At 71.9% G+C, this 196,636-nt stretch carries 155 protein-coding genes, 5 tRNA genes and 7 pseudogenes; 53 read left to right on the forward strand and 114 right to left on the reverse strand.

Annotation, left to right across the window (positions count from 1 at the left end; genetic code table 11):
* Nucleotides 1-208: 208 nt before the first annotated feature.
* The 5 genes from era to AB0I73_RS00645 form a co-directional block, all read right to left on the reverse strand.
* On the reverse strand, nucleotides 209-1,162 hold the full coding sequence (gene era, locus AB0I73_RS00625; RefSeq protein WP_181383374.1) for a GTPase Era: 954 nt from the start codon (nucleotides 1,160-1,162) through the stop codon (nucleotides 209-211).
* Nucleotides 1,163-1,301: 139 nt separating this feature from the next.
* A complete protein-coding gene (locus tag AB0I73_RS00630; protein ID WP_363032301.1) occupies nucleotides 1,302-1,778 on the reverse strand; it encodes a hypothetical protein in 477 nt (158 codons plus the stop codon).
* Between the two features lie 191 nt (nucleotides 1,779-1,969).
* Nucleotides 1,970-2,323, reverse strand: coding sequence for a cytidine deaminase (locus tag AB0I73_RS00635; protein WP_363032303.1), 354 nt, complete (start codon nucleotides 2,321-2,323; stop codon nucleotides 1,970-1,972).
* 104 nt (nucleotides 2,324-2,427) lie between these two features.
* Nucleotides 2,428-2,868, reverse strand: coding sequence for a DUF397 domain-containing protein (locus AB0I73_RS00640; protein ID WP_363032305.1), 441 nt, complete (start codon nucleotides 2,866-2,868; stop codon nucleotides 2,428-2,430).
* The gene (locus tag AB0I73_RS00645; protein WP_363032307.1) at nucleotides 2,840-3,748 is read right to left on the reverse strand and encodes a helix-turn-helix transcriptional regulator; all 909 of its coding nucleotides are present in this window, start codon (nucleotides 3,746-3,748) and stop codon (nucleotides 2,840-2,842) included. The genes AB0I73_RS00640 and AB0I73_RS00645 overlap by 29 nt, the downstream gene beginning before the upstream one ends.
* A 437-nt stretch (nucleotides 3,749-4,185) precedes the next feature.
* Between AB0I73_RS00645 and AB0I73_RS00650 the strand changes: the two genes are divergently transcribed.
* The gene (locus tag AB0I73_RS00650; protein WP_363032309.1) at nucleotides 4,186-4,320 is read left to right on the forward strand and encodes a hypothetical protein; all 135 of its coding nucleotides are present in this window, start codon (nucleotides 4,186-4,188) and stop codon (nucleotides 4,318-4,320) included.
* A gap of 203 nt (nucleotides 4,321-4,523) precedes the next feature.
* Here the strand turns inward: AB0I73_RS00650 and AB0I73_RS00655 are convergent.
* The 15 genes and pseudogenes from AB0I73_RS00655 to hrcA form a co-directional block, all read right to left on the reverse strand.
* Nucleotides 4,524-4,913, reverse strand: a pseudogene (locus tag AB0I73_RS00655) (MmcQ/YjbR family DNA-binding protein).
* Complete coding sequence (locus tag AB0I73_RS00660; protein WP_363032311.1) at nucleotides 4,910-6,238, reverse strand: hemolysin family protein; 1,329 nt, start codon at nucleotides 6,236-6,238, stop codon at nucleotides 4,910-4,912. Before AB0I73_RS00660 ends, AB0I73_RS00655 begins: the two are co-directional and overlap by 4 nt.
* Complete coding sequence (gene ybeY / locus AB0I73_RS00665; protein WP_363032313.1) at nucleotides 6,235-6,732, reverse strand: rRNA maturation RNase YbeY; 498 nt, start codon at nucleotides 6,730-6,732, stop codon at nucleotides 6,235-6,237. The genes AB0I73_RS00660 and ybeY overlap by 4 nt, the downstream gene beginning before the upstream one ends.
* A gap of 12 nt (nucleotides 6,733-6,744) precedes the next feature.
* The gene (locus AB0I73_RS00670) at nucleotides 6,745-7,818 is read right to left on the reverse strand and encodes a PhoH family protein (RefSeq protein ID WP_363032315.1); all 1,074 of its coding nucleotides are present in this window, start codon (nucleotides 7,816-7,818) and stop codon (nucleotides 6,745-6,747) included.
* Between the two features lie 162 nt (nucleotides 7,819-7,980).
* Nucleotides 7,981-9,147, reverse strand: coding sequence for a PfkB family carbohydrate kinase (locus AB0I73_RS00675; RefSeq protein ID WP_363032591.1), 1,167 nt, complete (start codon nucleotides 9,145-9,147; stop codon nucleotides 7,981-7,983).
* A 161-nt stretch (nucleotides 9,148-9,308) separates the two neighbouring features.
* Nucleotides 9,309-10,616, reverse strand: coding sequence for a glucarate dehydratase family protein (locus AB0I73_RS00680; protein WP_363032317.1), 1,308 nt, complete (start codon nucleotides 10,614-10,616; stop codon nucleotides 9,309-9,311).
* 225 nt (nucleotides 10,617-10,841) lie between these two features.
* The gene (locus AB0I73_RS00685) at nucleotides 10,842-11,834 is read right to left on the reverse strand and encodes an adenosine deaminase (protein ID WP_363032319.1); all 993 of its coding nucleotides are present in this window, start codon (nucleotides 11,832-11,834) and stop codon (nucleotides 10,842-10,844) included.
* 20 nt (nucleotides 11,835-11,854) lie between these two features.
* On the reverse strand, nucleotides 11,855-12,760 hold the full coding sequence (locus AB0I73_RS00690) for a ribonuclease Z (protein ID WP_363032321.1): 906 nt from the start codon (nucleotides 12,758-12,760) through the stop codon (nucleotides 11,855-11,857).
* Nucleotides 12,761-12,768: 8 nt separating this feature from the next.
* The gene (locus tag AB0I73_RS00695; protein WP_363032323.1) at nucleotides 12,769-13,122 is read right to left on the reverse strand and encodes an HIT domain-containing protein; all 354 of its coding nucleotides are present in this window, start codon (nucleotides 13,120-13,122) and stop codon (nucleotides 12,769-12,771) included.
* A 57-nt stretch (nucleotides 13,123-13,179) separates the two neighbouring features.
* Entirely contained in the window at nucleotides 13,180-16,494 is a 3,315-nt protein-coding gene (locus AB0I73_RS00700) for a S41 family peptidase (RefSeq protein WP_363032325.1), read from the reverse strand.
* A gap of 45 nt (nucleotides 16,495-16,539) precedes the next feature.
* The gene (locus AB0I73_RS00705; RefSeq protein WP_363032327.1) at nucleotides 16,540-17,085 is read right to left on the reverse strand and encodes a hypothetical protein; all 546 of its coding nucleotides are present in this window, start codon (nucleotides 17,083-17,085) and stop codon (nucleotides 16,540-16,542) included.
* A gap of 103 nt (nucleotides 17,086-17,188) precedes the next feature.
* Nucleotides 17,189-17,929, reverse strand: coding sequence for a 16S rRNA (uracil(1498)-N(3))-methyltransferase (locus AB0I73_RS00710; protein ID WP_363032329.1), 741 nt, complete (start codon nucleotides 17,927-17,929; stop codon nucleotides 17,189-17,191).
* Nucleotides 17,926-18,999, reverse strand: a complete 1,074-nt coding sequence (locus AB0I73_RS00715) for a nitronate monooxygenase (RefSeq protein WP_363032330.1) — start codon at nucleotides 18,997-18,999, stop codon at nucleotides 17,926-17,928. Before AB0I73_RS00715 ends, AB0I73_RS00710 begins: the two co-directional genes overlap by 4 nt.
* Before the next feature lie 159 nt (nucleotides 19,000-19,158).
* Nucleotides 19,159-20,298 carry a molecular chaperone DnaJ gene (gene dnaJ / locus AB0I73_RS00720; RefSeq protein WP_363032332.1) on the reverse strand — a complete coding sequence of 380 codons (1,140 nt, stop codon included), beginning with the start codon at nucleotides 20,296-20,298 and terminating at the stop codon, nucleotides 19,159-19,161.
* On the reverse strand, nucleotides 20,298-21,314 hold the full coding sequence (gene hrcA, locus AB0I73_RS00725; protein ID WP_109376964.1) for a heat-inducible transcriptional repressor HrcA: 1,017 nt from the start codon (nucleotides 21,312-21,314) through the stop codon (nucleotides 20,298-20,300). Before hrcA ends, dnaJ begins: the two co-directional genes overlap by 1 nt.
* 169 nt (nucleotides 21,315-21,483) lie before the next feature.
* Between hrcA and AB0I73_RS00730 the strand changes: the two genes are divergently transcribed.
* Nucleotides 21,484-22,215: an MBL fold metallo-hydrolase gene (locus AB0I73_RS00730; protein ID WP_363032334.1), complete on the forward strand. Its 732-nt coding sequence runs from the start codon at nucleotides 21,484-21,486 to the stop codon at nucleotides 22,213-22,215.
* 43 nt (nucleotides 22,216-22,258) lie between these two features.
* Complete coding sequence (locus AB0I73_RS00735; RefSeq protein ID WP_363032336.1) at nucleotides 22,259-23,065, forward strand: DUF3097 domain-containing protein; 807 nt, start codon at nucleotides 22,259-22,261, stop codon at nucleotides 23,063-23,065.
* A gap of 139 nt (nucleotides 23,066-23,204) precedes the next feature.
* On the opposite strand, the gene hemW is transcribed toward AB0I73_RS00735, so the two are convergent.
* Together hemW and AB0I73_RS00745 are read right to left on the reverse strand one after the other, a co-directional pair.
* Nucleotides 23,205-24,437, reverse strand: a complete 1,233-nt coding sequence (gene hemW, locus AB0I73_RS00740) for a radical SAM family heme chaperone HemW (protein WP_363032338.1) — start codon at nucleotides 24,435-24,437, stop codon at nucleotides 23,205-23,207.
* A 58-nt stretch (nucleotides 24,438-24,495) separates the two neighbouring features.
* Nucleotides 24,496-26,478, reverse strand: a complete 1,983-nt coding sequence (locus AB0I73_RS00745) for a SpoIIE family protein phosphatase (protein ID WP_363032593.1) — start codon at nucleotides 26,476-26,478, stop codon at nucleotides 24,496-24,498.
* 299 nt (nucleotides 26,479-26,777) lie between these two features.
* Between AB0I73_RS00745 and AB0I73_RS00750 the strand changes: the two genes are divergently transcribed.
* Entirely contained in the window at nucleotides 26,778-27,371 is a 594-nt protein-coding gene (locus AB0I73_RS00750; protein WP_363032340.1) for a helix-turn-helix domain-containing protein, read from the forward strand.
* A gap of 30 nt (nucleotides 27,372-27,401) precedes the next feature.
* Complete coding sequence (locus AB0I73_RS00755) at nucleotides 27,402-28,664, forward strand: MFS transporter (RefSeq protein ID WP_363032342.1); 1,263 nt, start codon at nucleotides 27,402-27,404, stop codon at nucleotides 28,662-28,664.
* 77 nt (nucleotides 28,665-28,741) lie between these two features.
* Here AB0I73_RS00755 and AB0I73_RS00760 read toward each other — a convergent pair whose 3' ends face one another.
* Nucleotides 28,742-30,616, reverse strand: a complete 1,875-nt coding sequence (locus AB0I73_RS00760) for an AMP-dependent synthetase/ligase (protein WP_363032344.1) — start codon at nucleotides 30,614-30,616, stop codon at nucleotides 28,742-28,744.
* A 326-nt stretch (nucleotides 30,617-30,942) separates the two neighbouring features.
* Complete coding sequence (gene lepA, locus AB0I73_RS00765; protein WP_363032346.1) at nucleotides 30,943-32,811, reverse strand: translation elongation factor 4; 1,869 nt, start codon at nucleotides 32,809-32,811, stop codon at nucleotides 30,943-30,945.
* A 264-nt stretch (nucleotides 32,812-33,075) separates the two neighbouring features.
* Between lepA and rpsT the strand changes: the two genes are divergently transcribed.
* On the forward strand, nucleotides 33,076-33,342 hold the full coding sequence (gene rpsT / locus AB0I73_RS00770) for a 30S ribosomal protein S20 (protein ID WP_363032348.1): 267 nt from the start codon (nucleotides 33,076-33,078) through the stop codon (nucleotides 33,340-33,342).
* A 220-nt stretch (nucleotides 33,343-33,562) separates the two neighbouring features.
* Here rpsT and holA read toward each other — a convergent pair whose 3' ends face one another.
* Entirely contained in the window at nucleotides 33,563-34,552 is a 990-nt protein-coding gene (gene holA, locus AB0I73_RS00775) for a DNA polymerase III subunit delta (protein ID WP_363032350.1), read from the reverse strand.
* A 61-nt stretch (nucleotides 34,553-34,613) separates the two neighbouring features.
* Nucleotides 34,614-34,859, reverse strand: a complete 246-nt coding sequence (locus AB0I73_RS00780; RefSeq protein ID WP_363032352.1) for a hypothetical protein — start codon at nucleotides 34,857-34,859, stop codon at nucleotides 34,614-34,616.
* Between the two features lie 98 nt (nucleotides 34,860-34,957).
* Here AB0I73_RS00780 and AB0I73_RS00785 point away from each other — a divergent pair.
* Nucleotides 34,958-35,092 (forward strand): annotated as a pseudogene (locus AB0I73_RS00785) (IS5/IS1182 family transposase); the annotation flags it as partial.
* Between the two features lie 39 nt (nucleotides 35,093-35,131).
* Here the strand turns inward: AB0I73_RS00785 and AB0I73_RS00790 are convergent.
* The 6 genes from AB0I73_RS00790 to leuS form a co-directional block, all read right to left on the reverse strand.
* Nucleotides 35,132-35,647 (reverse strand): DinB family protein, encoded by a 516-nt coding sequence (locus AB0I73_RS00790; RefSeq protein ID WP_363032354.1) that lies wholly within the window; start codon nucleotides 35,645-35,647, stop codon nucleotides 35,132-35,134.
* A gap of 299 nt (nucleotides 35,648-35,946) precedes the next feature.
* Nucleotides 35,947-38,565 carry a ComEC/Rec2 family competence protein gene (locus tag AB0I73_RS00795; protein ID WP_363032356.1) on the reverse strand — a complete coding sequence of 873 codons (2,619 nt, stop codon included), beginning with the start codon at nucleotides 38,563-38,565 and terminating at the stop codon, nucleotides 35,947-35,949.
* Nucleotides 38,562-39,665, reverse strand: coding sequence for a ComEA family DNA-binding protein (locus AB0I73_RS00800; protein ID WP_363032358.1), 1,104 nt, complete (start codon nucleotides 39,663-39,665; stop codon nucleotides 38,562-38,564). The genes AB0I73_RS00795 and AB0I73_RS00800 overlap by 4 nt, the downstream gene beginning before the upstream one ends.
* Before the next feature lie 115 nt (nucleotides 39,666-39,780).
* Nucleotides 39,781-40,626 (reverse strand): DegV family protein, encoded by an 846-nt coding sequence (locus tag AB0I73_RS00805; protein ID WP_363032360.1) that lies wholly within the window; start codon nucleotides 40,624-40,626, stop codon nucleotides 39,781-39,783.
* 95 nt (nucleotides 40,627-40,721) lie between these two features.
* Nucleotides 40,722-41,414, reverse strand: a complete 693-nt coding sequence (locus AB0I73_RS00810) for a hypothetical protein (RefSeq protein ID WP_363032362.1) — start codon at nucleotides 41,412-41,414, stop codon at nucleotides 40,722-40,724.
* Nucleotides 41,415-41,643: 229 nt separating this feature from the next.
* The gene (gene leuS / locus AB0I73_RS00815; RefSeq protein ID WP_363032364.1) at nucleotides 41,644-44,541 is read right to left on the reverse strand and encodes a leucine--tRNA ligase; all 2,898 of its coding nucleotides are present in this window, start codon (nucleotides 44,539-44,541) and stop codon (nucleotides 41,644-41,646) included.
* A 577-nt stretch (nucleotides 44,542-45,118) separates the two neighbouring features.
* Here leuS and AB0I73_RS00820 point away from each other — a divergent pair.
* Together AB0I73_RS00820 and AB0I73_RS00825 are read left to right on the forward strand one after the other, a co-directional pair.
* Nucleotides 45,119-46,414 (forward strand): cytochrome b/b6 domain-containing protein, encoded by a 1,296-nt coding sequence (locus AB0I73_RS00820; RefSeq protein WP_363032366.1) that lies wholly within the window; start codon nucleotides 45,119-45,121, stop codon nucleotides 46,412-46,414.
* Between the two features lie 334 nt (nucleotides 46,415-46,748).
* Complete coding sequence (locus AB0I73_RS00825; protein ID WP_363032368.1) at nucleotides 46,749-48,356, forward strand: NADH-ubiquinone oxidoreductase-F iron-sulfur binding region domain-containing protein; 1,608 nt, start codon at nucleotides 46,749-46,751, stop codon at nucleotides 48,354-48,356.
* A gap of 140 nt (nucleotides 48,357-48,496) precedes the next feature.
* Here the strand turns inward: AB0I73_RS00825 and AB0I73_RS00830 are convergent.
* From AB0I73_RS00830 to AB0I73_RS00870, 9 genes are all read right to left on the reverse strand, one after another.
* A tRNA-Ala gene (locus AB0I73_RS00830) sits at nucleotides 48,497-48,569 on the reverse strand.
* Between the two features lie 104 nt (nucleotides 48,570-48,673).
* Nucleotides 48,674-48,907, reverse strand: a complete 234-nt coding sequence (locus tag AB0I73_RS00835) for a hypothetical protein (RefSeq protein WP_363032370.1) — start codon at nucleotides 48,905-48,907, stop codon at nucleotides 48,674-48,676.
* A 3-nt stretch (nucleotides 48,908-48,910) separates the two neighbouring features.
* On the reverse strand, nucleotides 48,911-49,102 hold the full coding sequence (locus tag AB0I73_RS00840) for a hypothetical protein (RefSeq protein ID WP_363032372.1): 192 nt from the start codon (nucleotides 49,100-49,102) through the stop codon (nucleotides 48,911-48,913).
* Between the two features lie 237 nt (nucleotides 49,103-49,339).
* A tRNA-Ala gene (locus AB0I73_RS00845) sits at nucleotides 49,340-49,412 on the reverse strand.
* Between the two features lie 108 nt (nucleotides 49,413-49,520).
* Nucleotides 49,521-50,195: a histidine phosphatase family protein gene (locus AB0I73_RS00850; RefSeq protein ID WP_363032374.1), complete on the reverse strand. Its 675-nt coding sequence runs from the start codon at nucleotides 50,193-50,195 to the stop codon at nucleotides 49,521-49,523.
* A complete protein-coding gene (rsfS, locus tag AB0I73_RS00855) occupies nucleotides 50,186-50,644 on the reverse strand; it encodes a ribosome silencing factor (RefSeq protein ID WP_363032376.1) in 459 nt (152 codons plus the stop codon). The genes AB0I73_RS00850 and rsfS overlap by 10 nt, the downstream gene beginning before the upstream one ends.
* Nucleotides 50,645-50,759: 115 nt before the next feature.
* Nucleotides 50,760-52,574 carry an LCP family protein gene (locus tag AB0I73_RS00860; protein ID WP_363032378.1) on the reverse strand — a complete coding sequence of 605 codons (1,815 nt, stop codon included), beginning with the start codon at nucleotides 52,572-52,574 and terminating at the stop codon, nucleotides 50,760-50,762.
* Between the two features lie 16 nt (nucleotides 52,575-52,590).
* Nucleotides 52,591-53,349 (reverse strand): nicotinate-nucleotide adenylyltransferase, encoded by a 759-nt coding sequence (nadD, locus tag AB0I73_RS00865; protein WP_363032380.1) that lies wholly within the window; start codon nucleotides 53,347-53,349, stop codon nucleotides 52,591-52,593.
* 106 nt (nucleotides 53,350-53,455) lie between these two features.
* Entirely contained in the window at nucleotides 53,456-53,620 is a 165-nt protein-coding gene (locus tag AB0I73_RS00870) for a hypothetical protein (protein WP_363032382.1), read from the reverse strand.
* A 356-nt stretch (nucleotides 53,621-53,976) separates the two neighbouring features.
* Between AB0I73_RS00870 and AB0I73_RS00875 the strand changes: the two genes are divergently transcribed.
* Complete coding sequence (locus AB0I73_RS00875) at nucleotides 53,977-55,128, forward strand: M48 family metallopeptidase (RefSeq protein WP_363032384.1); 1,152 nt, start codon at nucleotides 53,977-53,979, stop codon at nucleotides 55,126-55,128.
* Nucleotides 55,129-55,192: 64 nt separating this feature from the next.
* Here AB0I73_RS00875 and AB0I73_RS00880 read toward each other — a convergent pair whose 3' ends face one another.
* From AB0I73_RS00880 to proB, 5 genes are all read right to left on the reverse strand, one after another.
* The gene (locus tag AB0I73_RS00880; RefSeq protein ID WP_363032386.1) at nucleotides 55,193-56,263 is read right to left on the reverse strand and encodes a hypothetical protein; all 1,071 of its coding nucleotides are present in this window, start codon (nucleotides 56,261-56,263) and stop codon (nucleotides 55,193-55,195) included.
* Nucleotides 56,264-56,351: 88 nt separating this feature from the next.
* Nucleotides 56,352-56,972: a hypothetical protein gene (locus AB0I73_RS00885; RefSeq protein ID WP_363032388.1), complete on the reverse strand. Its 621-nt coding sequence runs from the start codon at nucleotides 56,970-56,972 to the stop codon at nucleotides 56,352-56,354.
* Nucleotides 56,973-57,021: 49 nt separating this feature from the next.
* Complete coding sequence (locus tag AB0I73_RS00890; RefSeq protein ID WP_363032390.1) at nucleotides 57,022-58,308, reverse strand: glutamate-5-semialdehyde dehydrogenase; 1,287 nt, start codon at nucleotides 58,306-58,308, stop codon at nucleotides 57,022-57,024.
* A 162-nt stretch (nucleotides 58,309-58,470) separates the two neighbouring features.
* Entirely contained in the window at nucleotides 58,471-58,938 is a 468-nt protein-coding gene (locus AB0I73_RS00895; RefSeq protein ID WP_363032392.1) for a hypothetical protein, read from the reverse strand.
* A 133-nt stretch (nucleotides 58,939-59,071) separates the two neighbouring features.
* On the reverse strand, nucleotides 59,072-60,178 hold the full coding sequence (gene proB, locus AB0I73_RS00900) for a glutamate 5-kinase (RefSeq protein ID WP_363032595.1): 1,107 nt from the start codon (nucleotides 60,176-60,178) through the stop codon (nucleotides 59,072-59,074).
* A 234-nt stretch (nucleotides 60,179-60,412) separates the two neighbouring features.
* Between proB and AB0I73_RS00905 the strand changes: the two genes are divergently transcribed.
* Together AB0I73_RS00905 and AB0I73_RS00910 are read left to right on the forward strand one after the other, a co-directional pair.
* Nucleotides 60,413-61,861 carry a polysaccharide pyruvyl transferase family protein gene (locus AB0I73_RS00905; RefSeq protein WP_363032394.1) on the forward strand — a complete coding sequence of 483 codons (1,449 nt, stop codon included), beginning with the start codon at nucleotides 60,413-60,415 and terminating at the stop codon, nucleotides 61,859-61,861.
* A 294-nt stretch (nucleotides 61,862-62,155) separates the two neighbouring features.
* Complete coding sequence (locus AB0I73_RS00910) at nucleotides 62,156-64,207, forward strand: hypothetical protein (protein WP_363032597.1); 2,052 nt, start codon at nucleotides 62,156-62,158, stop codon at nucleotides 64,205-64,207.
* Between the two features lie 172 nt (nucleotides 64,208-64,379).
* On the opposite strand, the gene AB0I73_RS00915 is transcribed toward AB0I73_RS00910, so the two are convergent.
* From AB0I73_RS00915 to AB0I73_RS00955, 9 genes and pseudogenes are all read right to left on the reverse strand, one after another.
* Nucleotides 64,380-65,609 (reverse strand): glycosyltransferase family 2 protein, encoded by a 1,230-nt coding sequence (locus AB0I73_RS00915; RefSeq protein WP_363032396.1) that lies wholly within the window; start codon nucleotides 65,607-65,609, stop codon nucleotides 64,380-64,382.
* A gap of 228 nt (nucleotides 65,610-65,837) precedes the next feature.
* Nucleotides 65,838-67,916 carry a hypothetical protein gene (locus AB0I73_RS00920; protein ID WP_363032599.1) on the reverse strand — a complete coding sequence of 693 codons (2,079 nt, stop codon included), beginning with the start codon at nucleotides 67,914-67,916 and terminating at the stop codon, nucleotides 65,838-65,840.
* Nucleotides 67,917-68,098: 182 nt separating this feature from the next.
* A complete protein-coding gene (locus tag AB0I73_RS00925; RefSeq protein ID WP_363032398.1) occupies nucleotides 68,099-69,595 on the reverse strand; it encodes a bifunctional cytidylyltransferase/SDR family oxidoreductase in 1,497 nt (498 codons plus the stop codon).
* A 441-nt stretch (nucleotides 69,596-70,036) separates the two neighbouring features.
* Nucleotides 70,037-71,622 (reverse strand): annotated as a pseudogene (locus AB0I73_RS00930) (alkaline phosphatase D family protein).
* Between the two features lie 278 nt (nucleotides 71,623-71,900).
* Nucleotides 71,901-73,337 (reverse strand): GTPase ObgE, encoded by a 1,437-nt coding sequence (obgE, locus tag AB0I73_RS00935; protein ID WP_363032400.1) that lies wholly within the window; start codon nucleotides 73,335-73,337, stop codon nucleotides 71,901-71,903.
* 117 nt (nucleotides 73,338-73,454) lie between these two features.
* Nucleotides 73,455-73,709 carry a 50S ribosomal protein L27 gene (gene rpmA, locus AB0I73_RS00940; protein WP_057615924.1) on the reverse strand — a complete coding sequence of 85 codons (255 nt, stop codon included), beginning with the start codon at nucleotides 73,707-73,709 and terminating at the stop codon, nucleotides 73,455-73,457.
* A 14-nt stretch (nucleotides 73,710-73,723) separates the two neighbouring features.
* On the reverse strand, nucleotides 73,724-74,044 hold the full coding sequence (gene rplU, locus AB0I73_RS00945) for a 50S ribosomal protein L21 (protein ID WP_109379079.1): 321 nt from the start codon (nucleotides 74,042-74,044) through the stop codon (nucleotides 73,724-73,726).
* A gap of 230 nt (nucleotides 74,045-74,274) precedes the next feature.
* A complete protein-coding gene (locus tag AB0I73_RS00950) occupies nucleotides 74,275-74,661 on the reverse strand; it encodes an ankyrin repeat domain-containing protein (RefSeq protein WP_363032403.1) in 387 nt (128 codons plus the stop codon).
* Between the two features lie 145 nt (nucleotides 74,662-74,806).
* Nucleotides 74,807-76,270, reverse strand: a complete 1,464-nt coding sequence (locus tag AB0I73_RS00955; protein ID WP_109379081.1) for a catalase — start codon at nucleotides 76,268-76,270, stop codon at nucleotides 74,807-74,809.
* Nucleotides 76,271-76,461: 191 nt separating this feature from the next.
* Here AB0I73_RS00955 and AB0I73_RS00960 point away from each other — a divergent pair, with 191 nt between their 5' ends.
* Nucleotides 76,462-76,875: a Fur family transcriptional regulator gene (locus AB0I73_RS00960; protein ID WP_363032405.1), complete on the forward strand. Its 414-nt coding sequence runs from the start codon at nucleotides 76,462-76,464 to the stop codon at nucleotides 76,873-76,875.
* Between the two features lie 122 nt (nucleotides 76,876-76,997).
* Here the strand turns inward: AB0I73_RS00960 and AB0I73_RS00965 are convergent, their stop codons facing one another.
* From AB0I73_RS00965 to AB0I73_RS00975, 3 genes are all read right to left on the reverse strand, one after another.
* Nucleotides 76,998-81,209, reverse strand: coding sequence for an Rne/Rng family ribonuclease (locus AB0I73_RS00965; protein WP_363032407.1), 4,212 nt, complete (start codon nucleotides 81,207-81,209; stop codon nucleotides 76,998-77,000).
* Nucleotides 81,210-81,470: 261 nt separating this feature from the next.
* A complete protein-coding gene (locus AB0I73_RS00970; RefSeq protein ID WP_363032601.1) occupies nucleotides 81,471-82,289 on the reverse strand; it encodes a TIGR03936 family radical SAM-associated protein in 819 nt (272 codons plus the stop codon).
* Between the two features lie 6 nt (nucleotides 82,290-82,295).
* On the reverse strand, nucleotides 82,296-83,384 hold the full coding sequence (locus AB0I73_RS00975) for a hypothetical protein (RefSeq protein WP_363032409.1): 1,089 nt from the start codon (nucleotides 83,382-83,384) through the stop codon (nucleotides 82,296-82,298).
* 171 nt (nucleotides 83,385-83,555) lie between these two features.
* Between AB0I73_RS00975 and AB0I73_RS00980 the strand changes: the two genes are divergently transcribed.
* Entirely contained in the window at nucleotides 83,556-84,485 is a 930-nt protein-coding gene (locus tag AB0I73_RS00980; RefSeq protein ID WP_363032411.1) for an ion transporter, read from the forward strand.
* 128 nt (nucleotides 84,486-84,613) lie between these two features.
* Here AB0I73_RS00980 and AB0I73_RS00985 read toward each other — a convergent pair whose 3' ends face one another.
* From AB0I73_RS00985 to AB0I73_RS01035, 11 genes and pseudogenes are all read right to left on the reverse strand, one after another.
* A complete protein-coding gene (locus tag AB0I73_RS00985) occupies nucleotides 84,614-86,563 on the reverse strand; it encodes a TIGR03960 family B12-binding radical SAM protein (protein WP_363032413.1) in 1,950 nt (649 codons plus the stop codon).
* A gap of 75 nt (nucleotides 86,564-86,638) precedes the next feature.
* On the reverse strand, nucleotides 86,639-88,195 hold the full coding sequence (locus AB0I73_RS00990) for a CYTH and CHAD domain-containing protein (protein ID WP_363032415.1): 1,557 nt from the start codon (nucleotides 88,193-88,195) through the stop codon (nucleotides 86,639-86,641).
* A gap of 90 nt (nucleotides 88,196-88,285) precedes the next feature.
* Nucleotides 88,286-89,485: pseudogene (rodA, locus tag AB0I73_RS00995) on the reverse strand (rod shape-determining protein RodA); the annotation flags it as partial.
* Nucleotides 89,482-91,767 carry a penicillin-binding protein 2 gene (gene mrdA / locus AB0I73_RS01000; protein WP_363032417.1) on the reverse strand — a complete coding sequence of 762 codons (2,286 nt, stop codon included), beginning with the start codon at nucleotides 91,765-91,767 and terminating at the stop codon, nucleotides 89,482-89,484. The pseudogene rodA and the gene mrdA, both read right to left, overlap by 4 nt.
* Before the next feature lie 86 nt (nucleotides 91,768-91,853).
* Nucleotides 91,854-92,519 carry a rod shape-determining protein MreD gene (gene mreD, locus AB0I73_RS01005; protein WP_363032419.1) on the reverse strand — a complete coding sequence of 222 codons (666 nt, stop codon included), beginning with the start codon at nucleotides 92,517-92,519 and terminating at the stop codon, nucleotides 91,854-91,856.
* Between the two features lie 13 nt (nucleotides 92,520-92,532).
* Nucleotides 92,533-93,474, reverse strand: coding sequence for a rod shape-determining protein MreC (mreC, locus tag AB0I73_RS01010; RefSeq protein ID WP_363032421.1), 942 nt, complete (start codon nucleotides 93,472-93,474; stop codon nucleotides 92,533-92,535).
* A gap of 230 nt (nucleotides 93,475-93,704) precedes the next feature.
* A complete protein-coding gene (locus tag AB0I73_RS01015; protein WP_109379091.1) occupies nucleotides 93,705-94,724 on the reverse strand; it encodes a rod shape-determining protein in 1,020 nt (339 codons plus the stop codon).
* Nucleotides 94,725-95,042: 318 nt separating this feature from the next.
* A complete protein-coding gene (gene ndk, locus AB0I73_RS01020; RefSeq protein ID WP_363032423.1) occupies nucleotides 95,043-95,456 on the reverse strand; it encodes a nucleoside-diphosphate kinase in 414 nt (137 codons plus the stop codon).
* Nucleotides 95,457-95,672: 216 nt separating this feature from the next.
* Nucleotides 95,673-96,011 (reverse strand): DUF4233 domain-containing protein, encoded by a 339-nt coding sequence (locus AB0I73_RS01025; RefSeq protein WP_363032425.1) that lies wholly within the window; start codon nucleotides 96,009-96,011, stop codon nucleotides 95,673-95,675.
* Nucleotides 96,012-96,017: 6 nt separating this feature from the next.
* A complete protein-coding gene (locus tag AB0I73_RS01030) occupies nucleotides 96,018-97,544 on the reverse strand; it encodes a folylpolyglutamate synthase/dihydrofolate synthase family protein (RefSeq protein ID WP_363032427.1) in 1,527 nt (508 codons plus the stop codon).
* Nucleotides 97,545-97,658: 114 nt separating this feature from the next.
* Nucleotides 97,659-100,283 carry a valine--tRNA ligase gene (locus AB0I73_RS01035; RefSeq protein WP_363032429.1) on the reverse strand — a complete coding sequence of 875 codons (2,625 nt, stop codon included), beginning with the start codon at nucleotides 100,281-100,283 and terminating at the stop codon, nucleotides 97,659-97,661.
* Nucleotides 100,284-100,421: 138 nt separating this feature from the next.
* Here AB0I73_RS01035 and AB0I73_RS01040 point away from each other — a divergent pair, with 138 nt between their 5' ends.
* Nucleotides 100,422-101,360: a hypothetical protein gene (locus tag AB0I73_RS01040; protein ID WP_363032431.1), complete on the forward strand. Its 939-nt coding sequence runs from the start codon at nucleotides 100,422-100,424 to the stop codon at nucleotides 101,358-101,360.
* A gap of 73 nt (nucleotides 101,361-101,433) precedes the next feature.
* On the opposite strand, the gene clpX is transcribed toward AB0I73_RS01040, so the two are convergent.
* From clpX to AB0I73_RS01065, 5 genes are all read right to left on the reverse strand, one after another.
* On the reverse strand, nucleotides 101,434-102,720 hold the full coding sequence (gene clpX / locus AB0I73_RS01045) for an ATP-dependent Clp protease ATP-binding subunit ClpX (protein ID WP_363032433.1): 1,287 nt from the start codon (nucleotides 102,718-102,720) through the stop codon (nucleotides 101,434-101,436).
* A 189-nt stretch (nucleotides 102,721-102,909) separates the two neighbouring features.
* The gene (locus AB0I73_RS01050) at nucleotides 102,910-103,590 is read right to left on the reverse strand and encodes an ATP-dependent Clp protease proteolytic subunit (RefSeq protein WP_109379097.1); all 681 of its coding nucleotides are present in this window, start codon (nucleotides 103,588-103,590) and stop codon (nucleotides 102,910-102,912) included.
* A 114-nt stretch (nucleotides 103,591-103,704) separates the two neighbouring features.
* Nucleotides 103,705-104,313, reverse strand: a complete 609-nt coding sequence (locus AB0I73_RS01055; RefSeq protein WP_363032603.1) for an ATP-dependent Clp protease proteolytic subunit — start codon at nucleotides 104,311-104,313, stop codon at nucleotides 103,705-103,707.
* Between the two features lie 317 nt (nucleotides 104,314-104,630).
* A complete protein-coding gene (gene tig / locus AB0I73_RS01060) occupies nucleotides 104,631-106,085 on the reverse strand; it encodes a trigger factor (RefSeq protein WP_363032435.1) in 1,455 nt (484 codons plus the stop codon).
* A 167-nt stretch (nucleotides 106,086-106,252) separates the two neighbouring features.
* Nucleotides 106,253-106,329 (reverse strand) — tRNA-Pro (locus AB0I73_RS01065).
* A 166-nt stretch (nucleotides 106,330-106,495) separates the two neighbouring features.
* Here AB0I73_RS01065 and AB0I73_RS01070 point away from each other — a divergent pair.
* Nucleotides 106,496-106,569 (forward strand) — tRNA-Gly (locus AB0I73_RS01070).
* Between the two features lie 66 nt (nucleotides 106,570-106,635).
* Here AB0I73_RS01070 and AB0I73_RS01075 read toward each other — a convergent pair.
* The 12 genes from AB0I73_RS01075 to AB0I73_RS01130 all read right to left on the reverse strand — a co-directional run bounded on the left by AB0I73_RS01075 (nucleotide 106,636) and on the right by AB0I73_RS01130 (nucleotide 114,006).
* Entirely contained in the window at nucleotides 106,636-107,793 is a 1,158-nt protein-coding gene (locus tag AB0I73_RS01075; protein ID WP_363032437.1) for a tyrosine-type recombinase/integrase, read from the reverse strand.
* Nucleotides 107,793-108,005: an excisionase family DNA-binding protein gene (locus AB0I73_RS01080; protein WP_363032439.1), complete on the reverse strand. Its 213-nt coding sequence runs from the start codon at nucleotides 108,003-108,005 to the stop codon at nucleotides 107,793-107,795. The genes AB0I73_RS01075 and AB0I73_RS01080 overlap by 1 nt, the downstream gene beginning before the upstream one ends.
* A complete protein-coding gene (gene repSA, locus AB0I73_RS01085) occupies nucleotides 107,998-109,392 on the reverse strand; it encodes a replication initiator protein RepSA (protein ID WP_363032441.1) in 1,395 nt (464 codons plus the stop codon). Before repSA ends, AB0I73_RS01080 begins: the two co-directional genes overlap by 8 nt.
* Nucleotides 109,389-109,631 (reverse strand): hypothetical protein, encoded by a 243-nt coding sequence (locus AB0I73_RS01090; protein ID WP_363032443.1) that lies wholly within the window; start codon nucleotides 109,629-109,631, stop codon nucleotides 109,389-109,391. The genes repSA and AB0I73_RS01090 overlap by 4 nt, the downstream gene beginning before the upstream one ends.
* A gap of 5 nt (nucleotides 109,632-109,636) precedes the next feature.
* The gene (locus AB0I73_RS01095) at nucleotides 109,637-109,819 is read right to left on the reverse strand and encodes a hypothetical protein (protein WP_363032445.1); all 183 of its coding nucleotides are present in this window, start codon (nucleotides 109,817-109,819) and stop codon (nucleotides 109,637-109,639) included.
* 92 nt (nucleotides 109,820-109,911) lie between these two features.
* Entirely contained in the window at nucleotides 109,912-110,241 is a 330-nt protein-coding gene (locus AB0I73_RS01100; RefSeq protein ID WP_363032447.1) for a SpdD-like protein, read from the reverse strand.
* Between the two features lie 22 nt (nucleotides 110,242-110,263).
* Entirely contained in the window at nucleotides 110,264-110,419 is a 156-nt protein-coding gene (locus AB0I73_RS01105) for a hypothetical protein (protein WP_107080639.1), read from the reverse strand.
* A gap of 12 nt (nucleotides 110,420-110,431) precedes the next feature.
* A complete protein-coding gene (locus AB0I73_RS01110; protein WP_363032449.1) occupies nucleotides 110,432-110,623 on the reverse strand; it encodes a mobile element transfer protein in 192 nt (63 codons plus the stop codon).
* A 19-nt stretch (nucleotides 110,624-110,642) separates the two neighbouring features.
* On the reverse strand, nucleotides 110,643-111,350 hold the full coding sequence (locus AB0I73_RS01115; protein WP_363032451.1) for a DUF2637 domain-containing protein: 708 nt from the start codon (nucleotides 111,348-111,350) through the stop codon (nucleotides 110,643-110,645).
* A gap of 19 nt (nucleotides 111,351-111,369) precedes the next feature.
* A complete protein-coding gene (locus AB0I73_RS01120) occupies nucleotides 111,370-112,728 on the reverse strand; it encodes an FtsK/SpoIIIE domain-containing protein (protein WP_363032453.1) in 1,359 nt (452 codons plus the stop codon).
* Nucleotides 112,729-112,731: 3 nt separating this feature from the next.
* The gene (locus AB0I73_RS01125; RefSeq protein WP_363032455.1) at nucleotides 112,732-113,088 is read right to left on the reverse strand and encodes a hypothetical protein; all 357 of its coding nucleotides are present in this window, start codon (nucleotides 113,086-113,088) and stop codon (nucleotides 112,732-112,734) included.
* Between the two features lie 138 nt (nucleotides 113,089-113,226).
* On the reverse strand, nucleotides 113,227-114,006 hold the full coding sequence (locus AB0I73_RS01130; RefSeq protein ID WP_363032457.1) for a GntR family transcriptional regulator: 780 nt from the start codon (nucleotides 114,004-114,006) through the stop codon (nucleotides 113,227-113,229).
* Nucleotides 114,007-114,024: 18 nt separating this feature from the next.
* On the opposite strand from AB0I73_RS01130, the gene AB0I73_RS01135 reads away from it, so the two are divergent.
* A complete protein-coding gene (locus AB0I73_RS01135) occupies nucleotides 114,025-114,492 on the forward strand; it encodes an NUDIX domain-containing protein (RefSeq protein WP_363032459.1) in 468 nt (155 codons plus the stop codon).
* Between the two features lie 419 nt (nucleotides 114,493-114,911).
* Here AB0I73_RS01135 and AB0I73_RS01140 read toward each other — a convergent pair whose 3' ends face one another.
* Nucleotides 114,912-115,472, reverse strand: a complete 561-nt coding sequence (locus tag AB0I73_RS01140; RefSeq protein WP_363032461.1) for a hypothetical protein — start codon at nucleotides 115,470-115,472, stop codon at nucleotides 114,912-114,914.
* Between the two features lie 332 nt (nucleotides 115,473-115,804).
* On the opposite strand from AB0I73_RS01140, the gene AB0I73_RS01145 reads away from it, so the two are divergent.
* Complete coding sequence (locus AB0I73_RS01145) at nucleotides 115,805-116,881, forward strand: IS110 family transposase (RefSeq protein ID WP_363032605.1); 1,077 nt, start codon at nucleotides 115,805-115,807, stop codon at nucleotides 116,879-116,881.
* 650 nt (nucleotides 116,882-117,531) lie between these two features.
* On the opposite strand, the gene AB0I73_RS01150 is transcribed toward AB0I73_RS01145, so the two are convergent.
* A complete protein-coding gene (locus AB0I73_RS01150; protein WP_363032463.1) occupies nucleotides 117,532-117,756 on the reverse strand; it encodes a hypothetical protein in 225 nt (74 codons plus the stop codon).
* A gap of 20 nt (nucleotides 117,757-117,776) precedes the next feature.
* A complete protein-coding gene (locus AB0I73_RS01155; RefSeq protein WP_109379105.1) occupies nucleotides 117,777-117,971 on the reverse strand; it encodes a hypothetical protein in 195 nt (64 codons plus the stop codon).
* Nucleotides 117,972-118,626: 655 nt separating this feature from the next.
* Between AB0I73_RS01155 and AB0I73_RS01160 the strand changes: the two genes are divergently transcribed.
* Entirely contained in the window at nucleotides 118,627-119,862 is a 1,236-nt protein-coding gene (locus tag AB0I73_RS01160; RefSeq protein WP_363032465.1) for an acyltransferase family protein, read from the forward strand.
* On the opposite strand, the gene AB0I73_RS01165 is transcribed toward AB0I73_RS01160, so the two are convergent.
* From AB0I73_RS01165 to AB0I73_RS01185, 5 genes are all read right to left on the reverse strand, one after another.
* Nucleotides 119,859-120,353, reverse strand: coding sequence for an HD domain-containing protein (locus tag AB0I73_RS01165; protein WP_363032467.1), 495 nt, complete (start codon nucleotides 120,351-120,353; stop codon nucleotides 119,859-119,861). The two genes, AB0I73_RS01160 and AB0I73_RS01165, sit on opposite strands and share 4 nt — an antisense overlap.
* 91 nt (nucleotides 120,354-120,444) lie before the next feature.
* Nucleotides 120,445-121,623, reverse strand: a complete 1,179-nt coding sequence (locus tag AB0I73_RS01170) for a PP2C family protein-serine/threonine phosphatase (protein ID WP_363032469.1) — start codon at nucleotides 121,621-121,623, stop codon at nucleotides 120,445-120,447.
* 184 nt (nucleotides 121,624-121,807) lie between these two features.
* Nucleotides 121,808-122,653: a DNA-formamidopyrimidine glycosylase family protein gene (locus AB0I73_RS01175; RefSeq protein WP_363032471.1), complete on the reverse strand. Its 846-nt coding sequence runs from the start codon at nucleotides 122,651-122,653 to the stop codon at nucleotides 121,808-121,810.
* A gap of 104 nt (nucleotides 122,654-122,757) precedes the next feature.
* On the reverse strand, nucleotides 122,758-123,243 hold the full coding sequence (locus AB0I73_RS01180) for a ribose-5-phosphate isomerase (protein ID WP_363032473.1): 486 nt from the start codon (nucleotides 123,241-123,243) through the stop codon (nucleotides 122,758-122,760).
* A gap of 167 nt (nucleotides 123,244-123,410) precedes the next feature.
* A complete protein-coding gene (locus tag AB0I73_RS01185) occupies nucleotides 123,411-124,016 on the reverse strand; it encodes a biotin transporter BioY (protein WP_363032475.1) in 606 nt (201 codons plus the stop codon).
* Between the two features lie 394 nt (nucleotides 124,017-124,410).
* Here AB0I73_RS01185 and AB0I73_RS01190 point away from each other — a divergent pair, with 394 nt between their 5' ends.
* Both AB0I73_RS01190 and AB0I73_RS01195 read left to right on the forward strand, forming a co-directional pair.
* Nucleotides 124,411-125,808, forward strand: a complete 1,398-nt coding sequence (locus tag AB0I73_RS01190) for an amino acid permease (RefSeq protein WP_363032477.1) — start codon at nucleotides 124,411-124,413, stop codon at nucleotides 125,806-125,808.
* A 315-nt stretch (nucleotides 125,809-126,123) separates the two neighbouring features.
* Nucleotides 126,124-126,366, forward strand: a complete 243-nt coding sequence (locus AB0I73_RS01195) for a hypothetical protein (RefSeq protein WP_363032479.1) — start codon at nucleotides 126,124-126,126, stop codon at nucleotides 126,364-126,366.
* 25 nt (nucleotides 126,367-126,391) lie between these two features.
* Here the strand turns inward: AB0I73_RS01195 and AB0I73_RS01200 are convergent, their stop codons facing one another.
* The gene (locus AB0I73_RS01200; protein WP_363032481.1) at nucleotides 126,392-127,051 is read right to left on the reverse strand and encodes a DsbA family protein; all 660 of its coding nucleotides are present in this window, start codon (nucleotides 127,049-127,051) and stop codon (nucleotides 126,392-126,394) included.
* A gap of 151 nt (nucleotides 127,052-127,202) precedes the next feature.
* Here AB0I73_RS01200 and pepN (AB0I73_RS01205) point away from each other — a divergent pair, with 151 nt between their 5' ends.
* Both pepN (AB0I73_RS01205) and AB0I73_RS01210 read left to right on the forward strand, forming a co-directional pair.
* Entirely contained in the window at nucleotides 127,203-129,818 is a 2,616-nt protein-coding gene (pepN, locus tag AB0I73_RS01205) for an aminopeptidase N (protein WP_363032483.1), read from the forward strand.
* A 240-nt stretch (nucleotides 129,819-130,058) separates the two neighbouring features.
* Entirely contained in the window at nucleotides 130,059-131,102 is a 1,044-nt protein-coding gene (locus tag AB0I73_RS01210) for a hypothetical protein (protein WP_363032485.1), read from the forward strand.
* Nucleotides 131,103-131,116: 14 nt separating this feature from the next.
* On the opposite strand, the gene AB0I73_RS01215 is transcribed toward AB0I73_RS01210, so the two are convergent.
* Together AB0I73_RS01215 and AB0I73_RS01220 are read right to left on the reverse strand one after the other, a co-directional pair.
* Nucleotides 131,117-132,865, reverse strand: coding sequence for a TIGR03767 family metallophosphoesterase (locus tag AB0I73_RS01215; RefSeq protein WP_363032487.1), 1,749 nt, complete (start codon nucleotides 132,863-132,865; stop codon nucleotides 131,117-131,119).
* Nucleotides 132,866-133,179: 314 nt separating this feature from the next.
* Entirely contained in the window at nucleotides 133,180-133,644 is a 465-nt protein-coding gene (locus AB0I73_RS01220; RefSeq protein ID WP_363032489.1) for an NUDIX hydrolase, read from the reverse strand.
* Nucleotides 133,645-133,933: 289 nt separating this feature from the next.
* Here AB0I73_RS01220 and AB0I73_RS01225 point away from each other — a divergent pair, with 289 nt between their 5' ends.
* Nucleotides 133,934-137,233, forward strand: coding sequence for a S8 family serine peptidase (locus AB0I73_RS01225; RefSeq protein WP_363032491.1), 3,300 nt, complete (start codon nucleotides 133,934-133,936; stop codon nucleotides 137,231-137,233).
* A 71-nt stretch (nucleotides 137,234-137,304) separates the two neighbouring features.
* Here AB0I73_RS01225 and AB0I73_RS01230 read toward each other — a convergent pair whose 3' ends face one another.
* A complete protein-coding gene (locus AB0I73_RS01230; protein ID WP_363032493.1) occupies nucleotides 137,305-138,126 on the reverse strand; it encodes a hypothetical protein in 822 nt (273 codons plus the stop codon).
* Nucleotide 138,127: 1 nt separating this feature from the next.
* Nucleotides 138,128-138,667, reverse strand: coding sequence for a sigma-70 family RNA polymerase sigma factor (locus AB0I73_RS01235; protein ID WP_363032495.1), 540 nt, complete (start codon nucleotides 138,665-138,667; stop codon nucleotides 138,128-138,130).
* Between the two features lie 332 nt (nucleotides 138,668-138,999).
* Between AB0I73_RS01235 and AB0I73_RS01240 the strand changes: the two genes are divergently transcribed.
* Nucleotides 139,000-140,016, forward strand: a complete 1,017-nt coding sequence (locus tag AB0I73_RS01240; protein WP_363032497.1) for an aspartate-semialdehyde dehydrogenase — start codon at nucleotides 139,000-139,002, stop codon at nucleotides 140,014-140,016.
* Nucleotides 140,017-140,466: 450 nt separating this feature from the next.
* Here AB0I73_RS01240 and AB0I73_RS01245 read toward each other — a convergent pair whose 3' ends face one another.
* A complete protein-coding gene (locus AB0I73_RS01245; protein WP_109379122.1) occupies nucleotides 140,467-141,126 on the reverse strand; it encodes an MSMEG_1061 family FMN-dependent PPOX-type flavoprotein in 660 nt (219 codons plus the stop codon).
* A gap of 418 nt (nucleotides 141,127-141,544) precedes the next feature.
* Nucleotides 141,545-142,057 (reverse strand): DUF1203 domain-containing protein, encoded by a 513-nt coding sequence (locus tag AB0I73_RS01250; RefSeq protein WP_363032499.1) that lies wholly within the window; start codon nucleotides 142,055-142,057, stop codon nucleotides 141,545-141,547.
* A gap of 112 nt (nucleotides 142,058-142,169) precedes the next feature.
* Between AB0I73_RS01250 and pepN (AB0I73_RS01255) the strand changes: the two genes are divergently transcribed.
* The 5 genes and pseudogenes from pepN (AB0I73_RS01255) to AB0I73_RS01275 form a co-directional block, all read left to right on the forward strand.
* Complete coding sequence (gene pepN / locus AB0I73_RS01255; protein WP_363032501.1) at nucleotides 142,170-144,761, forward strand: aminopeptidase N; 2,592 nt, start codon at nucleotides 142,170-142,172, stop codon at nucleotides 144,759-144,761.
* A 236-nt stretch (nucleotides 144,762-144,997) separates the two neighbouring features.
* On the forward strand, nucleotides 144,998-146,899 hold the full coding sequence (gene htpG, locus AB0I73_RS01260; protein ID WP_363032503.1) for a molecular chaperone HtpG: 1,902 nt from the start codon (nucleotides 144,998-145,000) through the stop codon (nucleotides 146,897-146,899).
* Nucleotides 146,900-147,083: 184 nt separating this feature from the next.
* Nucleotides 147,084-147,326, forward strand: a complete 243-nt coding sequence (locus AB0I73_RS01265) for a hypothetical protein (RefSeq protein WP_363032505.1) — start codon at nucleotides 147,084-147,086, stop codon at nucleotides 147,324-147,326.
* A 385-nt stretch (nucleotides 147,327-147,711) separates the two neighbouring features.
* Nucleotides 147,712-148,044 (forward strand): annotated as a pseudogene (locus tag AB0I73_RS01270) (recombinase family protein); the annotation flags it as partial.
* 61 nt (nucleotides 148,045-148,105) lie between these two features.
* A pseudogene (locus AB0I73_RS01275) lies at nucleotides 148,106-148,201 on the forward strand (ATP-binding protein); the annotation flags it as partial.
* 245 nt (nucleotides 148,202-148,446) lie between these two features.
* On the opposite strand, the gene AB0I73_RS01280 reads toward AB0I73_RS01275, so the two are convergent.
* The 3 genes from AB0I73_RS01280 to AB0I73_RS01290 all read right to left on the reverse strand — a co-directional run bounded on the left by AB0I73_RS01280 (nucleotide 148,447) and on the right by AB0I73_RS01290 (nucleotide 151,318).
* A complete protein-coding gene (locus tag AB0I73_RS01280) occupies nucleotides 148,447-148,722 on the reverse strand; it encodes a hypothetical protein (RefSeq protein WP_109379177.1) in 276 nt (91 codons plus the stop codon).
* Nucleotides 148,723-148,819: 97 nt separating this feature from the next.
* A complete protein-coding gene (malQ, locus tag AB0I73_RS01285; protein WP_363032507.1) occupies nucleotides 148,820-151,042 on the reverse strand; it encodes a 4-alpha-glucanotransferase in 2,223 nt (740 codons plus the stop codon).
* Entirely contained in the window at nucleotides 151,043-151,318 is a 276-nt protein-coding gene (locus tag AB0I73_RS01290; RefSeq protein ID WP_363032509.1) for a hypothetical protein, read from the reverse strand.
* Between the two features lie 303 nt (nucleotides 151,319-151,621).
* On the opposite strand from AB0I73_RS01290, the gene AB0I73_RS01295 reads away from it, so the two are divergent.
* From AB0I73_RS01295 to AB0I73_RS01310, 4 genes are all read left to right on the forward strand, one after another.
* The gene (locus tag AB0I73_RS01295) at nucleotides 151,622-154,504 is read left to right on the forward strand and encodes a beta-N-acetylglucosaminidase domain-containing protein (protein WP_363032511.1); all 2,883 of its coding nucleotides are present in this window, start codon (nucleotides 151,622-151,624) and stop codon (nucleotides 154,502-154,504) included.
* A 101-nt stretch (nucleotides 154,505-154,605) separates the two neighbouring features.
* A complete protein-coding gene (locus tag AB0I73_RS01300; RefSeq protein ID WP_109379178.1) occupies nucleotides 154,606-155,139 on the forward strand; it encodes a PadR family transcriptional regulator in 534 nt (177 codons plus the stop codon).
* Nucleotides 155,136-155,849 carry an ABC transporter ATP-binding protein gene (locus AB0I73_RS01305; RefSeq protein ID WP_363032513.1) on the forward strand — a complete coding sequence of 238 codons (714 nt, stop codon included), beginning with the start codon at nucleotides 155,136-155,138 and terminating at the stop codon, nucleotides 155,847-155,849. The genes AB0I73_RS01300 and AB0I73_RS01305 overlap by 4 nt, the downstream gene beginning before the upstream one ends.
* On the forward strand, nucleotides 155,846-157,234 hold the full coding sequence (locus tag AB0I73_RS01310; RefSeq protein WP_363032515.1) for an FtsX-like permease family protein: 1,389 nt from the start codon (nucleotides 155,846-155,848) through the stop codon (nucleotides 157,232-157,234). The genes AB0I73_RS01305 and AB0I73_RS01310 overlap by 4 nt, the downstream gene beginning before the upstream one ends.
* Before the next feature lie 258 nt (nucleotides 157,235-157,492).
* Here the strand turns inward: AB0I73_RS01310 and AB0I73_RS01315 are convergent, their stop codons facing one another.
* Together AB0I73_RS01315 and AB0I73_RS01320 are read right to left on the reverse strand one after the other, a co-directional pair.
* Complete coding sequence (locus AB0I73_RS01315; RefSeq protein WP_363032517.1) at nucleotides 157,493-157,951, reverse strand: hypothetical protein; 459 nt, start codon at nucleotides 157,949-157,951, stop codon at nucleotides 157,493-157,495.
* 549 nt (nucleotides 157,952-158,500) lie between these two features.
* Nucleotides 158,501-159,055: an HNH endonuclease gene (locus tag AB0I73_RS01320; RefSeq protein ID WP_109379131.1), complete on the reverse strand. Its 555-nt coding sequence runs from the start codon at nucleotides 159,053-159,055 to the stop codon at nucleotides 158,501-158,503.
* A gap of 324 nt (nucleotides 159,056-159,379) precedes the next feature.
* Between AB0I73_RS01320 and AB0I73_RS01325 the strand changes: the two genes are divergently transcribed.
* The 14 genes from AB0I73_RS01325 to AB0I73_RS01390 all read left to right on the forward strand — a co-directional run bounded on the left by AB0I73_RS01325 (nucleotide 159,380) and on the right by AB0I73_RS01390 (nucleotide 182,646).
* Nucleotides 159,380-160,465 (forward strand): mechanosensitive ion channel family protein, encoded by a 1,086-nt coding sequence (locus AB0I73_RS01325; protein WP_363032519.1) that lies wholly within the window; start codon nucleotides 159,380-159,382, stop codon nucleotides 160,463-160,465.
* 174 nt (nucleotides 160,466-160,639) lie between these two features.
* A complete protein-coding gene (locus AB0I73_RS01330) occupies nucleotides 160,640-161,905 on the forward strand; it encodes a 6-phospho-beta-glucosidase (RefSeq protein ID WP_363032521.1) in 1,266 nt (421 codons plus the stop codon).
* Nucleotides 161,896-162,870: a BadF/BadG/BcrA/BcrD ATPase family protein gene (locus AB0I73_RS01335; RefSeq protein ID WP_363032523.1), complete on the forward strand. Its 975-nt coding sequence runs from the start codon at nucleotides 161,896-161,898 to the stop codon at nucleotides 162,868-162,870. The genes AB0I73_RS01330 and AB0I73_RS01335 overlap by 10 nt, the downstream gene beginning before the upstream one ends.
* A gap of 563 nt (nucleotides 162,871-163,433) precedes the next feature.
* Nucleotides 163,434-164,906: a hypothetical protein gene (locus AB0I73_RS01340; protein ID WP_363032525.1), complete on the forward strand. Its 1,473-nt coding sequence runs from the start codon at nucleotides 163,434-163,436 to the stop codon at nucleotides 164,904-164,906.
* 11 nt (nucleotides 164,907-164,917) lie between these two features.
* Nucleotides 164,918-165,958, forward strand: a complete 1,041-nt coding sequence (locus tag AB0I73_RS01345) for a glutamate ABC transporter substrate-binding protein (protein ID WP_363032527.1) — start codon at nucleotides 164,918-164,920, stop codon at nucleotides 165,956-165,958.
* 90 nt (nucleotides 165,959-166,048) lie between these two features.
* A complete protein-coding gene (locus tag AB0I73_RS01350) occupies nucleotides 166,049-167,386 on the forward strand; it encodes a hypothetical protein (protein ID WP_363032529.1) in 1,338 nt (445 codons plus the stop codon).
* Nucleotides 167,387-167,408: 22 nt separating this feature from the next.
* Nucleotides 167,409-170,171, forward strand: coding sequence for a tetratricopeptide repeat protein (locus tag AB0I73_RS01355; protein ID WP_363032531.1), 2,763 nt, complete (start codon nucleotides 167,409-167,411; stop codon nucleotides 170,169-170,171).
* 3 nt (nucleotides 170,172-170,174) lie between these two features.
* Nucleotides 170,175-171,698: a protein phosphatase 2C domain-containing protein gene (locus AB0I73_RS01360; protein ID WP_363032533.1), complete on the forward strand. Its 1,524-nt coding sequence runs from the start codon at nucleotides 170,175-170,177 to the stop codon at nucleotides 171,696-171,698.
* Nucleotides 171,699-171,843: 145 nt separating this feature from the next.
* A complete protein-coding gene (locus AB0I73_RS01365) occupies nucleotides 171,844-173,190 on the forward strand; it encodes a VWA domain-containing protein (RefSeq protein ID WP_363032535.1) in 1,347 nt (448 codons plus the stop codon).
* A gap of 81 nt (nucleotides 173,191-173,271) precedes the next feature.
* Nucleotides 173,272-174,549 (forward strand): FHA domain-containing protein, encoded by a 1,278-nt coding sequence (locus tag AB0I73_RS01370; protein WP_363032537.1) that lies wholly within the window; start codon nucleotides 173,272-173,274, stop codon nucleotides 174,547-174,549.
* A gap of 123 nt (nucleotides 174,550-174,672) precedes the next feature.
* Nucleotides 174,673-175,086, forward strand: coding sequence for a globin (locus AB0I73_RS01375; protein WP_109379140.1), 414 nt, complete (start codon nucleotides 174,673-174,675; stop codon nucleotides 175,084-175,086).
* Between the two features lie 155 nt (nucleotides 175,087-175,241).
* Nucleotides 175,242-178,565 carry an FtsX-like permease family protein gene (locus AB0I73_RS01380; RefSeq protein WP_363032539.1) on the forward strand — a complete coding sequence of 1,108 codons (3,324 nt, stop codon included), beginning with the start codon at nucleotides 175,242-175,244 and terminating at the stop codon, nucleotides 178,563-178,565.
* Between the two features lie 252 nt (nucleotides 178,566-178,817).
* The gene (locus tag AB0I73_RS01385) at nucleotides 178,818-181,586 is read left to right on the forward strand and encodes an ABC transporter permease (protein WP_363032541.1); all 2,769 of its coding nucleotides are present in this window, start codon (nucleotides 178,818-178,820) and stop codon (nucleotides 181,584-181,586) included.
* Nucleotides 181,587-181,674: 88 nt separating this feature from the next.
* Nucleotides 181,675-182,646 carry an ABC transporter ATP-binding protein gene (locus tag AB0I73_RS01390; RefSeq protein WP_363032607.1) on the forward strand — a complete coding sequence of 324 codons (972 nt, stop codon included), beginning with the start codon at nucleotides 181,675-181,677 and terminating at the stop codon, nucleotides 182,644-182,646.
* Nucleotides 182,647-182,670: 24 nt separating this feature from the next.
* Here the strand turns inward: AB0I73_RS01390 and AB0I73_RS01395 are convergent, their stop codons facing one another.
* Genes AB0I73_RS01395 through ettA form a run of 3 tightly spaced genes read right to left on the reverse strand, consistent with a single transcriptional unit; the run spans nucleotide 182,671 to nucleotide 185,469 of the window.
* Nucleotides 182,671-183,357, reverse strand: a complete 687-nt coding sequence (locus AB0I73_RS01395) for a hypothetical protein (protein ID WP_363032543.1) — start codon at nucleotides 183,355-183,357, stop codon at nucleotides 182,671-182,673.
* Complete coding sequence (locus AB0I73_RS01400; RefSeq protein ID WP_363032545.1) at nucleotides 183,354-183,800, reverse strand: thioesterase family protein; 447 nt, start codon at nucleotides 183,798-183,800, stop codon at nucleotides 183,354-183,356. Before AB0I73_RS01400 ends, AB0I73_RS01395 begins: the two co-directional genes overlap by 4 nt.
* A gap of 4 nt (nucleotides 183,801-183,804) precedes the next feature.
* Nucleotides 183,805-185,469 (reverse strand): energy-dependent translational throttle protein EttA, encoded by a 1,665-nt coding sequence (gene ettA, locus AB0I73_RS01405; protein ID WP_363032547.1) that lies wholly within the window; start codon nucleotides 185,467-185,469, stop codon nucleotides 183,805-183,807.
* 331 nt (nucleotides 185,470-185,800) lie between these two features.
* On the opposite strand from ettA, the gene AB0I73_RS01410 reads away from it, so the two are divergent.
* Both AB0I73_RS01410 and AB0I73_RS01415 read left to right on the forward strand, forming a co-directional pair.
* Nucleotides 185,801-186,001 (forward strand): hypothetical protein, encoded by a 201-nt coding sequence (locus AB0I73_RS01410; protein WP_363032549.1) that lies wholly within the window; start codon nucleotides 185,801-185,803, stop codon nucleotides 185,999-186,001.
* Nucleotides 186,002-186,196: 195 nt separating this feature from the next.
* Nucleotides 186,197-186,653: pseudogene (locus AB0I73_RS01415) on the forward strand (GNAT family protein).
* 223 nt (nucleotides 186,654-186,876) lie between these two features.
* On the opposite strand, the gene AB0I73_RS01420 reads toward AB0I73_RS01415, so the two are convergent.
* From AB0I73_RS01420 to AB0I73_RS01435, 4 genes are all read right to left on the reverse strand, one after another.
* Complete coding sequence (locus AB0I73_RS01420) at nucleotides 186,877-188,256, reverse strand: Cys-Gln thioester bond-forming surface protein (RefSeq protein ID WP_363032551.1); 1,380 nt, start codon at nucleotides 188,254-188,256, stop codon at nucleotides 186,877-186,879.
* Between the two features lie 343 nt (nucleotides 188,257-188,599).
* Nucleotides 188,600-189,127 (reverse strand): single-stranded DNA-binding protein, encoded by a 528-nt coding sequence (locus AB0I73_RS01425; protein ID WP_363032553.1) that lies wholly within the window; start codon nucleotides 189,125-189,127, stop codon nucleotides 188,600-188,602.
* Nucleotides 189,128-189,304: 177 nt separating this feature from the next.
* Nucleotides 189,305-191,236 carry a YfjP family GTPase gene (locus tag AB0I73_RS01430; RefSeq protein WP_363032555.1) on the reverse strand — a complete coding sequence of 644 codons (1,932 nt, stop codon included), beginning with the start codon at nucleotides 191,234-191,236 and terminating at the stop codon, nucleotides 189,305-189,307.
* A gap of 3 nt (nucleotides 191,237-191,239) precedes the next feature.
* Nucleotides 191,240-192,844, reverse strand: coding sequence for a dynamin family protein (locus AB0I73_RS01435; protein WP_363032557.1), 1,605 nt, complete (start codon nucleotides 192,842-192,844; stop codon nucleotides 191,240-191,242).
* A 321-nt stretch (nucleotides 192,845-193,165) separates the two neighbouring features.
* On the opposite strand from AB0I73_RS01435, the gene AB0I73_RS01440 reads away from it, so the two are divergent.
* A tRNA-Arg gene (locus AB0I73_RS01440) sits at nucleotides 193,166-193,238 on the forward strand.
* A gap of 459 nt (nucleotides 193,239-193,697) precedes the next feature.
* Nucleotides 193,698-194,522 (forward strand): hypothetical protein, encoded by an 825-nt coding sequence (locus AB0I73_RS01445; protein ID WP_363032559.1) that lies wholly within the window; start codon nucleotides 193,698-193,700, stop codon nucleotides 194,520-194,522.
* Between the two features lie 532 nt (nucleotides 194,523-195,054).
* Here AB0I73_RS01445 and AB0I73_RS01450 read toward each other — a convergent pair.
* The gene (locus AB0I73_RS01450) at nucleotides 195,055-195,276 is read right to left on the reverse strand and encodes a hypothetical protein (protein ID WP_363032561.1); all 222 of its coding nucleotides are present in this window, start codon (nucleotides 195,274-195,276) and stop codon (nucleotides 195,055-195,057) included.
* A 241-nt stretch (nucleotides 195,277-195,517) separates the two neighbouring features.
* Between AB0I73_RS01450 and AB0I73_RS01455 the strand changes: the two genes are divergently transcribed.
* The gene (locus tag AB0I73_RS01455) at nucleotides 195,518-196,510 is read left to right on the forward strand and encodes an alpha/beta hydrolase (protein ID WP_363032563.1); all 993 of its coding nucleotides are present in this window, start codon (nucleotides 195,518-195,520) and stop codon (nucleotides 196,508-196,510) included.
* Nucleotides 196,511-196,636: the final 126 nt, after the last annotated feature.

Genomic DNA, 196,636 nt, shown 5'->3' on the forward strand with positions numbered 1-196,636 from the left:
ACTCGCCGAAACACCCACCCGCATCAGAACCCCAGCCGCCGCAACTGCTTCGGATCCCGCTGCCAGTCCTTGGCGACCTTCACATGCAGGTCCAGGCTGCATCGACATGCGGCTACCGCCGCGCGGCGGGGTCCCGAGGAAGGCCTCGATCTGCTTACGGGACTTGATGCCGACGTCCCTCAGGCACTCGCCGAAACACCCACCCGCATCAGAACCCCAGCCGCCGCAACTGCTTCGGATCCCGCTGCCAGTCCTTGGCGACCTTCACATGCAGGTCCAGGAACACCGGGGTCCCGAGGAGGGCCTCGATCTGCTTGCGGGACTTGATGCCGACGTCCTTCAGACGCTTGCCCTTGGGGCCGATGACAATGCCCTTCTGGCTGGTGCGCTCGATGAACAGGTTGGCGTGGATGTCCAGGAGGGGCTTGTCGGCGGGGCGGTCCTCGCGGGGCAGCATCTCCTCCACGACCACGGCGATGGAGTGGGGCAGCTCGTCGCGGACTCCCTCCAGGGCGGCCTCGCGGATCAGCTCCGCCACCATGACCTGCTCGGGCTCGTCCGTCAGGTCGCCCTCGGGGTAGAGGGCGGGGCCCTCGGGCATCAGCGGGATCAGCAGGTCGGCCAGCAGGTCGACCTGCTTGTCCGTGGTCGCCGACACCGGGACGATCTCCGCCCAGGTGATGCCCAGCTCCTGGCCCAGCCGGTCGACGGCGATGAGCTGCTCGGCCAGGGTCTTGTTGTCCACCAGGTCGGTCTTGGTGACGATGGCGACCTTCGGGGTCTTCTTGATCCCGGCCAGTTCCTTGGCGATGAAGCGGTCGCCGGGGCCGATCTTCTGGTCCGCGGGAAGGCAGAAGCCGATCACGTCGACCTCGGCCCAGGTGGTGCGGACCACGTCGTTCAGCCGCTCGCCGAGCAGCGTGCGCGGCTTGTGCAGGCCGGGGGTGTCGACGAGGATCAGCTGCGCCTCGGGGCGGTGGACGATGCCGCGCACGGTGTGCCGGGTCGTCTGCGGCCGGTTGGAGGTGATCGCCACCTTCTGCCCGACCAGAGCGTTCGTGAGGGTGGACTTGCCCGCGTTGGGGCGGCCCACGAAGCAGGCGAAGCCGGCCCGGTGGACAGCTTCGGCGGGCTGCTCGGATGACTGGGTACGAACACTCATGCCGCCCATTCTCCCTGATCGCCAAGGCCCCGCCGTACCACCCGCCCGCACCGGTCCGGACACCCCACCGGTCCGGACACCCGATGGGGCGCCCGGACCGGTGAGGACTGGGGAGCAGGGACCGGGGAGCGGCCGGGGATCAGTCGAAGACGAACGGACCCGGTGACTGCGGTCCGCCGGCCGTGCACGTGATGGTGATGAAGCCGAACGCGGTCACCTTCAGCGTGCCGCCGAACGCCTCCAGGCTGTCGCCGGACGCCACGGTCCCGGAGAGCGGACCGACCTCGAGGGCGTCCCCGGTCGCCATGGCCGGGTTCTTGGTGCCCTTGAAGACGGTGGTGCCGCCGCCGGCCTTGACCAGGGTGAGCTGCGAGACGAGCGAGTCCTTGCTGATCGCGAGGGGCGCGGTGACCGCGGAGGTGTTGATGGTGACGGTGGCGGACGTGCCGCTCTGGGTGGCCGTGAGGGTGGCGGCACCACCGCCCCAGCTTCCGCAGTCGGCGTTGACGGTCGCCGTCCCGGGGGCGACGGCGGCGGCGGAGGGGGCGAAGGCGAGCCCGCAGGCCGCCACGGCGGCGACCAGAAACGCGCCGGTGCCGATTCGTGTGCCTCTCATGGAGTCCGGTTCCCTTTCCGTGGGGGGAAGTGCTCGGGCAGGTGGGAGCGGTGACGCTGCACGAGACGAAGGGGTCCGACGGACCGGGTCTGACGGCCCGTCGGATTCGACGGTTCCATTGATGCGCGGAGGGCGAGGCGACGACAAGGTGGAAATCCGGCCTATTTACCGCCGGTAACACCCCGCGGGGATCAGCCTGCGGCGAGCGTCTCCCGGACCGTCCCGTCCGGGCCGGCCAGCAGCACCGGGGTCCCGGGACCGCCGAGGTCCCGTACCGCCGCGAGGTCCGCGGCCGGCACCGACTCCTCCGTCGTCACCACGGCCGCCGCCTCCAACGACTTCGCCCCGGACGCCACCGCCATCGCCACCGCCGTCTGCAGGGCGGTCAGCCGCAGGGACTCCAGGGCCACGGTCCCCGCGACGTAGGTCCGCCCGTTCTCATCCCGTACGGCGGCCCCCTCGGGCACACCGTTACGAGCGCGGGCGGAGCGGGCCAGAGTGACGATCTTGCGGTCCTCGGGGTCGAGGGCGGAGGGCTCGGTCATGAGCCGAGCATACGCAGTCACCGGCCCGTCACCGCCCTGCGGGCTCATCGTCCTGCCGCCGGCGACGCCCGCCCTCACCGCGGGCGGGCCGCGGTCGTGGCCCGCTACGACGACGGAGCCGACGGCTCCGAACTCTTCACCAGGCCCAGGAACCGGTGCCAGGCCTCGGCTCGAACGGCCAGTACCGACCCGTGCGGACGCGTCGAATGGCGCACCAGCACGGCCTGGCCCGTCCAGGCGACCTCCACGCAGGTCCCTTCCGCTCCATCGCTCGCGCTGCTTTTACGCCACGCCCATGAGCCGCCCACGCTTCTCCTCCACCCCGGGTGCGGAAGGCCAGCCGTCGATGTCACGGGCGTGAGACGAGGAGTGGGATTCCAGGTCGGTCGGCCCCCCGTGCGGCTGATGCGAGGATACGCAGCACCTACTCCAGAATAAGGGGCCGCCGAACGAATATGAACGAGCGGTTTCTCGCCAAGGTCCGGACCCCTGCGGCGGGTCGGCGAAACGGCGCGGTCACTCCTGTGCGGACAGCACGGAGTCACCGATCAGCAGCTCCAGGTCGTCCCGGCCGTCCTCCAGGCGGGCGGCGAGGGACCGCAGCAGGGTTTCCACGTCGTCCTTGATGGCGAGGTCCTCCAGCTCCCAGAACCGCTCCAGGTAACGGCCCGTCTCCTCAGGGGAGTTGGTGATGTACGTGTCACCCCGTGGATTCTCCAGATACAACGAGTCCGGCATCTCGTCCGCCTCGAACTCGAAGTGGCTGAAGGGACCCTGGATGCCGGCGTGGGCGCCGACGGTGAACGGGAGGATCTGGATGGTGATGCCCGGCCTGGCCGCCAGCTCGGCGAGGCGCTCCAACTGGGCGCGCATCACCCCGCGCCCGCCGACATGGCGCCGCACGACCCCCTCGTCGAGGATGTAGAAGAGCTCCCTGTCGCCCGACATGAGCGTTTCCTGACGTGCGATCCGCAGTTCCACACCGCGCTCGAGGCGCTCTTCGGAGATGTTCTTGTCGTACGAACGCATGATGGCCCGCGCGTACTCCTCGGTCTGCAGCGGGCCCGGCAGCAGGAGGGCACCGTAGTGCCTGATGGCCGAGGCCGCGGACTCCAGGGCGAGGAACTGGAGGAACTCCTTGCTGTACAGGTCGCGGTACTCGCTGTAGGGCATCCGCCGACTGCCGCGGGCGAGACTGAGCAGGTCGTCGATCTTTCGCCGGTCCTTGATGCCGTACGCGTCAAGCAGGGGCCGCAGGTCGTTGACCGAGATCCCCACTTCACCGGCCTCGATGCGGATCAGCTTGGAGGGGCTCCACTCCATCTTCTCGGCGACCTGCCGCTGCGTGAGGCTCGCGGCGGTGCGCGCTTTGCGGAGTTCGGTGCGGAGCCGCAAGCGCTGAAGGGCTGCACTTGGCACCGTCATGATGGCTCTCCCTCGAAGTGAACCTCGCACGATGCAACATAGCAGACAAGTAGATTACTCATCGTACCTTCCCCATCGACTGTTCAGACCTCCATCGAAGCCCTGTCCGCGCAGGTCGGCCACTTTTGATCCCCTACAAGGATGGCCAACCGGAGATGTCGGAAAGCTATATAGCAGAAAGAAGTGTGCAGAAGGCAGGCTCCATAGATGAGAGGTCGTTTCGCGAGCTTGCTGTAAGCATCTACCCAGGTGGCCATGTCCAGGCTACGCTGGACTCCACTGGCGGTATGCGCAACACGCTTGGCCAGCAAGGGAGGTTCGGAAGGACGGACCGAAGTTGACGCCGGCTCATCGATCGGGCTCTCGCCCACTGGTCACGAACGTCACGGAGCACCGCGGTCTCCGTGAACAAGGGACCAGGAAGGAGAAACAGCCCCATGGCCGAAGAGGAGCCGGAGGGGCGTCGCACCACCCGCACGTGGGCGGAGAGGGTGGCCCTGGTGGCACCCGTGCTCAACCTGATCCTCGCGATTCAGAAGATCGTCGAGGAGTGGGTGCTTCCCCACGTGTAACGGACGTGGCCCCGGTCGTGAGACCGGAGCCACGTGAGGCGGACGCCAACGCAAGGGGTTCCACTCCGTGTTTGCTTGGCCGGCAGCCCGGAGTGGGACCATTTCGGTTCCGCCAACTCTCTATTCTGCCGTTCCTTTCCCGGCATGGCGAGCCCGTGGGGGCAGGTTCGTAGTCGCAGCGGAGCCCGCGCAGGCGCGTTCCCTCAGGGCCGGTCGAGCCGGAGCCGCTCCGCGCGCGGCAGGCCGGCGACGACCAGGTCGTAGGAGCCTCGACCAGCTCCCGGGCCAGCCCGTCCGGGAGACCGCCGTCGACGGTCACCGTGTTCCAGTGCCGTTCGGGGGGTCTGGGGGTTCCCCCCGAAGAGCACAGCAGGTGCCGGCCCGGGACGATCAGGCCGGGGTGCTCGGCGCGGAGCCGGACCGCGTCCTCCGGGTCGCACTTGAGGCTGACCGCCGGGGGGCCGCTCGTCCAGGGCCGTCGGTGCGAAGAGCTTGCCCAGGACCTTGAAGACCGAGGTCTCCGGGTTGAACGGGAAGTCCTCCACGACGGCGTCGAAGGAGAGGCAGAGGGCACGCAGGTCCTCCGGGGTCACCGCGTCGGCTCCTCCTCGATCCGGGACGGGTCCACCGGCTCCCCCGGGTCCCCCGGCGCAACCGGCTCCACCAGCACGGTGACGATCTTGTTGCGGCGGCCGGCCGCCGCCTCCGCCGTCAGCCGCAGCCGGCGCTCGTCGGGCAGGCCGACCACGGCGGACGCACCCGCGATCGGCACCCGGCCGAGCAGCTTGGCGAGCAGTCCGCCGACGGTCTCCACGTCCTCGTCGTCGTACTCCTCCAGGCCGTACAGCTCGCCGAGGTCGGTGATGTCGAGGCGGGCGGTGACCCGGTAGCGGTCCTCGCCCAGCTCCTCCACCGGCGCGATCTCCCGGTCGTACTCGTCGGTGATCTCGCCGACGATCTCCTCGAGGATGTCCTCGATGGTGACGATGCCGGCGGTGCCGCCGTACTCGTCGATGACGACGGCGACGTGGTTGCGGTCCTTCTGCATCTCGCGCAGCAGATCGCCGGCGTTCTTGGTGTCGGGCACGAAGAACGCCGGCCGCATCGCCGTGGCCACCAGCTCGCCCTCCGCGTCCCGGCTGATGTGCGTCTTGCGGGCCAGGTCCTTCAGATACACGATGCCGACGATGTCGTCCTCGCTCTCGCCGGTCACCGGCATCCGGGAGAAACCGGAGCGCAGGGCGAGGGTGAGGGTCTGGCGGATGGTCTTGTAGCGCTCGACCATCACCAGGTCCGTACGCGGGACCATGACCTCACGGACCAGGGTGTCCCCCAGTTCGAAGACCGAGTGCACCATGCGGCGCTCCTCGTCCTCGATCAGCGACTCCTGCTCCGCGAGGTCAACCAGCGCGCGCAGTTCCGCCTCGGAGGCGAAGGGACCGCGCCGGAAGCCCTTGCCGGGGGTGAACGCGTTGCCGATGAGGATCAGCAGGGACGGGATCGGCCCCATGATCCTGGCCAGCGGCAGCAGGACGTACGCCGCCGCCGTGGCCGTGTTCATCGGGTGCTGGCGGCCGATGGTGCGCGGGGAGACGCCGACGGCGACGTAGGAGACGAGGACCATGACCGCGATGGCGACCAGCAGGGCCTCGGCGGTGCCGTCGAACTGCCGGAGGCAGGCGTAGGTGACCAGCGCGGCGGCGGCCATCTCGCAGCCGACGCGGACCAGCAGCGCCACGTTGAGGTAGCGGGTGGGGTCGGCGGCGAGCCTGGCGAGCTTCGCGCTGCCCCGGCGGCCGGAGCGCACGGCCTCCTCGGCGCGGAAGCCGGAGACGCGCGCGATGCCCGTCTCCGCGCAGGCGAACAGCCAGGCCACGACGATCAGGGCGACCGCGCCGAGGACGAGCCCGGGGCTCATGACACGGTCGGGGCGGGGGACGGGCCGGTCATGCCCTTCTCCGCGCGCCAGCCGTCCACGATGGCGGCCTGCAGGCCGAACATCTCGGCCTTCTCGTCGGGCTCCTCGTGGTCGTAGCCCAGCAGGTGCAGCACACCGTGGACGGTGAGCAGTTGCAGCTCCTCGTCCATGGTGTGCCGCGTCGGCGCCTCGGCGCCCTGCCGGGCGGCGACCTCGGGACACAGCACGATGTCGCCGAGCAGGCCCTGCGGGGGCTCGTCACCGTCCTTGGACGGCGGCCGCAACTCGTCCATCGGGAACGACATCACGTCCGTCGGGCCGGGCAGGTCCATCCACTGGATGTGGAGCTGTTCCATCGCTCCGGAGTCCACGACGATCACCGAGAGCTCGGAGAGCGGGTGGATGCGCATCCGCGCGAGCGCGTAGCGGGCGATGTCGAGGATCGCCCGCTCGTCGACCTCGGTTCCGGACTCGTTGTTGACGTCGATCGACATCTGCTGCTCGGTCTACTTCCCCTTGTGCCCGGACTTGCCCCGGCCGCCGCTCTTGTGCGTGCCGTTCTGGGTGCCGTGCTCGTTGTCGTACTGCTCGTACGCGTCGACGATACGGCCCACCAGCCGGTGGCGTACGACGTCGTGCGACGACAGCCGGGAGAAGTGGACGTCCTCGACGCCCTCCAGGATGTCCTGCACCTGGCGCAGGCCGGACTTGGTCCCGCTCGGCAGGTCGACCTGGGTGACGTCACCCGTGATCACTATCTTCGAGTCGAAGCCGAGCCGGGTGAGGAACATCTTCATCTGCTCGGGGCTGGTGTTCTGCGCCTCGTCCAGGATGATGAAGGCGTCGTTGAGCGTCCGGCCGCGCATGTACGCCAGCGGGGCGACCTCGATCGTGCCCGCCGCCATCAGGCGCGGGATGGAGTCGGGGTCGAGCATGTCGTGCAGGGCGTCGTAGAGCGGGCGCAGGTACGGGTCGATCTTCTCGTAGAGGGTGCCGGGCAGGAAGCCCAGGCGCTCTCCGGCCTCGACCGCGGGTCGGGTCAGGATGATGCGGTTGACCTGCTTGGACTGCAGGGCCTGCACCGCCTTGGCCATGGCGAGATAGGTCTTGCCGGTACCGGCGGGGCCGATGCCGAAGACGACGGTGTGCTTGTCGATCGCGTCCACATAGCGCTTCTGGTTGAGCGTCTTGGGACGGATCGTGCGGCCGCGCGAGGACAGGATGTTCTGTGTGAGCACCTGGGCCGGGGTCTCCTGGCCGTCGCTCTCCCCGTTCTCGCTCGCCTTCAGCATGGCGATCGAGCGTTCCACCGCGTCCTCCGTCATCGGTTGCCCGGTGCGCAGCACCAGCATCATCTCGTCGAAAACGCGCGAGACGAGGGCAACCTCCGCGGCATCGCCGACCGCGCTGATCTCATTGCCCCGGACATGGATGTCGGCCCCCGGGAAGGCCTTCTCGATCACGCGCAGGAGGGAGTCGCCGGAACCCAGCACGGTCACCATGGGGTGTTTGGCCGGGACGGTGAACTGCACTCTCGCCTGTTCCTGCGCGGGGGTCTGAGCTGTGGGTGTCTGAGTCATGGGCCGGCGCTGAAGGCCTGCGATTCCTCCTCGTCAGGGCCGCGCAACTGAGGGCGGCCTCGCGCCTCCCAGGGTACGACGCGGGGGTGACAACCCCGTAGACCTTTTCCCAGCGGGGCGGTTGCGGACCGGTGGGCAGGAGGTGACGGCCGGGGGCGCGGGTCAGGTGGACCGGCCGAAGCCGATGGTGGGGACCGCTCTGCGGAGGGGCCAGGGGCGGATCAGGCCGTCGGGGATCAGGTCGTCGAGGAACGCGTACCGGCTCAGGGCGGCCGGGTCCTGGCCCTCGACGGACTGGACCTCCCGCCACCAGGCCGCGATCTCCGACCAGCCGGGCGCCGACAGGGAGCCGCCGAACTCCTGGACGGAGAGGGCCGCGGTCAGGCCGGCGAAGCCGAGGCGGTCGGCGAGCGGCCAGCCGGCCAGGCTGCCGGTGACGAAGCCCGCCACGAAGACGTCGCCCGCGCCGGTCGGGTCGAGGGCCTCCACGGCGATGGCGGGCACCTCGGCGCTCTCCCCGGTGCGCCGGTCCACGGCGTACGCCCCGTCCGCGCCGAGGGTGACCACCGCGACCGGCACGTACTCGGTGAGGGCGTGCGCGGCGGCGCGGGGGCAGTCGGTGCCGGTGTAGCGCATGGCCTCCTCGGCGTTCGGCAGGAACGCCTCGCAGTGCCGCAGGTCGGGCAGTGCGGCGAGGTCCCACAGGCCGGTGTCGTCCCAGCCGACGTCACCGAAGATCCTGGTTCCCTGCCGCGCGGCGCGGGCGATCCAGGGTTCGCTGCGGCCCGGGGCGAGGGAGGCGACCGCGCCACGCGCGCGGGGCGGGCAGGGCGACAGGTCCGCGCCGGGCGGGAGCAGCTTGCCGCTGCTGGAGGCCGACCGGTGGGAGGGGTCCTCCGGGGGTGGTTCGTGGCCGTGGGTGACCATGGTGCGCTCCCCCTCGTAGGCCATGGAGACGGTGACCGGGGAGTGCCAGCCGGGCACGGTGCGCGACGCGGAGAGGTCGATGGCCTCGCCCTGCTCCAGGGCGTCCCAGCAGTACTCCCCGTAGTGGTCGTCGCCGAAGGCCGCCGCGAGGGAGGTGCGCAGGCCGAGGCGGGCGAGGGCGGTGGCCATGTTGGCGACGCCGCCGGGGCTCGACCCCATCCCGCGCGCCCAGGACTCGGTCCCGCGCACCGGGGCGGAGTCGAGCCCGGTGAAGACGATGTCGAGGAAGACGGTGCCGGTGAGGTGGACGTCCCAGGGCGGGTCGCCGGGTGTGCGCAGCGCGGCGAGCGGGTCGACGTGGGGCACGCCGTGCGCCCCCGCCGGGACGCCACTGTGGCCGATGACACCCCGGGGGGCGCTGTCGGTGACTCCCTCTCCGGCTGACGTGGTGGACGTGGTGGACGCCTTCACGGTGCGCTCCCTGGCCTGGTGCGGTTCTGGCCAGTGTGCACCAATCCACCGACAACACTGACGACGCGCCGTCCGTCACGGCCGGGGACGCCTCACCAGCGGGGCACCGCCGGGGCGACCCACGCGGGGTCGGTGACCCGCATGGCCGCCGCGTCGTCGCGGTCGCGGAGCGCGCCGTCGTCCGCCAGCCACCGCCGGTGCAGGGCGGCGAGCCGGTCGTGGTCGAGGGTGACGCCGAGACCGGGGGCGTCGGACACCCGCACGGTGCCGTCCTCGAAGGGGAGGCGTTCGGTGAGCACGTCCTCGGACTGCCACGGGTAGTGGGAGTCGCAGGCGTGGTGCAGGTTCGGCACGGTGGCCGCGACGTGGGTCATCGCGGCGAGGCTGATGCCCAGGTGGGTGTTGGAGTGCATGGAGACGCCCACGCCGAAGGTGCGGCAGACGGCGGCCAGGTGCAGCGTGTTGCGCAGTCCGCCCCAGTAGTGGTGGTCGGAGAGGACGACCTGGACGGCGTCCGTGGTGAACGCCTCCTTGATCTCGGGGAAGGTCGTCACGCACATGTTGGTGGCGAGCGGCACTCCGGTGCGCGCGGCGACCTCGGCCATGGCGGGGGTGCCGAGCGTCGGGTCCTCCAGGTACTCCAGGAGCCCGCCGACCTCCTCGGCCACCCGGACCGAGGTCTCGACGGACCAGGCGCCGTTGGGGTCGAGCCGCAACGGGTGGCCGGGGAAGGCCTCGGCGAGGGCGCGGACGGCGGCGATCTCCTCCTCGGGCGGGAAGACGCCGCCCTTGAGCTTGAACGAGGTGAAGCCGTACCGCTCCTTGAAGGCACGGGCCTGCGCGACGACGCCGGCCGGGTCCAGGGCGGCACCCCAGTCGTCCTTCTCGGCGGGGACGCCCTCGGGGTGGTCGGCGTACCGGTAGAAGAGGTACGCGCTGTACTCCACGGCGTCGCGGACCTTGCCGCCGAGCAGGGCGTGCACGGGCAGTCCGAGCGCCTTGCCGAGGGCGTCGAGGCAGGCGACCTCGAAGGCGGAGGCGATGGACAGCCGCAGCTTGTCGGCGGTCTGCACGCCGCGCAGCCCGCCGACGTCGACGGCGTTCTCCACCCGGGAGGCCGCCACGGAGACCGCGTCCAGGTACATGAAGAGGCCGTTCACATCCGTGATCTGGCGTCCCTCCAGCTGTTCGGCAAAGGGGTGGGCGATCTCCAGGTACTCGGTGTCGCCGTAGGTCTCCCCCACGCCGGTGGTCCCGTCCGCCGTGACGATCTCGACGACCAGCCGGGGCGTGTACGGCTGGTGCACTCCCTGGGTGTTCAGCAGCGGCGGGTCGGCGACCAGGATCGGCGTGAGCCGTACCTCGGTGACGGTCAGGTCGCGGGTGGTCGGCACGGTCACGGGGCAGCTCCTACGAGGTCCAGGCCGGTGGCGGGCGAGGCCTTGCGGTCGGCGGGGCCGACGGCCGGAGGACGCCGCCCCCGTTCCCGTGCCGAGGCCCACCCGCGCTGTCTCCCCGCACGAACGTCATTCAGGCATGGGAACAGAGGTCAAATAGGCGAACAGGGGCCGCCAATGAGACGGGGACGACGTGCTCGGCGCCGGGAACTGCGGGAACTGCGGGAACTACGGGAAAACGTAGGCCTCCACCTCGGCGAGGTAGCGCGCCCGGCGCTCCTCGTCGTCGTCCAGGAACGCGGCGAGGAAGGAGTTGCGGGCCAGTTCGCGCAGCCGCTCCGGGCCGAGGCCGAGCGTGTCGCGCACCGCGTCGAAGTTGTCCCCGGCGTAGCCGCCGAAGTAGGCGGGGTCGTCGGAGTTCACCGTGCACAGCAGGCCGGCGTCGAGCATCGCGGGCAGCGGGTGGTCGGCGAGGGTGTCCACGGTGCGCAGCCGGACGTTGGACAGCGGGCACAGGGTCAGCGGAACGCGGTCCCGCACCAGCCGCTCCACCAGCGCCGGGTCCTCCATGCAGCGCAGTCCGTGATCGACGCGTTCGACGCCGAGGACGTCCAGCGCCTCGGTGATGTACTCCGGCGGTCCCTCCTCACCGGCGTGCGCCACCCGCCGCAGTCCGAGCGCGGCGGCCGCCTCGTACACCTCGCGGAACTTCGCCGGCGGGTGTCCGACCTCGGCCGAGTCGAGGCCGACACCGGTGATCCGGTCCAGGTGGGGCTTGGCTGCGTCCAGGGCCGCCAGGGCCGACTCGGCGGACTCGTCCCGCAGGAAGCACATGATCAGCCGGGTCGAGACGCCGTGCGTCCGCTCCCCGCGTTCCAGGGCCCGCCACAGCCCGTCGACCACCGTGTCCATGGCGACACCCCGGGCCAGATGGGCCTGCGGGTCGAAGAAGATCTCCGCGTGCCGCACGCCCTGGGCGGCGGCGCGGGCCAGGTAGGCGTCGGCGAGGTCCTCGAAGTCCTGCTCGGTGCGCAGCACCGCCATGAGTTCGTAGTACAGGTTCAGGAACGACTGGAGGTCCTCGAACCGGTACGCCTCGCGCAGGGCGTCGGTGTCGGCGTAGGGCAGTTCGACGCCGTTGCGTGCGGCGAGGGCGAAGGCGAGCTCGGGCTCGAGGGTGCCTTCGATGTGAAGGTGCAGTTCGGCTTTGGGTACGGGCATCGAAATATCGTACGGCGATCTCACCGGCGCTTGGGGAGCGGTACCCGCAGCAGGTCACGCGCCACGGTCAGTTCCCCCTCGTACCCGGCGGCCCGCGCCTGCCGTTCGAACTCCTCCGGGTCGCCGTAGCGCTGGCTGAAGTGGGTGAGCACCAGGTGCCGCACGCCCGCGTCCCGCGCCACCCGGGCCGCCTGGCCGGCCGTCAGATGGCCGTGCTCGACGGCGAGTTCCTCGTCCTCGTCGAGGAACGTGGACTCGATGACGAGCAGGTCGCAGCCCTCGGCCAGCGCGTACACCCCCGCACAGAGCCGGGTGTCCATGACGAACGCGAACCGCTGGCCGCGCCGCACCTCGCTCACGTCCTCCAGCGGGACCCCGTCGAGCGTGCCCTCGCGCTGGATGCGGCCGACGTCCGGGCCCTTGATGCCGTGCGCGGCGAGCCGGTCGGGCAGCATCCGCCGGCCGTCGGGTTCGACCAGCCGGTAGCCGTACGACTCCACGGGGTGCGACAGTTTCCGCGCTTCCAGGGTGTACCCGGCGGTGCGGGCGAGCGGGCCGTCGGCGCCGACCGGTGCCTCGGTGATGCCGACCGTCTCACGGTAGGCGGTGGCGTAGCGCAGCCGGTCGAAGAAGCGCTGCCCGGAGCCCGGGTAGTGGGCGGTGACCGGGTGCGGCACCCGGTCAAGGTTGATGCGCTGGATCACTCCGGCGAGGCCGAGCGAGTGGTCGCCGTGGAAGTGGGTGACGCAGATCCGGTTCAGGTCGTGCGCGGCGACCCCGGCTCGCAGCATCTGGCGCTGGGTGCCCTCGCCGGGGTCGAACAGGATGCCCTCACCGTCCCAGCGCAGCAGGTAGCCGTTGTGGTTGCGATGGCGGGTGGGGACCTGGCTGGCGGTGCCGAGCACCACCAGTTCGCGTACGGACAAGGAGTCGCCTATCCGGGGGGCCACTCGAGACCGCGGCCGCCCAGGACATGGGCGTGCGCGTGCCAGACGGTCTGTCCGGCACCGCTGCCGGTGTTGAAGACGATGCGGTGGCTCTCCAGTTGCTCCTGGTCCGCGACGGCCTGGGCCTCCCGCAGGACGTCCGCCGCGACCTCGGGAGCGGCCACGGCCAGGGCCGCCGCGTCCTTGTGGTGCGCCTTGGGAATGACCAGGACGTGCGTCGGCGCCTGCGGGTTTATGTCGCGGAACGCGACGGTCGTCTCCGTCTCGCGGACGATCGTCGACGGAACCTGCCCGGCGACGATCTTGCAGAACAGACAGTCGTCCTGCGGTTCCCCTGCCATGGGTGTGCCTCCTCGCCCGGTTGATCGCCTACCCGGGCATCGTATCCGTCCCGGCCGTCAGGAAAGGGACGGCGGCTGTTTCGCGGGGTTCTCCTCCAGGGCCGCCAGCGCCAGCCGGACCGCCTCGTCCAGCTGCGCGTCCCGCCCCGCCGCATGGTCCTGCGGGCGCTGCACCACCTCGACGTCCGGGTCCACGCCGTGGTTCTCCACGCCCCAGCCGTACCCCTCCAGCCAGAAGGCGTACTTGGGCTGGGTGACGAGGGTGCCGTCGACGAGCCGGTAGCGGCTGTCGATGCCGATGACGCCGCCCCAGGTGCGGGTGCCGACGACCGGGCCGATACCGAGCGCCTTGATCGCCGCGTTGACGATGTCGCCGTCGGAGCCGGAGAACTCGTTGGCGACGGCGACGACGGGACCGCGCGGCGCGTCCTGCGGGTAGCTGTCCGCACGCATGCCGCGCGGCAGGCCCCAGCCGACGATCCGCCGGGCCAGCTTCTCGACGACGAGCTGGGAGGTGTGCCCGCCGCGGTTCTCCCGGACGTCCACGATCAGGCCTTCGCGGGTCACCTCGACCCGCAGGTCGCGGTGGATCTGGGCCCAGCCGGGGGCCTGCATGTCGGGCACGTGGATGTAGCCGAGCCGGCCACCGGACAGTTCGTGGACGTGGGCCCGGCGGTCGGCGACCCAGGCGTGGTAGCGCAGCGGCTCCTCGTCGGCGACGGGGACGACGACCGCGTGCCGCGGGTCCCCGCCGCCGGCCGGGGAGACGGTCAGCTCGACCGGTTTGCCCGCGGTGCCGACCAGCAGCGGCGCCGGTCCGGTTACCGGGTCGACCGGCTGTCCGGCCACGGCGACGATGGCGTCACCGATGCGGATCGCGACGCCGGGCGCGGCCAGCGGGGAGCGGCCCTGCGGGTCGGAGGTCTCCGCGGGGAGGATCCGGTCGACGCGCCACCTGCCGTCCTCATGACGGGAGATGTCCGCGCCGAGCAGGCCCTGCCGGGCACCGCCGCCGTAGCCGCCGCTCGGTGTGACGTAGGCGTGCGAGGTGCCGAGTTCGCCCTGCACCTCCCAGAGGAGGTCGACCAGGTCGTCGTGGGTGGCGAGCCGGTCGAGGACGGGCCGGTAGCGGTCGAGGACGCCGCCCCAGTCGACGCCGTTCATGTCCGGCCGCCAGTAGTTGTCCCGCATGATGCGGCCGGCCTCGTCGAACATCTGCCGCCACTCGGCGGCCGGGTCGACGAACTGGCGCACCCGGTCGAGGTCGACGGTGATGTTGCCGTCGCTGTCGTCGTCGTTCGGCGCGCGCCGGTCGCTGGGGACGACCTTCAGCCGCCCGTCGGTCCACAGCAGCACCCGCTTGCCGTCGCCGCTGACCTCGAAGTGGTCCGCGTCCACGGCCAGATGCTCGATGCGCTGCTGGGCGAGGTCGTAGCGCTCCAGCTCGGTCTTGGGGTCGGGGTCGTCGGGGGTGGCCCTGGAGGCGCCGAGCACACCGCTCACCGGGTGCCGCAGCCACAGCACCCCGTCCTTGGCGGCGCGCAGGTTGGAGTAGCGGGCGGCCTCGACCGGGAACGGCACGATCCGGTCGGCCAGCCCCTCGAGGTCGATACGGGTGGTGGGGGTGCCCTCGCTGTCGGGGGTCTCGTCCCGCTCCGGCGTCTCGAAGGGACGGCCGTGCCGCTGCGGGCCGAACGGGGACGGCGTCGTCGCGGCGAGGGGGATCAGGTGCGGGCGGTCGCCCTCGACGAAGGCGAGGTCGAAGACGTGCTCGTCGTAGACGGGGTCGAAGGAGCGGGTCGACAGGAAGGCGAGGTGCTTGCCGTCGAGGGTGAACGCGGGCGCGTAGTCCTGGAAGCGCAGCGGGGTCGCCTCGGTGACCGACAGGTCGGTGGTGTTGGCGAGCCGCAGCTGGCTGAGCGGGCGGGGGCCGGGATGGGACCAGGCGAGCCAGGCGGAGTCGGGCGAGAAGGTCAGCCCGGAGACGTCGCCGTGCTCGCTGCGGTCGACCTCGCGGACCTCGCCGGTCTCCCGCTCGACGAGCAGGACCCGGCCGTCGTGCGAGGCGACCGCGGCGCGGCTGCCGTCGGGGGCCATGGCGAGGCCCAGGACGCGGCCGAGCTGTCCGGCGGCGATCCGGCGCGGGGTCGCTCCGGGGGCGAGGCCGGTGGCGGGGGCGAACTCCAGGGCGTCGTCGCCGTCGGCGTCCGTCACCCACACCACCCATTCCTCGCCGTCCGCGCGGAAGGTGCGCGGGCGGCGGGCCCGTACGCCGGGGGTGGCGGCGAGCGCGCGGGCGGGACCGGAGCGGTGGGTGACCCAGTGGACGGTGCCGCGCACGCAGACGGCGCTGCCGCGCGCGGTGTGGTCGGGGGAGGCGGAACCGAACCAGCGGGCGGCGTTCACCGGGAACGGCTGGAGGTCGACGCGCTGCCCGCCCAGCCGGATGTCGAGCCGGCGCGGTTCGGCCCCGTCCAGGTCGTCGAGGATCCACAGTTCACCGGCGCAGGAATACACGACGCGGGTGCCGTCGGTGGCGGCGTGCCGGGCGTAGAAACCCCCGAGGGGGGTGTGCCGGCGCAGGTCGGACCCGTCGGCGAGGGAGGAGTACAGCGCGCCGGTGCCCTCGTGGTCGGAGAGGAACCCGACCCTCCCCCAAGTTCTCGGCTCCTCCCCCAAGTTCTCGGCTTTGCTCGAACAGGGGGGACCCCCATGAACAGGGGGGACCCCCATCCCCACCCACAACGGGCACTCGATGTTCCCGTCGAGGTCGCCGTGCAGCCGGACGAACTCTCCTGAACCGCCGGCCGGGTCGTCGGCACCGTCGCCGGTCTCCTGCGCGATCCACAGCTTGCCCGCCGTGCCGCCCCGGTACCGCTTCCACCAGGCGGCCTCGCGGCCCATCGTCGCGGACAGCAGGACCGTGCGCGGCCCGTGGGCGACGTCGCCGACGGGGCCGTACGGCAGGGTGGTGGCGGGCCCGCCGTCGAGGGGGATCGCGCGGGCCCAGGTGCGGCGCAGACTGGCCTGGCCCTGGGTGCTGAGCGCGAGGACCTTCCCGTCCGGGGTCCAGCCGCGCACCTGGGTCTTCCCGCTCCCCCAGTACGTCAGGCGCCGACCGGGACCGCCCTCGACGGGCGCGGTGTGCACCTCGGGGGCGCCGTCACGGGTGGAGGTCCAGGCGACGGTGGTGCCGTCGGGCGAGATACGGGGGAGCGTCACCGGCACGTTGTCGGCGCTCACCCGCCAGGCCCGGCCGCCGTCGAGCGGGGCGAGCCACACGTCGTCCTCGGCGGTGAAGGCGACCAACTCGCCGTGCGGATGCGGGAACCGGAGATACGCGGCGGGGGCGACCGATGCAGACTGTGTCACTCGATCACCCTATGCACGCGCGGTCGGCCTGGACAGAGGTTTGGATCACTTGCCCTCGACGGGGCGACAGGACGGGTACTGCTCGCACCACACGGTCGTGGTGACCGTCACGGTGACGGTGGGCCGCGGACCGCGGTTCGTGGGCTCGCCCACCGCGGGCGGGCTGGTGGCGTCGCAGTCGCCCAGACCGTCGACCCGGAACCACTGCTCGCCGTCCACTTCCGCGGTGATGTCCCCGCGCACACAGGCGCCGTCGACGGCATGGGTGATCTTCCCGGTGACGGTGATCTCCTTGCCGTCCTCGGTCTCCCCGTCGCAGTCCACGGTGGCCGCGGCGTCCTCACTCGCGGGCCGCGACGACGCGCCGTCCTGGTTCCCGTAGGAGGCGGTGCAGCTGAGCCAACGCACCCCGGCCTTCTGCCGGTTGAGCTCCCGGGTGACCGTCTCGTCGGTCGTGTACGCCACCGCCGCCGTGCCGACCGAACCCGGCTCGCACGCCACGGCCCCGCCCACGACGACCACGACGAACCCGACGGCCGGCACCGCCCGCCGCCACCGCGTCCCGTCCCGAACCCACCTCAATGCCCCCATGCCCGGCAGCCTGCCACCGCCCCACGCGTGACGGTAGGGCGCATACGGCCACTCCTCACCACCGTGGAGTGAGCCGTCTCCCGCACACGGCCGGCCGGGGCCGTCAGGACCAGCGGCCCGTGCGGGCCAGCAGGACGGCCGTGGCGGCGGTGCCTGCGGTGGAGGTGCGCAGGACGCTGCGGCCCAGGCGGTAGGGCCTGGCGCCGGCCTGCGCGAAGAGCGCCAACTCCTCCGGCGAGACCCCGCCTTCGGGGCCGACGACCAGCACGATGCTGCCGGAGTCGGGGAGTTCGGCGGTCGCGAGGGGTTCGGTGCCGCTCTCGTGGAGCACGGCGGCGAAGTCCGCTTCGGCGAGAAGTGAGGCAACCTGCTTGGTCGTCGCCGCGTCCGCGACCTCCGGGAAGCGCGCCCGGCGGGACTGCTTGCCGGCCTCCCGGGCCGTCGCCCGCCATTTGCCGAGGGACTTCAGTCCGCGCTCGCCCTTCCACTGTGTGACGCAGCGTGCCGCGGACCACGGCACGATCGCGTCGACGCCGACCTCGGTCATCGTCTCCACGGCCAGCTCGCCCCGGTCGCCCTTGGGCAGCGCCTGGACGACGGTGATCCGGGGCGACTCCACGGGCTCCTCGACGACGTCCCCGAGGCGCACGATCAGCCGGTCCTTGCCCTCGGTGCCGGTCACCTCGCCCTCGGCCCTGCGGCCCGCGCCGTCGGTGAGGACGACGCTCTCCCCGGCCCGCAGCCTCTTCACGGAGACGGCGTGCCGCCCCTCGGGGCCGTCGAGCACATGGTGTCCGGAGCCGTCCGTGTCGAAGTGCTCCACCACGAAGACCGGCGCGGTCATCCGGCACCCCCCGCCGACAACGCCGTCCGGGCGGCGGCGAGTTCGGCGACCAGCACCTCCACCAGCTGCCCGGCGGGCAGCTCCCGGGCCATCCGGTGGCCCTGTCCCGCCCACAGTGCCATGCCCTGTGCGTCCCCCGCCTTGGCGGCGGCCCTGCGCAGCGGCGCGGCGAGATGGTGGACGTCCGGGTAGGCGGCGGGCGCGTACGGGCCGTGTTCGCGCAGGAACCGGTTGACCAGGCCGCGGGCCGGGCGTCCCGAGAAGGCGCGGGTCAGTTCGGTGCGGACGTACAGGGGGTCGGTCAGCGCCTGCTTGTGCAGGGCGTGCGCGCCGGACTCGTGGGCGGCGACGAAGGCGGTGCCGAGCTGGGCCGCCGAGGCACCGGCCGCGAGCACCGCGGCGATCTGGCTGCCGCGCATGATGCCGCCGGCGGCGACGATCGGGATGCCCACCGTCTCCCGCACCTCGGCGACCAGGGACAGCAGTCCGATGCCGGAGCCGTCGTTCTCCGGGAGGTCCCGGTGGGTGCCCTGGTGGCCGCCGGCCTCGACGCCCTGCGCGATCACCGCGTCGGCGCCCGCCCGCTCCACGGCCCGCGCCTCCTCGGCTGTGGTGGCGGTGACCAGGGTGAACGTGCCGACGCGGCGCAGGGAGTCCAGGGCCTCGCGGGTCGGCACACCGAAGTGGAACGACACCACCGGCACCGGGTCGTCGAGCAGGACGGCGAGTTTGGCGTCGTAGCCGTCGTCGCGGCCGCTGTCGGGGTCACCGAGTTCGGTCTCGTACCAGGAGGCCTCACCGGCCAGCTGGTGGGCGTAGACGCCGACGGCGGCCGGGTCGGGCGTCTCGGGCTGCGGCATGAAGACGTTGACGCCGAACGGGTGGCCGGTCAGTCCGCGCAGCTGTTTGATCTCCTGGTACATCCCGTCCGCGGTCTTGTACCCGGCGGCCAGGAAACCGAGCCCGCCCGCCTCGGAGACGGCCGCGGCGAGCTGCGGCACGGAGACACCGCCCGCCATGGGGGCCTGCACGACGGGGTGCGGAAGGAGATCGGTGAGCGCCAAGGACATGACGGCATGTTGCCACGTCCTTCGGACATCTCCGAATCAGGGCTTAATCGACCCTTGCCCTTGGCGCAGGCCGTGCCCGGGGCACCTTCAGAGCAGCTCCCGGGGCACCGCGGGAGCCGTTTCCGGCCCCCGCGCGCAGCACCGTCGGTGTCGCCCGCGTCAGCGCCCGTTGAAAGCGTCCTTCAACCGGGAGAACAGCCCCTGCTGCCCCGGCTGGAACTGGCCCAGCGGGCGCTCCTCGCCGCGGAGCTTGGCGAGTTCGCGCAGCAGTCGTTCCTGTTCGGGGTCGAGCTTGCTCGGGGTCTGCACCTCCACGTGCACGACGAGGTCGCCCCGGCCGCCGCCGCGCAGATGCGTGACGCCCCGGCCGTGCAGCGGGATCGACTGGCCTGACTGGGTGCCGGGCCGGATGTCGACCTCCTCCATGCCGTCCAGCGTCTCCAGCGGCACTTTGGTGCCGAGGGCGGCCGCCGTCATCGGGATGGTGACCGTGCAGTGCAGGTCGTCGCCGCGCCGCTGGAAGGTGCTGTGCGGCAGCTCGTGGATCTCGACGTACAGGTCGCCGGCGGGACCGCCGCCGGGGCCGACCTCACCCTCGCCGGCCAGCTGGATCCGGGTGCCGTTGTCGACACCGGCCGGGATCTTCACGGTCAGGGTGCGGCGGGAGCGGACGCGTCCGTCGCCGGCGCACTCCGGGCACGGGTTCGGGACGACGGTGCCGAAGCCCTGGCACTGCGGGCAGGGGCGCGAGGTCATGACCTGGCCCAGGAAGGACCGGGTGACCTGCGAGACCTCACCGCGGCCGCGGCACATGTCACAGGTCTGCGCGCTGGTCCCCGGCGCGGCGCCCTCACCGCTGCACGTGGTGCACACGATCGCCGTGTCGACCTGGATGTCCTTGGTCGTGCCGAACGCGGCCTCGTCCAGCTCGACCTCGATCCGGATCATCGCGTCCTGGCCGCGGCGGGTGCGCGAGCGCGGACCGCGCTGCGACGCCGTGCCGAAGAACGCGTCCATGATGTCGGAGAAGTTCCCGAAGCCGCCCGCGCCGAAGCCGCCCGCGCCGCCGCCGGCCCCGGCCTGCTGGAGCGGGTCGCCGCCGAGGTCGTAGACCTGCTTCTTCTGCGGGTCCGACAGCACCTCGTAGGCGGCGTTGATCTCCTTGAACCGCTCCTGGGTCTTCGGATCCGGGTTGACGTCCGGATGCAGCTCGCGGGCGAGCCGCCGGAAGGCCTTTTTGATCTCCTCCTGCGAAGCGTCGCGGCGCACGCCGAGTACGGCGTAGTAGTCCGTGGCCACTACGACTCCGCCAGGATCTGTCCGACGTACCGTGCCACTGCGCGTACCGCTCCCATCGTTCCCGGGTAATCCATGCGGGTCGGACCGACCACGCCGAGCTTGGCAACAGCCTCGCCGCCCGAACCGTAGCCCACCGACACCACTGAGGTGGAGTTGAGTCCCTCGTGGGCGTTCTCGTGGCCGATACGCACGGTCACGCCCGGATCCTTCGCCTCGCCCAGCAGCTTGAGGAGCACGACCTGCTCCTCGAGCGCCTCCAGCACGGGCCGGATCACGAGGGGGAAGTCGTGTCCGAAGCGGGTCAGATTGGCGGTACCGCCGATCATCAGCCGCTCCTCGTTGTCCTCGACGAGCGTCTCCAGGAGGGTGGAGAGCACGGTCGAGACCGTACCGCGCTCCTCGGGGTCGAAGGCCTCGGGGAGATCCTCGACGAGAGACGGTACATCGGTGAAACGGCGGCCCGCGACACGGCTGTTGAGCCGCGCCCGCAGATCCCCCAGGGTCGCCTCGCCGATCGGCGCCGGACAGTCGATCATGCGCTGCTCGACCCGCCCGGTGTCCGTGATCAGCACCAGCATGGCGCGCGCGGGCGCCATCTGGAGCAGCTCCACGTGCCGCACGGTCGAGCGGGTCAGCGACGGGTACTGCACGACGGCGACCTGCCGGGTGAGCTGCGCGAGCAGCCGCACCGTGCGGGCCACGACGTCGTCCAGGTCGACGGCGCCCTCGAGGAAGTTCTGGATGGCGCGCCGCTCGGGCGCGGTCATCGGCTTGACGCCTGCGAGCTTGTCCACGAAGAGCCGGTAGCCCTTGTCGGTGGGGATGCGCCCGGCGCTGGTGTGCGGCTGGGCGATGAACCCCTCGTCCTCCAGGGCCGCCATGTCGTTGCGCACGGTGGCCGGGGAGACGCCCAGGTTGTGCCGTTCGGTGAGGGCCTTGGAGCCGACGGGCTCCTCGGTTCCGACGTAGTCCTGGACGATGGCGCGCAGCACCTGGAGCCTGCGTTCACTGAGCACGGCGCACACCTCCAGAAGCCTTCCGCCCGGTCCGTTCCCTGAATGTCCTGGCACTCTTCGCACGCGAGTGCCAGACTTCCCCGCCCAGTGTACGGCCGGTGGGTACACCCTGGGCAAGGCCGGTCCCACACCGTCGCGCGGGGAAGCCGTGGGCGATTAGCGTCGCGGTATGACGGTGAGTTGGGAAGAGTCGGGATGGGAACGGCTGGCGCCGGGAGTGGGCCGGTGCCGGCTGCCGGTGTGGGACTGCACGGCGGGGCTCGTCGTCGGCGCGGGCGCGGCGCTGCTCGTGGACGCCGGTTCGAGCCTGGGCGAGGGCGCCCGGTTGCGGGCACGGGCGCAGACGCTCGCCGGTGGGCGTGTGACACATCTCGCGCTCACCCACCCCCATTTCGACCATGTGCTGGGGGCGGCGGTGTTCGCGGGCGCGGAGGTGTTCGGCGCGGTGGGCGTGGACACGGTGCTGGCGCGGGGGCGCGAGGAACTGCGCGCGGACGCGGAGCGCGAGGGTCTGGACGCGCGGGCGGCGGAGGAGGCCGTGGACGCGCTGTCGCTGGTCCGCCCCCGGCACACGGTGTCCGGCGAGTGGACCCTCGACCTGGGCGGCGGACGGCAGGCCCTCCTCGCGAACGTGGGTCCCGGGCACACGGCGCACGATCTGGCGGTGCTGGTGCCCGGCGACCCGGAGGTGGTCTTCTGCGGCGACCTGGTGGAGGAGTCCGGCGACCCGCAGGCGGGCCCCGACGCCGTCCCGTCGCGGTGGCCGGCCGCCCTGGACCGGCTGCTGGCCCTGGGCGGCGAGGACGCAGTGTACGTACCCGGTCACGGAGCGGTGGTGGACGCGGCGTTCGTACGGGCCCAACGCGACGCCCTCGCGGCTCGTTTCGGCGTGTCGGGCTGACCCTTCGGCCGAACGGGGACCCGGTTCTCCTATCGTCATCAGAATGCGCCAGTACTCCCCTGACCTGACCCCCGGTTGGAAGAAGTCCCGGCCCGTCCCCGAGGTCCCGGCCGAGCCCGGTCTGGTGGTGGAGGAGCCCGGCAGCGGATTCTGCGGCGCGGTGATCCGCTGCGAGGCGGGCACGGTGACCCTGGAGGACCGCTTCGGCAAGCACCGGGTCTTCCCGCTGGAGCCGCGCGGCTTCCTGCTGGAGGGCCGCACGGTGACGCTGGTGCGGCCCGCCGCGGGCCCGGCGCGTCCGACCCGTACGGCATCCGGTTCGGTGGCCGTCCCGGGCGCACGCGCGCGCGTGGCGCGCGCCGGGCGCATCTACGTCGAGGGCCGTCACGACGCCGAACTGGTCGAGAAGGTGTGGGGCGACGACCTGCGCATCGAGGGCGTGGTCGTGGAGTACCTGGAGGGCGTCGACGACCTGCCCGTGATCGTCGAGGAGTTCGGCCCGGGTCCGGACGCGCGGCTGGGCGTCCTGGTGGACCACCTGGTGCCGGGTTCGAAGGAGTGGCGCGTCGCGGAGTCGGTCACCAGCGAGCACGCCCTGGTGGTGGGCCATCCGTACATCGACGTCTGGGAGGCGGTGAAGCCGTCGTCCCTGGGCATCGAGGCGTGGCCCCGGGTGCCGCACGGCCAGGACTGGAAGACGGGGGTGTGCCGGGCGCTGGGCTGGCGCGTGGCGAACACGGGGGAGGCGTGGCAGCGGATCCTCGGCTCGGTGCGCTCGTACCGGGACCTGGAGCCGGCGCTGCTGGGCCGGGTCGAGGAGTTGATCGACTTCGTGACGGCCCCTTCCTGACACCGGAGGGGCTGGTTTTTCAGCCCGTCCGGCGTTTGAGGACGAGGCCGTTCAGGCCGAAAGGGGGGTCTGGGGGCGCAGCCCCCAGGGACGGGAAGGGAAAGGGCGGCGGGGGCGAAAAACCTCCCCGGGCATCCGCTCAGTCCACCAGGTCCCGCACCACCGCGTCCGCCAGCAACCGCCCCCGCAGGGTGAGGGCCGCGCGGCCCTCGTCGTACGGCTCCTGCCGCAGCAGCCCGTCCGCCAAGGCGCGGCGGGCGGCCTCCAGCCCCTCCGCACGGAGAAGAGCGAGCGGAACCCCTTCCTCCAGCCGCAGCTCCAGCAGGATCCGCTCCACCCGCCGGTCCTCGTCCGACAGGACCTCCCGCCCGGCCCCCGGTGACCGCCCCGCCGCCAGCGCAGCCGCGTACGCGCCGGGGTGCTTCACGTTCCACCAGCGCACCCCGCCCACGTGCGAGTGCGCCCCGGGCCCCGCGCCCCACCAGTCCGCGCCGCGCCAGTACAGCTCGTTGTGCAGGCAGCGCCCCGCGTCGGAGGTGGCCCAGTTCGACACCTCGTACCAGTCGAAGCCGGCCGCCGACAGGGCCTCCTCGGCGATCAGGTACCGGTCCGCGTGCACGTCGTCGTCGGTCATCGGCACCTCACCGCGCCGGATGCGGCGGGCGAGCTGCGTGCCCTCCTCGACGATGAGCGCGTACGCGGAGACGTGGTCGGGCCCGGCGCCGAGGGCCGCGTCCAGCGAGGCCCGCCAGTCGTCGTCGGACTCGCCGGGGGTGCCGTAGATCAGGTCGAGGTTGACGTGCTCGAAACCCGCCGCCCGCGCCTCGGCGACACACGCTTCCGGGCGGCCGGGGGTGTGCGTGCGGTCGAGGACCTTCAGCACGTGCTGCCGGGCGCTCTGCATGCCGAAGGAGACCCGGTTGAAGCCGCCCTCGCGCAGGGCCGCCAGGTAGGCCGGGTCGACCGACTCGGGGTTCGCCTCGGTGGTGACCTCGGCGTCCGCCGCCAGCCCGAACTCGTCGCGGATCGCGCCCAGCATCCGCACGAGGTCGTCGGCGGCCAGCAGGGTGGGGGTGCCGCCGCCGACGAACACCGTGCGGACCTCGCGCGGGTCGTCGCCGAGCACCTTGCGGGCCAGGCGGACCTCGTCGATCAGGGTCTCGGCGTAGTTGTCGCGGGAGGCGAGCACCCCGCCGCTGCCGCGCAGCTCGGTGGCGGTGTAGGTGTTGAAGTCGCAGTAGCCGCAGCGGGTCGCGCAGTACGGAACGTGCAGATAGAACCCGAGGGGGCGGCCCGCGGCCCCGGCGAGCGCGGACGCGGGCAGCGCGCCGTCGGCGGGGACGGGCTCGCCGTCGGGGAGTGCGGAAGGCATGTGCTCCATTGTCCCGCACTCGCTCCGGTCCCTTCCCGCGCCGTCGGCGCCCCGGGCGTCAGTCCGCCTGGAGCACCAGCAGGGCGAGATCGTCCTCCGGCGGCCGCGCCCCGAACTCGTGGACCAGCCCGCTGATGCGTTCCGCTATCAGGTCGGCGTCCAGCCCGGCGCAGCCGGCCAGCGCGGCGGCGAGCCCGTCGCCGTCGTCGAACTGGCGGGAGCCGGAGCGCCGCTCGGTGACGCCGTCGGTGACGCAGAGCAGGGTGTCGCCGGAGCGCAGCTCGAAGGAGTCGCTGGTGTAGGTGGCGTCCTCGACGACCCCGAGCAGAGTCTGCGACCGGGCCACGGTACGGACCGCCCCGTCGGGGGCGAGCAGCAGCGGCAGGGGGTGTCCGGCGGAGGCGAGGGTGACACGGGCACCGCCCTCGACGAGGGTGAGTTCGCCGTAGAGCAGGGAGAGGAAGCGGGTCTGGGGGCCGTCCCCGGGGGCGGTCGGACGGGCGCCGGCGGCGACGAGCGCGCGGGCCGCGGCGTCGGCGGCCTCCGTGGCGTCGTCGAGGAGCAGTTGGTTGAGGCGGTCGAGGACGTCCGCGACGCGGTAGCCCTCGCGGGCGAGCAGCCGCAGCCAGGGGCGGACCAGCCCGATGACGACGGCCGCCTCGGGGCCCTTGCCCTGGACGTCGCCGATGGCGAAGCACCAGCGGCCCGGCCCGGCCGGGAACAGGTCGTAGAAGTCGCCGCTCGGTCCACCCTTGTCATGGGGCTCGTAGACGAGGGCGGAGCGCACGCCGGGGATCTCGGCGACGGCACCGGGCAGCAGCCCGCGCTGGAGCACGGCGCTGATGGTGGCCTGGCGGGCGTACTGCCGGGCGGCGCCGATGGCGAGCGCCACGCGCCGCCCGAGATCCTCCACCAGCCCGGTGACCTCGTCCGGGAACCGCCCGATCCCGGCCCGCCCGATCACCAGCGTCCCCAGCGGCCGGCCACCGGCGACGAGTCGGTAGGCGAGAGCGGTACCGGGACCGGTGTCCTCCTCGTGGCCCTCGGTCAGGTGGAGCGCCTTCTCCGGCCAGGGGTAGACGACCGGTCCGGTGCTCAGCGGATCGGAGGGAGGCGGCGGATCCTGCTCCAGCGCCCGGCTCAGCTCCTCGACGCGGCCCTCGTCGGCGTGCCAGACACGGGCGAGGCGGGGCCCGTCGGCCCGTGCCCCGTCGCTCCAGCCGCCGTGGCCGGTGGTCTCGTCCTCGAGCCACACCGCGCACCAGTCCGCCAGCCGCGGCACGATCAGCTGCCCGGTGAGCGCGGCGACCAGGTCCTCGTCCAGCTGGCCGGCGAGCAGATCGGACGCCTCGGCGAGGAAGGACAGCGCCCCACGCCCGAGCCAGGCCCCGTCCCGCCGGTACGGCCGGGGCGCACGCCACCCCTCGCCGCCGGACTCCGGCTCCGCCTCCCACACGTACGCGTCGAACGGGATACCCGCGCTCCCTGCGCTCTCCGTTCCCTCCGCGTTCTCCGCACTCTCCTCCGCGTCCTCCGTGCCGTCCGCCGCGAGGTCCCCTCCCGCGGGGAGCCGGGCCCAGATGGTTTTGGTGCCGGGGCGGTAGGTGATCCCCCAGGCCTCGGAGAGCGCGGCGACGAGGCGCAGGCCGCGCCCGTGCTCGGGGTTCTCGTAGGGCGGTGCCTCCGGCTCGCCGCCGCGCGGGGCGCGGGAGGGGTGGCGGTCGGTGACCTCGACGACGAGGGCGCCGGTCTCCTCCTCGAGGCGGCAGGTCAGCCGTACCTCGGTGCCGGCGTGCACGACGGCGTTGGTGACCAGTTCGCTGGCGATCAGCGTGGCGTCGTCGCCGGCGCGAGCGGTGAGGTGTTCGGCACCGGGCAGGGCGCGCTCCGTCCAGTCGGCGAGCGCCGCCCGCACCAGGGCCCGCGCGGTGCCCGGCGCGAGGGAGCCGCCGGACAGCGCCGCGTCCGCCCGCGCGCACGCCCGCGCGGGCGCCTCCGAGACGGCGCGCGGGGTCTCCCGCTGCGTCGGAATGGCCCTCATGGGCAGCTCCCCGGGCAGTTCGTGCGAATACACCTCGATCAATGCCGCCAGGGTGACAGACCGACCCCACCCATAAGCAACGAGTTACCGAAGTGGACCCCCGGGAGCAGGAACAGTGCTAAGCGCACAGCCAAAAACTGACTGAAAACCGATCATTTTCATGCAACACCGGCCTCCTGCTCCGCCAGGCCCCGCACAGCTCACCCCGGACGGTCCCGCCGGGACGGAGCCGGGCTCCCCACCGCCGCAGATATGAAATATACATTGCGCAAATTATGCTTCACATCTACGGTGCGGGTATGCGACCGAAGCACGAACCCGAGCAGATCACCGACCTGTCCCGGCTGAAGGCGTTCACCAACCCACTGCGGATGCAGCTCTACCGGCTGCTGTACGCCGCGGGCACCGCGACCGCGTCCCAGCTCGCCGAGCAGGTCGACCAGGCGCCGTCGCTGGTCAGTTACCACCTGCGCAAGCTCGCCGAGCACGGCTTCGTGACCGAGGCGAGCGGCCGGAGCACCGACGGCCGTGAGCGGTGGTGGCAGGTGGCGTCGGAGGAGGGCTGGGGCTTCCGCAACTCGGACTTCGCGGACACGCCCGAAGGGTCCGCCGCCGTCGGCGCGGTGACCCGCGGCATCCTCGACACCCGCACCGCCCAGTACCGCGCGTACCTGGACCAGACGGCCGCCTGGGGCAAGGCCTGGACCGACGCCGCGTTCAGCTCCGAATGGATGCTCGACCTCACCCCCGCCGAACTCGCCGAGATGAGCGACGAGCTTCAGGCGCTGACCCGGCGCTGGCGGGAGCGTGGCAAGGCCGCCAAGGCGGCCGGCGACACAGCGGACCGCGAGCACGTGTCCGTGCACCTCTACGGCTTCCCGTTCCGAACCTGACCCGGTCGTCCCCGACTCCTGGAGCCCGACATGGCCACCGCAGAGACAGCCCCGCCCGAACGCGCCACCCCACCGGCCCATCGCGACGGCAACGTGCTGCGCTGGCTCACCGCGTACACCGCTTCCCTCGTCGGTGACAGCGTGTACTTCGTCGCTCTCGGCTGGTCCGCCCAGAAGGCCGCCGGCCCCACCGAGGTCGGCCTCGTCATGGCCGCCGCGGCACTGCCGCGGGCGTTACTCATGCTGGGCGGAGGCGTGCTGGCCGATCGTCTCGACCCGCGCCGCGTCCTTCTCGGCAGCGACGCACTGCGCTGTCTCCTCGTCCTCTCGGTGGCCGCCGCGATCGCACTGACCGCGCCGGCCCTGTGGCTCCTGGTCGCGGTGGCGCTCGTCTTCGGCGCCGTGGACGCGCTGTTCGTACCCGCGATCGGGGCCCTCCCACCGCGGATCACCAGCGCCGACCAGCTCGCCCGTGTCGCCGGTATGCGCTCCCTGTCCATGCGCCTCAGCCAGATCGCGGGCCCGCCCATCGGCGGCCTGGCCATGGGACTCGGAGGCGCGGCGGCCGCCTTCACCGTCGCGGGCCTCCTCTTCGCGCTGTCCCTGCCGCTCCTGCTGACCATACGGATACGCCCCCTCGCGGAGCGCGTCGAGGGCCGGCCGGAACCCGGCACGGCCTGGAAGGACCTCCTCGACGGCCTGCACTACATCCGCCGCCACCGTCTCATCGGCCCGCTCGTCGCCGCCGGTGCCGTCTGCGAGCTGGGCCTGATCGGCACTCTCAACATCGGCATGGTGCTCCTCAGCGCCGAGCGCGGCTGGGGCCCTTCCGGCTACGGCTGGATCGTCGGCGGTTTCGGCGCGGGAGCGGCGGCCAGTGCCGCACTGCTCGCCATCGTCGGCTGGCTGCCCCGCGCCGGTCTGATGCTGGCCGGGACCCTGCTCGTGGCCTGCACGGGAGCGGCCACCATCGCCCTGGTCCCAGCCCTTTGGACCGCCGTGGTGCTGGCGGTGCTCATCGGACTGAGCGCGGGCGTCTTCGGCAGTCTGGACAGCACCCTCATACAGACCGCGGCGGACCCCGCTTACCTCGGCCGGGTCACCTCCGTCGTCATGCTCACCATGGTCGGTCTCGCGCCCCTCGGCTACCCGCTGGTCGGCGCCGCCGTCGGAGCCTGGGGCACCGCCCCGGTGTTCATCGGCTGCGGCACCTTCGCCTCCCTGGGCGTCGCCATCACCCTGGCCTCCCGCCCGGTGCGGCGAGCCGAACTGCCCCGGCAGCACACGGTGTGACCGCCCGGGGCCACCCGACCGGTTCGGTCCGGTGGCCCCGGCTTCGAACTCACGCCCCACGGGTCGCCCCGTGTGGCTCACGCCTCCCGCGTGCCCGTGTACATCTCGTCGATGAGGTGCTTGTACTCGCGCTCCACCACCGGGCGCTTCAGTTTCAGGCTCGGGGTGATCTCGCCGTGCTCGATGTCGAGGTCGCGCGGCAGGAGGCGGAACTTCTTGATGGTCTGCCAGCGCTGCAGGCCCTCGTTGAGCCGCTTGACGTAGCCGTCGACCATCTCGACCGTGGCGGGTGCGGCGACGATGTCCGCGTACGGCTTGCCGCCCAGGCCGTTCTCGGCGGCCCAGGCCGTGATCGCGGCCTCGTCGAGGGCGATGAGGGCGGTGCAGTAGTTCCGGTCGGCGCCGTGCACCAGGATGTTGGAGACGTACGGGCACACCGCCTTGAACAGTCCCTCGACCTCGGCGGGCGCGATGTACTTGCCGCTGGACGTCTTGATGAGGTCCTTCTTGCGGTCGGTGATGCGCAGGTAGCCGTCGGGCGACAGCTCACCGATGTCGCCGGTGTGGAACCAGCCGTCGGACTCCAGCACCTCGGCGGTCTTCTCGGGGAGCCCGTGGTAGCCCTCCATGATGCCGGGGCCGCGCAGCAGGATCTCGCCGTCGTCGGCGATGCGGACCTCGGTGCCGGGCAGCGGCTTGCCGACGGTGCCGGTGCGGTAGGCCTCGCCCGGGTTGACGAAGGAGGCCGCGGAGGACTCGGTGAGGCCGTAGCCCTCCAGGATGTGGATGCCGGCGCCGGCGAAGAAGTAGCCGATGTCCGGCGCCAGGGCCGCCGAACCGGAGATGCAGGCGCGCAGGTTGCCGCCGAATGCCTCGCGGATCTTGGCGTAGACCAGCTTGTCGGCGACGTTGTGCTTCGCGGTGAGGCCGAAGGGGGCGCTGGCGGTGCCGGTGCGGCGGAAGTTGTCCTGCGTGGCCTTGGCGTACTCGCGGGCGACGTCGGCGGCCCACTGGAAGATCTTGTACTTGGCGCCGCCGCCCGCCCGTGCCTTGGCCGCGACCCCGTTGTAGACCTTCTCGAAGATGCGGGGCACGGCCGCCATGTAGGTCGGCCGCACCACCGGCAGATTCTCGATGATCTTGTCGACCCGGCCGTCGACCGCGGTGATGTGGCCGACCTCGATGTGGCCGGAGGTCAGCACCTTGCCGAAGACGTGCGCGAGCGGCAGCCACAGGTACTGCACGTCGTCGCCGTCGAGCAGACCGGTGGCGGCGATCGCCTTCGCCATGTACGACCAGTTGTCGTGCGGCAGGCGCACGCCCTTGGGACGGCCGGTGGTGCCGGAGGTGTAGATGAGGGTGGCCAGCTGGTCCTTGGTGATCGCGGCGACCCGCTCCTTGACCAGCCCGGCCTCCTTCTCGAGCCGGGCCGCGCCGCGGCGCTCCAGCTCGGCGAGGCTGATCACCCAGTCATCGGTCTCGACGCCGGTCGCGTCGATGACCACGACGTGGCCGAGCTGGGGCAGCTCGGCGCGCTTCGCGACCGTCTTGGCCACCTGCTCGGCGTTCTCCGCGATCAGCACCCGGCTGTCGGAGTCCGAGAGGATGTACGCGGACTCCTCGATGTTCGTCTGCGGGTAGACCGTCGTGGTGGCGGCGCCCGCGCACATGATGCCGAGGTCGACGAGGATCCACTCGACCCGGGTGGCGGACGCGAGCGCGACCCGCTCCTCCGGCTGTACGCCCAGCTCGATCAGCCCGGCCGCGATGGCGCTGACCCGCTGGGCGGCCTCGGCCCAGGTCAGCGACTTCCAGTCGTCGGGGCCCTCACCGGTGGCGGACGGGACGGGATAGCGGTACGCCTCGGCGTCCGGTGTGGCGGCGACACGCTCCAGGAAGAGGGTCGCCACGCTCGGCGGCCGGTTCTCGATCAAAGTCAGTGTGTCGCTCAAGACATCCTCCGGGGCCCGCGGCGGTGCGGCTGGCTCAGATGTGACTGGTGTGCGGCTGGTGATCGGTGGGGTATCGGCTCGGTTTCTTCTGATGATCGACTGATTACGCTCGCGTAGCCTTGTTTAACTCACGAGTAACCGTCGGGCAGGGACAGACTAGAGCCCGACCGGCGGCTGCGTAAGGGGCCACGGCCTGTCACTTCGTACAGAGCGCCCGCTGATCCGGTGGGCGGCCGACGCGCGGGGGCCCGACGCGCCTGCGCGCGACGGACCCCCGTTTCCGTCCGGCTCGCGGGGTGGCCCCCGGCGACGCCCGGTGCCCCCGGTTACTTCTTGCCCTTGCCCGACCCCGCGCTGTCGTCGCTGGAGAGGACGGCGATGAAGGCCTCCTGCGGGACCTCCACGGCACCCACCATCTTCATCCGCTTCTTGCCCTCCTTCTGCTTCTCCAGCAGCTTGCGCTTACGCGAGATGTCACCGCCGTAGCACTTGGCGAGGACGTCCTTGCGGATGGCGCGGATGGTCTCGCGGGCGATCACCCGGGAACCGATGGCGGCCTGGACGGGCACCTCGAAGTTCTGCCGCGGGATCAGCTCCCGCAGCTTGGCGACGAGCCGCACGCCGTACGCGTACGCCTGGTCCTTGTGGGTGATCACCGAGAAGGCGTCCACCTTGTCGCCGTGCAGCAGGATGTCGACCTTGACGAGGGAGCTGCTCTGCTCGCCGGTGGGCTCGTAGTCGAGCGAGGCGTAGCCGCGGGTCTTGGACTTCAGCTGGTCGAAGAAGTCGAAGACGATCTCCGCGAGCGGCAGCGTGTAGCGGATCTCGACCCGGTCCTCGGAGAGGTAGTCCATGCCGAGCAGGGTGCCGCGCCGGGTCTGGCACAGCTCCATGATCGCGCCGATGAACTCGGTGGGCGCGAGGATCGTGGCCCGCACCACCGGCTCGAAGACCTCGTCGATCTTCCCCTCGGGGAACTCGCTCGGGTTGGTGACGGTGTGCTCGGTACCGTCCTCCATGAGCACGCGGTACACCACGTTGGGCGCGGTGGCGATCAGGTCGAGCCCGAACTCGCGCTCCAGCCGCTCGCGGATCACGTCGAGGTGCAGCAGGCCCAGGAAGCCGACGCGGAAGCCGAACCCGAGGGCTGCGGACGTCTCCGGCTCGTAGACCAGGGCCGCGTCGTTGAGCTGGAGCTTGTCCAGCGCCTCGCGCAGCTCGGGGTAGTCGGAGCCGTCCAGCGGGTACAGGCCGGAGAAGACCATGGGCTTGGGCTCCTTGTAGCCGCCCAGCGCCTCCTCGGCTCCCCCGTGCTGGCTGGTGACGGTGTCACCCACCTTGGACTGGCGGACGTCCTTCACGCCGGTGATGAGATAGCCCACCTCGCCGACGCCGAGGCCGTCGGAGGACAGCATCTCCGGCGAGTTCGTACCGATCTCCAGCAGCTCGTGCGTCGCGCCCGTGGACATCATCCGGATGCGCTCACGCTTGTTGAGCTGGCCGTCGATGACCCGGACGTACGTCACCACACCCCGGTACGAGTCGTACACCGAGTCGAAGATCATCGCGCGGGCCGGGGCGTCCTTGACGCCGACCGGGGCGGGGATGTCGGCGACCACCCGGTCGAGCAGCGCCTCGACGCCGAGCCCGGTCTTGGCGGACACCTTCAGCACGTCGTCGGGCTCGCAGCCGACCAGGTTGGCGAGCTCCTCGGCGAACTTCTCGGGCTGCGCGGCCGGCAGGTCGATCTTGTTGAGCACCGGGATGATCGTGAGGTCGTTCTCCATCGCCAGGTACAGGTTGGCGAGGGTCTGCGCCTCGATGCCCTGGGCGGCGTCCACCAGCAGGATCGTGCCCTCGCAGGCGGCGAGCGACCGCGACACCTCGTAGGTGAAGTCGACGTGCCCCGGCGTGTCGATCATGTTGAGGATGTGCGTGCTGCCCTTGTCGTCGGTGGGCGCCCACGGCAGCCTCACCGCCTGGGACTTGATCGTGATGCCGCGCTCACGCTCGATGTCCATGCGGTCGAGGTACTGGGCACGCATCTGCCGCTGCTCGACCACACCGGTCAGCTGGAGCATCCGGTCGGCGAGCGTGGACTTGCCGTGGTCGATGTGCGCGATGATGCAGAAGTTGCGGATCAGAGCCGGGTCGGTACGGCTCGGCTCGGGCACGTGGCTGGGGGTCGCGGGCACGCAGGGTCCTGATTCTTGAGGCGTCCGCAGTGTCTGCGGTCTCGGGTCGGATCGTTACGTAGCTTCCATCGTCCCACGGGTGCGGGGTGAGCTCCCCCGGGCGGCGTCCTCCGGGTGGGTCCGCGGGACGGGTTTGGGCCGCTGATCGGGCCGCTGGTAGTGTGGGGGGCTGTGTCTCTTGCCCTCTCGGTACGGGGCACGTCGGAAAGCAATCACCGGTGCGGGGCCCCTGCGGCCCGTGCCAGAACCTGTAGAGGCTCATTCGTGGCGAACATCAAGTCCCAGATCAAGCGGAACAAGACCAACGAGAAGGCCCGGCTGCGCAACAAGGCCGTCAAGTCCTCTCTGAAGACCGCGATCCGCAAGACCCGCGAGGCCGTCGCCGCGGGTGACGCCGAGAAGGCCGTCGAGTACCAGCGCGTCGCCGCGCGTCAGCTCGACAAGGCCGTCTCCAAGGGCGTCATCCACAAGAACCAGGCCGCCAACAAGAAGTCGGCGCTGGCGCTGAAGGTCGCGTCCCTCAAGGGCTGAACCACTCTTTGATCTGATCGCCGGAAGGACCCGGGCGGGCCCTCTCTCTCCGCCCCCGACCGGCACCCCGAGCTCGTACGCGGCCTGCGTTCGCCACGCGGGTACGAGCTCCGTGCTTCGACCGAGGACCCCGTCCCTCCCCCCTTCCCTGGGGGACGGACGGGGTCCTCGGCTTGTACGGCGGCTTGTACGGCCGGGCCCCCGGCGGGGGCAGCGGGCCCTACGCCCGTCCCCGCGACCGCGCCGCGCGCGCGATGGTGACGACCGCCTTCTCCAGGGCGTACTCCGGGTCGTCCCCGCCGCCCTTGACCCCGGCGTCCGCCTCGGCCACGGCCCGCAGCGCTACGGACACGCCGTCAGGGGTCCAGCCCCGCATCTGCTGCCGCACCCGGTCGATCTTCCACGGCGGCATGCCCAGCTCCCGCGCCAGATCGGCCGGTCTGCCGCCGCGCGCCGACAACAGCTTTCCGATCGCCCGCACGCCCTGGGCCAGCGCGCTGGTGATCAGCACCGGCGCCACCCCCGTCGCCAGCGACCAGCGCAGCGCCTCCAGCGCCTCCGTCGCCCGTCCCTCCACCGCGCGGTCGGCGACCGTGAAGCTCGACGCCTCGGCCCGCCCGGTGTAGTACCGGCCGACGACCGCCTCGTCGATCGTCCCCTCGATGTCCGCCGCCAGCTGGGACACCGCCGAGGCCAGTTCCCGCAGATCGCTGCCGATGGCGTCGACCAGCGACTGGCACGCCTCCGGTGTGGCCGATCTCCCGGCGGCCCGGAACTCGCCCCGCACGAAGGCCAGCCGGTCGGCCGGCTTCGTCATCTTCGGGCAGGCCACCTCCCGCGCCCCCGCCTTGCGCGCCGCGTCGAGCAGCCCCTTGCCCTTGGCACCGCCCGCGTGCAGCAGGACCAGGGTGATCTCCTCGGCGGGCGCCCCGAGATACGCCTTCACGTCCTTGACGGTGTCGGCCGACAGGTCCTGCGCGTTGCGCACGACCACGACCTTGCGCTCGGCGAAGAGCGACGGACTGGTCAGCTCTGCGAGGGTGCCGGGCTGGAGCTGGTCCGGGGTGAGGTCCCGTACGTCCGTGTCGGCGTCGGCGGCCTTCGCGGCGGCCACCACCTCCCGCACGGCGCGGTCGAGCAGGAGGTCCTCCTGGCCCACGGCGAGCGTCACCGGGACGAGAGGGTCGTCTTGAGCTGTCTTCCTGGCCATCGCGACAAGCATCCCACGCACCACCGACAGCGACGGTTCCCGGCATCACGGTGCCGCCGGGTCAGGGTTCCTCCCGCCAGCCGTCCCACCGGGCCGCGAACTCGTCCAGTTCACCGGGATCCAGCCGCTGCCCCTCGTCCCGCAGGACGACGAGCCACTGGGCGTCCTCGGCGTCGTCCTCACCGGCCAGCGCGTCCCGGACGAGCCGCGGCTCCTCGACGACACCGAAGCTCTCCCCGAGCGCCTCCGCCACCTCCTCCGCGGCCTCACGGTCGGGCAGCACCAGCACATGTCTCACATCGCTCACGGCAGCCATTGTGTCGGGCGTCGGCCCTCGGGCACGATCAAGGTCGGTCTCCGGGGCGGACGATCAATTGAATCCGCCCGCGCCCCGGCCGTCCCAGTGGTGACAAGACGTGCTCCTCCCGCCGCAATCGCCGCTCCCTGAGCCGACGTGAGGACGAGCACACCGTCCCCGAGCCGAAGAACCAGCGGGCCAACCGGCGAGCCCGCGGCAGCAGGGGCGGCAGGCCCTCCGGCTCCGGCTCCGGTCTCGAGCTGCCGGAGAGAGTTAGAGAGTCAGTAGTACCCCTTCGCCCCGTCGAGCAGTTCCCGCACGATGTCCGCATGCCCTGCGTGCCGTCCGGTCTCCTCGACCAAGTGGATGAGCATCCAGCGCAGGTTGGCCTTGCCCGAGTGGTAGTCGGGGTGGCGACCGACGTCGTCCAGGGAGGCCGCGGCGACGATCTCGTCGCTTCGGGCGCACCGGGCCTCGTAATCCGCGAGCAGCTGCTTCAGCGTGGCGCCGTCGGTGCGCCAGTCGGCGTCCTCGTCCGTCTCGCCGAAGGACGGGTTCTGCGTCTCGTCGCCACCGAGGAACAGCACCTCCAGCCAGGTGTGCTCGACCCACCGCATATGGCTGATGAGCCCGGCCATCGTCATCGCCGGCGAGGTCGGGATGACGGAGCGGTGCGCGTCCGCCTCGCTCAGTCCCTCGCACTTCCATCGCAGAATCTGCCGCTGGAGGTTCAGCCAGCCAAGGAGCGCGGTTCGCTCGTCGGCCTGAAAGGGGGGACGTTCGAGTGAAGGGGGCATGCCTGCGGACGCTAGCGCGCCCGGTCTCCGGCTGTCGCCACCTTTTCGGCCGCACATGGCCATGAGCTCCGCCCTGTGCCGAGCCCGGCCGCGAACCGGGCACAAGATCCGCCGGACAGGACCTGGTCATCAGGGACGAAGGTCACGTCCTGGCGGAGTCTTGCGGAACTCCGCCAGGACGGGTGGACGGAGCTCTCGGAGGAGAACGCGTCAGTGGCCGGACGGCCGCCGACGTGCAGGGGCGCGCTCGTCCAGGTATTCCCCACGGCCGGCAGCCGGCGTCGGGAAGTGTCAGTTCCTCAGTGTCGGGCCACGCGCAGGCCCCTCTTGCCGTCCCCTCCGTCCTCGTCGCCGAGCACCGCGATCGCGCCGTCGAGGTCGGTTCGCAGCACCGCGGTGCCGGTGTTGCGGAGGGCGGCGAGTGTGGTCGGGGCCGGGTGGCCGTAGGTGTTGTCGCGGCCTGCGGAGATCAGGGCCAGCCGGGGTGAGACCCGGTGCAGGAGACCGGGGTCCTGATAGGCCGAGCCGTGGTGGGCGACCTTCAGGATGTCGACGTCGGCCAGGCGCTCCGCCGCGGGTGATCTGGCCAGGGCCCGCTGGGCGGGCGGTTCCAGGTCGCCGAGCAGCAGCAGGCGCAGGCCGGCCGTCCGGACGAGCATGGCCACGCTGGCGTCGTTCGGGCCCTCCGGCTGTGGGGTCCAGGACTGCGGGGACGTGGGCGCTGCGGGCTGCCGGAGGCTCGGTGGGGGCCACACCACCTCCCAGGACAGGTCCCCCGTGCGCCGCCGCTCCCCGGCGACGGCACGCGTCATCGGCAGGTGCCGGTCGGTCGCGAGTCTTCGTACGAAGCGGGCCTGGTCGGCGGGCTCCTCCAGCGCCGTGGTCGCGATCGCGCCCACCGAGCGTCCGCGCAGTACGCCGGGCAGGCCCGCCACATGGTCGGCGTGGAAGTGGGTCAGCACGACCAGCGGGACGCGGGTGATGCCGAGGGAGCGCAGGCAGCGGTCCACCGGTGCCGGCTCCGGGCCGGCGTCCACGACCACCCCGGTGTCCTCGCCCGCCGCCAGCACCATCGCGTCGCCCTGGCCCACGTCGCACATCACCAGCCGCCAGCCCGGCGGCGGCCAGCCCGTGATCACCCGGGTCAGCGGCGGTGGCCGCACCACCAGGAGGACCAGGAGCAGCGCGCAGATCGCGCACCACCCTGGGTGCCCCAGCAGCCTCCGGCCGGCCAGCAGCACGACCGGGGTGAGCGCCCCGAGCAGTGCCGCCCCGGCCCAGCTGCCCGGCCAGTCGACTCCGGCGCCGGGCAGCGCGGCCCCGGTCCGGGCGATCTGCGCGATCCACTCCACGGGCCAACTCGCGCACCAGGCGAGCGCCTTCGCCAGCGGTATCGCCGGCAGGGCGGTGGCCAGCGCCAGGAAGCCCAGCACGGTGGCCGGTGCGAGCGCGAACTCCGCGAGGAGGTTGCACGGCACCGCCACCAGGCTCACCCGCGCCGACAGGACGACGACCACCGGCGCGCACACCGCCTGCGCCGCACCCGCGGCGGCCAGCGCCTCCGCGAGCCGTGGCGGCACTCCGCGCCGTCGCAGCCCGGCGCTCCAGCGCGGGGCGAGCGTGAGCAGGGCGCCGGTGGCCAGCACGGAGAGCAGGAAGCCGTAGGTGCGGGCCAGCCACGGGTCGTAGAGCACCAGCAGCAGGACGGCCGTCGCCAGCGCCGGGATCAGCGATCTGCGGCGGCCGGTGGCGAGCGCGAGCAGCGCGACGGATCCGCAGGCCGCGGCCCGCAGCACACTCGGGTCCGGCCGGCACACGACGACGAACCCGAGCGAGATCACCCCGCCGAGCAGCGCGGTCGTCCGCAGGGGGATGCCGAGGCGCGCGGCGAGACCACGGCGCTCGGCGTACTGGGCGAGGCCCGGCGGGCCGAGGAGCAGGGCGAGGAGGATGGTGAAGTTCGCCCCGGAAACAGCCAGAGTATGCGTGAGGTCGGTCTCTCTGAACGCCTCTTCGAGTTCCGGGGTGACGCGTGCGGTGTCGCCGACGACCAGCCCCGGCAGCAGGGCCCGCGCGTCCGTCGACAGCCCGTCGGTCGCCGCCCGCAGTCCGGCCCGTAGCCGCCCCGCCAGCCGCTGCGGCCCCGACGGCTCCCCCACCGTCTCCGGTCCGTCCCGGCCCTTGACCCGCAGCACGGCCGCGAACCGGTCACCGCCCGCCGTCGCGGGCGCGAGCCGGGCCTCGATCCGCAGCCGGGTGGACGGCAGCAGTCCGAGCCACGGTGAGCGTTCCTCGGCAGGGCGCACTCGTCCGTCCGGGGCACCGTCCCCGGCCGGACGGGCGTCGACCATCATCAGCACCGGGGCCCGGGTCGCCACCGCGGCTCCCCGCCCTGCCCGCTCCACCCTCCGCACCTCGGCCTCGATGAGCACCGTCCTCGGGACCGGCCGACTGCCGCCGGCCCTGGGCCGGGTCAGGCGGGGGTCGGAGGTGGTCTCGACCTCGGCCGTCACGGCGGCGTACTCCCGCGCCAGTTCCGGCACCGGGCCGCGCCGCAGATCCGCGCCGTGCAGACCCGCCGAAGAGGCGGCAGCGGCGACGCAGAGCAGTACCGCGGTTCCGGAAAGACGCGCACGTCCCGGTCCTGCACGGCGGTTTCGCAGGGCGAGGAGGACGGCGGCCAGCGCCAAGGACGCGATCACGGTGCCCAGCGCCCGGGCGGGCGGGGCGTGCAGCATCACCGCCGCCGTGGCCCAGGCCGCCAGCGCGGGTGGAACGAGCCGCAGGTCGGCCGGTCCCTCCTGCCGCGGGTGGGCGGCCCCGAGCCGCTTCCCGGAGGAGGCGTGCACGGGCAGTCGGGTGGCGGGCCCCTCGGCGGTGGGTTCCGTGAGGGCGGGCGCCGCCGTCCGGCTCCTCATGGACGTACGAGATTCCGCAGGTCCGCGAAGCGGCGGTCGCCGATGCCGTTCACTTCCCGCAGTTCGTCCACCGAGCGGAAACCGCCGTTCCGGGTGCGGTACTCGATGATGTGCCGGGCCAGCACGGGGCCGACGCCCGGGAGGGTCTCGAGCTGGTCCGAGGTGGCGGTGTTGAGGGACACCGGTGCCGCGGGCCCGGCTCCCGCCGCCGTGCCGGCCGGACCGTCCGCCACGGGCCCCGGGCCTGCCACCGGTGGCGGGCCGCCGACGATCACCTGCTCGCCGTCCACGAGGAAACGGGCCCGGTTGAGGCCGTCGGTCTTGGTTCCGGGGCGCACTCCGCCCGCCGCCCGCAACGCGTCCGCGACCCGTGAGCCGGGCGGGAGACGGTGGACGCCCGGGTCACGCACCTTGCCGCCGACATCGACCACGATCTCGGGGGCCGCCGTCCCCGCAGTACCCGTGTCGGCGGGTTCGCCGCCCCCGGCCGGAGCGGCCGACCGGCTCTCGTCGTGGGGCACGGCCGCCCCCACCACCTCCGGCGCCCGCACCGGCTGGGTCCGCCCGCCCCAGAAGTGCTGTACGGCGAACCCCACGGCCACCACGAGCACCACCGACAACGCGATCACGCTCCGCCGCTCCAGTCCGCACCGCGTCCGCACCCACAGCGGCAACCGCTCCCGCAGTGCGAGCACCGTCCGACCGGCCGGCCGCCGCTCCCCCGAGGCCGACGGGTCCGGATCCGTCATCGGGCCCGGAGCCGCCAGGTGTGGGGGCTTCTCCCGCATCCGCACGTCCGCCGGGTCCGGGTCCGTGCCGCCCACAGCCCAGCGCGGCACGACCCTGGCACCCCTGATGTCCCTGACGCCCCCGCCCCGCTCCCCGAACAGCACCTCCGCCCGGCGCCGAAGCTCTTCCGCCGAGGCGTCACGGTCCCGGTGCCGGTGCTCGTGCCGGTACCCGCGCCGTACCCGGTCGCCTGTCCCGGACCCCGGCCCGGCGGTGGGCGGTCGGCGGTGACGGGCGCGGCCGTCGGAGGCGGGTGCACGGCCCGGCCCGCTGGTCGCGGTCGCTGTGTGTGAACGTGATCGAAGTGCCATGCCGGCATGATCGGGCAGATCGCCGCATTCGCGATGATCTTGCTCGTTTTCCGTGGATTACCGGCTGGTTGTGGACAACTCCGTCACTCTGACGCGCCAGTCCGGCAGCAGCCCCTCATCGAGCCGAGACCACGACCCCCAGCAGGCCGGGTCCCGTGTGCGCGCCGATCACCGCGCCGACCTCGCTGACATGCAGGTCGGCCAGGCGGGGCAGCCGCGTGCGCAGCCGGTCCGCGAGGGCCGACGCGCGGTCCGGCGCGGCGAGGTGGTGGACGGCGACGTCGACCTCGGCGACGCCCGCCCGCTCGGCCGCGATCTCCTCCAGACGGGCGATGGCCTTCGATGCCGTGCGCACCTTCTCCAGGGGTTCGATACGGCCGCCCGCCAGCTGGAGCAGCGGCTTCACGGCGAGTGCCGATCCCAGCAGGGCCTGCGCGGCTCCGATGCGTCCGCCACGACGCAGATAGTCCAGGGTGTCGACGTAGAAGTACGCGGAGGTGCTCGCCGCCCGCTTCTCCGCGGCCGTGACCGCGTCGTCCACGGTGCCGCCCGCCTCCGCGGCCTGTGCCGCGGCGAGGGCGCAGAATCCGAGCGCCATGGCGATCATGCCGGTGTCCACCACCCGCACCGGCACCGGCGCCTCGCGGGCCGCGACGACCGCCGCGTCGTAGGTGCCGGAGAGCTCGGCGGAGAGGTGGAGGGAGACGATGCCGGTGGCGCCGGACCCGGCGGCTTTGCGGTAGGTCTCGGCGAAGACCTCGGGGCCGGGACGGGACGTCGCCACCGGACGCCGTTTCTGCAGCGCCTCGGCGAGGGAGCGGGTGGAGATCTCGGTGCCCTCTTCCAGCGCGCGGTCCCCCAGGACCACGGTCAGGGGTACCGCGGTGATGCCGTGCCGCTCCATCGTCCGGGCCGGAAGGTAGGCCGTTGAATCGGTGACGATGGCGACATGGCGGGACATGGGCTGGAGGTTACCTGGCGTACCGCCTCCTCGGCAGCCCGGACCGGCGCGCCGGACGGGACCGTGTCCGGATCACGACGACCGGAACAACCGGATCAAGTGGTGCTCTCCGGGCGGGGCTTCTTCTGCCAGGGGTAGGCGAGGCGCGGTCCGGGCGGTGTGATGGCGGGACGGGCCGGTCCGGCTGCCGGGGCGTCCTCGGCCGGTGCCGCGGGCCGGGATGCGGAGGCGGACTGCTGCTCGGTGGTCGTCCAGTGCCGCAGGGCTCCGGTCTCCATGTCGATCTGGGTGCTGAGGGAGTCCAGGTCGTCGTCCGCGAAGTGGCGGGCTCGGTCGCGGGCCGCCCAGCGCAGGGAGTCCGCGGACCGTGTGATGCGGTTGGTGCGCTCACGCAGTTCGGGCAGCCGCTTGCCGAGGGCGCCGCGGTCCGGCTCGGACTCCAGGCGCCTGAGTTCGCCCTCCAGTTCGTGCCCGTGCGCGCTGAGCCGCTCGAAGAGGGCGAGGGACTCCTTGAGGGACTGGTCCTCGGCGGCGCCGGCCTCCAGCGCGTCCTGGGTGGCGCGCATGGAGGTACGCAGTGTGAGCCGGAGCCGGGCGACCTCGCCGGCCGGGCCGGACTGGGCGAAGGACTTGACCTTCAGGGTGTGGTCCTCGACCGTGCGGCGGGCCTGGGTGATGTGACGGTCCGCGCTGCGCTTGGCGGCGCCGACGACCTTCACGGTGGCATACGCGCCGAGCACGACGAAGAGCACGAAGAGCAGGGCCAACACTGCGATCACTGCTTCCACGGGACTCCTCCTCCGGGCCCTGGGGCCTGCCGCCACACACCGCGCCGCTCTTCAAAGGTAAACGCAACGGGCAGGCTCGGAGTTCCGGAAGAACCCCGAACCTGCCCGTAGGGAAGTACCCCGAGCCCGCCGTTCCGCGGCCCGGCAGCCCGGTCGGCCCGCGGCGCTACGGCGTCACAGCGTGACGCGGCACGACATCACAGCGCCACAGCATCACGGCGTCACGGCGTCACGCCGGAACGATGTTCACCAGCTTCGGTGCCCGCACGATCACCTTGCGGATCCCGGCCCCGCCCAGCGCCGCGACGACCCTCTCGTCGGCCAGCGCCACCTTCTCCAGCTCCTCCTCGGAGATCGACGGCGACACCTCCAGGCGGGCCTTGACCTTGCCCTTGACCTGAACCACGCAGGTGACGGCCTCGTCGACCACGTACGCCGGGTCGGCGACCGGGAAGTCCTGGTGGACGACCGAGTCGGTGTGGCCCAGCGCGCGCCACAGCTCCTCCGCGATGTGCGGGGCCAGCGGCGCCACCAGCAGCACCAGGGACTCGGCGACCGGGCGCGGCACCGCACCCCCCCGCTTGGTCAGGTGGTTGTTCAGCTCGGTGACCTTGGCGATGGCGGTGTTGAAGCGCATGCCCTCCAGGTCCTGGCGCACCCCGTCGATCGCCTTGTGCAGGGCGCGCAGGGTGTCCTCGTCGATACCGGAGTCCCCCGCGTCGACGACGGTCACCTCGCCGGTGCCCTCGTCGACGATGTTGCGCCACAGCCGCTGCAGCAGCCGGAACTGACCGACCACCGCGCGGGTGTCCCACGGCCGCGACACGTCCAGCGGGCCCATCGCCATCTCGTACAGGCGCAGGGTGTCGGCCCCGTACTCGGCGCAGATCTCGTCCGGAGTGACCGCGTTCTTCAGGGACTTGCCCATCTTGCCCAGCAGTCGGGAGACCCGCTCGCCCTGGTAGTAGTAGGCGCCCTCGCGCTCCTCGACCTCGGCGGCCGGCACCGCGATGCCGCGGCTGTCGCGGTAGACGTAGGCCTGGATCATGCCCTGGTTGAACAGCTTGTGGAACGGCTCCGCCGACGACACGTGCCCCAGGTCGTGCAGCACCTTGGACCAGAAGCGCGCGTACAGCAGGTGCAGGACGGCGTGCTCGGCGCCGCCGACGTACAGGTCGACACCGCCGTGCGGCATGCCCTCGCGCGGCCCCATCCAGTACCGCTCGATCTCCGGGTCGACCAGCTTCTCGCTGTTGCGCGGGTCCAGGTAGCGCAGCTCGTACCAGCAGGAACCGGCCCAGTTGGGCATGGTGTTGGTCTCGCGCCGGTACCGGCGCGGACCGCGGCCGTCGCCCAGGTCCAGGGTGACGTGGACCCAGTCCTCGTTGCGCGACAGCGGCGTCTCGGGCCGGCTGTCGGCGTCGTCGGGGTCGAAGGTGCGCGGGGAGTAGTCCTCGACCTCGGGCAGTTCCAGCGGCAGCATCGACTCGGGCAGCGCGTGGGCGACGCCGTCCTCGTCGTAGACGATCGGGAAGGGCTCGCCCCAGTAGCGCTGGCGGCTGAACAGCCAGTCGCGCAGCCGGAAGTTGACGGTGCCCTCGCCGATGCCCCGGCGCTCCAGCCACTCGGTGATGCGTGCCTTGGCCTCGACGACGCCCAGGCCGTCCAGGCTCACCTCGTCGTTGGACGAGTTGATGATCTTCGCGTCGTACGACGCGAAGGCGTCCTCCCAGGTGGCGGTGTCCGTGCCGCGGCCGTCCGTCGGCTCGACGATGCAGTGGATCGGCAGTTCGAAGGCGCGCGCGAACTCGAAGTCGCGCTGGTCACCGGCCGGTACGGCCATGATCGCGCCGGTGCCGTAGCCCATCAGGACGTAGTCGGCGATGAAGACGGGCACCTGCTCGCCGTTGACCGGGTTGGTCGCGTAGGAGCCGATGAAGACGCCGGTCTTGTCCTTGGCCTCGGCCTGCCGCTCCACGTCGGACTTGGACGCGGCCTGCGCGCGGTAGGCGGCGACGGCCTCGGCCGGGGTGGCGTGGCCGCCGGTCCAGACGTCGTGGGTGCCCTCGGGCCAGGTGGCCGGGGTGAACTTCTCGACCAGCGGGTGCTCGGGCGCCAGCACCATGTAGGTGGCGCCGAACAGGGTGTCGGGGCGGGTGGTGAAGACGGTGATCCGCTCGCCGTCGATGGGGAAGTCGACGCGGGCACCCTCGGAGCGGCCGATCCAGTTGCGCTGCTGCAGCTTGATGGCCTCGGGCCAGTCCAGGGCGTCCAGGTCGGCCAGCAGCCGCTCGGCGTAGGCGGTGATGCGCATGTTCCACTGGCGCAGCTTCGCCTTGAAGACCGGGAAGTTGCCGCGCTCGGAGCGGCCTTCGGCGGTGACCTCCTCGTTGGCCAGCACGGTGCCCAGGCCGGGGCACCAGTTGACCGGCGCGTCGGAGGCGTAGGCCAGCCGGAACTCGCTCAGGACGTCGGCGCGCTCGGCCTCGCTCAGCTCGCTCCACGCACGCGTGTGGCCCGGCACGGGGCGCTCACCGGACTCGAAGCGGGCGATCAGCTCGGTGATGGGGCGGGCCCGGTCGGCCTCGTCGTCGTACCAGGAGTTGAAGATCTGCAGGAAGATCCACTGGGTCCACTTGTGGTACTCCGGGTCGATCGTGGCGAACGACCGGCGCCTGTCGTGGCCCAGGCCCAGCCGGCGCAGCTGGGACTTCATGTTCTCGATGTTGGCCTCGGTGGACACGCGCGGGTGCGTGCCGGTCTGCACGGCGTACTGCTCGGCGGGCAGTCCGAAGGCGTCGAAGCCCAGGGTGTGCAGGACGTTGTGGCCGGTCATGCGCTGGAACCGGGCGGAGACGTCGGTGGCGATGTACCCCAGGGGGTGGCCGACGTGCAGTCCCGCACCGGAGGGGTAGGGGAACATGTCCATGATGAACTTCTTGGGCCGGGCGACCAGCTCCGGGTCGCCCGCCAGGTCACCGCTCGGGTTGGGCGCGTCGTAGGTGCCCTCGGCGTCCCAGAAGTCCTGCCAGCGTGCCTCGATCTCGGCCGCCAGGGCGGCCGTGTAGCGGTGCGGCGCGACCTCCGCCGACACAGGGGCGGTGGCCGCGGGGTTCGTCTCGCTCATGGTCCTCAAAGCTCCATCGATCGTCTGCGCCTTCGGCTGCGGCATTTCAGGCCTTCGGGCCTCCGGACTTCCGGAAAAGAAAAATCCCCTCGCACAGGAGGGGACGCCGCGCCGATTCCGACCACCTGGTTCGACCGTGGTCGGGACTGATCAGCGCGGCTCGCTAAGCAGAAGGCGTACGGCACGCATGGCGCCAGGGTACCGCAGGCCCGCGGCGCGCCGCGACGCGCTTCCCGGGCCCACGAGGCCGCCGAGAACCGGTGGAGAGCCCGCAGAGAGCGCTCCCGCCCCACCGGCACCCCTGAATTCCGGTCAAAGATTACTTCGCGTAACACCCCCTATGGGGCATCCCTCCGGCCTGATCGTCCTTTGATAACAGCGCAATAACTCAAACCTGTACTCCCCGGTACACAGGAGGTTTAGAGTGCGGCCCGGGACCGCTTCTCCCGAACGTTCGGAGTTCCCCCATGAACCCTCGTCCAGACAGCAGCCCACCGCCCGTTCAGGGCCGGTCGGCTGCCGGTCAGTCGTACCCGCTCGCCGTCGTGCTTTCCGTCGTGACGTGGGGAGGTAGGGCGTGAGGCCGGACGACAGCACGGCGGACGACTGGTTCCTCGAGTTCCTCAACTTCGGCGCGGGCGTCCTGTCGCTCGTCTGCCTGAGCTGCTCGGTGATCTGGGGGCTCGTCGCCCAGGACCGGGTTCTGCTCGGCCCGCGCGAGCGCATCCTGGCGCAGGCCGTGCACCGCACCACGGCGGTCGGTTCGGTCGTCTTCCTGCTGGTGCACATGGTCATCAAGCTGGTCCTGGACCACACCACCTGGATCGCCGCGGTACTGCCCTTCGGACTGCTCCTCACGGACGACGAGGTGGTCGCCGGCCGGAGCTTCCTGATCGGCCTGGGCACGCTGGCCGGCCTGCTGATGATCTTCGTGGCCATCACCGGCATCCTGCGCAACCGCTTCGCCTCGCCCGCCCCCGTCGCGGCGCGCTGGCGCGCCATGCACATGCTGGCCTACCCGGCCTGGTGCGCCGCGCTGGTGCACGGGCTCTACGCGGGTCGAGCGGCCAAGCCGATCTTCCTGATCCTGTACGGCCTGTCCGTGCTCGGCGTCATGGCCGTCCTGGTCCTGCGCGTCTCCCCGCCCTCGGTCAAGCGCAAGGTCGCCGACCAGGTCACCGGCCTGCTCGGCATCACCGGCCAGTCGGGTCGTGACGTCCTGGAGAAGAGCCGCTCCCGGTCGGCCGAGGCGTCGCTCCCCGGCTACGGGAGCGGCGGCAGACAGGCCTCCCGGTCCCGTTCCGAGCGCCCCGAGCCGGCGGCCCGGCCGCGGTACGAGGCCGCCGAACGCGTCGCACCGGCCCCGGAGCCCGCGAACGGCTTCGCGGCCGCCTACCGCGCGGTCTCACCCCCGTCCGTCCCGTCCCAGCCGCAGCAGCCCCTCTACGCCGACCAGACCGCCCGCATGGAACTGCCCCTGGACATGCAGCCCACGCAGGCCGTCCCGCGCGTGGACGCCCCTCCCGTGGACGCACCCCTCATGGACGCGGCACGCGTGGACGGCCCCTCCAGCACCTCGGGCAACTGGCCCATCCCCTCCCCGCCACCGGTCGGCGAGGCCCCGCCGTCGGCCTACGACCCGCTCCAGGACACCGGATACAACATCCCGGCCTACGACAATTCGACCGCACCGGGCTACGGCGCGAGTGATGTGCGCGACACCGGTGAGTCGAACCCCCTCTACGGCACGTACAACCCGAGTGACACGTACAACAGCGGTCCCGCCCCTGATCCATCCCCCGGTGCGTCGTACGACTTCGACGCACCGGGTTCGGCCGAACCTTGGAACACGCCTTCCGGAGGCTTCAATTGAACCCTCCCCCAGCTGAAGCAGGGGGATTCCCGGCTCAGGACGCCTCGCAGGCCAACGACCTGAGAGGTCCTGCTCCCTCAACACCAGCCGGGACGGAACCTGCCCGGTGCGTCGAGCGAAGCTCGGGTGTGCCGTCCCGGTTCCCGATCGACACGGTGTGCCCGCTCGGTCCCCGCACCGCACGGCAGGCCCTTTACCCGATCACATGGACGGTATGCCGCCGTAGAGGCGGAACGCCGTTCTCGCCTTGCTCCGCAAGGGTTCGAATCTCCTCCGCAAGCGGGCAGTACTCCCGCCCCGGTCTGAAGGCCGGAGCATCCTCGAAGGAGGTCAGGTGAACGAGGCTCTGCCCGACGTACCCGAAGTCCGCGTCGTCGGACTTCCCCAGCTCACGTCGGGCTTCGACCTTGTCGACCGGCTCGATCTCCCCATGCACCTCAAGGTGCACGGGCCGCTCGAACCCCTGGGTGGCGAACAGCTCGCCCAGCTGGCTGAACGCATCAACCTCAGGGGCCGCGGCGGCGCGGGCTTCCCCTTCCACAAGAAGCTGCGCTCGGTCGCCGAAACGGCGATCAAGCGCGGCGTCCGGCCGGTCGTCGTCGTCAACGGCAGCGAGGACGAACCGGCCTGCCGCAAGGACACGGTGCTGATCAACCGTGCTCCGCATCTCATCCTGGACGGCGCGCTGCTGTGCGCCGAGGCCATGGGTGCCCGCACGCTCGTGGTGGGGGTCACCCGGGAGTCCACCCAGCGCTCCATGGAGGCCGCGCTGGCCGAACGCGGCCTCAACAACGGGCGCCGGTCCGTGCTGCGCGCCCGTGTGCAGCGCAACCCGGTGCGGATGGTCACGGGCGCCGCGGCCTCACTGATCCGCTCCATCGACGGCGGTCCGGCGATCCCGCCGGGCCGCAAGACCAGCGCCTCGAAGAACGGCGTCGGCGGTGCGCCCACCCTGCTGTCCAACGCCGAGACGTTCGCCCAGCTCGCCATCGCCGCCCGCATCGGCCCGGAGCGCTACGGCAACACCGGCCTGTACGACGAACCGGGCACCGTCATGCTCACGGTGTCCGGGGCGGTCGCCCGCCCCATGGTGGTCGAGGTCCCGACGGGCGTACCGCTGCGCTACGTCCTGCAGCTCGCCGGTGCGCCACCGGTGCCGCAGGGCGTGCTGACCGGCGGCTACCACGGCAAGTGGATCGACGCGGCGACCGTCAACGAGGCGATCGTCTCCCGCAACTCCCTGGACGCGGTGGGCGGCGCCCTCGGTGCGGGGGCGATCCTGCCGATCAGTCAGAACACCTGCCCGCTGGGCGAGTCGCTGATGGTGGCGAAGTGGCTGGCCGAGGAGAGCGCCAACCAGTGCGGCCCGTGCTACCTGGGCCTGCCGGCCGCCGCGCGCGGCCTGGAGGACATCCTCAACGGCGGCGGACCGGCCGCCCTGGAGGCGGTCAAGCAGGTCGCCAAGAACGTGAAGCGGCGCGGCGCGTGTTCGCATCCGGACGGCTCCGCGATGTTCCTGGAGTCGACCATCAAGGCGTTCACCGACGACCTCACCGCCCACGTCATGGGCAACGGCTGCGGGCGGCCCGTGGAGGGCGTCCTGCCGCTCTTCGAGGGCGGCCAGACCCCTACGGGCATCCCGGGCGGCGGCGGCGAGGAGAACGGCCCCAGCCGCCAGAAGATCTTCGTCGACTGGACGCTGTGCCGGGGCCACGGGCTGTGCGCGGACCTCCTCCCGGAGGTCTTCCAGCTCGGCGCGGACGGCTTCCCGACGGTCGCTCAGGCCCAGGTGCCGCGCCGCGCCGAGGACAAGGCGCTGCGCGCGGTGCGCCGCTGCCCGGCACTGGCCCTGCGCATCGAGGAGGGGGCTTCGTCCAAGGCACCCTCCCGCAATCTGCCGGTCCTCTCCCAGGGACGCGGCCGGCGCGCACTGGGCCGCTGAGACAGGCCCGTGCGGGTCACCCCTCGGGGTGACCCGCACGGGCCACTCTCCGAGCCGCCGCACACCGTCCCCACGGCCCACCGTCCCCACAACGCGTCGAGGGCGGACCATCCCTTCGGATGATCCGCCCTCGACTGCTGTGGAGCTAAGGAGAATTGAACTCCTGACCTCCTGCATGCCATGCAGGCGCTCTACCAACTGAGCTATAGCCCCAGGTCCTGCTCCCGCCCGGTTTCCCCGGCGGCGACGCCAACTTTACACGGTCATCGGGGCCCAACACCAAATCGATTCCGTTGCGCCCGGTTCCGTCCGCATTGTCACGCGGTCACGAACGAATAGAAGCGCTTGAGCGTGCAGTGCTCCTCCAGGAGCCGGCCGTAGATCGGTTCACCCTCGAGTTCGCGGTACGTCTCGATCGGGTCGCCCTTTATGATCAGCGCCCGCGCGCACTCCTCGCACCAGTACTGGTAGTCGGGATGGACCGGTTCCATGTCCCGGACGATCGGCCTCCCGCTGCCGCACCAGTCACACCTTCGCCTGTGCGCACCCATCACTCAGCTCCAGCTGTGGCCGCAGGCCGTACACGCGTCGGAGACACCGTCGTTGCCGCCGAGGACGCCCAGGACGTCGAAGGCTCGGGCCACGTGCGCGAAGCCGCGGGAAGGGCAGCGGTGGCGGGTCGAGGTCCGTCGTGTCGACACCCCGCCGAGGAGGTGGTCGACCTCCCCGTGGATGCTCGCAGGCATCACAACTCCCTCCCGTCGGGCCGCGCCCCCTTCCGGCCGTTTGATTCTGCCACGACCGGGCCATCGCGGTCAGCGACGCCCGGGTACCGTTCGGGACACGGATCGGCGCCTCGTGGAGGTATACGACCGTCGGCCCCGGAGTGCTCAACCAGGGACAACGAAAAAACCCGCCCTCGCACTGAGGACGGGATCTTCGTCATGTGAAGCGGTGGACCTATCGATCCAGCACCCCATCTGTGGAGCTAAGGAGAATTGAACTCCTGACCTCCTGCATGCCATGCAGGCGCTCTACCAACTGAGCTATAGCCCCGGGTGTTCTTCCCGCTCGGCGGGCGAACAAGAAGAACTTTAGCCTGCGACCTGCCGGAAAGTGAAATCCGGTCCCCGGCCGGTCGTCCGTCGGCCGGTCGTCCGTCGGTCAGTCGTCGTCGCCGAGCACCGGCTCCGGCAGGGTGCCGGCGTTGTGCTCCAGCAGCCGCCAGCCGCGGGCACCCTCGCCGAGGACGGACCAGCAGCAGTTGGTGAGCCCGCCGAGACCCTCCCAGTTGCGCGGGTCCAGCCCGAGCAGCCGGCCGATGGTGGTGCGGATCGTGCCGCCGTGGCTGACCACCACGAGCGTGCCGTCGTCCGGGAGCTTCTCGGTGTGCCGGAGCACCACGGGGGCGGCGCGGTCGGCGACCTCGGTCTCCAGTTCGCCGCCGCCCCTGCGCACCGGCTCGCCGCGCTTCCACGCGGTGTACTCGTCGCCGTACCTGGCGATGATCTCGTCGTGCGTCAGGCCCTGCCAGACGCCCGCGTAGGTCTCCCGCAGGGCCTCGTCGTGGACCGGCTCCAGACCGGTGAGCGCGGCGAGTTCCGCGGCGGTGCGCGCGGCCCGCTTCAGGTCGGAGGCGATGATCGCGTCCGGTTCGAGGCCCGCGAGGAGGCGCGCGGCCCGGCGGGCCTGGGCGACGCCGGTCTCGGTGAGCTCCACGTCGGTGCTGCCCTGGAAGCGGCGCTCCACGTTCCAGGAGGTCTGGCCGTGGCGCCACAGGATGATGCGGCGGCCCCGGCGACCGGACCCGGACACCTCACCGGAGGCGCTCACCGCCACTCACCACCCGGCTCCGCGGTCTGCGCGGCGGCCTCCTCGGCCTCCAGCTGGCGGGCGTGCTCCGCGGCCTTGCCGCGGGTCGCCACGGCGTCCGCGGGCAGCTCCAGCTCGGGGCAGTCCTTCCACAGCCGCTCCAGGGCGTAGAAGACCCGCTCCTCGCTGTGCTGGACGTGGACGACGATGTCGACGTAGTCGAGCAGGACCCAGCGGGCCTCGCGGTCGCCCTCGCGGCGCACCGGCTTGGCGCCGAGCTCCTTGCTGAGCCGCTCCTCGATCTCGTCGACGATCGACTTGACCTGGCGGTCGTTGGGCGCGGAGGCCAGCAGGAAGGCGTCGGTGATGGACAGCACGTCACTGACGTCGTAGGCGACGATGTCGTGCGCGAGCTTGTCGGCGGCCGCCTGGGCGGCGGCGGTGACGAGCTCGATGGAACGGTCGGTTGCGGTCACTGCAAGGCTTTCGCTCGGAGGTCGGTTGCCTCCAAGGGTCTCACGGACCGCCGGGCGCGCCCCACGCGTTTCGGGGGCGCGCCCGGGCGGGGGCGCCGGTGGCGCCCCCGCCCGGTCAGCTGCCGGGCTCGTAGTCCTGGCCGAGGAGCACCGAGACCCTGGCGTTCCCGGAGACCTCGCCCTTGGCGACGGAGGAGGCGGGCAGTCCCAGGGTCTTGGCCACCTCCTCGGCGTTCTCCTTGTCGGCGGCGTCGGCGTAGACGACCTCGGAGGTCGCCTCCGCGGTGGCCGTGCCGCCCTTCAGGAAGGTGAAGCCGCCGTTGAGGAGCACCACGCGGGCCTTCTCGGTGTTGTCCTCCACACCGGTGGCGTTGCGCACCGAGACGCTGACCGCGGCGTCCTTGTCGGGGCTCTTCGCCGTGCCGCCGAGCACCTCCTTGACCACGCTGTCGCTCGTCTCGGCGGTGAGCGTGCCGTCCTCCTGCACGGGCAGCAGCGCGGTCCTGTGGTCGCCGCCCTTGGCGAGGTCGGCGAGCCGGGCGAGGAAGGAGCCGAGGTCCTTGTCGGTCAGGGGCGGCTCGATGATCTGCCCCAGGGTCTGGACGGTGGTCGTCGCGGCGCCCGCGTCGGAGGTCATCTTCCGCAGCACCCCCTGCATGACCTGCCCGAACCGCTCCAGCTGGGCGTCCTGCGCCTCACCGGAGCCTCGGTGGGTGGCGTAGGCGACGGCCATCTTGCCGGAGAGGGTCTGGCTCTTCCCCTTCTTGACGAGAGGGGCCTCGCCCTTCTTCTTGGCGCCCGGGTCCGGCACGTCGGCGTCGGTGTCGATGTCGATGTTGCCGACCAGGTCGACGAGGTTCTGCAGATAGGGCGTGTCCAGCCGCCAGGTGCCCTCGATGTCGGTGCCGAGGGCCGTGTCGAGCGCGGTCCGGGTCCCGCCGGAACCATCGTCCTCGACCGACTTGGCGAGCGTGGTGGTGGTGCCGTCCTCGGCGGCGAGGGCCAGGGAGTTGGGCAGCAGGACGGTGGTGCCCTGCTTGGTGGTGGTGTTGTCGACGAGCAGCGCGGTGGCGGTGCCTCCGCCCTTGGTGTCGTGCAGGTGGACGACGATGACGTCCCGCTTCTGGGCGCCCGCGGCCGCCGTGGTGCCGGTACCGGCGTCGGAGCCGGTGCCGGGCAGCTTCCCGGCGTACCAGAGGTAGCCGACGCCGCCGGCCGCGACCAGGGCGAAGACCACGACGAGGGCGACGATCCGGCTGCGGGCGCGGCGCTTGGCCTCCTCGCGGCGCTCGGTGCGGTTCTCGGTGAACTTCAGCCAGTCGATGACGTCCTCGGAGTCACCGTCCGGTTCCTCGACGAAGGCGAACTGCTCGGTGCGGTAATCCGGTTCGGGCGCCTCGGAGTCGGCGGGGAGGTCGGCGGGGCCGGTCCGGTCGTCGGTCCGGTCGGTCTCGTCGTCGGCGGGACCGGGCTGGTGCGGGATGTGCGCGGTCTGCGCGGTGTGTTCGGCGACCCGGGGCTGCCCGCCGGTGCCGCCGTGCGCGGTCTGCCCGTAGGAGTCCCCGTAGGGGTCGTACGACGGTGTCGTCCCACCGCTCTGCGGGGTGCCGTAGGGGTCGTACGAGTCGTAGGCGCCGGGGGCGGGGGTGTCCTGGGCCCCGTAGGGGTCGTACGGCGGCTGGGACTGCTGCGGGCCGCCCGTGGCGTACGGGTCGTAGCCGTAGCCCTGCTGTCCCTGTCCGTCCCCGTACTGGTCTTGGCCCTGGTACTGCTGGTACTGCTCCTGCTGCCCGTACGGGTCGTACGGCTGCCGCGGGGCCTGCTGGGCCTGGTCCTGACGGTAGACGGGCCGTCCGTACTCGTCGTAGCCGACGAGCCCGTACGGGTCGTCCCCGCCGTCGCCGTATCCCGCCTCGTATCGGTCGTTCACCGGTGCCCCTCTCGGCTCACTCTCCGCGGTACAGCTCGCGCTTGGCGATGTAGCGCACGACCCCGTCCGGCACCAGGTACCAGACGGGATCCCCCTTGGCGACCCTCGCACGGCAGTCCGTCGAGGAAATGGCCAGGGCGGGGACCTCGACGAGCGACACGCCCCCCTCGGGCAGGCCCGCGTCGGTCAGATGGTGACCGGGCCTGGTGACGCCGATGAAGTGCGCCAGGGAGAACAGTTCCTCGCTGTCCCGCCAGGTGAGGATCTGGGCGAGGGCGTCGGCGCCGGTGATGAAGAACAGGTCCGTGTCGGGATTGAGTGCGCGCAGGTCGCGCAGGGTGTCCACGGTGTAGGTGGGCCCGCCGCGGTCGATGTCGATGCGGCTCACCGAGAACTGCGGGTTCTCGACGGTCGCGACGACCGTCATCAGATAGCGGTCCTCCGCCGCGGAGACCACCCGGTGGCTCTTCTGCCACGGCTGCCCGGTGGGGACGAAGACCACCTCGTCGAGGTGGAACCGCGCGGCGACCTCGCTGGCCGCCACCAGGTGCCCGTGGTGGATCGGATCGAAGGTGCCGCCCATGACGCCGAGCCGGCGCTTGCCCGGCCGCACCGTGCCGCCGCCCCGGCGCGGCGCCGGACGGTGCTCGGCGCCGCTCGCCGGTCGCGCGGCCGTGCCTTCGGCCCCGGACCCGGTCGTGACCTCGGTGGTCGCCTCGGTCGACTCCCCGCCCGTGTCCTTCGCCGGACCGACAGGCATGTCCTGCTCTTCCATGCGTGCAGACCCTACCGGCCCAACATGGCGACCCCGACGGCCAGGTGTGCCCTCCGGCCGGCCCCGGACGGCCCGGGGCCGGTCCGGCGGCTCATGCCGGAATGATCTAGCGGTCGCGGTTGAAGCGGGTGGTGATCCACAGCAGGACCAGCAGGGCGGCCAGGACGCAGCCGCCGACAAAGTAGGGGTTGAGGCTCTCGTGGTTGCTACTGTTCGCTCCGCCCTCGGCGGCGAGGGTGACCAACTGGGCAGCGGCGCTGGGGAGGCTCATCTTCGGCAGTACCTATCGCGTGTGGGCGGGATAAAGACTTCGGCTCATCGTAAGCGGGCACCTTCCCGACGATCACCCCGACTCCGTCGTTGCGGGCCCCGCTGCCTTCCCGGGCGCCTCCCGGGCGGGCGCCGGGCCTCCACGGCGGGCACCGCGGCGGATGCCCCGGCAGGCAACCATCCCGCCCCCCGGGCCGTCCTTCCCGGGGAGCCGCACGGCTCACATCCGGTCTGCCGGTCCACGCCGTCTCCGCCTAGGCTGGGCTTCGCCCCGGGGCGGGCAGCGGGCGAAACAGGGACCGCGCAGAGGACCGGCAAGGAAACCGCGAAGGTCACACAGACGCACATGGGGGACACATGTCCGACGGCCACCAGCACAACGGGAACGAGAACGTGCCGAGCAGGCAGCGCAGGCGCTTCCCCGGGATCTCCTCGCGTGCGTACGAACACCCCGCCGACCGCTCCGCCCTGGTGGCGCTGCGCAAGCTGACCGGTTTCGACACGGTCTTCAAGGCGCTGAGCGGCCTGCTGCCCGAGCGCAGCCTGCGGCTGCTCTTCCTGTCCGACTCGGTGCGCGTCTCGGACCGGCAGTTCGCGCACCTCAACGTCATGCTGCGGGACGCCTGCTACATCCTGGACCTGGAGAAGGTCCCGCCGATGTACGTGAACCAGGACCCGACGCCGAACGCGATGTGCATCGGCCTGGACGAGCCGATCATCGTGGTCACCACGGGACTGGTCGAGCTGCTCGACGAGGAGGAGATGCGGGCCGTCGTCGGACACGAGGTCGGGCACGCGCTGTCCGGGCACTCGGTGTACCGGACCATCCTGCTGTTCCTGACGTCCCTCGCGGTGCGGGTGGCCTGGATTCCGCTGGGCAATGTCGCGATCATGGCGATCGTGACGGCGCTGCGCGAGTGGTTCCGCAAGTCGGAGCTGTCCGCGGACCGTGCGGGGCTGCTGGTCGGCCAGGACCTCCAGGCCTCGATGCGCGGCCTGATGAAGATCGCCGGTGGCAACCACCTGCACGAGATGAACGTCGACGCGTTCCTGGAGCAGGCCGAGGAGTACGACGCCGGGGGCGATCTGCGCGACTCCGTGCTGAAGATCCTCAACGTGCTGCCCCGCTCCCACCCGTTCACCACCGTGCGGGCGGCCGAGCTGAAGAAGTGGGCGGAGTCCCGCGACCACCAGCGGCTCATGGACGGCCACTACCCGCGCCGCGACGAGGACAAGGACGCCTCGGTACGGGACTCCTGGCGCGAGTCGGCGAGCAGCTACGTCGGTGACGTGAAGAACTCCAAGGATCCGTTGATGAAGCTGGTCAGCGACATCGCGGGCGGCGCCGGTGATCTGGGCGGCCGGGTCCGCCGCGGTTTCGGCGGCTTCACGTCGTCGGGGCCGTCGGGATCCTCGGGATCGAAGCCCTCGCAGGGGCCGGGTGCCTCGCCGGGCTCCGGCCCGGACTCCGGTTCCGGGGACGACCGCCCGCCGCGCGACGGCACGTGAGGCACACCTGAGGCGCAGGAGCCACGGCGGGGGCGGCCGCGGGGCCACGGGGGCGTCGCGCGCGTCACAGCCTGGGCTGCGCCCCCGCCGCCAGCGAGCCGCACAGGGCCGCGGTGCCGCCCACGGCGTAGGGGTCGGTGCCGGCGGGGCCGCCCTCCTTGGCCGTGGCGCCCGCCAGCAGGGGGCGCAGCCGGCCGGCCGAGTCCTCGGCACAGGAGAGCGGGCCGGCCTGGACGTACGAGACGGTGACCTGCGCCTGGTGCAGGCGCAGGTCCTCGCGGTCGAAGCGGAAGTGCAGCTCGCGCCGGACCGTGAACAGCGACACCTCCGCGCCCTTCCCCGCACCGGCCGGCCGCAGCGCGTACACGGAGGTGTGGTCCGCGGTGACCTCGAGGGTGGAGGGGTCGGTCTCGGCTGCCTGCAGGGTGCCCTGGACGCGGATCCTGCGGTCGGCCAGCTCCGCGCGGGAGGGGTCGAAGCGGACGAGCCATCCGGTGGGCGCGTGCCGCCCGTCGGCGGCCGGCCGCGTGAAGCTCCGGTCGAACTGCTCCTGCTGGTCGGCGTCGAGCAGGACACGTACCGAGTGGGTCTCCCCGCCGGTGAGCACCGCGGGATCGAGCGCGGACCGGACGATGTAGTCCTTCGCGGTGACCAGCGCGGTCACGACCTGCCCGTCCGAGAAGTGCGCGGTGCGCCGGGACGCCGGGAGCGGCACCCCCTCGGCACCGACGCGGAACTGCGCCGCCGGACTCCTGGCGTACAACCGTTCGGCGCTGGTGGTGCCGGGCACCTTGCCCTCGGGCTCGAGCGGGAGCACGGTCATGCGCAGGGGTTCGACCGTCTCCCCGGCGGTGGCCGCCCGGTAGGGGTGCTGTACACCCATGTAGACCGCGGTGCCGAAGGCCAGGGCGATCAGGACCACGAGCATCAGCGCCTGCCGGGACAGGCCCCGGCGGCGCCGCGGACGGCGGCGTACCGCGGGGGCGTGGTCGGTGATGCGCTCCTCGGCGGAGAACTCCTGGAGGCGGGCAGCGCGGACGAAGGACTCGTCGAAGACGACGGACCGGTACTCGTCCTCGCCGCCCGAGGGGGCACCCTCAGGAGTCCCTCCAGGGGGGTCCGCTGGCCCTGCCATATCTTCAGAGTAGGTCGCGGGGAGTCCCCGTAAACGCCCTGCCCCACGGCAAGTTCTGACAGGTTCTCACCAGGCCCGACCTCCGCTGTCAGGGGCTGGGCGGGATCACCGGGACGGTCGGCCGGGAGAAGTCGGCGGAGGCGGACGGTGTCACGCCGCCGCCCTGTTCCGGGCCGGTCGAGGCGGGCGTCGGAGCCGGGTCCTGACGGTTGGAGGAGGCCCCCCGGTAGACGGCCGAGAAGGCGAGCGCCACCATGCCGATGCCCATCACGAGGGCGAGCATCCAGGCGACCGGGCGGTGCCAGCGGACCTGTCTGCCGTACGGCCCCGGGGAGCCGTACCCGTCCTCCAGCACATCGGGGTCGTCGAAGTCGCCGTCCACGTCGCCGAAGGCGTCACCGCGGCGGTGGCGGTCGTATCCGCCGTACCCGTCTGCGTACCCCTCGTCGTACCGCTCGGTCTTCGAGCGGGTGCGGCGGGCCTCGGCCTCGGACGCCTCGGCTCTGGCCTGGGCGGCCGCCAGGAGGCGCTCGACGGCGGTCGGCTCGTGGACCACGGCCGCACCGATGAACGCCTCGTCGAAGACCACGGAGTCGAACGCGTCGTCCGACACTCCGCGGTCGTGGTCGTCGTCGGGCTCCCCGCCGTCAGGGAACGGCATGCCCCCCACGTCCTCCGGCACATCTCCAGAGTAGACCTGAGGGGTCAATTTGGGCAGACGGTATGGAAATTCATCCGTCTGCCCGAGCGGCCGTGGTTCAGCGGCGGACGTGTCCGTCGCCGGTCACGATGTACTTGGTGCTGGTCAGCTCCGGCAGGCCCATCGGCCCCCGGGCGTGCAGCTTCTGCGTGGAGATGCCGATCTCCGCGCCGAAGCCGAACTGACCGCCGTCGGTGAACCGGGTGGAGGCGTTGACGGCGACGGTGGTGGAATCCACCAACTGGGTGAACCGGCGGGCGGCCTGCTGCGAGGTGGTGACGATGGCCTCGGTGTGACCGGAGGTCCACAACCGGATGTGCTCCACGGCCCGGTCCAGGGAGTCGACGACCGCCGCGGCGATGTCGTAGGAGAGGTACTCGGTCTCCCAGTCCTCCGTGGTGGCTTCCACCACGGTCGCCTCGGAGTCCTTGGCGTACGCCATCACCCGCTCGTCGGCGTGCACGGTGACCCCTGCGTCCGCCAGGGCGTCCAGGGCGCGCGGCAGGAACACGGGGGCGATGTCCTGGTGGACCAGGAGGGTCTCGGCGGCGTTGCAGACGCCGACCCGCTGGGCCTTGGAGTTGACCAGGATCTCCACGGCGGTCTCGATGTCGGCGCCGGCGTCGACGTAGAGGTGGCAGTTGCCGGTGCCGGTCTCGATGACCGGGACGATCGACTCCTGGACGATCGTGTTGATCAGGGAGGCGCCGCCGCGCGGGATGAGCACGTCGACCAGGCCGCGGGCGCGCATCAGCTCGCGCACGCTGTCCCGGCTCTCACCGGGCACCATCTGCACGGCGTCGGCGGGCAGCCCGGCGCCGCCCACCGCGTCGCGCAGCACCCGCACCAGTGCGGTGTTCGACCGGTACGCGGAGGACGAGCCGCGCAGCAGGACCGCGTTGCCGGACTTCAGGCACAGGGCGGCGGCGTCGACCGTGACGTTGGGGCGGCCCTCGTAGACGATCCCGACGACGCCGAGCGGGACCCGGACCTGCCGCAGGTCGATGCCGTTGGGCAGGGTGGAGCCGCGGACGACCTCGCCGACCGGGTCGGGCAGCGCGGCCACGTCCCGTACGTCCGAGGCGATCGCGCGCACCCGCTCCGGGGTGAGGGTGAGCCGGTCGATCATGCCCTCGCCGATGCCCGCCTCGCGTGCCTTGGCCACGTCCTGGGCGTTGGCCTCGACGATCTCGCCCGCCCGGACCTCCAGCGCGTCCGCGATGGCGAGCAGCGCGTCGTCCTTGGCGGCACGCGGCAACGGCGCGAGGGTGGCGGCGGCGCCCTTGGCCCGGTAGGCGGCCTGGTTGACCGGGGACATCGAGTCATAAGGCGAAAGCGTGGTCATGGGGGGAAGGATAATGCGGCCGGAGAGGGTCGGGGCGGGGCAGTCGCCCCTCTGCGCCTGAACCGGCGCCGCTCTCGCGGACGTGGTGGCGCACCGTGGCGGTCGCCCCCTTGACGGTTGCGGCGCGTGATCGTCATGAGCGGCTGCGGTGCGTGGTCGGGTTCAGAACGGGTGTACCCCCACCGGGGTCGCCGGGGCCGGGCCGTGGCCCGCGGCGATGCGCTGGTGGTAGGTGGCCCGGTCGATGACCTCCAGGCCGACGATCTCCCAGGGCGGCAGGCCCGCGGTCTGCCGGTGCTCGCCCCACAGCCGCAGCGCCACGGCGGCCGCGTCGTGCAGGTCCCGGGCCTCCTCCCAGTAACGGATCTCCGCGTGGTCGTCGGCGTACCGGCTGGTCAGCAGGAAGGGGTGGTCGTGGGCGAGCTGCTCCAGGGCTCGGCGGACCTCGGCGACCGGGGCCCGGCTGCCGGAGACGCTGAGGGTGACGTGCCACAGGCGGGGGAGGTCCCGGTGCTCGCCGCCCTGGAACCGGTCTCCCGCCGCGACGCTGGTCAGGGCGCGCTCCTCGCCGGCCGCCCGGGAGCCGGCACCACCGCGGGACGCCGTCGTCCCAGGGCGTACTCGTCTCACGACGGCCTCCTTCACGCACAGGCCGGCTCTCGGGCCGGGCGGATGTGTCCCTGGAGGAAAGTTGAGCAGGCCGCCGGGCGTCATGGGGCGGTTTTGCGGAACGTCCACCGCGAGGGGCGGACGATACGGGACATTACGGGTGCAGGACCACCAGATCGTCCCTGTGTACGACCTCGCGCTCGTACGCGGGTCCGAGATCGCGGGCGAGATCGTGGGTGGAACGGCCGATCAGCCGGGGGATCTCCTTGGCGTCGAAGTTGACCAGGCCGCGGGCCACCGGCCGTCCCGCGCGGTCCCGCAGCTCGACCGGGTCACCCGCGCTGAACTCGCCCTCGACGCCCGCGATCCCGGCCGGCAGCAGCGACATGCGGCGCTCCACGACCGCGCGCACCGCGCCGTCGTCGAGGGTGAGCGCGCCCTGCGGGGTGGACGCGTGCTGGAGCCAGAGCAGCCGGTCGGCGGAGCGCCGGCCGGTGGGGTGGAAGTACGTTCCGGTGTCCGCGCCGGCGAGGGCGTCGCCCGCGTGGACGGCGCTGGTCAGCACGACCGGGACGCCCGCGGCGGCGGCGATCCGGGCGGCCTCGACCTTGGTGACCATGCCGCCGGTGCCGACACCGGCCTTCCCCGCGCTGCCGATGTCGACGTGGGCGAGGTCCTCGGGACCCCACACCTCGGCGATCCGCGAGGTGCCGGGCCGCGCGGGGTCGCCGTCGTACACGCCGTCCACGTCGGACAGCAGGACGAGCAGATCGGCGTGGACCAGGTGGGCGACGAGGGCGGCGAGGCGGTCGTTGTCGCCGAAGCGGATCTCGTCGGTGGCGACGGTGTCGTTCTCGTTGACGACCGGGAAGGCGCCCATCGCGAGCAGCTTGTCCAGGGTGCGGGAGGCGTTGCGGTGGTGAGCGCGGCGGCTCATGTCGTCGGAGGTCAGCAGCACCTGGCCGACGCGGACGCCGTAGCGGGCGAAGGAGGCCGTGTAGCGGGCCACCAGCAGGCCCTGGCCGACGCTGGCGGCGGCCTGCTGGCGGGCGAGGTCCCTGGGGCGCCGGGCGAGGCCCAGCGGGGCGAGGCCGGCGGCGATGGCACCGGAGGAGACGAGGACGAGTTCGCGCTCCCCTCCGGACCGCACTTTGGCGAGCACGTCGACGAGTGCGTCGACCCGGTCGGCGTCCAGACCGCCCGCCGCGGTGGTCAACGAGGAGGATCCGACCTTGACGACGATCCTGCGGGCCTCGCCCACGGCCTGCCTTGCCCGTGCCACCTGGTGTTCCGTCCCCTCGTGTCGGCCATGGGGCCCGTCCCGTGCCGGCCATGGGGCCCGTTCGGCAATCTACGCGAGACGGGGCGGGGCACGCCTGCCGGTCCAGGTTCCGGACACCCCCGCGTAACCGCTCCCTCACGGAGCGCCGATGTGAAAAAGGTTGCTTTGGTTGCCCGTAGAAATTAAAGCTTCCGGAAACATATTGTGAACGGCGTGTCACCCAACGCTCGCCGCATACAGCGCATCCTCCTCAGATCGGGGAAGAGCCCCTACGACGTCGTGCCGGTGGAGGAGGCCCTCCATCGCGACGTCTTCGCCAGCAACGCAGGCAACCTGATCTTCAGCGACGCCACGCACAAGATCCTCGAGACGCCGCGGACCACGGTGGTGTCCAACGGCATCCGAACCGACGGCACCCCTCCGGGCCGCATCAACGAGGAGTACGACGCGTTCGTCGTGCCGCTCGCCAATGCCTTCCGGCCGTCGTTCGAGGCAAGCCTGCGCCGACTGACCCGGCTCATCAGCCAGTTGAAGATTCCCGTGGTCGTCGTCGGCGTCGGCGCGCAGACGGGGCTCGACTACGACCCGGCGCGGCTGAAGCCGATGGAGCCCGCGGTACGCGAGTTCGTCTCCGCCGTGCTGGACCGCAGCGCCTCGATCGGTGTGCGCGGCGAGTTCACCGAGAAGTACCTCAACGACCTCGGTTTCAAGGACGTCGAGGTCATCGGCTGTCCCTCGCTGTTCATGTACGGCAAGGAACTCGCGGTACAGAAGCGGACGCAGGAGCTGACCGCCGACTCCCGGATCGCGATCAACGGCTCGCACAGCGCGGTGCGCAGCCAGGGGCTGGGCCAGGTCATCACCCGGGCCCACGCCCGCTACCCGAACCTGCGGTTCATAGGCCAGAACCTCAGCGACGCACTGCAGTTGCACTGGCGGGACCTGTCCGACCCGAACGGGAAGGTCACCGGGATGCCGACGCATCCCGACCACCCGATGTACCGGGAGGACAAGGTCCGCGTCTACATCGACCCGGTGACCTGGATCGATGATCTGCGGGACTTCGACTTCTCCTTCGGTTCCCGCATCCACGGCAACATCGCGGCGCTGCTCGCCGGTACGCCCGCGACCGTGCTCTGCTCGGACTCGCGCACGCTGGAGCTGTGCCGCTACTTCGAGATCCCGCACCGCACGCTCGACAAGCTCTCCGGGGCCCCCGAGGAAACCGACCCGGCGCGGCTGTACGAGGAGACCGACCTCAGCGGGCTGACCGGCAACCACCACGAGCGGTTCGAGCGGTTCACCTCGTTCCTGGACCGCAACGGGCTGGACAACACGTTCTCGCACGGCGACGGCGGCGCGGCCCACGAGGAGCGGATGCGCTCGCTGGACTTCCCCGGCGGCGTCCGCCCGTGGCTCGACACCGACCCGGCCGCGCTCATCGCGCGTTTCGGCTGGCTGCACACCCGGGTCAGCCAACTGACCGCGGACAACGCCAAGTTGAAGAAGGAGCTGGCCGGCGTCAAGGCCAGGGCGAAGACCGGGGCCAAGACCGCCGGGAAGACCACCGTGGTCGCCCCCGCGTCCGGCTCGGTGTACCGCAGGGCCCGCCGGGTGGTGGGCCGCCCCCTGCGCCGAGCCCTGCAGGGCGGGCGGAACTGACGGCGGCGGCCCGGGAAAACCACCCGGGCCGCCCTTGGAGCCCGTCCGGCGGATCCCGCCGGACGGGCTCGTACGTCCAACGGTCACTCCACCCTTAGTGGACACGCGCGTGTCGTCCGGACGTCGGTACGCGTTAACCCGTGCGTCCGTCTCCGCGACGCGCTTTGGAGTGACCGCGTGCCCCTGTCCCTGTCCCGCCGGCGGTTCCCGGCGGGGATCCGCCCACACCGTGCCTCGCCCCGCACCCCCGGCCCCGCCTCCGGGCGTCCGCCCGGCGGCCCGGCCGTCGCCAAGGTGACGGCGGCGGCCGTGCTGGTCGGCGCCCTCGTGGCGCAGGCCGCGGCGGCCCTGCTCCCGAACATCCCGCTGCTGCTCGCCTCGACCGCCGTCTGCCTGGCGGTCGAGGGCGTGCTGTACCGGTGGCAGCCCGGCACGCTGTCACTGCTGGCCAAGTCGCACGCGGACATCACCGTCCGCCACGTACTGCGGGATCTGCTCCTGGTGGTGGGTCTGCTGCGACTCGGGGAGAACGACCGGGAGTCGCAGTACGCGTGGCTCGTCGCCGGCCTGCTCGCCTTCTACGCGCTGCACTGCGCGATCCAGGCGGTGTCCGTGCTGGTCCGCCGCACCCGCACGCTGCCCGTGGTGACCCGGAACATCGACGCCTCGGCCCTGCGCCTGACCCGCGCCCCGGCCGCGCTGCTGCGCCACCCCGGCCACCGGCTGCTGCTCCTCGGCCTGCCCACGACGGCCGGCCTGGCCTCGACGGCGGTGACCCGGACCCCCCTGCCCGCGGTGACCGGGATCGCGCTGTCGCTGGCACTCGCGGCGGCGGGCCTGGGCGCACTGCTGCTGCGCCTGCTGCCCTCCCGGCGCCCGGCGGGCGAACAGGAGGTACTCGACTGGTTCGACGCCTGGCTGGCCGACTACCGGCCCACGGTCGGCCTGTACTTCTCCGGCGGGGTCTCCTCCGCCTACCAGGCGAACATGTGGCTGGAGACGATGAGCAGGCTCGACGGCCGGCCGGTGATCGTCCTGCGCGAGCGGTTCATGGTGGCGAAGATCGCGGCGACCGACATCCCGGTCGTGTGCCTGCCGAAGGTGTCCACCCTGATGCGGCTCGAGCGCTCCTCACTGCGGGTCCTCATCCACCCGTCGAACTCCGGCAAGACCTCGCAGGTGCTGCGCATCCCCACGATCAAGCACGCCTTCGTCAACCACGGCGAGAGCGACAAGCTGTCGTCCTGCAATCCGTACGCGAAGGCCTACGACGAGGTGTGGGTGGCCGGTCCCGAGGCACGTGAGCGGTACGCGCGGGCCGAGGTGGGGGTCGAGGACAAGGACGTGGTGGAGATCGGCCGTCCCCAGCTGGACGCCGTGCGCCCGTACGCGGGCCCACCGGCCGGTCCGTACACCACGGTGCTGTACGCGCCGACCTGGGAGGGCTGGGACGGCAACCCGGGCAACACCTCGGTGCTCGCGGCCGGGGAGAACATCGTACGGGCGCTGCTCGCGGACCCGGGCGTACGGCTGCTGTACAAGCCGCACCCGCTGACCGGCTCGGTGGATCCGCGGACGGGCGCCGCCGACCGGCGCGTCCGGGAGCTGATCCGGGCGGCGAACCGGGAACGGTCCGCGGGAGCCGCCCGGCCCACGCGTTCCACCTCGGAACTGGACCGGCTCACCGCGGAGCTGGACCGGCTCACGGCGGCCGACGTCCGCCCGAGTGCCGACCAGGTCGAGCGGATGCTGGCGCAGTCCGCCCCGCCGCCGGGCCGGGCCGAGGCGGTGAGGAGGGCCACGGCGGCCTGGGAGGAGGCGTACTGGGCGTCGCTGCCGGAGGGGGAGCACCAGATCGTCACCGGCGTACGGCCCGCCCTGTACGCCTGCTTCGACGTCGCCGACCTGCTGATCAGCGATGTGTCGAGCGTCATCAGCGATTTCCTGGCCAGCGGCAAGCCGTACGCGGTGGCGAACACCGGCGGGCTGTCCGAGGAGGCGTTCCGAGCGGAGTTCCCGACGGTGGCGGCGGCGACCGTACTGACGCCGGACGCGGGCGGGGTGCCGGCCCTGCTGGAGTCGGTCCGGCATCCGGAGAAGGACGAACGGGCGGATGCCCGCGCGGAGTTGAAACTGAGGCTGCTGGGCCCCGACGAGCCGACGGCCCAGGACCGCTGCAACGCGGCCCTGCGCGCCCTGTCCACGGCCGCGCTGCACCACAGGACGCGTGTGTCCCCTCTCCTCCCGGAGGCCCTGCTCCCCGCCCCACGCCAGAACCCCGAAACCCACCCGGGAGCCGGCCCCGGAGCCGGAGCCGACACCGGAGCCCGGGGCGGTCAGGGGTAGGGCCTGTCCGGCGGACCAGGGCGCAGGAAATCAACGGTGCCTCATCGGCGCGGGTGGGCAGGAGCGATGGGGCCCCTCCCGCTCATGGGGGTCCCCCTGCTCGAAGAGCTCGGGGGGGCGCGCCAGGCCCCGCGTCTGCGGCATGACCCACCGGACAGGTCCCAGGGCGGTGTCATGCCGCCGTCGGGGTCTTCGGCTCCGGGGCGGGCCTCCCGGGCGAGGTCAGCAGGTGGCGGGCCCGGTGGGCGGCGCGGCGCAGGACGGTGGCCGGGCCGCCCTCGCGGTAGCCGGGGAAGGCGCGGGCCTCCCGGGACGAGGCGAGGTAGACGGAGTCGGGGATGCCCGCCGCACGGTCACGGAAGTGCGGATACACGAGGTAGACGCGTCGGCCCCGCCGCGCCAGCAGGGCCGGCGCTTGCTTCCTCGCCGCCGTGAACTTCACCGCGTCGAGGAGGAGTTCGAGCCGCTGTTCGGCCACCAGGTGCAGCCTCAGCCGTTCCTCGACCTTCAGGTGCCGGGCGACGTCGTCGCTCCAGTGGGCGTCCATCAGGGGCTTCGCCAGCTCCAGCTTGTGCCGCCGCACCCGGTCGCTGTCCTTGAGGAAGCGGGGGCCGAACTGTGGGAGCAGGGTGACGGTCAAGGGCCGCAACATGAGCCGGTCGCGCCGGGGGCCCTCGGGGACGAGGTCGGCGATCAGGTCCGTCAGGCGGCGGGCCGAGTCGAAGCGCAGGGTGTAACTCCCGCTCTTGGTCACGTGCTTGCCGTCGTCACGGCCCACCAGGTAGTAGCAGGTGTAATCGGCGATCACGGAAACGCCGTTCGCCCTGAGGTACGCCTCCATGGTGAACAGCGCGTCCTCACCGGTGAACAGCGACTCGTCGAACCGTATGCCGTGCCGGACGAGTAACTCGCGGCGGAACAGCTTCTGCGCGCTGAGCGTGTACTTGATGTTGGAGGAGTGGACGTCCGTACGCTCCAGTGTGCGGCCCCACATGGACTTCGGGGCGCCCCGGTTGACGCCTTCGACCCGGCCGAGGACCACGTCGGTGCCGGCCCGGTCGGCCATGGCGACCATCCGCTGCAGGGCCTCGTGGCCCAGCCGGTCGTCGGCGTCCAGGAAGAAGACGTACCGCCCGGTGGCCTTGCCCAGGCCGATGTTGCGCGGGCCGCTGGGACCGCCCGAGTTCGCCTGCCGGATCACGGTGACCGGCATGGGCGCACGGCCCGCGAACTCCTCCAGGCACTCCCCCGTGCCGTCCGTCGAGCCGTCGTCGACGGCGATGACCTCGATGCGCTCCGGGTCGATGGTTTGTGCCTCCAGCGAGGCGAGGCACTCGACCAGATACGGCATCGCCTCGTACGCCCCGATGACCACGGTGACATCAGGCTGCGCCACGGTCACGTTCCCCCCTTGTCGCAGGACATTTCCCTCGTATCGCCTCATTCGCTACTTGTTAGACGGGCGTTCGGGGTGAGGGGTTGCCTCGAACGGCCCTTCAAGTGACCTATGTCATAAGGGAGTTCGGTCGACCGCGGGCCGACACGACAGGCTCGGCCCCCGAGGAGTCGCTCCTCGGGGGCCGAGCCTGTGGGGTGTTCGAGTGGGTGCCCGGCGGGTGCCCGGAGCGGGTCAGCCCGCCCCGGCGCCCTCCGTCTCGCCGGTCACCGACGCCGCCTGCGCGGGCAGCGCGTCCGCCGGCTCCACGTCCGGTCCGCCGACCGCGGTCCGGGACTCCTGGCCGAGGTTGCGCGTCTCGGCCTTCCGGGCGAGTCGGCCCACCGCGCTGTTGAACTGGTCGATGGACTTCGGCTCGTCCGGGCCCAGCAGGTAGCGCTTGAGCTCGCCCCGCTCCGCGGCCAGCGGATCGCTCTCGGGCGCCCGGACGGCAGCGAGCAGCTCGTCGAGTCCGGCCGCGTCGTTGGACAGGATCACCGCGGCGCGCACCGCCGTGTTCTGCCGCTTGAACTCCTCCGCCCCCAGCCCGGCGGAGTCGGTCACCGCGTACGGCTTGCCGCTGGCGATGAAGTCGGAGACGACACTGGAGATGTCGGAGACCATCGCGTCGGAGACGTTGAAGCAGTCGTACAGGCGCGGCTGGGGGCCCGTGATGACGCGGTGCTCCCAGTCGGGGAAGGAACGCCAGTACGCGGTGTTCCACTCGGTGCGCAGCCGGGCGGCCTCCTCGTGCCGAGCCACGTCGACCAGGCCGTCGCGGCTGGTCTCGGCCTCGTCGCCGCCCCCGGCGCCGTCGGTCAGCTCGGCCAGCCGGGCCTCGATGCGCGTCAGCTCGGCCGCGGCCCGCTCCTGGGCCGCCGTGTCCGCGGTGTAGCGGGGGTCGGCGGCGCGCTCGGCGGTGGCCTTCTCGATCAGCGCGGTGATCCGCTGGTGGGCGGCCTTGGCCTGCGCGCTGCGGGTTCCGGTGAACGGGTGGGGCTTGTAGAGCACACGGACCGCGGGGTCGGCCGCGACCAGCCGCTTCACGATGTTCTCACCGGCCAGCAGGATCGAGGTGTTGCCGGGGTTGTCGTCCCAGCCCTCCCAGGTGGGGGCGTACAGGACCGTCGGACGGTGCCCGTCGGCGGCTTCGCCGCGGGCGCCCTCGATGGGAGCCAGCTGGGGGCGCCCGACCTCGACGATGTCGTCGTCGCGGACGCCGACGTCGGCGATGGCGTAGCGGTCGCGGCCCGCGCGGCCGGCCGTCCACACCTCGTCGTAGACCTTGCTGTACGGGTTCACGCTGGCGATCTTGTCGCTGTCGCCGTGGCCGATGAAGACGTGCTTCATGGTGGGCACGCGCAGCAGGTGGATGTTCTTGCCGACGTTCGCCGCGTACAGCGCGACGCGCACCGTGGACAGGTCCAGGTTCATCAGGTGCACCCCTCCGGGCACGCAGATGACGGGGACCGTGGTGGGGGCCAGGTTGCTCAGTATGACCCGCTCGCGCAGGATGATCAGCGGACGGGTGTCCAGCTGCTCCATGGTCTCCAGCCACATGTTGACCTGGTAGGCGGAGTCCTTGGAGCCGGAGAAGTACAGCACGGTCTCCGGCCGGTAGTCGCTCAGCCAGCTGTCGACCGCTTCCAGCACCTTCTCGGCGTTCGGCGGTGTCCGCCGGCCCCGCACGTAGGGCACCAGGGCCAGCACGTACAGGATGCCCAGGAGCACCGTGGCTCCGATGCCGACGAAACCGATGACGGCCGAGTCCAGCGCCGCGGCGACCAGTATGCCGACGACCGCCGCGAGGTCGAGGTGGAGCATCTTCTCGGCGGCGCGGTGCATCAGTGCGCGCGGCGGCGCGTCCGGGATGCGGACGCGGGAGGCCAGGTCGATGTTGCGGGTGGCCACCGGCATGCGTCGGCGGTTGCGGATCAGCGTGGTCAGCGCGCCGTGCGGGGCCTGAAGACCGTAGAAGGCGATGAAGCAGGCGATCGCCCCGTAGTAGATCAGGTTGTCCGCGAGCGACAGACGGGCCAGCAGCAGGATCAGCAGCAGCTGCCGGATCAGGAAGCGGATCGACAGGCCCGCCCGCACCTTGCTGAGGCGGTTGACCAGGTAGCTGCCCCTGTGGTGCAGGTAGTGGTCCGCCAGGTACGTCACGGCGGCCGCTGCCGCGAAGGCGGGGACGCTCGGGACGAGCGCGGCCAGCATGAGGCAGGGGAAGGCCAGCATCATGACGACCGCTGCGACCAGTTCGGCCGCGCTGCCCACCCGGGCGACGCGAATAGCGGTGGATATCAACGGATGAACCTGCTCTTGGAGGGTGAGTGCCGGTTTGTGCCTATGGGTAATGCGTGGGCGAAGGATTCAGGCCCCCGCGAACACCCGCGCGCGAACTGCGTGAACGGGGGCCGCAGAGGCCTGAATTACCGGAGTCTATTTGCCGCCAATTATTACACGCCGTCCTGACGATCCAGCACCGACGCGAGTGCCTGCTCGAATCCGGTGGCACGGGCCGCGCCCGCGGTCGGGTCCTGCTGCCGTACGTCGATGACATGGCCGGTGAGCTCGGAGAGCAGCACGTCCAGGGAGGTGCGGGCCACCGCCTCGGAGGACAGCAGGCTGCCCGCGGGCTCCTGGCCGAAGGCCTTGGTGCGCATCGGCGTGGCAGTGCGCTCCGGGTTGACGCAGTTGACGCGCACTCCGTCGCCGGCCCACTCGTCGGACAGGGCCTGGGTGAGGTTCACCATCGCGGCCTTGGTCGAGGAGTAGAGGCTGTACTCGGCGCGTCCGCGGGTGTAGCTGCTGGAGGTGTAGAGCAGCAGCTGCCCCTTCGTCTCGGCGAGGTACTTGTACGCGGACCGGGCGATCTGCACCGGGGCCAGGTAGTTGACCTTCAGCGCCTCCTCGATGGTGGCGTTGTCGGTCTCGGCCAGCTTCCCGATGCGCAGCACACCCGCCGTGTTGACGACGTAGTCGATGCGGCCGGTCTCCGCGTACGCCTTGGACAGCGCGTCGTCGACCTCCTCCGGGTTCTCGACGTGGGTGCCGGTGGTGGACCGTCCGAGCGGGTACACGGTGGCGCCGTAGGACTCGGCGAGGTCGCAGACGTCCTTGCCGATGCCGTAGGAACCGCCGAAGACGACGAGGGTCTTGCCGGTGAGCAGTTCGCGGTAGGCCTCTTCGCCGATCTGCTCGGGCGCCGCCGTGGAGGCGAGCTGGAACAGCTTGTCGGCGATGAAGACGTCGACGGGCTGGGTGACCTTCATGTTGTACTCGTCACCCGCGACGACGTGGATCGGCACGTCGGGCAGGTACTTGAGCACGACGGAGCAGTCGTCCGTGGCCTGGAAGTTGGGGTCACCGGCGGCGACCTCGTAGGCGCGGCGGATCGTGGACAGCTTGAAGGCCTGCGGGGTCTGGCCGCGGCGCAGCCGGGAGCGGTCCGGGATCTCGGTGATGAACTCGCCGTCGTCGCCGTGCGTCCGCGTGACGATGATGGTGTCCGCGGACGGGATGGCCACGTCGACGGCCTGGTAGCGCTCCAGGGCGCTCACGCAGTCGTCGATGACGCGCTGTGACAACAGGGGGCGGACGGCGTCGTGGAAGAGGACGTTGCGGTCCTCCCCCTCGGCCAGGCCCTCGCCGAGGACCGAGATGGCCCGCTCGGTGGTCTCGTTCCGTGTCGAGCCGCCCTCGATGACCCGGGTGACCTTCGTGAAACCCGCCTTGGCGACGATCTTCTCGACGTCGGACACGTAGCCCGGCGCCATCAGCACGACGATGTCGTCGATCGAGTCGGCGTTCTCGAAGGTGGTCAGGGTGTGCTCGATGACTGCCTTGCCGGCGATCTTCAGCAGTTGCTTGGGGATCGACAGACCCACCCGCTGGCCGGTGCCACCGGCCAGAATCACTGCGGTGGTACGGGGCTTGGCTATGTGCTGTGACACAGGTGACCTACCTTGGGCATCAGGGAACTGCAAAATGGTCCCACTTGTGGTTACCGCAATGCAAGGTGAGCGACCTTCGTCGCATATGTGCGCGCCACCTGTCATTCACCTGGGATCCCCAGGTGGTCGGCACCGGCTCCCCCGGGCGCCCCGGAAATCCCTGTGAGTAACTGCACAGGTCACCGGCCTGCCGCGGCGGGCGTCCCGGGCGGGCACGGCGGCGGGCCGGGGCGCGGCCGGCGGCGGCGCCCCGGCCCGGGAACCGCGGATCTTCACCCGTCGAGGGCAGGACTGCACCATTTCTTCATATTCGGGAGCACCGCAAAGGATGAAGCGCCCGACAACCAGAAATTCGTCTGGTCCGCCCGCTCTTTGCGGGGGAATTCCATATGAAGATCCGGCGGTTTTCGGTATCGACGGGGGCGGGACGACGGCCGGTGGTCACACCAGGTGGACGCCGGGGCGGCCCGCCTCCACCCGCAGCCGGGCCAGTGTGCGCGGTGTGGCCCGCGGCTGCACCACGGTGTCCACCACCCGCACCCGTGCGTCGATGCCCTCGCGGCGCACGTCGAACAGGTGGTAGCCGCGGTGGGCGTCGAGCAGCTTCCAGTGCGGGTTGTCCGCGCGCCGCGGGTCCCACTGCTCGCGGAAGGCGGCCTGGTCCTGGTCGCCGTTGCTGGAGATGGAGGTGCCGACGAACTCGGCGCCCACGACGGCGGACTTCGGGTCGGCGAAGTCCGCCTTGAGGTCGCTGACCATCGTGAGGTGGCGGTCGCCGGTGAGCACGACGGGGTTGCTCACCCGCCGGAACTCCTGCAGCAGCGTGTTCCGTTCGGCCTGGTAGCCGTCCCAGGCGTCGTAGAACCAGAGCTTGCCGGGACCGACCTGGAGGTCCGTCTCGGCCATCATGATCTGGGAGGCGATCAGGTTCCAGCGGGCGGGCGAGTGGCGCAGCCCGTCGACCAGCCACCGCTTCTGGGCGGCGCCGAGCATGGTCAGCGCGGGGTCCTGGGCGCCTTCCTGGCTGGTCGCCTGGTCGCTGCGGTACTGCCGGGTGTCCAGCACGTTGAGCCGGGCCAGCCGGCCGAACTCCAGCCGGCGGTACATCCGGATGTGCGGACCGTTCGGGACGGCGCTCGCGCGTACCGGCATGTGCTCGTAGTACGCCTGGTAGCCCGCCGTCAGCCGGGCCGTGAACGCGTCGTGCGACTGCTTGTCGGGGTCCTGCGGGATCTCGCCGGCGAAGTCGTTGTCGATCTCGTGGTCGTCGAAGGTGACCACGAAGGGCGCGTTCGCGTGCATGGCCGCGAGGTCCGGGTGGGAGCGGTACTGGGCGTACCGGTTGCGGTACTGGGTCAGGCTGTACGGCTCCCCGGACCCCTCGTGGCGGCGCACGCCGGTCGCCGACGGGTTGGACTCGTAGATGTAGTCGCCGACGAACACGACGACGTCCGGGTCCTGTTCCAGCATGTCGGCGTACGGCGTGAAGTAGCCGTGCTGCCAGTTCTGGCAGGAGGCGAGCGCGATCCGCAGCCTGCCGCCCGCGCTGCGCGCCGGGGGCGCGGTACGGGTGCGGCCGGTGCGCGAGAGCTGCCCTTCGGCGCGGAAGCGGTACCAGTACCGGGTGTCGGGACGCAGACCGCGCACGTCGACGTGGACGCTGTGCCCGTGGGCGGGCCTGGCCCACGCGGTGCCCCGGCGGACGACCTTCTTGAAGCGGGCGTCCTGGGCGAGCTGCCACTCGACGGGCACCGGGAGGTCCGGCATGCCCCCGCCGTTCAGGGGGTCGGGAGCGAGCCGGGTCCACAGCACGATCCCGTCGGGATGGGGGTCCCCCCACGCCTTCAAGGCAGTGGGGGAGGATCGCCGGAGGCGACACCGAGGCTGAACACCCCGTCGGGCAACGTTTTCCGCTCCGCGGCCCGAACGGTGGCCGGCAGCCACAGCTGGGCGGAGGCCGCGGCGCCGAGTACGGCGGCGCCGGTGGTCAGAACGCGTCGGCGGTCGGGCGAAACTGTTCCGGACATCGGTGAACTCCCCTGCCTCGCAAGCGTCTTGGACACGGGGAAGCCCGCCGTCCGGGAGGTCGGGGCACTGAACACGACGGTGCACGTGCATGACAAAAAGAAAGACAACGGAAGACCCGCCCCGGCACGGGAACATCGCGTTGCCCGGGCAGGTCCTGAAGGTGAGCGGCGGACGACGGGGCCGCGGGGCCGACCGACCGGTCCGGTCACCCTGATCCGTCAGGAGCGTGCCGCGAGCCCGGCACGCTCCACACGACAGGCCCTGGGACCTGTCCGGCCTAGAACGGCTTGAAGTCGCCGTACTCCCGCTCGGCCTCGTCCCGTTCGGCCTGCCGCTCGCGGCGTCGCTGGACAGCCGGGCGGGGCGCCTCGAAGCGGTGGTCCTCGCCGCGCCGGCCGAGCATCTCCGCACCGGCGGTCACCGTCGGCTCCCAGTCGAAGACGACCGCGTTGTCCTCGGGGCCGATGGCGACACCGTCGCCGGACCGGGCGCCGGCCTTCACCAACGCGTCCTCCACACCGACCCGGTTGAGCCGGTCGGCGAGGTAACCGACGGCCTCGTCGTTGTTGAAGTCGGTCTGGCGGACCCAGCGTTCGGGCTTCTCGCCGCGCACCCGGAACAGTCCGTCGTCCTCGCGGGTGACGGTGAACCCGGAGTCGTCCACGGCCTTGGGCCGGATGACAATGCGGGTCGCCTCCTCCTGCGGCCTGGCGGCCCGCGCCCGGGCCACCGACTCGGCGAGCGCGAACGACAGTTCCCGCAGCCCGAGGTGGGCGACGGCGGACACCTCGAAGACGCGGTAGCCGCGTGCCTCCAGGTCGGGCCGGACCATCTCGGCGAGGTCCTTGCCGTCCGGTACGTCGGTCTTGTTGAGGACGACGATGCGGGGGCGGTCGTCGAGGCCGCCGTACTGCCGCAGTTCCTCCTCGATGATGTCGAGGTCGGAGAGGGGGTCGCGGTCCGACTCCAGCGTCGCGGTGTCCAGCACGTGCACGAGCACGCTGCACCGCTCCACGTGCCGCAGGAACTCGAGCCCCAGGCCCCTGCCCTGGCTGGCGCCCGGGATGAGCCCCGGCACGTCGGCGATGGTGTAGACGGTCGACCCGGCGGTGACGACGCCCAGGTTGGGCACGAGGGTGGTGAACGGATAGTCGGCGATCTTGGGCTTGGCCGCGGAGAGCACGGAGATCAGCGAGGACTTCCCCGCGCTCGGATACCCGACCAGCGCCACGTCGGCGACGGTCTTCAGCTCCAGGACGATGTCCTGCAGCTCCCCCGGCACACCGAGCAGCGCGAAACCGGGCGCCTTGCGCCGCGCGGAGGCGAGGGCGGCGTTCCCGAGCCCGCCCCGGCCACCCTGGGCGGCGACGTACGAGGTCCCGTTGCCGACCAGGTCGGCGAGCACGTTGCCCGCCTTGTCGAGGACGACGGTCCCGTCCGGCACCGGCAGGACCAGGTCCTGACCGTCCTTGCCGCTGCGGTGGCCGCCCTCGCCGGGCTTGCCGTTGGTGGCCTTGCGGTGCGGGGAGTGGTGGTACTCGAGGAGCGTGGTCACGGACTGGTCGACGGTCAGGACGACATCGCCGCCCCGCCCGCCGTTCCCGCCGTCCGGTCCGCCCAGCGGCTTGAACTTCTCACGGTGGACGGAGGCACAGCCGTGGCCTCCGTTACCCGCGGCGACATGCAGTTCGACGCGGTCCACGAAGGTGGTCATGGGGGGTGCCTCCAGAGACAGTGCGGTGTACGTGTGTACGTGTTTCCTGGTCAACACGCGAAAGGCGGACCCGCCTTCCCGCCAGGGAAGTGAGGTCCGCCTCGCGAAAGCTTCCGATCAGGCGACCGGAACGATGTTCACGACCTTGCGGCCACGGCTGGTGCCGAACTGCACCGAACCGGCCTCCAGGGCGAACAGCGTGTCGTCGCCACCACGACCGACGCCGGCGCCGGGGTGGAAGTGGGTGCCGCGCTGGCGGACGAGGATCTCACCCGCGTTGACGACCTGACCGCCGAAGCGCTTCACGCCGAGCCGCTGGGCATTGGAGTCGCGACCGTTCCGGGTGGACGATGCGCCCTTCTTGTGTGCCATCTCTCCTCAGTCCCTTACTTCGCAGCCGTGGGGATCTCAGTGACCTTGATCGCCGTGTACTGCTGGCGGTGGCCCTGACGACGGCGGTAGCCGGTCTTGTTCTTGTAGCGCAAAATGTCGATCTTCTGGCCCTTGTGGTGGTCCACGACCTCGGCCTGGACCTTGACACCGGCCAGCACCCACGGGTCGCTGGTCACGGCCTCGCCGTCGACGAGGAGCAGGGTCGAGAGCTCGACCGTGTCGCCGACCTTGGCGGTGGAAATCTTGTCAACCTCAACGATGTCGCCGACAGCAACCTTGTGCTGGCGACCACCGCTGCGCACGATGGCGTACACGCGGATCTCTCTCTCACTCGATGAACGGCACCCCGCAGGCCAGCCGCCCGACAGATACACGGGCAACCTCTCCCGAGCCGACCCGCGCCCGGGAGGAAGAGGTTTACGGGGATGTGGCGTCCCGATGGACACGCCGACGGTCAAGGTTACGAGGACACGCCCCGACCGGTCAAACCGGGCCCGGTCGATCGGTGGACACCGTGCCGGACGGGGCGGCCCCGCCCGGTGGATCAGCCCGCGAGCAGGTGGGCGCGCCCGAACATGGCCGCCGCGACCCGAGCGGTCGGCGTGCCGGAGTCCAGATCCGCACCGGCCTCCCGCAGCACCTCGACCACCTCGTCCGCGCCCTTGAACAGGGCGCCGGCGACGGGTGCCTGGTCCCGGGCGTTGCGCAGGTCGGGGTCGGCACCGAGCCGGAGCAGAGCCCGTACGGTGTCGGCGTGGCCGTGATAGGCGGCGAGCATGAGCAGGGTGTTGCCGGCCGCGTCGGTCACGTCGACCGGCAGCCCGTGCTCCACGAACCCCACGAGCTCCTCGGTGCCGCCCTCCCGGGCCAGGTCCATGGCGATGGCCACGACGCGTTCCGTCTGCTCAGGAGTCAGACCGCCCCTGCTCATGTGAATCCCTCCTGATCACGCGGTTGTGCTGGTCATGTCCGTGAGGGCACCGGACGGTGACGGCGCACGCCCGGGCGCGGGCCACCGAGTGGCTCGCGCCCGGGCGCGGTGCGGCATGTACCGCGGTTCCCTCGAACGGCGAGGCTCAGAGGTTGCCGGCGGCCAGGGCCTCGATCGCCTTGCGGACGCCTTCGCCGTAGGCCGGGTCGGCCTGGGTGCAGTTGGCGATGTGCCGCTCGACGGTCTGCTCCGAGGCGCCGTTGATGGCGCGCGCCGTGTTCTCGAAGAGAACCTTCTGCTGCTCGGGGCTCATCAGGCGGAACAGGTTCCCGGGCTGCTCGAAGTAGTTGTCGTCGTCCTCACGGAAGTTGAACCGGTCGGCGACGGCACCCACGGCCAGGCTCGGCTCGCGGTAGGCCGGCTGGTCGGCCCAGCGGCCGTAGGAGTTGGGCTCGATGCCCGGGGTGGAGCCCTGGTTGCCGTCGACCCGCATGGCGCCGTCGCGGTGGTAGGTGTTCACCGGGTTCTTCGCGGCGTTGACCGGGATCTGGTGGTGGTTCACACCGAGGCGGTAGCGCTGGGCGTCGCCGTAGGAGAAGAGGCGGCCCTGCAGCATCCTGTCAGGCGAGTAGCTGATGCCCGGAACCACGTTCGCCGGGGTGAAGGCGGCCTGCTCGACGTCCGCGAAGTAGTTCGCGGGGTTGCGGTTGAGCTCCCACTCGCCGACCTCGATCAGCGGGTAGTCCTTCTTCGACCAGACCTTGGTGAGGTCGAAGGGGTGGAAGCGGTAGTTCTCCGCGTCGGCCTCCGGCATGACCTGGATGAACAGCTTCCACTTCGGGAAGTCGCCGTTCTCGATCGCCTCGTAGAGGTCGCGCTGGTGGGACTCGCGGTCCTTGCCGACCAGGGCCTCGGCCTCGGCGTCGGTGAGGTTCTTGATGCCCTGCTGGGTGCGGTGGTGGAACTTGACCCAGAACCGCTCGCCCTCGGCGTTGATCAGGCTGTAGGTGTGCGAGCCGAAGCCGTGCATGTGCCGGTACGAGGCGGGGATGCCGCGGTCGGACATCACGATCGTGACCTGGTGCAGGGCCTCGGGGAGGTTGGTCCAGAAGTCCCAGTTGTTCTCGGCGTCGCGGAGGTTGGTGCGCGGGTCGCGCTTCACCGCGCGGTTGAGGTCCGGGAACCTCAGCGGGTCGCGGAAGAAGAAGACCGGGGTGTTGTTCCCGACCAGGTCCCAGTTGCCCTCGTCCGTGTAGAACTTCAGGGCGAAGCCGCGGATGTCGCGCTCGGCGTCGGCCGCACCGCGCTCACCGGCGACGGTGGAGAACCGGGCGAACATCTCGGTCTTCTTGCCGATCTCGGAGAAGATCTTCGCGCTCGTGTACTGCGTGATGTCGTGGGTCACCGTGAAGGTGCCGAACGCGCCCGAGCCCTTGGCGTGCATCCGGCGCTCCGGGATGACCTCGCGGTCGAAGTGTGCGAGCTTCTCCAGGAACCACACGTCCTGCAGGAGCATCGGACCGCGCGGACCGGCCGTCAGGGAGTTCTGGTTGTCGGCGACCGGCGCGCCGGCAGCCGTGGTCAACGGCTTCTGGTTGTTCTCGGTCAAAGCTCGCTCCTCGGTGTGTGGTTCTTGACGGGGGTCAAGGCCTGGCGGACCTGGCCGTCCGAGTGTCCGCGCGCACTGCTCCGCAGCCCGCATCAGGACCCACCCTATGTTAGACATGGTCTAAGTCAAGGCGACATTCAGAACCATATCTGTTCTTGAGATGGGATCAATCGCTGGTTAGGGTGACGTACATGAGTGATCTCTTGAAGAGGCTTCGGGAACGCGGCTGGCGCCTGACCGCGCAGCGACGCGTTGTGGCCGAGGTTCTCGGCGGGGACCACATCCATCTGACCGCCGACGAGGTGCACGCGCGCGCGGTGGAGCGGCTGCCCGAGATCTCCCGGGCGACGGTCTACAACACCCTGGGCGAACTGGTGACGCTGGGCGAGCTCGTCGAGGTCTCGACCGACCACCGCGCCACGCGCTACGACCCGAACGCGCACCGACCCCATCACCACCTGCTCTGCGACCGCTGCGGCACCCTCCGCGACGTGCACCCGGCGGGCGACCCCCTCTCGGACCTTCCGGAGTCGGAACGCTTCGGATACACACTCGCCGACGTCGAACTGACCTACCGCGGAATCTGTCCGGACTGCACGGCCTGACGCCGTTCACGGCGCGACCCGGCGGAGGCCGCGACCCGGCGGAGACGCCGAGAGGCGCGGGGCACCGGCTGTCACCGGTGCCCCGCGCCTCTCGGCGTGCCACCCCTGAGGGCGGCTCCTGATCAGTCCTCCGTCGACGCCGTGACCGAGGGCGAGGGCTGCTGGGCCGCTGCCGCGGCCTTCTTCGCCGTCGTCTTCTTCACGGCCGTCTTGGTGGTCTTGGCCGCGGCCTTCTTGGCCGTCGTCTTCTTGACGGCGGTCTTCTTCGCCGCCGTCGTCTTCTTCGCGGCCGTCGTCTTCTTGGCCGCCGTCTTCTTCGTGGCGGCCTTCTTCGCCGTGGCCTTCTTGGCCGCCGCGCGGGCGGTCTTCTTGGCCGGAGCCGCCTCGTCGGCGGCTTCCTCGGCGGGTGCCGTCGCGGTGACGGCCGCTGCCGCCTCGGCGGCCGCCGCCTCGTCCGCCGGGGCCGTCTCCACCACCGGGGCCGACGGGACGACCACGACGGCCGCCTCCTCGGACGCGGTGGACACGGTGGGCTTGCGCACCGCACGGCGGCGCGGGCGGGGCGGGGCGGCGGTCTCGGCGGCCGGCTCGGGCACCTCGGGCGACGGCTCGGCCGGGGACTCCTCGGCCACCGGCTCCGGCGTCTGCTCAGGCGCCGCGGGGGCTGTGTCCGTCGTGGCTGCCGTATCCGCGATCGTCACCACCGCGGCCTGCGCGCCCGCCGGAGAACCGGCCGGCGCGGACACCTTGCGGGTGGCCCGGCGACGCGTACGGCCCTGGGGAGCGGCGTCCTCAGCGGGCGCCGCCGCAGCGGCGGGCGCCTCGACGACCGGGTCCTCGGCGGCGGCCGGTACGGCGTGCGCCTCGGCGGCCGGCTCCGGCTGGACCGGGCGTGCGGTTTCCTCGGCGACCGTCGTCCCCTGAGCCGTCGGCACCTCCGCGCCGGACCCGTCGGGCCCGGACCCGCCGGCGGCCGCGGCGGCAGCCGGCTCGCGCCGGGGCTGCTCGCGCCTCGGCGCGCCCGCCGGGGCCGAGGCCCTGCGGCTCACCCGGCGGCGGGTACGTCCACGAGTGGCCGCGGCCTCCGCCTCGGCGGCACTGCTGTACAGCTCCTCGTCCGGCATGTACTCCGGAGCGGGAAGCGCGACCGGCTCGGCGACCTCGGCGGCCACCTCGGCCGCCGTCTCCGACTCCGCTTCCGCCTCCTGCTCCGCCGTCGGGACGGCGTCAACCTCGTGCTCGTGGAGGTGCTCCCCGGCACCGGCCCGCGCCCGCTTCCTGCGCTTGCCGCCGCCTCCCGCGGAGGTGGGCTGGTCCAGGTGGACGACGACACCGCGCCCGTTGCAGTGGACGCAGGTCTCCGAGAACGACTCCAGCAGGCCCTGGCCGACCCGCTTGCGGGTCATCTGCACCAGACCCAGCGAGGTCACCTCGGCGACCTGGTGCTTCGTACGGTCCCGGCCCAGGCACTCCAGCAGGCGCCGCAGCACCAGGTCCCGGTTGGACTCCAGGACCATGTCGATGAAGTCGATGACGATGATGCCGCCGAGGTCGCGCAGCCGCAGCTGGCGCACGATCTCCTCGGCCGCCTCCAGGTTGTTCCTGGTGACCGTCTCCTCGAGGTTGCCGCCCTGACCGGTGAACTTTCCGGTGTTGACGTCGATGACGACCATCGCCTCGGTCCGGTCGATCACCAGCGAACCGCCGCTGGGCAGCCAGACCTTGCGGTCGAGCGCCTTGGCGAGCTGCTCGTCGATCCGGTACGTGGCGAAGACGTCGACCTCGCTGGTCCACCTCTGCAGCCGGTCGGCCAGGTCGGGCGCGACGTGCGCGACGTACCCGTGGATGGTCTCCCATGCCTCGTCGCCGCTGACGACGACCTTGGAGAAGTCCTCGTTGAAGATGTCCCGCACGACCCGGACGGTCATGTCCGGCTCGCCGTACAGCAGCGACGGCGCGTTCGAGCTGCCACCGCTCTTGGACTTCTTCTTGATCTCCTCCCACTGCGCCTGCAGCCGCTCGACGTCACGGCGCAGCTCGTCCTCGCTCGCGCCCTCGGCGGCGGTGCGCACGATGACACCCGCGTCCTCGGGGACGACCTTCTTGAGGATGGTCTTCAGCCGGGCCCGCTCGGTGTCGGGCAGCTTGCGGCTGATGCCGGTCATCGAACCCTCGGGGACGTACACGAGGTAGCGGCCCGGGAGGGAGACCTGGCTGGTCAGACGGGCGCCCTTGTGCCCGATCGGGTCCTTCGTCACCTGGGCGAGGACCGACTGGCCCGACTTCAGCGCGGCCTCGATCCGACGCGGGCCGTTGGCCATGCCCAGCGCCTCGAAGTTGACCTCACCGGCGTAGAGCACGGCGTTGCGGCCCTTGCCGATGTCGATGAACGCGGCCTCCATCGACGGCAGCACGTTCTGCACCTTGCCGAGGTACACGTTGCCGACGTACGAGGTCGCCTGCTCCTTGTTGACGTAGTGCTCGACGAGCACCCCGTCCTCCAGGACGCCGATCTGCGTACGGTCGCCGTACTGCCGGACCACCATGACGCGCTCGACGGCCTCACGGCGGGCCAGGAACTCGGCCTCGGTGATGATCGGGACGCGTCGGCGGCCCTGCTCACGGCCTTCCCGGCGGCGCTGCTTCTTCGCCTCCAGGCGGGTGGAGCCCTTGATGGACTGCACCTCGTCCGACGGCTCGGCGGGCCTGCGCGGTTCGCGGACCTTGACGACGGTGCGCTCGGGGTCGTCGGTGGAGGTCTCGGCCTCGCCGCCGCTGTCCCCGGCCCGGCGGCGCCGGCGACGACGGCGACGGCTGCTGCTGGAGCCGCCCGCGGTGCCCGCCTCGTCGTGGTCCTCGGCCGACTCGTCGGCGTGCTCCGCGTCGTCGGCGGACCGGTCCGCGCCGTCCTCGGTGTCGTGTTCGGCGCCGGTGCTCTCGGTGTCGTCCCCGGGCTCGCCGCCCTCGGCCTCCGCCTCGGCGGACTCGCCGCGCCTGCGGCGACGGCCACCGCGGCGACGGCGCCGGCGGGAACCGGCCCCTTCGCTCTCGTCGTGGTCGTCGTGGTCGTCGTGGTCGTCGTGGTCGTCGTCGGAGAGGCCCTCCGCCGACTCGTCGGTCTCCGCGTCCTCGGCGGACCGGGCCGGGCCGTCCTCGGCATCCTCGACGCGGGCGGCGGCAGCGGCCGGAGCCGCGTCGGTCTCGTCCGCCGCGCCCCGACGGCGACGGCGGCGGCGCGAGGCGGTGGGCTGCTCCTCCGGGAGTTCCTCGGTCTCCTCCGGCTGCTCGGGCTCCGCCCTGCCGGCGGCCTCGGCGGCCGCTTCGGCGGCGGCCCGCTCCGGCGTCTGGAACTGGGGCTCGGCGAACACGGGAGCCTGGAAGACGGCGACGGCGGGACGGGCGGGGCGCCTCGACGTCCCGGCCTCGGCCCCGGTCGCGGCGGATCCGGTGGCCGACCGGGCGGGCTCGGCGAACCCGGCGGCGGCCTTGCGGACCGTACGGCGACGGCGGCGCGGAGCCGCGTCGTCCGCGGCGGGCTCGGCGGGCGTCCCGGAGACCGCGGTCTGCCCGGTGGACTCGGTCACGGGAGCCTGCGCCTCCTCGGCGGGGGAGGCGGCGGCCTCGGTGGTCGCGGGCGCGGAGACGCTGCGCGAGGCGCGGCGCCGGGTGCGGCGGGGAGCCGCGTCCTCGGCGGTGTCGGTGATGTCGGCGGTGTCGGTGGTGTCAGCGGTGACAGCCGTGTCGGCGGCCTGGGCCGCGCTCGCGGGCACGGCGCTCTCCGCCGGTTCGGTGGCCTCGGTGGCGGTGGCCGTCGGCGAGGTCACACGGCGCGTCGCACGACGGCGCGCGCGCGGCGGGGCGGCGTCCCCGGCGGGCTCGGTCGGCGCTGCCTCCACGGCGGGCTCGGCGGCCGGAGCGGCCTGAGCAGCGGGGGCCTCGGCCGTCGGCACGACGGTCTCGGCGGCCTGGGCCGACGCCGGTGTCCCGGCGGGCGAGGTCGAGCGGCGCACCACACGGCGACGCCGGGGCGGAGCGGCGGTGTCCGTGGCGGCCGGTGCCTCCTCCCGGGCGGCCGCCGGCTGCGCGGCGGCCTCGGCCTCGGTGCCCTCCTCGGCCGCGAGCTCGTCGTTCTCGTCGAGCGGCTCCGCGGGTTCAGGAGACTCGGGGAACTCGGCGGCCGGTATGGCCGACGTGACCGTCTCGGCCTCCGTGCCGGCGCCCACCGCGGGCGGGCCGGCCGGACGGGACGCGGCCCGTCGCCGCCGACGCGGCGGCAGGGTGTCGCTGGGGCTGTTCGGTTCGGAGCCCTCTGTGGGCTCGGTCGGTTCGAGCATGCGGGGGTTTCTCCCGTCAGGCTCCCGGGCGCCGCACCCGGTCCGGCGATGCCGGTGACGTCCGCGGCTCGCGCGAAGCGCGGTTGCCGCCGTCCGGGGCGCGGGCGCCGCACGGGAACTCTCTGTGTCCTGTCTCACCGGTTCCGTACACCGAATGCGCACGGCCTGGCGAAAGTCTTGTGATCGGTGCGCTGCCCGACCCAGGTGGCTCCCGAGGTACGAGGGCGGCGCTACGACGTCCGTCCCTACGCGGGACCTCCCTTACACCGGCGCCGTCGCGGTGGCAGTGGCACCGGCCGGATGCGGCTCGGTCGCTGCTGCCTCGCGGTCGGGCGCGAGCGGGTCGGTCACCGTGCCGGTCTCTTCATCGAGCAGCCCCTGCGCCAGCCTGGTCACCGCTGCGGGGACCGGCGGCGCCAGATCGGCCACGGCGCGGAGACCGGACAGGACGTCGTCGGGTCGAACGGCAGGCGTCACGTGCCGAACAACCAGCCGCAGTATCGCACAGGGCTGGTCGGTCGGCCTATCAGCCGACGAAGGGGGCGTTTCCGGGCTTTCCAGAGCCACGACCGCGGAACGGGTGTCGAACGTACGCACCCCGTTCTTCGTCCGGCGCTGCACCTCGACGGTACCGGCCGCGTTGAAGGCGTCCACCGCTCGGCGGGCCTCCTCGCGGTCGACACCGGCCAGCCGCAACTCCCACACCGAGGCCGTGAGCCGGTCGGCGAGCCCCGAGGTGCGGGCCTCGGCCGCCTCGATGATGTCGAGCCCGGGGGGCAGCGACTCGTCGAGGAGGGCTCTGATCCGCTCCGGATCCCGCGCCCGGGTGAGCGCGATCTCCAGGTACTCCGCCTCACTGCCCGTGCCGGTGGGTGCGGCATTGGCGTACGACACCTTCGGGTGCGGCGTGAACCCCGCCGAGTACGCCATCGGCACCTCGGCACGGCGCAACGCGCGCTCGAAGGCACGCTGGAAGTCACGGTGGCTGGTGAACCGGAGGCGGCCGCGCTTGGTGTAGCGCAGTCGAATGCGCTGTACCGCGGGTGCGGGCGGCGGACCTTCGGGCTGTCGCTTGCCCAGTGTCGTTCAGTCCTTCGTGAGAGCGGTTGTACTGCTCCCAAGAGTACGCGCCTCACCGCCGATAGGTTCCCGTCGGTCCGCGGGCACCGGCTCCCCCTGCTCTCCGAGGAACATCCGGCGGATGTCGGCACGGGCCCGCCGCACCGACGCGCGGGCGGCGGCGAGGGACTGCCGTACGGCCCTTCCCACGGCGCGCCCGGCCTCGGCGGCGGGCCGCAGCACTGCGTCCCGCACCCTGTGCCCCACCGGTGTCAGCACACGCGTGTACATCCACCGCGCGGGCTCCACGACGATCCACCGCACCAGGGCGCCCAGGAACCGCCCCACCGCGAGCGAGACGTGCCCGGCGACCCGCCAGGCATGCCCGAGGGCGGTGCCGATCTCCCGCGCGACGACGGCGAGCACCCGCCCGACCGGCACCAGAACCCAGCGCCACACGGCGAGCAGGGGCAGCACGAACAGGACCCGGGTGATCCAGTACAGCCCCGTACCGATACCGGTGACGAGCATGCCCGCCAGCCGCACCAGTCCCATCACGCACCAGGTGACGGCCTGTCCGACGGGTGTGAGCACCCACCTGTACAGCCACGCGCAGGGCACGACGACCAGGTACCGCGTGAGCCGGGCGAGGACCGCGAACACCCCGCGCCCGATCGCGGCCGACACGGCCGCGATCCCGCGCAGCACCCACATCACACCGTGCCCGAAGGGCGCCAGCACCCGCCCGTACAGCCACACCAGCGCGTGCCCGAGCGGCACGAGCACATACCGGTACAGCCACCCGGCGGGAACGACGACCACCAGGTTCCCGAGCCGGGCGAGCACCTTGCCGAGCGGCACGAGGCCGTACCGCCACAGCCCCACCAGCGGCCACACGAAGACCGCTCGCCCTACCCACCACAGCGCCCGCCCGAGCGGCCGGAACACGGCACGGTCCAGCCACCGCACGGCGGCAACGCACCCGTCCCACGCCATCCGCACCGGCAGCACCAGGACGAACACGACGATCCGTACCGGCAGGCGAACCGCCGTGACCAGACACCCCTCACCCGCGGGCGCCACCGGCCGCTCGACACCCGTCTTCCCCTGCTCCATACGGATGAGGACGCCCCTGCGGAACATTCGGATGCGTCGACCGCACACCGGCGGGAATCCCCACATCTACAGTGCTGTAGAAATCTGCCCGGAAGTGTCACCGCTGCACGATCCGCCGGCTCCTTCGAACGGCGGGCATGACGCGCAGCACGAAGGAGTAGATACAAGCACGTGAACGACCACCCTGCCCTCCCGGGCGCCACCCCCCGGCCCCTCCGTCACGCCTTGGCGGAGAGAGCCCGCACCGTCACCGAAGCCCGCTGGTTCGCCCTCACCGTCTTCATCCTGATCCTCACCAACGCGGCCCTGCTGGGAGCCGAGACCTACAGCGGACTCTCCAGGGACTGGCACCACGGGTTACGCCTCGCCGAGCACCTCTGCCTCGCCGCCTTCACCGTCGAGATAGCCCTGCGCGCCTGCGCCCACGCGGACCGCCCCCGCGACTTCTTCCGCGACCCCTGGAACCTCTTCGACCTGGCCGTCGTCGTCTGCGCCTTCCTGCCCCTCGTCCGCGAGAACACCACCGTTCTGCGGCTCCTGCGCCTCTCCCGCGTCCTGCGCACCGCCCGCTTCCTCCCCCAGCTGCGGATCGTCTTCGTCGCGGTGGCCCGCAGCCTGCCGGGCACCGTCAGCTTCCTCCTGGTGGGCGCGCTCCTGCTCTACGTCTACGCCATGGTCGGCTGGGTCTTCTTCGGCGAGGCGGACCCCGGCCAGTTCGGCTCCATCGGCCGCGCCGCCCTCACCCTCTTCCTGCTGATGACCCTGGACGGCCTCGGTGACGCCGTCCACGCGGGCCTGGAGATCTCCCGCTGGAGCATCGTCTACTACGCCTCCTACGTACTGTTCGCCTCGTTCGTCCTGGTCAACGTCCTCATCGGGGTCGTCATCAGCTCCCTGGAGGAAGCCCGCGAACTGGAACGCGAACACTCCCCCGAGGTCCCCGTCCCGGCCCTCGCTCCGGACCCCGCCGTGGACCTGCGCACCCGCATCGCCATCGCCAGAAAGGCCCTGGACGACCTGGAAGCCGTCCTCCCGCCCCTCCTCACCCCCCACCAACCCGAGCCGACCCCCGCACCCACCCCTGACACGGCCCGGTCGTAACACCGCCCCCGTCGCAGGCCGCGAACGCCGGTGGGCCCACTCCGTGTTCCGGAGTGGGCCCACCGAACATCCCGGGACGACGGCTCAGGACGAAGCACCGCGGGAAGCGGGCGCCATGTGCCGCACGGTCAGGCCGTGTTCTTCACCGTCAGAGGCAGCAGCTTCTTACCAGTTGGTCCGATTTGAATATTGGTGTCCATCTGAGGGCACACCCCGCAGTCGAAGCAGGGGGTCCAGCGGCAGTCCTCGACCTCCGTCTCGTCGAGGGCGTCCTGCCAGTCCTCCCAGAGCCAGTCCTTGTCGAGGCCGGAGTCGAGGTGGTCCCAGGGGAGGACCTCCTCGTAGGAGCGTTCGCGGGTGGTGTACCAGTCGACGTCCACGCCGTACTGCGCCAGGGCCTTGTCGGCGCAGCCCATCCAGCGGTCGTAGGAGAAGTGCTCGCGCCAGCCGTCGAAGCGGCCGCCGTCCTCGTAGACCGCGCGGATGACCGCGCCGACGCGGCGGTCGCCGCGGGAGAGGAGGCCTTCGACGATGCCGGGCTTGCCGTCGTGGTAGCGGAAGCCGATGGAGCGGCCGTACTTCTTGTCGCCGCGGATCTTGTCGCGCAGCTTGGTCAGGCGGGCGTCCGTCTCCTCGGCCGACAGCTGCGGTGCCCACTGGAAGGGGGTGTGCGGCTTGGGGACGAAGCCGCCGATGGAGACCGTGCAGCGGATGTCGCCCGAGCCGGAGACCTCGCGGCCCTTCTGGATGACGTTCATCGCCATGTCGGCGATCTGGAGGACGTCGTCGTCGGTCTCGGTGGGCAGGCCGCACATGAAGTAGAGCTTGACCTGGCGCCAGCCGTTGCCGTAGGCCGTGGCGACGGTCCTGATCAGGTCGTCCTCCGAGACCATCTTGTTGATGACCTTGCGCATGCGCTCCGAGCCGCCCTCGGGGGCGAAGGTCAGGCCGGAGCGGCGGCCGTTGCGGGTCAGTTCGTTGGCCAGGTCGACGTTGAAGGCGTCGACGCGGGTGGAGGGGAGGGAGAGGCCGATCTTGTCCTCTTCGTAGCGGTCGGCGAGGCCCTTGGCGATGTCGCCGATCTCCGAGTGGTCGGCGGAGGAGAGGGAGAGCAGACCGACCTCTTCGAAGCCGGTGGCCTTCAGGCCCTTCTCGACCATGTCGCCGATGCCCGTGATGGAGCGCTCGCGCACCGGACGGGTGATCATGCCGGCCTGGCAGAAGCGGCAGCCGCGGGTGCAGCCGCGGAAGATCTCCACCGACATGCGCTCGTGGACCGTCTCGGCGAGCGGGACGAGGGGCTGCTTGGGGTAGGGCCACTCGTCGAGGTCCATCACCGTGTGCTTGGAGACGCGCCACGGGACGCCCGACTTGTTCGGTACGACGCGGGCGATCCGGCCGTCGGGAAGGTACTCGACGTCGTAGAAGGCCGGGACGTACACGCCGCCGGTCCGGGCCAGGCGGTAGAGGAGTTCCTCGCGGCCGCCGGGGCGGCCCTCCTCCTTCCAGGCGCGGATGATCCGGGTGACCTCGAGGACGGCCTGCTCGCCGTCGCCGATGACGGCGCAGTCGATGAAGTCGGCGATCGGCTCGGGGTTGAAGGCGGCGTGGCCGCCGGCCACGACGATCGGGTCGTCCGGGCCGCGGTCCTTGGCCTCGAGCGGGATGCCGGACAGGTCCAGGGCGGTGAGCATGTTGGTGTAGCCGAGCTCCGTGGAGAAGCTCAGGCCGAACACGTCGAAGGCCTTGACCGGGCGGTGGCTGTCGACCGTGAACTGCGGGACGGCGTGCTCCCGCATCAGTTCCTCCAGGTCCGGCCAGACGCTGTAGGTGCGCTCGGCGAGGACGCCGTCCTGTTCGTTGAGCACCTCGTAGAGGATCATGACGCCCTGGTTGGGCAGTCCGACCTCGTACGCGTCGGGGTACATGAGGGCCCAGCGGACATCACAGCTGTCCCAAGGCTTGACCGTGGAGTTGAGCTCTCCGCCCACGTACTGGATCGGCTTCTGCACATGCGGGAGCAAAGCTTCGAGCTGCGGGAACACAGAGTCGGCGGCCACGGCGGCTTCGGCAGGCATCTCGGGAACCTTCGTGTGCTGGCTGGGGCTCCCCGGCCGGAGGCTGGGGGCGGGTGACCATCCAGCCTAACCGCTTCAGAAGGCGGCGGATTTTCTGATCGGCTTCCAGGTTTCCGGGAGGGCGTTCTCGGTGATCTCCGCGCGCCGTTCCTCACGTCCGTACAGCACCCCGTACGTGAAGTCGCTCTCCCCGGCCGCGTGGGCGACGGCGGCGAGTTCGCGCAGGGTCTTGCGGGCCATGACGCTGTCCTGGTGGTCGCCGAGCAGGCCCTGGAGCGACTTCATGCTCTTGACCAGGTCCTCGGCGGGGTCGTCGAGGGCCGGGGTGGCGGCCTCGGCGGCGTAGCGGGTGCGCTTGGTCTTCTTGCGGGCCTCGTGCAGGGCGAGGTCGCGTTCGTGGCCGGGCGGGAGGTCCAGGGCCCGGGTGACGAGGCCGGACAGCTTGTCGAGGTCCTTGCTCACGGCCTTGGTGAGCACCTTGTCCGGGCCGGCCGCGGCCTTCTTCCGCAGGGGCGGGTCGGCCAGCAGGGCGTCGAGGGTGTCGAGCAGGGTGAGGTAGCGGCGGGAGTCGAGGACTCCGGTGACCTTGCCGTGGGCTCCGCGGTGGCCGGTCTCGGACCAGGTGGTCAGCCTGTCGCGCACGGGGCCGTGGACGAGGGCGTCGGGCAGGTCGTCCAGGGCCGTGATGAGGCGCTCGGCGAGGACTTCCTGGTCGCGGTCCAGGCCGAGCTCTCCGGCCAGCCATTTCAGGTCGACGCCGACGGGGTCGGTGGTCTTCCGGTCGAGGACGTTGCGGAAGGAGCGGAAGGTGCTGCGCAGGCGGCGGGTGGCGACGCGCATGCGGTGCACGGAGTCGGGTACGTCCTGGCGTACGGCGGGGTCGAGTTCGACGAGGGCGTCCCGCTGGGCGCGGACGTAGGCGAGGACGTGGTCGCCGGCGGTGACGGGTTTCCCCACCGGCCGGCTGCGGTGCTTGCGCTTCGGTGCCGCGGCCGGGGCGGCCGCGGGTGCGGGGGCGGCCTCGGGCGTGTGCGTGGGGGGTGCCGTCTCGGCGAGGGCCCTGGCGAGCTTGGAGGGCGCCTTCGAGGGGCGCAGGCCCGCCTTGCGGAGCCGTTTGTCGACCTTGTCGAGGAAGGCGGGGTCGCCGTCGTCGGCGAGTTCGACCTCGATCTCGGTCCACTGGGCGGTGCCGTCGCCGGTGAGGCGTTCGGCGTGCACGGTGTCGACGCTGATCTCGGCGAGGAGCCGGCCGGTGGCGTCGAGGAGGTGGCGTACGTCGCGGTCGGAGCGCAGCCGGACCACGGGGCTCAGTGCGGCGCCGCGGACGCGGGAGCGGACGAGCCGGGCGAGGTCCTCCGGGACGGTGTCGGAGAGCGGGGCGCGGATCTCGTCGCGCACTCCGGGGGCGACGGGGAACTTCAGGTGCCAGCCGGCGTCGGAGCCTCCGGTGCGGCGGCGCAGGGTGAGGGAGGCGGCGGCGAGGCGGTGGTCGGCGGTGTCGTAGTAGGTGGCGTCGAGGTGGACGACGCCCTGGTCGACGAGGGACGCCACGCCGGGGACGCCGGTCAGGTCGGGGAGTCGGCTGTCGCCGGACTCGTACTTTCGCTCGATTTCACGTGTGGTGTCCGCCATGAACTGAACCTATCCGCCAGACCTGAATCTAGTCGTGACCGGTGCGGAACGGCGGGGCCGGTCCGCGCCGGTCGTACGGCCGGACACGCTCGCGGACAGCGGGCGTTGCAGTCTGATCGACTGCAGGAGTCCCACGGCCAGCCACACCGCGAACATCGACGAGCCGCCGTAGGACACGAAGGGCAGGGGCAGGCCGGTGACCGGCATGATGCCGAGGGTCATGCCGATGTTCTCGAAGGTCTGGAAGGCGAACCAGGCGACGATGCCGGCGGCGACGATGGTGCCGTACAGGTCGGTGGTGTCGCGGGCGATGCGGCAGGCGCGCCACAGGATGACGCCGAGCAGGACGATGATGAGCCCGCCGCCGATGAAGCCGAGTTCCTCCCCGGCGACGGTGAAGACGAAGTCGGTCTGCTGCTCGGGCACGAACTGGCCGGTGGTCTGCGAGCCTTCGAAGAGGCCGGAGCCGGTGAGGCCGCCGGAGCCGATGGCGATGCGGGCCTGGTTGGTGTTGTAGCCGACGCCGGCGGGGTCGAGTTCGGGGTTGGCGAAGGCTGCGAAACGGTTGATCTGGTACTCGTCGAGGACTCCGAGCTGCCAGACGGTGACGGCGCCGACGGCTCCGGCGCCGATCAGGCCGAAGATCCACCGGTTGGAGGCGCCGGAGGCGAGCAGTACGCCGAGCACGATGACGACCATGACCATGACCGAGCCGAGGTCGGGCATCAGCATCACGATCAGCATGGGGACGACGGCCAGCCCCAGGGCCTGGAGGACCGTGCGGTGGTCGGGGTAGGGCTTGTCGCCGGCGTCGACCCGGGCCGCGAGCAGCATGGCCATGCCCAGGATGATGGTGAGCTTCACGAACTCCGAGGGCTGGAGCGAGAAGCCTCCGCCGAGCTTGATCCAGGAGTGGGCGCCGTTGATGGTGGAGCCCAGCGGGGTGAGCACCAGCAGGATCAGGAAGACCGAGGCGCCGTAGAGGACCGGTACGGCGGTGCGCAGTGCGCGGTGGCCGAGCCAGAGCATGGCGATCATCAGGGCCAGGCCGATGCCGGTGTTCAGCCAGTGCCGGACCAGGAAGTAGTACGGGTCGCCCTGGTTGAGCTCGGTGCGGTTGCGGGTCGCCGAGTAGACCAGGAGGGAGCCGAGCAGCGACAGGGCGATCGCCGACAGCAGTATCGGCCAGTCGAGTCGCCGGGCCGGGGAGTCGCGGGCGAGGAGCCGCGTCCAGCCGGCCCGCTCGGGTCCGTAGCCGGAGACGTGGAAGCTGTTGACTCCGCCGGTCATGGCGCCGTCCTCCGGTCTGCTGTGCGGCGCGCCCGGCCGGCGCTCCGTCGTGCGTCTCGGCGGCGGGTGTCGCGGTTGGCCGGCGGGGGTGTGTTCACGGTCGCGCCCTGGTCCTGGCCGTCGGGCGTCGTCCCGCCCTCCTCGGTCCCGGCCTCCTCGGTGGTCCGCAGGTCCTTGGCGGGGTCCTTGGAGATCTTCGGGGAGATGATGGTGCCGTCCGTCCTGACCTTGGGCAGCGTCTTCTGCGGGGTGGGCAGCAGTGCCTTCTTCTTGTCGATCTCGCCGTCCGGGGAGACGCCGTACAGCGCGTTGTAGACGTTGCGCACGGCGGGGCCCGAGGCGCCGGAGCCGGTGCCGCCCTGGGAGATCGTCATGACGATCGAGTAGTCCTTGGTGTAGGTCGCGAACCACGAGGTGGTCTGCTTGCCGTGGACCTCGGCGGTACCGGTCTTGGCGTGCATCGGGATCTCGTCCTGCGGCCAGCCGCCGAACCGCCAGGCCGCCGTACCGCGGGTGGCGACTCCCTCGAGGGCTCCGTCTATGGCGTTGAGGGTCTTCTTCGTCACCGGCAGCTTGCCGTGCGCCTTGGGCTCGATCTCCGTGACCTGCTTGCCGTCGGGGCTGATGACGGCCTTGCCGACGGTGGGGTGGTAGAGGGTGCCGCCGTTGGAGAGGGCCGCGTAGACGGCGGCCATCTGGATGGGGGTGACGAGGGTGTCGCCCTGGCCGATGGAGTAGTTGACGGAGTCACCGGCGCGCAGTCGGTTGCCTTCGAGGCAGTTCTCGTAGGCGATGCGCTCGACGTAGCTGCCGTCCTTCTTGCCGGACTTGCACCAGGCGTCCTTGTTGGCCTTCCAGTAGTCGGCCTTCCACTGGCGGTCGGGGACGCGGCCGGTGACCTCGTTGGGCAGGTCGATGCCGGTCAGCTCACCGAGGCCGAATTGGTGGGAGGTCTTGTAGAACCAGTCCTTGGCGTTCTTCTTCGGCTTGTTGCCGCCGTCGCGCTTCCACTCCTCGTGGGCGAGCCGGTAGAAGACGGTGTCGCAGGAGACCTCGAGGGCCCGGCCGAGGCTGATCGCGCCGTGGTTCTGGGATTCGAAGTTCTTGAAGACCTGGCCGCCGATGGAGTACGAGCTGGAGCACTCGTAGGGGCCTTCGAAGGAGTAGCCGGCGTTGATCGCGGCGGCCGTCGGGATGACCTTGAAGATGGAGCCGGGTGCCGACACGCCCTGGATGGCGCGGTTCAGCAGCGGGTAGTTGGACTTCTTCCCGGTGAGCTTGGCGTAGTCCTTGCCGGAGATGCCGCCCACCCAGGCGTTGGGGTCGTAGCTCGGGTTGGAGGCCATGGCGACGACGCGGCCGGTCTTGGCCTCCATGACGACGATGGCCCCGGAGTCGGCCTCGTAGAGGCGGTTGGTGTTGCGGTCCATCTCCTTGCGGGCCTGCTTCATCGCCTCGTTCAGCTCGTACTCGGCGACCCGCTGGACGCGGGCGTCGATGCTGGTGACGAGGTTGGCGCCGGGCTGGGCGGGGTCGGCCTGGGCCTCGCCGATGACGCGGCCGAGGTTGTCGACCTCGTACCGGGTGACGCCCGCCTTGCCGCGCAACTGCTTGTCGTACTCGCGTTCCAGGCCGGAACGGCCGACCTGGTCGGAGCGCAGGTAGGGCGAGTCGGTGTCCTGGGCCTCCTGGAGTTCCTCGTCGGTGACGGGCGAGAGGTAGCCGAGGACCTGGGCGGTGTTGGCCTGCCCGGGGGCCGCGTACCGGCGTACGGCCTGGGGCTCGGCGATGATGCCGGGGAAGTCCTCGGCACGCTCGCGGATCTGCAGGGCCTGCTTGGCGGTGGCCTCGTCGGTGATGGGGATGGGCTGGTACGGCGATCCGTTCCAGCAGGGCTGGGGGGTCTTGGCGTCACACAGCCGGACCTTCTCCGTGACCTCCTTGGTGGGCATGCCGAGGACGCCGGCGAGCTTGGTGAGGACGGCCTTGCCGTCGTCCCGCATCTTCAGGAGTTCGGTGCGGGAGGCGGAGACGACCAGCCGGGTCTCGTTGTCGGCGAGGGCCACTCCGCGGGCGTCCAGGATGGAGCCGCGGACCGCGGGCTGGACGACCTGCTGCACGTGGTTGCCGGAGGCCTTCTTCGCGTACTCGGCGCCCTCGCGGATCTGGAGGTACCACAGGCGCCCGCCGAGGGTGCCGAGGAGGGAGAGGACGAGGACCTGGATGACGACGAGCCGGATCTGGACCCGTGGGCTGCGCCCGGTCTCGGGGATGTTAGTCATGGGCGCAGCCCATTCCGTTGAGGGTGGTGGTGGGAGACGGGTGGGAGGTCACGCGGTTTCCTCCCCCTCGGTGAGGTTCTGCGGTGTCACAGGCGCTTTACCCCCTTGATGCGGCCGGCCCGCGCCACCCGCGCCCGCGCCGCCTTCGCCCTCAGGCCCCGCTGGGCGCCGACGCGCAGCCCGGTGCCGCCCGAGCTCCAGCCGGAGGCGACGTCATTGGACTTGGCGGAGCTGTTCTCGGCGAGTGGATCGTTCTCGGTGCGCCGGGCCAGGGCCATGACCCCGGGGACGACGAAGGGGGCGAGCAGCAGGTCGTACAGGGCGGCGCTGAGGAGCAGTCCGCCGAGGCCGACGTTGCGGGCCGCGGTGTCGCCGACGAGGGCGCCGACACCGGCGTAGAGCAGGGTGGTGCCGATGGCCGCGGCGACCACCACGGCCATCGGGCCGGTCGCCGATCTCACCTGGCCGCTCTCGGGCTTGACCAGCCCGGCGAGGTAGCCGACGACGCACAGCACGAGGGCGTAGCGGCCGACGGCGTGGTCGGCGGGCGGGGCCAGGTCGGCGAGGAGTCCGGCGGCGAAGCCGACGAGGGAGCCGCCGACATGGCCGTAGACCAGGGCGAGGCCGAGGACCGTCAGGAGGAGCAGGTCGGGGACGGCGCCCGGGAGATGGAGACGGGCGAGGACGCTCACCTGGATCACCAGGGCCACGACGACCAGTGAGCTGGAGAGCAGGATCCGGTTGACGCGCATGGGGTGACAGCTCCTACTGCTCTTGCTGGTCCTGGCCGCCGGCCGGGGCTGACGGGGTGACGGTCACCGTGACGGTCGGCGTGGGCGTGGGCTTCGGTTTCTCGGGCAGCACCGTGTCCCGCGGGTCCTTCTCGGGGGCCTGGACGACCACACCGACGACGTCGAGCTTGGTGAAGCCGACGAACGGCGTGACGTAGAGGGTGCGGGTGAGGTCACCGCCGGAGGGGTCGACGCGGGAGACGGTGCCGACGGGGACTCCGGGCACGAACGGCTTGTCGGCCTGTGAGCCGAAGGTGACCAGCCGGTCGCCCTTCTTGATCTCGGCCTTGCCGTTGAGGAGTTCGACGCGCAGGGGCCGGTCGCCCTGGCCGGAGGCGAAGCCGAGTTCGTCACCGGCCTCCATGCGGGTGCCCACGGTGAAGTCGGGGTCGCTGGCGAGCAGCACGGTGGCGGTGTTCGGACCGACGGTGGTGACCCGGCCGACGAGTCCGTCGCCGTTGAGGACGGTCATGTCGCGCTTGACGCCGTCGTCGGCGCCGACGTCGATGGTGATGGTCCAGGAGAAGCCCTGGGCCGCTCCTATGGCGATGACCTGGGCTCCCTTGATGCCGTACTGGCCCTGGCCGGCGACCTTCAGCAACTTGTCGAGCTGCTTGGCTCTGCTGCGGTTGCGGTCCTCGCTGCCGAGTTCGGCCTTGAGCGCGGCGTTCTCCCGCTCCAGTTCGGCGAGCCGGTCGTACCGGTCACCGGAGTCGCGGACCGCGGAGACGGCGTTGCCGATCGGGCCGACCACGCCGGCCACTCCGTTCTCGATCGGACCGAAGACCGTCGCCGCGGCCTGCCGGGCACCGTCGACCGGTGAATCCTCTCCGCCGCGGATGTCCACCGTGATCAGTGCGAAAGCGGTGGTGATCAGCAGCACCAGGAGCAGCCGGCTCTCTCGTGTGTCCCTCACGTGCGACGGCCGTGCCTTCCTCGTCGAGAACGGGTAGCGAAAACGGGGGTGGTACCGAAGTGGTCGGAAATTGTGGGGAATTACGGGAACCGCGGATCTGACGATCTACAGATCCACGGTTCTGCAGATCCACGGGCCGGGAAACTACGGGGGGGTCAGCTTATGTCTCTATATCAACGATCCGCCGTACGAGGGGAGATCGTCCCGTACGGCGGAATCGAAGAGCCGCGTCATCTGCGCGGCTGGGCGTCCAGCACCTGCTGGAGCGCCTCGAACTCCTCGACGCACTTTCCGGAGCCGAGCGCCACGCTGTCCAGCGGGTCCTCGGCGATGTGGATGGGCATGCCCGTCTCGCGGCGCAGCCGCTCGTCCAGACCGCGCAGCAGCGCTCCGCCGCCGGTCAGCACGATGCCCCGGTCCATGATGTCGCCGGACAGCTCCGGCGGGCACTTGTCCAGGGTGGTCTTGACGGCGTCCACGATGGCGTTGACCGGCTCCTCGATCGCCTTGCGCACCTCGTCGGCGGAGATGACCACGGTCTTGGGCAGCCCGGAGACCAGGTCCCGGCCACGGATCTCGGTGTGTTCGTCGGAGTCGAGGTCGTACGCCGAGCCGATCGTGAGCTTGATCTGCTCGGCCGAGCGCTCACCCAGCAGGAGGGAGTACTCCTTCTTGATGTGCTGGATGATCGCGTTGTCCAGTTCGTCGCCCGCGACCCGGATGGACTGGGCGGTGACGATGCCGCCGAGGGAGATGACCGCGACCTCCGTGGTGCCGCCGCCGATGTCCACCACCATGTTGCCCGTGGCCTCGTGGACCGGCAGGCCGGAGCCGATGGCGGCGGCCATGGGCTCCTCGATGATGTGCACCTGGCGGGCGCCGGCCTGGGACGACGCCTCGATGACGGCACGGCGCTCGACGCCGGTGATGCCCGAGGGGACACAGACGACGACCCGCGGACGGGCCAGGTAACGCCGCTTGTGGATCTTCAGGATGAAGTAGCGGAGCATCCGCTCGGTGATCTCGAAGTCGGCGATGACGCCGTCCTTCAGCGGACGTACGGCAACGATGTTGCCGGGGGTGCGCCCGATCATCTTCTTCGCCTCGGCCCCGACCGCGAGGATGCCACCGGTATTGGTGTTGATCGCGACGACGGACGGCTCGTTGAGTACGATTCCGCGACCTCTCACGTACACCAGCGTGTTGGCGGTCCCGAGGTCGACAGCCATGTCACGGCCGATGAACGACATAGAGTTCCCCATGAGGATTCGTCTGGCCTTCCCACTGGCTTTTGAGGGCTTTTCAGGTCGGCGAGGTGGGTACGGTGACGCGAAGGCTTCCATCGTAGACGCGCCTTCGCGAACACTGCGCGAGGGTCTTCGCCATTGTCAGCAGATGGCGGGTCCGGTTGCTTGTGGAGACGGGCCATCGGGGGCATGCGTTCCCCCGAACGCCGCGCATATGTCAAAAAGGTCTGGGGGCAAAGCCCCCAGACCAGCCGCCGGACGGCCGAAGCGCGGCGCACGGCCGCTATGCGATTGTTATGCGCGGTCTCGGTGGGCGGGACGTCACGCCTGGCCGGGGAAGAAGATCTTCACCTCGCGCTCGGCGGACTCCTCGGAGTCGGAGGCGTGGATCAGGTTCTCCCGGACGATCACGCCGAAGTCGCCGCGGATCGATCCCGGGGCCGCGGCGACCGGGTCGGTCGGACCGGCCAGTTGGCGCACTCCCTCGATGACCCGCTCACCCTCGACGATCATCGCCACGACCGGACCGGAGGCCATGAACTCCACCAGCGGCTCGTAGAACGGGCGGCCGACGTGCTCCTCGTAGTGCTGCTCCAGAGTGGCACGGTCCAGGGTGCGCAGCTCCAGCGCGGTGATCCGCCAGCCCGCCTTGCGCTCGATACGGCTGATGATCTCGCCGACCAGTGAGCGGCGGACGGTGTCCGGCTTCAGGAGGACGAGGGTGCGCTGGGTCATGGTGTGCGGCTCCTTGCAGGCCAGGAAGTCGGATGAGCCCGAGGCTACCCGGTGGGGCGGCTGGGTCGGCACCTGGACCCCGTCCGACAGCCCCGCTACCGCGGGGAGCACGAGCAGCAGTACGCCGGGTACAAGGGCAGGCCGGGGTCGTCTCCGCGTCGGTGGAGAGGGAACGGGTGCCGAGCACCGTGAGGCACCCGGCACCGACAACACCTGCTACGCCGACTGTTGCGCGGCGAACCGGGCCTTCGCCTCGTCGATCTTCCGCCCGTAGTGCACCGAGGCCCACCACAGCACCGCGAACAGCGCGCCCAGGAAGAACATCGTCGGGACGAAGAAGCCGGAGGCGAGCAGGGCGAGCTGCAGGGCCCAGCCGAGGATGAGGCCGCCGGGCCGGGTGATCATCCCGCACAGCGCCACGCACAGGAACATGGCGATGCCGCACACCGTCCACACGGTGGCGACGGAGAGGTCCGGGTCCTTCATCGCGACCAGTCCGGCGAAGCCGATGACGAGGACCTCGCTGATCAGGGTCGAAGCGCAGAGCGTACGCACGGTTTCTCAGCCCCTCCCCAGGAGCAGTCGGGCCTCGCCGACGGTGATGACGGAACCGGTGACGAGCACACCACCGCCGGTGAACTCGCCCTCCTCCTCGGCCAGCGTGATCGCGGCCTCCAGCGCGTCGGGCAGCCGGGGTTCGACCTGGACGCGGTCCTCGCCGAATACCTCGACGGCGATCCCCGCCAGTTCGTCGACGTCCATCGCGCGGTGACTGGAGTTCTGGGTGACGACGACCTCGGCGAAGACCGGCTCGAAGGCCTCGAGCAGCCCGCGCACGTTCTTGTCGCCGCTGGCGCCCACCACGCCGATCAGCCGGCTGAACTGGAACGCCTCCCCGAGCGCCACGGCCACGACCCGCGCGCCCGCCGGGTTGTGGGCGGCGTCCAGCACGACGGTGGGCGAGCGGCGTACGACCTCCAGCCGGCCCGGTGAGGCGACGGCGGCGAAGGCCCCCCGCACGGTGTCGAGGTCGAGCGGTTCGGCCCGCTGGGCGCCGACGCCGAAGAACGCCTCCACGGCGGCGAGCGCCACGGCCGCGTTGTGCGCCTGGTGGGCTCCGTGCAGCGGCAGGTAGAGGTCGGGGTACTCCCCGCCGAGGCCGCGCAGGGTCACCTGCTGGCCGCCGACGGCGATCTGCCGGTCGACGACGCCGAACTCGAGCCCTTCCCGAGCCACCGTCGCGTCGACCTCCACGGCCTTCTTCAGCAGCACCTGGGCCGCGTCGACCGGCTGCTGGGCCATGATCACCGTCGCGTCCGGCTTGATGACGCCGGCCTTCTCGGTGGCGATCTCGGCGGGCGTGGCGCCGAGCCGGTCGGTGTGGTCGAGGTCCACGGGCGTCACGACGGCGACGCTCCCGTCGATCACGTTGGTGGCGTCCCAGGTGCCGCCCATGCCGACCTCGACGACGGCGACGTCCACCGGCGCGTCGGCGAACGCCGCGTACGCCATGCCCGTGAGCACCTCGAAGAAGGACAGCCGGTACTCCTGCTGGGAGTCGACCATCTCGATGTACGGCTTGATGTCCTGGTACGTCTCCACGAACCGCTCGGCGGAGATCGGCGCCCCGTCGAGGCTGATCCGCTCGGTGACCGACTGGACGTGCGGCGAGGTGTACCGGCCCGTGCGCAGTTCGAAGGCGCCGAGGAGGGCCTCGATCATGCGGGCGGTGGACGTCTTGCCGTTGGTGCCGGTGATGTGGATCGAGGGGTACGCGCGCTGCGGCTCGCCCAGCACGTCCATCAGCGCGGCGATACGGCTGACCGAGGGCTCCAGCTTGGTCTCGCCCCAGCGGGACGCCAGCTCCCCCTCGACCTCCCGCAGCGCCTTGTCGACCTCGGGGTCGGCCGGCCGCGCGGGCACCTCGGCCTGCGGCGGGCCGCCCTGCGTGCGCAGGGTACGGCTGCCGGCCTCGATCACCGCGAGGTCGGGGTCTCGTTCCGTCTCGGCCTCGATGATCTCCTCGAAGGAGTCGAGGGGGTCACCGGAGCCGGACCGCTCACTGTCGTTCGGGGGGAGCTCACTCACGGGGCCCAGTCTACGTACCCGGCCCGCGTCCCCTCCCACGGCAGCCGACGGCCCCCGGAGCCGTGCTCGGGCTCCGGGGGCCGTCGGTCGCTGTGAGCGGTCCGCGGTCCGCGGTTACGCCGGGGGCAGCCGGTCCAGCTGGGTCTGGATGCGGGCGATGTCCTCGTCCGCCTTGGCCAGCCGCGTACGGATCTTGTCGACCACGTGGTCGGGGGCCTTCGCCAGGAACGCCTCGTTGCCCAGCTTGGCCTCCGCCTGCTGGCGCTCCTTCTGCGCGGCGGCCAGGTCCTTGGCGAGGCGCTTGCGCTCCGCCGCGAAGTCGATCGCCCCGGAGAGGTCCAGGGCGACCTCGACGCCCGCCACCGGCAGGGTCGCCGTCGCGGTGAACGCGTCACCCTCCGGCTGCAGCCGGAGCAGCTGCCGGATCGCCGCCTCGTGCGGGGCGAGGGCCGACCCCTCCAGGGCCAGCCGGGCGGGGACCCGCTGGCCGGGCTGCAGGCCCTGGTTGTCGCGGAAGCGGCGGACCTCGGTGATGACCGACTGGAGGGTCTCGATCTCCCGCTCGGCGTCGGCGTCCCGGAAGCCACTGTCCTCGGGCCAGTCCGCGATGACGACCGACTCGCCGCCGGTCAGCGTCGTCCACAGCGTCTCGGTGACGAACGGGACCACCGGGTGCAGCAGCCGCAGCGTGACGTCGAGGACCTCGCCGAGGACCCGCTTGCTGACCTCGGCCGGCTCGCCGCCCGCCTGGAACGTCGTCTTGGACAGCTCGACGTACCAGTCGAAGATCTCGTCCCAGGCGAAGTGGAACAGCGCGTCGGACAGCTTGGCGAACTGGAAGTCGTCGTAGAGCGCGTCGACTTCGGCGACGACGGAGTTCAGCCGGGACAGGATCCAGCGGTCGGTGGACGACATCTTCGAGGCGTCCGGCAGCGGACCCTCGACCGTGGCGCCGTTCATCAACGCGAAGCGCGTGGCGTTCCAGATCTTGTTGGCGAAGTTGCGCGAGCCCTGGACCCAGTCCTCGCCGATCGGCACGTCGACGCCCGGGTTGGCGCCGCGCGCGAGGGTGAAGCGCAGGGCGTCGCTGCCGTACTTGTCCATCCAGTCCAGCGGGTTGACCGCGTTGCCGAAGGACTTCGACATCTTCTTGCCGAACTGGTCGCGGACCATGCCGTGCAGGGCGATGGTGCGGAACGGCGGGGTGCCGTCCATCGCGTACAGGCCGAACATCATCATCCGTGCGACCCAGAAGAAGAGGATGTCGTAGCCGGTGACCAGGACGGAGTTCGGGTAGAACTTCGCGAGCGACTCCGTCTGTTCCGGCCAGCCCAGGGTGGAGAACGGCCACAGGCCGGAGGAGAACCAGGTGTCGAGGACGTCGGTGTCCTGGTGCCAGCCCTCGCCGCTGGGCGGCTCCTCGTCCGGCCCGACGCAGACGACCTCGCCGTCCGGCCCGTACCAGACGGGGATGCGGTGGCCCCACCACAGCTGGCGGGAGATGCACCAGTCGTGCAGGTTGTCGACCCAGTCGAAGTAGCGCTTCTCCATCTCCTGCGGGTGGATGGTGACGCGGCCGTCGCGGACGGCGTCACCGGCGGCCTTGGCCAGCGGGCCGACCTTGACCCACCACTGCATGGACAGCCGGGGCTCGATGGTGGTCTTGCAGCGCGAGCAGTGGCCGACGCTGTGGACGTACGGCCGCTTCTCGGCGACGATCCTGCCCTCGGCGCGCAGCGCGCCGACGATGGCGGAGCGGGCCTCGAGCCGGTCCAGGCCCTGGAAGGGGCCGTGGGCGGTGATGACGGCGTGCTCGTCCATGACGGCGATGGCGGGCAGGTCGTGCCGCCGGCCGATCTCGAAGTCGTTCGGGTCGTGCGCCGGGGTCACCTTGACGGCGCCGGTGCCGAACTCGGGATCGACGTGCTCGTCGGCGACGACCGGGATGGAGCGGTCGGTCAGCGGCAGCTTGATGAGCTTGCCGACCAGGTGCTTGTACCGCTCGTCGTCGGGGTGGACGGCGACGGCGGTGTCGCCGAGCATCGTCTCGGCACGGGTCGTGGCGACGACGATCGTCTCGTCCCCGTCGCCGTACTTCATGGAGACGAGTTCGCCGTCGTCGTCCTGGTACTCGACCTCGATGTCGGAGATCGCGGTCAGGCAGCGCGGGCACCAGTTGATGATGCGCTCGGCGCGGTAGATCAGCTCGTCGTCGTGGAGCCGCTTGAAGATGGTCTGGACGGCCTTGGACAGCCCCTCGTCCATGGTGAAGCGCTCACGCGACCAGGCGACGCCGTCACCGAGGCGCCGCATCTGGCCGGAGATCTGTCCGCCGGACTCGCCCTTCCACTGCCAGACCCGCTCGACGAAGGCCTCACGGCCGAGGTCGTGCCGGGACTTGCCCTCCTTGGCGAGTTCCCGCTCGACGACGTTCTGCGTGGCGATGCCGGCGTGGTCCATGCCGGGCTGCCACAGCGTCTCGTACCCCTGCATGCGCGCACGGCGGGTGAGGGTGTCGATGATCGTGTGCTCGAAGGCGTGCCCGAGGTGCAGGCTGCCCGTGACGTTCGGCGGCGGGATGACGATCGTGTACGGAGGCTTGTCGCTCTTCGCGTCGGCCTCGAAGTAGCCCCGCTCCACCCAGCGCTCGTACAGCGGCCCCTCTACGTCGGCCGGCGCGTACTGGGTCGGCAGTTCGGGGGTGGACGCTGGCTGCGGCTGCTGAGTGTTCTCGGTCACGAGCGTCAGTTTACGGGTGTCACGGCCCAGTCCCGAAACGCGATTCCTTTGTAACGGTGCACCCCCCGCCAGCTTGCTCGTCTCCCCTCTGCGCCAGGATGTCAACGACACGTAAACATCTGGAGGGGAACCCAGAAGATGAGCCACAACCAGCCGGGCCCGTACGGCGGGCAGCCCCAGCAGCCCGGACCGTACGGTCAGCCGGGTCCCTACGGCCAGCAGCCGCAGGCTCCGCAGCCCGGCTACGGCTACCCCCAGCAGGCGCCCCCGCCCGGCCAGCCCGGCTACGGCTACCCGCCCCCGCCCGGCCAGGGCGTCCCGCCCCAGCAGCCCCCGTACGGCCAGGCACCGTACGGCACCCCGCAGCCCCCGGCACCGGACGGCGGCTCCAAGAAGGCCGGCTGGATCGTCGGCGCGGTGGCGGTCGTGGTGGCGATCGGTGTCGGCGTGTACTTCGTGGTCGGCGGGGGCGGTGGCGGCCTGGAGGACGACGGCCCGCACAAGCTCTCGGCGCCGGAGAAGGTGATGGGCGAGTACACGCGGGTCGGTGAGGGCGGCGAGGACTCGAGCTCCAGCACCACGAAGGACCTGGCCGAGGGCGGCGTGAAGAACGGCAGGTCGGTGGGTGCCCAGTACTCGACGGCCGACTTCAGCCGGTACGACCTCAAGAACCCCGACCCGGCCGACCTGCCCAGCAAGGAAGAGCTGCTCACGGCGAAGGGCGTGACGTTCCTCGGCGCCTACGGCGAGGTCGAGGACCCCGAGGCGGCCGTGGACAAGCTCTTCGCCAACATCAAGAAGGAGACCGGCAAGAGCAAGGGCTCGGACAACCCGCTCCTGTCCGAGCTGGTGGGCGAGCCCGAGGCGGTCGACCTCGACGGTGCGGTCATGAAGTGCCAAGCCGGCAAGGGCAAGAACAACCTCACCCAGCAGGACACCACCAACTGGTTCTGCATCTGGGCGGACTACAGCACGGTCGCGGTGGTCTCCCCCGGTGACAACACCAAGGACATCACGAAGGACGCAGCCACGGACATCGCCACGAAGCTCCGCAACGAGGTGCGCGTCCCGGCGTAGGGGTACGCAGCGCGTGAAGGGCCCCGGTCGAGTGACCGGGGCCCTTCACCCTTGCCGGGGACGGCTGTTGCCGCTACGCCGTCTTCTGCTCGCCCGATCCGCGGCCGCGGGCGTCGCGCGGGATCAGGGTCGGGTTGACGTTGGAGAGGACCACGTCCGCGGTGATGACCACCCGGGCGACGTCCTTGCGGGACGGGACCTCGTACATGACGCCCTGGAGGACTTCCTCCATGATCGCGCGCAGACCGCGGGCGCCGGTCTGGCGGAGGATGGCCTGGTCGGCGATGGCTTCCAGCGCCTCGCGCTCGAAGTCCAGCTCGACGCCGTCGAGTTCGAAGAGGCGCTGGTACTGCTTGACGAGCGCGTTGCGCGGCTCGACCAGGATCTGCAGCAGGGCCTCGCGGTCGAGGTTGTGGACCGAGGTGATGACCGGGAGCCGGCCGATGAACTCGGGGATCATGCCGAACTTGACCAGGTCCTCCGGCATGACCTGCTCGAACTGGTCCTTGGACTCCAGTTCCCGCTTGGAGCGGATGGTGGCGCCGAAGCCGATGCCCTTGGCGCCCGCGCGGCCCTCGATGATCTTCTCCAGGCCGGCGAAGGCGCCGCCCACGATGAACAGGACGTTCGTCGTGTCGATCTGGATGAACTCCTGGTGCGGGTGCTTGCGGCCGCCCTGCGGCGGGACGGACGCCGTGGTGCCCTCGAGGATCTTCAGCAGGGCCTGCTGGACGCCCTCGCCGCTCACGTCGCGCGTGATCGACGGGTTCTCGCTCTTGCGGGCGACCTTGTCGATCTCGTCGATGTAGATGATGCCGGTCTCGGCCTTCTTGACGTCGTAGTCGGCGGCCTGGATCAGCTTGAGCAGGATGTTCTCGACGTCCTCGCCGACGTACCCGGCCTCGGTGAGGGCGGTGGCGTCGGCGATCGCGAACGGGACGTTCAGCATGCGGGCGAGGGTCTGGGCGAGGAGGGTCTTGCCGGAGCCGGTGGGGCCCAGCAGCAGGATGTTGGACTTCGCCAACTCGATGGCGTCCTCGCGGCCTTGGGCGCCGCCGTTCTCCCCCGCCTGGACCCGCTTGTAGTGGTTGTACACCGCGACGGAGAGAGCTTTCTTGGCCGATTCCTGGCCGACCACGTACCCCTCGAGGAACTCGTAGATCTCGCGGGGCTTGGGCAGTTCCTCCCAGCGGACCTCGCTGCTCTCGGCGAGCTCTTCCTCGATGATCTCGTTGCAGAGGTCGATGCACTCGTCGCAGATGTACACACCGGGCCCTGCGATGAGCTTCTTGACCTGCTTCTGGCTCTTGCCGCAGAACGAGCACTTGAGCAGATCGCCGCCGTCACCGATGCGTGCCACGGTGTGCTTCCCCTTCGCCTGGGAGCCACCTGGACGTCAACGTCCATCGACTCCTGGTGCTGCCTTATGTCCGACGGTACCTTGCCGGGCCCCCCGTCCGGGCCCCCCTTGGCACGGTTCGCTTCGACGTGGACCGTCCGCGACCATGCCAAGGAGCGGCAGACAATACAGCCTCCCGGATCCCACGCGTCAGCGCAGGCTGGTGTTGTCCATCTTCCGGGTGGTGATGATCTGGTCGATCAGACCGTAGCTCAGCGCGTCCTCGGCCGTGAGGATCTTGTCCCGCTCGATGTCCTCGCGGATCTTCTCGACCGGCGTGGTGGAGTGCTTGGCCAGCATCTCCTCCAGCTGCGAACGCATCCGGAGGATCTCGTTGGCGGCGATCTCCAGGTCGGAGACCTGGCCGCGGCCGGTCTCGCTGTACGGCTGGTGGATCAGCACGCGCGCGTTCGGCAGGGCCATGCGCTTGCCGGGCGTACCGGCGGCGAGCAGCACGGCGGCGGCGGAGGCCGCCTGGCCCATGCAGACCGTCTGGATGTCCGGCTTCACGTACTGCATGGTGTCGTAGATCGCCGTGAGCGCGGTGAAGGAGCCGCCGGGGCTGTTGATGTAGACCGAGATGTCCCGGTCGGGGTCCATCGACTCCAGGCACAGCAGCTGCGCCATGACGTCGTTGGCGGAGGCGTCGTCGATCTGCACGCCGAGGAAGATCACGCGCTCCTCGAAGAGCTTCGCGTACGGGTCGTACTCGCGGATGCCCTGGGAGGTGCGCTCGACGAAGCGCGGGATGACGTAGCGGGACTCGGCCGCGGGGCCGGTGTACTCGGCACGGGCGCGGTCGTACAGGCCGCTGCCGGGGAAGTCGTTCACAGTGTCTCCTGGAAAGGGGCTGAGGCGGTCGGCCGGGGCTGCTGGGGCTGCCGTCGGACCCTGGGGCGGGTCCGACGGGGGTCCTACGGGGCCGCTGGGGCTCCCGTGGGCCGCTCAGGCCGCCCCGGTGCCGCCGCCGCCCGGCATGCCCGCGGCCGTGGGGATGACGTCGTCGATGAGGCCGTAGTCCTTGGCCTCGAAGGCGTCGAACCAGCGGTCGCGGTCCGAGTCACGGGTGATCTGCTCGACCGACTGGCCCGTGTGCTGGGAGGTGAGCTCGGCCATGCGCTTCTTGGTGTGCAGCAGCCGCTCGGCGTGGATCTTGATGTCCGAGGCCGAGCCGGCCAGGCCGGCGGAGGGCTGGTGGATCAGGATCTCCGCGTTCGGCAGCGCGAAGCGCTTGCCGGGCGTGCCCGCGCTGAGCAGGAACTGACCCATCGAGGCCGCGAGGCCCATGGCGATGGTCACCACGTCGTTCTTGATGAACTGCATGGTGTCGTAGATCGCCATACCGGCCGTGATCGAGCCGCCGGGGCTGTTGATGTAGAGGTAGATGTCCTTGTCCGGATCGGCGGCAAGGAGCAGCAGCTGTGCGGTGATCTTGTTGGCGATGTCGTCGTCCACCGGCTGGCCGAGGAAGATGATCCGCTCGTTGAGCAGCCGGTTGTAGACCTGGTCGCCGAGGCCACCACCGATGGAAGGCTCGCCGGCGGCTGAAGGCATCAGATTCGTCACGTATCCACCTGCTCGTCTTACGACGGCGCCGGGCCGTCTCACGTGTTCTGCCGGGGTGTGGGGCCGTCCGGCCGTACTCGCGGACTCCCCTGCCCTCGTATTCATGGACCCTAACGCGCGGGCCCCTTCGGGGAATCCCGCAGCGGGGGGTGTTCGCTGTGAGCGCAGGTGGCCCCGCGGGGCGGGACGGGGTTCCTCGCACCGCGGGCGGTCCGGCCGGTGGGGCCCGCCCCGCCGTACGGCAGACGGGCCCCGGCCATGTTGGTCCGGGGCCCGTCGTACGTCCGTCAGGGGCGGCGCGAGGGTCAGCCCTCGGTCTTCTCCTCGGCCTCGTCGGCCTTGGCCTCGGTCTTGTCCTCGGCCTCGTCGGCCTTGGCCTCAGCCTTGTCCTCGGCGGCGTCGGTGGACTCGGCGGCGGCCTCGCCGGCCTCCGTCTCGGCCTCCTCTTCCTCGTCCTCGAGGTCGATGATCTCGCCGTTGGTGTCCTTGACCGTGGCCTTCTCGACCACGGCGGCCAGGGCCTTGCCGCGGGCGACCTCGCCGACCAGGAGCGGAACCTGGCCCTGCTCGACGACGGCCTGGGCGAACTGGTCGGGGGACATGCCGGAGGAGGCCGCACGACGCATGAGGTGCTCGGTGAGCTCCTCCTGGTTGACGTTCAGCTTCTCCTGGTTGACGAGCTGGTCGAGCACGAACTGGGTCTTGATGCCCTTGATCGCGGCCTCGCGGGTCTCGGTGTCGAACTCCTCGGCCGTCTTGCCCTGGATCTCCAGGTACTTCTCGAGGTCGAGGCCCATCTGACCGAGCTGGTGGTGCTCGAGGTTGTGCTTGCGGGTGTTGATCTCGTCCTCGAGCAGCTTCTCGGGGACGGGCACCTCGACCAGCTCGAGCAGCTTGTCCAGGACGCGCTCCTGGGCCTGCGTGGCCTGGTCGTACTGCTTCATGTTCTCCAGGCGCTTGCGGCTGTCCGCGCGCAGCTCCTCGAGGGTGTCGAACTCGGAGGCGAGCTGCGCGAACTCGTCGTCCAGCTCGGGCAGTTCACGCTTGGCGACCTGGGTGACCCTGACGGTGACCTCGGCCTCCTTGCCTGCCGCGGAGCCGCCCTTGAGCTCGGAGGTGAAGGTGGCCTCCTGGTCGGCCGACAGGCCCGTCACGGCGGCGTCGACGCCGTCCAGCAGCTCACCGGAGCCGATGGTGTAGGAGACGCCGTTGGCGATGCCGTCCTCCAGCACCTCGCCGTCGACCTTGGCCTCCAGGTCGATGGTGACGACGTCGCCTTCCTCGGCGGCACGCTCGACCGGGGAGGTGGAGGCGAAGCGCCCGCGCAGCTCCTCGACGGCCTTGTCGACGTCCTCGTCGGTGACCTCGACGGCGTCGACCTCGACCTCGATGCCGGAGTAGTCCGGGATCTCGATGGTCGGGCGGACGTCGACCTCGGCGGTGAAGTTCAGCGTCTCGCCGTCCTTCAGCTCCGTGATGTCGACCTCGGGCTGGCCCAGCGGGTTCAGCTCGGCCTCGTTGACCGCGTCGGTGTAGAACTTCGGGAGGGCGTCGTTGACCGCCTCCTCCAGCACCGCACCGCGACCGAAGCGCTGGTCGATGACCCGGGCCGGGACCTTGCCCTTGCGGAAGCCCTTCACCGTGACCTGCTGGTTGATCTTCTTGTACGCCGCGTCGAGGCTGTCCTTGAGCTCCTCGAAGGGCACCTCGACAGTGAGCCGAACCCGGGTCGGGTTCAGGGTCTCCACGGCGCTCTTCACGGTTCGGTCTCCTTGTGGCTGACTTCTCGGATTCTGCCGGGACCAGAGTGGTCCGGCGGATTCGCCGCCCGGAGACTTCAGACCTGAGACACACGGGCGTGCAGCTTGCATAGTAACGGCAGCGGCTACAGCACCCAAAAGCCGATCACTGAAGGTGATCGGACGAGTGGTCGGGGTGGCGGGATTTGAACCCACGGCCTTCCGCTCCCAAAGCGGACGCGCTACCAAGCTGCGCCACACCCCGTCTGGTGCGACACGTAGGGTACATGCCGCCGAGCACTCCGGCCTCCGCATATCGCGGGCGCGGTGCGGCGGCGGGGCCCGAGTGGGCACGGGGTGTGCGCCGAGGGCGCACCACCCGCTACGATGCCTGTCAGTGCCGCGGTCCTCCCGACCTGCGGTGCGCTCCTGCGGGCGTAGCTCAATGGTAGAGCCCTAGTCTTCCAAACTAGCTACGCGGGTTCGATTCCCGTCGCCCGCTCCACACGGTTCAGGGCCAGGTCAGAGGATCATTCCTCCGCCTGGCCCTGATCGTTTCTGGGGGCTGTGTTCAGTCCGGCGTGCCCCCCGCGTGCCCCTCTGGCTTCCGATCTTGCTTCTTCCTGACCGTCCGGCTCTTGTCGACGAGATCGCTCAACGCGTCAGCGATCAGCCGGTCACGTTCAGCACTCGCGTGCTGATAGATCAGCGCGGCGCGGGCAGTGCTGTGACCCATGCGTGCCATCAGCTCCCGCGTGCTCGCTCCGGTGGACGCTGCGAGGGTGTTTCCAGTGTGCCGAAGATCATGGAAATGCAAGCCCTTGATCCCGGCATCGCTACACGCTTTGCGCCACAGCCGGTTGAAGTGGTTGCGCCGTGGAGTCGCGCCCTTGGCACCGACGAAGACCCGGCCGTCGGCTCCATGCTCGGCGTACTGCTCCAGGTGGTCACGGATGTCCGGGATGATCGCCGCCGGAATGGACACGGTGCGCTTGCCCGCAGCGCTCTTGGGCGCCTTGATTTCACGCTGCCCGTTGAACAGTTCGGCCACCGCCCGGCGGACGCGCACGGCGCCGTGGTCGAGGTCGACGTCCCGGCGATGCAGGCCGACGAGTTCGCCCCAGCGCAGACCGAGGAACCCGGCCATGAGCACGAGCGCCCGGTAACGAGGCTGGATCACGTCGGCCAGGTCGTAGATCTCTTGCACTGTGGCAGTCGGCCGCTCGGGAGTGTGCACCACGCTCGCGCCCTTGATCGTGCACGGATTGCGCCGGATCATCTGGTCAGCGACAGCCGTGCCCAGGATGGCGCGGAGCAGCGCGTATGCCTTGGCAACGGTCGTCGGACCCGTCCCCGAAGCGAGCTTGTCCGCACGCCAGCGACGCACGATCGGGGGCGAGATGTCGGTGATGTTGACGGCTCCGAAGGTGGGTTCAAGGTGGTGCCGCAGCAGCGACCCGTACAGCTGACGCGTGGTCGTGGTCAGCTCGCGTTCCTTGATCCACGATGTGGCATACGGCCCGAACGGCACCTTCCCGGCATCTGGGTCGTGCCAGTCGCCACGCCGCATCTCGGTCTGCTTGTCGGCGAGCCAGGCGTCCGCGTCTTTCTTCGTACGGAACGTCTCCGGAGCTGGACGCAGTTGCCCATCAGGGCCCACGTAACGGGCCTGGTAGCGGCCGGACGGAAGCTTGCGGACCCGCCCGAACTGGCGGCGCTTCCCTGCCATCAGGCAGCCACCCCCCGGAAAGCTGTTCCACAGCGGCGCGGCTGCACCGTGTTCGCGTCGATGAACTCCCGTACAGCGCTCTCGGGGATGCGTACGTGACGGCCGACCTTCACGTACCTGATACGACGCTCCTCGATCAGGCGACGGGGGAAGCGCACGGTCGTACCGAGGAGTTCGGCGACCTGAACAACGCTGAGGTATCGCTCATTCATGGCTTTGCTCTCCTTCCTGACGCAGGTCTGCGAGTGCTTCGCGGGCGGTTTCGCGGTTGAGTTGGAGGTTTCGGGCGATGGTGGCGGCGAGGGCGGATTCGCCGGGGGTGTGGCCGTGTCCGGCGTACTGCCAGTCGGCCAGGACGAGGACGGTGTCCGGCTCGCGGTCGTCGAGGCCGAGGGCGGCGTGTTCCTGGGCGGCGCGGTAGTCGGCGCGGGCCTGGCGCAGTTCGCCGAGGGTGGTGGAGTAGCGGCGGCTCTTGGAGGAGAAGTGGCCGCGGAAGCCGAGCATGTGTGCCCAGGCCCACAGCCGCCGGTCGGGGTAGAGCGGGTCGAGGTCGCGGCATGCGGTGATCAGGCGGCGGGTGTGGTCGGGCACGCCGTGGCGGTCGAGTTCGGACAGTTCGCCGATGCGGCGGTCGAGGGTGCCGGTGTTCTCCGCCGCCTTGGTGGCGTACTTGGCGACGTAGGAGGCGACCGCCTGTTCGGTGATGTCCGAGCCGTCGCCGAACGCCTTGACCGGCCGGACGTCGAGCTGGCTGCCCCACCGGAAGGTCCGGGCCGGTTGATCCTCGGCGGCCGGGACGGAGACCGAGGTGTAGGAGTGCGCGGCGGCGGCCCGGATCGCGTCGGCGAGCAGGCCAACGGTGGCCCAGGACGGCGGCGCGGTGTCCGGGCCGTCGGGTCCGTCGAGGCGGATCACGGCATGGAAGTGCACGGCGCCGCGCTTCTGGAACTCGGCGACCTTGCCGTACGAGATGCGGGCGGCTTCCTTCAGCTCCCGTTGGGTGAGGCCGGCGCGGGCGGCGATCTCGCGGCGGAGCCGGGTGGTGAAGCGCTGCCAGAGCTGCCCGGCATGGTTGTTGAACAGCACCGCGCCCGCGTAGTCGTACGTGCCCGGGTCGAGGGCGGCGCCCAGTTCCGGGGCGTCTTGGGCGTGGCGGGTGCCGCAGCGGCAGGCGCCGCGGTCGGGCCGGTTGTGGACCGGGCCGAACGAGGGCGCGGTGAGGGTGACGAAGACCCGGGGGTGATCGCGAACGGTGGCGGGGATGGCCCGGCGGTCGTCCCCGGCCAGGCCCGCACGGATCAGGTGATACGTGTCCCCGGCGTAGGTCCAGGCGCAGGACGGGCAGCGCGAGGCCCGGCGGTTGCCGCAGGCCACGCGGAGCCGTCCGCCCGGCTCTCCCTCGGTCGAGTAACGGTGCAGGGTCTCGCCGGTGGTCTTGTCCTTGGCCAGGGTCCAGCCGGTCAGGTGGATGGGGTCGGCGCAGCCGCCGGTACGTCGGATCTGGTCGTGCCAGCGGTCGAAGCCGGGGGACCCGGCCACCCGCAGCAGATCGCCGAGGGTGACCGGGTCCAGGCCCGCCGGGGTGGCGGTGTCGGTCACGCGGCACCGTCCGAGGTGGGTCCGGTGAGCCGGTCGAGCGCGGCGGCGGCTTCGGTGGCAGCGCGGGCCAGGGCGCGCAGGGCGTCGGCGGTGCCGGGGCGGGCGAGGAGCGCGATTTCGATGGAGTCGCCGCCGATGCGGAGGCTGACGAAGCCTTCACCGCCGGACGTGGTGTCGAACACGCTGACGCGGCTGGTGGTGTCCGGCTCCAGGTGCGCCGAGGTGGTGATGGTCTGCACCGCGGTCACCTCCCGACCCGGACGAGGCCGGTGGCGGGGGCGGTGTGGCCGGTGCCGTGGCAGGTCGGGCAGGTGATGCGGAGGACAGCGCGGGTGCCGTCGGTGTGGCGGGTGCCGGTGGTGATGGCGACGGCGGCGAAGCCGTCGCAGTCGCGGCAAATCCGCGCGGTCGGGGTGTGCTGGGCCATGATGGGCCTTGCCTTTCAGGTCGTTTGGGTCTGGAAGGTGGGAAGGCGCCCGGGGCGGCGGTTCTTTGGCGAGAGAGCCGCCCCGGGGGCCGTCAGCGGCGCTTGGCGTCCGTGGCGACCAGGGAGCGGATCACCAGGGCGCAGATGGCGAGCGAGGCGCCGGTGAGGGCGACCGCCAGGAGCATGGAGACCAGGACCGCGCCGACGACCAGGACCACGACGGTGCCGCCGCCGACCAGGGCGAGCGCCGTGCCCGGGGTGAGCTGGACCGTGGGACGGGCCGGGGCCGGGGCGACCGTCGGCGGGGCTGGGACCGAGGCCGGGGCCGGGGTGCCGGGGGTGATGGTGGTCGGCTCGACGACGGCGGGCGGGGTGACCAGGCCGGTGGGCTGGGGCATGGTCGGGAGCTTGGGCCGGAACATGAGCGGGTCTCCTTTCGTGGGGTTACTTGACGGCGGTGTCGATGACCGGGGACAGGAGGCTGTCGGCGAGGAGGTAGCCGCCGAGCAGCAGCACCAGGACCAGCCACAGCGGCGGGCGGATGAGCTTGACGCCGAGCCAGCCGACGACGATCAGGGCGAACCAGAGCGGGACGTCCATGACGGTGGCCTCCTAGCGGACGTGGCAGCGGTGGGTGCGGGCGGCGAGCTGGGCGGCGGACTGGGAGGTGTAGTCGGCGGACCAGCCGCAGCCGTCCGAGCCGCACACGGCGGCGTGCTTGGTGGTGCCGTGGCGGTCGCGGTGGGTGCCGATCTGCACCGGGCCGATCCGCATCACGGAGTGGAAGAAGTCGCGGGCGGGCATGGTCGGGTCTCCTTTCAGGTCAGGTGAGTTGGGCGGCGATGGCGTCGGCCATGGGCGCGGGGACGCCGAGCCGGGCTCGCAGGGTGTCGGTGTCGATGCGGGTGCCGGTGCGGGTGTGGTGGTCGTCGGCGACCTTGCGGGCGTGGTCGACCAGCGCGGCCGGGACCGGCACCGCCGGAGGCGGGGTCGGGGCCGGGTCGGCCGGAGCCGGTTCGGCCGTGGGCAGGGCCGGGAGCTCCTCGGGCGCCGGGACCGCGACGGGGTCGGGCCCCGGGTCCTGCTCAGCCGCGGCCGGTTCGCGTTCCACCTCCGGCACCGGGTCCGAATCGGGGGCGGGGGGTGCCGGCGCATCCGGCTCCGGGCTGGTGGGTGTGTGGGCGAGCAGGGTGCCGCCCATGAAGGCCAGGGCGGGCCAGGCGGCGACGAGGATGCGCAGCCAGGCCGGGACGTCGTCCAGGTCGAGCAGTCCGGCGGTGGCCACGTTGGCGCCGAGCGAGGCGACCAGGGCGATGACGAACCAGCACCAGGCCAGCCGGGACGGCCCGTCGGTGCGCAGCCGACGCCAGGCGGCGACCAGCAGCAGGTCCACGGAGACGGGGTAGGCCCAGGCCTTCCAGCCGTCCTGTCCGGCGGCGGCGGCCAGGTCGTGCAGATGGGCGAAGGACAGCGCACCGGCGATGACGGCCTGAACGAGCACGGCATCCACGCGCAGGGCGGAGCGGGGCATGAGGGCTTCTCCTTCCGGCTCAGGCGGCGGCCGGGGCGGACTCGACGGCCGGGGCGGTGATCGGCTTCAAGTGGCCCGGGACGGGGCGGAAGGCTTCCAGGCCGGGCAGGTCGGGAGTGCGGTCGGCGTGCTTGTTGCAGAGGTTCACGGCCTGCCTCAGCGAGGTGTGCGGAGCACGGATGCGGTGCCAGCCGCCGGTGGAGTCCCCGGCGATGGCGACCCCGCGCGCTTCGGCGGGAATCGTGATCGCGGCGAGCACGGCATCCGGGGAGATGTCGCCGAAGGCCATGTTGGCGCTGGTTTCGTCGTTGACCCGGTGGGCGGTGCGGCCGGTGAGCTGGGCGCGGAGCATGGTGATGCCCTTGCCGAGTTCGGAGCCGAAGCGCTGCCCGCAGATCTCCAGATAGATCCCGGCGGCGCGGCCGAGCTGGGCCAGGCGGACCAGGGCGGTGATGATCCGGTCCCGCCGCTTCTCCTGCTCCTTGTTGGCGAACAGCGCGAGTTCGGCGACCTCGTCGACCAGGACCACCACCGGCACTGGGCGCAGGTCGGCGGGCAGGTCCCAGATGTCGGCGGCGATCTCGGCATCCGGCACGCTCACGCTGATGGACTGGTTGGCGCGGATGAGCCGGTAGACGTCCTCCATGTGCGCCACGAGGGCATCGAGGATCTCGGCGGCGGTGTCGGGGTTGTCGGCCAGCGCGGAGAACCGGCGGGCCAACGGGAACAGCTCCACCCCCTGTTTGCAGTCGATGCCCACCAGCGCGACGTCCAGCGGCGCGAGCCCGGCCACCAGGTTGCGCTGATAGACCGACTTGCCGGACTCCGTGGCGCCGAGGGTCAGGGCGTGGGGCACGGCCCGGTAGTCGCGGTAGTGCACGGAGCCGTCCTCGCGCAGGGCGACCGGAATCCGCATCGGCCGGGTGTCGTCGGCCTGCGTCGGCATCTGCACCCGCTGGAGCACGTCATAGCCGGTCATCCGCACCTCGACCACACCGGAGCGCAGTTCACGGGAGGTGACGCCGTACATCCCGAAGGAGTGCCGCAGCCGATCCGACGAGGCGGCCACGTCGAAGGCGTCCTGGCCGGGACGCAGCTTGAGCCGCAGCACCAAGCCGGTCCGGGTCGGCCGCACCCGCAGGATGCGCGGAGCACGAGGACCGGGAACGGGCCGGTTGGCCACCCGCGCCACGGTGAGGCGCCAGCGGGGCGCCGGGACGGTCAGACCGCAGGCGTCCATGACCGAGCCGTAGCGGACCAGCACCCGCAGCGCGGCGAGGGTGACCCCGAGAGTCAGCCAGTACCAGGCGGGGCGCCGCCACCGCAGGAGACCCGCAGCGGCGACGACCAGCACCAGGGCGACGATCAGCCACGTCATGGCTCAGGCCGCCTTCGAGGCCGAGCCCGCAGCGGCCAGCGAGGTCACCGCGACCGCGCGGAAGGCGATGCCGTGCCGCTTCTGGCCGTTGAACTCGTTCTCCCACGGCCGGGCGATCAGGCCGGTCAGCGCGACCGGGGTGCCCATGGTCAGGTCCTCGGAGACGCCCGACTCCGGCACGGTCACCGACAGGATCTCCACCGCACCGTTGGCCGCGAACATCACGTCCACGGTCGACAGCGCGGCACCGGTCTCGGCGTCCATCGCACGCTCGCCGGTACGGCGGTCCTTCACCTTGGGCTGCGGGGGCTGGGCCACCATCACGGTGGCGGCGGAGGTGTCGACGGGGATCTGACGCACAGAGATCACTCCTCTAGAAGTGCTGGACTCCGTCACTCATGTATATGAGTGACTTGAAGAAGAGTGCCTGACTCCTATACATGAGTCAACCCGCCAGGGCGAAGAAGTCCCGGCGGGTTGAGGAGACGTGAGCGAGCGTCAGTCGGCCGCGGGGATGCGGTACTCGAAAACGAACTGGTCAGCAGCCATAAGGGTGTCGCAGACCTCCACCACCCGGCCCGCTTCGGTGACCGCGTTGCGGATGAGGTGAACGACAGGCGCGCCAGGGCTCAGCGCCAGTTCGGAGGCTTCAGCCTTGGAGGCCGGACGCGCTGTTAGCGTCTCGACGAACTCGGCGAAGGTGTGGCCGTCGTCCTCCAGGCGGGCATAGATGCCGCCGGGCCCGGGGTTCTTGGCGAACAGCTCGGGAATGTCCTTGACCACGTCCCAGGGCAGGTACGAGCTGGCTGTCTCGACCGGGACGCCGTTGCGGAAGTAGAGCCGCCGCCGGGCGAGGACCTGAGTGCCGGCGGGAACGTGGAGCCGGTCGGCGATCTCCTCCGGGGCTTCCATCGGGCCGATGTACAGAACGCTCACCTTGGCCGTGGCGCCCGACTGTGCCGACTCAGCGAGGTATGCGGCTTTCCCGGCTCGGCGATGCGAGGCCCGGAACCGGTCGGAGGAACGCAGCCGCACCGGCGGACGATCCTTCACGATCGAGCCCTTGCCGTGGCGGGTGTCCACCAGGCCACTGGCACGGACCTCCGCCATGGCCTTACGGATGGTCCCGCCGGAGACGCCGTAGCGCTCGACCAGCTCGGACTCACTCGGCACCATGTCGCCAGGCTTGAGGACACCAGCCCGGATCTGCTGAATGATCTCGTCGGCGATCTGAACGTACCGAGGTACGGCCCTGCCACCTCCTACGGTTGTTCCCATAGTCCTTCTCACTCTCCTATGCTCCTGTACATGAGTAACAGCGTCCGAGAGACCCAGTCAACGCCACTGCACTCCGTGTCCGTGGCGGGAGTCGTGGTGCGCGAGGACGGACGACTCCTGGCGATCCGCCGAGCGGACAACGGGACGTGGGAGCTGCCGGGCGGCGTACTGGAGCTCTCCGAGTCCCCGGAAGACGGCGTAGCCCGAGAGGTCTGGGAAGAGACCGGCATCCGCGTCGAGGTCGACGAGCTCACCGGGGTCTACAAGAACACGACACGAGGCGTCGTCGCCCTGGTGTTCCGGTGCAAGCCCTCGGGAGGCACCGAGCGCACTTCCGCGGAGTCGACAGCAGTGGACTGGCTCACGCCCGAAGAGGTCGCCGAGCGCATGGCCGAGGTCTACGCGGTACGCCTGCTCGATGCGCTGGACGGCAATGGGCCCCACGTCCGGAGCCATGACGGCAAGCACCTGATCCAAGCGCGGTAAGAGTTTCCCTACTTCATCAAGGCCCGCGCACGGCGCGGGCGCGCGCCGCCTCTGCGGCGCGGCCTGCCTCCTGTCTTCGCCCCGGCTGGCCGCGCCCGGCGGCGCGCTGCGTGCATGCGGGCAAGGGCGGGACGTCATCCGCGGGCACAAGATGATGCCTCCGGCGGGGGATCGGCCGGCACCGGGATGGAGGGGGCGCCGTTGCCGAGTGCGGGCCCGTTGTGGTGTGCGCGGGGAGCTTCCATCCCGTCCGCCGCCGACCCAGGCAGAGCCGAGCAGACGCGGCCCCTGGCGTCCAGGTCGTTCGTACAGTGGCGCGCTCCACCTGGACGCCAGGAACCACGCCCGCTCCACGGTGTGTGGGTCGACGGCGGACGGGATGGAAGCTGGGGTAGTGGTGAGTGCAGAAGTGATGCTTGCTAACCCTGGGGGTCAAGGGGCGGCAAATGGCCACCGAGGGTCTCTCTAGCCGCCTCAATGAAGCGGCGTTGAGCAATGACTCGCTGGTCATGGAACGTCGTGAAGCCGTCGACGGTGACGTAGAGCGGATGCTCGCCGGAACTTCCGGCGATCTCTTCAAGCGTGTCGCACTCCTCGGCGACCGCGCCAGCGAATGCGCGGGCTGCTTCGGCAACGGCGGGCGGGCCCTCCAGCAAGACCGCGGGTAGCGCCTTCCACAGTTGACTCGTCAGTTCGATCATGTGCTCGATTTTTTCGGCGGTGATGGACGGCCCAGGCTCCATCCAGATGAAGCTCATGTGCTGATCGACCTGGACAGCCAAATCAAGAAAGCGTACGTACGCGTCCCGGCGAACGTCTCGATGCCAGGCGGCTCGCTGCTCGGACCGGTCTTCGCGCGCCTGTTGTGCTTGTTCTTTTGCTTGCCGTCGGGTGCCCCAGAAGGCGAACCCGCCAGTCACTGCTCCAGCCGACAGCGTGGATAGGGCCGTGATCAAAGCGACAGCTACCGTGTCATTCACAGGCGACAGTGTGCCGTGGCCCACGGCTCGTAGGTTGCAGAGAACCTTCCATGACGACCTGTCAAGCCCGTCGTTGCCCCTGACATCAACGACTGACAGTGATGATGTTCGTGGTGACGCTGCTGGTGGGTCTGACCCTCCGACTGACTGACGTCTCGACTGTCCTGTTTGCGATTTGTCGGCCCGCCGGGCGTCACCACGCACGCGGCCGGACGGGCGCTTGTGACTTCATAGGAGCTTGGTCCAGAAGCCCCGTCACTGTCTTGTCCACCCGCCCGACCGGCGCGTGCCGCCCTCGGAACGGACACGCCACAAGGACGGACATGACCAGCATGACGCACGACGGCCCGCAGATCACCGGCGGAGTCGACACCCACGGACTGACCCACCACGCCGCCGTGATCGACCCCGTCGGCCGGCACCTGGCCGACCGGGAGTTCCCCGCCACCATCCGCGGCTACCGGAACCTGCTGGACTGGATGCGCTCGCACGGCACACTGGGCGTGGTCGGGGTGGAAGGCACCGGCGCCTACGGGGCCGAGCTGGCCCGGGTGCTCACCGCGGCCGGAGTCACGGTCATCGACGTCGACCGCCCGGACCGCAAGACCCGGCGGATGAAGGGCAAGTCGGACCCGATCGACGCCTACGCCGCCGCGATGGCCGTCCTGTCCGGGCGGGCCACCGGTGTCCCCAAGAGCCGGGACGGCGTGGTCGAAGCGGTCCGCGTCCTGCGGATCGCCCGCCGCAGCGCGGTCAAGGCCCGCACTCAGGCGATGAACCAGATCCGCACCGTGCTGGTGTCCGCACCGGCGATGCTGCGCGAACAGGTCGCCGGCCTGGACCGGGCCGCGCTGATACGCACCCTGGCCCGGTTGCGGCCCGGCGACGACCTGTCCCGCCCGCTGGCCGCCACCCGGGCCTCACTGCGGCGTCTGGCTCGCCGCCACCAGGCGCTGGACTGTGAGATCGCCGAGCTGGACGCGGAGATCGGCCCACTGGTCAAGCAGGCGGCCCCACAGCTGCTGGAGCTGTTCGGCGTCGGCCCCGAGACCGCAGGCCAGCTGCTGGCCTCCGCCGGGGACAACCCGCAGCGGATGCGCTCGGAGGGCGCGTTCGCGCACCTGACCGGCGTCGCACCGATCCCCGCGTCGTCCGGCCGCACCCACCGCCACCGCCTCAACCGAGGCGGCGATCGGGCCGCGAACAACGCCCTGCACACCATCGTGCTGGTCCGCATGCGCTACGACGAACGCACCCGCGCCTACGTCGAGCGCCGCACCAAGGAGGGGCTGAACAAGAAGGACATCATGCGCTGCCTCAAGCGATTCGTCGCCCGCGAGGTCTACCGCGCGCTGACCAGCACACCAACCGAACGAATCAGTCAAAACGACCTTGCTCCTGCGGCTTGACGTCTATAGGAGCATCACCAACAGGCATGGACACAGGCGGTCAGAGTGCAGCAGCGCGCAGGACCTCAACTGCGCTACTCTCGCCTCGTGTTTAAACCCGGACACGCCAAAGGACCGTGCGTCTCGACTCTGGCAAGCGATCACACGGTCACGCGGCGTCTCGGATCTCGAATCAACTTAAGGAGGTTGAAGATGCGCGAGCCAGGCGAGCAGCCGCATACATCCCGAGATGCGTCCACCGTACCGTCAAGCACATGGCAATGCAATGCGTTACACGGGACGGCTGGCACGGAAGAGCCGACACGACACACCCGCGACGCGTGGAAGCACCCAGCGGGCTTGGCAGCAGTGGTCAGCGCTTTGGCCAGTCTCATCACCGCATTGGCCCTACTGATCAAGTAGCCCCGGCGTGCCCCCGGCGTGCCCGTACGAGCGGCACGCCGGGGGCGCGAGGAGGGAGCCACGGGGAAGCTGAGGGGAAGCCACAGGTCAGGAGCTGCGCAGATGAGGAAGCGTCCGCGTACGCGATCTTCCAAACTAGCTACGCGGGTTCGATTCCCGTCGCCCGCTCCGCACGGCTCAGGGTCGGGCCGGAGGGTTCTTCCTCCGGCCCGACCCTGACCGCGTTCCCGCCGCCTCCGCGGCCTTCGTCACTCGTCGGCGCGGTAGAGCTTGATGTCCTTGCCGGCGAAGAGGTGGACACAGCCGCAGCGCCGGCAGATCGGACCGGCGGCGCTCTCGTCGGCCCGGGCCGGCTCCATGAACTCCGTGCCGGATCCGTTGAGCAGGACCTCCCGGCCCCGGAACAGGTCTCCTCGGCGGATCCGGCAGCCGAGCCGGACATCACCCGGTGCCCCGCGCACCGGCTTCGCCATCGCGCGAACGCCCTCGGGGGTCAGAAGCTGATCGAGCTGATCGTGTCCGCTATCGAGTCGAGGAAGCGGTTGATCGACGGGGCCATGCCGGTCGAGGCGAGGAAGAAGCCGAAGAGGATCGCGACGATCGCGGGTCCGGCCTTGATGGACCCCCCTCTGATCAGCACCACAAGGACGATCGCCAACAGCACCACGACAGACAGTGAAATGGCCACAACTGATCACACCCTCGGTCGGTCCGCTTCGCCGGCCCGGGCGACGCATCCCCGCGCACCCCGCCAGAACCATCGTGCCACCAACAGGGCCGTCCTATGCGGCGAGTGACGCACCGTTCACTCCCCTTCGGCCGTGCCTCGCGTGCGCGCACCCTCCCCGCGAAGCACCCGCACCGGCCCGTGCGGAGCACGCGCGGAGCCGACGCTGCGACATCGCACAGCAATTCGATGCGACCCCCGCACGGGGAATTCGACCGTATCGTCGCCGCCCTCGCACAACATTTTCTCAGCTATTTCGAATTACCCCCACGCGTACCCCGACGAGCCCCCCGGCAGCCCGCGAAGCGACTCGAAACAGACATCCAACCGGACCTGCCCGGCAGACATATGCGCCACTTCGCCCGGAATGATGACGCCAAAAGGGGCCCGTGGAGCACGGGAACCCTTGCCCGCGCGATGTGTCGGCCGTCACTCCCACAAAGCCGTCTGCATTCGCGGATCGCGGGTATCCGGATTCGACGACCAGGAATGACGTGGGAGTTTTACGAATACCCACGCCGAACGCTAGGGTGCCTCAGATGTTCCACGCTGCCTCGTCCCCCGCAAGCGCAGCGAGCACACCGATCCCCTCCCCGAGTTCCTGGCGGGTGGTTCGGTGACGGACTCGCTGCAACCGAACGGCAACCGCAGGACGCCACTTCCCCCGGCCGAACCGCCGGACCCCGGAGCGCCGGGCCCGCGCACGGAGGACACACGGAGCACGCAGAAGGCGAAGGCCGTCTCCGGCAAGCGGCGGGACGCGTTCTTCGACAACGCCAAGTACCTGGCGATCGTGCTGGTGGCCGTGGGCCACTTCTGGGAGCCCATCAAGGGTGACAGCCGGGCCATGGAAGCCGCGTACACCGTCGTGTACTCGTTCCACATGCCGGCCTTCATCATCATCTCCGGCTACTTCTCGCGCAGTTTCGACATGCGCCCCGACCGGCTGCGGCGGCTGATCACCGGCGTCGCCGTGCCGTACATCATCTTCGAGACGACGTATCCGCTCTTCAAGCGCGTCGTCGACAACGACCCGCAGCAGGAGATCAGCCTCCTCGACCCCTGGTACCTCACCTGGTTCCTGTGCGCGCTGTTCGTCTGGCGGCTGACCACACCGATCTGGAAGGCGGTGCGCCACCCGCTGCCGCTCGCGCTCGGCATCGCCATGCTGGCGAGCGTCTCCCCCCGGATCGGCGACGACCTCGATCTCCAGCGGGTCCTGCAGTTCCTGCCGTACTTCGTGCTCGGCCTGTGCATGAAGCCCGAGCACTTCCGGCTGGTGCGCCGCCGGTCGGTACGGATCGCGGCGGTGCCGGTCTTCGCGGCGGCGCTGGCCTTCGGCTGGTGGGCGGTGCCGCGGATGCACACCGGGTGGTTCTACCACCGTGACTCCGCACAGGAGTTGGGTGCCCCGTGGTGGGCCGGTCCCGTCATGATGCTGGCGATGTTCGGCTGCTCCGTGCTGCTGACCGCCTGCTTCTTCGCCTGGGTACCGGGCCGCCACATGTGGTTCACCGCGCTCGGCGCGGGCACGCTCTACGGCTACCTGCTGCACGGCTTCGTGGTGAAGGCCGGTGAATACCGGGGCTGGTTCGAGCCCTCCGTGCTGCACGAGCCGGTCGGCGCGGTCGCCGTGACCGTGTTCGCGGCCGTCCTGGTGACGTTCCTGTGCTCCAGGCCGGTGCAGCGGGTCTTCCGGTTCGCGATGGAACCGAAGATGGAATGGGCCTTCAAGCGGGATGCCGCACAGTCGGCCCGCGACCGCGAGCGCGAACCCCGTGAGAAGCGGGACGGCCACGAGGAGCGGGACGGCCGGGAAAAACAGGAGACGCAGGAGACGGTCTCCGCCTAGTCGGCCGGCGCGGGGCGGTCGGGTCGCGTCCCCGCCACGAGGCCGAGGAGTGTGCGCATCCGCGCGTACTTCTCGGCCAGTCGGCCGCGGGTCGCCTCGTCCAGCGCCGCCAGCCGCGCCGGATCGGCGTTGTGCGCCAGGTCCGCCTCCTTCACCAGCAGGGCGCCCGGGGTCGCGAGGATGCGGGCCGCGTAGACCTCGGGCGGCTCCCCGGACCGCTTGGTGACCGCGAGGACGATGTCCCGGGTCCGCCGGCTCAGTGCCGCCTCCCTGAGCCACTGCTCCGAGAGCTTGCCGTCCTCGACGGCGTCGTGCAGCCAGGCCGCCGCGATCTGCTCCTCGTCGCCGCCGCGGTCCCGGACGCCCTCGGCGACGGCCCGCAGGTGCTCGGCGTACGGCAGGCCCGCCTTGTCGGTCTGGCCCTCGTGCACGGCACGGGCGATGGCCTCGACCTGGGCGGGGGTCAGCAGGTTGCGCGGTGTCTCGGTCACCCCTCCAGTGTCCCCGCCCCCGCCGTGCCGCACGGGCCGGGCGGGGCAGGAGAGTGGTGGGGGCCGCCGGCCCGGGCGCGGGGAACCGGGGTCAGCGGGACAGGGCGGCCGTGCTGCCCTCGCGACAGATCAGCAGCAGCGCACGGTCGTCGTTGACGTCCTTGGCGACCGCCTCGATGAGGTGCCAGGCCGCTCCGTGGAAGCCACCGGCGACATAGCGGTCGGCCTCACCGGTGAGGCGGTCGATGCCCTCGACGATGTCCCGGTCCGACGTCTCCACCAGGCCGTCGGTGAACAGCATCAGCACGTCCCCGGGACGCAACGAGCCTTTCACCGGGTCGAACTGGGCGCCGTCGTACACGCCCAGCAGCGGGCCGTCGCCCGACTTCTCCTCCCAGCGGCCGCTGCCCGCGCTGAGCTGGAGACCCGGCGGATGCCCCGCGGAGTACAACTCGTAGTCGCCGGAGTCCAGGTCGAGGACGAGGTGGATGGAGGTGGCGAAGCCCTCCTGCCACTCCTGGCGGAGCAGGTAGCCGTTGGCGGCCGGCAGGAAGGCGTGCGGCGGGAGACTGCCGAGCAGGCCGCCGAAGGCACCGGACAGCAGCAGGGCGCGCGAGCCCGCGTCCATGCCCTTGCCCGACACGTCGGTCAGGACGACCTCCAGCGTGCGCCCGCCGTTGGTGCGGGCCGCGACCACGAAGTCGCCGGAGAAGGACTGGCCGCCGGCCGGACGCAGGGCCATCTCCCGGTGCCATCCGCTCGGCAGGGCCGGCAACTGGCTCTGCACCCTGATGCGTTCACGCAGGTCGAAGAGCATGGTGCCGCCGCGCCGCCAGGGCACGCCCACCCGGCTGCGGAACTGGGCGACGACCAGTCCGAAGAAGCCGCAGGCGGCCACGGTGAGGACGACGCCCGGAGTCACCCTGGACGCGCCCTCGGTGTACGGGCCGAGTCGGACGGCCTCCACGATCAGTGCCGTCGCCGCCGCCGCGTACAGGCCGAGCAGACTCGCCGGGCGGAGCAGCAGCCCGCCGACGACGATCGGCAGCACCAGTGCGGACGGTGCGAACCAGACGGAGTTGGCGAGCGTCGCGGCCGAGATGAGCGGGATCGTCAGCAGCAGCCCGGCAAGGGCTATCCAGTCGGAGCCGTCCCCGCGGAAGTAGTCGACGGCGGCCCGGCGCACGCCGACGCGGGCCCGGTGCCACTGCTTCTTCACCCGGGCCGTGAGCGTGTCGGCTGCCGCGCGCCTCTCTCGTCCTGCTGCCATCAGTTCGGGACCCTATCCATCGGAGCGACCACTTGGCACGGGAGGTCCTGGTTGTCCCCCGTCCGGGGACCGACTTCACAGTGAACTTCACCGGGCGCCCTGGTGTGGTCGTCCGGCGGAAATTGTGCCGGACGTCCCGCACCGCCCGCCCGCCGCGCACCGGCCCCGCCCCGCCGGGCCGGTCTCACCGGTGCTGGCAGGCCGGGCACCAGAAGAGATTGCGGGCGGCGAGGCCGGCGGTGCGGATCTCCTCGCCGCAGATGTGGCAGGGCTGATGGGCCCTGCGGTAGACATACACCTCACCGCCGTGGTCGTCGACACGTGGCGGGCGGCCCATCGCCTCCGGAGTGTGTTCCGGGCGGACGGTGTCGATCCGGTTGTTGCGGACGCCCTCCCGCATGAGCCCGACCAGGTCGGTCCACAGGGCGTCCCACTCGGCGGGGGTGATGTCCCGGCCCGCGCGGTACGGGTCGATACCGTGCCGGAAGAGGACCTCGGCGCGGTAGACGTTCCCCACGCCGGCGATGAGCTTCTGGTCCATGAGGAGCGCGGCGATCGTCGTACGGCTGCGGCTGATCCTGCGGTACGCGGCGTCCGGGTCCGCGTCCGGGCGCAGCGGGTCGGGGCCGAGACGGTCGTGTATCGCCCGCTTCTCGGTGTCCGTGATCAGGGCGCAGGTGGTGGGCCCGCGGAGATCGGCGTACGACGCGTGGTGCGTGAGGCGCAGCCGGACGGTGTCCGTGGGCGGGGGCGCGGGGGCCGGGCCCAGGGCGACCTTGCCGAAGAGGCCGAGGTGGATGTGGACCCAGTCGGTGTGCTCGGGGTCGGGGTCGCGGAAGCCGAGGAAGCCGAGGAAGCCGAGGAAAAGGTGCTTGCCGTGGGCTTCGGCGGTGTGCAGGACGGTGCGGTCCAGGAGGGCGGCGGCGTCGCTGAACTTGCCCTGGGGGCTGGAGACCCGAAGAGGGGTGCCGTCGGAGAAGGCCCCGGCGTAATCCTCGGCCAGCCGGTGAATGGTGTGGCCCTCCGGCACGGGTTCGCTCCCCTCCCTCTCGACTCTCTCAGCCCGCTCGGCCTACCCGCCCTCCCGTCCGGCCTACCCGCCCTCCCGCCCGGCTTTCTCCGCCCCCGGCCGGGTCACTGCTGGGGGTGGTGGGGCGGGATCGGGGGGAGGTCGCCGGTGGTCTCGTAGTCCGCGAGCATGTCGATGCGGCGGATGTGGCGCTCGTCGCCCGAGAACGGGGTGCCCAGGAAGACCTCGACGAACTTCGTCGCCTCGTCCGAGGTGTGCATGCGCGCACCGATCGCGACCACGTTGGCGTTGTTGTGCTGGCGGCCCAGCGCCGCGGTCTCCTCGCTCCACGCCAGGGCCGCTCGTACGCCCTTCACCTTGTTCGCGGCGATCTGCTCACCGTTGCCGGAGCCACCGATCACGATGCCGAGGGCGTCGGGGTCGGCGGCGGTCCGCTCGGCGGCGCGGAGGCAGAAGGGCGGGTAGTCGTCCTGGGCGTCGTAGATGTGGGGCCCGCAGTCGACGGGCTCGTGACCCGCGTCCTTGAGCCACTCGGCGAGGTGGTTCTTGAGTTCGTATCCGGCATGGTCGGAACCGAGGTACACGCGCATGGTCCGAGTGTGACACGCGGGATCGCGGGCAGGCGCGTGGGGGCGTGTGACACGGCTCCCAGACACAGCTCCGGGACACGGCTCCCCGGCCGTCACCGACGCGGAAGGGGGCCGCCCGGGCGCTGTGCGTGCGCCCGGACGGCCCCCTTCCGGGGACGATCGAGAAGTCACCGCTTGTTGACGAACCGCCAGGCGGTCGGCAGCACGCCCATCGCCAGGGCCGCCTTCAGGGCGTCACCGATGAGGAACGGGGTGAGGCCCGCCGCGATCGCGGCGGAGGCGGACATGCCGGTGGCCAGCGCCAGGTAGGGCACGCCGACGGCGTAGATGACCGCCGAGCCCAGCAGCATGGTGCCCGCCATCCGCCACGCGGAGCGGTCGGCCCCGCGACGGGCCAGGGAGCCCACGACGGCCGCGGCCAGCAGCATGCCCAGGACGTAGCCGAACGACGGCGCCCCGTAGCCCGACGCGCCCTCGGCGAACCACGGCACACCCGCGACGCCCGCCATCGCGTACAGCGCGAGGGAGAGGAGACCACGGCGGGCACCGAGGGTGGTGCCGACGAGCAGCGCGGCGAAGGTCTGGCCGGTCACCGGCACCGGGGACCCGGGGACCGGGACGGCGAGCTGGGCGGCGACGCCGGTGAGCGCGGCACCGCCGACCACGAGGGCCACGTCCCGCACACGGGAGGCCGGGACGAGGTCGGCAAGGACCAGACCGACGCGGGCCCCGCCTTCCTGGGGCAGGGCGGACGAGGCGGCAGCGGTGCTCATGGGGACTCCGCGGGGTGAGGAGGCTGGGGACGACAGCGACGCTATCCCAGCGTCCTCGAGCCGATCACCGTCAGCGCTCGACAAAGGCGCCGCCACGCGGATGGTGGGCTCCGGACAAAGAACGCGCCCAACCCGGGCAACGGCGTGATACCGGTCACGGGGGTGACATGGCCTCTCCCACAGGGGCCGCCCGGCCGGCGTCTGTAGGGTCTCGCCAAACCGGCCACCCTCGCACCACGCCCGGTCCCTCGCCGGGCGACCCACCGGCCACCCGCCGGTAACCGGACTGCAACCCTCCGTATGACACGTGTCCATATGGTGGGCAGCTCCTCCGCCGGGCGGGAGCGGCCGCCCAAACTGACGGGGTTTCATCGTCTCCCGCATTGGACGAGCCGTGCCCGTTCCCAGCACCTCCGTCGAGACACCGCCGCAGCGGGAGGAGTCCTCCCTCTCGCACGGCCTGAAGCAACGCCATCTGTCGATGATCGCCCTGGGCGGGGTGATCGGGGCCGGCCTGTTCGTCGGCTCCGGTGCGGGCATCGCGGCCGCCGGGCCGTCGATCGTCCTCGCCTACACCCTCTCCGGCCTGCTGGTCATGCTGGTGATGCGGATGCTCGGCGAGATGTCGGCCGCGCATCCGTCGTCCGGTTCCTTCTCGGCGCACGCCGAGCGGGCCATCGGGCCCTGGGCGGGCTTCACGGTGGGCTGGGCGTTCTGGGTGCTGCTGTGCACGGCCGTCGGCCTGGAGGGCATCGGTGCCGCGAAGATCGTCACCGGCTGGCTCCCGGGCACGCCCGAGTGGGCGTGGGTGGCGCTGTTCATGGTGGTGTTCTGCGGCACGAACCTCGCGGCCGTGAAGAACTTCGGCGAGTTCGAGTTCTGGTTCGCGGCACTGAAGGTCGGCGCGATCTCCCTGTTCCTGGTGCTCGGGGTGCTGGCCCTCACGGGCGTGCTGCCGGGCACCGACTCCCCGGGCGCCTCGAACCTCACCGATCTGTTCCCGAACGGCGGCGAGGGGCTGGTGATCGGCCTGCTCGCCTCCGTCTTCGCGTACGGCGGTCTGGAGACGGTCACCATCGCCGCGGCCGAGTCGGAGAACCCGGTCAAGGGCGTCGCCGTCGCGGTCCGCACCGCGATGTGGCGGATCGCGCTGTTCTACATCGGTTCGATGGCGGTCATCGTGGCCCTGGTCCCGTGGGACTCGCCGACGGTGGTCGAGAGCGGCCCGTACGTCGCCGCCCTGGACCGGCTCGGCATCCCGGGCGCCGGTCAGCTGATGAACGTCGTGGTGCTGGTGGCGTTGCTGTCCGCGATGAACGCCAACATCTACGGCGCCTCGCGCATCGCCTACTCCCTGGTGGAGCGCGGGCCGGGCCCGAAGGCACTGGGCCGGGTGTCGGGCGGGGTGCCGCGGCTCGCCGTGCTGGCCTCCTCGGTCTTCGGGTTCCTGTGCGTGCTGCTGAGCTACTGGCGGCCCGACGACGTCTTCTCCTGGCTGCTGAACATGATCGGCGCGGTGATCCTGGTCGTCTGGATCTTCATCGCCGTCTCGCAGCTGCGGCTGCGGCGCATCCTGGAGCGCGAGGCGCCGGAGAAGCTGGTGGTGCGGATGTGGGCGTTCCCGTGGCTGACGTGGATCGCGCTGGCCGGGATGGCGGGCGTCTTCGTCCTCATGGCCCGGGAGCCGGGCACGCGCGTGCAGCTGTACTCGACGGGCGGCATGGTCCTGGTCCTGGCGGCCGTGGGCTACGCCTGGCAGCGGGCCCGGAAACGGGCCGGCACCGGGAGCTGACGCCCTCCCCAAGCCCCCTCCCGCGACGGCGAGGGCCCTCGACAGGACGCATCGTCCGGCCGAGGGCCTTTCCTATGCCCGCGTGCGTCCCGGGCACACGATCCACCCTCTTCTGCTGCTAGCGTGCAGTTGCAACACCATGGCAGTAAGAGGTTCGTGGGACCCGGCACTCCAGGGGCCCGCAAGGCCCCGATGAGCGTCCTGCCTCGTGATCGTCTTCTCACCGTTCACCCGGCAGGCGGAAAAAGGGAAGCCCCCGCGAGGACAGGACTCGCGGGGGCTTCCGGTATGCGGTGTTCCGGGTCAAAGTGTCACATGACGACACCCAGGACCATGAAACTGCCCTGCTGGACGTGCGACGCCGACCAGCAGCACCGTCAACTGAACAAGGCCGAGCAGGACTGGCTCAAGGAGCGGCTGGGCCGCACGGGCGTGAACGAGTTCTGGCTCTGCCAGAACGTGCTGGACCCGGACACCGGCAGGCAGTGCCGCAACCTGCGCACGGGGTTCGTCATGAAGCCGTTCCCCGAGGCCGTCCGCGTGCCCGTCCCCGAGTGACCCGCCCCGGAGCGACCCTTCGCCGTCACAGGTTGCTGAAGTCCGGGCCCTTCGTGCGGGTGCGCTTGATCTCGTAGAAACCGGGGACGGAGGCCACGGCGAGGGTGCCGTCCCAGAGGCGGGCCGCCTCCTCGCCCTGGGGCGCGGGGGTGACGACCGGGCCGAAGAAGGCGATCTGCTCGCCGTCCGCGCCGGGCACGGCGATGACCGGGGTGCCGACCTCCTGGCCGACCTTGTCGATGCCCTCCTGGTGGGAGGCGCGCAGCTGGGGCTCGTACGGGGTGGAGTCCCAGTGCTCCATAAGGGAGTCGGGCAGGCCGACCTCCTTCAGGGCGGCCGCGACGGCCTCCTTCTCCGGACCCTCGCCCTGGTTGTGGATGCGGGTGCCGAGCGCGGTGTAGAGGTCGCCGAGCACCTCGGCGCCGTGCTCCTGCTCGGCCGCGGCGACGACACGGACGGGCCCCCAGGCCTTGGTCTCGAGCATCTCGCGGTACTCCTCGGGCAGCTCGTCGAGCTTGTCCTCGTTGAGGACCGCGAGGCTCATCAGGTGCCAGCGGACCTTGACGTCCCGCACCTTCTCCACCTCCAGCATCCAGCGGGAGGTCATCCAGGCCCAGGGGCACAGCGGGTCGAACCAGAAGTCGACAGGGGTGGCGGGGGCGGCGGCAGGGGACGCGTCGGGCATGTCGCTCCTCAGTGGGGAAGTTCGGGGCGGGTGTTTCCCCCGGGAAACACCCGGACTCCCCCCGGTCATTCCCGGCTGCCCCTGGTCAGGGGCGCATGGCAGGATCGGTGTTGTCCAGCCCTGTCGACGACGACGTACGAGGAGTCCGCCCGTGCCCGGTGAGAACCTGACCCGTGACGAGGCCCGGGAGCGGGCCGCACTGCTGTCGGTGGACGGGTACGAGGTGTCCCTCGACCTGCGCTCCGCGACCGACGGAGCGAACGGCGGGGACGGAGGGAACAGTGGGGCCGGTGGGGACGGCGCGGCCGGGCCGCACACCTTCCGCTCGGTGACGACCCTCCGGTTCCGCTGCGCGGAGCCGGGCGCGAGCAGCTTCGCGGACCTGATCGCGCCGAGCGTGACGGCCGTCTCCCTCAACGGGCGGGATCTCGACCCCGGAGAGGTGTTCGACGGCTCCCGGATCCTGCTGGAGGACCTGGCCGCCGACAACGAGCTGATCGTCGACGCCCGGTGCGCGTACTCCCGTACCGGCGAGGGCATGCACCGCTTCGTCGACCCCGAGGACGGCGAGGTGTACCTCTACACCCAGTACGAGCCGGCCGACGCCCGGCGCGTCTTCGCCAACTTCGAGCAGCCCGACCTCAAGGCCCCCTACCGCTTCGAGGTGCGGGCCCCCGAGGGCTGGACGGTGTGGAGCAACGGCGCCGGGGAACTCGCCGACGGTGTCTGGCGGTTCGCGGAGACCAAGCCGATCTCGACGTACATCACGTGCGTGGTCGCCGGGCCGTACCACTACGTCACGGACACCTACGAGCGTGAACTGCCCGACGGCACGCGGCTGGAGATCCCGCTCGGCGCGATGTGCCGCAAGGGTCTCGCGCCGCACTTCGACGCCGACGACGTGTTCCTGGTGACCAAGCAGGGCCTGGACTTCTTCCACGACCACGTCGACTACCCGTACCCCTTCGGGAAGTACGACCAGGCGTTCGTGCCCGAGTACAACCTGGGTGCGATGGAGAACCCCGGACTCGTCACGTTCCGGGAGGAGTTCATCTTCCGCGGCAAGGTCACGCAGGCGTCCTACGAGGGCCGGGCCAACGTGATCCTGCACGAGATGGCGCACATGTGGTTCGGCGACCTGGTCACCATGGAGTGGTGGGACGACCTGTGGCTCAAGGAGTCCTTCGCCGACTTCATGGGCGCGTTCTCGCTCGTGGGCGCCACCCGTTTCACCGACGGCTGGATCACCTTCGCCAACCGCCGCAAGGCCTGGGCGTACCGCGCGGACCAGCTGCCGTCCACGCATCCGATCACCGCCGACATCCGCGACCTCCAGGACGCCAAGCTCAACTTCGACGGCATCACCTACGCCAAGGGTGCCTCCGTACTGAAGCAACTGGTGGCGTACGTCGGCCAGGACGCCTTCCTGGAGGGTGCCCGCCGCTACTTCAAGCGGCACGCGTACGGCAACACCCGCCTCGGTGACCTGCTGTCGGTCCTCGAGGAGACCAGCGGGCGGGACATGGCGGCCTGGACGCGGTCCTGGCTGCAGACGGCAGGGGTCAACTCCCTGACGCCCCAGGTGCTGTTGGGCGCGGACGGCAGGGTCGGGGAACTCGCGGTGCTGCAGGAGGCCGCGGAGTCGCACCCCGAACTGCGCCCGCACCGCGTCGCGGTGGGCCTGTACCGGCGCACGGCCGACGGCACGCTGGAGCGGTACGCGCGCGCCGAGGCGGACGTCGACGGGGCGCGTACCGTGGTCGCCGAGCTGGCGGGCGCCGAGGCGCCCGAGCTGGTGCTGGTCAACGACGACGACCTGACGTACTGCAAGATCCGCTTCGACGAGACCTCGCTGGCCACGCTCCGCGCGCACCTGGACACGCTGACCGACCCCCTGGCCCGTGCCCTGTGCTGGTCGGCGCTGTGGAACATGACGCGGGACGCGCTGCTGCCCGCGCGGGAGTTCGTGGACCTGGTGCTGCGGTTCGGCGGGCGCGAGTCCGACATCGGTGTGCTCCAGATGCTGCACGCCTGGGCCGAGTCGGCGCTCGTCCACTACGCGGCGCCCGCCTGGCGGGAGACGGGCGGCCGGCTGCTCGCCGAGGGAGCCCGGCGCGAGCTGGAGGCCGCCGCGCCGGGCAGCGAGCAGCAGCTGGCCTGGGCCCGCTTCTTCGCCCGGTCGGCCGGCGCGCCGGGCGACTTCCAGCTGCTCCAGGAGCTGCTGTCGGGCACGGTGACGGTCGACGGGCTCGACGTCGACCAGGAGCTGCGCTGGGCGTTCCTGGAGCCGCTGGCCGCGCACGGGCTCGCCGACGAGAAGGCGCTGGCCGAGGAGCTGGCCCGGGACGACACCGCCTCCGGCAAGCGCCACCAGGTCCGCTGCCTGGCCGCCCGCCCGTCGGCGGAGGTGAAGGCGCGGGCGTGGGAGCAGGTCGTGGAGTCGGACGAGCTGTCCAACGCGCTGGTGGAGGCGACGATCGCGGGCTTCGCCCAGCCCTCGCAGCGGGAGCTGCTCGCGCCGTACGCGGAGAAGTACTTCGCGGTGATCGAGCGGGTGTGGACCGAGCGGTCGATCCAGATCGGCATGGACGTGGTGCGGGGCCTGTTCCCCGAGCTGCGGGACTCGCCCCGGACGCTGGACGCGACGGACGCCTGGCTCGCGGCCCACGAGGACGCGGCCCCGGCGCTGCGCCGTCTGGTGCTGGAGGCCCGGGACGACCTGGCGCGGGCGCTGCGCGGCCAGGCGTGCGACGCGGCGGCGGGCTGACCCACGCTGCGGCGGCCGACTGACACCCACCCGCTCCCGGCGTGATCCCACCCCTGGGACACACGCTCCGTGACCGTTACGGAGTTCGGGCAATGGCAACCGTAACCCCTGGTCCCACCCGAACGGGCCAGGGGTTTTCGGCATCCGAACAAGCGTCCTTTAGGACGGCCTTGTCCCTGATTGTCGACGGCTCTGTAACAGGGGTTCGAGGGCGGACGCGACGCGGGGACATTGCCGGACATGAACCACGAGACCCCGCTCTTCCCCCGCTCCCTGCACCACCTGGCCGCCGGCACCCGGCGCGTGCTGACGACCGCCCAGCTCCGCTCGCACGGCGTCTCCGCCGCGGAGGCCGACGACCGGTGCCGCCCCGGCGGCACCTGGCGGCAGCTCCTCCCCGGCGTCGTCCTGCTCCACCCGGGCCCGCCGACCAGCGAGGAGCGGCTGCACGCGGTACTGATGTACACGGCGCGGGAGCGGTCCGTGCGGGTCCCCGACCAGCCCGGTCCGGCCGACTCGACGGTGCCCCGTTACGAGGAGGCGATGATCACCGGGCTGGCCGCGCTGACCCTGCACGGCTTCTCCTCCGCTCCCCCGCTGCCCTCCCTGGACGCCTTCGACGTGCTGGTGCCGCGGCTGCGCCGGCTGCGCTCCACGGGCTGTGTCCGCATCGTCCGCACGCCGGTGCTGCCGGTCCCCGTGCAGGTGGCGGGCGTGCCGGTGGCGCCGGTGGCGCGGGCGCTGGCCGACGCGGTGGCCGGTCTGGACGACGCGGCCGCGGTGCGCCGGCTGCTGACGGAGGCCGTGGCCGACGGCCACTGCGACGCGGCCACGGTGGTGCGGGAGCTGACCGGCGCGAAGCTCCTGAACCGGCCGCACGTGGTGAACGCGGTGGACTCGCTGGTGGCCGAGGGCCGCGCGGTCGCGGAGGACCGGCTGTACCGGATGGTGCGGGAGCACGGTCTGCCCGACCCGGTGTGGAACGTCGACCTGCGCCTGCCGGGCGGCCCCCACCTCGGCGGTCTGGACGCTTACTGGCCCGACCAGGCCGTGGCGCTCGTGCTGGACACCCGAACGTCCCGGCAGGGCCCCTCCCAGGAGGACGTGTGGTTCGAGTACGCCCGCGAACGTGAGCTCCTGGAGCGGCTCGGCATCACCGTCGTGCACCTCACCCCGGGCAAGCTGCGGGACGCGGCGGAGCAGCAGGCGGCGGTGGTCCGTACGGCGCTGACGGCCGCGGACGACCGCGAACCCGCCGCCTACGTCGTGGTGCTGCCCCGCTGATCCGGCCCCGCTTCCTACGCCTTGAGCAGGAGTTCCGTGTTGCGGTCCCCCGGGTCACCGGCCAGGTCGGTGCGGGCACCCGGGGCGTTGTAGGACAGTTCGCGGTAGAGGGCGGCCAGGCCGGTCTGGGTGAGGTCGTCGTGGTCCGTGCGGGACGGGGCCGCGGACTCGACCAGGGTGGTGAAGAGGGACAGCGTGCCGTCCTCGTTGTCCACCAGCTCGATGACGCGGGCGAGGTGGGGGAAGTCGATGTGGGAGGCGGTGGAGATCTCCCAGAAGGAGCCGGCGGGGCCGGTGTGCGGGGTGATGGCGTTGCGGTGGATGTGACCGTTGACCCAGGCCACCACGTTGCGGTGCCGGCCGAGGAGCGCGAGGAGTTCCCTGCCGTCGTGGCGCCGTTCGTCGGGACGGGCCGGGTCGCGGTGCGTGTTCGTCATCGATGCGCTGGTGTGGTGGCTGAAGATGATCGCGCGGGAGTCCTCGTGGGTCCGCAGGGTCCGCTCCAGCCAGCGCAGTTGGGCCGTGCCGAGGGAGCCCGTGTAGTGGCCGCCCGGGTCGGTGGTGTCGAGGCTGATCCCGATGACGTCGTCGGAGACGCGGAACGCGTAGTACTGGGTGCCCGCGTCGAGGTTGGCGGCGGTGTAGCCGTGGCCCACCGGGCCGAATCCGCGGTGCGCGGGGTCCAGGTGCGCCTTCAGGTACTCGGTGGGGGTGAACGGGGCGCGCGCCTCGTCGGGGGTGACCGAACGCATGGCGCGGGCGTGGGTCTTCAGGAACTCGCCGTACTGGACGCCCCGGGGGTCGGTGGCCTTCTTGATGGTCTGCTGGAGCTTCTTCGCCTCGGCCGCCGGTATCTCCATCAGCTTCCGGCCGCCGACGGCGAGTTCGGTGAGGTGGGAGTCGCCGTGGGAGGCGTAGCAGCCGAGCGGCATCGTGTCGTGGTTACCGACGGTGGAGTACCAGGGAAGGTTGAGGCCGGGACTGTTGACCTCGCGGACGGCCGCCGCGAGGAAACCGCCCAGGTGCGGGAAGCCGAGTTGCTTGTCGGCGTCGCGGACGGCGGTGTCCGGCTGCCAGTACTGCCGCAGACCGCTGTTCTGGACGCCTTCGTAGTGGCGCGGGTCCCCGGAGTTGGGGGTGACGCGGCCACCGCTGAGCACCGTCAGGAACCAGTCCAGTTCGGTGCGGGTGTTGTTGTCCGTGTTGTCGCCGGTGGTCATAGCGAAGTGCAGCGGGGAGCCGGTGACGGGGGCGCCGCGCAGCGCGTTGATCCGCTCGACGAGCGCGACCGCGCCGTGCACGGTGAGCGCCTCCTGGGGCCGCCAGGCGCGCACATCGGTGGAGCGCAGGTACTCCAGGCGCAGCGGATGCTGCGTATCGAGCAGGTGCAGGTCGGTGAGCTGCACGAACGCCGCCAGCGTGGTGCGGCGGTCGTCCCTGCCGGGGCGGGCCGCGGCCAGTTCGCCGCGCACCACCCGCCCCCAGCCCTGCCCTTCGTCGAGGCGCCGGTAGCCGGATGCACCGCGCGGGGCGGACACCCCTTCGAGGGTGGTGCCCCGGGTGTACGGGGCGAGCGGGGCGGCCGGTGCCTGGCGGGAGGAGGCGTGCACGGTCCCGTCCGGGGCGGCGTCCGCCGCGACGGCCTCGCCGCCGGGCCGCAGGGCGTAACCGACGCCGGCGGAGAGGGCCACCGCGCCGGTGGCGGCGAGGACGGAACGGCGGTGGAATCCAGTGGGGTCGGCGACTGGGCGTATGCGCGGCATGGCGCTTCTCTCCCCGGGTGCGAACGCGTCGGCAGTGGTCGCGGGGTGCTCGCCGGGCGAACGTCCCGCTCGTACTGGATGCTTGGCAGCGGGAATGGCCTGCGTGTGAACGCGGCGGCAACGCGCGACGCCGATCGCCGTACGTGGATCTTGGACCACCCCGCCTGTCGGAACCCGCTTCCGCACCGGCCCGAACCCGGTCACTCCGCGTTCACTTCACGGGAGATCCGGGTCACAGAATGTGAACCTGATGGCGATGATCGGCACAACTGCCCGATCGAGGTCGTGGGCCTCGATCGGTCGCCCCCCTGCGGTCAGCCCTCCGCGCGCTCCGCGACCCGTCCCGCGGCCGGCCGTTCCCGCCACAGCCGCAGCGCGATGTCGACCAGGCGGATCCGGACCAGTTCCGGGACGGCGTCCAGGGGCTGCCAGGCGGCCAGTTCGGTGGAGCCGCCGACCTCGTTGCGCAGTTCGCCGCCGATGATCCGCCCCTCGTAGACCAGCCGTACGCCGTGGTGGTCGACGGGGCGGCTCAGGCGGCCGCCGGGGAAGGTGCGCCGACTGGAGTTCACGCCGAGCAGTCCGGTGACCTCGATGTGGTAGCCGGTCTCCTCCTCGACCTCCCGCCGCACGGTGTCGTAGGGGTCCTCGCCGTGCTCCATGCCGCCGCCCGGCAGGACCCACTCAGGGGCGCCTCCGGGCACCGGGGACCGGGCCAGCAGCAACTGCCCGTCGCGCACCACCACGGCGTAGGCCGCCACCCGCAACTTCTCTCGCACCCGGGGACGTTACCCCGACGACCGCCGGACCGGCAGGCGAGTAACCGACAACGGGTCACCGCCGTACGACGCGACCGCGCGCACGACTTGCCCGGTTCATCACCCGACACCCGATACGCGCATAGCGGGTTTTCCCCACACATCCATTTCGATTCGGCCAACCCTCCCCAAACACCTGTCCCTTGCGTAAGGCTCAGCGATCGTCCGGGATCGCATTCCGGACGACCGCGGCCAGGGTCGATCAGCTCCGGTCGCTCCACGATGGTGCCTTTACCTGCAAGGGATGCCGATGACCCATTCCTCCCAGCGCGAAGCGATATCGGGCACGAGACGCGTCGCCCGTATCGCCCTGGCCGCCGGTCTCGTCGCCGCGCTCAGCGCGGTCGGACCGATACCCCTGGCGGTCGCCGCTGCCGCGCCGACCGCCTCACCCGTCGACGGTGACGTCAAGCCCTCGCCCGACAAGCTCGGTTCGAAGGACGCGGACCTGCTCGCCGAGGCCAAGGCGGACGGCGTCAAGAACGTCACGATGATGATCGCCACCGCCCCCGGCAAGACCAAGCAGGTCGCCGAGCAGCTGGACGCGGTCAAGGGCGGTTCGGTCGGCCGGACCCACGACGCGCTCGGCTACGTCCGCGCCACCGTCCCCACCGCCAAGGCGGACTCGGCCATCGCCGCCGCCGCGAAGCTCTCCACCGTGCACGGCATCGACCTGCGCGAGGAGATCCCGCTGGACGACCCGACGCCCGGCGCGGACACCACGAAGGGCGCCGCCGGCAAGGGCGGCAAGGGCGGTTACTCGGCTCCCGACAAGCGGACCCCCGCCAAGAACCCGTACAACCCGTCCTTCGAGACCGGCGCCGTCGACTTCGTCAAGGACAACCCGAAGGCGGACGGCCGCGGTGTCACCATCGGCGTCCTCGACACGGGTGTGGACCTCGCCCACCCGGCGCTGCAGAAGACCACCACCGGCGAGCGGAAGATCGTCGACTGGGTGACGGCGACCGACCCGCTCGTGGACGGCGACCGCACCTGGCGCCCGATGACCGAATCGGTGTCCGGCCCCACCTTCACCCACGAGGGAAAGACCTGGACGGCGCCCGAGGGCTCGTACCGGATCAGCACGTTCAAGGAGTCGTACACCATCGGCGGTGACGCGGGCGGTGACGCCAACCGCGACGGCGACACCACCGACTCCTGGGGCGTGCTGTACGACGCGGCGGCCGGCACGGTCCGCGTCGACCTGAACAACAACCAGGACTTCTCCGACGACACCCCGATGAAGCCGTACAAGGACGGCTTCCAGATCGGGTACTTCGGCACCGACGACCCGGCCACCGAGGTCGCCGAGCGCCAGCCGTTCGTCGTGGAGATCCGCAAGGACGTCGTCCACAACGCGGCCGGCGCCAAGGCCGACTTCGTCAACATCGGCCTCATCCAGGGCTCGCACGGCTCGCACGTGGCCGGCATCACCGCGGCCAACGGGCTGTTCGGCGGCAAGATGAACGGCGCCGCCCCCGGCGCGAAGATCGTCTCCTCCCGCGCCTGCACCTGGTCCGGCGGCTGCACCAGCGTGGCGCTCACCGAGGGCATGATCGACCTCGTCGCCAACCGCGGTGTCGACATCGTCAACATGTCCATCGGCGGTCTGCCGGCGCTGAACGACGGCAACAACGCCCGCGCCGAGCTCTACAACCGCCTCATCGACACCTACGGCGTCCAGCTGGTGATCTCCGCGGGCAACTCCGGCCCCGGCGCCAACACCATCGGCGACCCCGCCCTGGCCGACAAGGTCATCTCGGTCGGCGCGACCATCTCCAAGGAGACGTGGGCCGCCAACTACGGCTCCGAGGTGAAGAAGAAGTACGCCATGATGCCGTTCTCCTCGCGCGGTCCGCGTGAGGACGGCGGCTTCACGCCGACGCTCGTCGCGCCCGGTGCGGCGATCAACACCATCCAGACCTGGTCGCCGGGCGCGCCGGTCGCCGAGGCGGGTTACGGCCTGCCCGCCGGTTACGGCATGCTCCAGGGCACCTCGATGGCCTCCCCGCAGGCCGCCGGTGCCGCCGCGCTGCTGCTGTCGGCCGCGAAGCAGAAGCGCGTCGACCTGACGCCCGCGAAGCTGCGCACCGCCCTCACCTCCACCGCCGAGCACATCAAGGACGTGCAGGCCTACGAGGAGGGCGCAGGCCTCATCGACATCGAGGACGCCTGGGACGCGATCCGCGACGGGGCCACCGCGCACGAGTACACGGTCGAGGCGCCGGTCGACACCGCGATCGACCAGTTCCTGAAGACCCCGGGCTCCGGCACCGGCCTCTACGACCGTGAGGGCGGCCTCAAGGCCGGTCAGAAGAAGACGTACGACATCACCGTCACCCGTACGTCCGGCCCCGACCGCGCGATCCGGCACAAGCTCGGCCTCGAGAACAACGCCGGCAACACCTTCCGCATCCTCGGCGACCGCGACGTGCAGCTGTCGCTGAACAAGCCGGTGACCGTCAAGGTTCAGGCCGAGCCCCGCTCGGCCGGCCTGAAGAGCGCGATCCTCGAGGTCGACGACCCGCGCACCGAGGGCGTCGACCGGCAGATCCTGAACACCGTGGTCGTCTCGGCGCCGCTGAAGCACACCTTCTCCGCCTCCGGTACGGCCCAGCGCAACAGCACCACCTCCTACTTCGTCACCGTGCCCGAGGGCGCGAAGACGCTGGAGATCGCGCTCGGCGGGCTGAAGGCCACGAGCCAGACCCGGTTCATCGCCATCCACCCCTACGGCGTCCCGTCCGACCCGACGTCGACGGTCAACTGCTACCCGAACTACAACAACCCGGCCAACACCTGCCGTCCCGACGTGCGTTCGTACGCGGACCCGCAGCCGGGCGTCTGGGAGATCGAGGTCGAGTCGCGCCGCACCTCGCCGCTGCTCGACAACCCGTACAAGCTGGACGTCGCCGTGCTCGGCGCGGTCTTCGCCCCGGAGACCGTGACCGTGCCGGAGGCGAAGGTCGGCACTCCGGCCGACGTCTCCTGGAAGGTGACCAACCAGGCCGCCGCCCTGGACGGCAAGCTGGTCGGCGGCCCGCTCGGCTCGGCCAAGACCGACCGGCCGACCATCAGCACGGGCGACGTCCACACCACCACGGTCGAGGTGCCCGCGGGCGCCGCATCGCTCGACGTGGCCATCGGCAACGTCACCGACACCGCCGCCGACCTGGACCTGGCGGTCTACAACGCCGCCGGCACCCGCGTCGCCCAGTCCGCCGACGGCGACTCGGAGGAGGCGGTCTCCATCGCCAAGCCGGCCGCCGGTACGTACACCGTCCAGGTCGTGGGCTACTCCGTCCCGGCCGGTTCCGCCGAGTACGACTACCGGGACGTGTTCTTCTCCGCCACGCTCGGCGAGGTCACGGTCGACGGGGCCACGTCGGTGAAGCTCGGCACGGGCGACTCGGCCACCGTCTCCGGCAGCGTCACGGCGGTCGCGGCGGCCCCCGAGGGACGTGAGTTCTTCGGACGGGTCCAGCTGGTCAACGCGCGCGGCACGGTCGCGGGCACGGGCAGCGTGACGATCGAGAAGGTCGTGCCGTAGCCGACGGCCACCACCGAGGGGCGGGCGTCCACCAGGGCGCCCGCCCCTTCGTCGTACGCGCCCTCCGCCGATCACCCACAGGTCAGGGTGCGCGACACGGGCAGCGCGGCGGCGATCCGCGCCCGTTCGGGGGCGATCTCCTCCTCACCGACGATCACGGTGTCCGGGACGGCGCCCTCGCGGGGCAGGCCGACCAGGACCCGGTCGCCCTCGTGCAGCGGGGGCCGGCCGTCGGCCTCCCGCAGGAGAACGATCTCGTCATCGCCGCCTCGGGTTCCCTTCTCCGGCTTGTGGACGTGGGTCGCCGTCAGCGTGACGCGCTCCTGTCCGGCGCCCGCGCCCGTGTCCGGTACCGGCTCCACCGCCGCGACCGTGCCCTCGACGACGAGCCGGGCGCAGGCGAGGTAGTGGGGGCTGCCGAAGGCGGCACCGCCGTCCTGACCGCTGCTCGCCGCCTTGTCGGCGGCCTTGGCATCCGACGCCTCGGACGCTCCTCCCCCGGGCTGTGCCACGAGCCAGCCCGTGCCGACGACCACCGTGGCGGCCGCCGCCGCGACGAGCGTCCCGAGGGCGGTCCGCAGGGGGCGGCGGGCACGGCGGGGGCGGGCGGGCAGGGGCGTCACCGGCGCAAGGGACCTCACCGGCGCGAGGGGGGTCGCCGGAGACCCGGACCCGGCCTCCCGGTGCTCACCGGCGTCGGCCAGCGCGTCCCCGATCAGGCCCAGCTGCTCCCGCAGCACGGCCACGTCGGCGGCGGCCGCGTCCCGCGCGGCCGTGAACGCCGGGTCCTGCCGGGCCCGCGCGGGCAGCGACTCGTCGAGGAGCGCGGCCATGAGGGCGTCCATGCCGTCGTCCCGGGGCATGCCGTCGTCCTGGGGGTCGTGGGCGGCCACGTCACACCACCTCGTCCTCGTGCAGGCGGGCGCGCAGGGCCCGTACGGCCGTGTGCAGCCGGCTCTTGACCGTGCCCTCGGGGACGCCGAGCTGGTCGGCTATCGAGCGCACCGGAAGGTCGGCGTAGAACCGCAGTACGACGACCTGGCGCTGGGCGTCGGGCAGCCCGTCCAGGCCGCGGGCGACGGCGAGGGAGAGCAGGCGGGTCTCCTCGTCGGCGGGGAGCTGCTCCGCCGGGCGCAGCGCGGCGAGGCGTTCGCCGAGCCGCTCCTGGCGGCGTTTGGCCCGGTGCCAGTCCATGGCGAGGTTGGAGGCGACCACCGCCGCCCACGCGGAGACGTCCCGGGGCGCCTCCTGCCCGTTCGCGGCGCGTTCCAGCAGCCGCAGCCGGACCTGCTGCACCCCGTCCGGCAGGTCCGCCTGCGGCACCCCGCCGAGCGCGAGTACCGCCCGCACCCGGCGTTCCTGCGCCGCGTCCAGCGGGTCGTCGTCCGCGGCGCCGTACGTCGGCCGGCCACGCCGGATTCTTCCGCGCAGCACTGCCCACCCCCTCGCACTGTTTCCCCTACGACGCCGGCCGGGCCCGGAACGTTCGCCCGGGTGCCGCGGACCGGGCAGAGGCGTACGTCACACCGCCGTGTGGGTGGGGCGGGGCGGGGCAGGGGACCTTGCGGTCGGTGGCCCCCGACGGCTGATTTCCTGCGGCTCGCAGGGGCGGCGGCCGCAGGTCCGCGACCGGTGCCCGGCACCGGGGCGTCCCACTGTTCGGGCAGAAGGCGTTAACAATTGGACAAGCGGGACGTGGTCGGCCGCATGATGGAAAAGCCTCGGCCAGGTAACAGGAACGCGAAGAGACGCAGTAGGGAGACGCCGTGAGGGTCGGAATCGTCGGAGCCACCGGTCAGGTGGGCACGGTCATGCGCAGCATCCTCGAAGAGAGGAAGTTTCCGCTGACCGAGCTGCGCCTGTTCGCCTCGGCCCGCTCGGCGGGGACGGTCCTGGACGGGGTCACGGTGGAGGACGCGTCCACCGCGGACTACACCGGCCTGGACATCGTGCTGTTCTCCGCGGGCGGCGCGACCTCGAAGGCGCTGGCCGAGAAGGTCGCCTCGCAGGGCGCCGTCGTGATCGACAACTCCTCGGCCTGGCGCAAGGACCCCGAGGTCCCGCTGGTCGTCTCCGAGGTGAACCCGGAGGCGATCGCGAACCGCCCCAAGGGCATCATCGCCAACCCGAACTGCACCACGATGGCCGCGATGCCGGTCCTGCGTCCGCTGCACGCCGAGGCGGGCCTCGAGGCGCTGGTCGTCGCCACCTACCAGGCGGTGTCCGGCTCCGGAGTCGCGGGCGTGGCGGAGCTGCACGGCCAGACCCAGAAGGTCGTCGCCGACGCCGACAAGCTGGCCCACGACGGCGCGGCGGTCGACTTCCCCGAGCCCGGCGTCTACAAGCGCCCCATCGCCTTCAACGTGCTGCCCTTCGCCGGCAACCTCGTGGACGACGGTCTGAACGAGACCGACGAGGAGCAGAAGCTGCGCAACGAGTCCCGCAAGATCCTGGACATCCCGGAGCTCAAGGTCTCCGGCACCTGCGTGCGCGTCCCGGTCTTCTCCGGCCACTCCCTCCAGATCAACGCCCGGTTCGCCCGTCCGATCAGCGCGGAGCGCGCGACCGAGCTGCTGGCCGACGCCCCCGGTGTCGTCCTCACCGACATCCCCACCCCGCTCCAGGCCGCCGGCCAGGACCCGTCCTACGTCGGCCGCATCCGCCGCGACGAGACGGTCGACAACGGCCTGGCCCTCTTCGTCTCCAACGACAACCTCCGCAAGGGCGCGGCCCTGAACACCGTCCAGATCGCGGAACTGGTGGCGGCCGAGCTGAAGCGGTGACCACAGACCCGCTCGCCGCGCGGGGGGTCCACCCGGCCGGGTGGACCCCTTTCGGCGTGTTCAGAGCGCCGGATGCCGCCGTGACGCGACACCCCTGGCCAAAAGGCGGGGGTCACGCACAGGAATTCCGGTCACCAGGCCCCGTCGGTGCCCCCGCCCCCGCTCACCCGGTCCCACGGACCGGCTCCCCCACCGCAGTCCCACTCGGCGAACGCTTCTGTGTCGGCCTGCTCCAGCTGTGCCTGCCTGAGCAGCTCGCCGGCGGCACGTATGACGGCCGGCCGGGAATCGGCCTCCGGACCGGACCCCGCACTTTCGGGATCGCGAGTTCCGGGCGGCCGGACGGCATGGTCGGCGCCGTCGGGTCACGGGCTGCCCCGCGATTGATCTCGGGGCGTGCCGGTCCGGGGATTCGGCGGGCCGGTGGTCCGGCAATCGCCGGTCGGGCCGTTACTCGTACCGGTACTTCAGCGAATCCGCCTCCGCCTGCTCGATGTCGGCGATCGTCAGCTCCGGCATCCGCAGCTGGGCCAGCGTCACCTCTGCCGAGGTCGGCTGGGCGTCCGCCGGCAGCCACTGCTCCGGCTTCCAGGCCCCGCTGCGCAGCAGCGACTTGGGGCAGTGCGGGTAGACCTCCTCGATCCCCAGCACCAGCGCACTGGCCGGCGGCTTGCCCACGGCGGTCAGCTGCGACAGCAGCTCCGGGCGGGTGGAGACGCAGGCCCGGCCGTTCACCCTGAGCGTCGTGGTGCGCCCCGGGACGACGAACAGCAGCCCGGCCCGTCCGGTGGCGATGACGTTCTGCAGGGTGTCCAGACGCTTGTTGCCGGTCGCGTCCGGTATCGCCACCGTCCGTGCGTCCAGGACGGCGACGAACCCGGCGGGGCCTCCGCGCGGGGAGACGTCACAGTTGCCCTCGGCGTCCGCGCTGGCGACCAGGACCAACGATGAGCATCCGATCAACTTCCTTGTCTGCTCGGTGAGTTCGGTCATCTGCTTGCGCACGGCCGCGTCACCGGGGAGTGCGTACACCCGGCGCAGCGCCTCCCGGTCGGACACGGCGTCGAGGCGGAGCGAGTCGAAGGCACTTCCGGCAAGGGGTGTCGTCATGTCCCCGACCCTAACGAACCGACCTGCGGCTGATCTTGGTCGGTGAGTGCGGGGACGGAGAGACACCTGCGCGAGCTGTCCGGTGTGTGACGATCGAACAGGCCCGTGCGGCCATGTCCCGTCCTTCCTTCTGCGGGCTGTCGCGCCGACACCTGGGCGAGTCGGTCGCAGAACTCGCTCCGTGCCGGTCGACGTGCGCAAGCACGACGGCAGCCTGAGCGCGCGGTGGGCTGCCGTCCGGCTCGGCGTACCGCCACTGGCTCGACCTGGTCCGGTGGCCGGGTCGTTGCCGGGTGGTGGTGCGCCGCTCCTCAGCCGGGTGATCCGGCCCTTGACGTGCGGGCCGGGTGCCCCGTCGCCTGCTCCGCGCCGCACGCGACACCTGGCTGCGGCAACCTGCGGACGGGCCGGCGGGTCATCAACCCTCCGGAGCCGGGGCACCGCGGTCGTCGCGTCGTACCTCGTAGAGGAAGCAGCCGTGCTCCACCGCGCGGACGTGGACGAGGGCGACCTCCGGGTCGGCGAAGGCCTCCGTGAGGGCGGGGGCGAAGGCGTCCGGGGTCTCCACCAGGCGGCCGCCCAGGATGCGGCCGTCGGCGGAGTAGCGGCGCAGCGTGCGGTGGGCGTCGGTGAAGGGCAGGCCTGCGTCGGGCGCCGGCCCCGCGCACTCCTCGGCGTGGATGAAGACCGGGCCCTGCTCGTCGTACGCGCCCGGGTCGGCGCCCGTCCGTGCCGCCCAGCGGCGCAGCGGCGCGTACGACACCAGGGCGATCGTCTCGCCCGGCACACTGCGGCGCAGGCAGCAGCGGAGCGGGGCGCCGCCCTCGTCGTCGGTGCGGGGGACCGCGGGGCGGCCCGCGTCGTCCAGGGTGCGCAGTTCCTTCAGGACCGGCGCCGGTACGGGGCGGGCGGTGTGGTGGGGCGTCGTCATGGTTCCAGGCTCGCGCCCGGCCGGGCGCGCCACCGGCGGGAAATGGTCATCGCGTTCCGTGCCGGTCACGTGGAAGGATGGCACAACCCACACATAACGAGGAGATGACCGCGTGCCTGGCACAAACCTGACTCGCGAAGAGGCGCAGCAGCGGGCGAAGCTGCTGACCGTTGACTCGTACGAGATCGACCTCGATCTCTCCGGCGCGCAGGAGGGCGGCACCTACCGGTCCGTGACCACGGTGCGCTTCGACGTCTCCGAGGACGGGGGCGGAGCGGAGTCGTTCATCGACCTGGTGGCTCCCACCGTCCACGAGGTGACCCTCAACGGGGACTCCCTCGACCCCGCCGAGGTGTTCGCGGACTCCAGGATCGCCCTGCCGGGTCTGCTCCCGGGCCGCAACGTCCTGCGGGTGAGCGCCGACTGCGCGTACACCAACACCGGCGAGGGCCTGCACCGGTTCGTCGACCCGGTCGACGACCAGGCCTACCTCTACACCCAGTTCGAGGTGCCGGACGCCCGCCGGGTCTTCGCGAGCTTCGAGCAGCCGGACCTCAAGGCGACCTTCCAGTTCACCGTGAAGGCCCCGGCGGGCTGGACCGTCATCTCCAACTCGCCGACGCCCGAGCCCCGGGACGACGTCTGGGAGTTCGAGCCGACGCCGCGGATCTCGACGTACATCACCGCGCTGATCGTCGGCCCGTACCACTCCGTGCACAGCGTGTACGAGAAGGACGGCCAGTCGGTGCCGCTCGGCATCTACTGCCGGCCCTCGCTCGCCGAGTTCCTCGACGCGGACGCCATCTTCGACGTCACGCGGCAGGGCTTCGAGTGGTTCCAGGAGAAGTTCGACTACGCGTACCCCTTCGGGAAGTACGACCAGCTGTTCGTGCCGGAGTTCAACGCGGGCGCGATGGAGAACGCCGGTGCCGTGACCATCCGGGACCAGTACGTCTTCCGGTCGAAGGTGACGGACGCCGCCTACGAGGTGCGGGCCGCGACGATCCTGCACGAGCTGGCCCACATGTGGTTCGGCGACCTGGTCACCATGGAGTGGTGGAACGACCTGTGGCTGAACGAGTCGTTCGCCACCTACGCCGAGGCCGCCTGCCAGGCGGACGCACCGGGCTCGAAGTGGCCGCACTCGTGGACGACGTTCGCGAACTCCATGAAGACCTGGGCCTACCGCCAGGACCAGCTGCCGTCCACGCACCCGATCATGGCCGACATCCGTGACCTGGACGACGTGCTGGTCAACTTCGACGGCATCACGTACGCCAAGGGCGCGTCCGTCCTGAAGCAGCTGGTGGCCTACGTCGGCAAGGACGCGTTCTTCCGGGGCGTGCAGGCGTACTTCAAGCGTCACGCGTACGGCAACACGCGCCTGTCCGACCTGCTGGGCGCCCTGGAGGAGACCTCCGGCCGTGATCTGAGCACCTGGTCGAAGAAGTGGCTGGAGACGGCCGGCATCAACGTGCTGCGCCCGGAGATCGAGACCGACGGCCCGGACGGTACGGGCGTCATCACCTCCTTCGCCATCCGCCAGGAGGCCCCGGCGCTGCCCGCCGGCGCCAAGGGCGAGGCCACCCTGCGCCCGCACCGCATCGCCGTCGGCCTGTACGACCTGGACGGGGCGAGCGGCAAGCTGGTGCGCGTCGACCGGGTCGAACTGGACGTCGACGGCGAGCTGACCGCCGTACCGCAGCTCGTCGGCAAGGCCCGCCCCGACGTGATCCTGCTCAACGACGACGACCTGTCGTACGCCAAGGTCCGCCTGGACGAGCGGTCGCTGGCCTTCGTCACCGAGCACCTCGGCGACTTCGAGGCGTCCCTGCCGCGCGCGCTGAGCTGGGCGTCGGCCTGGGACATGACCCGGGACGCCGAACTCGCCACCCGCGACTACCTGTCCCTGGTGCTGTCGGGCATCGGCAAGGAGTCGGACATCGGCGTGGTGCAGTCGCTGCACCGCCAGGTGAAGCTGGCGATCGACCTGTACGCCGCCCCAGCCGCCCGCGAGGCCCTGCTCACCCGCTGGACGGAGGCCACCCTGGCCCATCTGCGGGCCGCCGAGGCGGGCAGCGACCACCAGCTGGCGTGGGCGCGCGCCTTCGCCGCGACGGCGAGGACGCCGGAGCAGCTGGACCTCCTGGACGGCCTGCTGGACGGCACGCAGACGGTCGAGGGCCTGGCCGTCGACACGGAGCTGCGCTGGGCGTTCGTGCAGCGGCTCGCGGCGGTGGGCCGGTACGACGAGGCCGAGATCACGGGCGAGTACGAGCGCGACAAGACCGCCGCGGGTGAGCGGCACGCCGCCACCGCGCGCGCCGCCCGGCCGACCGAGGAGGCCAAGGCGGAGGCGTGGGCGTCGGTCGTCGAGTCCGACAAGCTGCCGAACGCGCTCCAGGAGGCGGTGATCACCGGCTTCGTCCAGACCGACCAGCGTGAGCTGCTGGCGCCGTACACGGAGCGGTACTTCGAGGTGCTCAAGGACGTCTGGGAGTCCCGCTCGCACGAGATGGCCCAGCAGATCGCGGTCGGTCTCTACCCGGCGATCCAGGTCACCGGCGAGACCCTGGACCGCACCGACGCCTGGCTCGCCTCGGCCGACCCGAGCCCGGCCCTGCGCCGTCTGGTCTCCGAGTCCCGCGCGGGCATCGAGCGGGCCCTGCGCGCCCAGGCCGCGGACACGGCGGCGGCCCGGTAAGCGGCCGTACGGCTCGAGGGGCGCCCGGTGTCACGCCGGGCGCCCTCTGCTGCCCGAAGGCCCGTCGGCACAGCGCCGCGGGCACGCTACCTGCTCAGGGTCTCGTCCTCGATCGTGTCGGCGTACCGCCACCGCCGTGCGGCGGCTGTGACCTCCTTCGCGGCCTCGGCAGGCGCGGACTTACAGTGTTCGCGCCAGCTTCGGCACTCCCTGTATCAGTGAGGTAACTGCGAATCATGCCGACCGAAACGTTTGAGTTCCAGGTAGAAGCGCGCCAGCTGCTCCAGCTGATGATCCACTCGATCTACTCGAACAAGGACGTCTTCCTCCGTGAGCTCGTCTCCAACGCCTCCGACGCGCTGGACAAGCTGCGTCTGGCCGCGCTGCGGGACGACTCGCTCGACGCCGACGTCTCCGATCTGCACATCGAGCTCGAGACCGACCCCGCCGCCCGTACGCTCACGGTGCGGGACAACGGCATCGGGATGTCGTACGACGAGGTCGGGCAGCTCATCGGCACGATCGCCAACTCGGGCACGGCCGAGTTCCTGCGGGAGCTGCGGGAGGCGCAGGACACCGCCGGCGCCGAGGGGCTGATCGGCCAGTTCGGCGTCGGCTTCTACTCCGGCTTCATGGTGGCGGACGAGGTCACCCTGCTGACGCGGCGCGCGGGCGAGAGGCGGGGCACGCGCTGGACGTCCCGCGGCGAGGGCACGTACACCCTGGAGGAAGTCGACGACGCGCCGCAGGGCACGTCGGTCACGCTGCACCTCAAGCCGGCCGACCCCGACAACCAGCTGCACGACTACACCTCGGCGTGGAAGATCAAGGAGATCGTCAAGCGCTACTCGGACTTCATCACCTGGCCCGTCAGGCTGGTCGGGGAGACGGCGGGCGAGGGTGACGGGGCAGCCGAGCCCGAGACGCTGAACTCGATGAAGGCCCTGTGGGCCCGTTCCCGCGACGAGGTGTCCGAGGACGAGTACCACGAGCTGTACAAGCACATCAGCCACGACTGGCGCGACCCGCTCGAGACCATCCAGCTGCAGGCCGAGGGGACCTTCGAGTACCAGGCCCTGCTGTTCGTGCCCTCGCACGCCCCGCACGACCTGTTCACGCAGGACTTCAAGCGCGGGGTGCAGCTGTATGTGAAGCGCGTGTTCATCATGGACGACTGCGAGGCGCTGCTGCCGCCGTACCTGCGTTTCGTCAAGGGCGTGGTCGACGCGCAGGACCTCTCCCTCAACGTGTCCCGCGAGATCCTGCAGCAGGACCGGCACATCCTGATGATGCAGCGCCGGCTGACGAAGAAGGTGCTGTCGTCGGTGAAGAGCATGATGACCGGCGACGCCGAGCGGTACGCCACGTTCTGGCGGGAGTTCGGCGCCGTGCTGAAGGAGGGGCTGGTCACCGATTCCGACAACCGCGACGCCATCCTCGCGGTGTCGTCGTTCGCGACCACCCACGGCGAGGACGAGACGGTCACGCTCAAGCAGTACGTGGAGCGGATGCGGGACGGGCAGGAGGACATCTACTACATCACCGGCGAGTCCCGGCAGAGCGTCGGCAACTCCCCGCACATGGAGGCCTTCCGGGAGCGGGGCATCGAGGTGCTGCTGCTCACGGACCCCGTGGACGAGGTGTGGGCCGACGCGGTGGGCGAGTTCGAGGGCAAGCGGCTGCGTTCGGTCGCCAAGGGGGACATCGACCTCGGCGCGTCGGAGGACGAGGGGTCCGAGGGCGAGCGGGAGAAGCAGGCCGAGGAGTACGCGGGTCTGCTCGGCTGGATGCGGGAGCAACTGGAAGAGGACGTCAAGGAGGTGCGTCTGTCGTCGCGTCTGACGGTGTCGCCGGCCTGCGTCGTCGCCGACGCGCACGATATGACGCCGGCCCTGGAGAGCATGTACCGGGCCATGGGGCAGGAGGTGCCGCGCACCAAGCGCATCCTCGAACTCAACCCCGGCCACCAGCTGGTGAAGGGCCTGAACCAGGCGTACGGCGAACGTGAGGACCGCTCCGGCCTCATCGAGACCGCCGAACTGCTGTACTCCCTGGCCCTGCTGGCGGAGGGCGGCCGGCCGAAGGACCCCGCACGCTTCGTGAAGGCGGTGGCGGAGCGTCTGGGACTCGCCCTGTGATGAGCCTGCGTACCGCAACGGAGGCATGACCCTCGGCAAGGCCGGGGCCTCCCACAGCGGAGGCCCCGCCTTGCTCCGTCTCCGTCTTCCGGGGCTCACGCCGGGTGATCGGCGTCAGTTGGTACCGCCGTACGCCCGTTCACGCGGCTGGAGCGTCTCGGCACGGTGCCTGCCGCGGGGTGTGGTGCGCAGCCCAGCGCTTCGCCCACCAGACACCGCCACCGCCCTCGCCACCCGCACCGACGACCTCACCGCGGCCGGCCCCTATCGGTCCGCCACCCTCGTCCTGCCCGTCGGCACCAACCCGTACCTGTCGCTGCCGGCCTGCGCGGTGCATCGCCTCGCCCGCCGCACCGGCGCCACCACCGTCCCCGCCCACAACGCAGCCGGACACCTCATCCACGTCCACCCCGGCGGCAGGCCGTAACCCATCCCCGGCGATCCCAGCGCGGCCCGACCCCTCACCGGTCAGGGCCGCACCCGTGTGGCGGGCACCGCGAATCCTCATCTCCTGACCTCAGGGCCGACGTTTCACGCGGCGCTACTGTCGCCAACGGTCCTTTGCGCGAGCAGGATCAATCGCAGGCCGCCAGAGCTCCGCCGAACCCGGATTCGTTCTCAGAACCCGTTCTCGCCCACAAGCGGGACGGACCCCCTTCTGCGACTTGCATGGTGCGAAAGTCCGAGCCCATGACGGACCCTCAGCGGCCCTTCCCCGTCCGACCGGTCGGACGGGGACGACGTCGAACGGCACGCCTGTCCGAAGGGTGACGCGCAGCCCGCCTCGCCGTGCCGCTCGCGCGGCGCTGCGGGTGCCGACCCCGGCCGACCGCGGCCCGGGCCGGCCGTGGCGGCCCGGCACCCCGTCGCCGATCGACCCGGACCTGCCGAGCGCGGACATCCGCATCGGCTACGCCCGCTGCTCGACCCTCGGGCAGGAACGCGACTCCCAGCTCGACGCGCTCAGCAAGCACGGCATCCCCCGGGACAAGATCTTCAGCGAGAAGACCAGCACCCGCCTCCGGGTCCGCCCCCGGTTCGAGGGGGCGCTGCGGACCGCGCGGGAGATCAAGGCCCACGCCCCGCACTGCCGGGTCGTCCTCACCGTGTACGAGATGAAGCGCCTCGGCCGCGGCGCCGCCGAACTCACCGCGCTCGCCGACCACCTCACCGCCCACGGCCTGGTCCTGGAGATGCTCACCGGCCCTCCGCCCGATCCTCACGATGCACGGCCTGACCAGGCTGGTCGACGTCGCGGAACGGCCGGCGGCGGAGCTGATCTCCGACGCCGTACGCCACACGGTGACGGGATGCCGGCAGTGGCCGGGGCACCGGCGGCAGCAGCCCGGTGGGGCGGAGCCGACCGCGGTCACGGTGCGGGGGTCGCCGTTCATCAGGACCTCCTCGACGCCCACTTGTGAGGAGATCGCGCCGCGACAGAACGCACCAGGGCGTGCGGACAGCACCGAGGGCACCGGCCCCGTGTACGGCGGGTGACGGTGCCCTCGGGAAAGTGCGCGGGGCTGTCATGCGCAGCCCGCCCCGGGTCAGGCCTTGGCGTCGGCCTTGGTCCCGATGTTGGAGCTGGTCGTGTCCTTCTTCTTGTGCGACTTGTCGAGGACCATCACCAGACCGGTGATGACCAGGAAGAGCACGATCGGGGCCACGACGTAGAGGCCCAGCGTCTCGCCGACGCTCAGGCCCGTACCGGGGTCGTCCCCGTGGTCGCGGGTGAGCGCGAGCGCGGGGGACGTCATGAGCAGCATCATCAGCGTCGTACCGGCTGCCAGGGCGCCGGCGCGCAGGGCGTTCGTCTTGTCCACGTGCCCAAACTAGCGAACGCCCGGGGGGCCCGCGCGCCCGGGGTACCGTGCGGGCCCAGGTCGGACCGGATGCGCCCCGGTCCGACCGGGTTTGTCCTCAGATGTCGCCACCCGTACCGCTCGGCCGGGCGGCGGGGGCGGTGTGGGTGCGGACGACGTCGAGCAGCGCGTGCAGCCGCGGGGATGCCGTCAGGTCCTCCAGCGGCATCGGACGGCCCTGCGCGTCGGCGATCGGCAGGCGCCAGTTCGGGTACTGGTCCCAGGTGCCGGGGAGGTTCTGCGGGCGCCGGTCGCCGACGCCGTCGGGGAGCCAGACGCCGATCATCCGGGCGGGGGTGCGCAGCAAATAGCGGTGGACGGCCTGGATCCGCGCCTCCTCCTCGGAGGCGGCGGTACCGCCCGTGCCGTGCAGCAGGCCGAGCCGGGCCAGCAGCTCCAGCCACTCCCCGGTGTCGGCGGCGGCCTCCGCGCGCTCCTCGGCCAGGGGGCGGGTGAGCAGGCCGAGGCCGTCGCGGAGCTCGACGTGCTCGCCGGTGAGGCGGGCCGCGGTGGGCGGCAGGTCGTGGGTGGTGGCGGTGGCCAGGCAGTCGGCACGCCAGGCACCGGGCGGCAGCGGTCGGCGGTCGCCCTCCCAGTCCCGTTCGAACCAGAGCACCGAGGTGCCGAGCACCCCGCGTGCGCGCAGCGCCTCGCGCACCCCGGGCTCCACCGTGCCCAGGTCCTCGCCGATCACCACCGCACCGGCGCGGGACGCCTCCAGGACGAGGACGGCGAGCATGGCCTCGGCGTCGTGGCGGACGTACGTGCCTTCGGTGGGCGGGTGGCCCCGGGGGACCCACCAGAGCCGGAACAGGCCCATCACGTGGTCGATGCGCAGGGCGCCCGCGTACCGGAAGAGGGCCCGGAGCAGGGCGCGGAAGGGCGCGTAGCCACAGGCGGCGAGCCGGTCGGGGCGCCAGGGCGGCAGGCCCCAGTCCTGGCCGCGGGCGTTGAAGGCGTCGGGTGGCGCGCCGGCCGACATGCCGGCGGCGAGGGTGTCCTGCTGCGCCCAGGCGTCGGAGCCGCCGGGGTGCACGCCGACCGCGAGGTCGTGGACGATCCCGACCGGCATCCCGGCCTCGCGGGCGGCCCGCTGGGCGGCGGTGAGCTGGGTGTCGGTGAGCCAGGCCAGCCGGGAGTGGAAGTCGACGCGGTCCGTCAGCTCGCGGCGGGCCCGGCGGGTCTCGGGTGAGCGCGGGTCGCGCAGGCCCTCCGGCCAGGTCTGCCAGTCGGGGCCGTGCACCTCGGCGAGCGCGCACCAGGTGGCGTGGTCCTCCAGCGCCGGGCCCTGCTCGGCGAGGAAGCCGCGGTAGGCGGCGAGCCGGCCGGGCCCGAGCGGCACCTCGTTCACCAGTTCGAGCGCGGCCTTCTTGGCCTCCCACACGGCGTCCCGGTCGATCAGGGCACCCTTGTCCAGCACCGCCTCGCGCAGCTCCGCGGCGCGTCCGCCGAGGGCCCGCAGCCGGCCGCGGTTCTCGGCGCCCGAGACGTACGCGAACTCGGGGACGTCCTCGATCCGCAGGTGGACCGGGTCGGGGAAGCGGCGCGAGGAGGGCCGGTAGGGGGAGGGGTCGGTCGGAGCGCCCGGGACGGCCGCGTGCAGGGGGTTGATCTGGACGAATCCGGCGCCGAGCGTACGGCCCGCCCAGGCGGCCAGCTCGCCGAGGTCACCGAGGTCGCCCATGCCCCAGGAGCGGCGGGAGAGGAGCGAGTAGAGCTGGACGAGGAGCCCGTACGAGCGGGCCGGGGGTGCCGGTAACGCGGCCGGGGCGACGATCAGGTGGGCCTCGGCGGTGCGGCCGTCGGGCGCGGTGGCGGTGACCCGGTGCACGCCGGGCGGGAGGTGCGCGGCCGAGGCGCGGGTCTCGCCCTGCTCGGTGCCCACCAGCAGGCGGGTGCCCTCGGGGAGCGCGGCCAGGGCGGGCGGCACGCCGGGGCCCCAGCCGACCACGGTGGGCGGCAGCAGCCGCTCGGCCCGCTCCCGCTCGCCGGCGGCGAGCGCGTCACGGACGGCCTCCGGCGTGCTCGCGTCCACGCCGAGCGCGGCCAGGGCGAGGGTGACGGCGGTGACGGAGGCGGCGACCGTACGGTCCGGGGAGGGGTTGTAGGAGGTGGCGACGCCGTGCAGGGCGGCGAGCAGGGCCAGGTCCTCGGACGGAGGCCCGGAGGACAGGGGCCCGGAGGACGAGAGCCCGGGGGACAGGAGCCCGGACGGAAGCTCGGCGGACGACGGTTCGGTCGGCGGCTCGGACAGCGGCTCGGCCGGGCCGGGCGCGGCCATCTAGTGCCCCGGGACGTACTGGGCCGGGAAGGAGTCGAGTCCGGTGGAGTCCATGGCGGCGTCGGACTCACTGGTCAGCGGGGCGGTGTCGGCGAGCGGGGGCTCGCTGGTGAGGGGTTCGGCGTCGGGCAGCGGGGGCTCGCTGGTGAGCGGGACCTCGGCGCGGGGTCCCTCCGCGCTGAAGACGCAGGCGTGCAGCCCTCCGGGTTCGACGGACAGCTCCGCCACGGGTTTGGACAGGGCCGGGGACAGGACATAAGCCGGTGCGGCAGCCACAGGTGGCCTCCTCGTCGAGATCACTGTTCGTTGAGCATCGAGCACCGAGGCAAGTCGCTCGGTCGGGTTCCCCGCAGCCCCTACCCAGAGGACGCGAGACCAGACGCACCCGTGCCCACAACGTGCCCCTGCTCACATTCTGTTCCCGTTCCCATGTCTCACACCAGGACAAACCTGCCACAACGGTCTCTCCCGTTGGCAGGCGGGGCGCAGAATGAGAGGCTCCGTGTTCTGCGTGTTCCCTGCGCGCCCGTGTCTGTCTCGGTCCATCTCGGTCTGTCTTCGTCTCCTCAAGGAGAAGCCTTGCAACTGCGGCCTGGGAAGAGGGCGGCCGCCCTCGCGTTCGCAGTCGTCGCCGGAACCCTGGGCGCGGCGCCCGCCTCCGTGGCGGCGCCGCCCGTCCCCGGGACGACCACGTCTCCCGTACCCGACCGGGCCGAGACGGACCTGGCCGTCTGGCCCCGCCCGCACTCCCTGCGGGCGAACGGCGCCCCGGTCGCGGTGACCGACGAGGTCGCCCTGACCGCCGACGCGACGGCCGACCCCCGTGCCCTCGACGCCCTGCGCACGCTGCTGCGGGAGGCCGGGGCGCGCCGGTTCACCGCCACCGGCGAACAGGCGCCCGCGGGGGCGCTCGCCGTGCGGGTGGGCGCGCATCGGCCGACGAACGACCCCCAGCGCTCCCTCCCGTCCGGCGGCTACACACTGACCGTCGGCGACGGCACCGTCGCCCTCACCGGCTCGGGCGAGGACGGCCTGTTCCACGGCGTCCAGACGCTGCGTCAACTCCTGCGCCCGGACGGCAGCTTCACCGCGGTCGTCGTGCGCGACTGGCCGGGCACGGCGGTGCGCGGCATCACCGAGGGCTTCTACGGCACCCCGTGGACGCACCGACAGCGCCTGGCCCAGGTGGACTTCATGGGCCGCACCAAGCAGAACCGGTACCTGTACGCGCCCGGTGACGACCTGTACCGGCAGGCCCGCTGGCGCGAGCCGTACCCGGACCGGCGGCGCGCGGAGTTCCGGGAGTTGGCCGAGCGGGCCCGGGACAACCACGTCACGCTCGGCTGGGCGGTGGCGCCCGGCCAGGCCATGTGCTTCGCCTCGGACGACGATCTGCGCGCGCTGACGCGCAAGCTGGACGCGATGTGGGCGCTGGGCTTCCGCACCTTCCAACTGCAGTTCCAGGACGTCAGCTACAGCGAGTGGCACTGCCGCGCGGACGCCCGCCGCTTCGGCTCCGGCCCCGACGCGGCCGCGCGCGCCCAGGCGTACGTGGCGAACGAGGTGGCCCGGCACCTGGCGGAACGTCATCCCGGCTCCGCCGCCCTGTCGTTGATGCCGACCGAGTACTACGAGGACGGGTCGACCGCGTACCGGCGGGCCCTCTCGCACGCTCTGGACTCGGGTGTCGAGGTGGCGTGGACCGGCGTCGGGGTGGTGCCGCGCACCATCTCGGGCGGTGATCTGGCGAAGGCGCGGGAGGTGTTCGGGCGTCCGCTGGTGACCATGGACAACTACCCGGTCAACGACTTCGCCCCCGGCCGGATCTTCCTCGGCCCCTACCAGGGCCGGGAGCCCGCCGTCGCCGCCGGTTCGGCGGCCCTGCTCGCCAACGCGATGGAACAGCCCGAGGCGTCCCGCATCCCGCTGTTCACCGCCGCCGACTTCGCCTGGAACCCGCGCGACTACCACCCCCAGGAGTCCTGGCGGGCCGCGATCGCCGACCTCGCGGGTGGCGACGCCGAACTCGAGAGGTCCCTGTCCGCGCTGGCGGGCAACGACGCCTCCTCGGTGCTCGGCGCCGAGGAGTCGGCGTATCTGCGGCCGCTGCTGGCGGAGTTCTGGCGCACCCGCGCGACCGCCGGCACCGATGCCGGCCGCGCGGCGGACGACCGGCTGCGCGCGGCCTTCACGGTCCTGCGTGAGCTGCCCGAGCGCCTGTCCGGCAACCCGCGCTCCGCCGCCCTGGCCACCGAAGTCGCCCCCTGGACCGGCCAGTTGGCCCGCTACGGCGAGGCCGGCGGCACCGCGCTGGAGATGCTGCGGGCACAGGAGTCCGGCGACGCGGGCGCCGCCTGGACCGCGTACCGGAAGCTGAACGAGCAGCGGGCCGGGCTGAAGACGGCCCGGGTGACGGTCGGCAAGGGCGTCCTCGAACCGTTCCTGGACCGGGCGCGGGACGCGTACGAGGACTGGGCCGGCATCGACCACAGGCCGACCGAAGGGTCCGGCGGCAGGACGGAGGACGGTGTCCTGCACCTGCCGCGGGTCCGCGACCTGAGCACGGTGACGGTGCTGGCCGAGCCCGGCACCACGGGGACGGCCGAGATCCACGTACCGGGTGCGGGCTGGCGCCGCCTCGGCCCGCTCTCCCCGTCCGGCGCCACCGAGTTCCGGGCGGACGGCCCGGCCGGCGCCGTACGGATCACCGGCGCGGACGCCTCCCGGGTACGGCACGTCGTCCCGTGGTTCACGGACGCGCCCGCCGCCACGCTGAAGCTGCCGGACGCCCCCGCGGACACCGACATCGGCGGCACCCGGCGGCTGACGGCCGCCCTCGGTTCGCTGCGCCCCGAGGAGGTGCGCGGCAAGATGACCGTCGAGGCGCCGAAGGGCGTGAAGGTACGGGTCCCGAAGGAGGTCCTGACCGTCCCGCGCGGCACGCCCGTTCAGGTGCCGGTCGAGGTGACGGTGGAGCCGGGGACGCCGTCCCGCTCCTACGAGGTCCGGCTCGGCTTCGGCGGGGCGACCCACACGCTCACGGTGAACGCCGTCCCCCGCACCGCCGGCCCCGACCTGGCCCGCACCGGCCGGGCGACCTCCTCGGCCGACGAGACGCCCGACTTCCCGGCGTCGGCGGCCAACGACGGTGACCCTGAGACGCGCTGGTCGTCACCCGTCGAGGACGACGCCTTCTGGCAGGTCGAGCTGGAACGCCCGGTACGGCTCGGGAAGGTCGCGCTGCACTGGCAGGACGCGCACCCGTCCGCGTACCGCGTCGAGGTCTCGGCGGACGGCCGCACCTGGCGCACGGCGGCGGCGGTGCCGGACAGCGGCGGCGGCCGCGAGACCGTCCGCATGGACGAGCGCGACGTGCGCCACGTCCGCGTCCAGGGCGAGACCCGCGCCACCCGGTACGGCTATTCCCTGTGGTCGGTGGAGGCGTACGCGGTCGCGGACTGAGCCGACGGCTCCGCCGCTCGACCGGCCGGTCGGCCGGGCGGCGGAGCTTTTTCGTGCCCCACTCTTCACTCAGTACATATACCGAGTGCATACTGATCGACATGAGCACCCGTCACATCCTGCTGGGGCTGCTCGCCTCGGGGCCGAGCCATGGCTACGACCTCAAGCGACGCCACGACGAACGGTTCCCCGAGGCCCGCCCGCTGGCCTACGGCCAGGTCTACACGACCCTGCAACGCCTGGTCCGCGACGGCCTCGCCGAGGTCGACGGCACCGCGTCCGACGGCGGCCCGGAGCGGACGGCGTACCGCACGACGGACGAGGGAACGCGTGAACTGGCCCGCTGGGCCGGAGAGATCGCCCCGCCCGCGCCCTTCGTGACGAACGAGATCTTCGCCAAGGTCGTGGTGTCGATCCTGTCCGGCGGCGACCCGGCCGCGTACCTGCGCGCCCAACGCGCCGCCCACATGCGGCGGATGCGGGAGCTCACCGCGGTGAAGTCCGCGGGCGGCGCCGGCCCGGCGACCGTGCTCTCGGCGGACTACGCCCTCAATCACCTTGACGCCGACCTCCGTTGGATGACCACCACGGCGGCCCGGCTCACCACTCTGACCGCGGAGGTCGACGCGACGTGAGCAACCTGAGCGACGGGGACGACCAGCGGCCGACGGAGCCGCTGCTCGCGGCCCGCGGGCTGGTCAAGACACACGGCAGGACCCAGGCCCTGCGCGGCGCCTCCGTCGAGCTGCGCGCCGGCGAGATCCTCGCGGTGACCGGCGCCAGCGGCAGCGGCAAGTCGACGCTGCTGCACTGCCTCGCCGGGATCGTCCGCCCCGACGCCGGCTCGGTGACGTATGCGGGGCTGCGGCTGGAGGAGCTGCCGGAGAAGCGGCTGAGCGAGCTGCGCCGCACCGACTTCGGGGTGGTGTTCCAGTTCGGGCAGCTGGTACCGGAGCTGACCGCGCTCGACAACGTGGCGCTGCCGCTGATGCTGGCGGGCACCGACCGCGCGGAGGCGCGGGAGCGGGCCGGGGAGTGGCTGGAGCGGTTCGGGGCGCGCGGGCAGGGGGGCCTGCGGCCGGGCGAGATGAGCGGCGGGCAGGCCCAACGGGCGGCGCTGGCACGGGCCCTGGTCACCGGCCCGAAGGTGGTCTTCGCCGACGAGCCGACCGGCGCCCTGGACTCGCTCGCGGGCGAACAGGTGATGACGGCCCTGGCGCACACGGCCCGCGAGGCGGGCACGGCGGTCCTGCTGATCACGCACGACGCCCAGGTGGCCGCGTACGCGGACCGCGAGGTGCAGCTGCGCGACGGGGCCGTGACCCCGCTGGAGGTGCCCGCGTGAGCACCTCGCTCTCCGCCCCTCCCGCCCCCTCCCTGCGCTCCGATCTCCGCCTGGCCTGGCAGCTCACCCGCGGGTCCGACCGGCGGGAGTGGTGGCGCATCACGCTCACCGCGACCGGCGCCGCGCTCGCGACCGGATGCGCGCTCGCCGCCGGTGTCCTGCTGTCCCTGGGCAACGGTTCCTACGCCGTGCCCGTCGCCGAGGGCCTGCTCGACGAGCCCGGAACGCGTGCCGGAGCGGTCTTCGGCCTGCTGCTCCTGCTGATTCCGGTGCTCGGATTCCTCGGGCAGTGCGCCCGCGTCGGTGCCGTGCACCGGGACCGACGCCTGGCCGGACTGCGGCTGGTCGGGGCGACGCCCTGGCAGGTGCGGCGGATCGCCGCACTGGAGACCGGCCTCGCCTGCCTGCTCGGTTCGGCGGTGGCGACCGTCCCCTCGGTGCTGCTCGTGCTGCGCCTGTGGACCCGGCCGACCGCGCTCGCCTGGGCGGCGGTGGTCCTGGTCGTCATGGCCGTGCCCGTGCTGGGCGCGGTGGCGAGCGCGCTGGCGCTGCGCCGCGTGGTGGCCTCGCCCCTGGGCCGGGTGCGCCGTGTGACGGGTGTCCGTTCCGCGCGCGGGCCGGGCAGACTGTTCCTGGGCTCGACGGCCCTGGTGACGGCGGTGGGCGTGGCGACCGCGATGTTCGGGAACGGGCCGCCCGGCCAGGCGGACTGGCAGAAGCCGTTGACGCTGTTCGCCGCACTGCTCGCGGTCGGCGCGGGCGCGGTGTGGCTGGCCGGGGCCACCTCCCGGCTCGTGGGGCGGGTGCTCGCGGTCCGGGCCCGGTCGGCGGCGGTGCTGATCGCGGCGGAACGGCTGCGCGCCGACCCGTGGGCGCCGGCCCGTACCCATGCGGCGGTACTGCTGGTGACGGTCGTCGGCACCGCGTTCATGGGGGTGCGCCACTCTATGCTCGTCTCCCTACGCGGCGCGAAGTACCCGGCCGCCGACATGTCGTACTACACGACAGGCCTGAACCTGACCGCTGCGGCGATCGTCGTGGCCCTGCTGATCACCCTGTCCGGCCTCGCCGTCGGCACCGCCGAGTCACTGGCCACCCGCCGGCGAGGGCTGTCCGCGCAGGTCGCGGCCGGTGTACCGCGCTCGGTACTGAACCGGGCACTGCTCCTGGAGACCGCCCTGCCTCTGGCCCCGGCCCTGCTCCTCGCGGGCCTGGGCGGCATGGCGGCCGGCACCGCCTACAGCACCCTGACGGCCACCCCGTCCCTCCCCTGGGCCGCCCTGCTGATCCCCCCGACGGCCTACACGGCCTGCCTCCTGGCCTCGGCGACAGCCCTCCCCCTCCTCCACCGCTCGACCCACCCAACCGAACTGCGCCACGCCTGACCGACACACGGCCGGCCTCGGAGGAACGGGGGTCCCCCGAGGCCGGCCCCACCGGCGGTCAGGCCGGCGACGCGGGGGACTGAGGAGCAGAGGGTCGCCCCGTACTGCACCCTCGACCGAACAGGTGCCGGTCGGCCTCATGCCGGTGGAGTTCTCGCACTGAACCGATCCGGGTTTGATGGAGACGTCGAAGACCCGGTTGGATCAACAGTCAGCCCCCACCCGGCAAGCACCGGGCGGGGCTGATCAGCTTGGTGATCAATCGACACCTGGCGGGAAGACATGGTGGACACCTCCGCGGACGAACACCCGCCAGGCTTCCACCTGCCCGGAACAATCGGGGAACGCCGTGAGCTGAAAAGCGGGCGCCCAGCTCACGGTGAGTTCCCCTGCCTTGCCGACACTTACGCCGTCAACAGACGGACGAAGCTGTTCGAGAATTCCGTTGAGCGTGGCCGCACGAGCGTCGAAAACCGTGCGGAGCTCGTCGAAGGCGTTCGCCCCCGCGCCCTTCTGGGCATGCCGCATGTCCCGGGACCCCAGCACGATCTTCCCGTCCTGTGTGATGCGAAACGGACATTGCAGATGGGCCATGAGTTTCTCGCCGCCCCGACCGTCGAACTCGACGACGCCCATGTCCGCAGCCCTGCCGACGGATCGGACGACGCCGTTCGTCAGGAGCCGGGTGATCTCCTCGTTTTGCATTTCAGCAGCCACCGAACAACCCCCTGCCTTCTTCTACGATGCGATGGTAGCCATAGCCCTGTCCGGTGATTCGATCGTGCAGCATGCGCCGCTCGGCTGGCGTGATCTCCCGGCCGAGGCCAGGCGGTAAACGGACAGTGACAGGACAAGTTCCCTTCGGCACGCGTGATGATCATTACGTTTGGCAAGCGTTCTGCGAAACTTCATCGTTTTTCAACAAGAAAGGCAGCCCGCGACGTCCAGGCCGGGCACTTCGGCCGGCAGTCGGCAATCTGCCGATCTGCTGGGCAGCCCGAATGCCTGATGCCGATCCGCAAGCAGGCGTCCGGCAGTGCTCCCAGGTCACGGCCTTACGAGAAAAAGTCCCATGAGCCCGTGCGCGTCCCGAGCACATTTCTGACCCACCCGCCGCCTTCGAGGAACGCGCCTCCGTAGCAGCTTGCGCCGTTCTCCTCAGGGGCAGCGGCGTTGCCGCCCGACCGCGCTCACCTTCGCTTTCGTGGTGCCGGAGCGGCCCCGGCACCACGAAAGCGAAGGCCCGGATCGGGCCGGGCCGGACGGTCAGGCGGAGATGCCGTCCACTCGGGTCAGGCCGTCGATGCGGGCCATCGCGTCGTCCGCGCCGTACGGCTGGAGGTAGGGCAGCCAGCGCGGGTCGCGGTGGCCGGTGCCGATGATGCGCCAGGCCAGGCCGGTGGGCGGGGCCGGTTTGTGGCGCAGCCGCCAGCCCAGCTCGAACAGGTGCCGGTCGGCCTTCACGTGGTTGCAGCGGCGGCAGGACGCCACCACGTTGTCCCAGACGTGCTTGCCCCCGCGGCTGCGCGGGATGACGTGGTCGACGCTGGTTGCGACGCCACCGCAGTACATGCACCGGCCCCCGTCGCGGGCGAACAGCGCGCGGCGGGTCAGTGGAACGGGCCCCCGGTAGGGGACCCGCACGAAGCGTTTGAGCCGGACCACGCTGGGTGCGGGGACTGTGACGGTCGCGCTGTGCAGGTAGGCGCCGGACTCCTCGAGGCACACGGCCTTGTTCTCGAGGACGAGGACGAGCGCGCGGCGGAGCGGTACGACGCCGAGTGGCTCGTACGACGCGTTGAGAACCAGGACATGCGGCACGGATGCCTCCTTGTACGCCGGCGACGCGTGGCTCGCGCCGGGACGATCCGTAGTCAGTCTCCCCTCATGCCTGGTGGAAGCGCCACCATGTCCCGGTAACGGGCTGAAAGTGTTTTCGACCACACCCCCTCCGGCCTCGGGATCACGGCCTGTCCGGGAGCAGGTGAGAGGCATCTCTTCTTCACGTATCGCGCCGGTCCCCCCACAATGCACCGTTAGTGTGGTGCTTCTGCCCGCGCCGGTGACCTTTCCCTGACCTTTTCGTGACCTTGAAGACCTTGACCGCCGCACCGGGGGCAGAACCTGCACCTGGAGGTACCTGCCGTGTCCTTGCCCGCCGTCCTACTGGCCGAGGGGTCGTCGCCGACGCCCTCGGATTCCGGGACCCCGATGGTGCCCAGCCTCAAGGACGCCCACGAGAGCGCCACCAGCGCCGCCGGCTGGGTGGAGGAGAACTGGGCGACGTGGCTCGCGATCGGCCTCAGGGTCCTGCTCATCGTGGTGATCGCCGCGGTGCTGAGAGTGGTCGTGCGGCGGGCGATCACCAAGCTCGTCGACCGGATGTCCCGGACCGGTACGACCGTGGACGGCACCGGCCTCGGGGGGCTGCTGGTCAACGCCGAGCGGCGGCGTCAGCGCTCGCAGGCGATCGGCTCGGTGCTGCGGTCGGTCGCGTCGTTCGTGATCCTCGGTACGGCCGCGCTGATGGTCCTGGGCACGTTCCAGATCAATCTGGCCCCGCTGCTGGCCTCGGCCGGTGTCGCCGGTGTCGCGATCGGTTTCGGCGCCCGCAACCTGGTCACGGACTTCCTCTCCGGCGTTTTCATGATCCTCGAGGACCAGTACGGCGTCGGTGACACCGTCGACGCGGGCGTCGCCTCCGGCGAGGTCATCGAGGTCGGTCTGCGGGTGACCAAGCTGCGCGGCGACCACGGCGAGATCTGGTACGTCCGCAACGGCGAGGTCAAGCGCATAGGCAACCTCTCCCAGGGCTGGGCGACCGCCAACGTCGACGTCACGGTCCGCTCGGACGAGGACCTCGACCAGGTGAAGGACACGCTCGTCGCCGTCGCGGAGAGGATGAGCAAGGAGGAGCCCTGGAACGAACTCTTGTGGAGCTCCATCGAGGTCCTCGGCCTCGACTCCGTCCTGCTGGACTCGATGGTGGTCCGGGTCTCGGCGAAGACGATGCCCGGCAAGTCGCTGACCGTGGAGCGCGAGCTGCGCTGGCGCGTCAAGCGGGCCTTCGACGCGGCCGGCATCCGCATCGTCGGCGGCGCCACGGCTCCGGTGGAGATGGAGGGCCCCGACCCGGCGGCGGCCGTCGCGCCCCCGTCCGCCTACGCGAGCAGCGTCTCACCGCAGTCCGTCGCGGCGTCCCCGCTGCCCCCGCCGAACACCACGAAGTAGACCGGCGGCACGGAGAGCCACGGCGGAGGGCGGCACCCGGGAGCCCGGGTGCCGCCCTCCGCCGTGTCCGTACCCGCGCCCACTCTGGTCATGACGCCCGTGATCCTGATATGCCTCTCGCGCAGGAGGCGTTCGTCGAGGGTGTCACGCCCACCGGAGCAGAGGGTTGACGACATGAAACTCACCGTGGTCGGGGGCGGTTCGACCTACACGCCCGAACTCGTCGACGGCTTCGCCCGGTTGCGGGACACCCTGCCCGTCGAGGAGCTGGTCCTGGTCGATCCGGCCGCGGACCGGCTGGAGTTGGTGGGCGGGCTGGCCCGTCGCATCTTCGCCCGGCAGGGACATGCGGGACGCGTCGTCACCACCTCCGACCTGGACGCGGCCGTGGACGGCGCCGACGCGGTGCTGCTCCAGTTGCGGGTGGGCGGTCAGGCGGCCCGGCAGCAGGACGAGACCTGGCCGCTGGAGTGCGGCTGCGTCGGCCAGGAGACCACCGGCGCCGGCGGCCTCGCCAAGGCGCTGCGCACGGTCCCGGTGGTGCTCGACATCGCCGACCGGGTCCGGCGGAGCAACCCCGACGCCTGGATCATCGACTTCACCAACCCCGTCGGCATCGTCACCCGGGCGCTGCTGCGGGCCGGGCACCGGGCGGTGGGGCTGTGCAACGTCGCCATCGGCCTCCAGCGCAAGTTCGCCGCCCGCCTCGGCACCAACCCCGCCGGCCTCCACCTCGACCACGTGGGCCTGAACCACCTCACCTGGGAGACCGCGGTGCGCCGGGGCGGCCCCGACGGCGAGGACGTCCTGCCCGCCCTGCTGCGGGACCACGGCGACGCCGTCGCCGCGGACCTCCGGCTGCCCCGCGCCGTCCTGGACCGGCTCGGCGTGGTCCCCTCGTACTACCTGCGCTACTACTACGCCCACGACGAGGTCGTACGGGACATGCGCACCAAGCCGTCCCGGGCCGCCGAGGTGGCCGCCGTGGAACGCCGGCTGCTCGACCTCTACGCCGACCCCGCCCTCGACGAGAAACCGGCCCTGCTGGCCGAGCGCGGCGGCGCCTACTACTCGGAGGCGGCCGTGGACCTGGCGGCGGCCCTGCTGCACGGCGCCGGCAGCCCGTACCAGGTGGTGAACACCCGCAACGGCTCCACGCTCCCCTTCCTCCCCGAGGACGCGGTGATCGAGGTCCAGGCCGCCGTGGGCCCGAAGGGCGCGAGCCCGCTGCCCGTGCCCCGGGTGGACCCCCTCTTCGCGGGCCTGATGGCGAACGTCACCGCCTACGAGGACCTCGCCCTCGAAGCGGCCCTGCGCGGCAGCCGCGAACGGGTCTTCCGCGCCCTCCTCGCCCACCCGCTGATCGGCCAGTACGAGTACGCCGAGCGGCTCACCGACCAACTCCTCGCGCACAACCGGGAGTACCTGACGTGGGCGTGACCGCGGGTGTCCTCGCGGTCGACGCCGGCAACAGCAAGACGGACGTCGCCGTGGTCGACCGACACGGCGAGGTCCTGGCCACGGCCCGCGGCGCCGGTTTCCGGCCGCCCGCCGTCGGCGTGACGCCGGCCGTGGACGCCCTCGCCGAGACCGTCGCCACCGCCCTCACCGCCGCCGGCGTCACCGCCGTCTCCCACGTCTCGGCCTGTCTGGCCAACGCCGACCTCCCCGTGGAGGAGGAGCGGTTGACGGCGGCCCTGACGGCACGCGGCTGGGGCGCCACCGTGCAGGTCCGCAACGACACGTTCGCGATCCTGCGCGCCGGTGTCGCCGAACCCCGCGGGGTCGCCGTCGTCTGCGGCGCGGGCATCAACTGCGTCGGCATGCGCCCCGACGGACGTACCGCCCGCTTCCCGGCGCTCGGCCGCATCTCCGGTGACTGGGGCGGTGGTTGGGCGCTGGCCGAGGAGGCCCTGTGGCACGCGGCCCGCGCCCGGGACGGCCGCGGCGCCGCCACCGCCCTCGCCGACACCCTCCCGGCCCACTTCGGCCTGTCCGGGATGCCGGCCCTCATCGAGGCCCTGCACCTGGGGCACCTCCCGTCGGCCCGCCGTCACGAACTCGCCCCGGTCCTGTTCGCCACGGCGGCCGAGGGCGACGCGGTCGCCGGTGCGATCGTCGACCGCCAGGCCGACGAGGTGGTGGCGATGGCCGTCGTGGCGCTGACCCGCCTGGACCTGCTCACCGAGGAGACACCCGTCCTGCTGGGCGGCAGCGTCCTGGCCGCACGGCACGCCCTGCTGGACGACCGGATCCGCGCCCTGCTCGCCGAGCGCGCCCCCAAGGCCGTCCCCCGGGTCGTCACCGCCGCGCCGGTCCTGGGCGCGGCCCTGCTGGGCCTGGACCGCCTGGCGGCCCCACCGGAGGCCCACGCCCGGCTGAGGGCCCACTACGAGCGGCGTTAGCCGACTGTCCGGCGGATCAGGCCGGTGCGGCGCGGCCGACCGACACGTCTCGCCCTCGTCGGGCGGGCGCCGTCCGTTTCCCCGGCCTGATCCGCCGGACAGGCCCGAAGGCCGGGCAGCGGGCCTGACGACCGGCGCGGGGACCGCTCGCGGGAACAGGCCGGGAAGCAGGTCCGGCGGCCCCTGCCGGTCCGGTCGGTCACACACCGGTGACGGCCCCTCACCGGTGCCCGGAACCAACCGGATTCCACCGGCGTGTTCATGGGCAGGGGTCGTGCGGGGGGCGTGCGGGGGCCGGTCCGCGGGGAGGGCCGGGGTGCCGCGGCAGCCGGAACTCCCGGCGACCGCACGGCAGTCGAACCAGTAGTCGGTCCGGCATGCGAACCGGCAGCCGGATCGCCACCGAACCGGCAGCCGGATCGGCGGGCCGTCGGCCGGTCGGATCGGCGGACAGTCGGATCGGCAGACGAACCGGTGGGCGGTTCAAGATCACGCCAAAGCCGGTGCACATGTCGGTCCGTGCGGCGATACTTGGCGGGACGGATGACCACGGGGGAGGTCGGGTGACACACACGCCGAGCGGCAGCGCGGCACCGCCGGGCGGGGCCGCGCCCACCGTGCCCGCCGTACCGCCGCGGTCCGGGCCCGGCAGCGCGTCGGCGGCCCCCCGTCACACGCCCGACGGTTCCCGGCTCCCCGCGCCCCGGCCGCCGGAAGCACCCCGGCGCACGGCGTTCGTCGAGGGCGCCGTGCGCCTGCGCGAGGCCGCCACCACCGAACCCGGCCGCCTGCGGGTCATCGGCGCGGTCCTCGCCGCCCTGGTCGTCGCCTTCGGCGCCGTCACCGCCTGGCAGATGACCGACAGGGCCGCGGCGGCCGACGCCGTCCTCACCAGCAGCCAGCCCCTCACCTCCGACGCCGCCGACATCTACCGCTCCCTCGCGGACGCCAACACCGCGGTCTCCAGCGGCTTCTTGGCCGGCGGTCAGGAGACCGCCGCCTCCCGGGACCGCTACGAGAAGGACATCCGCACCGCCGCCGCCAAACTGGTCAACGCCGCGGCCAACTCCGACCCCGACTCCTCGTCGGCGGCGACGATCGCCGAACTGAACCGGCTGCTGCCCGAGTACAAGGGCCTGGTGGAGCGCGCCCGCACCTACAACCGCCAGGGCTACCCCGTGGGCGGCGCCTACCTGCGGTACGCGAACGAGAAGATGCAGCAGGAGATGCTCCCGGCGGCGGAGGACCTCTACGAGAAGGAGAACCAGCGCCTCCAGGCCGACTACGCGGACGCGACCCCCTACCCGTGGGCGGCCATCGCGCTCGGCACCGTCGCCCTCGCCGCGCTCGCCTGGACGCAACGCCGCACCTACCTGCGCACCCACCGCGTGCTCAACCACGGCCTGGTCGCGGCCACGGCGGCGTCCACGGTGGTCCTGCTCTGGCTGGTCGCCGGCCACAGCCTCGCCCGCTCGGGGCTGAACGACTCCTACGACCACGGCGTCCGCTCGCTCGACGTGCTGCACGACGCCCGCATCGCCTCCCTGAGGGCCCGGGGCAACGAGAACCTGACGCTGGTGTCGCGCGGCGCCGAGACGAAGAAGGTCGGCGGCGAGACGTACGACGCCTACGACTACGACTTCGAACGCGACATGGACGCCCTCGGCAAGGGCCTGGCCCGGGCCGGAGAGCTCGCGGACGACAGCGGCGGCGAGAAGCCGGTCACCGCCGCCGTGAGCAACATGACGGAGTGGAAGAAGCGCCACGGGGCCGCCCGGGAGCAGGACGAGAAGGGCAACTACCAGCAGGCGCTGGACCTGGTGATCGGCGGCAAGGGCGCGACCGGCGAGTGCTTCGACGGCGTCGACGACAGCCTGGCGGCCGCGCTCGCCCACGAGGAGGCCGAGTTCACGGAGGCGGCCGGCAGTGGCCGGGACGCGCTGAAGGGGCTGCCGGAGGGCGCGGCGGGCCTCGCCGTGCTGGGCGCGGCCGGCGCGGTGCTGGGCATCGGCCGCAGGCTGTCGGAGTACCGGTGAAAGGGGGCGTGATGAGGAACGCACGACGCCTGCGGGCCGGCCTGCGGGGCTGGGGCGGGGTGGGCGCGATGGCCACCGTGTGCGTGCTCGCGCTGATCTTCGCGCTGGTGCTGACCCGCGCCGGGTCCCCCGCCGTCAAGGCCCCGAAGGCCGCGGGGCACACCGTGACGGACGCCGTCGGTGCGGACGCGGAGTGCACCGATCCGGAGAAGCAGACCCTGTCCCCCTCCGGCGCGGACGGCGACACCATCGACGCGATCAAGAACCGGCCGGACGGGAAGCGCAAGCTGATCGTCGGCATCGACCAGAACAGCTACCGCTGGGGCTACCGGGACCCCAACGGCGGGGGCGGCGCACAGCTCGAGGGCTTCGACATCGACCTGGCGCACCGCATCGCCGAGGACATACTCGGCGACCGGGACGCGGTCCAGTTCAAGGCGATCCCCACCGACCAGCGCATCCCGGCGATCAAGGACGGCCGGGTCGACATGGTCGTCCGCACGATGACGATCAACTGCGAACGCCTCCGGGACGTGGCGTTCTCCGCCCCGTACTTCAGGACGGGACAGCAGGTCCTGGCCCCGAGGGAGTCGTCGGTCACGGGATACGACAAGACGCTCGCGGACCGGAAGATCTGCACGGCGGCCGGTTCCACCGCGTACGCGAAGCTGGAGGAGGACAAGGCGGCGGGCAGGCTCCCGAAGTCCGCGGACATCCGCACCACCGTCCCCAACCAGCTCGACTGCCTGGTGCGGCTGCAGCTCGGCGAGGTCGACGCGGTGGTCACCGACGGCGCGCTCGCCGCCAGCCAGGCCGCCCAGGACCCGACGGTCGAACTCAAGGGCGACGCCTTCACGACCGAGTACTACGGCGTGGCGATGGAGAAGAACGCGAAGGACCTGCTGCGCCGGGTCAACCAGATCCTGGTGGACTTCCGCGAGGACACCGAGGACGGGTGGCAAAAGGCGTACGAGACATGGCTGTCGGCGACACTGGGCAGTGATCCCGCGAAGTCGAGGCCACCCGCCCCGCAGTACCTGCGCACGGACTGACCAGCCGTCAAGGACCGACCACCGAAGACGAACCGCCGAAGACGGACCGTCAACGACCTTCAACGACCGACCCGCAGCGAAAGGTGACCGATGGGCGACACGGACCCCACCGGGCCGGTGATGGACCGGGACGAGGTGGACCGTGCGCTCGCGCGGCTCGGTGCGGAGCACGAGGCGGTCGAGACCTCGCTCCTGGCCCTGCAGGACCACGCGGGCCGCAGGCTCCTGGAGGGCGCCCGCCTCACCGGCCGCACCGAGGAGCGCTGGGCGGCCACCGAGGCGTCGATCACGCTGCTGTGGACGTACTTCGACGCGTACACGGGCGCCCTGCGCACCGCCCGCGAGATCCGTGCCCGGCGCCGCTGGTCCAGCCGTGAGGACCTGGCGGAGCTGACGGAGCTGCTGCGCGGCGAGTGCGTCACGGTCCCGGGCTCGGCCACTGCCGCCGCGAACGCGCCGACGTCCCGAGGCCGGCCGGGGAACCGGCTCAGCGAGCGCTACTCGCTGGCCACGCTGGTCGAGCGGATGAACGAGCTGTACGCGTCGTCGCTGGACATGGTCGTCGCCGCGGACGCGGTGTGGTCGACGCTGCCCGCCCGGATCGATCTACTGGCCGCCGAGCTCCGGCGCACCCGCCGGCTCGCGCACCCGGTCGGTGTGCGCCCCGGCGAGCATCCGGCGGGCGACGACCTGGAGCGGATCACCCACTCCCTGACCGCGCTGCGCGAACAGGTGGTGTCAGACCCGCTGGCCTTCTGGCAGCCCGCGGAGGGAAGTTCGGCGCCGGGCGGCGGCAGACCGGACACGACGGTGTACGACCGCGAGGCACGGGCCCTGGAGGAGGTGCGCCGCGAGATCGACGCGGTGCTGGCGGTCCGTCAGGACTCCGAGAAGCGGATCGTGCGACTGCGGGACGTCCTGTCGCGCGCCGACCGCACCCTCGCCGAGGCGCGCATCGCGCGCGGCGAGGTGCTCGCGAAGATCGCCGCGACGGAGGTGCCGGTCGTCAGCGGGCCGCCGACCGCGCTGCAGGAGCAGCTGGCGACGGCCGCCGAGTACCGCAGGCACGCCCAGTGGCACCGCCTGTCCCCGCTCCTGGAGTCCCTGGAACAGAAGGCGGAGGACGAACTGGAGCGCGCCCGCGAGTCGTTGACCGCGGTCACCGCACCGCTGGCGATCCGCGCCGAGCTGCGCGGCCGGCTCGACGCGTACCGGGCGAAGGTCGCCCGGCACGGCCTCGCGGAGGACACCGTGCTGGTCGAGCGGTACGAGAGGGCGCGCCGCATGCTGTGGAGCGCGCCCTGCGATCTGCGCGTCGCCCGGGAGGCGGTACTGCGCTACCAGCACGCGGCCGCCGAACTCCTCGGCACCGCGCCCCGGGTGCCCGGTCAGGGCACGCCCGAGGAGGGCGAAAGGCCCGGCGCATGAGCGACAACGGGGAGGCAGCGGCATGAGTCAGGCGGAGAACCGGACGCACAGCCAGGGGCGGAACGGGCAGGGAGCGCGGGCGGAACAGCAGGAGCCGCAGGAGTCGCAGGCGCAGGCCGTCGCTCCCCGGGCCTGTCAGCGCCCCGGCTGCGAGGGTGCCTACGAGGACGTCGGCGGCGGCGAGCTGTACTGCGACACCTGCGGTCTGGCTCCCGTCGTGTCACCGTTGGGGTCTCCCCTGCTCATGGGGGTCCCCCCGCTCGAGCGAAGCCGAGAGTGGGGGAGCAGCCGAGAGCTTGGGGAAGGCATGGTCGGCTCGGTCCCCACCGGTCTCACCGCCGGTGGCCACGGCTCCCGGTCCGGCGGCCGCGGTTCACGCGCGTCGTCACAGCCGTCACAGTCGTCGCGGCCATCGCGCTCGTCCCGGTCCCGGCGCTCGGTGTCCGGGCGGCTCTCCCGTTCCCTGCCGGGAGGCGGTGCCGAACGCTCGGTGTCGGTGCGCGGCTCCGGCTCGTCGGCGGGCTCCTCCGGCCGCGGCCGGCTGGGCGCGGGGCTGGTCCAGGTCCCGCCGATCCCGCGCCCCGACCCGCGCGCGATGGTGCTGGACAACCCCGAGGTGCCCGAGCGGAAGCGATTCTGCTCCCGTTCGGACTGCGGGACCCAGGTGGGCCGTGCGCGGGCGGGTCGGCCGGGTCGTACAGAGGGCTTCTGCACCAAGTGCGGCCACCCGTACTCGTTCGTCCCGAAGCTGCGGGCCGGCGACGTGGTGCACGGCCAGTACGAGGTGGTCGGCTGTCTGGCGCACGGCGGACTGGGCTGGATCTACCTCGCCGTGGACCGGGCCGTCTCGGACCGCTGGGTGGTCCTCAAGGGCCTGCTGGACACGGGCGACCAGGACGCGATGGCCGCGGCGATCTCCGAGCGGCGCTTCCTCGCGGAGATCGAGCACGCCAACATCGTGCGGATCTACAACTTCGTGGAGCACCTCGACCCACGCACCGGTTCCCTCGACGGCTACATCGTCATGGAGTACGTCGGCGGCAAGGCCCTGAAGGAGATCGCCAACGGCCGCCGGACGCCGGACGGCAGACGGGACCCCCTGCCGGTGGAGCAGGCGTGCGCGTACGGCATCGAGGCGCTCGAGGCGCTGGGGCACCTGCACAGCCGCAACCTGCTGTACTGCGACTTCAAGGTCGACAACGCGATCCAGACCGAGGACGAGCTCAAGCTGATCGACATGGGCGCGGTGCGCAGGGCGGACGACGACGAGTCGGCCGTCTACGGCACGGTCGGCTACCAGGCCCCCGAGGTCGCCGACGTCGGCCCCTCGGTCGCCTCCGACCTCTACACGGTCGCCCGGACGCTCGCCGTCCTCACCTTCGACTTCCAGGGCTACACGAACGTCTACGCGGACTCGCTGCCCGACCCCGACCACATCGAGGTCTTCCGGCAGTACGAATCGTTCTACCGGCTGCTGGTCCGCGCCACCGACCCCGATCCGGCCCGCAGGTTCGCCTCCGCGCAGGAGATGAGCGAGCAGCTCACCGGTGTCCTGCGCGAGGTCGTCTCGCTCCGGTCGGGCCGGGCCCGCCCCGCCCTGTCGGCCCTGTTCGGCCCGGAACCGCGGGTGACGGACACGGAGTTGTTCCCCCGGTCGCGGGGCGACGTGTCCCGCCTCGGGGTGCGGGCGGTGCAGCGCGCCGGATCACGACGGGCGCCGGGACGGAAGCAGCTCGCCGAAGGAACCGCCACCGCCGCCTCCCCCGCCATCGGCACCACCGCCGCCTCCGGCCCGGCGGACGTCGTCAGGCCCGTCGACGTTCCCGCGGCGGCCCTCGCCCTGCCCGCCCCGCACGTCGACCCCACCGACCCCAACGCCGGTTTCCTGGCGGGCCTGCTGGCCTCCGCGCCCGCCGAGCTGGTCCACGCCCTGGCGGCGGCGCCCGCGCCGTCGGCCGAGACCCGGCTGCGGCAGATCCGCGCCTGGCTGGAGACCGGCGAGTCGGACACCGCGCTGGACGCGCTGCGGGCCCTGGAGGAGCGGGACCCCGACGACTGGCGGGTGGTCTGGTACCGCGGGGTCGCCGCCCTGGTCACCGGCGACCACGAGGGCGCCGCGCTCGCCTTCGACGCGATCTACGACGCCTTCCCCGGCGAGATCGCGCCCAAGCTGGCGCTCGGCCTGTGCGCGGAGGTGCTGGGCCAGCTCGACAACGCCGCCGAGTACTACCGCCTGGTGTGGTCGACCGACCCGAGCCATGTGAGCGCGGCGTTCGGCCTGGCCCGCGTGCGGCTCGCCACCGGTGACCGGCGCGGCGCCGTACGGACGCTGGAGTCGGTGCCGGAGTCCTCCATCCACTACACGGCCGCGCGGGTGGCGGCCGTACGCGCCCGACTGCGGGGGCGGGCCGCCACCGCCGGTGACGCACCGTTCCTGGACGACCTGAGCGCCGCCGCGTCCCAGGTCGAGGCCCTGGAGTCGTACGGTCTGGATCCGGCGCGCCGGGAGCAGTTGTCGGCCGAGGTCCTCGGCTGCGCGCTGGACTGGGTACTCTCCGGGGGCCAGGGTTCCGTTCCGCTTCCGGCCCCGCCGGGCCGGGGGAACCGAAACGCCGGCAGCGCTGCCGAGGGACGGACCCTGCTCGGCAGCGGACTGGACGAGCGGAACCTGCGCTTCGGGCTGGAGCGTTCGTACCGCACGCTGGCCCGGCTGGCGCGGAGCGGTGAGGAGAGGATCGACCTGGTGGAACGTGCCAACCGTTACCGCCCCCGGACATGGGTGTAGTTGATGTCGCAAATGCCCCAGCAGGCCGCTCTGTCGAAGTGCCCGAGCTGCGAGGAACCCCTCGAGTCGGGTGATCGTTTCTGCGGTGCGTGCGGATACGACCTGTCGGCGGTCCCGGCACCGCCGACGGACCATCCGACGATCGTCATGAACGGTTCGGTGCCCGCGCCGAGCCCGGCGGAACGCGGGGCCCCGGTCCGGCCCCCGCAGACGCCTCCCGCGGCGCCCCCGGCGCCGCCCGGACCGGGCTGGCCCGCCGCCGGTCCGGAGGGTTCCGGCGCGTCCGCCCCGACGCACCGGCCGACGGACCCGGCGGGCACGGACTCGGCCGGCCTGCCGCTGTCCGGCCCCACCCCCCACCCCGCACCCGCGGCACCGGCGGTGGTGCCACCGCGCCCTGCCGCCCCGCCCGCGCCCCCGCCCGCCGCGCCTCCCGCCGCCGGCGCGGCCCGGTCCTCCGGTGTCCGCTTCGACCGCCCCGCCCAGCCGGTCGCGCAGCCCGACGAGTACCCGCTCCAGGCCCCGGACCCGCGCGTGTCCGCCGAGCGCGGACAGCCCGCCCCGGGCACCCCGGGCACCCCGGGCACCCCGGAGACCGCAAGCGTCCCGGACACCACGGTGTGCGTGGCCTGCCGCACGGGCAGGGTGGACGACGACGGCTACTGCGAGAACTGCGGCCACGCCCAGCCACGCGAACGGGACCACATGGAACAGGAATGCGGCCCGCTGGCCGCGGTCAGCGACCGCGGCCTGCGCCACCACCGCAACGAGGACGCCTTCGGGATCGGCACCACCACGCTGCCCGACGGCTCCCCCGCCTCGGTCGCGATCGTCTGCGACGGCGTCTCCTCCGCGACCCGGCCCGACGAGGCCTCGCTGGCCGCGTCCCGGGCGGCGAACGAGTCGCTGCTCGCGGCCCTGCCGCGCGGCACGCACCCGCAGCAGGCGATGCACGACGCGATCGTCGCCGCGGCGGACGCGGTCGACGCGCTGGCCGACGAGCCCGCCACGGACCGCGAACGGTCCCCGCACCAGAACGCCCCCGCCTGCACCTTCGTCGGCAGTGTGGTGACCGACGGCCTGCTGGTCGTCGGCTGGGTCGGCGACAGCCGCGTGTACTGGGTGCCGGTCGACCGCGCCGCACCCCCGGCCCGGCTCACCGAGGACGACTCCTGGGCCGCTCAGATGGTCGCCGCGGGACTGATGGGCGAGGCCGAGGCGTACGCCGACCAGCGCGCCCACGCGATCACCGGCTGGCTCGGCGCGGACGCCTACGAACTGGAGCCGCACACCGCGTCGTTCAAGCCGGACCGGCCCGGTGTGGTCGTGGTCTGCACCGACGGACTGTGGAACTACGCGGAGTCGGCCGAGGAGATGGCCCGGGTGGTCCCCGTCGACGCCGCCGTCCGCCCCCTGCACGCCGCCCGGGTCCTGGTCGGTCACGCCCTCGACGGCGGGGGCCACGACAACGTGACGGTGGCCCTCGTCCCGTTCCCGGCCGTGCCGCAGGGGGCAGGATCGGCCTGAGGCCGCGTACGGCGGGCCCCCGCGGGGAAACTACGGGGAAGCCGCGGGAAGCCGCGGGAAGGTGCCAACGAACCGGAGGGGACCGGTCCGTCATCTGTCGTCGCCCCGCACCGTCGCGGGGTTCTCCAGGGGGAGAGAAACAGGCATGGCCAACTTCTCGAAATCCGACGTGCCGCAGTTCTCGGTGGACGTGTACCAGAACGAGTACCTGCCGGAGGGCGGCCGCGAGGTCAACGCCATCGTCACGGTGACCGCGACCGGCGGCGGCACCATCGGCAGCGCGGTGGCGGCACCCCACCTCTACGCACCCGGTGAGGGACCGTCGGCGGCCGTGGTGCTCATGGTCGACTGCTCCGGCTCGATGGACTATCCGCCGACCAAGATGCGCAACGCCCGGGACGCCACGGCCGCCGCGATCGACGCCCTGCGCGACGGCGTGCACTTCGCGGTGGTCGGCGGCACGCATGTGGCGCGGGAGGTCTATCCCGGTGCCGGGCGGCTCGCGGTCGCCGACGCGACCACTCGCGGACAGGCCAAGCAGGCGCTGCGGGCGCTGAGTTCCGGCGGGGGCACGGCCATCGGCACCTGGCTCCGACTGGCCGACCGGCTGCTGTCGTCGGCGGACGTGGCGATCCGGCACGGCATCCTGCTGACCGACGGGCGCAACGAGCACGAGTCGCCGGAGGATCTGAAGGCGGCCCTGGAGGCGTGCGCCGGGCGGTTCACCTGTGACGCCCGCGGCGTGGGCACCGACTGGGAAGTGAAAGAAGTCACAGCCATCGCCTCCGGCCTCCTCGGCAGCGCCGACATCGTCGCCGACCCGGCCGGACTCGCCGCCGACTTCACGCGGATGATGGAGACGGCGATGGGCAAGGAGGTCGCGGACGTCTGCCTGCGGCTGTGGACCCCGGTGGGCACGACTGTGAAGTTCGTCAAACAGGTCGCGCCGACGGTCGAGGAACTGAGCGGCCGCCGTACCGAAGCCGGCCCGCGGGCGGGCGACTACCCGCTGGGTTCCTGGGGCGACGAGTCCCGTGACTACCACCTCTGCGTCGAGGTCCCGCCCGCCGGCATCGGGCAGGAGATGCTCGCCGCCCGGCTCTCCCTGGTCATCCCGCAGCCCGGGGAGGGTGTTCAGAAGCTCGGTGCGCAGGGTCTCGTGCGGGCGGTGTGGACGGACGACATGGCCGCCTCCACATCGTTGAACCCCCAAGTCGCCCACTACACCGGGCAGGCCGAACTGGCGCAAGTCATCCAACAAGGTCTCGACTTGCGCAAAGCGGGCGATTTCGACGGAGCAACGTCCAAACTGGGCCGCGCCGTTCAGCTCGCGAGCGCCTCCGGCAACGCGGATACCGCGAAACTGCTGGCGAAGGTGGTGGACGTGGTCGACGCCTCGACAGGTACTGTGCGACTGAAAGCGAGGGTCGAGGAGGCCGACGAGATGACACTCGAAACCCGGTCCACCAAGACCGTTCGTGTAAAAAAGTGAATCTGAAGTGAACGAGCCCGGCCTCCAAGCCGGAGAACTATCGGTCGGAAGCGACCGAAAAGGAGAGGAGGAAGCGCCGACATGCCGACCTGCCCGAACGGACACCAGTCGGGTTCCGACGACTGGTGCGAGGTGTGCGGTCACCGCATGGCGGGGTCCGTGCCCCCGCCGCCTCCTCCCCCACCGCCACCCGGCGGCGGCTACGGATTCCCGCCTCCCGGAGGTCAGTCCGGACCCGGCGGCCCGGGTGGTCCCGGCGGTTTCGGCGACCCGGCCGGCCCCGGCGGCCGGGCGGAGCTGTGCCCGCAGTGCCGCACGCCGCGTGAGGGCGGCGCGCCGTTCTGCGAGGAGTGCCGGTGGAACTTCCTGACGAACACGGCCACCTCGTACACGCCGGCCGCCCCGCGTCCGGTGCCCCCCGGACCGGGCGGGCCCGGTGGACCGGGTGGGCCCGGTGGACCGGGTGGTCCCGGAGGGCAGTACCGGCAGCCGCCCGGCCCGGCGTACGGCGGTGACTCCTACGAGTACCAGGGCTCCCGTCCGTCCCAGGTGAACCGGCCCGCCGAGCCGATCCCGCCGGGCCCGCCCGGTTTCGGCGGCGCCCCCTCCCGCCCGGTCCCCCCGCCGCCCGGCCCGGGTGGTCACGGCGGTCCCGGTGGCCAGGGTGGCTACGGCGGTCCCGGGGGCCCCGGCGCTCCGGGTGGCCCGCAGGCGTTCGGCGGCCCGCCGGCCCCGCCCGGATTCCCGCAGGAGACCGGCCGTCCGCCGCACCAGGGCGGCCCCTCCTTCGGCGGCGGTGACGACGACTGGGTGATCCCCCCGCCCTCCGGCGGCCCCGGCGGCCCGAACGGCCCCGGTGGTCCGAGCGGTCCCGGTGGTTACGGCTATCCGCAGCCCGGTGCGACCCAGGCGCCCCCCGGCCCCGGCGGGTTCCCGCAGCAGCCCCAGGCTCCGGTGACCTGGACCGCGACGATCGGTCCGGACCGTGACTACTTCATGGCGATGATGCACCGCTCCGGCCCCGAGGCCACGGGCCTGAACCTGCCCGCGTACTCGCCCGAGCAGCAGCGCACCCTCACCGGCAACCAGCTCACGATCGGCCGTCGGCGCCACTCCACCGGTGACACCCCCGACATCGACCTGTCGACACCGCCGGAGGACCCGGGCGTCTCCCACCAGCACGCGGTGCTGGTGCAGCAGCCGGACGGCAGTTGGGCGGTCGTCGACCAGAACTCGACGAACGGCACGACGGTCAACGGCTCGGAGGAACCGATCCAGCCCTTCGTCCCGGTCCCGTTGCAGGACGGCGACCGGGTCCACGTGGGCGCCTGGACGACGATCACCATCCACCGGGGCTGAGACGGCACACCCGTGGCGTTCCCGCCCCCACCTCCCCGACGAGACGGGCGGGGGCGGGAACGCCGGAGCCCCGGAGACCTCGAAGACCTAGGTCCTGAGGCCTATGCCGCGGTGTCTGAGACCATGGACGGCGTGACAGAGATTCGGCGCGGCACGCTTCAGGAGCAGACGTTCTACGAGCAGGTCGGCGGGGAGGAGACCTTCCGCCGGCTCGTCCACCGTTTCTACGTGGGGGTGGCGGACGATCCGCTGCTGCGGCCCATGTACCCGGAGGAGGACCTGGGTCCGGCCGAGGAGCGGCTGAGGCTGTTCCTGATCCAGTACTGGGGCGGTCCGACGACGTACAGCCAGAACCGGGGCCATCCGCGGCTGCGGATGCGGCACGTGCCGTTCAAGGTCGACCGGGCCGCGCACGACGCCTGGCTCAAGCACATGCGCGACGCCCTCGACGAGCTCGGCCTGTCCGAGGAGCACGACCACACGATGTGGAAGTACCTGACGTACGCCGCCGCCACGATGATCAACTCCCCGGACTGACCCACCGGCCCGGCACCTCGCGGACGTGCGCATTACGGTCGCCCGTCGCCGGAATCCGATCACGATCCGGTCAAGTCCGGGCCACGAGTGCTACCCCGTGACGGACTCCCTCTGACACGATCGCCCGGAGGTCCGGACGACAGGGGGAGTCTCGGGTGGGGAGCGCCGCGGGGACGGTGAGGTTCGTCCTGGCACGTGCCCGGGCGTACCGGCCGCTGCTCGCCGCCGCGCTGCTCACGGTCCTGCTGACCACGGCGGTGCTGGCGACCCTCACGGCGTACTCCGGCACGATCGGCGACGCGGCCCTGCGGCACGCCCTGCGCGACCCGCGGAGCGCGGCCGACACCACCCTCGTCGTCAAGGCGGACGTCCCCGCGCGGGAGCGTGCCGCGGCCGGCACCGCCGTACGGGACGGCGCCCGTGCCGCCTTCGACGGGTTGCCGGTGACCCTGCGCACCCTGTCCCGCTCCGGCCCGTACGCCCTGCCCGCGTCCGTACACCCCGCGGACGGCCGTGCGGGCCCCGGTGCGGGTGGCGAGGACCCGGGTGCCCCCGCCGGCGACCGGGGCGCCTCCGACACCCCCGGCCTCACCCACCTCGCCGCCCTGGACCGCACCCAGGTGCGGATCTTCGCGGGCCGGCCGCCCGGGGCGTCCGCCGGCCCGGTGGTCGAGACCGCGCTGCCCGAGGCCGCCGCCCGCCGCCTCGGCCTGGCACCCGGCGCCCGGCTCACCCTCACCGACCGGCTCGGCGGCCCCGCCGTCCAGGTGCGGATCACCGGTCTGTACCGGCCCGTGGACGCCACCGCGCCCTACTGGCAATTGGACGACCTGCACGGCCGCGGCGTCGTCGAGGTGGACTTCACGACGTACGGCCCGCTGCTCGCCGACCCCTCGGTGTTCAGCGGCGACCGGGTCAGCGCCGGCACCTCGGCGTGGCTCGCGTCGGCCGACTTCGAGGCGGTGGACACCGGGCGGATCGGCGCGCTGCGCGAGGCGGCCCGGGACGGCGTCGCCGCCCTGCGCGAGGACCCGGCGCTGGGCGGTTCGGCGAACGCGACGAGTGCCCTGCCCACCGCCCTGGACCGGGTCGAACGCTCCCTGCTCGTCTCCCGCTCGACCCTGCTGATCATCGCCCTCCAGCTTGTCCTGCTGGCCGGCTGCACCCTGTTCCTGGTGGCCCGGCTGCTGAGCGCCGAACGCGCGGGCGAGACCCGGGTGCTGCGGGCGCGCGGCGGTTCCCGCGCCCAGGTGGCCCGGCTCGCCGCCCTGGAGGCACTGCTGCTGGCGGTGCCCGCGGCGGCCTGTGCGCCGCTGCTGGCGGGACCGCTCACCGGGCTGCTCGCCGGGCGGGGCGCGCTCGCCCGGATCGGGCTGCACCTGGACACCTCGGTCGGTTCGGTCGCCGGACGCGGCTCCGTGTGGCTGGTGGCGGCGGGCGTGGCGGTGGGCTGCGCACTGGCCGTCACGGTGCCCGCCCTCACCTCCTCCTTCACGGCCGGCCGGGCCCGGCCGCTGCCCGGCGTGGTCCGGGCGGGCGCGGACGTCGGGCTGCTGGCGGTGGCCGCCGTGGCGTACTGGCAGCTGAGCCGTCAGCCTTCCGGGGTGGTCGGCGCACACCTCGGCGTCGACCCGCTGCTCGTCACGGCCCCCGCGCTGGCCCTGCTGGCCGGCACCGTGCTCACGCTGCGGCTGCTGCCGCCGCTGGCGCGGCTGGCGGAGCGCGGGGCGGCCCGCGGCCGGGGGCTGCCGGGGGCGCTGGCGGGCTGGCAGTTCAGCCGCCGGCCGATGCGGGGCGCGGGCCCGGTCCTGCTGCTGGTGCTCGCCGTGGCGCTGGGCATGCTGGCGATCGGCCAGGGCTCCTCGTGGCAGCGCTCGCAGGACGACCAGGCGGACTTCCGGGCCGGTGCCCCGGTGCGCCTCCTGGGCGCCGGGGAGAGCGAGCCGGGCCGCACCCAGGCGTACGCGGCCGTCCCCGGCGTCGAGACCGTCGCGCCCGCGTACCGTACGTCGGTGCCGCTGTCCGGCAACCGGACGGCGACCGTGCTCGCGCTGGACACCGAGCGTGCGGCGGACACCGTGCTGATGCGTTCCGACCTCGCCCCCGAGCCGGTCCGCCCGCTCCTGGACGGCCTGGCGCCGAAGGGCGGGACAGCGGGCGTACGGATACCCGAGGGCACCGCGCGCCTGACGCTGACGGCCCGGATCCGGGACGCGGGCCCCGGGACCACGGCCGATGTCAGGGCCACCCTGACCGATCCCTACGGAACCCCGTACAAGCTCGGCCTCGGCCGGCTCCGCGCCGACGGCCGGACCCACCCGCTGACCCTCGACCTCGCCGCGGTCGCCGAGGCGCCCCCGGGGGAACTGACCCTGACCGGGCTGCAGCTCGACCTGGTCCAGCCGGTCGGGAAGACCGAGAACCACCGGTTCACCCTGGCCGGGCTGACCGCCACGGACACCGAGGGCCGGGCCCGGCGCCTCGCCCTGCCCGCCGACTGGGCGTTGTCCTCGCAGCTCACGGCCGGGGAGTCCGCCCCCGCAGCGAGCACCGGTCCGACCCGCCCCCGGCTCACCGCCACCGCCCCGCCGACCTTCGCCTACGGCACCGGCCACGTCCCGGCGGACGGCTTCTGGAACCCCCCGCTGCTCACCGTCCGGCTGCAGGTCCCGCAGGGGGCGGCCGAGGTCACCGCGATCGCCACCGACCGCTATCTGGCCTCGACGAGCGCCCGTCCCGGACAGCGCGTGGACGTGACGGTCGACGGTTCCACCGTGCCGGTGCGGATCGTCCGCGCGGTGCGGGGGCTGCCGTCCGCACCGACCGGGGGGAGCGGCGACGGCGGGGCCCTGCTGCTGGACCTGCCGGCCCTCAACCGGGTGCTCCAGGACAGCCACGGCGAGAACGTGCTGCCCACCGAGTGGTGGCTGCGGACCGCGCCGGGCGCGTCGGCGCGGGTGGCGGCGGCGCTGCGGGACCGGCCCGACGTCGAGCCGTCCCGGGTGGTGGTGCGGGACGAGATCGCCGCCCGGCTGCGCGACGACCCGTTCGGCGCGGGGCCCGAGGCGGCGTTCACCGCGGCGGCCCTCGCGGCGGCGGCGCTGACGGCGGTGGGGTTCGCGGTGAGCGCGGCCGGGGCGCTGCGGGAGCGGTCCGCCGAGTTCGCGGTGCTGCGCGCCCTGGGCGCCTCACGGCGGCGGCTGGCCCGGGTGGTGGTCGTCGAGCACGGGGTGCTGGTCGTTCTGGCCTCGGCGGTGGGCGTGCTGTGGGGCACGGTGCTGGCACGGGCCGTGATCCCGCTGATCATGCTGACGTCGGACGCCGCCCGTCCGGTGCCCCAGGTGCTGGTGGAGCTGCCCGTGGGACGGGTGGCCGTGCTGCTGGCCGCGGTGGCCGTCACTCCGCTGCTGGTCACGGCCGTACTGGCGGTGCGCCGGGGCGACCCGGTGACCTCGCTGCGGGAACGAGGAGGTGATTGAACCCTCCCCGACCGGAGCAGGGGGATTCCTGACTCAGGACGCCCCGCAGGCCGGCTGCCTGCGAGGTCCTCCTCCCTCAGCACCGGCCGGGACGGCACCTGCCCGGTTCGTCGAGCGAAGCCCGGGTGTGCCGTCCTGGTTCTCGCTCGACACGGTGTGCGCGCTCGGTTCCCGCAACGCACCGCGGGAGCCTCACCCGATCACGGACCCCACCTCGGCCTGAAGGCCGGGGCATCCCCCGAAGGAGTTCAGGTGACCGTCCGGCCGACCCCCGCATCGCGCGGCAGGCGCGGCGTCCGGGGCTCGCGCGTGGCCGCCCCCTGGGTACGCACCCGCCTGCGGGCCGCGCCCGGGGCCGCGCTCGCGCTGGCGCTGCTGGTGGCCGTGACCGCGTTCCTGGCCGCCGTGCTGCCGCGCGCGGTCGACCGGTACGGCGACGCGGGCCTGCACCGGGCCCTCGAGTCGGCCGGCCCGGACAGCACCGGCGTGCAGCTGGCCGCGCCGGTGCCCGACGTCGGCCTGCCCCAGGAGGAGCGGGAGGCGGCCGTGCGCGGGGACGCGCTCCGCGCCCACCGGTCCGAGCTGCTCGCCCTGGCCGGACGGTCCCTGCCCCTCGACCCGCACCAGTCCTCCTCCGGCGTGCGCACCTTCGAGCCCCAGAAGATGTCCGAGCCCTGGCTGCCCCGTCCGGACGGGCTGCCCGCACGCCTCCACCTCCTCGCGCAGGACGGGCTCGCCGACCACTCCCGGCTGCGCGAGGGCCGGCTGCCGAAGGCCCCGGACACCGTGACCGCGGCGACGACCCGGGTCGAGGGCGCCGTCTCCGCCGACACGGCCAGGGACCTGGACATCGAGGTGGGCTCCGTCCTGACGTTCCCCGGTGTGGCACGCGCTCCCCTCGAGGTGCGGATCACCGGCATCGTCGAACCGCGCGGTCCCCGGGGCGCGTACTGGTCGGCCGACCCCCTGATGCGCACCCCGGGCCTGACGAACCTCCCCGGCGACCCCGACGTCCGGCAGTACTGGATGGGCGCGCTGCTGCTGCCGCCGGACGCGGCCCCCGCCCTGCTGAGCACGGCCGGGGAGCCCTTGCGGTACTGGGGGCTCGCCCCGTCCGTCCCCGACCTGCACGGCCATGACATACCCCGGCTGACGTCCGCCGTCGCCGCCGTGGAGTCCGGTCCGGTCCTCCAGCGGATGCGGGAGGCCACAGCACTCGACATCAGGGCGCGCAGCGAGCTGGACGACGTGCTCACCGCCCACACCGGGCTGCGCACCGCCATCGGCCCGCTGGTCGCCGTCGCCGCCTTCGGCACCGGCACGGTCGCCGTCGTCGTCCTGCTCATGGCGGGCGGCCTCGCCGCCGACCGGCGCGGCGGCGAACTCACGCTGCTGCGCGCCCGCGGCGGCTCCCTGCGCGGCGTCACCGGCCGGCTGCTGGCCGAGACCGCGGTGGTCGCCGTGCCCGCGGCCGTCCTCGGACTGGCCGCGGCCTGGCTCACGGTCCGCGAGGCCCGGCCGGCGTACTCCGCGGCCGCCGCCGGCGCCGTCGCGCTCCTCGCCTGCCTGGCCCTGCCCCTGCGGGCCCTCGTCGCGCACCGCGCCGTCCGCGCGCACACCGAGCGCCGGGACGTCGCCACGGCCCGCCCCGCACGGCACCGCACGGTCGCCGAACTCACCCTGCTCGCACTGGCGGTGGGCGCGGTCATGGCGCTGCGCACCCGCGGCGCGTCGGACGGGCCGCATGCCTCCGGGGACCACCTGGTGTCCCTGGCCCCGGTGCTGGTGGGCGTGATCGCCGCGCTGGTGCTGGCGCGGCTGTACCCGCTGCCCCTGCGCGGGCTGGCCCGCCCCGCGGCACGGTTGCGGGGCGTGGTCGGCCCGCTGGCCCTGGCCCGCGCGGGCCGTGCCTCCGGCTCCGCGGTGCTGCCCCTGCTGGCCCTGCTCACCGCGCTGACCACGGCCGCCTTCGGTGGTTCCGTGCTCAGCGGCGTGGCCGACGCCCGGGACCGGGCGGCCCTGCTCACCGTCGGCGCCGACGCCCGCGTGGGGGCGCTCCACGTACTGCCCGCCGGCCTGACCGACCGGGTCCGCCGGGCACCCGGCGTCCAGGAGGTCACCGCCGTCAGCGTCGCCCACCACGCCCGGTCCCGGGAGGGCACGGTCCCGGTGGCCGGCGTCGACCCGGCCGGCTACGCGGCCCTCACCCGGCACACCGGCATCGGCGGCTTCGACCGGGACGTCCTGGCGCCGGGCGGGCCGGACACCCTGCCCGCCGTGGCCTCCCCCGGGGTCGCCGACCGCCACGGCACCCGGCCCTTCGCGGTGCGCATGGAGGACGGCAGCTCGATCACCGTGCGGATCGTGCTGGTGCGGGAGCGGACCCCGGCCCTCGTCGGCGAGGAGTTCCTGGTCGTGGACCGGTCCGCGCTCTCGGCCCGCGCCGCCCGCCCGACCGCGCTGCTGGTGACCGGCGACCGGGTGGACGGGGCCGCGCTGCGCCGGGCGGCGGACAGCGGGACGTCGGTCCAGGTGCGCGCCGAGGAACGCGCCGGATACGTCGACTCGCCCCTCCAGTCCGGCGCCGAACGCGTCTACACCGCGGCGGTGGCGGCGGGCGCCGGGTACGCCGTGCTCGCCCTGCTGCTGACCCTGGTGCGTGCCGCCCCCGAACGGGCCGCGCTCCTGGCCCGCCTGCGCACCATGGGCCTCACCCGCGCCCAGGGCCGCCGCCTGCTCGTCCTGGAGTCCCTCCCGCAGGCCCTGCTCGCGGCGGCCGGCGGCACCCTCACGGCGTGGGCGACGATCCGGCTGCTCGCCCCCGGCATCGACCTGACGACCGTCGCCCTCCCGGCGACCAGGTCCCCGGCGGGACGGGCCACACTGCTCACCGACCCGGTGTCGCTGCTGGTACCCGCCCTGACGGTGGTCGTGCTCACCGTCGGGATCGCGGCGGCACAGGCATGGTGGACGGGCCGCCGGGACGCGGTGCGCGAACTGCGGGCGGGAGACGCCCGTTGACCGTACGGCCCTGCTCCCGACGAACCCGGCCCCTTCCAGGAGGTGCTGCACGATGACCCCGACGACCCCGAAGACCCCGTTGACCCCGTTGACCCCGAATCCCACGCTGGCCGAGCTGGCCCACCGTGTCGCCGCCGACCGCGCGCGTCCCGCCTTCGGCCATGACGCGCTCATCACCTGCGACCGTCTCGTCCGGGTCTTCACCGCGGACGGCGTGGAGGTGCAGGCCCTGCAGGGCCTCGACCTCCTGGTGCGCGAGGGCGAGTTGATGGCTCTCGTGGGCGCGTCCGGCAGCGGCAAGTCGACCCTGATGAACATCCTGGCCGGGTTGGACACCCCCACCGCCGGCGCGGCCCGGGTCGCGGGCTGCGACCTGCTCGCGATGACCGCGAAGGACCGCCTCGCCTACCGCCGCGAGGTCGTCGGCTTCGTCTGGCAGCAGACCTCCCGCAACCTGCTGCCGTATCTGACCTCGGCGCAGAACGTCGCCCTGCCGATGCGTCTGCGCGCCGCCGCCCGGGGGCGCTCCGCCCGCCGGGCCCGCGCCGAACGCGTCGTGGAACTGCTGGAGTTGCTGGAGGTCGCCGACTGCCGTGACCGGCACCCGCACCAGATGTCCGGCGGCCAGCAGCAGCGCGTCGCCATCGCCGTGGCCCTCGCCAACGATCCGTCGGTCCTGCTCGCCGACGAGCCGACCGGCGAGCTGGACTCGCACACCGCGGAACAGATCTTCGCCGCGTTCCGCACCGCGAACGAGCGGCTCGGCACGACCATCGTGATCGTCACCCACGACCAGGCGGTGGCGAGCGAGGTCCGCCGCACGGTCGCCATCCGCGACGGCCGCACCTCCACCGAGGTCCTGCGCCGCAGCGAGGTCGACGCCGCCACCGGTCACGAGACCGTCGTCGCCCGCGAGTACGCCATGCTCGACCGCGCCGGCCGCCTCCAGCTCCCCGGCGACTACACCCGGACCCTGGGCATGCGCGACCGCGTGGCCCTGGAACTGGAACCGGACCACATAGCCGTCCGCCCGGACGACAGTGAGCGCGCCGAGGGGTGAGGACCGAGGGCCGGCGGGGCCGCCTCAGCGCACGCTGAGACCGAGCGCCCCGAGCCCCGCGCGCCGCAGGGCGACGGACCCGTACGGCGTCCGCAGCCGGAGCCAGGCCCCGGAGACGAGCAGCACCGGCGCGCCGTCCGCGTCGGCAGGCTTGCGGGGCCGGAGGAAGCCCAGTGACTGGGCCGCGTGCACGGCCCGCACCGGGAGGTCGGTCCGGCCGACCGTGCGGGACCAGATCTCCCGCCCGATCCGGTCGAGTTCGGCCCGGGTGCGCGACTCGGCGGTCAACGCCTCGGTACGCGCCCGGAACTCGGTGACCGCGGCGGCGACGAGTGCGCGCAGGGCGTCCGGTGCGGGCAACCCCGGTTCGGCCTGCCAGCCCCCGCGCGGGGGCAGCACGCCGGCCCACGGCGGCCCGGTCACCGCGCCCGGCACCGTGGCGGTGCCGGCGGACTCGTCCACCGATTCCAGCAGCTCACCGGCGGACACGGTCACGTCCAGGGTGACGTCGAGACCGTTCTCGTACGGCTTGGCCAGCCGCACGGCGCGGATCGCCAGCACCTCGAAGGAGGGAGGGCGGCCGAACACGGCCAGTGCGGTGCCCGACGCCTGAAGGCGCACGGCGGCCGCACGGTCGTAGTGGAGCAGCCGGGAGAGGAAGGCCGCGAGATCCGCCGCCTCCCCCTCGTCGGCCAGGTGGAGCACCGTCATGCCGCGACGGCCTCCTCCTGATCGGCGTCGGCGTTCCCGTCGTCCCCGCCGTTCCCGCCGTCCGTGTACTCCTGGAGGAACTCCTTCTCCTCCCGGGTGATACGGCGCGGACGCTGGGCCTCGAAGTCGAACGGCACGATCACCGTGGAGGCCCGGACGTAGAGCTGGTCGCCGTCCTTCACCTCGTAGGTGAGGGTGAAGGACGCCGCCCGGATCTCCGTGACCCACAGCTCGATGTCCACCGGCGTGTGCCGGTGGACGAGCTGTCGCTTGTAGTCGATCTCATGGCGTGCCACCACGGACCCCTGCTGGAAGTCCTTGTCCGGGCGGAACAGGAAGTCGATACGGGCTTCCTCCAGGTAGCGGAGGAAGACCACGTTGTTGACGTGGCCGTACGCGTCCATGTCCGCCCAGCGCAGCGGGCAGCGGTAGATGTGCCGCAAGAGATCAGCCCCGGGTCAGCTTCTTGTAGGTGGCGCGGTGCGGGCGGGCGGCGTCCGGGCCGAGCCGCTCGATCTTGTTCTTCTCGTACGACTCGAAGTTGCCCTCGAACCAGAACCACTTGGACTCGCCCTCGTAGGCGAGGATGTGCGTGGCGACGCGGTCCAGGAACCACCGGTCGTGGGAGATGACCACGGCGCACCCCGGGAACTCGAGCAGCGCGTTCTCCAGGCTCGACAGCGTCTCGACGTCGAGGTCGTTGGTCGGCTCGTCGAGGAGCAGCAGGTTGCCGCCCTGCTTGAGGGTGAGCGCGAGGTTCAGCCGGTTGCGCTCACCGCCGGAGAGGACACCGGCGGGCTTCTGCTGGTCCGGCCCCTTGAACCCGAAGGCGGAGACGTAGGCGCGCGAGGGCATCTCGACCTGGCCCACGTTGATGTAGTCCAGCTCGTCGGAGACGACGGCCCACAGCGTCTTCTTGGGGTCGATGTTCGCGCGGGTCTGGTCCACGTAGGAGATCTTGACGGTGTCGCCGACCTTGACCGTCCCGGAGTCGGGCTCCTCGAGGCCCTGGAGCATCTTGAACAGCGTGGTCTTGCCGGCGCCGTTCGGGCCGATGACGCCGACGATGCCGTTGCGCGGCAGCGTGAAGCTGAGGTCGTCGATCAGCAGCTTGTCGCCGAAGCCCTTGCTGAGGTTGTTCACCTCGACGACGACGCTGCCCAGCCGCGGGCCCGGCGGGATCTGGATCTCCTCGAAGTCCAGCTTCCGCATCTTGTCGGCCTCGGCGGCCATCTCCTCGTAGCGGGCCAGACGCGCCTTGGACTTGGCCTGGCGTCCCTTGGCGTTGGACCGCACCCACTCCAGCTCGTCCTTGAGGCGCTTCTGCCGCTTGGCGTCCTTGGCGCCCTCGACCTTGAGGCGGGCGGCCTTGGACTCCAGGTACTTGGAGTAGTTGCCCTCGTAGCCGTGCAGGCGGCCGCGGTCGACCTCGCAGATCCACCCGGCGACGTTGTCCAGGAAGTACCGGTCGTGGGTGACGGCGACGACGGTGCCCTCGTACTTGGCGAGGTGCTGCTCCAGCCAGTTCACGGACTCGGCGTCGAGGTGGTTGGTGGGCTCGTCGAGGAGCAGCAGGTCGGGCGCCTCGAGCAGCAGCTTGCAGAGCGCGACGCGGCGCTTCTCACCACCGGAGAGGTTGGCCACGGGCCAGTCGCCGGGCGGGCAGCCCAGGGCGTCCATGGCCTGCTCCAGCTGGGCGTCGAGGTCCCAGGCGTTGGCGTGGTCGAGCTGCTCCTGCAGCTTGCCCATCTCGTCCATGAGCTCGTCGGTGTACTCGGTCGCCATCTGCTCGGCGATCTCGTTGAACCGGTCGAGCTTGCCCTTGATCTCGGCGACCCCCTCCTGGACGTTCTCCAGGACGGTCTTCTCCTCGTTCAGCGGGGGCTCCTGGAGCAGGATGCCCACGGTGTAACCGGGAGTGAGGAAGGCGTCGCCGTTGGACGGCTGCTCCAGCCCCGCCATGATCTTCAGAACGGTCGACTTACCGGCACCGTTCGGACCGACGACACCGATCTTCGCCCCGGGGTAGAAGCTCAGGGTGACGTCGTCGAGGATCACCTTGTCGCCGTGCGCTTTGCGCGCCTTGCGCATGGTGTAAATGAACTCAGCCAAGAGAAACCGTCCGGCAGCTTGAAATCTGGCAGTGGGCAGATACACCCCATCTTGCCCGACCGCCACCCTCAGGGGGAAACCCATCTGGCCGGACGGCGCTGACCTGCGGTTTCACCACCGACGGCCGCGGCTCGACCGTCACTGTCGGTCGCCGTCGGTCGGCCCCGGGCAGCCTCGCACGGCCCGTAGACGGCCCGACGCCGGCCCTGAGGGAAACCAGCGGACCGCGGGCCGGTCTCCCGGCCGCGGCGAGCCGTCGCCGATCGTGGAGCAGAGTGTTTGCGCGGGAGCGGGGAAGGGATCAGAGCGGGAGGGAGGACAGGAGGCAACTGTGACCGTCCTCGCGATCTTTCTCCTCATCATCGGGGCACTCCTGGTCCTGATGGGGGTACTTCTGATCCTTGTCGGAACATTTCTGATCATTCTCGGGGCTGCCCTGACCCTCATGGGGATGGCCCTGATCGCTGTGGCCGCGTTCCTGCTGATCCGGAGACTTCTCGGCCGTGGCCGAACGCGATCTCACTCCTGGTGACCTCGAGGGCGCCCCTTCACCACAGCCACAACTGATCGTCGGCGGCCGCGACCGGCGGCCGCCGTATCGATCGACATCGGCTGGTCCGACGGCCGCTCAGGGAGGCTGCCGGGTGCTGCCGTCCGGCGTCGTCGACGTCAGCCGACCGGCTTCCTCCTCCCGGGGTGTCAGTGGCTGGTGGCAGACTCCCCGGGCATGAGCGATCAGGTGCGTTTACGAGACGTCGAACAGTCCGATCTGGAGGAGTTCTTCGCGCAGGAGCACGATCCCGAGGCCGTCCGGCGGTCGAATTTCCCGCCCCGGGAACGCGAAGCCTTCATGACCCACTGGACGACGAAGGTCCTCGGGGACCCCACCGTCTTCGTGCAGGCCGTCACCGTCGACGGGGAACTGGCGGGCAACGTGGTGGGGCGAGGGTCGGCGCTTCATCGGATACTGGCTCGGCAGGCGGTACTGGGGGCGGGGCATCGGTACGCGGGCACTGGCGCTGTTCCTGGAGCGGGAGAAGGCCCGCCCCCTGCACGCCGACCCCTTCGTCGGGAACACCGGCTCGGTGCGACTGCTGGAGAAACACGGCTTCCGGCGCACCGGGACGGTTCGGTACGGAGAGCATGAGCACATCGTGTTGACGCTCGACGAGAACCCCACCTGAGCCCACCGCTCACCGTTCACCTGAGGCGGGGGCGGCTGTGAGCCGCCGACACTGTCCAGGTGTGCTGACCGGGCTGCTCCTGCCCCGGAGCTCACCGGGACGGAGCAGCGCTCGCGGTGCCGTTCGGCGGGGCGTGACCGGTTCGTCGTCCACGGCCGCGCCCCGGCCTTCGAAGTGGGCGCTGTCCCCGGTCCGACTGTGGACGGACACCGCCCGTGCCGGTTCAGCTCTCCCGGGCCGTCTCGCGCCGGCGGGTGATGACCAGGGCCGCGCCGCCGAGGACGACCAGGGTGATGGCGGTGCCGACGATCCAGGGGGTGATGCCCGAGGCGCCGGTCTCGGCGAGGTTGACGTCGGTGGCCGTGCCGCCCACGGGGGCGGGGGTGGGCCCGCTGAGGGTCTGGACGTCCACGCCGGTCTCGGCGGCCCGGGTCCGGCAGTCGAGCACGCCGGTGAACCGCTTCTCGAAACCGTCCGAACCCCGGACCGTGAAGTCGTACGCCCGGTCCTCGGCCAACGGGACCGTCACCGTGCGGGACTCGCCCGGCTCGACGGTGTACTCGCGCTCCGCGAGCTCGAAGGTGAAGGGCTCGTCGTCCTGGTTGACGGCGGTGACGTCGACGCCGCCCTCGGCGCAGTTCGTCCGGGCGGACACCGCCGGTATCGCACCCCGCTCCGCCCAGGTCGCGCTCGCCGTCGCGGAGACCGTCGAGGTGCTGGAGCCGGCCAGGATCTGGGTCTGGCTGCGGCTGTCGGAGGCGAAGGCCCGGCCGACCGGCACGGTGGTCGACGCCTGCGCGGTCAGCTCGACCGTGTCCGCCGGCGCGTCCTCGGGTATCTCGAAGAACACCTTGCCGCCGTCCGTCGCCGTGGTGACGGGCTCGCCGGCCCGGTCGACGATCCGCACCCCGCTCGTGGCGGCGTCCGCCGGCGGCGACACCGTCACGCTGTCCGCGTCCGTGCGCACCGTCACCGGACCGAGCAGCTCACCCGGACGGCCGGAGACGGCCGGCGGCTCCAGGGTCAGCGACGCCCTCGGCTCCGGCTGGTTCCGGGCGCTCTTCTCCAGGTAGTCCGCGAGCTGCTCCGCCTGGGGGTCCACGGCCTCCACGTCCACGTCGTCGGAGTAGCGCCAGATCGCCACCTGCGTACCGGCCGCCGCGTCCTGCTCGGTGAGCTGGCCCCGGACGCCCGCCCGGTCGGCGAGCGCCGCGAGGTCGTTCACCTGGGGGTAGGAGTTGCGCAGGATCCAGCGGATCCGGCCGGCGTCCTCGTTGGCGCCCAGCGAGGTCCCGTTCCACGCGGTCTCGTAGTACTTCGCGTCCGTCTGCGTGGGGGTGTGGATGTCGACGCAGTAGGTCTGCAGCATGCCGCCGCCCTCGACGGACATCTCGAACAGCCCCGCCGACACCCGCTGGTCCCCGGCGGCGCCGCGGATCACGGCCTCGCCGTACGTCTTCAGACCCTCCACCGTCGCGGCCGCCCCGCCCTCACCGCGCGCCGCGCCGGGAGCGCCGGGAGTGGCGGCAGCCGTCCCGGCGCCGGCCAGCACACCGGCGGCGACGAGCCCGGACACCAGCGTCCCGGCGGCGAGACGGGTCACCGTCGCACGCCGAAGCACGGACGACACAGAGCACGCAGACAACGCAGAGTACGCCGCAAACACCGATTTCCCCTCCGAGCGGGACCCGTCAGACATGGGGGGACGGGCCCCACCAGCAGAATCACCGGCCCCGAGAGCCCCGGGAGCCATGCCCGGCATCCTAAGTACGCCTCGGAGCACGCCTGTCGATGATCAGCTCGGAGGCATGATCCGACTCGCAATCGTTATCGCCGACGCGGGCACGAACAGGAGTTGTCGACAAATCCACCCGGGACCGTTCCCCATTCAACCGCCGATAAGCCACACTTCGGTCAGTCGCGTCGCCGGAGCCCGACCGGTGACATCACGTCACCATGGCCGGTTCCGGTGTCCGTTGGGCGGCGACGGCCCCGGATCCGGCAGCCGCACCCGCCGCTCCGGTCGCCTCGGCTCCCCCACCGGAGGCGGCCGTGTCGCCCGCTCCGGTCTCCCAGGCGGGCTCCGGCCGGTCCGGGGAGGCCTGCTGCTCCGGTCGGCCCGAGCGCCGGAACGCCGACGTGCCCCGGGCCAGGTCGTGGCCGATCGCCACCGCCTCGATGTCCGCCGAGGTCCGGCCCTGCTGCCCCTCGCGGGTCTCCGTGCGGACCTTCAGCCGCCCCCGCACCAGCACGGGTTCGCCCACCGACAGCGAGGCCATGGTGTTGGTGGCGAGCTGCCGGTTGGCCCACACCGTGAAGAAGTTGGTGTGGCCGTCCGCCCACGCGCTCTTCTCCCGGTTCCAGTACCGCGAGGTGACCGCCAGCCGGAACCTCGCCACCGGTCCGGACGCCGTCTCCCGGTACACCGGCCGCGTCGCCACGTTGCCCACCGCGCAGATCGTCGTCTCGTTCATCGTGCCTGCCTCCCCCGTCCGGACGCCGGCACCGGCACCGGGCGGATCCGCGTACGGGCCCGCCCCGTACGGATGCGAGTCAGACTGCCTCCTTCGGGCCGGGCCCGCTGAGGCCTGTGGACCACCACCGCACTGTGGACAACTCCGCCACCCGAACGAGTCGCGGTGCCGGACGCCTCAGTTCACCCCGGCACCCGCCCCCACCACCCGCCCGTACTGCTCCCGTACCTCCCGGTACCGCAGCAGCTCCGCCGCCACCGGGTCCAGGACGCGGGCCCGCCCGCACCCCGCGGCCGCCTCCCGCAACCGTCTCTCCGCCTCCTGCCCGTGCCGCCGGGCCGGACCGCGGGCGGCCATCCGGCAGCTCCACTCGATGAGCGGCCCGCCGACGATGCCGAGCACCATCAGCAGCACCGGCACCCCCAGGTTCGGCGACATGAATCCGATGATCTGGCCCAGCAGCCACAGTCCGCCGACGAACTGGAGGATCGTCATGGACGCCTGGGCGAGCACGGCCACCGGCCACCACCCGGGCCGCGGCGGTCGCCCCGGCGGCAGGCTCGCGCGCACGGCGAGGGCGTCCAGCGTCTCGGGCAGCCCCTGGGAGCCCCGTACGGCGGCCTCGCGCACCGCCTGCGCCCAGGGCGCGGGCAGGCCGTCCGAGGCACGGTCGGACACCGTGCGCACCGCCTGCTCCACCCGCTGCCGGGCCGTGACCTCCTGATCGGGCTGCGTCCGCTGCGGGAGCTTCCCGGTGGGCGGCCCTCCCCGGCCCTGGCACCAGCGCCACAGCCGCAGCCACGGGGTGCCGCACGCACGGTTGGCGTTGCGCAGCCACGCGCGTTCGGCCGCCTCGCCCGCCGCGCCGGCGCCCACGGCCTCCGCGAGCCGGTCCGAGAACTCCTCCCGCGCCTCCTCGCTCAGCCCGGCCCGCCGGCGGTTGGCGTAGACGGGCCACAGCCGGGCGGCGGCGACGTCGACGTCCGCGCCGATGCGGCGGCCCGCGGCTCCGCGTTCGGCCACGAACCGGCCGAGCGCCTCCCGCAGCTCGTCGACCCCGTCGCCGGTGAGCGCGGACAGCGCGAGCACCGTCGTGCCGGGTTCTCCGTACTCGCCCAGGGCGATGCCGTCCTCGTCGAGCAGCCGCCGCAGATCGTCCAGGACCTGCTCGGCGGCCTCCCCGGGAAGCCGGTCGATCTGGTTGAGGACGACGAACATGACCTCCGCGTGGGCGGACATGGGCCGCAGATAGCGCTCGTGCAGCATCGCGTCGGCGTACTTCTCGGGGTCGACGACCCAGATGACCGCGTCGACCACGGCCAGCACCCGGTCCACCTGTTCGCGGTGCTGCACGGCCGCCGAGTCGTGGTCCGGCAGGTCGACGAGGACGAGTCCGCGCAGCGGGTCGTCCGCGTCCGTCATCGCCTGCAGCGGGCGGCGGCGCAACCGGGGCGGGATGCCGAGCCGTTCGATGAGGCTCGCGGCGCCGTCGCTCCAACTGCACGCGACGGGCGCGGCGGTGGTCGGCCGCCGTACGCCGGTCTCCGAGATGGCGACCCCGGCCAGCGCGTTGAACAGCTGCGACTTGCCACTGCCCGTCGCGCCCGCGATGGCGACCACGGTGTGCTGCCCGGAGAGCCGTCCTCGCGCGGCGGCCGCGTCGAGGACCCGGCTCGCCCCGGCCAGCGTCCGGTTGTCGAGCCTGGCCCGGGACAGTCCCACCAGCTCGTGCAACGCGTCCAGCCGTGAGAGCAGCGGCGGGTCGTACGTCAGGGGGGTCACGGTCTGCGGCGCGGGCTTCCGGGCCTCCAGCACGGTGGACCGCTCGATCCCTGCGATCCCGGCCCCGGCGGTCCCGCTCCCGGCGGTCTCGGTCCCCCGCCGCGCGATCAGCCCGTCGTCCCAGGGGGCCTGCGAGGCCGGCCCCTCCGAGGGCTCCCCGTCGCGGCCCTCCCCGTCCCTGTCGCCCCTGTCGTCCCCGTCCCAGTCACCCCCGTCCTCCCCGTACTCGTCCTTCGCGTCCTGGGCCCCGGGGGACCCGGCCTCTGCGTCCGGGCGGTCGAAACGCTCAGGGTGCTCGGTGTGGTCCTGGTCAGTGACGGCGGTCACCGGTCACCTCTCCTTCTGCAGTACGGACAACGCGGCGATGAGTTCGGCCTGGGGCTCGGGATGCACCTCGAGCGCGTCGAGCGGCGCGAGCCGACGCTCGCGTTCGGTGTGCATGATCCGGTTCACGTGCTGGAGCAGCAGCCGCCCGCCCCGGTCGCGCAGCCGCAACGCCCCGTGCGCGCCGATCCGTTCGGCGAGCTTCTCCCCCGCGGCCCACTCCCTGCGCCCGCTCAGCAACGCGGTGGCGGCCAGGGCGGCGACCGTCTCGGGGTCCGGCGCCGCGGCACGGTCGAGTTCGCGTACCTCTTCCTCGGCGTACTCCTCCAGTTCGCGCCGCCACCGCCGTACGGCCAGCCCGATCCGGTGCTCGGCACCCTCCACCGCCCCGTCACGGTCGGTGAACTCGGGGGCGTTCGCGGCCGGTTCGCACCGCCAGGCGGTGTCGACCCGCTCGTCGGCGGCGGTGACGGCGCACAGCAGCAGGGCGCCCAGGCTCTCCACGAGGGTGTCGAGGAGTTCGGCGGGAGTGCAGTCGAGCGGGAAGGCGCGCCACCGCTTGAGCGCGTCACCGGCGAGCACGGCCCCGGCCTGCAGCCGGCCGCGCAGCCGCGAGTGCTCGCTGTCGTACGCCCCGTCGACGGCGGAGGTGAGCCGCAGCGCGGCGGCGTGCTGCGCGGCGGCGGCACCGGCGAGTTCCGGCATGCGGGAGTCGAGGGAGTCGAGGACGCCCTGGGCGGTCCGTGCCATGACGTGCTCACGGGCGGCGGGGTCCTGCGTCTGGTGGACGAGCCAGGTCCGCAGCGACGCCACCGCGGAGGCCGGCAGCAGCCCGCCGCCCCAGGCCGACTCGGGCAGCTCCGGCACGGTGAAGCGCGGTACGTGGCCGAGTCCGGCCTTGGTGAGCAGGGCGCCGTACTGCCGCGACACCTCGGACACGACCTGGTGGGGCACCCGGTCCAGGACGGTCACGAGGCTGACGTCGTACTCCTTGGCGGCGCGCAGCATGTGCCAGGGGACGGCGTCGGCGTAGCGGGCGGCGGTGGTGACCATGACCCAGATGTCCGCCGCGCAGATGAGTTCGGCGGCGAGGACGCGGTTGTCGGAGACGAGGGAGTCGATGTCGGGGGCGTCGAGCAGGGCGAGGCCGGGCGGGAGGTTGTCGGCGGTCTCGATGCGCAGCACGCGCGCGGGGTTCTCGCCGGGGAGCAGGTGATCCTCGGCCTCCTGCTGGGGCACCCACACACGGGTGAGGTCGGGCAGCACCCGCATCCCGCTGAACCAGTGGTGGTCCTCCGGATGGCAGACAAGCACCGGTGTGCGTGTCGTCGGCCGCAGCACCCCCGCCTCGCTGACCCGCCGCCCCACGAGAGAGTTCACCAGGGTGGACTTTCCGGCCCCGGTGGAGCCCCCGACGACGGCCAGCAACGGCGCTTGGGGCTCTCTCAGGCGGGGCACCAGATAGTCGTCGAGCTGCGCGAGCAGTTCGTCGCGGTTGGCACGCGCGCGTGGGGCCCCCGCCAGGGGCAGCGGGAAGCGTGCGGCGGCGACACGGTCGCGCAGGGCGGAGAGTGCGTCGAGCAGCTGGGGCCGTACGTCCAAGGTCACCACATGCGAAGAATGCCCAATTTCAGGGGAATTCTGAAGCATATGAGCATGTCTGCGCGCCGATCGGACACAAGGGGCGGAAGGGACGACTGGGGCGCGAGTGCGGTCGAGGCATAACGAGTGCACAACACCCGATGCGCGAGAGGCCGAAAGCGGTGCACGATTCGTACCCGCCTGCGATTATCGGGACCGCTTCACCGGACCTCCACATCGAGCCACGGAGGCGAAGCGACAGGGGCAAGGGCACGGGAGCCCTATCCTTGTCCCCGGCAACGTCAGGAACCGGCCACACCCGGGCATCACGACAGTGGCCACCACACCCGGGCCCCCGTAGCTCAGTGGATAGAGCAGGCGCCTTCTAAGCGCTTGGCCGCAGGTTCGAGTCCTGCCGGGGGCGCACACGCTGTCTGAGCTGCGGAAACGTGGCTCAAGCGCCCCAGCCGGAGCGCTGTGACTCACCCGTCCGATAGTTGGGCAAGGTGAGTCGCCGACTCGACTTTGCCCAGCTCTCACGAGAGAGCCACAGGCATGACACGGAGCCCTCTGCGCACACAGCAGAGCACGAGCAAGATCGCACGTCGTCCCGCGTCCGTACGGAGCACACACGAGCGTGAGGACGCTGCCGGCACGCACGCACACGTACTGAGCGACTACGCAACGCACCTGCGGGCCGGCAACAACAAGCGCGGTAGGCCCTACGCCGAGAAGACGGTCACCGCGTACACCGAGGCAGCGCGCACCCTGGACCGCTGGCTTCCTGGACTGCGCCGCCCCGGCCCTGAATGTCTTCTTCCGCGCGCACTACGACGGCGGGAAGGGCGAGCGGCAGGGTGGACCTCACACCCTCCAGCGCACCTTGCGCACCTTCTTCAAGTGGCTGGAAGCCGAGGACGACCACGCGAACCCCTACGACGGCGCACGGCTCCAGCGCCACGCCCACCCGGCCGAAGTCGCTACGCCGACCTGGGCTCTTCGCCATCCGGCGGAGTCGTGCACGATCAGGGCTCGAGAGCGGCCGGGAGCGGAGGCGGAGTTGAGCGTCATGGGTGTGTGGGTCATCGGGACGGTGTCTGACCAGAAGATGAGGGAGCTGCTGCAAGCAGCGGTTCAGACCTCGCCGTCGGCACCCATGCCGGCGGACGCCGATGTGCCGGGGAAACTGGCTTGGTGGCGGAGCACGGCACCGGAGTCCTTGTTCAGCGCGTCCGAGACTTCTCCCGGCAGTTGGGTCGCTCACGAGGACGCCTTCCGGCTCAGCGCATTCTTCGACAACTGCCATGACGACTCCGATCCGGTGGAGGCGCTGGGCGACGCCGTCATGGCCCGGTTCCCGCCCAAGGAGGAGGAGGGCCTGTTCGCCGCCACGGCACGCAAGGCCAGCCCCTTCTCGGCCTTGGCCTACGCGCTCGGTCCCGATGCGGTGCTGCGGCTGCCGGGCTGGTTCGGGGACTTCCTGCTGCACGCCGAGGAGGTTCGCGCCCAGCTCCTTGCGGCGGAGGAGGCCCTGGCCCTGACCGGAACCCAGCGGCGTGACGCAGTCGAGCGGATCCACCGGTGGATGACCGGTCTGGGAGACGATCCCGACTACGACGCCGAGGAACTCCTTGACGGCCCGCTGCGCGTTCTCCGCCACGCCGTCCGCACCGGGCAGGGCGCGGCCGGCCTTGTCCGCTGGTACTGACAGTACGGAGCGCCCCATTGCGCGTCCCTCACGTGCCCGCAGAGAGGGCATATCGCGGTGAGCTGGAGGGAGGCCACGGGGAATCCTGCACAACACCCCAGGCCGGCGACTTTGCAGGCCAAGTGCCCTCGGCGTACGCGATCCTCCACACTGGTGCTCTGCAGCAGCCCCGCCATGCATGCCTCGACCCTTGGGACGCCGTCGGCGCACCGCGGGAGGCAGCACGTGAGAACCCACCTAAAAGAGGTTGGGCAAGGCAAGCACCAGGGTGAACGAGAGACAGACGCTGAGGATGAACTTCCACGCCTTGAAAGGACGTCGGCGGCCCGGCGCGGTGCCGGCGTAGGCCGATCGGGTGGACCTACCAAGGCTTGCCCGCATCTTCTGAGCGCTTGGCCGCAGGTTCGAGTCCTGCCAGGGGCGCAAGTACCTTCTGACCAGCGGAAAAGCTGGTCCTTTTTCATTCTGGCTTCGTTCTGGGAGGCCGGGACGGCTGGGACGGCTGGGACTTCCACCCGGGCACCGGGGCGATCTACGGGGGTGCGTGGCGGGGACCGGTGTTCGTGCTCACCCACCACCCGCAGGACGCGCAGCCCGTCGCGGGGGTGACGTTCCTGAGCTGCGACGTCGCCGAGGCGGTCCGGATCGGGCTGAAGGCCGCGGACGGCAACTGCTGGAACGCGGGCTGGTCGACGAGGTGGGCCTGCACGTCGCTCCGGTACTGCTGGGTGACGGGATCCGGTTGTTCGACCACCCGGCGGGGCTCCCGTCCGGCTCGCACTGCTGAACGGCGACGGCCCCTCAGCCCCGGTGAACGTGCGCTACCGCCCCGTCACGTCCACTTGACCGGGCAGTCAAAAAAACTCATCAGGGCCGTTCGAGCTGAATATGACACATTGCCGGGATCGCCCATAAACGAATGATTGCGGGGAAAAGGCGCGGTTGCTGGTAATCATGGACTGGTTCGTCCTCATTCCCCTGTACCGGAGCCGTCCATGCGCACTGCCCCCACCACCGCCCAGATTGCACTGAACGTACAGCGCCACGGGTCCACTCCTCCACCCTCGAAGCCATCGGAGCCCTCGGAGCGGGCGGAGGAGCGGAGCCTCAGTTTCGAGGGTTTCGCGTACGGGTGCCGGATCGTCCATCAGAGCGCCCCGCGAACGGCGCCGCTGCTGCTGCTCGGCGGCTCCTCCCAGGACCGGTACTCCTGGCAGGCGCACGAGAAGTGGCTGGCTCCGCTCTGCACGCTGATCACCGTGGATCTTCCGGGATACGGCAGCGCGGACTTCCTGCCCTCCCGGTACGGCATCGACTTCCTCGCCTCCGCGGTCAAGCACATGCTGGTGGAGACCGGGATGCCGCAAGTGAACCTCTTCGGCGGCTGCTTCGGCGAAGTGGTCGGCCTCCGCTTCGCGCAACTGCATCCCGAGTTCGTCCGCCGCATCGTCTTCTGCGGCGCGGCGAAGCGCCTCCCCGAGATCTACACCGACGTCGTACCGCGCCTGTCGCACGCCTTCGAACGGGGCGACACCGATGCGGCCGTCGGCGGACTGGTGCGGTTGTTCATGTCGAACCCGGGCGCCGGCAAGGTCCGCAGGCACGCGGCCGTGACACGCCTCCTCCAGCGGCAGTTCATGAACCAGACGCCGGACGAGATCAAGAAGGCGCTCGAGCACAACACGAGACTGGTGACGCACGGCTGCTACGAGCCCCTGCCCGTCCCCGACGTGCCGACCCTGGTGTTCACGGGGGAGTACGACACCCTGTGCACCCCCGAGATGGGCCGCGAGCTCGCCGCGACGATGCCCGTGGCGCGGTTCACGACCGTCAAGGAGGCGGACCACCTGGTCACCGTCGAGCGCAGGGAGGAGTCGTCGGAGCTGATCGGCCGGTTCTGCACCGACCTCCCCATCGACGACCTGCCGTACTGCACCCCCGTGGAGTCACCGGGCGCCGAACTCGCCGGCGTGACGCCGAGCCGATAACGGACATACGGAGAGTGGCCGGAACCCGGTACCGGCGTGGCCGGTGCCCTGTCCGCCGTCATCGTGGCCGCCGGCGCCGGTGCCGTCGTCGAGGACGGTGATCTCGATGTGGGGGCCCACCCTGAC

The organism is Streptomyces sp. NPDC050388, assembly GCF_040655635.1.
Taxonomy (GTDB): Bacteria; Actinomycetota; Actinomycetes; order Streptomycetales; family Streptomycetaceae; genus Streptomyces.

What these genes read in the sequence shown, in the direction of transcription:
- holA (WP_363032350.1), bottom strand. Translation starts at nt 34,552, where the DNA reads ATGGCCAGGAAGACAGCTCAAGACGACCCTCTCGTCCCGGTGACGCTC.
- AB0I73_RS00835 (WP_363032370.1), bottom strand. Translation starts at nt 48,907, where the DNA reads ATGGGTGCGCACAGGCGAAGGTGTGACTGGTGCGGCAGCGGGAGGCCG.
- AB0I73_RS00870 (WP_363032382.1), bottom strand. Translation starts at nt 53,620, where the DNA reads ATGAGCCTCCCCAGCGCCGCTGCCCAGTTGGTCACCCTCGCCGCCGAG.
- AB0I73_RS00965 (WP_363032407.1), bottom strand. Translation starts at nt 81,209, where the DNA reads ATGCTCGAACCGACCGAGCCCACAGAGGGCTCCGAACCGAACAGCCCC.
- AB0I73_RS00880 (WP_363032386.1), bottom strand. Translation starts at nt 56,263, where the DNA reads ATGGCAGGGCCAGCGGACCCCCCTGGAGGGACTCCTGAGGGTGCCCCC.
- AB0I73_RS00695 (WP_363032323.1), bottom strand. Translation starts at nt 13,122, where the DNA reads ATGGCAGGGGAACCGCAGGACGACTGTCTGTTCTGCAAGATCGTCGCC.
- AB0I73_RS01100 (WP_363032447.1), bottom strand. Translation starts at nt 110,241, where the DNA reads ATGTTCCGGCCCAAGCTCCCGACCATGCCCCAGCCCACCGGCCTGGTC.
- AB0I73_RS00790 (WP_363032354.1), bottom strand. Translation starts at nt 35,647, where the DNA reads ATGCCCCCTTCACTCGAACGTCCCCCCTTTCAGGCCGACGAGCGAACC.
- AB0I73_RS01180 (WP_363032473.1), bottom strand. Translation starts at nt 123,243, where the DNA reads ATGCGCGTGTACCTCGGTTCCGACCATGCCGGATACGAACTCAAGAAC.
- AB0I73_RS00890 (WP_363032390.1), bottom strand. Translation starts at nt 58,308, where the DNA reads ATGACCACGCTTTCGCCTTATGACTCGATGTCCCCGGTCAACCAGGCC.
- htpG (WP_363032503.1), top strand. Translation starts at nt 144,998, where the DNA reads ATGCCGACCGAAACGTTTGAGTTCCAGGTAGAAGCGCGCCAGCTGCTC.
- AB0I73_RS01425 (WP_363032553.1), bottom strand. Translation starts at nt 189,127, where the DNA reads ATGAACGAGACGACGATCTGCGCGGTGGGCAACGTGGCGACGCGGCCG.
- AB0I73_RS01130 (WP_363032457.1), bottom strand. Translation starts at nt 114,006, where the DNA reads ATGGGAACAACCGTAGGAGGTGGCAGGGCCGTACCTCGGTACGTTCAG.
- mreD (WP_363032419.1), bottom strand. Translation starts at nt 92,519, where the DNA reads ATGCGCGTCAACCGGATCCTGCTCTCCAGCTCACTGGTCGTCGTGGCC.
- AB0I73_RS00670 (WP_363032315.1), bottom strand. Translation starts at nt 7,818, where the DNA reads ATGACTCAGACACCCACAGCTCAGACCCCCGCGCAGGAACAGGCGAGA.
- mrdA (WP_363032417.1), bottom strand. Translation starts at nt 91,767, where the DNA reads ATGACTAACATCCCCGAGACCGGGCGCAGCCCACGGGTCCAGATCCGG.
- AB0I73_RS01040 (WP_363032431.1), top strand. Translation starts at nt 100,422, where the DNA reads ATGAGCCACAACCAGCCGGGCCCGTACGGCGGGCAGCCCCAGCAGCCC.
- AB0I73_RS01395 (WP_363032543.1), bottom strand. Translation starts at nt 183,357, where the DNA reads ATGACGGTGCTCCACCTGGCCGACGAGGGGGAGGCGGCGGATCTCGCG.
- AB0I73_RS00650 (WP_363032309.1), top strand. Translation starts at nt 4,186, where the DNA reads ATGGCCGAAGAGGAGCCGGAGGGGCGTCGCACCACCCGCACGTGGGCG.
- AB0I73_RS00710 (WP_363032329.1), bottom strand. Translation starts at nt 17,929, where the DNA reads ATGACCGCGCCGGTCTTCGTGGTGGAGCACTTCGACACGGACGGCTCC.
- AB0I73_RS01055 (WP_363032603.1), bottom strand. Translation starts at nt 104,313, where the DNA reads ATGCCTTCAGCCGCCGGCGAGCCTTCCATCGGTGGTGGCCTCGGCGAC.
- AB0I73_RS01170 (WP_363032469.1), bottom strand. Translation starts at nt 121,623, where the DNA reads ATGGCAGCAGGACGAGAGAGGCGCGCGGCAGCCGACACGCTCACGGCC.
- ybeY (WP_363032313.1), bottom strand. Translation starts at nt 6,732, where the DNA reads ATGTCGATCGACGTCAACAACGAGTCCGGAACCGAGGTCGACGAGCGG.
- AB0I73_RS00730 (WP_363032334.1), top strand. Translation starts at nt 21,484, where the DNA reads ATGACGGTGAGTTGGGAAGAGTCGGGATGGGAACGGCTGGCGCCGGGA.
- AB0I73_RS00950 (WP_363032403.1), bottom strand. Translation starts at nt 74,661, where the DNA reads ATGAGCAGGGGCGGTCTGACTCCTGAGCAGACGGAACGCGTCGTGGCC.
- AB0I73_RS01225 (WP_363032491.1), top strand. Translation starts at nt 133,934, where the DNA reads ATGACCCATTCCTCCCAGCGCGAAGCGATATCGGGCACGAGACGCGTC.
- AB0I73_RS01120 (WP_363032453.1), bottom strand. Translation starts at nt 112,728, where the DNA reads ATGACGTGGCTGATCGTCGCCCTGGTGCTGGTCGTCGCCGCTGCGGGT.
- AB0I73_RS00735 (WP_363032336.1), top strand. Translation starts at nt 22,259, where the DNA reads ATGCGCCAGTACTCCCCTGACCTGACCCCCGGTTGGAAGAAGTCCCGG.
- AB0I73_RS01150 (WP_363032463.1), bottom strand. Translation starts at nt 117,756, where the DNA reads ATGGCGAAGCCGGTGCGCGGGGCACCGGGTGATGTCCGGCTCGGCTGC.
- AB0I73_RS00960 (WP_363032405.1), top strand. Translation starts at nt 76,462, where the DNA reads ATGAGTGATCTCTTGAAGAGGCTTCGGGAACGCGGCTGGCGCCTGACC.
- AB0I73_RS00635 (WP_363032303.1), bottom strand. Translation starts at nt 2,323, where the DNA reads ATGACCGAGCCCTCCGCCCTCGACCCCGAGGACCGCAAGATCGTCACT.
- AB0I73_RS01185 (WP_363032475.1), bottom strand. Translation starts at nt 124,016, where the DNA reads ATGAGCACCGCTGCCGCCTCGTCCGCCCTGCCCCAGGAAGGCGGGGCC.
- AB0I73_RS01145 (WP_363032605.1), top strand. Translation starts at nt 115,805, where the DNA reads ATGACGCACGACGGCCCGCAGATCACCGGCGGAGTCGACACCCACGGA.
- AB0I73_RS01345 (WP_363032527.1), top strand. Translation starts at nt 164,918, where the DNA reads ATGAGGAACGCACGACGCCTGCGGGCCGGCCTGCGGGGCTGGGGCGGG.
- ndk (WP_363032423.1), bottom strand. Translation starts at nt 95,456, where the DNA reads ATGACCCAGCGCACCCTCGTCCTCCTGAAGCCGGACACCGTCCGCCGC.
- malQ (WP_363032507.1), bottom strand. Translation starts at nt 151,042, where the DNA reads ATGGCCGCGCCCGGCCCGGCCGAGCCGCTGTCCGAGCCGCCGACCGAA.
- era (WP_181383374.1), bottom strand. Translation starts at nt 1,162, where the DNA reads ATGAGTGTTCGTACCCAGTCATCCGAGCAGCCCGCCGAAGCTGTCCAC.
- AB0I73_RS00990 (WP_363032415.1), bottom strand. Translation starts at nt 88,195, where the DNA reads ATGGCGGACACCACACGTGAAATCGAGCGAAAGTACGAGTCCGGCGAC.
- AB0I73_RS00645 (WP_363032307.1), bottom strand. Translation starts at nt 3,748, where the DNA reads ATGACGGTGCCAAGTGCAGCCCTTCAGCGCTTGCGGCTCCGCACCGAA.
- AB0I73_RS00745 (WP_363032593.1), bottom strand. Translation starts at nt 26,478, where the DNA reads ATGAGGGCCATTCCGACGCAGCGGGAGACCCCGCGCGCCGTCTCGGAG.
- AB0I73_RS00750 (WP_363032340.1), top strand. Translation starts at nt 26,778, where the DNA reads ATGCGACCGAAGCACGAACCCGAGCAGATCACCGACCTGTCCCGGCTG.
- AB0I73_RS00800 (WP_363032358.1), bottom strand. Translation starts at nt 39,665, where the DNA reads ATGGCACTTCGATCACGTTCACACACAGCGACCGCGACCAGCGGGCCG.
- AB0I73_RS00630 (WP_363032301.1), bottom strand. Translation starts at nt 1,778, where the DNA reads ATGAGAGGCACACGAATCGGCACCGGCGCGTTTCTGGTCGCCGCCGTG.
- AB0I73_RS00975 (WP_363032409.1), bottom strand. Translation starts at nt 83,384, where the DNA reads ATGGAGCAGGGGAAGACGGGTGTCGAGCGGCCGGTGGCGCCCGCGGGT.
- AB0I73_RS01215 (WP_363032487.1), bottom strand. Translation starts at nt 132,865, where the DNA reads ATGCCGCGCATACGCCCAGTCGCCGACCCCACTGGATTCCACCGCCGT.
- leuS (WP_363032364.1), bottom strand. Translation starts at nt 44,541, where the DNA reads ATGAGCGAGACGAACCCCGCGGCCACCGCCCCTGTGTCGGCGGAGGTC.
- nadD (WP_363032380.1), bottom strand. Translation starts at nt 53,349, where the DNA reads ATGGAAGAGCAGGACATGCCTGTCGGTCCGGCGAAGGACACGGGCGGG.
- AB0I73_RS01370 (WP_363032537.1), top strand. Translation starts at nt 173,272, where the DNA reads ATGCCGACCTGCCCGAACGGACACCAGTCGGGTTCCGACGACTGGTGC.
- AB0I73_RS01095 (WP_363032445.1), bottom strand. Translation starts at nt 109,819, where the DNA reads ATGGCCCAGCACACCCCGACCGCGCGGATTTGCCGCGACTGCGACGGC.
- AB0I73_RS00685 (WP_363032319.1), bottom strand. Translation starts at nt 11,834, where the DNA reads ATGCCCGTACCCAAAGCCGAACTGCACCTTCACATCGAAGGCACCCTC.
- AB0I73_RS01135 (WP_363032459.1), top strand. Translation starts at nt 114,025, where the DNA reads ATGCTCCTGTACATGAGTAACAGCGTCCGAGAGACCCAGTCAACGCCA.
- rpmA (WP_057615924.1), bottom strand. Translation starts at nt 73,709, where the DNA reads ATGGCACACAAGAAGGGCGCATCGTCCACCCGGAACGGTCGCGACTCC.
- AB0I73_RS01075 (WP_363032437.1), bottom strand. Translation starts at nt 107,793, where the DNA reads ATGGCAGGGAAGCGCCGCCAGTTCGGGCGGGTCCGCAAGCTTCCGTCC.
- AB0I73_RS01360 (WP_363032533.1), top strand. Translation starts at nt 170,175, where the DNA reads ATGTCGCAAATGCCCCAGCAGGCCGCTCTGTCGAAGTGCCCGAGCTGC.
- AB0I73_RS01245 (WP_109379122.1), bottom strand. Translation starts at nt 141,126, where the DNA reads ATGACGACACCCCTTGCCGGAAGTGCCTTCGACTCGCTCCGCCTCGAC.
- AB0I73_RS01200 (WP_363032481.1), bottom strand. Translation starts at nt 127,051, where the DNA reads ATGCCCGACGCGTCCCCTGCCGCCGCCCCCGCCACCCCTGTCGACTTC.
- AB0I73_RS00840 (WP_363032372.1), bottom strand. Translation starts at nt 49,102, where the DNA reads ATGCCTGCGAGCATCCACGGGGAGGTCGACCACCTCCTCGGCGGGGTG.
- AB0I73_RS01210 (WP_363032485.1), top strand. Translation starts at nt 130,059, where the DNA reads ATGAACCACGAGACCCCGCTCTTCCCCCGCTCCCTGCACCACCTGGCC.
- AB0I73_RS00805 (WP_363032360.1), bottom strand. Translation starts at nt 40,626, where the DNA reads ATGTCCCGCCATGTCGCCATCGTCACCGATTCAACGGCCTACCTTCCG.
- AB0I73_RS01300 (WP_109379178.1), top strand. Translation starts at nt 154,606, where the DNA reads ATGAGCACCCGTCACATCCTGCTGGGGCTGCTCGCCTCGGGGCCGAGC.
- AB0I73_RS00985 (WP_363032413.1), bottom strand. Translation starts at nt 86,563, where the DNA reads ATGCCTGCCGAAGCCGCCGTGGCCGCCGACTCTGTGTTCCCGCAGCTC.
- AB0I73_RS00875 (WP_363032384.1), top strand. Translation starts at nt 53,977, where the DNA reads ATGTCCGACGGCCACCAGCACAACGGGAACGAGAACGTGCCGAGCAGG.
- AB0I73_RS01365 (WP_363032535.1), top strand. Translation starts at nt 171,844, where the DNA reads ATGGCCAACTTCTCGAAATCCGACGTGCCGCAGTTCTCGGTGGACGTG.
- AB0I73_RS00705 (WP_363032327.1), bottom strand. Translation starts at nt 17,085, where the DNA reads ATGGGGGCATTGAGGTGGGTTCGGGACGGGACGCGGTGGCGGCGGGCG.
- AB0I73_RS01195 (WP_363032479.1), top strand. Translation starts at nt 126,124, where the DNA reads ATGACGACACCCAGGACCATGAAACTGCCCTGCTGGACGTGCGACGCC.
- obgE (WP_363032400.1), bottom strand. Translation starts at nt 73,337, where the DNA reads ATGACCACCTTCGTGGACCGCGTCGAACTGCATGTCGCCGCGGGTAAC.
- AB0I73_RS01250 (WP_363032499.1), bottom strand. Translation starts at nt 142,057, where the DNA reads ATGACGACGCCCCACCACACCGCCCGCCCCGTACCGGCGCCGGTCCTG.
- AB0I73_RS00660 (WP_363032311.1), bottom strand. Translation starts at nt 6,238, where the DNA reads ATGAGCCCCGGGCTCGTCCTCGGCGCGGTCGCCCTGATCGTCGTGGCC.
- AB0I73_RS00795 (WP_363032356.1), bottom strand. Translation starts at nt 38,565, where the DNA reads ATGAGGAGCCGGACGGCGGCGCCCGCCCTCACGGAACCCACCGCCGAG.
- AB0I73_RS01110 (WP_363032449.1), bottom strand. Translation starts at nt 110,623, where the DNA reads ATGCCCGCCCGCGACTTCTTCCACTCCGTGATGCGGATCGGCCCGGTG.
- AB0I73_RS01080 (WP_363032439.1), bottom strand. Translation starts at nt 108,005, where the DNA reads ATGAATGAGCGATACCTCAGCGTTGTTCAGGTCGCCGAACTCCTCGGT.
- AB0I73_RS00755 (WP_363032342.1), top strand. Translation starts at nt 27,402, where the DNA reads ATGGCCACCGCAGAGACAGCCCCGCCCGAACGCGCCACCCCACCGGCC.
- AB0I73_RS01375 (WP_109379140.1), top strand. Translation starts at nt 174,673, where the DNA reads ATGGACGGCGTGACAGAGATTCGGCGCGGCACGCTTCAGGAGCAGACG.
- AB0I73_RS01350 (WP_363032529.1), top strand. Translation starts at nt 166,049, where the DNA reads ATGGGCGACACGGACCCCACCGGGCCGGTGATGGACCGGGACGAGGTG.
- AB0I73_RS01015 (WP_109379091.1), bottom strand. Translation starts at nt 94,724, where the DNA reads ATGTCGTTCATCGGCCGTGACATGGCTGTCGACCTCGGGACCGCCAAC.
- AB0I73_RS01105 (WP_107080639.1), bottom strand. Translation starts at nt 110,419, where the DNA reads ATGGACGTCCCGCTCTGGTTCGCCCTGATCGTCGTCGGCTGGCTCGGC.
- AB0I73_RS01330 (WP_363032521.1), top strand. Translation starts at nt 160,640, where the DNA reads ATGAAACTCACCGTGGTCGGGGGCGGTTCGACCTACACGCCCGAACTC.
- hemW (WP_363032338.1), bottom strand. Translation starts at nt 24,437, where the DNA reads ATGCCTTCCGCACTCCCCGACGGCGAGCCCGTCCCCGCCGACGGCGCG.
- AB0I73_RS01115 (WP_363032451.1), bottom strand. Translation starts at nt 111,350, where the DNA reads ATGCCCCGCTCCGCCCTGCGCGTGGATGCCGTGCTCGTTCAGGCCGTC.
- AB0I73_RS00715 (WP_363032330.1), bottom strand. Translation starts at nt 18,999, where the DNA reads ATGTCCTTGGCGCTCACCGATCTCCTTCCGCACCCCGTCGTGCAGGCC.
- AB0I73_RS01355 (WP_363032531.1), top strand. Translation starts at nt 167,409, where the DNA reads ATGAGTCAGGCGGAGAACCGGACGCACAGCCAGGGGCGGAACGGGCAG.
- AB0I73_RS01455 (WP_363032563.1), top strand. Translation starts at nt 195,518, where the DNA reads ATGCGCACTGCCCCCACCACCGCCCAGATTGCACTGAACGTACAGCGC.